Genomic DNA, 230,686 nt, shown 5'->3' on the forward strand with positions numbered 1-230,686 from the left:
GATGAAGTATTCTTATCTCCAATCGAAATCGATGCTATCACAACTGTCACAAATAAAATCACTTTACAAGCTGAATACGATATCGAACAAATCATCATGGAAGAACTTAAGAAAGCGTATGTTCGTAAAGAAGTGCAGTGGATGATTCATGATACTGCTAATCCTGGTTCACTTGCTACTAAACTTGCACCATATGCACCGATGCAGGCAGACGGAGTTACACCAGTTACTGACCAATATGATAAATTAGTATCTCTTAAAAATGCAGTGCCAACTGCTGTACGCGGAAAAGCGAAATGGTACATGAACCGCGCCGCTCAAACAATGCTTGAAACTTTAAAAGATACTTCTGGCCAACCTTTATTAAAAGAGTTTGCTAACGATGACTTCGAATTCAAATTGCTTGGCTATCCTGTAGTAGTATCTGATCACTTCGATGGAGCAAATCCAGGAACGCCATTCATTGTATTCGGTGACATGAAAGCATTCCACATTCAAGATGTGCAAAATGCTATCACGCTTCAGCCACTTCGTGAATTATATGCTGCAGTTAATAAAATTGGTTACAAACTTTACAACGTTGTTGATGGCCAATTAGTATATGGTCCACTTGAAGTACCTTTATACCGCTTAGCATAGGAGTGATTGGCTATGGCCACATCAGTAACATTAGAAGAATTTAAGAATCATATTGAATTTGAAGAAGGTATGACTGAAAACATGCTTCAGCTTTATCTTGATTCCGGTGAACGTTATATTTTTAATTCTGTAGGATTAGTCAGCGAGCATACTAAACATTTAGTACTGCTCGTTGCATCAATTCTATATAATCAACGCACACCAGAAAAAAGTATTAGTGATGCATTGGATGCAATCACACCTTTGATTATTCAAGAGCAGGTGATGAACTATGAAGAATCAACAGTTACTGAATCGACTCAAATTTAATGCATCACTCGAAAAGTTAATTGATACGATTGACGAGAATGACAGACCTGTTAAAGATTATGTACAACAGCGATTATTAAAGTATGGAGTATTAGGAGTAACGACATCTGATAAAGAATACGGTGCGCAAGTTGGCCATGATTTAACACATAAGATTGAATGCAGAATTGATTTCAATATTATTGATCATGAAAGCGAATATCGAATTGTTATTCGTAATCAACGTTTTGCGATAGCTCGAATATATGTTGATTATCCTGAAAAAAGAATGGAGCTGACACTATATGCAGATAACCCGAAAGCAATTAATTGATTTAATTAAAACTGCAGGTTTTCCTGTATATCGCGATTTAGCGCCAACTGATGCAGTTTATCCGTATGTTCGCTATCAGTTTGTTGATGAAACAATGAAACGTTCTAGTAATGGTGTAGCGAAGTATTTCCCCCAATACCAAATTTCACTATTTACTAAAGGTGTTGAAACAGATATGTATAAGATCACTGACATTCTTAATAAAAATAAAATACCTCATTCGCAGATTGATGGTATCCCAGGAAGTGAGAACGATGAACTCGTTACTCACTTTTTTATTTATGTGAGGTGCATTCGATGAGTAATGAAAATGGGTTTGAATCACAAGTAGACCAAATCAATAAGTTACTTGATGTTAATAAAACAGTAACTTTAGAAGTTAGAAAGAAAGCAGCTGAATACTTTATCTCAAAGTTAAAGCCTAATATTCCAGTATCAAAAAGAAATGCAAAGCACATGAATGCAGCACTAGATGTTCGCATTGAAGGTGATGAAGTCAAAGTTTACTTTGAAGATTATGCATTTTACTGGAGATTTGTTGATAAAGGAACGAGCAAACAAAGAGCGCAGAACTTTGTAACAAGAACATTGACTGCAGAAGAACAAAGAATAAAAGACATTATGATTAATGAAATCGTAGAAAAAATGGAGGCTTAAAATTATGGCAGATGAATTATTATATAACGTTGGTATTGACGATCTATTTATTGCAATGATGACAGCAGAAGATACAATTTCAACAACACCGACATATGATACAAAAATTTGGAGATTACCGATTATTGTTAAGTTAGGTATTAAAGGTAACGGTAATACTAGTACGAAATATGCTTCAAATAAAATCTTCAGAAAAGTATCGAAAGAAGATTCTCACGAATTATCTTTAGATCATGTAGCAATGCCGATTGAATTATTGGATAAAATGAAAGGTTTAGCTTCAACGAATGGTGTGAGCTTTAATAAAGGTGGAGCGAAAACAATGCCATTCTTCGCAGTTGGATTTATTGCTCCTCAATCTGATGGAAAAATGTCAGCAACTTGGTACCCGAAAGCGCAGCTAGCGATTGAAACTGAATCTGAATACGAAACGCAAACAGAAGAACCTGAAATCAAAGACATCGCTATGACAATTAATACGCAATCATTAATTTATAACGATGTATTGAATTCTCATTACAATGCAGGTCGTTTAGACGCAGTGAATATTTCTGCTAATGAGTTTATGAGTCAAGTTATTTATGATGAAAGTCAAATTGCAGCTTTAGCAGCAACAGCTGAATAAGAAAGGATGATGGTTAATGGCTAGATTAAGTGATTTAGTAAATACTTCTTTAAATAAAAATTCAGTGAAGATACAGGGTGTTGATATTCCTGTATCTTTTACTTTTGCATCATTTGAATATGTTCAGGAAGCATACGGTCAACCATACGAAGTATTTGAAAAAGATATGAATGATAAGTTTGCGAATGGCAAAGATGTCGTACTTGATAAAGATGCAATCAATTTAATGGTTGCATTAATATATTCAATGGTTCGAAGCGGTGGAACCGAATGTACTCCAGATGAATTATTAAATTCAATTCCACAAAGTGAATTACCTGGAATCTTCCAAGCCGCATTAGATATCTTTAATAATCAGATCTTCCAGGAAAGCGATTCAAAGAAAATTAAACAAGAAAAAAAGTAAAGAACGTGTTGCGCTCAAAAAGTCCAGAAGAAAGTTTAAACGAAATTCCCTGGGACTTTTACATATATATTGCCATGTCCCAACTCAACTGGAGTTGGGATTTTTTTTGGTATAGTGCAACACCGAATTTATGGCTTAAACAGTATTTGATGTTTGTTAAATATAACAATCCTGAAGCAATTGATGAAAAACAATCTTCCGGAACAAAAGTTATTGAAGCATCAATTGATGAATGTCCTTTATTTAACTAGAAAGGAGGTAGCATATGTCGAAAGAAGCAAACGTTGTCCTTAATTTTAAGATGGATGGTCAAGTTGAATATGCTTCAACTTTGAAAGAATTAAACACGATCATGAATACTGCAGCTAAAGAATATAAAGCGCATGTTGCTGCGATGGGCCAAGATGCATCAGCCACTGCAAAATTATCAGCTGAAAAGAAAAAGCTTGAAATACAGATGACTGCAGCTGCTAAACGTACTGAAATGTTAAAAAAAGAATTTGAAGAAATGAAAAGAAGTGGCGATGCCAATACTCAAGAAATTGCGAAAATGGCAGGTAAGGTCGCTGATGCTGAAAGAGCAGAACACTCATTGCAGAATAGATTGAATGCAGTAAATAAAGAATTAGATCAACAATCTAACAAATCTGCTCAAGTTGCTGAAAAAATGGGGCGTATAGGCGGTAAAATGACCGAAATAGGTAAGACTGGAATGGCAACCGTGACAGCTCCTATTGTGACTGGATTTGGTGCAGCAGTTAAAACTGCAGCTGATTTTGAATCACAGATGTCAAAGGTTGGTGCGATTGCTCAAGTAACAGGTTCTGATTTTGAAGCTATGAAAAAGCAAGCAATGGATTTAGGTGCAAGTACTTCAAAAAGTGCATCGGAAGTTGCACAGGGAATGGAAAACATGGCTTCAATGGGTTTCAATGCAAAAGAAATCATGGGTGCGATGCCTGGTGTAATCGCAGCATCTGAAGCGAGTGGAGCTGATATGGCTCAAACAGCTGATGTAATGGCCGCCGCAATTAATGGATTCGGTTTAGAAGCATCTGATGCGAATCACGTTGCTGATGTACTTGCTCAAACTGCGAATCAGTCTGCAGCAGATATTGATGCAATGGGCTATGCATTAAAATATGCAGGGCCACCTGCGAAAGCATTAGGAATCAGTATCGAAGAAACAAGTGCTGCAATTGGTATCATGACTGATGCTGGTCTTGATGGTAGTCAGGCAGGTACTGCTTTACGTGGTTCGTTATTAGGTTTACTTAGTCCGTCTGAAGAAAATTCAAAAACGTTAGAAGCATTAGGCGTTAAATTAGAAGATTCTAAAGGTAACTTTATCGGAATCGGGCCGATGATTGAACAATTTAAAAAAGGTTTAGACGGTATGACGGATAGTCAAAAAGCTGCAACTCTTGCTCAATTGGTTGGTAAAGAATCAGTTTCAGGTTTCTTGACATTGATGGAAGCAGGTCCCGATAAAATCGGAAAATTAACAAAATCCTTAGAAGAAAGTGATGGTGCTTCTAAAAAGACTGCAGACCAAATGAAGAATAATTTAAAGGGATCGTTTGAACAAATGATGGGCTCAATTGAAACTTTAGGGATTATCGTTGGTAATGTACTTTCTCCTCATATCAGAAAATTAGCTGACTTTATTGGTGATTTAGTTCAAAAGTTTAATGATATGCCTCAAAGTGCTCAATTAGTCATTGTCATACTTGCGGCAATCGCTGCAGCAATTCCACCTATTTTAATTGTTGTGGGGATGTTACTTACCGCATTTTCAACAATCGCGACAACTTTAGGTATTGCATTCGCTCCTTTAACTGGTATTATCATCGGTATTATTGCAGTCATTGCATTAATTGTTGCGGCCATAATGAATTGGGGTGCGATAACAGATTGGCTCTCTCAAAAGTGGCAACAATTTCAATCATGGCTTGGTGGTTTCTTTGCTGGACTTGGTGGATTTTTTAGTAGTGTATTTATGTCTATTGGAAATACTATCAAGACGATTTTTCAGGGTGCGATTAATGGACTATTGGCTATAGGTCTCGGTTTATGGACTGGACTCGTTGCGATATTTAACGGATTGCGTGCCGGAGCAGTAGCGATTTTTCAGGGACTGATGATTGGAGTCGTTGCGATATTTAATTTGTTACGTGCTGGCGCGATGGCAATCATAAACGGATGGCTCAATTTAGCTAGAGCAAGCTTCAATTTGTTTAGAAGTGCCGGAATAGCGGTATTCAATGCCTTTAAAGCTGGAGCCATTGCGATTTTTAACGCTTGGCGCGCATTAAGTTTGGCTACTTTTATTGCCTTAAAATCCGGAGCAGTTGCAATTTTTAATGGATTTAAATCTGCTGCACTTGCGATATGGAATTCTTTGAAATCTATGGTGATTACAGTAGTAAATGCTTTAAAATCCGGAGCAATTTCTGGATTCAATGCGTTGTTAAGTGCTGCAAAAAATATCTTTGAAAATGTAAAATCTGCAATAATTAATCCTGTTCAGAATGCGAAGAATAAGATAAAAGGAATCGTTGATGCGATTGTCGGATTTTTCAAAGGCATGAAACTTTCAATTCCTAAAATTGATTTACCACCGTTACCTAGATTTACGATAAGCGGTAACTTTAGCTTGAAGCCGCCGAGTGTTCCGAAAATTGGTGTTACTTGGAATGCTAAAGGTGCGATTTTTACAGAGCCTACAATCGCAGGGTTAAATTCTGCAGGGTTACAAGGCTTTGGAGAAGCAGGACCAGAAGCAGCACTTCCTTTAAATCGTTCTACATTAGGAATGATTGGCCAAAAAATTGTTGATGCAACAGGTATGAATGGAAGCGGTGACCAAGAAGTGACAGTCAATGTTCAGCCACAACCGATATATTTAGACGGTGATCACATTGCAGATATTATCTTTGATGCTACTTATAGTAAGTTGTCAAAAAGAATTAAGAAAGATGAAAGAGGTGATTTATAATTGGTCAATTCAATTACATTAGATGGTTACGACATCATGAATGATGGTTTATTTATTGAAGGTGATGAATTAGAATCGCCTTTTTCAAGTGGTTATAAAAGAAATGTTTTAACTTTACCAGGAAGACCAGGAGCGATTCATTTAAAGGATGAAGTCAATCCAATTCAATTTGATTTTCCAATTAGTTTTGTTGGATTAGATCAGTTGGAATTACAACAGGCCATGCGAAAGATAAAGAAAAGATTAATTGATAGCGATGGCAAGCCTAAAGTTGTAAAAATGATTTGTAGCTGGGAACCTGACATCTACTATAATGTGATGCTCACTGATAAGGAATTTGAAAATAAAAGTAAATGGCAACGAATAAGCGATTATACGTTGTCCTTTATTTGTTTTGATGGCTTCGGGATGTTAGTTGGAGAAACTTCTTTACTTTGGGGTGATACTAAAGTACTGATGTTTTCTTACAACTATACATTCAACGAAAGTGCTACTGTATCTACAAAGAGTTTTACATCAGATGGGACAATGATTATCGATAATAAAGGGTTTAATACTAAACCAATTATTAAGATAAAAGGGTCTGGAACTAATATTTATGTCTCTATGAACGGTGTAAGTCAGATGATACCAAAATTAAGCAATCAAGAAATTATTATTGATACAGAAGTGTTTGATGTTTATTTGAACGGTGTAAGAAATCTTGATGCAGTTTTCAATCTTAATTGGATAGACTTTATTTTAGTACCTGGAAATAACACTGTCAGTATAAACGGGATAAACTTAAATATTGAAGTGACTATAGACTTCAAAGAAAGATTTTATTAGGTAGGTGATTAAATGGTTTCAAAGATCTTATATACAGATACATTGAAAGCTGGAGCAGATAAGATTAATGCTAATATGGATGAGCTGTTAAATAAAGCAAAATCTGCTTATGAACTTTGGTTAGCGCAGGGAAACACAGGAACAATTAATGACTTCTTCAAAAGTTTAAAAGGTGCTGATGCGGTAATCTCGATAAATAGCATCAATTATTTAATGACATCATTTTTAAAGACAGGAAAGAATATATTTCATACCTATAATTCAAAACAAGGTAAGTCAGTTAGTAACACTACGGGTGAGCATCTAGATAGTATATACTATATAGCTACTGATTATCTACCTGTTTTGCCAGGCACACAATATACTCAAAACTTTGGTGAAGTGGTAGCTTTTTACGATATTAATAAAGTGTTTATCAGCGGTATAGCAAAAGCTACTACTGTTAAAGCATCGCGAAGTTTTACTACTCCTGCGAATGCATACTATATCATCACATCATCATTAAAAGAAGGTGTTGATACTTACAGTTATAAAGGGTATCAGATTGAAAAAGGTGCAGCATCAACTCCGTATGAGCCATTTTATTATTATGCTGAAGGATTAAAACCTGGCCTTATTGATGAGTCAGTACTTAATCAGCATATAAAAAGCGGTACTATAGGTATTGAAAAATTGGCTATTGTAGAAACGAGTATAAATAAATTTGATAAGTCTAAAGTTACATCAGGATACTATGTAAATCCGACAACAGGCGCATTGAGTGCGAACGCATCATATGTAGCAAGTGATTTTATCAATGTTTCTGGTCAAACTAAAGTTACAAAAAGTAATACAAATAATTTATATGCTTTCTATGATGTAAACAAGCAGTTTATTTCTAATACAAATACTAATACAAATACTGTAACTGTACCTGCGAATGCAGCATATATAAGAATATCCGATAGTACCACAAACATTAATAATACAATGTTAGTTTATGGTGATACATTGCCTGGATCGTATGTAGCTTATCAATCATATATTCCTAGTAGATATCTCGAATCTTCAGCAGGTGTAGTTGAAGGCAGTTATGGAAAGGATAATCTAAAGACTTATGTATCTGATATCAGTAAGCAGTTGAATCCTAATCATAATCAACGCACAGAACTAGGTGTAATCGGTGATAGCTGGGTTCAGGGTGGTGAATTTAAAGCAGGTGACAGATTGACATTACCTCTAAGAAATAGAATGAAGTCATTATATGGCGATGGAGGTGTTGGTTATGTCGGTCTAGCAAATGGTCACGTTGGTAATGGTGATGTATCTGTTTCATTGACAGGAACTTGGCAGCACTACGATGAAGGATTAGGAAATATTGCACAGTCAAAAGGTCTTGATAGTGCGATGGTCGAGTCTTCAACAGCAGGCGACAGTATAAAAGTAACATTTAATGAAGAACTTGATTTTTATGAAATTCACACATTGAATACAGGGCAATGGCGATACAATGTTGATGGTGGATCATGGACGACAATTGATGCAGCTAATCAACAAGTTACTCCTATTTCAATGACACTCGCTAAACATACAATTAATATTGAGATAGTTAGCGGGCTCGTTACTTTTATTGGTTCATATGCTTATAAAGGTAATAAAGGGATTGTCATTCACAAGATGGGTAATGGAGGATTAAAAGCTTCGCATATCGCTTCTACTGATCGTACAAATTGGGTTAATCAAATGAAAAAATGTAGAGCGAATACTTTTGGTATTCTTTTAGGTACAAATGATATGGCTCAATCTGTACCAATTTCAGATTATGAACGTGATATGAAAGAAGTTATCAGTAGAATTAGAGAAGCTAAGCCATTAGCATCGATATTTTTAATAGCGCCAAGTGGTAATAATATTACCGGAAAACTTCATACGATAGATGCATATAGTGATGCACAGTTGAAGATTGCAAAAGAGTTAAATATAGCACACGTAAGTTTATTCAGGACTTTAGGTGATTTCTCTACTACAGATGCAAACGGCTTAATGTATAGTGATGGTGTCCATCCTACTGCAAATGGTGGATATGCTATTAGTAATATTATTTATGATAGACTATTAAGAATTTAGGTGATTAAATGCCAATAAATAAAAATCCAATTCTATACGATACAAACATGAAAAGAATCGCCTATCTGCACAACGCATATGACATAGAATATGAATTACAAAAGAACAAGTTGGCCACTTGTTCTTTTTCTATGTCATTAAATGATGAAAAAATGAAGTTAGTGCAGCCTAAGTATTTTATTGAATTATGGGATCACCATAAGAGAATTGGCATGTTTGTCGTAAATCCAAAAAACACAACGAAAAATGAAAGTACAAATGAAGTAACGTTTGAGTGTGAGCATGTATTATCTTTGCTCCATTCTAGCGTTATTTTTGGATATATGCAGATAAGTAATTATACGACAACTCAAGTGTTGCAAGCGTTATTCAATAAACAGTTAGTCAATCATTTTAAGCTTGGGCGTTGTGCTTTAACCAGGTATTTTCATTATGGATTTGAGAATAGCGATAGCCTTTTAAACAGTATCATGTCAGTTTTCGAGCCGATTAACGAAGATTATCTAATTAATATCGATGATTCTGTTTATCCTTTTGTATTCAACGTAGATAAATCGAGTACTAAAGCTAAAGATTTAATAACCGTTGGCCGCAATATGAAAGGTATTGATGTTGAAGATGATCCAACAGACATATGTACTCGAATTTATCCTTTGGGTCATGGTGAAGGCATCAATCAATTAACGATTAAAAAAGTTAATGGCGGCGTTCCTTATCTCCAGGCTCCTCAATCAGTAATCGATAAATATGGCTTACATGCTCGAATTTGGGCAGATAAGAAATATGAGAATCCAACGACATTGAAGAATGATGCTCAAAAGATACTTGATAATAATATGACACCAAAACGCTCTTATAAAATAAATGTTGCTCATACTGATGTGATTATGTCTAATCCGACAGATTACAAAGCAGGGGATGTTATTCGAGTATTTGATAAAGAATTAGGCATAAACGAAGATAACTTTGTAGAGAAGTACAAGCGAAGCGGAGTTTATGAGACACCTGATAATTTAACGATTGAAATAGGTTCGGTGAGAAAAGGACTAGGCTCGAAATGGTCCGACTTGCAGAAAAAACAAATGGTCAATGACGTTTATTCACAAGGAGCGACTAATATTGATAGTCGAGATTTCCAAGATAACGCAGATGACAGATATCCGGCCATCATTAGATTTCCGATTCCTGAAGACGTTGTAAATATCAATCAGATGACTTTGACTTATGAATTGTCAAAGTTCAGAGCGACTAATAGGACTTTAAAATCAGCAGGTGCATTAGTCGATTCTACTTCATCTGGTGGCTCGATTGTAAAATCGACTTCAAGTGGTGGTGGTTCAGTGCAGACTTCAAGCTCGGGTGGTGGTACTACTCAATCAAGCACATCAGGTGGTGGTGGTACTTTGACGAGTGCTGCAGGAGGAGCTTATATATCAACTACGTCTAGTGGTGGTAGTGGAATTGTGACTGCGAAAGGTAAACCATTTACAAACTATGAGAGTTTTACTGCATTAGAAAACAAAACAAGCGATCCAGATGACGGATCAGCACATACTCATAGATTTACTATAAATGGTGGCCACTTTTTACATGACCACGAAGTAGAGTTACCTAATCATGTTCATGGTATGAATATTCCTGCACATAACCATAATGTTACGATTCCATCTCATAATCATAGCGTTACAATACCAGCTCATACTCATAATACACAGATACCTGCACATGACCATCAAATAGATATACCTGACCACGTTCACTCAATCAATATACCTGGTCATACTCACGAGATTGAGTATGGAATATTTGAAAATCCAAAAGAAGCTTCATCTGTAGAAATTACTGTAGATGGTACTAAACTTTCAATTACTGCAACGAGTGGCCAGAACATTGATTTGTTACCATACATCAAAAAGAATAGTGATGGAGACATTGAGCGTGGAAGATATGCGGAAATTATTATAAAGCCAAATGATTTAGCAAGAATTAATGCAACAGTTACAAGTAGATTATTTATTCAATCAAGAATAGGAGTGACGATGTAATGATGACAATCGTTATAGAAACGTTTAGTAATAAAATAATTGAATTACAAGTAGATTCATTTGATGCTTATGCATTGAAAAATGAGTTATCTAACCAGGAAACAACTCATGTCGTTGTTGGTGGTCAACTTTTCAGCAGATTAGATATTAAAAATGTAATTGATAAAAATGTCATATCAATAGAAGGAGATGTATAGATGGATAAGACGGTAATATTTACTGATTCTCAATTATTTAAGCAATTTTTCTTTTCAGGAGATTTATATCTAATCAAAGCATTAATAGTTCTGATGTTTATAGATATAATCACAGGTATATTAAAAGCGTTTGTGAATGGTAATCTATGGAGTCGCAAGTCGCTTTTTGGATATGCACGAAAGTTATTAGTATTCTGCATCATCATACTTTCAAACATCATAGATCAGATTATACACATGGATGGAGCATTAGTAACTGCTACCATCTTTTTTTATATTGCAAATGAAGGATTTAGTATCTTTGAAAATTCTGTTCAGTTAGGATTACCTGTGCCTGCTGAAATAAAAGAAAAGTTAGCAGTGATTAGCGAGAATAAAACGTCGATAACGACAGAAATTAAAGAAGAATTTTCAACAACTAAAAATGAAATCCTTGGAGATTATGCAGAAGTAAAAATAAAAGTTGAGGGAAGCGACAAAAAATAGTCGTTTCTCTTTTTTAAATGGAGGAGAATTAATTATGGCAAAACAATATATTGGAAATTGGAACAGCGTGCCAGTTTACACAGACTTTTTACCTATTGGAACAAGAAGAACAGGGCAAAGATTGGATAGTGGGGAACCGGAATTTTCTGTTTTTCACGATACAGGTAATAAAGATACTACAGCTCAACAAAACGTTAATTATTATAAAAACACACCAAACGAACCATGGAATTCAGTTTCATCAGCTCAAGTATTTGCCGATGATAAAGAATGCATCATATGTATTCCAGTAACAGAAAAAGCATGGCATGTTCTTTATAATACACCAACAGATAATGCTTGGTATGGCGATGATGCAAACGATATTGCTTTTGGTATCGAGGTTTGTTATTTTACAGATCGTGAAAGAAGTCTTAAGTCATTAGACAATGCTTGTCGTGTAATGGCTGCGTTATGTAATTCATGGGGAATTAATCCACGTACACAAATGCCAGGACATCAACAAATTCAATCAGATAAAATTGATCCAGGAAACTTATTAGCAGCATGTGGATATGACAGAAATGATATGAGTGTTATTGATAACTTAGTATTAAAATATATGGCAGGTGACACACCTGTTAAAAAGGTAGCGCCTGCACCATCAAAAATTGTAAAAGAATCACCTAAAAAAGTGATTGCTAAAGTTGTTAATATCGATACTAAAAAGTATCGTGGACGTCGTGAAAAAGCTTACTTCAAAGGTACTATCGACAGCTTAGGTGCAGAAGTGAGAAAGCGAAAAGGCAGTCAAAAGACAGGATTTAAGTTTACTAATAAAGCAGGGTACAGTTTAAAAGCAAGTGAAACAGTCTATATTTTCGAGACTCATAACGGTTGGGGGCGAATTTATACAGGCGCTAAAACTGGTAAAGGTAGTAACGATTGGATTTGGCTTGGGCGTGTTAAAGTTACAGAAGTATTTAAATAGTATTGTTTTTAAGCCCTGCACTTAATTACGAGTGTAGGCTTTTTTTGTATTCGGTCATATACCCGAAGTTTAAAATATTCGGTTAAATAGCCGGAAAGCACCTCATCTTAATTGATAGGGTGCTTTGGATTTTAATATATTAATTTTAATTTTCTAATGTTTCAGCAATATGTTTTCCAAGCCTCTTGTTTCCTTCATCATTTAAATGATAAGGATCTTTATATAGCTCTTCTTTATCTTGATAGTTTTCTATGAATGAGTCAAAATCTATTATCTGATATTTTAAATCCTCTTTTTTTACTAAATCTTTTTCTAGTTGATTTCTATAACTTTCAATTACATCTACTTTCCCATTGTCAAATATGTATCTATATAAATTGTGCTTCAATGCTGATTTAAAGTTTTCTTTTTCTTCTATTCCGTATTCAGGTATTTCTAATATATATGCTTTTTTTCCATATGAATTAATCAGTTCTATCCATTTAATCATATGATATGAATAATAGTCTTTACCTATATGACCAGCAGTATCGTTTACACCAGCAATTAAAACAACTTTGCTGATATTCTCGTCTTCTAAAATATTTAAAACTTCTTTGTTTTGATTTTCTTGTAATAATTCTTTAGATTTATATCCGTAATAACCTTTGCTTTTAATATCAACATTTTGTTTTAGGTTATTTTTAACAGCTGAATCAAGTTTATTATTGATAACCCAACTATCACCTATAATACCGATATCATCTTTCTTTATGTCAATATTCTGTTTTTCAATTTTAAAATCATAGAAGTTATGATCTTTATAAATGTAATAACCAACTCCTGAAAATAATAAAAAAATAAATAATAAAGTAAATAGTGCAAACTTTTTCATTAAATAGCCTCCCGATATAAATTTGGATAAAAAATACAACATAAAAATTATATCATTATCTTTAAAAAATAATTAATTTATTTTATATTATTTGAGTTTCTTCTATATAATATATAGTAATGAGTTAAAATCATTTAAAATCATAACTTATGGCGATGAAATGGCGATAAATAGCTCAACCGCTTGATATTATTGACATCATCACCATCCTCCCAGGACGCTAAAAAACCGCTAATTTATTTAGCGGTTTTCTTTTTGGATTTTTTTAAATATATTACTGATACTGTCTTCAAAAACGATGGCATCTTTTCTTACAGATCTCAGGGGTGTTTTATTGATTACAACGAGATATTTGCCATGAAACAAATCTACAAATCCAGCTGCTGGATAAACTGAAAGAGAAGTTCCGGCAACGATCAGCATATCTGCTGAACTGATTGCCTGAATTGCACTTTCTATCGTATTAGCATCTAGCGCTTCTTCATACATAACGATGTCAGGTCGTACGATGCCACCATCTTTAGGACATCTTGGTATACCCTGCTCATCCAAAGTAAGATCTTCTAGTGAATAATTTTCGTTGCATGCTAAGCAATAGTTATTGATCACTGTCCCGTGTAATTCAAGCACTTTTGATGAACCTGCGAGTTGGTGTAATCCATCGATATTTTGAGTGACGACAGTTACGTCTTTACCGCTATCTTCAAGTGTTCGGAGGAAAGTATGTGCAAGGTTCGGTTGTGCATCAGCATATACTAATTTATCGAAGTGAAAATCAAAGTATTGTTTAGGGTATCGTTTAAAGAATGAATGAGAAATAATTTGTTCAGGTGAAAATTCTGAATTAGTTTCCTGCATAAATATTCCATTAGCAGATCTGAAGTCTGGTATGCCACTTTCAGTTGATACGCCAGCTCCTCCGAAGAAAACGATTTTTTTACTATCATTTAATGCTTGTTTAAATTGTTGGATACGCATTATTCTTCTCCTTTCGTCAATATATTAAGTTTATCATGACGCGTCATTGTGCTCAATTTTGCAACTTTGTATGAATTCAGATATAATCAACATTTGTGAGTTTAGTAATCGTTTCGAAATGTTATCTCATTATAATAGGCATAAATATATTTGAGTTAGCATAGAAATTTGGTTAAAATTTAACTAAGACAGATTTAAGGAGTATTGTATGAATAAATTTGATGAACAAATAATAGTGGTGAATCGTGAAACCATCTTTAATCATGAGAAAAATCATTTTAATGGCTTTATTTCTATAGAAGATCAAAAGGCGTTAGAAATTTATGAAACACTATCTAAATACGAAGTGAAACGTCGCGGTGATATGGAAGAGGATCCTTCATATAAACAATTGATTTCATATTGTATCCTCGAAAATGAAAACGATGAGATATTAGTATATGAACGTTTAACAGGTGGTGGTGAAGCGCGTCTTCATGGATTAAGCTCAATTGGTATCGGCGGTCATATGAATCAGCTAGATGATACTCAGATTGAAGGGGTGTTACTAGATAATGCTGCACGTGAATTAGAAGAAGAAGTAGGCGTTAAAGATGTTAACCCACTAAATTTAAATTTAATCGGTTTTATTAACGATGATGACAATGAAGTAGGCCGTGTACATATCGGTTTAGTATTTAAACTAAAGGTTAAGGCGTCTGAAGTTTATGTGAATGAAACAGATACTTTAAAGATAGAATGGAAACCGGAAAATACTTTAATGCAGGGTGCTGAATATGAATCATGGTCACGCATTATAATAGAATCTATATATAATGTAGGTCATTAGTATGTCTGATATTATTATCTTTCCGAAGTTGCAAGGAAATTTAATGAAACAGATAAAAGCAGCAATGAAGCGTGCAGATTATGAAACAGCATATGATTTATTCAATGATTATGAAAAGCATTTCGAGTTAACTGAAGACGAGCATCTTATAAAACTGGATTGTCTTTATCAGTTAGAGAGTTTCCTTGAATTACGTGAAGAATCTAGTATATTGCTTAATCAAGGTCATTACGCATATGCAACAATTGTTCCATATTTTATAGAAAGTTTATTAAAATTGAAACAATATAAAACGGTGATTGAGTTAATTGAAGGGCTGCGTAGTGAAGATGTTGATCACAAACTGATAGTGTCGCTTATGCCTTTTTATGATGAGGCGAATCATCAGTTGAATAAAAGAAATGATGCACATTTAAAGTTTATACAGACTTTTAAAGATAATGATTACAATAAGCAACTGGCATTGATCATGGAATTAATAGAATCTGAAGATTTCCGTTTTCAGTTGAGCTTTGTTCAGCTGTTAGAATATAATGAAATACATCCTGTAATTAGCAGTATGATGATAGAGTATTTATTGTTATCAAACTTTAAGGGTGAAGTTAAATTTTCTAAGCTTAATATTGATACTAGAGTCAATGTTTCGAATTTAAACACGATGGTCCATTCATCATTCATGTCTGAAGTTGTTGGTGAAGTTAAAGCATACTATGAGAACAATAGTCCGAATATCGTTGAAGTTATTGTAGAAACGATGAAATTACACAATGCTGTGATGCATCCAATTCATTTTCAGACATATTTTAATAGCAATTCACAAACTGTGGCCGATGCATATATAGTGATGTTTAATAGACTATTTAATATTGAAGACAGTGCGATAGAATTGTCTGATACACAAGTTGAAGATATAATTGAAGCTATTAATTTACTGGAAAATTATAATATGATACATGAATAGATATATAGATAGATGTAAGTATTATTATGCTATTGATAAAAAAATATAAAAAATGATATTATAATTTGTAATTTCAGCTAAAAATGTTGAAGCAAGATGGTTATATGCTATAATTAATGAGTTGAAAAAATTTTAGAAAAACGTGGAGGAATTACACATGTCAGCAAAATGGGAAAAACAAGAAGGTAATGAAGGATTATTAACAGTAACAGTTCCTGAAGAGGAAGTTAAAGCTGGATTAGATAAAGCATTCGCTAAAGTTGTTAAACAAGTTAACGTACCAGGTTTCCGTAAAGGTAAAATGCCTCGTCAAATGTTCGAACAACGTTTCGGTGTTGAATCATTATTCCAGGATGCATTAGATATCATCTTACCGGATGCATATGCTAACGCAATCGATGAAGTAGGTATCAACCCAGTCGATCGTCCTGAAATTGATGTAGAACAAATGGAAAAAGGTAAAGAATTAATCTTTACTGCTAAAGTTACTGTAGAACCTGAAGTTGAATTAGGTGATTACAAAGGTCTTGAAGTAGAAAAATTTGAGTCTGAAGTAACTGAAGAAGAATTAAATGAAGCGATCAATGCTGATTTAGCACGTAAAGCTGAATTAGTTGTTAAAGAAGAAGGCGAAGTTGCTGAAGGCGACGTTGTTAACTTAGACTTTGATGGTTATGTTAATGATGAAGCATTTGAAGGCGGAAAAGCTGAAGGATACGATTTAGAAATCGGTTCAGGTCAATTTATTCCTGGATTCGAAGAGCAATTAGTTGGAATGAAAGTTGGCGATGAAAAAGACGTTAACGTTACATTCCCTGAAGAATACCATGCTGAAGAATTAGCAGGTAAAGAAGCTGTATTTAAAGTGAAGATCAACGAAGTTAAATCTAAAGAAGTACCTGAATTAGACGATGAAATGGCTAAAGAATTAGATGAGTCAGTTGATTCAGTTGATGCTTACAAAACTAAATATAAAGCAGATTTAGAAGAACAAAAGAAATTACAAGCTGAAAACGATACGAAAGAAAGCTTAGTAATGCAAGCAGTTGAAAATGCTAAAGTAGATATCCCTGAAGCAATGATCAACACAGAATTAGATCGTATGATGCAAGAATTTGAACAACGTATTGCACAACAAGGTTTAAATTTAGAATTATACTTCCAGTTCTCAGGTCAAACTGAAGAGCAATTAAAAGAGAGCATGAAAGCTGATGCTGAACAACGTGTTAAAACGAACTTAACTTTAGCTGCGATTGCTAATGCTGAAAATATTGAAGTAAGTGACGCTGATGTTGACGCTGAATTATCAAAAATGAGCGAACAATTCGGTATGTCAGTTGAAGATATTAAAGCTGCTTTAGGTAATGGTGCAATCTTAAAAGACGATCTTCGTATCCAAAAAGCAATTGACGTTTTAGTTTCTGAATCTAAAACTAAATAATAAGTAGTATTGTATAAAGTTTAACTATCAATATAATCAGAAACCGAACAAACCGTAAAATCGCTTTTGATTTTTATGTTTGTTCGGTTTTGTTATGATAATAATTAGTTTAATCTATAGATATTTAAAAAGCAGATGATTTTTAGAATTAAAAGTTTGCAAACAACAGGAAACTTTAGTATATTCTTTAAAAGATAGGGGTGTTAAGTGTGTCTAAATTTAATGAAGAAGAGAACTTAAAATGCTCATTCTGTGGTAAGGATCAAGATCAGGTTAAGAAACTTGTAGCAGGTAGTGGTGTATACATTTGTAACGAATGTATCGAATTATGTTCTGAAATCGTTGCTGAAGAACTTAAAACGATTGAACATGAAGAAATCACTGAAATTCCTAAACCACATGAAATGTTAGCTTTATTAGATGAATATGTAATTGGGCAGACAAAAGCGAAAAAAGCGCTGTCTGTTGCAGTATATAATCATTATAAACGTATTTTTAAACCGATGGATGAAGAAGAAGTGGAGTTACAAAAAAGTAATATCGCTTTAATTGGTCCAACGGGTTCAGGTAAAACGTTACTTGCACAAACTTTAGCACGTTCATTAAATGTACCATTTGCAATTGCAGATGCAACAAGTTTAACAGAAGCGGGTTATGTAGGTGAAGACGTTGAAAATATTTTACTCCGTTTAATTCAGGCGGCTGATTTTGATATTGAACGTGCTGAAAAAGGGATAATCTATGTCGATGAAATCGATAAGATTGCACGTAAATCAGAAAATACATCGATTACGCGTGATGTAAGTGGTGAAGGTGTGCAACAAGCATTACTTAAAATTTTAGAAGGTACTGTTGCAAGCGTTCCGCCACAAGGGGGTAGAAAACACCCTAACCAGGAGTTTATCCAGATTGATACGACGAATATTCTATTTATTTTAGGTGGAGCGTTTGATGGTATTGATGAAGTGATTAAACGTCGTCTTGGTGAAAAAGTAATTGGATTTACTGGAATTAAAGAGAAAGATTTTGATGATGCGACGCTTTTATCTCAAATTAAACCAGAAGATTTGCAAAGCTATGGGTTGATACCGGAATTTATCGGTCGTATTCCTGTAGTAGCTAACCTGGAACAACTTGATGTAGAAGCACTGAAAAGCATTTTAACTCAACCTAAGAACGCATTAGTGAAACAATATACTAAAATGCTTGCTTTAGATGAAGTTGAATTAGCGTTTACTGAGGGAGCTTTAACAGCGATTAGTCAGTTAGCAATTGAAAGAAAAACAGGTGCTCGTGGATTACGTTCAATTATTGAAGAGTCTATGATGGACGTAATGTTTGATATTCCTTCACTAGAAAATGTTAAACGCGTTGTTATTACAGAAGCTGCTATAAAAGATAATGCTGTACCAGAAATGTATGATGCAGATAATAATTTAATTAATGATATTGTAACTTCAGCATAAAACCTGCCTTTATGGCGGGTTTTTTACTATTTATATATCAATTATCATATATTTATTAAAAAATCGTGTATAATAGTAAGACGTAAATGAAGAACAGGAGAAAGTCATGAATATAAATCCAAATAATGTAGAAATATTAATTAGCGCAGTAAAACCTGAACAGTATCCAGATACAGGTTTACCGGAAGTTGCTTTAGCAGGACGTTCTAATGTGGGGAAATCATCTTTTATTAATACGATGATTGGCCGTAAGAGCATGGCACGTATTTCTTCGAAACCAGGTAAGACACAGACATTAAATTTCTTTAAGATTGATGACAAATTAGTCTTTGTTGATGTACCGGGATATGGGTATGCAAAAGTTTCTAAAACAGAGCGTGAACGATGGGGAAAGATGATTGAGACATATATAACGATGCGCGAGTCTTTAGCGGTAGTGATTCAACTTGTTGATATACGTCATAACCCTAGTGAAGATGACAGATTGATGTACGACTTTTTAAAACATTACGAAATACCAACAATCGTTATTGCCACGAAAGAGGATAAGATTCCTAAAGGTAAGGTTCAAAAACATCTAAAAATAATTAAACAAGATCTTGATATGGATCCGGATGATACACTCATCAGCTATTCTTCATTGAGTAATGCTAAGAATGATTTAATCCTTAATGCAATTGATAAGTACTTAAAATAATTTGTGAAATTTTAATGACGAATATTTATATAGAGTAAATAAAATATAAAAGAAATGTTAATATAGAAGTAATGGCAAAAAAATGGGGGCGGAATACATGCATATCGTTGTTGTGAGTGTGAATCACAAAACAGCTGATGTGAGTTTGAGGGAGAAACTTACATTTTCAGATGAAACGATTGAACGTGCACATAGTGCGTTAATTAATCAAAAATCAGTGTTAGAAGGTGTAATCCTTTCAACATGTAATAGAACTGAAATCTATGCTGTTGTTGATCAGGTGCATACAGGTAGATATTATATAAAATCATTTTTATCTGAATGGTTTGATGTGGATTTAGACATCGTTAAATCAATGACAGATATAAAAGTTGGACATGCTGCAATTTACCATCTATTTAAAGTAATTACAGGGCTAGATTCAATTGTACTAGGTGAAACTCAAATTTTAGGTCAAGTGAGAGATAGCTTCTTACTTGCACAAACAGAAGGTACAACAGGTACGATTTTTAATCGTTTATTTAAAGATGCAATTACGCTTGCAAAGCGTTCGCATGCTGAGACAGATATTTCTTCAAAAGCAGTATCTGTTTCTTATGCAGCAGTGGAATTATCGAAGAAAGTTTTAGGTACATTAGAAAATAAAAAAATCTTAATCATCGGTGCGGGAGAAATGGCTGAGCTTGCATTAGAGAACTTAGTAGGTTCTGGTGCAGCAGAGATTACCGTAATTAATCGTACAGCAGAAAAAGCAATCTCTCTTGCAGATAAATACGGTGGTAGTCAAAAATCTATAGAAGAATTACAATGTGCATTAATTGAAAATGATATTGTTATTTCTTCTACAAGTGCTCAGGATTTTATTATTACGAAACCGATGATGCATGATTTAATGAAGATGCGCAATAATCGTTCAATCGTGTTAATTGATATTGCAGTGCCACGTGACATTGATCCTGCTGTTAATGATATTGATCTTATCTTTAATTATGACGTTGATGATTTAAAAGGATTAGTAGATGCAAATTTAGCTGAGCGTCAAAAAGCAGCAAATATTATTGAGACGATGATTGATACACAGGTTGAAGAATTTATTGCCTGGATTAATATGCTAGGTGTTGTACCTGTCATTACTGCATTACGAGAAAAAGCACTTCGTATTCAGGAAACAACGATGGAAAGTATCGATCGTAAAATGCCTGACTTAACAGACCGTGAAAGAAAAGTGATTTCTAAACATATGAAGAGTATTATTAATCAAATGTTAAAAGATCCAATTTCACAGGCAAAAGAAATTAGTGGTTCTGATAATAGAGAAGCAGAACTTCAGTTTTTCCAGGATATCTTTAATATTTCAAACGAAGTTGAAAGTTTAAATCAAGATGTGACGATGGTACATCGTACGGTAGAGAGCTTTACGTTAAGTCCTAAACACTAGGTGATAAAATGAATGAATTATTATTAATGCGCTTACATGAAGCAATACTTATTCTATATATGATAAGTATTGCTTGTTATTTCTTTGACTTTGTAGAGAAGTCACGCCGACTTAAACGTTATGGATATTTATTATTGCTTAGCGTATTTCTTCTGCAGTCAACTTCAATTATCTTATTTATTTTTATTGTAGGACGTATTCCAATTGAAACGATCAATGAAGGTTTCTATTTTTTTACGTGGCTCATAATTTTGATATCATTAATATTATCTAAAGTAATTCGAACAGAGTTTTTTATCTTTTTGATGAATTTAATAGGATTCGTGTTTATGATGATTCATACATTTCAGCCTTTAGATCTTTCTACAGGAACAACTGTATCACATATGATGAATGAATTATTGTGGATACATGTAACGCTTGCTATTGTGTCTTATGTTATGTTTTTAATTGCTGCATTACATGCCGTGTTATACTTAACACAAATGCATCAATTAAAACAAAAGAAATTTAATCATAAATTTTTTAGGATAGGTGATCTAGAGAGCTTAAGTCGATTTGTACAAGTTTTTTCAATTATAGGATGCGTCATGCTATTGATTTCATTAATATTAGGTATTTATTGGGGCATTACTTTTGAAGGGAAATCAATATGGGTCGACTCTAAAGTATTAGGTTCGCTGTTATTACTTATCGGATATTCCGTATATATATTTTTACATCAAAAAAACAAGTTAATGATGCATAGATTGATGGATTTTAATATCGTGTTATTCTTATTATTACTCATCAATTATTTAATCGTTTCTCGTTTTTCAGGATTCCATCAGTTATTTTATTAATCTTTGGAGGCTATTATGAAAAAATTTATCGTTGGTTCTAGAAGAAGTCAGCTTGCACTTACTCAAAGCAAGCAGTTTATCGCTAAACTTAAAGAAAAGAATCCAGGCGTTGAAATAGAAATTAAAGAGATTGTGACTAAAGGCGACCAGATTGTTAATGTGCAATTATCTAAAGTTGGTGGAAAAGGATTGTTCGTTAAAGAAATTGAAGCTGCTCTTTATAATAAAGAAATTGATTTTGCGATTCACTCTTTAAAAGATGTTCCGAGTGAGTTACCGGAAGGTCTTACATTAGGATGTATTCCAGATAGAGAAGATGCACGAGATGCATTTATTTCTAAAGGACACATTAAATTATCAGAGTTAAAAGAAGGTGCGATTGTAGGGACATCATCTTTGCGTCGTGGCGCTCAAATCTTAAATTTATATCCACATCTTAAGATTGAATGGATTCGCGGAAATATTGATACACGTCTTAGAAAGCTGGAAACTGAAAATTTTGATGCAATTATTTTAGCTGCAGCTGGACTTAACCGTATGGGGTGGGGTGAAGATATTGTAACAGAATATCTTGATCCTGAAACGATGCTGCCTGCTATTGGACAAGGTGCTTTAGGTATCGAATGCCGTATTGATGATTTAGAAACGCTTTCATTACTAGCTACCGTTCACAACAGCGAGACTGAAGTATGTACACAGGCAGAGCGCGAATTTTTAAAACTTATGGATGGCAGCTGTCAAGTACCGATTGCGGGACATGCAGTAATGTCTAATGATAAAATCACATTTACCGGATTGATTATGTCTACTGACGGCAAAGAAAAATATAAAGTAACTGAAGCAGGTACTGATCCTGTAGTATTAGGTGCTAAAGTAGCTGAGGCCATGCAACGAAATGGCGCACAGAAGATTATCGAAACTTTGAATAATACGCCAAAATCAAACTAGAGGATGGTAAACATGAAGCCAATTGTATTGATGACAGATAGTAAATTGTATAGGGATGAGCGTGTCGAAATCATTCACCTACCGTTTATCGGTGTTGAACCTCTTCCTGTACAACCTACTCGTCAGCATTATGATTGGCTTATTTTTACAAGTAAAAATGCAGTGGAAATCTTTTTTAAACTGTATGCACATGTTACTTTTGATAATATCGCTGCGATAGGAATAAAAACAAAAGAACATATTGAGCATTACAATCATAAAGTAGTATTTATGCCCTCTAAATTTAATCAGGAAAGTTTTATCGATGAAATGGATAATATATTTTGTCACAGTACAGTGTGTTTACCTATTTCAACAGAAGCAAGACCGAAAATGTATGATGCATTGAAATCTTTGGCGGATGTGGATAGAATTGATTTATATCGACCAGTAAAAATAGATGAAAATATCAATTTGGCTTTGCAATTGATTGAAACACATCAGGTAGACTGGATAACATTCATGTCGCCGTCTAGTGTCAATGCGTATGGAAAACAGTCTAAAAATCATAATTTATCGTTTATGGCAATTGGTCATGTGACGAGCAGTGCATTAAATCAATTAAATATTGAGCATTATGTAAGTCAAATTGAAACGAAGAAGAGTATGATTGATACGATATTGAATATAGAAAATAACAGAAAAGGTGGATTATAATGAATTTTGATAGACACAGACGTTTACGTTCTTCAATAAATATGAGAAATATGGTAAGAGAAACGAGTATTGCGAAAAGAGATCTAATTTATCCAATATTCGTCGTTGAAAAAGATGACGTAAAAAATGAAATTGCTTCTATGCCAGGGATTTACCAGTGGAGTTTAAACATTGTTGAAGAAGAAATTAAAAATGCATATGATTCAGGTATTCGTGCAATTATGTTCTTTGGTATTCCGAATCATAAAGATGAATGTGGTACAGGTGCATTTGATGATGACGGTGTTATACAGAAGGCAACACGTTTAGCGAAGTCATTATATCCGGATTTACTTATATTAGCTGATACTTGTTTATGCGAATATACAGACCATGGTCATTGTGGTGTGCTCGATGATCATACACATGACGTCATCAATGATGAAACGTTGCCATTGCTTGTAAAGACAGCAGTTTCTCAGGCGAAAGCAGGTGCAGATATTATTGCACCAAGTAATATGATGGATGGATTCGTTGCTGAAATTCGTAAAGGTTTAGATGAAGCTGGCTTTATTAATATCCCGATTATGAGTTATGGCATTAAATATGCATCAGCATTTTACGGTCCATTCCGTGATGCAGCTGAAAGTACGCCTAGTCATGGTGATAGAAAGACATATCAAATGGATCCGGCAAATCGTCTTGAAGCACTACGTGAACTGCAAAGTGATGAAAAAGAAGGTTGCGATATGATGATCGTTAAACCAGCATTGAGTTATTTAGATATTATCCGTGACGTACGTAATAATAGTAATCTTCCGATTGTTGCATATAATGTCAGCGGAGAATATTCAATGACAAAAGCTGCTGCAGCAAATGGCTGGATTGATGAAGAACGCGTTGTAATGGAACAGATGCTTTCAATGAAACGTGCAGGTGCAGATATGATCATTACTTATTTTGCAAAAGATATTTGTTATTACATCGACAAAGGAGACTACTAAAATGAAATTTACCAAATCACATGATGCATTCAAGTCGGCTGTAGAATTAATGCCTGGAGGCGTTAACAGCCCTGTTCGAGCATTTAAAAGTGTAGATATGGATCCAATATTTATGGATCACGGAAAGGGATCTAAAATTTATGATATCGATGGCAATGAATATATCGATTATGTATTAAGCTGGGGACCATTAATCTTAGGACATGCCGATGATAAAGTAACAGATGAACTTCAAAAGGCTATCTTGAAAGGTAGTAGCTTTGGGGCACCTACAACGTTAGAAAATGAAATGGCGAAACTTGTCATTGAACGCGTGCCATCAGTTGAGATGGTACGTATGGTATCAAGCGGAACTGAAGCAACACTTGCTGCACTTCGTTTAGCACGCGGATATACCGGAAAAAATAAAATATTAAAATTTATCGGATGTTATCACGGACATAGCGATTCATTATTAATTAAAGCAGGATCAGGAGTAGCAACGCTTGGCTTACCAGACTCACCAGGTGTACCTAAAGGAACTGCTGAAAATACGATTACAGTACATTACAATGATCTGGACGCAGTACAAGTTGCTTTTGAGAAATATGGTGATGATATTGCATGTATTATTGTTGAACCAGTAGCTGGGAATATGGGGGTTGTACCTCCAGTTGAAGGATTTTTACAAGGATTGCGTGATATTACAACACAATACGGTGCTTTACTTATCTTTGATGAAGTTATGACAGGTTTTAGAGTAGACTACAATTGTGCACAAGGATATTTCGATGTCACACCTGATTTAACGTGTCTTGGAAAAGTTATAGGTGGAGGACTGCCTGTTGGCGCTTTTGGTGGTAAACGTGAAATTATGGAGCACATCGCACCAGCAGGTAGTATATATCAGGCAGGAACTTTAAGTGGTAATCCATTAGCTATGACAGGTGGATATTATACATTAAGTCAATTAACTAAAGAGAGCTATGCTCACTTCAATCAATTAGGTGATCAGTTAGAAAAAGGATTGTATGAGGTGTTTAATAAACATAACGTTCCGATTACCGTAAATAGAGCTGGCAGTATGATTGGATACTTTTTAAATGAAGAAAAAGTAACGAACTTTGAAATTGCTTCGAAATCAGATTTAAAACAATTTGCTGCGATGTATAAAGAAATGGCGAATAACGGTGTATTTCTTCCACCTTCACAATTTGAAGGTATGTTTATGTCTACACAACATACGAGCGAAGATATCAATAAGACGTTAAATGCATTTGATATGTCATTATCTAAGTTAAAAAAGTAAGAAATAGAAATAAATATTTTTTTCAAGAAGAACAATAATCGATTGTAATTGATTATTGTTCTATTTTATTTTTATTGTGAATTGCAATAATTTAGTACAACTTATTTTATTAAATAAATTGAAAATTTCTTTTGGATATCTGTTCTGATCAATTTCTGATAAATAAATATTCTAGTATAAAAGGCTTGATATTACTGTATTTTTAAGGAATTAGAAAATTTTTTTAAATATAAATGTTTATAACTATGTTATTAAGGTTATCTTAATTATGTAATTAATTTTCTATTACATAAAAAAAATGTGGAGGTAGTTATCATGTCAAACAATAGAAACGATAACAACAAAAATAATCAAGACAGAGATGTAATTTATAATTCAGAAACAGATCGTAACAAAACTCACGTTACACATCAAGCAGACGGCGACACTTATAAAGATGGCCGTAAAGTTAGTGAAGGTGAACATCATGATAAGGTTGTAGTTGAAGAACGTGACAGTGTTCGTCATGATCACATCGAACGTGAACCTAAGAAGAAAAGCCCATGGGCATGGTTATTACCATTATTATTACTAGCATTATTAGCAATCTTAGCTTTAAGTTTCTGTAATAATAAAGATGATGATGATAAAGACAAAACAGATTCAGAAACTAAAACAGAAGAAAAAGCGACAACAGAAGAAGTAGAAACTACTGAAGATGCTACAACTGAAGAAGCTTCAATCAAAAAATTCGATCTTGCAACAATCACAAATTTTGATTTAGCTGCATAATGATAACTAATAGGACTCAATATGAGTCCTATTTTTTGTGTTATAAGCAATTAATATGTATTATTTTATTTTCTTCTATATATTAATAGTAGCAAAGGTTATTTTACCGTATTAAATTTGATGGAAGTGTTTTTTATGAGTTATATATTACTATTTTTAATCAGCATTATTTTCAGTTTGATTTTAGATCAGATAGGTATGATACTACCATGGTTATTTGGACCGATCTTAGCTACTATAATTCTCAGGAAATTTACCTCATTAACATATAGGTGGCCTAAGTGGCTTGGAGACATAGGTCTATATATATTAGGTGCACAAATAGGTGTGTCTTTTACAAAAGAGGTATTTGTAGATATCGCGGGTGATTTCCTGTCTGTTATATTTTTAAGTGTAATGATTTTATTGAGTGCTATAATGATTTCATTTGTTTTTAAACACATTGTTAATTGTACAACTGAAACTGCTTTACTGGCGTCCATTCCAGGTGCATTAAATCAAATGATCGTTATGGCAGAAGAAAATAAAAATGCCAACATCTTAGTTGTAACACTTGCACAAACGTCTCGTTTACTGTTCGTAATTATGATTGTGCCGTTTATTTCTAGTATGACTTCAGACAATCATGAACATTATCAAATTAATAGAGCAAAGCAAGTATTTGAAGTTTTAACGCTTGAACAAATTGTAATGATTGTTGCGATGATTGCTGCAGGTATATATATTTTAAAGCTTATCCATTTTCCTGTGCCAGATATGTTAGGTCCGACATTTGCCATTTTAATCTGGAATTTAAGTACGGGATTAAATTTTACTGTTCCGATGTCATTGATAAACTTTGCACAATTATTGTTTGGTGTACGTATTGGACTGCAAATGTATGATTTATCTAGTCAGATAAATAAAAGGTTGTTTATAGGGATTTTTATTCAAAATATATTACTTATTATTTGTGCCATTTTTTTGAGTATCGTTATCAATATTTATACAGATCATAACTTTAATGATGTATTCTTAATTGCAGCGCCAGGAGGTATGGCACAGATAATCGTAGTCGCACTTGAGACAGGGGCAAATGTTGCGATGATATCAAGCTATCATATTTTTAGGATCTTTCTTATTTTATTAATTGTAGCGCCAATAATGTCCTGGTACTTAACGCATAGACTGAATAGTGAGATAGGCAGTGCTGATTGACAGTTAAATGATAATCTTATACAATATGTTTAACTAAATATTCCTACAGGAAGAGTAGTTAGATGGATATCCAAGAGAGTGCATGGACGGTGGAAATGCATATTGAAATTTAGCGAAGGTAGCCTGACTTGAATGTACTTTGAACTTAAGTAGAGGTACACGTGCGAGAGCGTTAATCGAAACAAGTGCAGCGTAAGCTGAATTTAGGTGGTACCACGGTTATCCCGTCCTATTGTTATAGGACGGGATTTTTTTGCAGGAAATTTTGGACAATATATATTGGAGGAATGACTATGGATACAAAATACAATCCACAGCAAGTAGAACAAGGACGATACCAGGAATGGTTAGATAAAAGTTTATTTAAAGCAACTGAAGATGATGACAAGAAGCCATTTACTATAGTGATTCCGCCACCGAATGTTACAGGTAAATTGCATATTGGGCATGCATGGGATACGACTTTACAAGATATTATTACGCGTATAAAACGCATGCAGGGTTATAATACATTATACTTACCAGGAATGGACCATGCAGGAATAGCGACACAGGCTAAAGTTGAAGCGAAGTTACGTGAAGAAGGTATTACACGTCATGATATTGGTCGTGCAAAATTTTTAGAGCATACAATGGATTGGAAAGAAGAATATGCAGGTTTTATTCGTGATCAATGGGCGAAACTTGGATTAGGATTAGATTATTCTCGTGAACGCTTCACCTTAGATGAAGGATTAAGTGAAGCGGTTAAAGAAGTTTTCGTTAAAATGTATGATAAAGGTTTAATCTACCGTGGCGAGCGTATTATTAACTGGGATCCAGCAGCGCGAACTGCATTAAGTGATATCGAAGTAATACATGAGGAAGTTGAAGGCGCATTCTATCATATCAAATATCCATATGCAGAAGGTGAAGGATTTATTGAAATTGCAACAACACGTCCTGAAACATTACTAGGTGATACTGCTGTTGTTGTACATCCAGAAGATGAACGATATAAAGATGTAATCGGTAAAACAGTTATCTTGCCAATCGTTGAACGTGAGTTACCTATTTTAGGTGATGATTATGTAGAGATGGATTTTGGTAGTGGTGCAATGAAAGTTACTCCAGCGCATGATCCAAATGACTTTGAAATCGGTAATCGTCATAATCTGAAACGCATCAATGTAATGAATGAAGACGGTACGATGAACGAATTAGCTGGTAAATATGCTGGTATGGACCGCTTTGAATGTCGTAAGACGCTTGTGCAAGACTTACAGGATGCTGGTCTGATGATTAAAATTGAGAAACATATGCATCAGGTTGGTCATAGTGAAAGAAGCGGCGCGATTGTAGAACCTTATCTTTCAAAACAATGGTTCGTAAAAATGGCTCCTTTAGCAGAACAATCATTAAATTTTCAAAAGACAGATGAAAAAATTGAATTTGTTCCGCCACGTTTTGAAGGAACATTTAACCGCTGGATGGAGGGTATCCATGATTGGTGTATATCACGTCAGTTATGGTGGGGACATCAAATTCCTGCATGGTATCACAATGAAACAGGAGAATTATACGTAGGTAAAGAAGCGCCTGTTGATAGTGAAAACTGGACACAGGATGAAGATGTTCTAGATACTTGGTTCTCAAGTGCATTATGGCCTTTCTCTACTCTTGGCTGGCCAAATGTGGATGCTGAAGATTTCAAACGTTTCTATCCGACTAATGTGCTTGTTACAGGTTATGATATTATCTTCTTCTGGGTTGCACGTATGATCTTCCAGGGTATTGAATTTACAGAGACGAAACCTTTTAATGAAGTATTGATTCATGGGCTAGTACGTGCTGAAGATGGCCGTAAAATGAGTAAATCATTAGGCAACGGTGTAGATCCAATGGACGTTATTGAACAATATGGTGCTGATAGTTTACGCTACTTCTTAGCAACGGGATCAACACCTGGTCAGGATTTACGTTATTCTACAGAAAAGATTGAAGCAACCTGGAACTTCATCAATAAAATATGGAATGCTTCGCGATTCAGTATTATGAATATCGGTGATGATTTTAAATCTAGTGATATTAAATTAGATGGTAAAAAATCTCTTGCTGATGAATGGATTTTAACACGTCTAAATGAAACGATTGAAGAAGTAACACGTTTAGCAGATAAGTATGAGTTTGGTGAAGTTGGCCGAGTACTATATAACTTTATCTGGGACGAATTCTGTGACTGGTATATTGAAATGAGTAAAATACCGATGAACGGTGAAGATGAAGAAGCAAAACAAATGACGCGTTCGATTTTAGCATATACTTTAGATTCAATTATGCGTATGATGCACCCGTTTATGCCATTCGTTACAGAAAGCATCTGGCAGAACTTACCTGTTGAAGGTGACTCTATCGTTACAGCAAGCTGGCCGGTAGTGCGTCCTGAGCTTTCGGATATTGAAAGTAAGAAATCAATGGAACAGCTTATGGAAATTATTCGTGCCGTGAGAAATACGCGTAATGAAGTGAATACGCCAATGAGTAAACAAATTCCGATGATGATTAAGACGAATAATCAGGAAACGACTGAACGCCTTGAAACAGAGAGACCTTTTATCGAGCGTTTCTGTAATCCAAGTGAACTTACCATCAGCACCGAAGTTGATATGCCTGAAGAAGTGATGACTACAGCTGTAACAGGTGGATTGGTTATCTTACCATTAGAAGGTTTAATCGACATGGACAAAGAAATTGAGCGATTAGAAAAAGAATTGAAGAAATGGGCTTCAGAGTTAGATCGTGTTAATAAAAAGTTAAGTAATGAAAAGTTCGTATCTAAAGCACCTGAGAAAATTATAAATGAAGAAAAAGAAAAACAAGCACTTTATACAGAAAAATATGAAAGTGTTCAAGCACGATTAAATCAATTGAACAGGAAGTAATCATATGAATTATTTAGAGAGCTTATATTGGATTCATGAGCGTTATAAATTTGGAATTAAGCCGGGTATTAAACGTATGGAATGGATGCTTGAACGATTAGAACATCCTGAAAGAAATATTAATGGTATTCATGTCGTTGGTACAAATGGTAAAGGTTCAACGGTTAGTTATTTAAAGAATGCATTGATTGAAAATAATTATTCTGTAGGAACCTTTACATCACCTTATATAGAAACTTTCAATGAACGTATCAGTCTTAATGGCTTGCCAATTACGAATGATGAAATCGTTGAGCTTGTTAGTATCGTAAAACCCGTTAGTGAAATGCTGGACGCTGAAACAGATTTAGGAGTAGCGACGGAATTTGAAATAATTACGATGATGATGTTTGTGTATTTCGGTCAAATTCATCCAGTGGATTTCGTGATTGTAGAAGCTGGTTTAGGAGCTAAGAATGACTCGACCAACGTGTTCATGCCTATCATGACCATCTTAACAAGTATCGGTTTAGATCATACTAATATTATCGGAGATTCTTATCTGGATATTGCGAAAGAAAAAGCTGGTGTGATAAAGGCCGGCGTGCCTTTCGTCTATGCAGCCAAAAACGATGAAGCAAAGGCGTATTTAAATTCAGTCGTCGAAGAAAAGCACGTAAAAGGTATAAAGCTGGAACGTGATATTCAATGTATTTCAAACGGTAAGGAATTTACGTTCAGATATAAAGACTATGAACTAGAAAATATCGAGCTGAAGATGATCGGTACGCATCAACAGGAAAATGCTTCACTTGCGATTGCGACATTATTAGAGATGTTTGATCGTGGAATGATTATGCTTAATTTCAATAAAATGATCGATGCGATTGAAGATACTACGTGGACTGGTCGCATTGAGACTGTTCGGGAGAATCCAACTATTATTCTTGATGGTGCACATAATAAAGAATCTATTGATGTATTAGTAGATACTATGAAAACATATTATCCTGATCGACGAATCGATGTGCTATTCTCAGCAATTGATGGGAAACCAATCGGCAAGATGCTAAAAGCTCTGGAATCAATTGCCGATACATTTTACGTGACAGCATTTGATTTCCCGAAAGCATTACCGGTTGACACCATTTATGAGAATGTAGAGCATGAAAAGAAAGTTAAAATTAAAGACTATGCAGATTTTATTAAGTCGTACGATGGAGACTTATTGCTTGTTACAGGAAGTTTATATTTTATCAGTGCGGTAAAAGATAAATTAAAAAAATAATTGATACATTTTTGACAAAGAGTCTATTTATAGATTCTTTGTTTTTTTATGCAGAAATTTCAGAAAATAGGGAATGATATTTTAAAGGAGGAATTTATATGGAAAAAAAGTTAAAAATGCCCCATACGTATTTTTTACTGCTATTGATCGTTTGTGTCGCTGCAGTAATGACTTATATTGTTCCTGCAGGTGAATTTGATAGAAAAGTGGTAGATAAACAAAATATAGTTGTAAATGGTTCTTACCATGAAGTAGCACAATCTCCTGCGCAACCTATTGAAATATTTAGAGCTGTTCCACAAGGTTTAATTGAAGGGGCAGAAATTATTTTTTACATATTTATTGTTGGTGGGGCATTTGGCGTTATTCATCGCACAGATGCTATTACAACAGGTGTTAATTCTTTGATGAATCGAATTGGAAAATATGGTAAATGGTTGATTCCAATGACTATGATTATTTTCAGTATATTAGGATTTTCAATTGGGCTGAGTGAAGAAACGATAATTTTTGTACCGATAGGCATCGCACTTGCGACAGCACTTGGTTATGATGCGATGGTGGGTGCAAGTATGATAGCATTAGGTGCAGGAATAGGATTCCTGGGAGGGATGATAAACCCTTTTACGGTAGGAATTGCACAGAAGATTGCAGAAGTAAAATTATTTTCTGGTTGGGGTTTTAGAACAGTAGTATATTTACTTGTCCTTATTTCTGGGATTGCATATGTTATGTTATATGCAAGAAAAGTAAAAAATAATCCAGGAAAAAGCTTGTTACATGATATTAATGTTGAAGAACGCAGTACAATGAGTGAGGATGTTTTAAATACAAAGTTTGATTCATTTAGAAAGCGACATGCGATTATATTAATATTGCTTACAATAACGATTATTATAAATGTGTACGGTATCTTTAAATATGAATGGTTCTTATCACAAATGAGTGCAAACTTCTTATTGATGGGAATCGTTGCTGGCCTCATCGGAGGTTTAGGTTTAAACGGTACATTTGATGCATTACTTGAAGGGATGAAAGATATTTTATTTGGCGCTATTATTGTAGGATTTGCAAAAGCAATTGTCGTTGTTCTGACGTCAGGAAAAATAATCGATACAATTGTATTCTATATGACTGATTTTATTGATCATCTTCCGACAGCATTTTCAGTCATAGCGATGTTCATCACACAGTTAGTATTAAATTTCTTTATTCCTTCTGGATCAGGTCAAGCAATGACGACTATGCCGATTATGGTACCAATCAGTGATTTACTCGGGATTAACCGACAAGTCGCTGTACTTGCATTCCAATATGGTGATGCAATCAGTAACAACATCATCCCGACATCTGCTTCTTTGATGGGGTTACTTGCGGTAGCAGGTATTCCGTATTCAAAATGGCTAAAATTTGTCTGGAAGATTTCATTGATCTGGGCTGTAATTTGTCTGTCAAGTTTAATTGTATATACTTATTTTTTCTAGTATTAATATTTGCTTCAAAATCAAAGTTCTGTCTTTATTTTCTGCAGAATTTTGATTTTGAAGCTTTTTATTTTATTATTCGTATAAATTTTAATGCAATTATTAAATTGCTGCATTTTTACAACAATTTATTTTTGTTCTATATTAGTCGTGACATTTATTAAAGGAGGAGAAGAAAGTGGATACAAGTTTTATATGATCATCTGGTTTACTTTAGGGTCATGCATTGGTTCATTTATGCTTTGTCTGACTTATGAAAAGAATTGTTTGTGTCGGAAATCAAGGTGTGACCAATGTCTTCACAATCTTTCATGGATGGATTTAATACCTGTATATTCATTCTTATTGAATTGGGGTCGGTGCAGATATTGCAATTGTAAATTATCTAGTAAATATTTAATTTGCGAAATATTAACGGGGCTGGCACTTGTTCATTTAAGTTTGAATCAGCAATTCAATATTGATTTATTAGCTACAATCGCAATCATGCTTATTCCATTATCAATATATGATACTGAACATTTAAAAATACCTAATATGATGCTAATTTTATTATTTTTTCCGCTAATGCTGATTAATCTAAAAGACATGTTAATCTATCAAATATATTTTTCCTATGATGTCTTTCTATTTAAACTACTAATTTTTATTCTACTTCATTTATTTTTCTTTCTCTCAAAGTGTATTGGTTATGGAGATATTAAATTATTTTCAATACTTCTTCTATTCTTGCCTATTCCATTTTTTATATCGTTATTTTTTATTACATATTTAATAGGAGGTCTTAGTTGTATCATCTTTTTAAGTTATAAAACCGGGCTTAAAAAAGTACCACTTGTCCCCTTTATAACGACATCATTTTTTGTAGTACTCCTAATATATGAACAAATCAAAATATTGTACTTTGGAGGATTTGTCTGATGATTGATATTCCATTAGATATTGATAAACCAAGAGAACGACTAATGATCTATGGTGCCGATAAGTTAACAAACCAGGAACTGTTATCATTGATTATCGGCACTGGTGTACGCGATGAATCTGTATACCAAGTTTCAGAAAATTTATTAAATCAAGTAGATAATATAAAGGATTTGAGATATTTAACATTGCAGGAACTTACACAAGTTAAAGGTATCGGTGACAAAAAAGCAGCAACAATGCTTGCTGTAATAGAGCTGGCACAGCGTATGCATACACATTCTCTGGAACAGAGGATTAAGATTAAATCGCCTCAATGTGTAGCAGATTTATTGATGGAACGCATGCGATATTTTACTCAGGAGCATTTTATAGTATTGATGTTAAATACAAAGAATTACGTCATACATGAGCAAACAATCTTTATCGGATCATTAAATGCGTCCATCGTTCATCCGCGTGAAATATTTCGAGAAGCCATTAAAAGAAGTGCGGCGAATATCATTGTTGTTCATATAGGTATGAAAAACTAATGGCAAAATTGACATCCGTTGTGCTTACAGGGTTATATTAATTTCGCCTTTTTCCTTATGGCGAAAGGCAACTTAAATGGACTGATATAGATTTAAAATAAATTTTGAGACATGATTCGCGTAATAGGCAAGAGAGTGAATAATTATTAATCAATAATTTGGCTCTATAGAGTCTTTAATTATATTTGGTTCCGACTTACAAGATTGATGAGTAACCGTATTCAGGAAATCTGATTTTATCTCATTCTGAATCAAACACATTGGAGCATAGCATATATTCCAAATCGTAGACTTTCTTAAATCATTTTTCTAGAGCACGACAAAGGGAAAATCGATGTCGTATATTCTTAATATATGATTGGTATAATCTTTGAACCCCTCACAATAATGTTATAAAACATCACAATAACTCAATTATTCTTTGTCTATTCGTTTAAGATTGTTATAATGGCAATATAATATAAACGTTAAGGATACGCACATATATTATAAAAATCATAATGAATGAGGTGACGACTGATGTCTGTAAGCTATAAGCCATTATGGAAACTGCTTGTCGACAAAGAGTTGAAACGGACAGATTTAATCAAGTTGGCGGGTCTGTCTACGAACATAATCGCAAAACTTAGTAAAGACCAGTACATATCCTTGCGAAGTATTGAAAAAATCTGTATGTCTTTGAATTGCACGCCGAATGATATATTCACATTTGTGGAAAAGTCAAATAAATAATGTTCTTACTGTAAATGATACTGTGTTTAGAAAAATTCATAATAATGTTTTTGGATTGTTAAAAAGGAAATGAGGTTGTCAGAATGAATAAACAAGAATTAGCTTCACGTATATGGATGATAGCAGATGATTTACGTGGTTCAATGGAAGCATCTGAATATAAAGATTACATTTTAGGTTTCATCTTTTATAAATTTTTATCGGATAATGAATATGATTTCCTCATCAAAGAGGGATATGAAGACGAAGATATCAAAAACATAACCGAAGAGAGCACAGAAGAAGTTGACTACATCCGTGATGAAATTGGATATTTTATTGCACCTAATGACTTATTTCAAAATTGGACAGCGCTTGGTAGTCGTTTCACTGTAGATGATGTGATGACTGCTCTTTCTGCGTTTCAAAGAAATATAAGTAGCAACCCACAGCATCGAAAAGTTTTTGGAGGAATCTTTAGAACTTTGGAAACTGGATTATCAAACTTAGGGAGTACGACGAAACAACGTACAAAACAAGTTCGTTCATTAGTAGAATTAATTCAAGACATCCCAACTCAAAATGACAAATATGATGTTTTAGGTTATATCTATGAATACCTAATCAGTCGTTTCGCAGCAGGTGCTGGTAAGTCTGCTGGGGAATTTTATACACCACATGAAGTTTCACAATTTATGAGTAACGTCGTCTCTGACCACGTGAAAGATAGGGAAACATTAGAAGTATATGACCCGACAAGTGGTTCTGGTTCACTATTATTAACAATTGGACAAGCCTACGAATTACACCAAGAATCAGATAATAACGTTAAATATTACGCACAAGAGTATGTGAGTTCAACAGAAATCCTAACACGTATGAATCTCATTATGCGGGATGTACTTCCTTCAAATATTATCACTCGTAATGGAGACTCTTTAGAGGATGACTTCCCATATTTTGATGATAGCGATCCAGAAGGAACTTATACTCCTGTATTTGTAGACGCGGTTGTATCTAACCCGCCTTATTCACAAAAGTGGGACTGGGAAGGAAAAGAGCATGACCCACGCTTTGCTGGTTATGGACTTGCACCAAAGAGTAAGGCGGATTATGCATTCTTACTACATGGGCTATATCACTTAAGACCAGATGGGATCATGACTATTGTTTTACCGCATGGTGTTTTATTCCGTGGTGGAGAAGAAGGGCGAATCCGTGAACAACTAATAGAGAGAAATAATATTGACGCAGTTATAGGTTTGCCAGAAAATATCTTCTTTGGTACTGGAATTCCAACAACAGTACTTATACTAAAGAAAGAGAAGGATGATACTGAAGTTCTATTCGTCGACGCGTCAAAAGGATTTGAAAAGGACGGGAATAAAAACCGTTTGCGTGCCTCAGATATTAAACGCATATCAGATACAGTCATTGATAGAAAAGAAGTTGTGAACTACTCATATTTAGCATCTTTAGAAGATATTCGAAAGAATGAGTACAACTTACACATTCCTAGATATGTTGATTCCAGTGACGAAGCAGAAAAATGGGACATCTACGCAACAATAAATGGCGGCATTCCCAAATCTGAATTAAATCAGTTCAAAGAAGCGTTCAAGGTCATGCCACAATTATACGATGAACTATTCAAAGAGTTAAATGATGACTATGTTGAACTGAAATCAAATAACGTTCATGAATTAATTGTAGAAAGCGACAGTATTAAGTCTTTCAAAGTGAAATATAAAGAAGTTTTTAAAGAGTTTATGGATTATTTAAAAGAAACACTGATTGATAAGGTGGAAACAGTACATTCTTTACATACTAGAGAACAGGTCATTGAGAAGCTATTCAAATGCTATGACAATATTCCATTAATAGATCGATACAAAGCTTACCAAATCCTAGATTCCGTATGGGAAGACATCTCAAATGATATTGAGGTCATTCAAAGCAGTTCTTTATCGGAAGCAGTTCGAAGCATCGAGCCGAACATAGTCGTTAAAAATGGTGAAGAAGTCCAAGAAGGTATCAAAGGGCGCATCATTCCTTTTGAGCTCATTCAAACAACACTCTTGAAAGAAGAAACGGACAAACTCAATGAAACGAACAATCGAGAAACTGAGATTCAAAAAGAAATAACAGAAATCATTGAATCATTATCCGAAGAAGATGGCGAATACAACGTGTTAAATAAAACAAATGACAAATTTACTGTGCAAGGTACAAAAGATGCACTAAACTTAGAATTTGAAGAGGTATACCTTCCTGAACTTGAAACTTTATCAGATTTTAAAGAACTTAGTGGCAAAAATGAACGTTTAGAGTTCATGGAAATGCATACTGAAATTGAATGGGATGAGATGGCACTAAAGAAAGATGGGACACCTTCTGTTAAGGGATTACGTGACTACGAAGGACTCTTACAACAAACTTATGAATTCCCTGAGGATTCATTTGGTGCAAAACTTTCCCGAGCAACTGCACTCATGGATGAAGAAAAAGAAATTAAAAAGACTGGTAAAGAATTAGAAGGACAGTTAAATAAATTAACAGAAGAAACGATTAAAAACTTAACAGATGAACAAGTAAAAGAAATGCTCCACTATAAATGGGTAAAACCAATTAGTGAAGGTATTTACGGTTTGGTGGATGAACTCTTTAAGGTCCTAGAAACAGAGTTGGTTGCCTTGCATAACAAATATGCTAAAACAATGGAAGAAATTCAAAGTGATATTAAAGACTCAAATCAAGAATTAGTAAGAATGATGGACCTATTGACAGGTAGTGAGTCTGACATGGAAGGCATTCGTTCAATTCAAGCACTATTAGGCGGTGAAGTGAATGAGTGAAGGGAGAGTGGTACCTAAAGTTAGATTTAAGGGGTTTGAAAAAGAGTGGAAAGAGCATAATTTATCGGAGATGATGGATTTTTCTAATGGAATAAATGCTCCAAAAGAGAATTATGGCAAAGGAAGAAAAATGATTAGTGTCATGGATATCCTTGCTGATGAACCTATAACATACGATAGCATTCGAAATGCAGTTGAAGTAGATAGTAAAACAGAAAATAGGCACAAAGTAGAAAAAGGTGATTTAGTTTTCGTTCGTTCATCTGAGGTTGTTGATGAGGTAGGATGGGTAAAAGCATATTTAGATAATGAACCTGCTTTATTTAGTGGTTTTTCTATCCGTGGAAAGAAAAAAAGTGATTACGATCCTTTATTTACTGAGCTGTCAATAAATGGAAAGAAACGTAAACAAATTGAAAGAAAAGCAGGTGGAAGTACTCGTTATAACGTAGGCCAATCTGCCTTGAATAGTGTTGTCGTTTTGGAACCCTCTCATGTGGAACAGGTTGCAATAAGTAATCTTTTCAAACAGTTAAGTAGTACTATCGCTTTTCATCAGCAAGAAATTAAAAAACTTAACCAATTTAAACAAGCCATGTTACAAAAAATGTTTCCTGAAGAAGGCGAGAAGGTACCTAAAGTGAGATTTGAAGGATTTGAGGGGGAGTGGGATCAAGTAAAACTTAAAGAATTACTTGATGCTGAGTTCAAGGGTAGTGCCAAGTTAGATGATTTATCTGAAGGAAATAATGAGTATTTAGATGCGGATAGATTAAATGGAGGTACTCCATTCTTATCAAATGGAGAGAAAAATGTATCAAGAGATGAGATACTCATAATATGGGATGGTTCAAATGCTGGAAAAGTCTACTTTAACTTCGAAGGTGTTTTAGGATCTACTTTGAAAGCATTTACCGTGAAAGATACTAATTATCCTGAATTCATTTACCAGTATTTGAATAGGGAAAGGCATAATATTTTTCAAAACTTCAGAACGCCTAATATCCCTCATGTAATTAGAGATTTTACAGAAAAGTTCAATATCCCAGTAGCTAATCTACAAGAACAAGAAAAAATCGGCGAATATTTTAATAAACTAGATAAAAACATCTTCTCAAAACAAGCTAAACTCAACAAACTTAACCAAATTAAACAAGCCATGCTCAATAAGATGTTTATTTAGAAAGGAGGGTTTAAATGACATTCAAAACAGAACGTGAATTTGAAGAAGCTTTAACCAATTTACTCGTTACTCAAAAAGGTTGGGGTGGCGGGGTTCTCAGAAACCCTTCCGAACAAGACCTTATTGATAATTGGGCACGTATTTTGTTTAACATTAATAATGAAACCGACCGATTAAATGGTGTGCCCTTGAATGATGCAGAGATCAATCAGCTCATTAATCAAATTAATAGTCTTAAAAGTCCCTTGCTTAAAAATGATTTCATCAATGGTTCTTCTGTTACCATTAAGCGGGAGAACCCAGACGACAAATCACATTTTGGAAAAGAAATTAGTTTGAAGCTCTTTAATCGCAAAGAAATTGCGGGTGGTGACAGTAATTATCAGATTGCAAAGCAACCGAGTTTCAAGGGAAAAGATAATATTAAAGGCGATTTCCGTGGGGATTTTATGTTGCTTATTAACGGATTACCTGTCATTCATGTGGAACTAAAACGGAGTGGTACTCCAGTTAGTAATGCAAAAAATCAGGTTCAGCGTTACATTCATAATGGTGTATTTGCGGATGGATTATACTCGCTTGTTCAAGTGTTTGTTGTGATGACCCCTGAAGAAATGCGTTATTTTGCGAGTCCAGGAAATGAACCAACCTCCCAAATCAATGAGAATTATATTTTTGAGTGGGCAGATTTTTATAATAAACCGATAAATGACTGGAAGAGAGCAGCAGATTTATTTTTGTCCATTCCTATGGCACATCAATTAATTGGCTATTATACTGTTGCCGATAAAGCAGAAAATACACTGAAAGTATTACGCAGTTATCAAATTAACGCAGCGAAAAAAATATTTGACCGTATTCAAAAAATTAATTGGCATGAACAACATCAACTTGGTGGGTACATTTGGCATACAACGGGGTCCGGAAAGACACTGACAAGTTTTAAAGCAGCAGAGCTAATAACTTCTTATGGCGTCTCTAACAAAGTAATATTCTTAATGGACCGAATCGAGCTGGGAACACAGTCATTAGCCGAATTTAGAGGTTTTGCTGATTTTACTGAAGACATTCAAGGTACTAAAAGTACAAATGATTTACTTTTAAAGCTCAAAAGTGACAAAACTTCGGACACATTAATTGTCACATCCATTCAGAAGATGTCCAGAATTAACGATGACGAAACTGGACAAGCCGACCTTGATAAAATACGTGAAAAACGAGTGGTGATTATTGTAGATGAAGCTCACCGATCAACATTCGGTGACATGCTCATAATTATCAAGAAAACGTTGCCGGACGCTATTTTCTTTGGATTTACGGGAACACCTATTCATGAAGAAAATATGAGAAAAGATAGCACAACTGCAACGATATTTGGAGATGAATTGCATCGCTATGATTTGAGAGACGGAATTCGCGATGGGAACGTATTGGGATTTGATGTCACACAACTAGAGACTATTGACTATGATGAGTTGCGTAAAGAGGTCGCCTTAACAAAAGCTAAATCAAAATCTGTAGCCGATGTTTATAAAGATCCTAAAAAAAGAGAAGTTTATGAACATTATATGGATTCAACAAAAGTCGGTATGGTAGGCTACCGTGATGAGGATACAGGTAAGTACTTTGAAGGTATTGAAACAGACTACCTTTATAATGATGATTTTAATAACAATGAACATAGAGAAAAAGTTGTCGAAGATATCTTAAATAATTGGGATTACTTAAGTAAAGGCAGTGAGTATTCAGCTTTATTGGCAACCCAATCAATACCAGAGGCGATTGAATATTATCGTTTACTGAAAAATAACTCAAAAGGTATCAAGGTAACTGCATTATTTGACAAAAATCTAGACGAATCAGAGGGTTCAATATTCAAAGAAGATGGATTGGCTGAAGTTATCAGTGACTATAACGAGATGTTTGACCAGAATTTTAACATACCTACACATGCACTATTTAAACAAGACTTATCTCAAAGGTTGGCACATAAGGGTGCTTATAGAAGATTGAAAGAAGAAGAAAAGATACACATAGTTGTTGTTGTTAATCAATTGCTAACTGGTTACGATTCTAAGTGGATTAATACATTGTACTTAGATAAGACAATGGAATATGCGAATATCATTCAGGCATTTTCTCGCACAAATCGTTTAAACGGGGATACAAAACCATTCGGTTCTATTCGTTACTATAGAATGATACATACAATGAATGAGAATATAGAAAGAGCAGTAGAATCTTATTCAGGTGGTCGTAAGCTTAGTTTATTTGTCGATAAATTAGGCGGAAACTTAGCAAGTATGAATAGTGTTACTGAGGACATAACCTCAGTATTCAGTCTCGATGATATTGATAACTTTGAACGTCTGCCAGATGATAAGGATTCTCGCGGAAAGTTTGCTCAATTATTCAATTTATTTAACTCTCATTTGGAGGCTGCTCTAATTCAAGGTTTTGCTTGGGACAATGATACCTATTTTGCGGAACTAAGAACTAATGAACCAAAAAAGGAAATTAAAGTTATCTTCACCGAAGAGATGTATAATGTGTGGCTTTTGAGATACAAAGAATTGGTCCAGAGAGGCGATGGTGGAGATAATCCAGATGAAGTATCTTTTGATATTAATTATAGATTGATACAAAAAGATGAAAAGCGAATTGACCATAATTACATTAATAATAATTTTGATAGGCTGGTTGTAAGTTTAAATGAGGGTGACACAAATGAGCAAAGAAGAATTAAGAATGACTTACACCGAAGCTTTGCAAACTTACCCAGAGAAAAACAAGCTTATGCAAATATGGTCATTAACGATCTAGAAACTGGTACACTTGTTGTTCAAGGGGATAAAGACTTCACAGACTATATCAACGAATATCAAGAACGGTCAGAAAGTAGAAACATCACACAGATTGTCAATGCTTTTGGTATTGATGGAGAGCAACTACGAAACATGATGAATTTGAACATTACTAAAAGAAATATAAACGAATTTGGCAGATTTACCAAATTGAAAGATACAGCGGATATCAAAGTTGCAAAAGATTATTTAGAAAAAGTATTGGATAAAAAACTCAAGATATTTGAAGTGAACCGAATTACAAGTAACACCCTACAAGATTTCATTCTAGAAGATGGATTTGATTTGGAAGAATATTTGCACAGAATGCTCTAACTTTAATAGCTGGCTTGCGTTAGAAGAATGAACGGTTGAATGTAAGTTTAGATGGATTAATCAGTAGGTTAATATTAATATAGCTACTGACTAATCTGATGGGAACCATTTTTTAATTCAAGCTGTAATTAGGTCTATATAACATGGAGTTTTTAGAAAGTTTGAAACCTGATTACATAATGAGGAACGTATAAGCAAAACTATTACCTCCATGTATTTGGATGGATGAAGGGGAATTAGACCACGATGGAGCTTGTTCACTGAATCCTTGGAGATTTATTGATAGACAACTAGATGCGATATACTTTTTAAGATAAATCAACAGCTATTGAAGGTATTTAAGTATCCAATAGCTGTCTTGCTTTATTACCAATGGCTCCTAGCTCCACACTTACTGGCTCAATTGTCTGCAATACTCATTATTTATAAATAACTCAATTTAAACTAAACACTTAATTAAGTTCTTTTACAATAAAACCCCTCTAGATAAAAATCCAAGGAGCACAGTTTCGCGACTTATTTCAAAGCGATACAGAAACAAAATATTAAAAACTTGCGATTAATAAATTGGTGAAAATCTCTTCAAATTCCTCTTTGAGGTCGCTGTCTGGATATAGAGTAAAAAGAATTTCTAGTTCACCAGCTAGCTTATAAGCCCGGAGCAATCTACTTAGCTCTTTTTTCGAATTAAAATCCTGTATTGTAATTAAAAGGTTTTTCAAAGTGATTAAAATTTCATCTTCTGGTATTAGGTTCTTTTCCAATTTATTTAACTTTTCATAATCAGTTGTTGGTGACTTGGAGATTACTATTAAATTGTTATCAAGAACTTTTTTTAATAGAAGTAGAAGTATTCGTGCTTATCTTGTTTTTTAATTCCAACAATGACATACGAACAAAATTCTGCATCATCAAATTCGTACAGGGAATCGTACTCTATGTAAGACTCTTCAAATTCATTTAACAAGGGTTCATTAAGATAGAGATGAACGTGATTACTTCTTAGAAAATAGTCTTTTAAAATAGCTGGAATTTCAGCCTTTTCAATCAAATCTTTCATTTTTTTATCCATGATAAGTATCCCTTTAAATGCTACTTATAGTCTGTCGATTTATAGTCATCATTTTAACAGAATTAAGATATGAAGACTAATAAAAATCAAAAACGAATCTTAATGACAATTGGAGATAACATCAGGAAATATAGACTTAAAAAGGGTTGGTCACAAGAGGAACTAGCATTTGAATGTGATTTGCATAGAACATATATAGGTGCCGTGGAAAGGGGAGAAAGAAATATAACGGTTCTAAATCTTATTAAAATTAAAGACAAGCTGAATGTACGATTGAAAGATATATATCCAGAATAAAACTAATCCATATTTAAAAAATGTAACTACATAAAATCGGTGTGATAATGAGGTGGTGTATCAATGAGAATAAAAAAAATTCTTATTCGGAATTATAAATTATTTAGAGATGTGGGGTTCAATGTAAATCAGGGGTATAACATTTTTGTGGGAAATAACGGTTCGGGAAAAAGCACTTTATTAGAGATACTTCAAATAGTATTAAGTGGTAAACTTAATAATTATTCATTTGATCGTCAACTCAAGGTATCTTTTTTTAATTTTCAAGTTAGAAAGGAATTTAAACAATTACTTGAACAAAAAAAAGATATTGAAGAACTTCCAAAAATAATTATTGAAGTTTATTTCGATAATGAGAAAACTGATTCGGACCTTAAAGGAACTAACAATTTATTAGGTGAGGATTGTCCCGGAATTCAAATGTCAGTTAATTTTAATCCTATATATGCTGATGCATTTAAAGAGATGTTAGAAGCAGAGCAAATATATGATATCCCAGTGGAATTTTATGAGGTAAACTGGACGTACTTTTCGGGAGATCCAGTTATTTTTAGAACTTTACCGTTTAAAACATCTTTATTGGACACTACAAAAAAAGATTACAGTAATTCGGTAAATAAATTTGTTAACTTAAGTGTGGCTGAACATTTAACTGATGAAGAAAAAACTAGTTTAGCAAGAAGTTATCGTAAAATGAAATTTGAATTTAATACTAATGAAAGCGTAGTTAGTTTAAACGAGAGAATAGAAAAAAATGTCCGATTAGACAATAAAAAAATAAAATTCGGTATAAAAGATGAGGTATTGGATGCTTGGAAAAGTGAAGTCTCTATGGATATTGAAGAAATTCCTTTTGAAGATATTGGGTTCGGAAGTCAAAATCTTATCAAAATGGAATTAGTATTAAACGAAGAATCACAAAAATCAAATTTTATTTTATTTGAAGAACCTGAAAATAATTTATCATTCAGTAATATGTCAAAATTAATATCAAAAATAAAAAGTGATAAGTCTAAGCAAGTTTTTATTTCTACACATAGTAGTTTTGTAGCTAATAAAATTGGACTTGAAAATATTATTCTTTTGCATGAAGGGCATATAAATTCTTTAAATGAGGTAAATACAGAGACAATGGATTTCTTTATGAAATTGCCAGGATATAATACCTTAAGATTTTTACTTGCTCATAAGGTTATTTTGGTTGAAGGACCTACAGAAGAGTTGATAATTCAGAAAGCGTACCTTGATATGTATGATAAACTGCCTATTGAGGACGGGACCGATGTTATTTCCGTTGATTCACTTGCATTTAAACGTTACTGCGATTTAGCTGTTCTAGTAACCAAGGATATTGCAATAGTAACTGATAATGATGGTAGTATTGACGAAAATATCAATGAAAAATATAAAGAGTATACCGACCATTATGACTTTATAAAAATATTTCATGAAAAAGATGAATCCTTGTATAGTTTAGAACCGAGTATGTATCAAGCTAATGCAAAAAATGAAGGAACTCTTTCAAACTTTGAAATGGCTATATCTAAAAGTGGTTCTATGAAAAATAAATCCAAGGAAAAAGTTATTAAATTTATGGAGAATAACAAGGCAGAATGGGGGTTAAGGGTATTCGACTATTCCGGTACAGTAGAATATCCCGAATACATCATCAATGCAATCAAAAAATAAAATTATAATGGCATGTGCGGGTTCGGGTAAAACGTGGGGAATTTGCCAAGATGCACGAAGTACTTTGGTTGACAATAAAAGAGTGCTGATGGTTTCTTATACAAATAAAGGAGTACAATCTTTAAAAAGAGAATACGAGAAGCAAAACTTTGGAGTGATTGACCAACATATAAAAATACATTCTTGGTTCCAGTTTCTTTTAAAAGATTTAATAAGACCGTATCAAAGCTATTTTTTGAAGAGTATAAATAAAATAAAGTCATTTGACTTTTCGAATATGTACGGTAAAAAAGATTTCTCGAAAAAAAATACTTTACCATACTTTGTTAACGGTAATTATGATGTCAAAGCTAATAATGCTTCTGAGTTTGCAGTTTATTTAAATGAAATCTCAAATGGCTCTGTAATAAAAAGATTAGAAGAGATTTACTCTTGTATCTACATAGATGAGTTACAAGACTTAACAGGAAGAGATATTGATTTATTAGAGCTACTGCTAAAATCGTCAATTAGAATATATTGTGTCGGTGATTATAAGCAATCTACTTTGAAAACACATAACGCAAAAGCGAATAAGAGAAAAAGCGGGGAATATATTTTTGAATACCTTGAAACACTTAAGGATTCACATGATTTAGAGATTGTTAAAAGCAATAAATCTAAAAGGTTTATACAGGACATTGCCGATTTTGCAAACCTAGTTTATCCAAGGGATCCAATTACAAGTGTAAAAACAGCTTCATGTGATCATCTGGGAGTCTATCAAATCGTAAAGGAGGATGCAGAAAATTATATTAAATATTTTAAGCCAACTGTTTTAAGGTTTGACAAGAGAACAGATACACGTGGTTATTCAGCATTAAATTTCGGCGTTAGTAAAGGGATGACTATGGATAGAGTAATTATATTCCCGAATGGTCCTTTAACAAAATTTTTAAAAAGTCCATCAAATAAGTTAAGTAGTCCTTACAAATATTTTGTGGGTGTTACCCGATCAAGATATAGTCTAACTTTTATAGTTGATAAGTTAATTGAAAACGAATACTTTACCAGTGAATTTATAAAGGTAGGAGATAAAGAACTTCGGTTGTCAAGATTTAATGCGACAAATGATATAAATATTTAATAATTAGGCTTTTAGGTACTTTAAAGTAAATTACGTATAAAGAGGAGAAATATAATGTTTTCAAGGGCAACGTTAGTCGATGTTTTTTCATTATTCAGCAATCAATCTCACTCTGCTTTAGATAAATTCTTTTTTAAATACGGCATTGAAGAATATACTATATCTGCATCAAATAAAGAAAATAAGGCATTGGCAGCTGCAAGATATTTAATAGACAACCCTGATTCAAAAGGTATTTTAGGTGGAAATATGGCTTATGAAATGGTTGAAGAAATTTTAGGATTTTACATCGAGAACGAATATTATTACGATCGAGAATCAGGGGAGTTTAATGGTTATCCTAAATTAAAAAGGTTGCTTCTTAAAGATGGAATTGAAATTAGAGATGGACAATTAGTTAGAATGGTGGATTCAACAATTAATTATGTTGAAAATGAAAGTTTGTTATTGAAACTACTAGACAAATATAATTTAAGTACAGCTAAGGGGCATTATACTCAGGCGGTAAATGCTTTTACAAGAGGAGAATGGGCTGCTTGTAATAGTCAAATTAGAACTTTTGTTGAAGAAATATTATCCAAATTAGCCGAAGATGTAACAGGTAATAAATATAGGACAAGTCATGAGGCTAGAACAGTGCTATCACAAAGTTCACCGAAACTGTTTTATCCAGAGTTAAATGAATGGCTAGGTAATGGTACAGGTTACTTTGAAACATTTTGGAAGAGATTACATCCTCAAGGCTCACACCCTGGATTATCTAGCGAAAATGATAGTATGTTCAGATTAAACATCTTACAAATATCAATTTTAGAAGTGATGAGGAGATACGATGATTATAAAACGGAGAGTAATAACTAAAAAAAAAAGATTGATGTAAATGTGTAAATGCTACTATAAGAATGTACAGAAACGATTGTTTAAAAATGTATCAATTTATTATTGGGCAGTATTTTGCTGGGCTTTTATATACAAAATGATTACAGCCAATGAAATATACCAAGGCTGACATACTTTTTACCACTGAATAACAAGTAATGTACCAGTAAATGAATGGTGATTACCACCTCAGAATTTCTGAATGATTAAAGTTAAAAAGCCATACGTATATTGAATTATAAATTTTATACTTGTTGTACAGTTTGATTGATTCTCAATAAGAACTGTCTTAACAATCAGACGAGATTGTTAAGCAACACTTAGTAAGGTAAATGGATATTGTGAAGTAGTGCACTTAAACAAACGGGCAGTTTAATGGCATAACTAATCAATGGTTATATTAAATAAATCCCTGCTTTACTATTACGTTGTATGGAAAGAAAAGGTTGAATTAGAAATATATTATGTTATACTCATAATGATTAAGAATGGAAGGAGCATTATGTATGTGTTGCTCATGCTGTCCAGTAGTTGATCAATCCCTTATCTGAAAAAGAAATTATTAGATAAGGAGATTGGAATATGCTAATTCAAAATAAAATAATTCAAAGTGTTAGAAATAAATGTATTGAAGATGAATCGGTTTCAGCGTGTATGATGTATGGATCTTTCACAAAAGGTGAAGGCGATCAGTATTCTGATGTTGAGTTTTATATATTCATTGAAGATGATAAGATGGAGAAATTTAGTTCAAGACACTGGATTTCTAAGGTTTATCCAGTTGACTTAATCTTTTACAATGAGTATGGAACAGAGGTAGTGATTTTTTCAAATTTGATTCGTGGAGAATTTCATTTTCTTCCAATATCAAAAATAGAAGTCATAAAAAGTTTTAAGCCTACTGGAGTTTTTCCGGATCCTGATTCTATGTATATTTATGATTCTACAGAGCAATTAAAGCCTTTACTAGATGATTTAAGTGGTGCTGGACCAAACCGAATGACAGTTGAGAATGTTAACTTCGCTTTTAATAACTTCGTGAATGCTTGGTTGACGGGTGTAAACGTGATGAGAAGAGGAGAGTTAGCGCGTTCTCTAGAGGCTTTAACTCAAGTGCAAAAGTATATATTACAATTGATAAGGATTAAGGAAAATACGGTTGAACGATGGTTAAACAGTACAAAAAATTTAGAAGAAGATATAAGTGCAGAGTCGTATAAAGATTATGTATCAATAACCTCAAAATTAAATGAAAATGAGATAAAAACTGCTTATAAGAATGCGCTGAATATAGTTGAAGTAATGAATGAAATGTTCTGTTCCCTTTATATGGTTGATGTAGATAAAGGTCTAATTAGTAAGCTTTATAGCTACCTCAATGAATAAATAAATTAAGTATAAAAAGTTCACTGTTTATTAGCAGTGAACTTTTTTCAATTAACGGGGTGCTTAAATTTAGAAAAATGCAGTTTGTAGGTGGTGTTTTTTTGAAAATAATTAATTCGATTTTAAGTATTCTAATTATATTTATAGGTAGTTTTTTTATGAGCATCACAGTTTATAATGAAACGTTTCAAACGGTACTTTATAAAGTACTTGGGTTTGTTATTTTAGTCGGTGGGGGAGGATGAAGGGCTAAATGTCTTATTGTACTATCTGGTGCTTTATTAAAAACTAAAGTCGACTATAATCGGCTTATTTTTTTGTTGTGAAATTCTCATAACTCACAAGTATTGACACCGTTGCGCTAGACCAATAGAATAAAGGCATACATAGGTGTCATAACTTAGGGTCATAAATGTAGGGGTTTTTCATATGAAATATGGATATGCAAGGGTGTCAACATTACATCAAGATCTAGCTGCACAAATACATCAATTAGAGCGTGAAGGTTGCGACAAAATATATAAAGATAAATTTACGGGAACAAAAAGAGATAGGCCAAATTTTAATGAATTACTGGAAGTGTTAAAAGAGGGTGATACATTAGCCGTTACAAAGCTAGACCGTTTTGCTAGAACAACATCAGATGGAATAAACGTTATAAAAGAATTATTTGAAAAAGGCGTTAAAGTACACGTATTAAATATGGGGCTAGTTGAAGATACTCCAACAGGACGACTGATATTAAGCGTTATGTTAGCTTTTGCGGAATTTGAAAGGGATATGATTGTGGAACGTACCCAGGAAGGAAAAGCAATAGCGAAACAGAATCCTAATTTTAGAGAAGGTCGACCAAATAAATATGGTAAAGAGCAAGTGGAGCACGCTCTAAAACTACTCGAAACCAAATCCTATAAACAAGTAGAAGCATTGACAGGAATATCCAAAAGTACGCTATTTCGAGCAAAAAAGAAACTACAGGTGGTTGAATAAAAAAAGTCGCAATGTTTTACCCTTTTGACTTTTTATCTGAAGGGGGGTGTTTCGTTGTAACAAGGCTTGAATCCGTATTTAAGGGGTGTTTGTATCCAACTGACTAAGCTGATAAAAACACCTCATAAAAACGGAATTTTTAAAAGTTGTGATTTTTACATGTCTATGTTGTTATAAACTGTTTAAAAAGAAGTATATGTTTTGTAGTTCTTGAAAAGAACCAGTGTCTCTGAGTGATAATTTTGTAGGCTCACAATTCGCATGTGTAACAGTATGCAGAATATCTAAAGTTACTTGATCTTGACTTCCAATTTCTTGTCGACATGATGAACACTGCAAATTCATATTTTAACCTCCTTTCTTTGAATAAGAATAAGCCGATTGTTCATATTTATCAAAAGTGCAAAATTGAATTTTGAACAGTCATATTTAACTTTTATTAAGTGAAAATCCAATTTTCTCTGTTAGAAATTGAAATATCTTACGTTTTTAGTTATCAAAATGCAAATTTGATTCTTTTTGAAAAAAAATTAACTTAATTATTATTCAGTCTGTTCTTAAAAAAGTCAGCTACATTATTTTGATTTTGAGTTTTTTCCTTCCTTAATAACGTAAGGTAATCTAACGGTTTTGAGAATATATTGTTTAAAGCAGAATCAAAAAAAACCAAATTTTCCTGCGAAGACTTTTTTAGGAAATAATGAAACACTTGTGAAATTAAATCTTGTTGTTGTTTATTCAATTGTTGCAAATCTTCACGTGACTTCTTTAATGATAAGATACTTTCTTCTTTTACATTAAGTTCTTTTTCGAGTTGTTCTATTTTCCTTTGCTTAGATTTTAATTCATTAAAAAGGGTTGTCTTTAGTTCCTTATTTGTGATTTTATTATCGATTAGGTTTAATAAATTTTGTAGCTCATAATTCTTTTCATGTCTTTCAAGTTTATGAGATACGGCTGAGTTTACCTCATCTATTAATTTCCTGCCAGCACGATCTTTTTTCCTCCAAAATGATTCTGACGGCAGCTTAGGGATCTTTTGATTCTCATATAGTTCAATGCAATACTTATGTAAATCAGTATATTGTATCTCTTTCGATACACCATGCTTCAGAACGTAACTGTTTACTATTTCTTTAGCTTCAGTTTCAGTTAGTATCGGTTTTCGACCTTTTTTAGTCATATAATTAATAGATACTCCTTTCGATTTGGATTAGTTTTGATAAATTTTGGAGTTCTGACTTAACATTTAGGTGTGTTTGCTCTAGGTCTTTCTCGTTTTCTAGGTGTTCAGGTGTCATGATATTTAAAGCTGTATTTGTATGAATTTTATAAATGAAATTCATCAGTTCCATTAGATTGTCTTGATTTTTATTAACCTTTTCGATTATCTGGTCATGTTTCACTTTTAAATCATCTAAATCAATTCGCCAGTGACTACAAAGCATACATTCCTTTGCTTCGCAACGGATAAGAGAGTCGCTACAATAGCCGATTTCTAATTCACCCCTAAAACTAGATGTAGGTGATTCAAAGGCTTTTAATTTAACATTTTCCGGAATATATCTAATATTATTATCGAAATTCGATATATTTTTATAGTTTTTAATTAACTTAAATACCTCGTTATCAATCCAGTATTCCTTGTGAAAGCTGTAATGATACTGTGCTGCTATTGTTCTGTGCCCACCTAAGCGCGCTATTTCAACAGGTGAAATCCCTTGCATCATTAGTGAAACAAAAGCTATGTGACGAGTATCATTTGGACTTAATTTTTGATTGGCAGGTACGTTAATATGGTAATACTCGTTAATAACTTCTTTGTAAAAACGTTTAAGTAACTTTTCTAAATTATTTTTATTGAATGAATTGAGGTCTCGTTTTTGTAATTCTCTACGTCCCGGGTTGTCGGCGTAAATTAAAGACCTATAAGAGATAAGTGTTTCACTTTCTCCATATTCTTCTGTAAGTTCAATATAATTATTTAATAAGTGGTACATACTTTCATTTATTTCAATTTTATTATAATAATTAACACTATCGTTTAAAGGTTTCTTTATTCTGGTTAGTGTTACAAAAAATTTATTGCTTTCTTTAGAAATACTATCCCTTTTTATTAAACAAAATTCAGTAGATCTAATCGGAATAATCGTAGTTAAATTCCACCAAATTAAGATTGGATAGAAAAGGATTGTCTTTCTTATAGTTTCTTCATCATCAAGCAATTCATCTTTCTGGATGTCAGCAAAGTATTTCTCTAAATAATATGAGAATAATAGGATATATCTTGATGAAGGTAATTGGATTGGATTTTTAACAAATTTAATTTTGTTACGTATATCGTATAATTTAGCAAGATATTTACTTGAATTAGAAATTTCACTATAGTCAAGAAAACTAAACACAGTAGATAACACGTACGTCTTTTCATTATTGGTGATATGATCTTCATGAAGCCATTCTACAAAATGATTTATACGATCTAAAGAGAAAAACTTTGTAATATTGACTGCTATACAAAAATGGTGAAAATAGTGGATACACGTAGATGGTCGGTATTTCTCAAGTAATGAACCAATCCAACATTTTATTAGTAATTGATCGTCTTTGTTTAAATCTTTGTCAATTTTTCCAAAATCTAGTTTTATAGACCTTCCTGGGCTATACTCATGTGAAAATAACCAAATGTCATCGTAAAATGAATTCGATAAAAATATCCCTTTTGATTTAAGTTCAGATATTATATTGGTTGTGTAAGTAACTTCATACTCGGTTAGATAGGGGTTATCAAATGAAACATTAGCCTTTGCAATTGTATTATCACCCATGATCACTCAACTCCTTTGGGTGTATAAGTCGCGTATTCATGTATAGGTTTTTCCGAATCAATATCATTTAATAGTTCTAGTAACCTTATATATCCTTGTTTGCTTCCCTCAAAAAATCCTAATACCACATCTTCGCCAAACTTATCAACCGCATCGTTTAAAATGTCTAGTTCCATAAACAATAAATTTACTTGTTTTATCTTTTCAACATCAAAATTAGTGTTATTGAAGTTATTATTAAACTGGCCTAGTGTGTTTGTAACGCTGGAGACTATGTTAGCAGTAGCATAAAAATTAGGTACAGCATAGACGCAGTTCTTACAGTCTAAACCAGTATTAAGACAACCATTTTCCGAGACAATACATTGAAAGCCCTCGTCTTTACCCGGCAAAAAGTTCTTTTGTAGCTTGTTTAAGGTTTCAAATGCTTTTACTGAACCTTTACTAATAAATAATTCTATTATAGATTCTTTTTGTTTGGTTACACTATTTAAAAAACCCGCGGTGGCTTCAATATTATAAATATCCTTAAATACTGACTTTAACTTTATAATATTGTTTGTTTCCTTTGTCAGATCACCTGTACTTCCATAAACTATTTCACTAAGTATCTTTGGTATGTAACCAAATATGCCACGATTAAATAAATTTATGGAAAGTTCATTAATATCTTCATCTGGTATTTTAATATACATATTGGTTGATTCCTCGCTTTTATGCGAACGAAGTCGCTGAGCGATCTTAAGTGCTGCACCGCCATGTTTTTCTTTTTTTAGTAGTGTATACATGATAGTAAGCAATGTTCTATTCATCTTTCTGTTTTTAAATTTGAATTCTTTAGGAAAACCTTTAAAAAAGTTATTGTTTTGTGTGTCGAGAAAATTATTTTTTTTATTATTGAAATTAATAATGTTATCTAAAGTAGGATAGCAATGTTGATTTATCAAATGACAAATTACATAGGCGTTCGCAACAGCGACTTTTATGTTATCAGATATAAAAAAATTATTGATAGCATTAGTTTTAGAAACGGTGTATTCCTTTGTTAAAAGCAAATTAACGATTTTATCTACCTCATCGTTGGCAAGATTTCTATTTCTAAACTCTTCTAATGACTTTATATTTAGAAAAGAAATGTCAATCATTCTTAGGTTACATATATCTCTATGTCTCCAAGCATTGCTTAGGTGTAATAATATATAAAGCCAAGAATAGGCATATTCATTAGAAAACTTTGATGTAGCAAGGGAGATTCTAAGTAAACCGTCATCTATTGCTGGCTCCCTGTGACTAAGGTTATTTACATATGAGTAAACTTCCTTAAAAGTAGAGTAGTCGTATATATCCATGTCTTGATCTGCAGATCCGTTGGATGTTAATGCCTTTCTAATTTTTTGTATCCTAAATGAACTTTTGATATTATCTTGAATTAATCCATAATAGAGCTTATTAATAAAAGGGATTAAAATATTTCGATGGCTAATAGGAATATTCGAATTTAGTAAACCAAGATTTATTTCATTGCTCGATTTTTGATGTAGCTCCGAATCCAAAATAAAGTCCGATAATAAATTAGTGCATTTTACTAAGGTATTTACAAAATAAGGCACAGTTTCTTTTGCTTTATTGTTATATAGAATAGAATCTGTGCAGTAATTAAACCAATATTGTTGCGTAATAGGTGAGTTTTCGTGAAATTTAATGCGATTTATTTTTAGTAGTTCATAAAAAGCCGAAAGTGGATCACTATATGATATGGAATCTAAAAGTTCTTGATGTTCTTTCTGTTGTAATAAATTTTCGTACTCTGATTTAGGAAAAAGCAAGAATGTTGGAGAGTTTTTATTGAAAGCGTACCTTTCGATACCCGTTGGCTTCTTTCTGTATTTAAAGTATCTAAAGGAATGTTCCCCAAGTGTTTCGGAAACCAAAGACGAGGGAACATACTTCTCTGTAATATCCTGTTTTATTTTTAATAAATTATTTATTTCTTCTTTGTAGTAATAGGTTGTGTTGTGGAAATTATAAAATGACAGTTTAGCTTCTTTTCTAATAGTGGTAAGTTCACTATTTGATATTTTTAAAAGCTGTAAGGTTTGTTTTAGAGAATAGAATTTCTCCTTTTCCCCAAGGTACAGCCATGTATCATCTTTGTTAAACATTTCTACAATCTCTTTTCGGTCATACAACTTTAACCTTGTGTGCAAATCGATCTGTTCAATGTTGTGATAATTGACCAAAAAGTTTAATTGACGATAAGTAATGTTACATTGATTAACCACTTCGTTATTAGAAATATAATTAGTTAAAAATTCATTGATATGCTCTTTCTTGAAATATATATTCTCCGCTAAAAGTTGCTGATCTGTTTTAAAATATTTAATACCTAGTCTTTCACACATTATAAATAAATTAGGGATAAAAGTAGATTTCAAAATAGTAATTGAAGTTTTAGCCATACCAAATAATTTTCTAACCTCTGTAAAAGTATAATAGTTCTTAGATAAATTTAGATGTTTCCTGTAGAACGATGACAGAGAATGATACTCTACATATAAAAGTTTATCGCGATTTCTAAAGTGTTTAATGGCGTTTTCAAGACAGAGTTTATACAAAGTTTCATTTTTCTTAACTAATTTTGAAAAAATCCTACTGTTGATTATTGTTGTTCCTTTGACCCATTTAGCTTTACGTTCGCCAGGAGAAAAATCTTTTGATAAAACTTTTACTTTGGTTAAATCAGATTTAGGGATGTATTCTGTATTCTTTGATATTCTGATTATATTTATATTATCGGTGTGTGCAATGGATTCGTAGATATAAATATTGATGTTTAATTTGTGCAAAAGTTCGTCCTTGTGATATACATTATCAATAAACTTTTCCACATCGGACTTATTGAAATATAATGAATTCCTGTGGTTAACAGTATTTATATTATATACTTGATTACATTTAGATAATATTTCGTTCAAACGTTCCCTATAAGAGGAGGGACTAGACGATCTGCAAACAATTTGTAGAAAATTATCTGTACTTAAGTAGTTTTCCGATAAGTCCTTTTCGATCTGAACAATTTTCATTATTTCATCACGATTAAAATAGGCTACATTGTTAATTTCGATAATATTAAGATGACCCTCCTGAATAAGGAGTTTTACTTTATTCTTAGTTACAGGGATATTTCGTTTGTTGTAATAAAATGAGGACAGATCAATAAGGTTATCTTCCAATTATTTCCCTCCTATAACTGTGACCTTATTCCTTTATTTAGTTTTGGTAATATTTTTCACTTAACTTCGTAATTCGAGGTAAATTGTCTTTAATTGCATTTATAGTTGTTTTTTCGTCTACATACTCCATGGATGAATTAATATTAGTATCACCTCTAGCAATAGCTATTTGTGTAGGTGTAAGTTTCATGTCAAACAGTATATTAGTGTAAATTCCTCGACCTATATGAGTCGACCAATAACTTTCACTTAATAATGTGTAATCTTCATATCTGCCTTGCTTTAATAATTCCTCCAAAAAACGTTTTTTCACTTTATTGAACCTTCGATCATAAACCTTACCAGACATTGGATTGCCATCTTTGTTTATAAATAGTGCCTGTTTATTTTTAGGTTTCATATTTTGAAGGTAATCCATATGTTTAAAATAAACTTCCCAAACTAAAGGTATATCCATTATCGTTTGTTTACAGAGCCTAGGGCTAAGATAATTTGTTCTTTTTGGAAACTCGTTTGAAGTATCTTCTAAATGTGGAAATAGTATATGTCTATTATCCTTTATATGAACCATCATGGATTCATTTGGAATCACCTCCAAATCTAACTTAGTAATGTTTACAACTTCGCCCCTACGTAACCCGCCATAAAATTGAAAACAAATACCAAGTGCAATATCTGGTGAAACAGCTCTAGCGACTTGTATGAATAAAGTTATAAGCTCGTAACGATTCTTACCGAAATCTTTTAGTTTTAAAATGGTATTTGATTTTCTCGAAGAAGGATATTTAGTTTGCAGATGACTTTTTTCAAATAACGATTTAACCGTTCTTCTATCTTTGTAATAGTTAAATTCAATTTCTATCTTTTCATTGATATAGTTATTCTCGCTTAAAAACACAAAAAAGTTAGTGAGTACGCCTTCATACAATTTAATTGTGTTCCTCGATAAACCATTTCTTGTTAGATGAGAAATATAATTGCTGCCATGATATAGATTCAGATTCTTTAAACCCGTAAATGATAGCTGCATGAACAACTTGTCTTTTTTATCTATTGATTTTAGAATATAGTTTAAAAAACGGCATACTATTCTTGCTGGTAATAATTGTGAATTTAGTGATTTGCCATGGTATGCATATTTTACAGTTATAAATTCTGTAATCGGATGAGGCACTTGAACGTTTGTTCTTATGTCATGTACCATTATCGAGACTATATTGTCATTACTACCAATCTCTTTAATCTCTTTTACAATAAACCTGTAAGCTTCACTTAACTCCATATGATCGACCTACCTCAAATGATATTACTTATATTCTAACTTTTTATAATGTTTATTACTAGATTTAGCCTCTTAATTTTATACTTGGCGAAATTAATAAACAAAGTAACATCAATGGATAGAAGGTTTAAATATGGCTTATATTAATTTACGCCTAAAAGCATACCTATAACAATTCATAATCATCCATCAGGTTGTGCAGAACCGAGTTATGAAGATATTGAAGCGACACGAAGACTCGTAAGTGTCGGAGAACTCGTCGGTATTGATTTACTGGATCATATTATTATCGGAGATGGCACTTTTGTCAGTATTAAAGAAAGGGGACAATTATAATGGGTCTGGATATGTATATCTACTTAAAAGATAAATCTACTGAAGAAATGATTGAATTCTCTTATTTTAGAAAATTTAACGCGTTACACGGATACTTTGATATCAAATATAACCTGGATAATCCATGTAGTATTGAGATTGCAGAGGATGATCTGACGAATCTCCTGTTTAAGGTCAATGCCATACGAATGAATGCGAATGTTGCACCTAATGCATTACCGGTGTATTATGGACCTTTTTTTGGGAGTTACGACTATGGTTATATTTACTTTGAATATATCGATCAGCTATATAAAGATTTAAAGCGTTTGTTACAGGTTGACCGGAAGAAATATGATATATACTATCAGGCAGATTATTAGATTTTGTAAATTTACTGTTAATTTTGTTCGTAAAACGAAATTTATTTGTATGAACTATTGAAATTTTCAGAAGATTAATTTATGATTAAAACAACTAATAAAGAAAGGAGGAAAATACAATGAACTACGTTAAACGACAGCATGTTTATTTATCATCAATTTTATATTTTCCTCCTGCATACAAATCAAAAATAGCGATATAATCTTTTCGACGATATTAATTATGGAAATGATTATGTAAAGATTTTTGATTGTCTGTGGGAGTTAATCCCACTCTAAAAATGTGCACATGCTCATCATATGAGTATGTGTATTTTTTTTATGAGTGAACAAGGAGTGTGACACATGTTAGATGTTTTATTTAAGTTAGGATGGTTTTTTAAGCAGGAAAAAAAGAGATATATTTTTGCGGTAATCTTACTCCTTTGTGCGAATGTTACAGAAATAATTCCGCCATGGTTAATTGGTAAAACGATTGATTACGTCAATTTAAAAACGTTAACTCAAGATACATTTAAATGGATATTAGTCGTATTTACTGTAACGCTAGTGTTGAGTTATTTAATCAATTACTTATGGCGATATCTTTTGTTTAATGGTTCACAATTGCTAGAAAGTATGATGCGCAAGAAAATTATGGCAAAGTTTTTAACAATGAGTCCGAGTTTTTACGAAAAGAATAGAACTGGTGACCTTATGGCAAAGGCAACAAATGATTTGAGTGCCATTCGTCAAACAGTTGGTTTTGGTATTTTGACATTAATCGATAGTACAACATATATGGTAACAATTATTGCGATGATGGCTCTTGCGATTTCATGGAAATTGACGTTAGCAGCGCTTATTCCTTTACCATTTTTAGCATATATTGAACAACGTCTCGGGAAAAAGATTCATGAACGTTACACTGTGAGTCAGGATGCATTCGGTGATATGAATGACAGTGTACTGGAATCGATAGAAGGCGTCAGGGTAACACGTGCTTTTGCACAGGAAGAACATTTAGATATTCATTTTAAACATATGACGACTGATGTGGTTAACAAATTTATTCACGTAGAAAAATTAGATGCTCTGTTCAAACCGATTACGATAATTGTTACATCGTTAAGTTTTATGATAGGTCTCGGTTATGGTAGCTATCTTGTTAATCAAGGTGAAATTACAGTCGGTGAATTAATTGCCTTCAATGTTTATTTAAATATGCTTGTGTGGCCGATGTTTGCAATTGGGTTATTATTTAATATTATGCAACGTGGTAATGCATCGTTAGACCGTGTAATGGAGACATTAAATACTGAAGATGTCATGGAAGATCCGATTGATGCTTCAATTCCAAAGGATCATCACGTTTCCTTTGATGCTGTAACTTTCCAGTATCCAACAAGTGAAGAAGAAAATTTGAAGGATATTGATATAGAGGTTAAGGTAGGCGAAACATTAGGTATTGTCGGTCCAACGGGAAGTGGTAAGACGACTTTAATCAAGCAGATTTTAAAAGAATATCCGATGGGAGAAGGGAATATTTCTATCGGCAATTTAAGCGTGAAAGATTTATCCAAGTATGAAGTCCGTAATAAGATAGGCTATGTTTCTCAGGAAAATATATTATTCTCAAGAACAGTAAAAGAAAATATTAAGTTTGGTAAAGAGGATGCGACGGACGCTGAAATTGCAGAAGCAATTCGTCTTGCCAATTTCACTAAAGATGTTGAGAGACTTCCTCAAGGGTTAGAAACGCTCGTTGGAGAAAAAGGAATCGCAATTTCAGGTGGACAAAAACAACGTATTTCTATTGCCCGTGCGATGATAAAAAATCCGGATATATTAATATTAGATGATTCATTAAGTGCTGTAGATGCAAAAACGGAGACAGCGATCATAGAAAATATTCAGGCTTCAAGAAGCGGGAAGACTACGATTATATCAACGCATCGACTTTCAGCTGTACAACACGCAGATTTAATTGTGGTATTAGATCGCGGAAAAATTATCGAGCGTGGTACTCATGAAGCACTGATAGCGAACAATGGCTGGTACAGGTCGCAATTCAATCGTCAACAGTTAGGAGGTGTCTCTTAAATGTCGACTACTAAACGTTTATATTTAGAGGCTAAGAAAGAGAGAACTTTATTTATCATAGGTTTTATCATATTATTCTTTGCTGTCATTATGGAGCTTATTGGTCCTGTCATCGGGATGTATATTATCGATCACCATATCAAGACAGCAACAGAAGGTATTATTAATATGCAGCCGATATTTTTATTGTTAGCAGTATATTTCATCATTGCAATTATCTATGCGATATTAAGTTACTATCAAACAATCTATTTCCAGACAGCCGGTTCAAATGTTATCAAACACTTACGTACAAATTTATTCAGTCATATACAGAAACTTCCGATTAAGTTTTTTGATAATTTACCAGCTGGAAAAGTTGTAGCACGTATCACCAATGACACACAGACAATATTAGAGTTGTTCACAGTGATGCTTCCAACATATATTGCTGGTATGACAAATATCGTCGGAATTATTGCAGTAATATTTTACTTTAATGTTAAAGTTGGATTACTGGCACTTATTGTAGTGCCACTATTATTTGGCTGGTTATTAATTTACCGTAAAATCAGCGATAAATATAATAATATCGTTCGTGAACGTAATAGTGATATGAATGCCATGTTAAATGAATCAATAAATGGTATGACAATCATTCAAGCATTTAATCAGGAAGAGAAGATTCAGCAGGAATTTAATCAGTTGAATGAAGAATATTTAAAGAATTACAGCAAGATTATTCAACTTGATTCTATTACGAGTCATAACCTTATGGGTACGATTCGTTCATTCGTATTTTTAGCGATGATTTACATATTCGGACAATCATTCTTAAGTGCTGAAGCAACACTTACTGCGGGTATGATGTATATATTGGTTGATTATTTAACTCGTCTATTTAATCCAATGTTCAATATGGTTAATCAGCTCAGCGTTTTAGAACAGGCGCGTGTGTCAAGTAATCGTGTTTTTGAAATGATGGATGAAACAGCAGAAGTTCAGGAAAATAAAATCATGACGCAGTGTGAGGGCCATGTGAAATTTGAAGATGTATCATTCGGATATAAACCTAACGAACTTGTATTAAGAAATATCAATATCGATGCTTTACCTGGTGAGACGATTGGTCTCGTTGGTCATACCGGTTCAGGGAAAAGTTCAATTATGAATCTTCTCTTCAGATTTTATGATCCGACCACGGGTCGCATAACAATTGATGGTATTGATACAACGTCTGTTACTAAACAATCAATGCGTCAATTTATGGGTATCGTATTGCAGGATCCGTATCTTTATTCAGGAACGATTCTTTCAAACATCACTTTAAATGATCCTAAAATTACTCGAGAGATGGCGATTGATGCACTGGAACGCGTGGGTGGATATAGAGTGTTACAGTCACTAGAAAATGGCATTGACACAGAAGTAGTAGAACGTGGATCGACGCTTTCAAGTGGTCAACGCCAGTTAATATCATTTGCAAGGGCGCTGGCATTCAATCCTAAAATATTAATATTAGATGAAGCGACTGCTAGTATTGATTCAGAAACAGAATCTGTCATTCAGCAAGCGATGGATGTGTTAAAAGAAGGCCGAACAACATTTATTATTGCACACCGATTATCTACCATTAAACATGCTGATGAAATTATTGTTCTGGATAAAGGGGAAATTATCGAACGCGGTACACATGATATATTAGTCGAAAAAGGTGATGTTTATGCTAAAATGTATGCATTGCAATCAGGCGGGAAATAATCGAGGTGTAAATATGTATAATATTATTCCGATGCATCGAACTGCTGCCGAAGAAATAAGCATATGGGATTTTGGCAAAGGATATGAATTTTATAACATAGAAGAAGATCCGTATGTTATAGAGACATTTTTGAATGGTCATTATTATATTGTCTATAAAAATGATGAAATTTTTGGCTTTTTCTGTGATGGTGAAAGTGCGAGAATCAATGAAACATATCCTGAAGATGATGATATCTTAGATGTTGGATTCGCATTAAACCCGCATTGGATCGGTCAAAAAATGGGTGAGCAGCTATTAAATATTATGTTCCAGTATTATCATGCTCTTTATGACGTTCATATATTTCGGGTAACGGTAGCTTCATTCAATGTAAGAGGTATTAAACTATATGAAAGAATGGGATTTTACGAAGTAAATACGTTTTACGAAACGATTGATAATGAAAATATTAAATTTATAGTAATGTGCTATAATCAATCCCAAGACTGATGAAACTTTTTCTAAATAACGTTAAGATTGTATCAGAAAGTAGGGGATACAATGTTTAAGTTAATCAGAAGACTTATTAAAATAAGTCTACTTGTAGTTATAAGTGTTATGATATATTTTATCTTTGTCACTAATCCATTTAATGGTGAGGCAAATCAAGCAGTTAATGAACCTGTTCAAAATGCATCGACGTATACTTTAGAAGATAATGTGCTATTTAGAAATATTCCATTATCTCAGGTGAAGAATGCATTTAATTTTATGGATAAGCAGGAATTTATGGATGTATCCGGATTAACTCGAATGGGTTATAATGATGAATACTTAATTGGTCAGCGGGGCAGTGACTTTATCATGTATCGATTTGGTGAAAATAAATTATCTGTATTTCAATCAGAAAATGATTTATATCATGCTCTTAGTGAACGTCAGCAATCTATTGATATGAAAGATAAAAGTTTTTATTAAAGGTTAGAGATTCTAAAGGGTCTGGAGATAAAATTTATTTCCGGACCTTTATTTTGTTTTTCTAATAATTTTGTTTATAATAAATACGGTATATGTAGTAACATCAATCATTTTGACTGGATGGAGTTGTTTTTTTGTTTTATTTTAATAAACCAATCCGCATCATATTTTTAGCTATTGTTTGTCTCCTATTATCATCATGTAATCAACAATATAGTTTTAAGTCACAGTACAGCACTCCGACTATAAAACCGCTAAATCAAGTTTCGCTCTTGCCGTATATAATGAGTAAAATGACATTAGAACAAAAGATTGCGCAGCAATTTATTTTAGGTTTTCACGGCACGACATATAATAATGTGTTGGAAGAATATAATCAGCTGAATATTGGCGGGGTGATTTTATTTGCCCGAAATATCCAGTCAGTTGAACAAACAAGATTGCTTAATCAAACAATTTACGACCAAAATAAAGGTGTTCCAATGTTTATAGCGGTGGATCAGGAGGGTGGACGTGTGAATCGTTTCCCCGCGGGCATTCAGAATGTTGAACCTGCATTTCAAATTCGTAGCAATGGTGATCCGCGCGTTGCCTATGACAAGGGTGAATACATTGGAAGACGATTAAATGCATTAGGATTCAATGTAGACTTTGCACCATCTTTAGATATTTGGAGTAATCCCGCAAATAAAGTAATCGGGGATCGTAGTTTTGGTACGACTTATCAGGACGTCATAAAGTATGGCTTACCTTTTAATAGAGGAATTAATGATCAGGATGTTATTACGAGTGCGAAACACTTTCCTGGGCATGGTGATACTTTTACTGATAGTCATGAATCTTTGCCGGTAAGTCATCTGACAGAGAAACGTTTATTTGATAGTGAGTTACAACCATTTAAGGCAGCGATTAAGGATGATATCGATATGATTATGGTCAGCCACATATTATTCCCGGCAGTTGATGCAAACGCCCCGAGTTCAATGAGTAAAGCTATGGTTACAGATATACTCAAGCAAAAATTAGGCTATAAAGGTGTCATAGTTACCGACGATCTGGCCATGGGTGCTGTTATTAAAAATTACACACGAGAGCAGGCACTAATTAATGCAATAAATGCCGGTGAAACATGTTTATTGATTGGTTCAGATATTGGTGATATTCGCTATCAGATAGAATTTATTAAATCACAAGTGAAATCCGGTAAGATAGATGAGAACATTATTGATGAAAATGTTCAAAAAATACTCAAGTTAAAGCAAAAATATGGTATCGTATAATATATTAAAGTCATTTTAATGAGGTGTTAAGTTTGCCCAATTTTTATAAGAGAAATAAATTAGTTTTCTTTCTTTTTGGACTCATCATATTTATGGTTCTGGTTGGATTTTCACTGAGAGAAAGAGAAACAACGACAGTTGAATCATTTGTAGGAGATACAACTGCCATCGGTCAAAGAATCGTGTCATATCCTGCAATGTTTGTTACAGGTAATTTCGGTAATCTCATTAATATGTGGGATGCAAATGAAGAAAACAAAAAGCTGAAAGAAAAGATAAAAGGTTTTGCTCAAGTTGAAGCTGATAATTATCGTCTAGAAAAAGAAAATCAGGAACTAAGACAAGCATTAAAAACGGATAGTATTTCACAATATGATCCCGTGATTTCTACGATAATCGCTAGAAATCAGGATCAATGGATGAATACTTTTATCGTAAATAAAGGTAAATCATCTGGCATACGTGAAAATATGGCTGTGCTTACAACTGAAGGCTTAGTAGGACGTATAAAGAAGGTTAACAGTTATTCTTCACAAGTAGAATTAATCACTTCAAGCATAAAATCTAGTAAGATTAGTGTTACATTGCAGCAAGAAGGTCAGGATATATTTGGTATGATTGATCATTTTGATGAAAGTAAGAATTTACTTGTCTTATCTGATATAGATAATAATGTGAAAGTTAAACTTGGAACAAAAGTAGTTACAAGTGGACTTGGTGGTCAATTCCCTAAAGGCATCTTAATTGGAGAAGTAAAGAAAGTTGAAAATGATGAATTTGGATTGAGTCAAATTGCATATGTGGAAACGCAAGCTGATATTAATGAACTCACACAAGTTTATGTTGCTAAAAAAAGTCCTAAAGTGATTTCATTAGAAGGAAGTGGCGAGTAATGCAGCTTGTGATTATGCCGCTTATTGCGCTCATATTGTTTTACATTGATTCATTAATCAACTCAATTTGGCCGATCACTATTTTCAATGTTGATTATTTTTTTAAAGCACATTTATTATTTATGTATTTGTTGATAATAACGGTATATAAAAATCCGAAAGTAGCATTGATACTAGGTGTGTTATTTGGAATCATTTCAGATATTTATTTTGGCACAATCTATGGTATATATCTATTCGGTTTTATCATTGCTATACTTCTTATGAATCAATTATTTAAAGTCTTTTACAAAGATTTAAAGATGATGATTGTATTGTTCTTAGGATTTATCTTTCTGTTTGAAAACTTTTATTACATTGTCTTTGCAATTCTTGGAATTGCACATATCAATTATTTTTTATTTTTGTGGACACATGTTTTACCGTCGTTACTTATCAACTTCATTTTAATACTAGTCGTCTTTCCACTTATCCTGAAATTACTTGATAAGTATATGAAATAATGATTGACGGCGCATGTTTAAAATGATAATATATTGAAGTTGAGTAGTTTCAAAAGCTACATACAACCGCACAACTTTAGGTTTCAAGTGAGTAATCCACCTGAAGATGGCGTGACTTAAATAAAATAGGAGGTGCAAGTATGTTTGCAATTATTGAAACTGGTGGGAAACAATTAAAAGTTGAACAAGGTCAAGAAATCTGGGTTGAGAAATTAGACGCAGAAGCTGGTTCAACATTCACGTTTGATCAAGTATTAATGGTTGGTGGAGATTCAGTTAAAGTAGGTTCACCTGTAGTTGAAGGTGCTACTGTTACAGCGAAAGTTGAAAAACACGGTCGCGGTAAAAAAATCACTGTATTCAAATACAAACCAAAGAAAAACTACAAACGTAAACAAGGTCATCGTCAACCTTACACTAAATTAGTTATCGAAGCGATTAACGCGTAATGATTAACGTTACTATCTTAGTAAATGATGAAGGTCAAGTGACTCAGTTTACTATGGAAGGACATGCAGATAGTGCACCACACGGACAGGATCTTGTTTGTGCAGGCGCTTCAGCAATCGTCTTTGGTAGTATGAATGCAGTGATTGGTTTGACAGATGAACGACCGGACATTGATTATGCGGATGATGGTGGTTACTTTACTGCAAGGGTCGTTGACCTGAACAATAAAGAAGCACAACTGATTATTCAATCAATGCTCGTGTCATTACAGACGATTGAAGCTGAATACGGACAATATATTAAACTAAACTATAAGTGAGGTGTAACTCATGTTAAAATTAAACTTACAATTCTTCGCATCGAAAAAAGGGGTAGGTTCTACACGTAACGGACGTGACTCTGAATCAAAACGTTTAGGTGCTAAACGTGCGGATGGTCAATTCGTAACAGGTGGTTCTATTTTATACCGTCAACGCGGTACTAAAATTTATCCAGGTGAAAACGTTGGACGTGGTGGCGATGATACTTTATTCGCTAAAATCGACGGCGTTGTTAAATTTGAACGTTTCGGACGCGACAAAAAGAAAGTTTCAGTATACGCTGAAGCAAAATAATTAGATGATTAGGGACTGAGACATAACCATGTCTCAGTTCTTTTTTCATTTGTTTACCTCAGTCGTACAATTATTTAATCCATGATATAATGTGAGCAGGTGATTTAATGCATAATATTGAAACTTATATGAAAACTAAACATGATCTTGCAAACCAATTGCAGTTGTTAGATGCTTATTTTACATTTGGCCAAGTAGATAAAGCAGAGCGCTTATCTAAAAACATCGTTGCACAATTTAGGGATGAACAACAATTCCTAAAATTAAGTTGTCCCAAATCCATACAGTATTACGTCGATACTACATTAGATGAACGTTTGTTTGAATGGGCATTTGAAATTGAGCTTCTAACCAGTGCAATTGGCAATTATGATGAAACATTAAAAACGTTTATTCAAACATGTATAATGGATTACAAAAATAGAGTTGATACTAAATCATTAGTTACAATGAGTTTATTTGAGACAGATGATGAGATTGAATGTATTTTCGCATTAACAGGCAATATTAAAGACACGTCAAATGTATTATCAAACTGTGCATTGGCGAATGACGAAATTATCGAATACAAGTTAGAAATAAGAAAATAAGAGGTGTTTATATGTTTATAGATCAGGTCAAGATTAATTTAAAAGCAGGAGACGGTGGTAACGGTATCGTTGCCTATCGTCGTGAAAAATATGTGCCATTAGGTGGACCTGCTGGAGGAGATGGTGGTAAAGGGGCCTCTATTATATTCCAGGTAGATGAAGGTTTACGTACATTATTAGATTTCCGTTTCCAACGTATGTTCAAAGCTGAAAAAGGTGAGAATGGTCAGACAAGCAACATGCATGGAAGAGGAGCAAAAGATTTAATATTAAAAGTACCACCTGGCACGATTGTTAAAAACGCTGAAACCGGAGAAATTATTGCAGATTTAGTGTTACACGAACAAAGTGCAGTAGTAGCCAAAGGTGGACGTGGTGGACGTGGTAATTCACGATTTGCATCAGCAAGTAACCCTGCACCAGACTTCTGTGAAAATGGTGAACCAGGTGAAGAATTAGAAGTTTCTTTAGAACTTAAATTATTAGCCGACGTTGGTTTAGTTGGTTATCCAAGTGTTGGAAAATCAACGTTGCTTTCAATTGTTTCTAAAGCGAAGCCAAAAATTGGTGCTTATCATTTTACTACAATTAAACCCAATTTAGGTGTTGTACAAACAAAAGATAACCGTAGTTTTGTAATGGCTGATTTACCTGGTCTAATAGAAGGTGCTTCTGAGGGTGTTGGTTTAGGGCATCAATTCTTAAAGCACGTTGAACGTACACGCGTTATTATTCATATTATTGATATGGGACGTACGGATGGTCGTGATCCATATCAAGACTACGTTACTATCAATAAAGAGTTAGAAAACTATAATAAGAAATTAGCACGACGCCCACAAATTGTCGTTGCAAACAAGATGGATATGCCAAATGCGGATGAATATTTAGCAGAATTCAAAGAAAAAATGGGTGATGATGTTGAAATTATTGAATTAAGCGCAGCAACTTACCAAAACATAGATACGTTATTATATCGAGCAGCAGACTTATTAGATGCAACGAAAGATGTTGATTATGACATTGATGAAGAAGATACTGCAGTTCACCGTGTAATGTATAAACATGAAAAATCTGCAGATCACTTTGAAATTACACGAGCAGATGATGGTGCTTATGTTGTTAGTGGTGACTCAATCGAACGTTTATTCAAGATGACAGACTTCACACGTGATGCATCTGTGCGTCGTTTCGCACGTCAAATGCGTACGATGGGTATCGACGACGCATTACGTGAACGTGGCTGTAAAAATGGAGACATCGTTCGAATTATGCGCGGTGAGTTTGAATTTGTAGAGTAGCAGGTGAAGATATGACGGATCAAAATAAAAAGTTTTATTTAATTCGCGAAGACGTATTGCCTGAATCAGTAAAGAAAACTTTATTAATTAAAGATTTACTTGATAAAAATCCAAAGCTATCAATATTTGATGCAGTAAAAACATACGATTTATCCAGAAGTGCTTTTTATAAATATAAAGATACAATTTTTCCGGTTGATGAAAAAACACGGGAACGTAATATTACAATGATGGTCCAGGTAGACGATAAAGTTGGTTTGTTAAGTCGTATATTAGAATTTATTGCAAGTGAGAATGGGTCTGTGCTAACAATACACCAGACAATTCCAATTAAGGATAAAGCAACGATTACAATATCTTTAAATGCAACAAATATGGATTTAACGATTAACGAACTGATTGAAAAGATTGAAGCACTCGATTATGTTAATCAAGTGCAGCTACTTGGTATGAGTTTATAGGAGGGTACGATGTACGCTTATTTAGAAGGACAATTAAATGAAATTTTACCAACACATCTCGTTGTTGGCGTGAACGGTATAGGATATGAATGTCATGTACCAAATCCTTATCGCTTTCAAAAACATTTAAATAAAGATTTTAAATTATATACGCAGCTGGTTGTTCGTGAAGATGCACATACGCTATATGGTTTCGATTCAATGGAAGAAAAACAGTTGTTTTTATCTTTAAATAAAGTAACTGGTATAGGTCCAAAGTCTGCTTTAGCAATATTAGCATCAAGCTCACCAAAAGAAATTAAAAATGCGATTGAAAGTGAAAATGATAGTTATTTAATCAAGTTTCCTGGCATCGGTAAGAAGACAGCACGTCAAATGATACTTGATTTAAAAGGCAAATTGATTATTACGGATGAGACAGAAGTATTTAAAGAAATCACTGAGCAGAAGACTGAAGTTATCGAAGAAGCACTTCTTGCTTTAGAAGCCTTAGGTTACACAAAACGTGAACTTCAAAAAGTTGAAAAAGTATTAAAACAAGAGCAGCTTGCAACAGTTGATGAAAATGTCAAACGTGCCTTTCAAATGCTTATTTCATAAAGGAGTTGAAATGATTGGATGACAGAATTATAGATGATACGCTTTTAAACTCAGAGGAATTTCATGATGAATTAAGTTTGCGTCCGACAAAACTTTCCCAGTATATAGGCCAGGAAAAAATAAAACATAATCTGGATGTATTTATTCAAGCTGCAAAATTGCGTAATGAATCACTAGATCATGTGTTGTTATATGGTCCGCCTGGACTTGGTAAGACAACGCTCGCTACAATTGTGGCGAATGAACTCGGTGTAAATATTAGGACGACTTCAGGACCGTCAATAGAACGTCCGGGAGATTTAGCAGCAATTCTTTCAAGTTTAAATGCAGGCGATGTTCTTTTTATCGATGAAATTCATCGCCTAAGTCGCGTAGTTGAAGAAGTATTATATCCTGCAATGGAAGACTTTATGTTAGATATCGTAGTAGGTAAAGGCGAAGAGGCTAGAAGTATACGTATTGAATTACCACCATTCACTTTAATTGGTGCTACAACACGTGCCGGAAGCCTATCTGCACCTTTACGCGACCGTTTTGGTGTGCATTTAAGACTTGATTATTATTCTATAGATGATTTATCTCAAGTTGTGAGCCGCACAGCTGATGTGTTTGATGTAGCAATTGATGATGCATCAGTCACAGAACTTGCCATGCGTAGCCGTGGTACACCTCGTATAGCTAATCGTTTATTACGACGAGTGCGCGATTTTGCACAAGTTAAAAATGATGGTCATATTGATTTTGAAATTACATCAAATGCCTTGAATTTATTGCAGGTTGATGCCTATGGATTAGATCATATCGATCATAAAATATTAATGGCTATCATTGAAAGGTATAACGGTGGCCCGGTAGGTCTCGATACGATAGCTGTGTCTATCGGTGAGGAACGTATGACACTTGAAGATGTTTATGAACCCTATTTAATACAAAAAGGCTTTTTAGAACGTACGCAACGTGGACGTGTAGCCACACCGCTTGCTTATAAACATTTTAATATTCCGTTTGATAACGAAAAGAGGAAATAAAGTTGGATGTAAATGAATTTAATTTTGAATTACCAGAAAGATTAATTGCACAAACGCCTTTGCTTGATCGTACAGCAAGTCGATTACTCGCTTTAAATAAAACGACCGGAGAGATTACGCATACACATTTTAAATCGATAATCGATTATTTAAATGAAGGTGATACGCTTGTTCTTAATGATACCAAAGTAATGCCGGCACGTCTTTTTGGCGTTAAAAGTGATACAGGTGCAAAAATAGAAATGTTGATGCTTACTGAACATGATAATGGTTGGGAAGTTTTGATTAAACCCGCTAAGCGCGTTCAAATCGGAACAGAAGTATCCTTTGGGGATGGTAAGATTATAGCGACATGTGTCGATATGCTTGAGCAGGGCGGTCGTATCATGCAGCTAAAGTATGATGGGATTTTACAGGAACGACTTGATGAATTAGGTTTAATGCCGCTACCACCTTATATAAAGGAAACACTAGATGATCAAGATCGTTATCAAACAGTCTATGCAAAAGCTGTTGGCTCTGCTGCAGCACCTACGGCTGGTCTTCACTTTACAAAAGAATTATTAGCAGCAATAGAAGAAAAAGGCGTTAACATTACATATATCACATTGCATGTCGGTTTAGGGACGTTCCGACCGGTGAGTGTTGATTCGGTTGAAGATCATGATATGCACAGTGAATACTACGAGATGACTGCAGAAACTGCACAATTGTTAAATCGTACAAAAGCGAGTGGTAAACGTATTATCTCTGTAGGTACTACTTCAACACGAACACTAGAGACAATTGCAGATGAAAAAGGTCACTTTGAAGCACAAAGTGGATGGACAGATATCTTCATCTATCCAGGATATAAATTTAAAGCGATAGATGCAATGATAACAAACTTCCATTTACCTAAATCTACACTTGTAATGTTAGTATCAAGCTTAGCAACAAAAGAAATTATATTAAATGCATATCATGAAGCAGTTAAAGAAGAATATCGCTTCTTTAGTTTCGGAGATGCGATGTTGATTTATTAAAAGGAGAACATTTATGCCAGCAGTAACTTATGAACATATAAAAACTTGTAAACAATCTGGAGCGCGTCTTGGTATTGTCCATACACCACACGGTTCTTTTGAAACACCGATGTTTATGCCAGTTGGAACGCAAGCGACAGTAAAAACGATGAGTCCGGAAGAATTAAAAGCAATGAATGCAAAAATCATTCTAAGTAATACATATCACTTATGGCTTCGACCTGGGAGTGATATCATTCGCGAAGCGGGTGGATTACACAAATTTATGAACTGGGATAGACCCATCTTAACAGATAGCGGTGGCTTTCAGGTATTTAGTTTAAGTGATATGCGTAAGATTGAAGAAGAAGGTGTACATTTCAGACACCATCTAAACGGCTCTAAATTATTCCTGAGTCCTGAAAAAGCAATGCATATTCAAAATGATTTAGGATCAGATATTATGATGGCATTTGATGAATGTCCGCCGATGCCTGCTACGTATGAGTATGTAAAAGCGAGTATCGAAAGAACAAGTCGTTGGGCTGAACGCTGTTTAGAAGCGCATCAAAGACCAAATGATCAGGCATTATTCGGTATTATTCAGGGTGGAGAGTACGAGGATTTACGTACACAATCAGCTAAAGATTTAGTTTCATTAGATTTTCCGGGATACGCGATAGGCGGTTTATCTGTAGGTGAACCTAAACCAATCATGTATAGAATGTTAGAGCATACGACACCGCTCATGCCATTTGATAAACCACGTTACTTAATGGGTGTTGGATCTCCGGATGCACTCATTGAAGGCGCAATTCGTGGTATTTATATGTTTGACTGTGTTTTACCAACACGAATTGCACGTAATGGTACTTGTATGACAAGTAAGGGTCGTGTGGTTGTAAAGAACGCCAAATACGAACGTGATTATACGCCACTTGATGAAAATTGTGATTGTTACACTTGCAAAAATTATACGAAAGCATATATTCGTCACTTAATTAAAGCTGATGAGACTTTTGGAATTCGTTTAACAACAATCCATAATTTACATTTCTTATTGAATATGATGGAACAGGTAAGAGAAGCAATTCGTAATGACCGTCTACTTGATTTCAAGGAAGAATTCTTTGAAGCATACGGTTTAAATGTTGAAAATCCAAAAAACTTTTAGGAGGTAAATGATGTCACCAGAAATGCAGGCAATTATCGTACAAATATTACCGTTGATCGTATTATTATTTGTGGCATATTTTTTAATGATTAGACCACAGCAAAAAAGAACGAAAGAACAACAGGAACTACTTAGAAACTTAAAAAGAGGCGACAAAGTTGCTACTATCGGTGGATTACAAGGTACAGTGAAATCAGTTGATGCACACTTTGTAACGATCATTGTCAATAACAAAGGTACAGAAATGACTTTTGATAAGATGGCAATCAAAAAAGCTAAGTAAAAGTATGGGTTATTAAAATTAATCGCGTAATAAATCAAATAAAAAATCCTATTAAATTAAATATTTTTATATATTTATCAAATTTTACACATCTTTAATATCGTTTTAAGTTAAGGTTATGTTATTATTTATTACATTGGTAAAATGTGTTTTTAAATTTGAGTTTTTGAGGTGGAACTGTGAAAAAACGTAGCAGATTGATAGCGTTACTGTTATTAACAATACTGTTGTTCAGCTCAATGGGTGTAACAGTAAAAGGTATTATGGAGAAAGTAAATCTGGGTTTAGATTTACAAGGTGGTTTTGAAGTACTTTATAAAGTTGATAAACTAGATAAAAACGACAAAATCGATAGTGAAGTAGTTAAGGCAACGAGTAAGACACTTGAATCGCGTGTCAATGTTTTAGGGGTATCAGAACCTAAAATTCAGATAGAAAATAATGACAGAATTCGTGTTCAGCTTGCCGGTGTTAAAAATCAAAATGAAGCACGAGAGATTTTATCTACAAGTGCGAACCTTACGATTCGTGACGCTAATGATAAGTTACTTCTTTCAGGTAAAGATTTAGTACAAGGTGGTGCTAAACAAGCATTTGATCAGAATAGTAATGCACCTGTTGTTACCTTAAAATTAAAATCAGCGAAAAAATTTGCTGATGTTACACGTAAAATTTCAAAACAGAACCCAAATATAATGGTTATCTGGATGGACTTTGAAGAAGGTAAAGATAGCTATAAAAAAGAAGCTAAGCGTGAACAGGCTGGAAAAGAACCTAAATACGTGAGTGCTGCCGGAGTATCACAGGAAATCAATTCGCAAAATGTTGAGATTTCAGGTGGATTCCAGGGTGAAGAAGGATTAATACGTGCAAAACAAATTGCTGACTTATTAAACTCAGGTTCACTACCAGTTAAACTTACAGAAGTTTATTCAACTTCTGTTGGTGCTCAGTTTGGGCAAGATGCGTTACATGATACAATGTTAGCATCTGCAGTCGGAGTAGGATTAATTTTCTTATTTATGATTTTCTATTACCGTTTACCAGGTATATTAGCTGTCATCTCTTTATCTGCTTATATTTGGTTAACGATGATAGCATTTAATATGATCCATGGTGTACTTACGTTACCGGGTATTGCAGCGTTAGTGTTAGGTGTAGGTATGGCCGTTGATGCCAATATCATCATGTATGAACGTATTAAAGATGAATTGAAGATTGGCCGTAGCGTAAAACAGGCATTTAAAAAAGGATCTAGCTCATCATTTTTAACGATACTCGATGCCAACTTAACAACAGTACTTGCTGCTTTAGTATTATTCTTCTTAGGAACAAGTAGTGTTAAAGGTTTTGCGACAATGTTGTTACTAGGTATCTTAATGATCTTTATTACACAAGTATTCTTTACACGTCTATTATTGAGTCTTGCTGTAAATTCAGGATTCTTTGATAAGAAATTTAGTTTCTTCGGTGTGAACAGCAAACAGCGTCATCACCTTTCAGAAGGCATCGATGTACATGATCTAAAGACACGCTGGGATCGTATTAATTTCGTAAAGCTTGCAAAACCTTTACTTGCAGCATCATTAGCCTCTATTATTATCGGAAGTATTATCATTGCCTTAATGGGATTAAATTTAGGCATCGACTTTAAATCAGGAACACGTGTAGATGTGAAGAGCGATCAAGTGATAAAAGTAGACGACGTTAAAACATCATTGAAATCTTTAGATTTAGAAACTGATAATATTATTGTTAATTCTGATACAAATAAAACAGCTGTAATTCAATTCAAAGATCCATTGACTAAAAATCAAATTAGAGATTTAAAATCTGACTTTGATAAGAAATTCGGGCATGAACCGAATGTAAATACTGTTTCTAGTGAAATTGGTAAAGAATTAGCTAAAAATGCGATTAAATCTGTAATCATTGCATCTATCGGTATCATCATCTATGTAACATTCCGATTTGAATGGAGAATGGGTTTAACATCTGTACTTTCTCTATTACACGATGCGTTTTTAATCATTGCGTTCTTTAGTATTTTCAGAATAGAAGTGGATGTCACATTTATCGCAGCGATTCTGACAATTATCGGTTACTCAATCAACGATACAATCGTAACTTTTGACCGTGTACGTGAGAACCTGCATAAAATGAAAGTCATTACACGTCCAGAACAGATTGATGACATCGTTAATAGTTCAATTCGACAAACATTAACGCGTTCAATCAATACGGTATTAACTGTAATTATCGTTGTTGTTGCTTTGATGTTACTTGGAGCATCTAGTATCTTTAACTTCTCACTTGCATTACTTGTAGGATTAATTTCCGGAGTGTTTAGTTCGATCTTTATTGCCGTACCACTTTGGGGTATCTTAAAGAAACGTCAATTAAAAGCAAATGGTGGACGTCTAACAGTTTATGAAGAAAAGAAAGCTAATGATGAAAAGATATATGTATAATAAAAAAGAAAAATCATGTCTATACATGATTTTTCTTTTTTTGTTTAAAATTCACAAATTACATTAAATTTTTATTATGATTAAGATATCAGTCATTTGGAGGAGAATTATGAAAATCACAAAGATTATTGGCCACTATATTCAACTACCGTTAAAAGAACCATTTATAATTAATTATGCAACATATGATAGCATGCACTCAGTAATTGTAGAAATACATACTGACACCGGCATTATAGGATTTGGAGAAGGTGTTGCTGATGAGCATGTTACTGGTGAAAGTGCTGCGGGTATTTTTGCAAATCTTGCAATGATTGCACCTAAACTTATCGGAGAAAATCCGTTAAATATTGAAGCCATTCATTTAAAGCTCGATGAAATGATTTTAGGCAATCCTGCATTAAAGGCAAGTATAGATATTGCATTATATGATATTTTAGGTAAACATGCTAATTTGCCAATTTATCAGTTGCTTGGAGGAAAAACAGTTGAAAGACTAGATTACGCAAAAGTATTAAGTGTAAAAAATATTGAAGAAACAAAAAAAGATATTGATATATTACTTGAATCTGGGTATAAAGTGATTAAAGTTAAACTTGGTGGTAACATATTTGATGATATTCTGAAACTGAAACAGATACTAGAGTATATTAAAGAAGCAGATGCAATCGTTCGTGTTGACTGCAATCAAGCCTGGTCTAATCCTAAGGCGATTATTCAGGCATTGAAATCTATAGATGATCCGAAATTGAAATGGATTGAACAACCATTGAAATATAATGATATTGAAGGTATGAAATATTTATATGAAAATATGAATGTGTGCTTAATGGCGGATGAAATGATTAAAGATATACATGATTTAGCAAGACTCTCTACGCCACATTTTGATTTATTGAATGTAAAACTAATGAAGTGTGGCGGTATTCACAACGCTGTAAAATTAATTCGTTTCGCTGAAGGTTTAGGTATTGAATGTCAAATTGGTTCAATGGTGGAATCATCTATTGGCAGCGCTGCAGGTTACCATACAGCAATGGCGTTAAATAATGTCAAATCAACTGAATTAACTGGATCTTTACTCTTCAGTCAGGATATCGGTGACTTGAAATTTAATATTCCTTATGTTGATTTAGGTGATGTACCAGGACTAGGCATTACAATAAATAAAGAAGCATTAGCAGCATTAACTGTTAAAAAATTTGAAGTATAATTTAATTAATAGATAAAAGTAATAAAATTAAAAAAATAATTTTAAACAATTTTATAAAGGGGATTAACATGGATAATACTGATTTTCATGATAGGATATTAGATATTAATCGTGAACTGAATTTAAGAGCTGAAGTAAGTTGGGATGAAGAGAAAACAACTAAATATATAGAAAAGTTATTTAGAGATGAATACGAAGTACATCGATTTAATAAAACTGGATTATACATTAAAGTACCTGGAAAAATTGATAAGACTGTCGCATTTAGAAGTGATATCGATGCATTACCATACAACTTTGAAGATGGATTGAAAGTAATCCATGCATGTGGTCATGATGCGCATATGACAACTTTGATTGGTCTGTTGTTTAAATTGAAGCTAACAAATTATAAACCTAAATATAACTTATTGTTTATCTTCCAGCCTGCTGAAGAAGCTGGAAGTGGTGCTAAATATGTATTAGAACACGATATTTTAAATGATGTTGAATTTATGTTCGGTATGCATGTCAGACCAAAAAATGAATTGAAAGGAAATGAATTTTCGAGCAGTATCCAGCATGGAGCAAGCGCAACACTTCACGTAGATATAACAACGACGGAAGGTCATGCGGGTCGTCCATGGGAATCTATCAATAGCATTGATATTGCAATGGCGTTAAATCAAAAAATTAAAGCGCTGAACAATGAAAAAGACAGATCTTTTTCTATTAAGATGACGACGATTGAAACGCTTGGAGGGACTCATAATACGATTCCGGGCACAGTAAATTGTGTATTTGATGTTAGGGCACAATACAACGATAAGATGGCTTCTTTACAGGAAAATATTGATAGAATCTGCGAGATGATCAAAGGTCAATATGATTGTACACTAAAATATTACTATTCAAGTAATACTGTTGCAGCAGAAGTAAGTGATGAAGCTAGAAATATATTAACAGAAGTACTTCGTGAACAGCAGCATGATTATATAGAAACAATTGTAACACCTGGTGCTGAAGATTTTCATACGTACTCAAACACGCTGCCTGAGATTAAAACGACGATGCTTGGTATTGGATGTAATATGAATCATGGACTACATCATCCCGAAATGAAATACGACAAAGAATCAATATTTACTGCGATAAATATTTATTATGATGTGATAAAAAAAATAGATAAAAAAGTAAGTTAAATTGGAGGCATTCATTTTCTAAAATGAATGCCTTCATGTATAATTCTAGATTGTAGGGGGATTGTTATGAAGAAAATGAAATGGCAAGTGTCAAGGATAGAAAATACAATTCCTGATGACTTAATCAAGAAATATAAAATTTCTAGTATCAATCAGAAAATATTAAATGCACGAAATATCGTAACAGATGAACAGCTCAATGATGTCTTTTCTGAAGGTAGTATGCATGACCCGTTTTTAATGTTTGATATGGCAAAAGCAATATCGAGAATAAAAGTTGCAATTGAAAACGGTGAACCGATTCTCGTTTATGGTGATTATGATGCAGATGGTGTGACAAGTACAACTGTTCTTGTCAAAACGCTGGAATCCATGGGCGCTTTAGTTGGCTGGTATATTCCTAATCGATTTACAGAAGGATATGGTCCAAATGAAGATGCATTTCGTCAGGCAGCAGATGAAGGTGTTAAATTAATTATTACCGTTGATAATGGTATTCAAGGTCATCATGAAGTGGATGTTGCCAATGCACTGGGTATGGACATTATAATAACAGACCATCATGAAATTGGTGAAACATTACCAAACGCATATGCAATCATACATCCGATGCATCCAGATGGCAACTATCCTTTCGAACACTTGGCAGGCGTAGGTGTAGCTTATAAGTTGAGTCATGCTTTACTTGGTGAACAAAATGAACAATATTTGGCATTCGTAGCGATTGGAACGATAAGTGACCTCGTTTCCATGACTGGAGAAAATAGAGCGATGGTTAAGCGTGGGTTAAAGTTGCTAAATCAAATGCCACCTGTAGGTGTTGCAGCATTGTTAAAACAAGCTGGTTACTCTGGTTTGATCGATGAGGAAACTATTGGGTTTATTATCGGCCCTAGATTAAATGCTGTCGGACGACTGGACGATGCAAAAATTGCTGCTGAACTTTTACAGCTGGATGACGCTGAGGAAGCGGAATGGATGGCCGAACAAGTTGATAGTTTTAATGTTGAACGTAAAGCTATCGTAGCGTCAATTACGCAGGAAGCAATGATTGAAGCTGAAGAGAAAATCAGTAATGGCAATCGTTTTCTAGTCCTTGCAAAAGAGCATTGGAATGAGGGTGTCCTTGGTATAGTTGCGAGTCGTATCGTTGAAAAATATAATCTGCCGACCATAGTCTTAAATATAGATTATGTGAATGACTACGCAAAGGGTTCAGCACGGAGTGTTGAGCAGATTTCAATGTATGAAAGTCTTGACCAGGCGCGAGAATTGATTACTAAGTTTGGTGGCCATCATATGGCAGCTGGTTTGACGTTACCAATCGATCATATTGAACAGTTAGAACGTAGTATCAATCATTATTTGGAAAGCGTATTAGAAGGTGAACCGATAACTTCCCAATTAAATATAGATACTGTTATTGATATGGATGATATTACAGTAAAAAATATTAGTGATATAGAATTATTAAGACCATTTGGAACAGATTTTAAAGCACCGGTAATAGGTTTATATGACCAGACGATTAGTGAGATAAAACAAATTGGACAAAATGCAGCACATTTAAAGTTTAAAACAATGTCAGATTTGAATTGTTTAATGTGGAAACAAGGTGAATTAATCAAAGAGTTTCCTTCAGGAGCTGTTATTAATTTAGCGGGTGCACTGCAACTCAATGAATGGAATGGCAATATTTCGCCACAAATGATTGTGCAGTCAATGCAATCTGATGAAATTAAAATGATTGATTTTCGCAATGCGCATCCGAGAAAATTTGCATTTTTAAAAGATGAACAAGTTGCCTATGTTATTCATCCAGATCAGCAAAAAATCAACGAAAATTACTATTATTATGGCGAATCTGTATTTGGACATGATAAAATAGTATTTAGAGATATCCCTCATAATTATGACAGTTTCAAAAAAACATTTGATACAATTGATGCAGATACTATCTATTTAATTTTTCATAAGAAAAATCAAATTTACTTCGAAGGTATGCCTAGTATTGAAAAATTCAAATTATTATTCAAATGTTTTAAAATGAAGCCGGTCATTGATTTAAAGACGGATGGTGGTTATCTTATTGATTTACTGAAGGTGAAGCCTGATACTTTACTATTCATGTTAGAAGTATACAAAGATTTAAACTTTATTTATCAATCTGAATTAACTTATCATTTAAATGAAACGATTGAAAAGGCTGAAATACAGTCTTCAGAAACGTATCAAAAAAGATTAAATGCTTTAAAAATAGAACAGACTTTCCTGTTCTCAACATTTGACAGTTTTAAACAACAAATTATGAAATAATATTTAAAAAATAAATGAATTTTATTGTGGAGGCACAAAGATGGATTTAAAAAATCATATTGCAGAAGTGAAAGACTGGCCAAAAGAAGGTATTAGCTTTAAAGATATTACAACTTTGATGGATAATGGTGAAGCATATGCCTATGCTACAGATCAGATTGTTAATTTCGCACGTGAAAAAGAAATTGATATCGTAGTTGGACCAGAAGCACGTGGATTTATAATCGGATGTCCAGTCGCTTATGCAATGAACATTGGCTTTGCACCTGTTAGAAAAGAAGGTAAATTACCAAGGGAAGTTATTCGTTATGAATATGATCTTGAATATGGTAGTAACGTGTTAACGATGCATAAAGATGCGATTAAACCAGGTCAACGTGTATTAATAACAGATGATTTACTAGCAACAGGTGGAACGATTGAAGCAACAATAAAATTAATTGAGCAATTAGGTGGAATTGTTGCAGGTATTGCCTTTATTATAGATTTAAAATATTTAAACGGTATGCAGAAGTTAGAAGGGTACGATGTTTTAACATTGGTAGAGTATGAAGAAGAATAATAATCGTTTACCGAAAAAGATTGAGTAGCAATAAATTGACTCAGTCTTTTTTATATTTCATTTATAAATCAGTCATAATATAGTATTATTAATACATTATATAAAGAGGTGGTGATAGAATGAACAATGAATATCCATATACAAAAGATGATGTTCTTGAGATGACAAAAGCATATTTATCTGAAGAGGACTATCAATTCGTTGTTAAAAGCTATCAACTTGCCGAAAAAGCTCATACAGGTCAATTTAGAAAAAATGGTTTACCGTACATTATGCATCCTATTCAGGTAGCTGGTATATTAGCTGAGATGAAATTAGATGGGCCGACAATAGTTGCTGGATTCTTACACGATGTTGTGGAAGATACACCATATACGTATGAGGATTTAAAGGCAATGTTTAACGAAGAAGTTGCATATATCGTAGATGGCGTTACAAAATTAGAAAAAGTGAAATATCGTTCAAAAGCAGAACAACAGGCAGAAAACCATCGTAAATTGTTTATTGCTATCGCAAAAGATGTGCGTGTCATATTAGTTAAACTCGCTGACAGATTACATAATATGCGCACATTAAAAGCAATGCCTCACGAAAAACAAGTACGTATTGCTAAAGAAACGTTAGAAATTTATGCGCCTCTTGCACATCGCCTTGGAATAAATACGATTAAATGGGAGTTAGAAGATATTTCTTTACGATATATTGACAGTATTCAATATTTTAGAATCGTCCATTTAATGAAGAAGAAACGAAGTGAACGTGAAGCATACATAGAAAATGCCATTGAAAATATTCGTAAGGAAATGGAGATTACAGGTATCCAGGGAGAAATTACCGGTCGTCCTAAACATATCTATAGCATTTATCGTAAGATGGTTAAACAAAAGAAACACTTTGACCAGATTTTTGATTTATTAGCGATTCGTGTATTAGTGGACTCAATTAAAGATTGTTATGCTGTTTTAGGTTTAGTTCATACGCTATGGAAACCGATGCCCGGAAGATTCAAAGATTATATTGCGATGCCAAAACCTAATATGTATCAGTCACTTCATACTACAGTTGTAGGTCCAAATGGTGACCCATTAGAAATACAGATAAGAACTCATGAAATGCATGAAATAGCAGAACATGGTGTAGCAGCACACTGGGCGTATAAAGAAGGGAAGACGCTGGTCAATCCAGATGAAGCGAAAAATTTAAGTAAGATGAGCTGGATGAAAGAAATTGAAGAAACGGACTCAACATCACCGGATGCTGAAGCATTTATGGAATCACTGAAGTATGATCTTCAGTCAGATAAAGTATATGTATTTACACCGGAAAGTGATGTTGTAGAATTACCTTTTGGCGCTGTTCCGATTGATTTTGCATATGCAGTACATAGTGAAGTCGGAAATAAAATGATCGGTGCGAAAGTAAATGGTAAAATCGTTCCGATTGATTATGAACTTAAAACTGGTGACATCATTGAGATTAGAACTTCAAAACATTCTTATGGACCAAGTCGCGACTGGCTGAAAATCTGTAAGTCAGCAAGCGCTAAAAGTAAGATAAAAAGTTTCTTTAAGAAACAGGATCGTTCTAGCAATGTAGAAAAAGGAAAGTTCATGATTGAAGCAGAACTAAAAGAGCAACGCATAAATATTGAAGAAGTAATGATTGAAGAAAATATAGCCGTCGTTATCGATAAATATAATTTCGCTTCAATAGATGATGTATATGCCGCTGTTGGATTCGGTGGATTAACAGCATCAGCTGTAGTTAATAAATTAACTGAACGACACCGTATCAAAGAAAAAGAACAAAGGTTAAATCAAGTACAGGAAGTTAATAAAACGTTAAATGTTAAACGTGATATTCAGACAGAAACCGGTGTTTATGTTGAAGGCATGGATAATATGCTGATTAAATTGTCTAAATGTTGTAACCCTATACCTGGAGATGAAATCGTTGGCTATATTACGAAAGGTCATGGGGTCAAAGTCCATCGTACCGAATGCCCGAATGTTGTAAATGAAACAGAGCGTTTAATAGATGTCGAATGGGTAAAATCTTCAGAAAATAAAACTTATCAAGTTGATTTAGAAATCACAGCGTATGATCGACTTGGCTTACTAAATGAAGTGTTACAAGCAGTAAATGCTACGAAGACAACATTAACACAAGTTTCTGGTAAAGCTGATATCGATAAAAACGCTAAGATTAATATTAGTATTATGGTGAAGAATGTCAGTGAATTGATGCGCGTTGTTGAAAAGATTAAACAATTGAGTGATATATACACAGTAACTAGGATATTAAATTGAGGTGTCAAACATGCGTGTAGTATTACAAAAAGTAAAACAAGCTTCTGTTAAGTCAGGAGATTATTATCAATCGATTGATCAAGGTTACTGTTTATTAGTTGGCATAGGTGAACATACAACAGAAGAAGATTTGAAAGTAGTCGCTAAGAAAATTGCCAATATCCGTATTTTTGAAGATGAACAGGAAAAGATGAATTTATCAATTAACGACGTTGGTGGCAAGATTTTGTCGATTTCACAATTTACATTATATGCAAATATTAAAAAAGGTAATCGTCCAAGTTTTACAGATGCCAAGTCACCTGAAATAGCAAAAGAGATGTATGAAAAGTTCAATGAAATACTAAGAGGACATCAACTCGAAGTTTTTCCTGGCGTATTTGGAGAAATGATGGATATTGCATTAATAAATGATGGTCCTGTTACGATTATTATTGAGAGCGTTGAGGGGAAGATACAATGAAAAAGATTGATTTAAGACCCATCCAACGTTCAAGAATTTTAAGACTAATGATTTTAGCTCTCGTTACAATATTACTGATTGTCTTATTATTTTGGCTGTTTACGAAGCAGAATAATAAACCAACAACATTATCAATGATTGAAGACGGCGCACTAAGAACTGGACCACAAGCTTTTTATCCTATTATTTTTGATGTTAATAAGGGTGAACATTTTGATATTATAAAGCATACCGGGAAATGGTATTACGTGGATAACGGTGAGAAAAAAGGTTGGATAGCAGGGTGGCACACAAATCTCAATATAAAAAAAGATAAGATTGCTGGAGCTAATCCTTTTAAAGGTAAAGTCATCATGATAGATCCTGGTCATGGTGGAAATGATCAAGGTGCTTCAAGTAAAGACGGGACGATAGAGAAAGTGATTACTCTGAAGACAAGTTTAATGCTTAAACAGAAGTTAGAAGAAGAAGGTGCTACTGTTTTAATGACAAGAAACGGTGATGAATATATTAAGCTAAAAAATAGAAAGGGTACTGCAGATGTATTTATCAGCATTCATGCAGATGCTCTAGAAGCATCTAGTCCACATGGTTTAACCGTATACTATCATCATGATAATCAGAAGGTGCTTGCAGACACATTGCATATGGCAATTAAACAAAAAGCATTGTTATCTGATCGTGGTGTTCGTCAGGAAAACTTCCAGGTGATACGCCAAACGAAGACGCCTGCAGTTTTATTAGAATTGGGTTATATCAGTAATCCTACCGATGAAAAATTAATGAATGATAAAGTTTACCGTCAAATTATTACGACGAGTATAGTTGATGGTCTGCGTAATTACTTTTTATATTAACTTGACTTTAGTAGATTAACTTAGTAATATAAACCTATTCAAACTTAACAAATGCCGTTTTAGTCTATCATTTATAGGAAATTTATTGAATAGAGACATCTATCCTGCTGAAATTAGATGATAAATTCTTATAAGATGTAACAATAGATGAGGCTGTGATATCAAAGTATCACCGATTTACATGCGTTAAATGTACTAGAGTGGGTACATTTGTACCAATTAGGGTGGCAACACGGAAAATTTTACGTCCCTTATGCATTATTTATGATGCATAAGGGACTTATTTTTTTAGGAGGAAAATAAATGATTAATATACCAAGAGGAACACAGGATATTTTACCTACAGAAACTCCAAAATGGCGATATATTGAAGATAGATTACATGCAATAGCTGCATCGTTTAACTATAAAGAAATTCGAACACCAATATTTGAATCAACTGATTTATTTGCAAGAGGTGTCGGTGATACGACAGACATTGTACAAAAAGAAATGTATACGTTTATGGATAAAGGTAATCGAAGCATTACATTACGTCCTGAAGGCACAGCAGCTGTGGTCAGAAGTTATATCGAGAATAAAATGAATGGTGATGCGAATCAACCGGTTAAATTATATTATAATGGTCCGATGTTCCGTTATGAACGCAAGCAAAAAGGACGTTATCGTCAATTCGTTCAATTTGGTGTAGAAGCAATAGGAGCAGAAAATCCTGCCATGGATGCTGAAGTTATTCACATGGTGTATTCGATCTATAAATCATTTGGCTTACAACACGTAAAAATTGTATTAAATTCAATCGGTGATCTGGAAAGCCGTAACATTTATAAAGAGGCATTAGTTAAACATTTCGAACCACATATCGAGCACTTCTGTAATGATTGTAAAAATCGATTACACACAAATCCAATGCGCATTCTTGATTGTAAAGTTGACCGTGATCAACCATCAGTTAAAAATGCACCAAAAATAACGGAATTCTTAAATGATTATTCTTTAAATTACTACAACGAAGTTAAACGTTATTTAGATATTTTAGAAATACCTTATGTAGAGGACGCAAATTTAGTGCGTGGCTTAGACTACTATACTCATACTGCATTTGAAGTAATGAGTGACGCTGAAGGGTTCGGTGCAATTACGACATTATGTGGCGGTGGGCGCTACAATGGATTGTTAGAAATGCTAGAAGGTCCGAAAGAGACGGGGATTGGATTTGCTCTAAGTATTGAACGTCTGTTACTTGCGATCGAAGCGGAAGGTATTGAGCTTGAAACCGAAGATGCTATCGACCTTTATATTGTTACAATGCCTGAAACAGTGGATGCCGGTATTAAGATTTTAGCGGATTTACGTAACAACGGTATTAAAGTTGATATCGACTATTTAAACCGTAAAATGAAAGGACAAATGAAACAGGCTGACCGTATTCATGCCAAAAATACGATAGTGCTTGGTTCAAATGAACTTGAAAGCGGTAAGATAAATGTGAAATCGATGAAAACTGGTGAAAGTACCGAAATTGAGATTGAAAAACTAGCATCATTCATAAAAGGAGAAAGATAACATGGATAAAAGAACAACATACTGTGGGTTAGTTACAGAAGAATATATAGGACAAGAAGTTGTACTCAAAGGATGGGTACAAAAAAGACGAGATTTAGGTGGATTAATTTTCATTGATTTACGTGATAGAGAAGGTATCGTGCAAGTTGTATTCAATCCAGATTTCTCTCAAGATGCATTAGCAATAGCAGAAATGATTCGTTCTGAGTACGTTGTTGAAGTAAGAGGAAAAGTAACGGAGCGAGATGCAGCTGTTGTAAATCCCAAAATCAAAACTGGAAAAATTGAAGTTCAGGTTGCTGAAGTTAACATCATCAATAAATCTGAGACACCGCCATTCCAAATCGAAGCAGAAACTGATATTTCTGAGGATATCCGTTTAAAATATCGTTACTTAGATTTACGTCGTGAACCACTTGCGAATACGTTTAAGATGCGCCATCAAATTACACGTGCTGTTCGTAACTATTTGGATGAATCAGGATTTTATGAAGTTGAGACGCCAGTACTTACAAAGTCAACACCAGAAGGAGCACGTGACTATCTAGTGCCTTCACGTGTGCAGGAAGGTAAATTCTTTGCCTTGCCCCAATCACCACAAATATTTAAACAGTTATTAATGATTGGTGGATTCGATAAATACTATCAAATCGTTAAATGTTTCCGAGATGAAGATTTACGTGCGGACCGTCAACCTGAATTTACTCAAATCGATATCGAGATGAGTTTCGTTGATCAGGAAGATGTGATGACGATGAATGAAGGTATGCTTGCACGAATTATGAAGGACGTGAAAGGGATTGACATTACTACACCATTCCCGCGTATGACATATGCAGAAGCAATGCGCGATTACGGAATTGATAAGCCTGACACACGTTTCGATATGAAATTAAAAACATTAAATAACTTAGCATCAAAAATGGACTTTAAAGTATTTAGTGAAGCAGTGAAAAACGGTGGTGCGGTAAAAGCAATCGTCGTAAAAGGTGTTGCTGATAAATATTCAAGAAAAGATATTGATGCTTTACAGGAGTTCGCAAAAATATATGGTGCAAAAGGGCTTGCCTGGGTAAAAGTTGTAGAAGATGGGTTAAATGGACCCATTGCTAAATTCTTTGACGAAGCAATAACAGCTGAATTAGTTGAACTTACTGATGCTGAAACTGGAGATTTAGTATTATTTGTCGCTGATAAGTTATCAGTAGTAAACGCAAGCCTTGCTAACTTACGTAACAAGTTAGGTAAAGATTTAGGATTGATTGATGAGAATAAATTTAATTTCTTATGGGTAACGGACTGGCCATTATTTGAATATGACGAAGTGTTAGATCGTTACTTTGCGGCTCACCATCCATTTACTGCACCAAAACCTGAGCATTTAGATTTATTGAAGTCTAATCCTGAAGCTGCTGAAGCAAATGCTTATGATGTAGTATTAAATGGTTATGAATTAGGTGGAGGATCAATTCGTATCCATAATCAGGAAGTTCAGGCACAAATGTTTGAAGCATTAGGTTTTACGAAAGAAGAAGCGGAAGCACAATTTGGTTTCTTGATGAATGCATTTAAATTTGGTGCACCACCACATGGCGGTATTGCTCTTGGATTAGACAGAATGGTGATGTTACTTGCAGGACGTTCTAACTTGCGTGACGTCATTGCATTCCCTAAAACAGCTTCTGCAACTGATCTTCTTACTGAAGCACCAAGTGCAGTTGAAACAGCACAATTAGATGATTTACACATAGCATTAAACATTAAGGAAACTGCTAACGCAGAAGAAGAAAAAGAAGATACAAAATAGTTGCAAATAAATAAATATGTGATATTATATAGTCATAAGATAGGTGTCTGAAGAGTTCGATGTTTGTTTATTCTATTTTGACCTAACACTTTTTTGATCGGGAGTCTAATAGGTTTTCTTTTAGCGCACACGCCTCAAATGGAGGACTTGCAAAATTAGAAACGGGACACCCACCTGTTTATAACAGGCCAAAATGATCAACACTTAAAACGACGGCTCACTTGGATACTATCCGTAAGGCGAGAGACTTTTGTCTCTCGTCTTTTTTTGTAATGATTAAAGCTTACTAATATGATAGGATATATTTATTGACAATAATGAATGGAGAAATGAAATGAAACATCAATTTTCAAGAAATGAACTTGCTTATGGTAAAGAAGGTTTAGAAGCACTAAAAAACAAGACAGTAATGATATTAGGTGTTGGTGGGGTCGGTTCTTTTGCGGCTGAAGCCCTTGCAAGAACAAATATTGGACACATTATCCTGATTGATAAAGATGACGTGGATATCACCAATGTTAACCGTCAAATACATGCGTTAACTACAACAGTTGGTCAGTCAAAAGTCACATTAATGGAAGAGCGTATTAAACTCATTAATCCTGAATGTAAAGTTACGCCGCTTCATATGTTCTATACAGATGAAACATATGAGGAGATCTTTAAATATGATATTGATTATGTTGTAGATGCGAGTGATACGATTATGTATAAAATTCACTTGATGAAAGAATGTTTGAAACGTAACATTAAAATGATTTCAAGTATGGGTGCTGCAAACAAAACAGACCCGACACGTTTTAAAATAGTTGATATTTCTAAAACACATACAGATCCTATGGCGAAAGTCATCCGTACAAAATTAAAGAAAGATCGTATTCATAAAGGTATTCCAGTCGTATTTAGTGATGAAAGCCCAATCGTGATTCGTGAAGATGTAAAAGCATATGTTGGTAATGCCGATGCATCTGTCCGTAAAGCGCAAATGCCACCATCAAGTAATGCATTCGTGCCAAGTGTGGTAGGGTTAATCTGTGCCAGCTGGGTTGTCAATGATATATTAAAAGATTTTCCTGTGACACGTGTGAAAGATAGATAATAGTTTCTCTTAAAAAAGCTGAAGTAAAATCAATGATGATTTCACTTCAGCTTTTTGTATGATTCAACCTTAAATTTACCTTAAAAGTTGTTGCCAAAAAGTAAATGACTGGATTTATCATGTATGATAAATATAACGGAGGTGTAAAAATGGAAGAAAATCAATTTAGTTTACAGGTTAGCAATTTAAATAAGACGATTAACAAAAGGCACATTATTAAAGATTTAAACTTTGATGTAAAAAAGGGTGAAGTATTTGGCTTTTTAGGTCCGAATGGTGCTGGTAAAACAACCACTATTCGAATGATTGTTGGCCTTACAACACCTACTTCTGGAGATGTTAAAGTTTTTGGACGTTCGGTACTAACGAATCGTAGTGAAGTCATGAAAGATATCGGTGCAATCGTTGAGAATCCTGAATTATATCCATTTTTATCTGGTTTAGAGAATTTAAAGCAATTTGCACGCATGCAGACTGGTATTTCAAAAGAAGATATTGATCGTGTTGTCAAGTTAGTTGGGCTTGAAAATCGAATTAAAGAAAAAGTTGGTCGTTATTCATTAGGTATGCGACAACGATTAGGTTTAGCACAAGCTTTACTGCATAAGCCTAAAATATTGATTTTAGACGAACCGACCAATGGATTAGATCCTTCGGGTATACGTGAAATTCGTGATTATATTAAAAAGCTAGCACGAGAAGAAAATATGTCAGTCATTGTATCAAGTCATTTAATGAGCGAAATGGAACTCATGTGTGATCGATTTGGGATTATCAAGAATGGACAGATGATTCGTATTGAAGATGTCAACACAGTAGTAACTGCAAGTGATGTTGTAAAACATGATTTTCATGTTTATCCAATCGATCAGGCAGTTAAATTCTTAAATGAAAAAGGTGTGCCATTTAAACTGAACAATGACTTGCTTTCAATAGATATTGCTTCAAAAGATGTGCCGCAACTCATACGTGATTTAGTAAGCACTGATATTGATATATATAGTGTAACAAAAGAAAAACTTTCACTTGAAGATCGCTTCATGGCATTAACAAAAGAAGGAGGCGGTAGCATTGTTTAAGTTAGTAGTTAATGAATATAATAAGTATTTTAATCGTCTTGGTACATATATTATGCTGGGTATTATCGTTGCATTTATGATTTTAGGTGCAGTGTTGAACATGCAGTTTGCGAGTGGTATTGATAATAAGACTTATTCGGATAACTGGAAATCAGAAGTTAAAGAAGATATTTCGAAATATCAGAAACGATTAGCAGAAATCGCTAAAAAACCAGAAGATAAGAAATCTATGAAAGAATTTACGGATGAAATGACTTTAGGTGACCGAGTAGCTGAATTACAATTCTATCTGAAAAAAGATGTTCAACCACCAGCAAAGAATAATTTTTATCAGACACTCATAGATACAAATGGTTTTATTTCATTTGTTACAATCATGCTGATTATTATCTGCAGCAGTTTAATGTCACGTGAACATCAGCAAGGGACAATTAAGTTGTTATTAATTCGTCCTGCATCTAGATTAAAGATTTTCTTTTCTAAATTTATCTTTGCAATATTAGCATCACTTATATTTTTAGGTTTTACATATGTAATGACAGCTATAATCGCTTTCTTTACAACAAAGATGAACCCAACAACTGAACTGGCTGTACAAGGCGATAAAGGTTATAAGATGATCAATGTATTTGAGTTATTAGGACAACAAATTTTTGCCAACCTTATTTATATTATTACTTTCGCTATCGTCGCTTATGCTTTATCAGTTATTTTTAAGAATACTGCTTTAAGCTTAGGTGTAACCTTTGCGTTAATGTTCTTCGGGGATTTAATCATTATGTTCCTGCAAGGTAAAACGAAGCTAATTGAATTTTTATGGCCGGCTAACTGGAACTTATCTCAGTACTTACCGAATAATCCAGCAGAACTAGCAGATAAAGATTTATCATTTGGCTTTAGTTTAACGTATGATATTGTAATATTAATAATTATAACAGCAGTTGCAGCGTGGATCTTTAATAAAAGAGATGTAGCAAACTAATAAACAGGCATTGAGTCATTACTCAATGCCTGTTTTGTTGTTGTTTAATATTATCATAAATTTGTTTGAGTTGTTGTTCTGCTTTACTAGTGCGCTTTGGTACATAGTATTGCTTTTTCTTTAGTGTATCCGGTAAATACTGTTGAGCGATAAATCCTGATTCAGCACTATGAGGATATTGATATCCCACACCATTACCTAAATCTTTCGCACCTTGATAGTGGGCATCTTTTAAGTGTTTTGGTATGGCACCGATTTTACCGCTTCGTACGTCAGATAATGCAGCGTCAATTGCTGAGATACCAGAATTTGATTTCGGTGATAAACAAAGTTCGATGACAGCTTGCGCAAGTGGTATGCGTGCTTCGGGAAATCCAAGTCGTTCAGCAGATTCAATCGCAGCAAGCGTTCTTGAGCCTGCTGAAGGAGATGCGAGTCCGATATCTTCGTAACTGATGACAAGTAAACGTCTGGCTATCGTCGGTAAGTCTCCTCCCTCAATGAGGCGCGCAAGATAATGCAGTGCCGCATCAACATCACTACCACGAATAGATTTTTGGAAAGCGCTCATCAAATCATAGTGCATATCACCGTCTTTATCAAATTGAAAGCTGGATTTCTGTAAACAATCTTTCGCATCTTTTAATGTGATTTTTATTGGATTTTTAGTTTCAGCTGAAAGGATTGCCAGTTCTAATGCATTTAAGCTCGTTCTAATGTCGCCTTGCGCACTTTGCACGAAATGATTGATTGCTGCTTCATCAATTTCGATATCCTCATTGCCATAACCTTTTTCCTTATCGTTTATCGCTCGAAGTAGGGCAGTATTAATATCGATTTCTGTTAAAGGATAAAGCTCAAATATTTGTGTTCTTGATCTTATCGCAGGATTGATTGCATGATATGGATTGCTTGTTGTTGCACCGATTAATATAATTTGACCATTTTCGAGATGAGGCAACAGAAAATCCTGTTTCCCTTTATCTAATCGATGAATTTCATCTAAAAGGAGAATAACCTGACCACTCATTTTAGCTTCTTCAGCTATCATCTGCATATCTTTTTTTGTATTGGTTACTGCGTTTAATTGTCTGAATTTCACTGCTGTACTGCCAGCAATCGCTTTGGCAATACTAGTTTTACCTACACCCGGAGGTCCGTAAAGAATCATAGAAGAAAGTCTTTTAGCATTGACCATTCTACGTATAATTCCTTGTTCACCTACAAGATGCTGCTGTCCAATGACTTCATCAATAGAAGAAGGACGCATTCTATATGCTAAAGGTTCCAATATATTCACTCCTTTAATAAAAGTGTACCTTATTTTATGTCAAAATGTGATAAAATTGATTTATTGAAAAGGGGCGTAATAATTATGAAAATTTCAACTAAAGGTAGATACGGTTTAACTTTGATGATATCTCTTGCTAAACGATATCAGACGAAACCAGTATCATTAAAAATTATCGCTGAAGAAAATAATCTCAGTGATCTGTATTTAGAACAACTTGTAGGTCCGTTAAGAAATGCTGGTCTCATTAAAAGCGTACGAGGTGCAAAAGGTGGTTACATGTTAATGAAAGCCCCTAAAGAAGTGACAGCAGCAGATATTATCCGTTTACTTGAAGGACCAATTACACCTGTAGAAGGTATTGAAGATGAACCCCCAGCTCAAAAGCAATTGTGGATTGATATTCGCGACGCTGTAAAAAAAGTGCTGGATGAAACGACTCTGGAAGATTTAATGAACTATAAAGAAGATGATATTATCGAAGGATACATGTTCTATATTTAGGAATAATCAAAAAAATAGTTATCGCATGTGCGATAACTATTTTTCTTCTGTAATTTCTTTTAACCATCTGAAACTTTGATATTGCTTATCAAGATCATATATATAACTTACGACAATGAATTCGTCAACGTTGAATTCATCTTGAAAAGCTTGTAATTTTTGTTTTACAGTTTCTTTAGAACCTACAAAACCAGTTTGAGTACGAGATAATGCCATTTGTTTTTCTTGTGGACTCCAAATTGCATCCATATCTTTTACTGGTGGCTGCAGCGGTTGTCTTGTATTTCGGATGATACTTAAGAAAAATTGATGCGTGGAAGTCGCCAGGTAATCAGCTTCTTCATCGGTTTCGCCGATAATCACATTCGTACCGACTATAACATAAGGTTTGTCCAGATATTCAGACTTCTGGAAAAGGTTGCGATAAATTGCGATTGCTTCTTTCATCTGTTCCGGTGCAAAGTGTCCGGCAAACGCATAAGGTAAACCGAGACGTGCAGCAAGGTGTGCTGAATCTGTTGAAGAACCAAGCACAAATATAGGTACATTTGTGTCAGCACCAGGATAAGCTTTTACAAATCCTTGTTTTTCTTCAGGTCCAAAATACTTTAACAATTCCTGAATTTCTTCAGGGAAAGTATATACACTATCGTGACGATCACGACGAAGAGCACTCGCAGTCATCATATCCGTACCTGGTGCACGACCTAACCCTAGATTTAAACGATCAGGATAAATAGTAGCCATTGTACCAAACTGTTCAGCTACAACGAGTGGTGCATGGTTAGGTAACATGATACCACCTGAACCAACCTGTATTGATTTTGTATGTTGAAGCACATGATTAATAAGCACTACTGTTGCTGAACTCACAAGACTCGGTGTATTATGGTGCTCAGCAATCCAGTATCGGTTATAACCTAGTTCTTCAGCCAGTTGAGCCAGTGATACCACCTGATCGATTGCATCCTTGTTTGTATCGCCTTTTCTTACTGGCGCTAAATTCAAGATAGAAATAGGAATATTGAGATTAGACATATAATTAACTCCTTTTAATATAGTACCGATAGTTTATCACTTAGGTCGGGAATTATGATAATTATATGCTTGTTGATAGTGGATGAAATTTTAGCGGCATCGTAGTAATAATAGTTCTGATAGCGCCATAGCTAAAAATTTTTGCGAAATTAATTTATATTTTTCTATTTTGTATAGAATAAACTATCTATTATATATAGTTGAAAATCGTTAAAGTATTTTTCAAAATGAGATTCTTTACAATTTTTACAATTAAGTTAATAAGATAGTTTTTTTTCATAAAGGGTGTTAAGATAAGTTATTGAAAAAATTGAAAGGATGTTCATAAATCATGAAGGTATATGCAGACTATGCAGCAACTACTAATGTTGCGCCGGAAGTTGTATCTGAAATAACTGAAGTATTAAGTGATCACTTTGGTAATGCTTCGTCAATACATCATATCGGGCGTGATGGTCGTCGAATTTTAGATCTGGCACGTATGAAAATTGCAAAAATAATGAACGCATCACCAAGAGAAATTATCTTTACTAGTGGCGCTACTGAATCGAATAATCTGGCGATTAAAGGTATTGCATACCAGAATCAGCATAAAGGTAAACATTTGATTACCTCTTCTATTGAGCATCACTCTGTATTACACGTCTTTGAGCAACTTGAAAAAGAAGGGTATGAAGTCACATATTTGCCTGTGGATGCACAAGGCTTTGTAACAGTTGATAAATTGAAAGATGCACTTCGTGAAGATACGATATTAGTTTCTATTATGTTTGGTAACAACGAAGTTGGTACTGTTCAATCAGTTGACGAAATTGCTGAACTATTAAAAGAGCATCAGGCAATATTTCATACTGATGGCGTTCAGACGATTGGTCATATGCCGATCGATTTAAAGTCACTAAATGTAGATTTATTTACCCTCACGGCACATAAGTTCTATGGCCCAAAAGGTGTGGGTTTACTATATGTGAAAGATAAGACGCCATTACAATTTCAGCAGCTTGGAGGCGCACAAGAGACTAAACGTCGTGCGGGTACAGAAAATATCGCTTATATCAGCGGTATGGCAAAAGCATTAGAAATTGCTACAGATAATATTGAACAATCAAGTTTAAAATTGATACAATTGAAACAACATTTTATTAACGCGCTTCAGTCTTACGATATTCCATTTGAATTGAATGGCGATATAAATGCATCATTACCTCACATCACTAATCTTTATTTTCCATTCAGCGATGTTGAGAAAATGCTTACAATCCTTGATATGAATGGTGTCTATGTATCAAGTGGTTCTGCATGTACTGCTGGTAGTATAGAACCGAGTCATGTACTTACTGCAATGTTTGGTGAACATCCACGTACAAAACAGTCGATACGATTTAGTTTTTCACATCAAATGACAGAAGAAGATATTGATTATATTGCATTACAAATTAAAAAAATTTATGAAATGAATAGAAATGAGTAGATAAGAATGACGAATGAAAAAACTAAAGTAGTAGTTGGGATGAGTGGTGGCGTTGATAGCTCAGTAACTGCGTTATTACTAAAAGAACAAGGCTATGACGTTATCGGTATATTTATGAAAAATTGGGATGATACTGATGAATTTGGTGTATGTACTGCCACCGAGGATTATGAAGATGTTATCCGTGTTTGTAATCAAATCGGCATCCCTTATTATGCAGTAAATTTCGAAAAAGAATATTGGGATAAAGTATTTACATATTTTCTCGATGAATATAAAAAAGGCAGAACACCAAATCCGGATGTAATGTGTAATAAAGAGATTAAGTTTAAGGCATTTCTGGATCATGCATTAGCATTAGGTGCTGATTATGTCGCTACAGGACATTATGCTCAAATACGTCGTAACGATGACGGTACCGTTGAAATGTTACGTGGAGTTGATAACAACAAGGATCAAACTTACTTCTTAAACCAGTTATCACAAGAACAATTACAACATGTAATGTTTCCTTTAGGGCATCTGCAAAAACCAGAAGTACGTGAAATCGCTATTAACAATAACTTAGCAACTGCTAAAAAGAAAGATTCTACAGGTATCTGTTTTATTGGAGAACGTAACTTCAAAACGTTTTTAAGCGGTTATCTTCCTGCCCAAAACGGTAAAATGATGACTTTAGATGGCATTGAAATGGGAGAACACTCAGGATTAATGTACTATACCATTGGACAACGTCATGGGCTAGGTATCGGTGGAGATGGAGATCCATGGTTTGTTGTCGGTAAAAATTTAAAAGAAAATGTATTGTATGTTGAACAAGGATTTGACCACGATGCTTTGTATAGTGACTACTTGATTGCATCTGACGTCTCATTTATCAATGATATTGATTTGTCTAATGGATTTGAATGTACTGCTAAATTCAGATATCGTCAAAAGGATACGAAGGTTACCGTTGAACGTATCGATGACAATACGATTAAAGTGATTTTTGCGGAACCTGTGAGAGCAATTACACCTGGTCAGGCAGTTGTATTCTATCAGGACGAGGTTTGTCTTGGTGGTGCAACGATTGATGAAGTATTTAAAAATTCTGGCCAATTAACATATGTGGTAACACAATAAATTTCAAAGGAGACAGCAATGTCTTCTTTTTTATTTTTTGATATAATAATACAATGAATATAATAGAGGAGAACGCTAATGAATGACGAACGCTTAATGCAATTGATTGAAACAAAACAATATGAAGAGGCACTAAAAATACTAATAGAAGCAATTGATGAAGAACCTGAAGAAGTGACACATTATATTAATATGGGAACGATTCTTCTGGATTCAAATCAACCGATTGAAGCGGAACGTTTCTTTCAAAAAGCTATTACTGTAGACCCGACTCATGGTGGTGCATACTATGGTCTGGCTAATATATATTACAATGCGGATCGATTTGAAGAAGCGATGAAATTGTATCATAAAGCCATTGAAAATGGACTGGAAGATGGTGATACATATTATATGCTAGGTATGTCATTTGTTAATCAAAGTGATTTCACGTCAGCATTACCATTTTTAATGCGTTCACATGAACTCAAACCGGATGACACTGAGATAACATTCCAATATGGTCTTGTGATGTGTCAGATGAATATGTTTGAAGAAGCATCAAAGACTTTAGAGCGTGTATTAAGTGATAATCCAGATCATACAGACGCGATTTATAATAAGGCACTTGCAGATTATATGATAACAGAAAATATCGATGCAGCGATTGTTGAATTTGAGCGTGTTATTGACATTCAGCCTGATCATCTGCTAGCTGGCCATGCATTGAAAACATTTAAAGCAATGAAGGAGGAATAAACTTGGAGAACGCCACTTTATTTGATCAATCTTATGTTAAAGGCACTATTATCCGTATACTTTTTCAGAATAACGATAACTTTTATACGGTATTAAAAGCCGAGGTAATCGATACAAATGAAGATTTTGATGATGAAGTGACGGTTACAGGTTTCCTGCCTCAAATTGCAGAGGGTGACACTTATACATTTACCGGAAAGATTATGTTACACGCTAAGTACGGGAAACAATTACAGGCAGAGAAATTTGAGAAGGATTTACCACAGTCAAAAGACGGCATCATTCATTATCTTTCCAGCGACCTATTTAAAGGTGTCGGCAAAAAAACAGCACGTACAATTGTTGAAATACTTGGCGAAGATGCACTGAATATTATTTTAGATGATAAAAGCAGTCTGGACCAGATTCCGAAATTATCACAAGATAAAAAAGATTTAATTTACAATACAATCAATGAAAATCAAGCGATTGAGAAAGTAATGATTCAATTAAATGATTGGGGCTTTGGCCCTCAGCTTGCAATGAAAATCTATCAGTTTTACAAAGATGATACGATAAGAGTGATAAATGAATCACCTTATCAATTAGTGATGGATATCGAAGGTATAGGTTTTAACAAAGCTGATGAATTAGCCCGTCATATCGGTATAGATAATAATCATCCTGAACGATTAAAAGCAGCATTAGTTTATGGTATGGAGCAGGCGTCATTACAGAATGGTCATACTTACATTCCGGATCAGATTTTACTCGAGACAAGCTTCAATCTATTAACTAAGAATGGTTCTGAAGTTAACCCTGATGCATTAGTAGATGCATTGACTGAACTTTGCGAAGAGAAGAAATTACTTGTCGAACATGAAAAAAATATTTATATACCTAGTTTATTTTATTCTGAAACAAAGACCGTTCAAATATTACACCGATTAATGAATCATCAAGATCAACTTAAGCAGTTTGAGCAATCTGAAATAATGCTTGCTATTGGAGAGATTGAACAGTTATTTGAAGTGTCATATGCAGAAAAACAGAAGGATGCTCTAATGCAGGCGATGCATAGTAAACTGATGATTTTATCTGGTGGTCCTGGTACTGGGAAAACAACGGTTGTTAGAGGTATTGTGACACTTTATGCAGAGCTGCATGGATTAAGTCTTGACTATAATGATTATGATGGGCAGGACTTTCCGGTAGTTGTTGCAGCACCAACAGGTCGTGCATCGAAACGACTCTATGAATCCACTGGATTGGAAGCAACTACGATTCATAGACTTATCGGTTGGACCCGAGATAATAAGCCTGATGATATTCTGGAAAATGAAATTACTGCAAAGCTTATCATTATTGATGAGATGTCTATGGTAGACACGTGGTTAATGTTTCAATTGATGAAAGCAGTACCAAATGACGCTCAGATCATTTTTGTAGGTGATCAGGATCAGTTGCCATCCGTAGGTCCAGGACAAGTCTTTAAAGATTTAATAGAGTCTCAAATTATTCCTCAGATTGAACTGAATGAAGTTTATCGTCAGCAGGAAGGATCTTCTATCGTTGAACTGGCACATCAGATAAAGCGAAATGAACCATTCGATATCACAAAACGATACAGTGATAGAAGTTTTATTCCATGTCAAACGGATCAAATTCCAGAAGTTATCGAGAAAATCGTTACATCAGCTGTTAATAAAGGTTACGATATGCGGGATATTCAGGTGCTCGCGCCAATTTATCGAGGTAATGCAGGGATTCGTGCATTAAATAAAGTTTTACAGAAAATATTAAATCCACCAGAAGATAAAAAGCGAGAAATGGAATTTGGTGATGTTGTCTTTAGAAATCACGATAAAGTTTTACAGCTTGTTAACCGACCTGAAGATGGTGTTTTTAACGGAGACATCGGAGAAATCGTAGGTATCTTTAAAGCGGCAGAAAATGCACTGAATAAGGATGTCGTCATTGTAGATTATGATGGGAATGAAGTAACGTATACAAAAGCTGATTTAATTGAAATTACCCATGCATATTGTTGTTCGATTCATAAAGCGCAAGGGTCAGAATTTCCGATTGTCATTATGCCTGTTGTCAATCAGTACTATAGAATGCTGCAGAAAAATATATTATATACAGGACTAACACGTGCGAAACAGTCACTTATCTTTTGCGGTGATGTTAATGCCTTTAATGATGGTATAAAAAGATTAGGAAATGCCAGATTCACTTCTTTTTATCAATTTTTAATGGATTATTTTAGCACAGATGATCAGAAAGACATTGTAAAACGGGATGCAAATGCCCATGAAATTATACATGATGAAGGATTAAATAGCTTGCCAATTCAAGTTGGTGAAATGACCGAAGAGAATATGTATCTCATTTCACCGATGATTAATATGGGAGACATATCTCCCTATGATTATGTTTAAGTTGACGGTAAGCATGTGATTCAATTATAATTTAACTAATTCAAATTTAAAGCTGAGTAGGTAATCCCTCAAGACCTAGAGACATATCGGTTGGTGAAAGATATGCTTGATATTACTGAAGCTACTTTATCTTATGATTACGAATATTAATCGAGTGATGACTTTGTCATAACTAGGGTGGTACCGCGAACACGTTCGTCCCTTTTTTAGGGATAACGTGTATTTTTTTATTTTAAGGGAGAAGATAATAATGAAACGATTAACTGCAGCAGAAATTAGACAAATGTATTTAGACTTTTTCGTAGAGAAAGGACATATGATTGAGCCTTCAGCACCATTAGTACCGATAGATGACGACACACTTCTATGGATTAACTCAGGTGTAGCAACGCTTAAGAAATACTTCGATGGGCGTGTTATTCCAAAAAATCCACGTATCACAAATGCACAAAAATCAATCCGTACAAATGATATTGAAAATGTAGGATTTACGGCACGTCATCATACATTCTTTGAAATGTTAGGAAATTTCTCTATTGGTGATTACTTTAAGAAAGAAGCAATTGAATTTGCATGGGAATTTTTAACGAGTGAGCGCTGGATGGCGATTGAACCAGAAAAATTATACGTTACAATTCATCCGGAAGATACTGAAGCGTATGATTTCTGGGTTAATGATATCGGTTTAACTGATGACCGTATTACGCGTATTGAAGGAAACTTCTGGGATATCGGAGAAGGTCCGAGTGGTCCGAATACTGAAATTTTCTATGATCGTGGAGAGAGCTATGGCCAAGATGATCCTGCAGAAGAAATGTATCCAGGTGGAGAGAACGAGCGTTATTTAGAAGTATGGAACTTAGTATTCTCTGAGTTCAACCATAACCCTGATCACACATATTCACCTCTTCCAAAGCAAAACATAGATACAGGGATGGGTTTAGAGCGTATGGCTTCTATTTCTCAAGATGTTCCGACAAACTATGATACAGATTTATTTATGCCGATTATAGAAACAACAGAACAAATTTCAGGAAAAAAATATCGTACTAATAAAGAAGATGATATTGCTTTCAAAGTGATTGCAGACCATATCCGTACAGTAAGCTTTGCAATTGGTGATGGTGCACTACCATCAAATGAAGGGCGTGGATATGTATTGCGTCGTTTACTACGCCGTGCAGTTCGGTTCGCTCAGAAATTAAATATTAATAAACCTTTCATGTATGAGCTTGTTGATATCGTAGCAAGCATTATGAAACCATATTATCCAGATGTAGATAAAAATAAAGATTTCATTAAAAAAGTAATTAAATCTGAAGAAGATAGATTCCATGAAACACTTGAAGAAGGTTTAGTACATTTCAAGGCATTAAAAGAAGCTGCACAAAATTCAGATAAACGATTAAAAGGCGAAGATGTATTCAAATTGTATGATACATTCGGTTTCCCTATTGAATTAACTGAAGAATTAGCTGAAGAAGCAGGTATTGCAGTTGATCATGAAGGATTCGAAATGGCTATGGAAGCACAGCGTACACGTGCGCGTAAATCAAGACAAAAGACGCAAAGTATGCAGGTTCAAAATGAAATGTTATCGAATATTAAAGTTGAAAGTAAATTCGTTGGTTATGATACTTTAACAAATGAAACAGAAGTAGTAGCGATTGTTGAAAACGGTGAAAGTGTAGATGCTTCAAAAGAAGATACAATACAGTTTATCCTTTCTGAGACACCATTTTATGCTGTAAGTGGTGGACAAATTGCTGATACAGGTATTGTTTCAAATGAAGATTTTGAGATAGAGGTTACTGAGGTTACAAAGGCCCCAAATGGTCAGAATCTGCACACAGGAACAGTTCGTTTCGGTAAAGTAACTGTTGGTACTAAAGTGAAGACGCAAGTAGATCCAAACTTCAGAACATTTGTAATTAAAAACCATAGTGCGACACATTTAATGCATCAGGCATTGAAAGATGTTTTAGGCACACATGTTAATCAGGCTGGTTCATTAGTAACACCAGAACGACTTCGCTTTGACTTTTCTCATTTCGGTCCAGTTACACATGAAGAAATAGAAAAAATAGAACGTATCGTAAATGAAAAAATATGGGCAAATCTACCGGTTGAAATTAATGAAATGCCGATAAAAGAAGCAAAAGAAAAAGGTGCAATGGCTTTATTCGGTGAAAAATATGGTGATATCGTTCGTGTTGTTGAAATGAGTGATTACTCGATTGAATTATGTGGTGGCGTGCATGTACGCAACACAGGAGAAATAGGATTATTCAAGATTGTTTCTGAATCTGGTATAGGTGCTGGCGTACGTCGAATTGAAGCAGTAACAAGCAAAGCAGCATTTGAATATTTATCAACGTATCAAGATACAGTGAATGATATTTTACCAAAAGTGAAAGTAAAACAGAAAGAACAATTAACTGGAAAGATTGATGAATTAACTGCTACAATCCGTAGTCAGGAAAAAACAATCAGTGAATTGAATAAAACAGTAGCATCTCTTAAGATGGGTGACATTACAGAACAAGTTAAAGAAATTAACGGACTTAAGTTATTAGCAGTGGAAGTTGATGCAGAAGATAATAAAATGCTGCGTGAACTTATGGATGACTATAAATCAAAATTACAGGATGCAGTTATCTTTATTGCTGCAGCAAATGACAAGTTAAATTATATGGCGAGTGTACCAAAAGACAAAACTTCACAAGTGAAAGCTGGAGACATTATAAAAGGTGTTGCAAATGCAACTGGCGGTAAAGGTGGCGGCCGTCCTGATTCTGCGCAAGGTGCAGCAAATGATCCAGCTGGTATTACAACAGCATTACAATTTGTGAAGGATTATATTAATACATTGTAATTAAAAATTGTTTTATAGTATGATATTATTGTATAAATGTCATACAAAGGAGTGTATTGCAGTGGAAAATTTCGATAAAACAATGAAGTTCAACATTGATGAACTGCCGAAAGAAGAAGTAAGAACTGTATTATTGAATGTTTATAATACTTTAGAAGAAAGAGGATATAGCCCGATCAATCAAATTGTTGGTTATCTATTATCTGGAGATCCAGCTTATATTCCAAGACATAATGACGCCAGAAATCAAATCCGACGTTTAGATCGTGATGATATTATGGAACAACTTGTATCAAACTATATTCAAACTGAGAAAAAAGGTAATGAATAAAGTTATTGGTTTAGATGTTGGTTCTAAAACGATTGGTGTTGCATTAAGTGATGCCATGGGTTGGACTGCACAAGGTCTTACTACACTCCGCATCGATGAAGCAAATGAAGAGTTTGGGATAACCGAACTCAAAAAGATCATAGATGAAAATAATGTTGATACTGCCGTTATTGGATTACCTAAAAATATGAATAATTCAGTAGGGCCAAGGGGAGAAGCATCAATTCGATTTAGTGAAATGTTGAAAGCAGTTTGTCCTGACATTAAAATAGTAATGTGGGACGAACGTTTATCGACAGTTGGTGCTGAAAGAACACTGTTAGAAGCGGATGTTTCACGCAAGAAAAGAAAGCAGGTCATTGATAAGATGGCTGCAGTTTTCATATTACAAGGGTATTTAAATTCAAAATAAAAAGGATGATTAAAATGACAGAAGAAATGAACAATCAGGAATTAAATGAAGCGACATTAGATATCAACAATGAAGAAGAGTTATTAACTTTATTTGATGAAGAAGGCAACGAGGTTTTATACCGTAAACTTGTTAGTTTCTTCCACCCAGGATTTGAGAAAGAATATGTTATCTTAGCTGAAGAAGGTTCAGATGAAGAGGAAGAAATCGAATTAATTCCAATGATCAATGTACCTGATAGTGAAGGAGAAGGTGGGAAATTAATTCCTATAGAAACAGATGAAGAGTGGGATATGATTGAAGAATTCGTAAACACTAACTTTGATGAAGAAGAAGAGCTTTAATCTTAAAGGAGTTTGATTATGTCGAATAGAAACAAAGAAATTAGAGATTCAAAATCTTTCTCTAAACTTCTTTCTTCTATCATTATCGGAATTATTATTATAGGCGTGTGTATTTTAGCGGTTGGTAGTTATTTTTATATTAGCTCTAGCCAAAAACCACTGAATCCAGATGATAAGTCTACTACTAAGATAGAAATATTACCTGGTGAGTCTGCAACGATGATTGGAGAAAAATTAGAAAAAGAAAAGATTATTAAAAGTAGTACGATGTTTAAATATTATTTAAAGTTTAATAATATTTCTAATTTCCAGGCAGGAAATTATGAATTATCGCCTTCTATGACATTTAAGCAGATTTCGAAAAGTCTTCAAAAAGGTGAAGTTTACATTCCAATAGTCTTTAAGATGAATATTCCTGAAGGTATTACAATCGATCAGATCGCTGAGATTGTTGAAAAGAAAACTTCAATTAATAAAGCGGATTTTGTTAAAAAAGTAAATAATCCTGCTTTCATTAAAAAGATGCAGAAGAAACATCCGAAGTTAATTACAAAAGAGGTATTTAACAAAGACATAAAAGTACCTTTAGAGGGGTATTTATATCCTGCGACGTACGATTTTACAGAAAAGAATCCAACGACTGAAGAAATCGTTGATAAGATGCTTACAGCGACTGAAGAAAATGCATTTCCGTTATGGGATAAGTATGGCGGCATTTTATTGACAGAAGCTGGTACGGAAAAGCGTTTAACGTTCCATGAATTCCTGACATTCTCATCATTAGTTGAAAGAGAAGCTACAGGACTAACAGATCGAGCGAAAATTGCATCAGTATTTATTAATCGTATGAAAGCAAACCCTGCGATGCCACTGCAGACAGACCCTACAGTATTATATGCGCTAGGTCGTCATAAAGCTGTTACATATGAAGCAGATTTGAAAGTTCAATCACCATATAACACGTACATCAATACAGGTTTACCACCTGGACCGATTGCAACAAGTGGTAAAGAATCAATGGAGAGTGTCTTAAATCCTGCAAAGACAGATTATTTATACTTCTTAGCAGCAAAAGACGGTAAGAACTATTTCTCTAAAACATATGAAGAGCATTTACAACTTAAAGATAAACATATTGATAGTCAGCAATAAGAATAGGATATTTGTCCTATTCTTTTTTAATTTTATTATGTTGTAATTTTACTATTACAATTTTGGTTGTTTTATGGTACAATATCATGAAAATATAAAACACTACTACCAGCCGATGTGGTTGGTAATTTTTTCGTTAAAGGATTGTTTTAATTGATTAAAGAAGAGACATATATCAGTAAATTAAATCCAGTCAGTACAATCGATGGTTTAATTGAAGTTGCAAAAGAAAATGATGTGCCAATTATGGACAAAATATCAGTAGAATTCGTCAAACAGTTGATTCGTATACATCATGCAAAGTCAGTGTTAGAAATCGGCACAGCAATCGGATATAGTGCATTACATTTTGCATCTGTAAGTGAGAATATTCATATCACCACGATTGAGCGCAATGCAACAATGTATCAATATGCTTTAAAGCATATTGAACAATATAAAAAAGCTCACCAAATTCGCCCGATTTTTAAAGATGCACTTGAAGCATTTGATGAGGTGAGCGACAAAGAATATGATATATTATTTATCGATGCTGCAAAAGCGCAATCATTAAAATTTTTTGAGTTATACAGTCCGCTTGTTAAGAAAGGCGGTTTAATTATTACAGATAATATTTTATACCACGATTTTGTAGGCAATATTGAAATTGTGCGCAATAGAAATATAAAACAGATGGTGCGCAAAATCGAAAAATATAATACTTGGTTAAGTGAAAATACAGCGTATGATACGAATTTTATCGATATTGGAGATGGAATGAGTATTTCAGTGAAAAAATAAAGGAGTACATTATGACAGAATTATTAGTAACACCTAAATCTTTATCTCACATAAGTGAATTAATTGAAGCAGGTGCAGATGCATTTGTTATCGGAGAAGAACAATTTGGATTACGTCTGGCGGGAGAATTTAAACGTGAAGATTTAAAAGCTGCAATAGATATAATTCATCAACATAATAAGAAAGCTTATGTTGCAGTAAACGGTATTTTTCACAATGAACATTTAGATGCAGTTGAAGATTATATGAAATTTTTACATGTTGTAAAACCAGACGCAATTTTATTTGGAGATCCTGCAATTGTAATGTATGAAAGAGAACTAGGCAATACGATACCTTTACAATGGAATCAGGAAACATTAGTAACGAATTATTTCCAGGTGAACTACTGGGGACAACGTGGTGCAAACCGAGCGGTACTTGCACGTGAGTTATCTCTTGATGAAGTATTGAACATTAAAGCGCATAGTGATGTTGCTATTGAAGTGCAAGTCCATGGCATGACATGTATGTTCCAATCGAAACGTAGTTTGCTAGGTAATTATTTTATGTATCAGGATAAAGTAATGAAAATTGAAAATCGTGAAATTAAAGATGCAATGTTACTTTATGATGAAGAACGTAATAATAAATATCCAATTTTTGAAGATAGTAATGGCACACATATTATGAGTCCAAATGATATTTGCGTTATCGAAGAATTAGAAGAATTAATTGAAGCAGGTATTGATTCATTTAAAATAGATGGCGTATTACATTCAGAGGAATATATTACGACAGTGACAAAAGCATATCGACAAGCGCTTGACCTTTATAATGAAGATGTAGAAGCATATGAAGATGCTAAATTTGATCTTGTAGATATGATTGAAGAAATTCAACCAGAACATCGCCCACTGGATCAAGGATTCTTATTTAAACAAACTGTATATTAAGGAATGATTTGATGAAAACGGAATTAGAAATTAAAAAACCAAAACAAATAATAAAGAAACCAGAATTATTAGCGCCTGCAGGTAACCTTGAAAAATTGAAAATTGCCGTACATTACGGTGCAGATGCAGTATTTCTTGGTGGCCAAGAATATGGATTACGTTCAAACGCTGACAATTTCACAATTGAAGAAATTAAAGAGGGCGTAGATTTTGCGAATAAATATGGTGCTAAAATTTATATTACGACCAATATTATCGCCCATGATGAAAATATGGATGGTTTAGAAGATTATCTTATCGCCCTAGAAGGGACTGGAGCGACAGGGATTATCGTAGCAGATCCGCTAATCATTGAAACATGTAAACGTGTTGCGCCTAAACTTGAAATTCATCTTTCTACACAACAATCATTATCAAACGTGAAAGCTGTTGAATACTGGAAGTCAGAAGGTTTAGAACGCGTTGTGCTTGCTCGTGAAACAAGTGCTGAAGAAATTAAAGAAATGAAAGAAAAAATTGATATTGAGATTGAAGCGTTCATTCACGGTGCAATGTGTATCGCTTATTCTGGACGTTGTACATTAAGTAACCATATGACAGCACGTGACTCAAATCGTGGCGGATGTTGTCAAAGTTGTCGCTGGGATTATGATTTATTAACAGTAGATGATGATGAACTTGATGTTGTTTATGATGGAGAGGCAACACCTTTTGCAATGAGTCCAAAAGATTTAAAGCTTGTTGAATCAATTCCGAAGATGATTGATATCGGTGTAGATTCATTGAAGATAGAAGGTCGTATGAAATCAATTCATTATATCGCTACAGTTGTATCTGTTTATCGCAAAGTAATCGATGCGTATTGTGCAGACCCTGAAAATTTCAAGATAGATCCGCAATGGTTAATTGAATTAGATAAATGTGCCAATCGTGATACAGCAAGTGCATTCTTTGAAGGAGTCCCTGGTTTTGAAGAGCAAATGTTTGGTCATGAACAGTCAAAAAAAACACCTTTTGATTTCTGTGGTTTAGTGTTAGACTATTCTGAAGAAACACAAATTGCTACAATTCAGCAACGTAACAACTTCAAACCAGGACAGGAAATTGAATTCTTTGGTCCTGAAATAGAAAACTTTAAACAAGTAATCGATGTTATATATGATGAAGAGGGAACAGAATTAGATGCAGCACGTCATCCTCTTCAAATTGTACAAATTAAAGTAAAACATCCAGTCTATCCAATGAATATGATGAGGAAGGAACTGAATTAATGGCGCATACGACAATCATCGGTATTGCGGGAGGTTCTGGTTCAGGTAAGACATCAGTAACTTCTAAAATACTTAAAAATTTAGAAGGCTATAGTGTAGCTTTAATCGAGCAGGATTATTATTATAAAAATCAGGATCATCTTAGTTTTGAAGAACGTTTAAAGACCAATTATGATCATCCTTTGGCATTTGATAATGATTTACTTATTCAAAATTTAATTGATTTACGTAATGGTGAGACTGTAAAAGTTCCGACATATGATTACACCAATCATACAAGAAGTAAGAAAACGATTACATTTGAGCCAAAAGATGTTATTATTGTAGAAGGCATTTTTGCTTTAGAAAATGAAACACTTCGTGATTTAATGGATGTTAAGATTTATGTTGATACGGATGCAGATCTTCGTATTCTAAGAAGACTGATGAGAGATATAGAAGAGCGTGGTCGAACAATGGAATCAGTTATTGATCAATATTTAACTGTTGTTAGACCGATGCATAATCAATTCATTGAACCAACGAAACGATATGCTGACATTATTATACCTGAAGGTGGCAGTAATGCAGTTGCTATCGATATTATGACAACAAAAATACAATCATTAATTCGAGTGAATTAGTAGAAAGAAGGATTTATCCATGGAAATGCAAAAAGAATACCCAATGACGAAAGAAGGATTTGAAAAGTTAGAAGTTGAATTAGAACATTTAAAAACAGTAAGACGACCTGAAGTCGTTGAAAAAATTAAAGTTGCTCGTAGTTTTGGTGACCTTTCTGAGAACTCAGAATACGATGCAGCTAAAGATGAGCAAGGCTTTGTTGAACAGGAAATTACTAAAATTGAAATGATGTTACGTCATGCAGTTATTATTGAAGATGATGGTTCAAAATCAGAAGTTCAATTAGGAAGAACAGTAACATTTACTGAAGTGCCTGGTAATGAAGAAGAATCATATAAAATTGTAGGTTCTGCTGAAGCTGATCCTTTTGAAGGTAAAATTTCAAATGAATCTCCAATTGCTAAAGCATTACTTGGTAAAAAAGTTGGCGATGAAGTAAACGTTCCATTACCAAACGGCAATGAAATGCGTGTTAAAATCGTTGAAATCAGCTAATATATTATATATACATTAAAGTAGATCTTATGATCTACTTTTTATTTAGGAGGAATTCGTGTGATTGGAATTATCGGAGCAATGCAGGAAGAAATTGAAATTTTAAAGGGTAATATGCAGGAACTGCAAACTGAAAAAATTGCCCACGTTGAAATCTATAAAGGGCATTTATATGGTAAAGATGTTGTATTAATGCAAAGTGGTATCGGTAAAGTTAATGCTGCAATCTGTGCAACACTGCTTATCCAGAATTATCAACCGGAGATGATTATTAATACAGGTAGTGCAGGAGGCTTAGGTGCTTCTTTAGCTGTTGGTGATATTGTTATTAGTCAAAGCGTACTTCATCATGATGTTGTTGCGACTGCTTTTGGCTATGAGTTAGGACAAGTACCAGGTATGCCTGCACGATATCTAGCTGATGAAAAATTAATTGAATATACACAACAAGCAATTGATAAAAATAATCTTAAAGCACATATTGGACTCATCGTTTCAGGTGATAGTTTCATTGGATCATCAGAACAAAAGAAAGCAATCCTAACAAACTTTAATGACAGCCTTGCAGTTGAGATGGAAGCAGCTGCAGTGGCACAAACATGTCATCAATTTGAGGTTCCGTTTATTATTACACGTGCCATTTCTGACCTTGCAAATGGTGAGGCAGAGATGAGTTTTGAAGAGTTCTTAAAAGTGGCTTGCGTATCAAGTTCTAAAATTGTAAAATCATTAATAGAGACATTACCAGCTTAAGGGGATAGGAGGCGCACGTTATGTTATTTATTATGGCATTATCAGTAATTGCAACTGCAATTATCGGATTTTTAATTTACACAGGTACTGAAGTAGATTACGCTCCAAATCAAGAAATCGAATAATGCATTGTACCCCAATCCTTATTGGATTGGGGTTATTGATTGTATACCAGGGTATAACAAAGCAATAAAAAATTTAGAGGTGACTTATGGGATTATTTCAAAAATATTTATTACCAAGTAAATATGCAAAGTCAATATTTGAAATCACACCAGAAGAATTATCAGGACGTGGTGTAAAAGCGATTATTACTGATCTGGATAATACACTTGTTGGCTGGGATGTTACATTGGCAACACCTGAAGTGATTGACTGGTTTAATAGTATGCGTGAACACAACATTAAAGTTACAATTGTTTCAAATAATAATCAGGCACGCGTGGCAACATTTGCTACACCATTAGAAGTAGATTATATTTTTAACGCACGCAAGCCTATGGGACAAGCGTTTAAGAAAGCCTGTGTCGCAATGGGAGTACAACCTGAAGAAACTGTAGTTATCGGTGATCAGATGATGACGGATGTACTTGCGGCTAATTCTAATGGATTTTATTCAATTATGGTGGTTCCAGTGAAATCTAATGATGAATGGAAAACACGTGTCAACAGAATGATTGAACGCAAGTTTTTAGCATATTTTAAGAAAAAAGGTTTAATTAACTGGGAGAACTAAAAATCTATATATACTAGCAGAGACAAACCGATTGTCTCTTTTTTCTTTGATAACCTTAAATTTACCTTAAAAATATCAATTTATTATTTTTAAACAACATATAATGGTAAAATAGATGTAACACTTCTTTATATAGAGGGGGATTTATTTGAAACTATTTCTTATATGGTTATTTATTTTAGTAATCGTGCTGATAGTTCTTTATTTTGTGTTAAGTCGTCTTTATGATTATTTTAGCCATAGAGAAGCAAAAGAACAGATTGAACAACAAAATATCGAAAATTTACGCAAATATGAATTGAATCAGGCTGCATTAAAAAGTAAAAAGAAAATGCTTGAAAGTGAAATATTTGCAAAGACTGGTATGATTGGTGACATAGCAGAAATAAAGCATTTAGAAAAGGAGCTGGAAGAAGTTAATGAACTCATCGACAGAATCAGTAAAGACAATTAGACCTAATAACAGAAAACCAATCAATAGAAAGTCGTTATTTATGACGACTATTCTCGGGATATTGTTATTATTAGGCATTATGTTAGCATTTATGTCAATAGAAAAAGTACCTCAAGGATACCAAGCGGTTATCTATTCAGTCAGCGGTGTTAAAGAAGAGACTAAACCTGCGGGCTGGCACTTTATATTTCCGTTAGACAAAGCTGTACATTACCCAATTCGTACGCAGACGAAAGAATACACAGATTTAAATGTAGCCACTAGTGACGGTAAAAATTTAAATATGGATATTAGTGTTAACTATCATGTGGATCCTACAAAAGTTGTGAAGATCTTTAATAAATTTGGTAACGCTGATATTACAGGACTTGAAAATGGGTTCCTGCGAACGCGTGTATTAGATGGTTTACGCCAATCAGTTGCTAAATTCTCAGTCATTGAGACGTTCGGTGTAAAAACAGGAGAAATTAAGAAAAATACGTTAGAACAGTTACAGCAAAACTTAACAGATCAAGGATTTATTGTTGAAGACATTGCGATTTCCAGCCCAAAAGCTGATAAAGCAACACAAGCTGCAATTGACGAACGTGTAAAAGCGAATCAGGAATTAGAAAGAGCAAAGACAGATAGAGCAATTGCTGAGCAAAATGCTAAGAAAAAACAAATTGAGGCAGAAGGTCAGGCTAAAGCCAATGCTATATTAGAAAAATCTTTGACAGATAAAATCATTCGTAAACAAATGATTGATAAATGGGACGGTAAGCAACCGATTACGATTGGTGGAGAAGGCGTTATCGTTGATCTGAATAAGTAGTCATTTTGAGTTCGGGGATTTCCTGAACTCTTAATTTGTATTAAATATACTAAAATCAACGCATAAGTTTATTTATTCTTTACAAAAATGATAATATTCGTTATTATATTTATACGAATTTAATATATGCGGGTGTAGTTTAGTGGTAAAACCTCAGCCTTCCAAGCTGATGTTGTCGGTTCGATTCCGATCACCCGCTTAATCTGGGTCGTGCTTACTCGCACAACCCTTTTATTTTGTCTTACAATACTTAGTAGACGTAATGTGCTAAAATAGATATATTGATAAATATTTTCAGGAGGAACATTATTTGAGTAATGAAATGAAATGTATTGGTTGTGGTGCAATCTTGCAGTCAACAGACCAATCAAAGCCAGGCTACGTTCCAAATTCAAGTTTGAACAAAGAGGATGTCATTTGTAAACGTTGCTTTAGATTAAAACACTATAATGAGATACAGGATGTGCATTTAACAAGTGATGATTTCTTAACCATGCTAAATGCCTTAAGTGATAAAGATGGTATTATCGTTAATGTAATCGATGTATTTGATTTTCAGGGGTCATGGATCAATGGTTTAAAGCGAATCGTTGGAAATAAAAAGGTCATAATTGCGGCGAATAAAATGGACTTATTACCGAAATTAATTAATAAACGTCGTGTAAAATTATGGATAGAAAAACAGGCGAAAGACTTAGGTATGAAAGCTGAGGATGTAGTGCTCATATCTGCACAAAAGAATCATGGTATCGATGAATTATTGGAATCAATTGAAACACACCGTGCGGGAAAAGATGTTTATGTGGTTGGGACGACAAATGTCGGTAAATCAACTTTAATCAATAAGTTAATTGAAACAAGCGTCGGTGAAAAGAATGTCATTACGACCTCTCATTTTCCAGGTACAACGTTAGATTTAATTGATATTCCTTTAGATGAACAATCATTTATGTATGATACACCTGGTATTATCCAGGCACATCAAATGACACATTATGTAAGTGATAAAGAGTTAAAAGTCATAATGCCGAAGGATGAAATTAAACCACGTAACTTTCAGTTGAACGAAGGTCAAACATTATTTTTAGGTGGACTTGTTCGCGTTGATTACTTAACAGGTGGTCGTCGAAGCTTAAACTGTTTTGTTTCGAATATGCTTAATATACATCGAACGAAGCAGGAGAATGCTGAATCGCTATGGCACCGCCAAATAGGGGAGTTGCTATCGCCTCCAGGAACAAAAGAGTTTGATTTTGATAATGTCAAAAGAACTACACTATCGATTAAAGAAGATAAACAAGATATTATTATTTCTGGTCTAGGGTTTATAACTGTAGAAAAAGGTGCAGTTATAGATGTATATGCACCGAAACAAGTCGATGTATATTTAAGACCAAGTATTCTATAAAGTAGGTGGCGAAATGAATTTTGCAGTCATTGGCCATCCCATTCGTCATTCGTTATCTCCAGTTATGCATCATGCAAATTTTAAAGCTTTAGGAAGAAATGATGAATACAGTGCTTTAGATATTGATCCGAAACATTTTCATCATGTTAAAGATATTATCGCGCAAAAGCATTTAGACGGCTTTAATGTTACAATTCCGTTTAAAGTTGATATTATGGCATATTGTGATGTCATAGATGATGCTGCACAAATGATTGGTGCAGTAAACACTGTGCACATTAAGGATGGGAAATGGATAGGATATAATACGGATGGAATAGGGTATTTATCAAGCATAGATCATGTTCTAAAAGATAATATGAATATATTAATTTTAGGTGCCGGCGGAGCAAGTCGGGCAATTAGTTATACGATGATGCAAAATCATCAGGTTACGGTTGCTAACCGTACGTTAAAGCGTATTGAATCGTGGCCGTTCAAAGTTAACGGTATGACGTATAACGCACTTAATGACTTATCAATTTATGATTTAGTCATCAATACTACACCTGTAGGAATGACCGGATTTGATGAGGTGCCGTTGATTCGATGCCAGGAATTAAAACAATCGTGTGTAGTGAGTGATATTATTTATACACCGGAAAAAACAGCATTTTTAAAAGAAGCAGCATTACAAGATTTAAAAATAATAAATGGATTAGGTATGTTTGTGATGCAAGGGGCTAAAAGCTTTGAGTTATGGACGGGACTAAAAGCTGCTTCACACGCAATGAGCGAAGCAGTGCAAACAACCTTGAAAGGAAGAAATAAATGTTAACAGGAAAACAAAAAAGATTTTTACGAGCAGAAGCACACCATCTTGATCCCATCTTTCAAATTGGAAAAGGTGGCATCAGTGATAATTTAATTGAACAGCTAAATGATGTGCTTGAAAAAAGAGAGCTAATTAAAGTAAGTGTACTGCAAAATAATGATGATGACAAACAAGAACTTGCTGAAACAATTGCTCGACGTGTATATGGTGAACTTGTACAGGTTATTGGGTCAACAATTATTTTATATAAACCATCAGTAAATAATAAGAAGATTGAATTACCACGATGAAAATAATTGTCTATGGGGGTTCATTTGATCCGATTCACATCGGACATTTAACTGTGGCAAATGAAGTGTTTCATCAGGAGCAGCCAGATATTTTCTTATTCATACCTACAGGACATAGCCCTTTAAAGAAAAGTGGTGCACATACAACTAATAATGCCCGTATTTCGATGCTGAAACTAGCTATTGATTACTTAGGTTTTGGAGAAATTGATACTGTAGAGATGCATCGGGAAGGTAAAAGCTATACGTATGACACAATGCGATATTTGCAGGATAAATATCCAGGTGCAGACATATCGATAATAATCGGTACTGATCAGTATATTTCTATAGCACAATGGTATGAAATGGAAAAATTAAAAGAAATGGTTCGGTTTATAGTGGTTAACCGAGATGTTGATACACAAGACTTGCCTGAACCATTTCAAGCTTTTATTATACCTAGAATGGATATCAGTTCTACAATGATTCGTAATCGAATGGCACAAAACAAGACAATAAGATGTTTTGTAATAGATACGATTGAGCGATTGATTAGAAAGGAACATCTATATGAAACAGAAGAAAGCTAGAAAACTTGTTGAAGAGAAACTACCTAAGAAAAGATATGAGCACTCAATTCGCGTTGCAGAAACAGCATTAAAAATGGCTGAGATTTTCAATGGTGATCAGGATACTGTTGAAATGGCCGGTATTTTGCATGATTATGCTAAATACGATGAATTGAGTAAGTTATACCAGGCAGTAACGAAATATAATCTCGATAATGATCTATTGTCATATAACTCAGAAATTTTACATGGTCCGGTAGCTGCTGCATACATGATGGATAAGCATGAGATAGATTTAGAGATATATAACGCGATTTATTATCATACTACAGGACGCGCCGGAATGGGTTTAAACGAAAAAATTATCTTTATTAGTGATTATATTGAACCTGGACGTACTCAACCTGATGTGGAAGATATTCGTAACATTGTTTTTGAAGAAAAGAATTTAGATAAAGCAATTTATGAAATATCTAAACGTACAGCATTATATTTGATTGAAAATGATAAACCGATATATCCTAAAACGATAGAATGTTTAAATTATTATAATTTACAGAAGTAAAAGAAAAGGAATGATTGAATGGAAAAAGAAGCATTATTGGAACTTGCGTTTAACGCATGCGATAACAAAAGAGCAGAAGATATTATTGGAATTAATGTAGCGAATGTTACAGGTATTACGGACTATTTCGTAATTTGTGAAGGGAATAGTGACCGTCAGGTACAGGCAATTGCACGTGAAGTAAAAGATGAAGCCCAAAAACATGGTATCGAAGTCAATCGACTTGAAGGTTTTAATGAAGCACGTTGGATTTTAGTTGATCTAGGGGATGTTGTAGTGCATGTATTTCATCACGAAGAACGTGACTATTATAACTTAGAGAAGTTATATCGTGATCAGGAAATTATCGAGTATATGCCGGAGCAAGTTTAATGTCTTACGGTCAGTTTGCATCAATCTATGATCAGTTTATGTATGATCAGCCATATGATAGATGGCTTGAAGTGATACGACCATATTTGAAAGATAATGTGTTAGATTTAGCAACAGGCACGGGTGCTTTAATTGATTTAATGCCACCCACTATTAAAGTGACAGGTGTCGATCTAAGTGAAGAGATGTTAGCAATTGCGGCCTCAAAACGAAGTGATGTGACCTTAATTGCTCAAGATATGACAAAGCTAGAACTCAATCAAAAATTTCAATTAATTACTTGTCTATGTGACAGTTTAAATTATTTAGCTGAACCAGAAGATATACAGGAAACGTTTCAACGTGTTTTTGAACATCTGGAGGAAGATGGTATCTTTATTTTTGATGTACATAGCACAGCTAAATTTGAAGCCTATTTTGATAACCAGACATATAGTGACGAACTTGAAGGGATGTTATATATTTGGCATGCTGTTCAAGGTGAAGTACCGTTTTCTGTTTATCATGATTTGATATTCTTTATCAAAGATAATGAGAAAGATATTTATCATCGTTTTGATGAACAGCATTATCAGAAAACATATGAAATTGATGAATATAAAGTGATGTTAGGACAGATTGGTTTTGAGATTATCACTATATTTGCAGATTTTGATCCTGATTTTGTTGTGGATACAAATGACGAAGCATATTTTGATCGTGTATTTTTTGTTGTAAAGAAGAAAGAAAAGATAAAATAATATTTAATTTGTGACAAATAAAATATTTTTAAGCACTTCTACAGATAATAATGTGGAGGTGTTTTTTTATGTATTTAGAAATGATAAGAACATGGATAGACAAAAATAAGATGTCCAGTCTATTTATAGGAATTATTATTATGCTTAGTGTCGTAGTCATCTTTCAAAATAATGACCAATCAAAGAAAGTGCGTGATAAGACTTCGTTAAGTCATTTTGCACAAATGGATGTTAAAGAAACAAAAGCATCTTTAATACCTGTAGACCAGCAATCTAAATTGACGAATGATAAGCAGCAAGTTATTACGGAAGTAAAAGTAGATATTAAAGGTGCTGTGAAATTCAGCGGTGTATATCCTGCAAAATCAAATCAAGTGGTCAATGATATTGTCAACCTGGCAATCCCCCATAAAAACGCTGACCTTGATGCAGTAAATCTAGCTGCACCTATTAAGGATGCAATGGTAGTCTATATACCATTTAAAGGTGAAGTGAAGCAGGATAAATTTTCGATGTATCAACAAGCAGGAACACATAATAGTAATGCGCAAAATGATAAAAAAGTAATTAATATAAACACATCTGAACAAAGCGCTTTAGAAGAAATTCCTGGAATAGGGCCGAAAAAAGCTCAGGAAATTATTCAGTATCGCGAAACAAATGGTAGCTTTAAATCAATCGAAGAAATTAAAGAGATAAAAGGAATAGGGGATAAAACGTTTGAAAATTTAAAGGATTATATATCTATTTAAATGTCTGTACAAATTTAGTTCACCTTGAATAAAATATGAATAAATATTACAATGAGTTCAAAAAGACATAGGTGATGTTATGGAAAGAATTCAATGGAAAGAATATTTTATGGCACAATCACAATTATTAGCATTACGCTCAACGTGTACACGTTTAAGGGTTGGGGCAACAATCGTAAAAGATAATCGAGTAATTGCAGGAGGATATAATGGTTCTGTATCGGGGGAAGTACATTGTATCGATGAAGGATGTTACATAGAGAATGGTCATTGTATTCGTACAATTCATGCTGAAATGAATGCGTTATTACAATGTTCAAAAATGGGTGTCTCAACTGAAGGTGCTGATATTTATGTGACACACTTCCCATGTATGCATTGCACGAAATCAATTATTCAGGCAGGTATAAAGAAAATATATTATGCAAATGATTATAAGAATCATTCTTATGCAATTGAGCTGTTAAAAAAGGCTAATATAGATACTGAAAAGATTGAATTCAATCCTATACATGTAGCAGGCTATTTTGAACAAATGTAAAGATAGGAGGTAGTCTTGGGAGTAGTTGTTGTATTACTTGTATTAGCAGGAATACTTTCATCTTATTCTATCGTTATTACATGCTTTTTAATAATAATTTCCTGTATTATCATGTTTCAAAAGCAGCTACAAAAATGGTTATTAATTTTTTTGGCTGCATTTTTAATTGCGTTTTATTTTTATAATATGTATGATTTTAAACGTGAAAAACTGTCATTTGAATTTGAGCCGAAAGTCATTACAACAGGTAAGTTCAGATTTTCAGATGATTTAAAAATTGATGGCAATTTACTGATGGGGTCATTAACAGTACAACAAGAAGAATATCAATTTTTCTACAAGATAAAGAATGAAATTGAAAAAGAACGATTACAAATAATGCAATTAACATTTCTAAATTGTTCAGCTCAAATGAGTCTTCAGCACATTCTACCAAATACAAATTTTACGGGTTTCCATTACGATGCCTATCTCTATTATTCACATAAAAAAGGTAGTTTAAAGCTAACAAACATTGACTGGAAAAATTGTTCTTATCAAGATTTAAATATCATTGAACGTATTCAGAAATATAGAAAAGATATTGCTTTAGCAATGTATCAATCAAATATAGTGCATAAGGGTTATTTAATCGCTTTAACGTTAGGTGATACATCGTACTTAAATAAAGATGAGATGACTGTACTTAAAACACTAGGTATTTATCATCTTTATGCCATCAGTGGAAGTCACGTTGCACTTATATCAGTACAGTTATATTTTGTTTTACGGAGATTAAGTGTTCCATTAATATTGTGTAAAATGATTTTGCTAATGTTGTTACCTATGTATATGATTTTTACAGGTAGCCAACCGTCTGTGTGGAGATCAACGATTTTTATAATGCTTATCTTATTTAATCCAGGTCGAAGGACGCAGCTCACAGACCTTTTATCGCTCACATTTATACTAAATTTAATATATGATCCTTTTACAGTTTATGATATTGGATTTCAACTATCATATGTTATATGTTTTAGTTTCTTGTTTATCTTACCGTTATATAATGAAAAATCAAAACTTTTTCAATTTTTCCTCAGTAACTTTATCTCACAATTAGCAACAATTCCAATTCTTTTCTATCATTTTAATAACAACTATTTAATTGGTATGTTGACAAATATTTTTTTCATACCACTATTTACTTTTATTGTCTTTCCGATTTGTACGCTAATCCTGTTATTATTTATGTTAAACTTCCAAGTTAATTGGTTATATCAATTGGTAGATGATTCTTTTATATTGAATGACTTGTTAACAAAATTTTTTAAGCAGTTTTCTAGAGTCGAAATTATATTAGAACAACAGCATATATTCATTTATGTATTGATGTTTATTGCTTTATCGTTACTATTTAGCAAATTAAAAAGTTATAAAGGTATAAGCATAGCATTGTTGCTATTTTTATTAATATTTACCAATAAAAATATTAAAGAAAATAATAATTACGTTCACTTTTTGGACGTTGGGCAAGGTGATGCAATCCTACTGGAGCTAGGTAGAAAGACGATAATGATTGATACAGGAGGAAAGCTGGATTTTAGCAAACCTTGGGAAAGACGCAGCAATGCACAAAGTATAAGTGATAAGGTTACGCTCCCCTTTTTAAAATATAGAGGTATTTCTAAAATTGACGCGCTTATTTTGACGCATCCTGATGCTGATCATTTTGGAGAATCTGAAAATTTAATAATGGCAGGGATGATTGAGCGCATTATTTTAAACCCTAAAGCACATGGCAGTGAAAAGTATAAGAAGATGATTCGTTTAGCACAATTAAAGGGTATAGCATTGATTGATGTGAATAATTATTTACATGAAGCGCATATTCAGTTCGTGCGTCAAAATGAAAATAATAACAAGAATGTATCTTTAAGATTTTTAACTGCAGGGCAAACTGGAGAAGAGAATGATGATAGTATCGTTGTGTTTTTAAAACACGATAAACCCGGTAGAAATATATTATTTTTAGGTGATTTAAGTAAAGACTATGAAGATGAAATCTTAAGTCAGATCGATGATGCTATAGATATTGTGAAAATTGGTCATCACGGAAGCAGAACGAGCACAAGTGAAACTTTAATTAGGCGACACCCTAAAATTGCAATTTTTTCTGCAGGACGGCATAATCGATTTAAACATCCTCATACTGAAACTGTAACTGCTTTAATCAATAACGATATCAAAATTTTTAATACACAGAAAGATGGAAGAATATCTTTTGATTTAGATAGAGGAACTGTTCAGACGCAGTACGAATCATTGTTTAATGATAAATAAAAAAAGCGGTGATGCCACCGCTTTAAAAATTATTTCGCTACTAAGTCGAAAATTTGAGCAATAATATAAATTGTTGCGAATCCGCCAAAGCCAATTAAAAATGCATAGCCTGAGTCTTGAACGTCATTGTTTTTTGATTGTGTATTTTTTTCGAAATGATTCATGTCATAAACCCCCTACTTTTCTATCTATTTAAGTATATGATAATGAACAGAAAAAAGCTATAATGAAATTAAGATTTTTACGTTGGGAGTGCTCATATTGAGTCACATTTATTTAGTTTATGGTAGTACAAAACCTTTAGTAGAAGAAAAAGTGGATAAAATTATCCATCAATATATCGCGGAACTAGACGACTTTAACTTTAGCCGATATGATTTGCAGGAAACTCCATTTGAAGTGATTGCAGAAGATGCGATGACCTTACCATTTTTAAGTGATCAGAAAGTGATCGTGATCAACAATAGTTTTATTTTTACAGGTGAAAAATTAAAAATTGCTCATGAAATTAATTTAGATAAAGTTGTGGATTTTCTCGAAAAATATGAGGGGCCAAATATTGTCATTTTTAAAGTGCTACAGGATAAGTTAGATGAGCGAAAGAAGATCGTTAAACGTATCAAGAAATTGCATACAATTGAGAAAATTGAACCGCTAGATGAAAATGGAATGAAACAGCTTATTAAAAAGCGTTTCAATGAACAGTTTAAAGATATTAAAGCGGATGCATTAGAAGAGATGATACATCTAACGGGAATTAATTACAGTAACGTTGTAAAAGAGATGGACAAATTAGTATTATTTATTGGAGATAATCCAGTCATTACGAAGAAAGATGTTACTGAAGTAGTAAGCAGAAGTCTAGAGCAAAATGTCTTTTTACTCACTGATTATATCGCTAAAGGTGATAAGAAAAGAGCGGTTCATTTATTGAAAGATTTGATTAATATGAAAGAAGAACCGATTAAACTCCTGGCTCTGATAAGTAGTCAGTATCGATTGTTCTATCAGGTGAAGATATTATCACAAAAAGGATTTAGTGAAGCACAGATTGCAAAACAAGTAAAAGTTCATCCATATCGAGTGAAACTAGCATTACGTAAAGTAAGGACAACGGATTTAAAACAACTATTAAATATCATAAAAGAATGCGGTGATACAGACTATGCTTTAAAATCTAGTTATCTAGATAAAGTGCTAATTTTAGAATTGTTTATTTTAAAAATATAAAAAAGCGACCCTCAGGTCGCTTTATTTATTAGTATTATTTGTTACGCATAACTTGTGATTTTAAACGGTCAGCTTTGTTAGCGTGGATTAAGTTGCTTTTCGCAGCTTTATCAATCTTTTTAACAGCTACTTGTACTAATTCTGATTTATTGTCAGCGTTGTTTTCAATTGCCGCTTTTGCATTTTTCACAGCAGAACGCATATCATTCTTTTGAGAAATGTTTGCTTGTTGTGCTTTATTGTTAGTTGTAACACGTTTGATTGCAGATTTAATGTTTGGCATAATGTCACCTCCTAGAAATGTCTTGCACTTAAAATGGATATTTTGATTGCAACAAGAAATATTTTATCAAATTCAGACAGTATATGCAATCTATATTTTTAAAACTCATTGAACAACTGTATAAGAGTTGTTATAATCAAATATACGTACAATTTAAGAAAGTTGGGCAAAAAAGATGAATAATGAACAGCGTTTAAGCCGTCAGGAAAAAATAAGAAACTTCTCTATTATTGCGCATATCGATCATGGTAAATCGACCTTAGCAGATAGAATTTTAGAAAATACAAAATCTGTTGCTTCACGAGAGATGAAATCTCAATTGCTGGATTCTATGGATTTAGAGCGTGAACGCGGGATAACAATTAAACTGAACGCAGTACAATTAAATTATACAGCAAAAGATGGAGAGACATATATTTTCCATTTAATAGATACACCAGGACACGTCGATTTCACCTATGAAGTATCACGAAGTTTAGCGGCATGTGAAGGAGCTATATTGGTAGTTGATGCAGCCCAAGGTATCGAAGCACAGACATTAGCGAACGTTTATTTAGCTTTAGATAATGATTTAGAATTATTACCTGTTATTAATAAAATTGATTTACCTGCTGCTGAACCTGAACGCGTGCGTCAGGAAATTGAAGATGTGATTGGTTTAGATGCAAGCGAAGCGGTACTTGCTTCAGCTAAGGCAAATATCGGTATAGAAGAAATCTTAGAACAAATCGTTGAGAAAGTTCCGGCACCTATGGGTGATCCTGAAGCACCATTAAAAGCTTTAATCTTTGATAGTGCTTTTGATGCCTATCGTGGTGTTATCTCATCAATTCGTATTATTGATGGGACTGTTAAAGCTGGCGATAAAATTAAAATGATGTCTACTGGTAAAACATTTGATGTGGTAGAAGTTGGAATCAATACACCGAAACAATTGCCTGTTTCTGAATTAACTGTGGGTGATGTAGGTTATATTACGGCTTCAATTAAGAATGTTGCAGATTCAAGTGTCGGGGATACAATTACATTAGCTGATAATCCAGCAGCAGAACCATTACAGGGTTATAAAAAGATGAATCCAATGGTGTTCTGTGGTATCTATCCAATTGATACTGGACGATACAATGATTTAAGAGAAGCTTTAGAGAAACTTCAATTAAATGATGCTTCTTTAGAATTTGAAGCTGAAACTTCTCAAGCTTTAGGATTTGGTTTTCGTGTCGGTTTCTTAGGATTATTGCATATGGAAATTATTCAGGAACGTATTGAACGTGAATTCGGTATCGAGTTAATTGCAACTGCACCGTCTGTAATTTATAAATGTGAGATGACAGATAAGAGTGAAGTAATTGTTGATAACCCATCAAAAATGCCAGATCCACAAAAGATTGATAAAATTTATGAACCATACGTAAAAGCGAGTATTATGGTGCCGAACGATTACGTCGGTTCTGTGATGGAATTATGCCAAAGAAAACGCGGTAATTTCCAGACGATGGACTATATGGACGATATTCGTGTAAATATTATCTATGAAATTCCATTATCAGAAGTCGTATTCGATTTTTTCGATCAATTAAAATCAAATACAAAAGGTTATGCCTCTTTTGATTATGAGTTAATTGGCTATCAGGAAAGTCGCCTAGTGAAGATGGATATCTTACTCAATGGTGAAAGTGTCGATGCTTTAAGTTTCATTGTGCATAGAGACTTTGCCTACGAACGTGGTAAAGTAATCGTAGAGAAACTAAAAACCCTTATTCCGCGTCAACAATTCGAAGTACCAGTTCAAGCCGCAATCGGACAAAAAATCGTTGCCCGTACTAATATTAAATCAATTGGTAAAAACGTACTAGCAAAATGTTACGGTGGGGATATCTCACGTAAACGTAAACTTTTAGAGAAACAAAAAGCTGGTAAAGCAAAGATGAAGGCAGTTGGTTCTGTGGAAATTCCACAAGATGCATTCCTGGCTGTGTTAAAAATGGACGAAGAATAGTAAAAAAACACGATTGTTTCTTTCAAAGAGCAATCGTGTTTTAATTTTGGAGGTGCTGGCATGAGAAGTTTATATATTCATATTCCATTTTGCAATCGTATCTGTACATATTGCGATTTTAATAAATTTTTAATAAAGAACCAACCTGTCGATGCATATATAGATGCACTTATTAAAGAGCTTGGAATGATTAGTGAGAAGGAAATTTATACTGTCTTTATCGGAGGTGGGACGCCGACTGCATTATCTAGCATACAATTAGAAAGATTGCTTAAATTTATTACAGAAAGATTCAACATAATTAGTGAGTTTACTGTAGAAGCGAATCCGGATGAATTAACAACCGATAAAATTGCTATCATGAAACGATACGGAGTTAATCGATTATCGTTAGGCGTACAAACGTTTAATAATCGTTTGTTGAAATCACTTGGCAGAACACATGTTGAAAGTGATATAAAACGTGCCGTAGATGATGCGAACCGTTTAGGTATTGAATCAGTAAGTATCGATCTAATGTATCACTTACCGACTCAGACACTTGAAGAATGTCAGTACGATTTAGAACAAGCTGTGCAACTTAATATTAATCATATTTCGAGTTATTCGCTCATATTAGAACCCAAAACTCAATTTTATAACCTTTATAAAAAAGGTATGCTGCAAATGCCCGATGAGATACTCGCACAGGATATGTATGAATATACAATGAAATTCTTAGCAGAACAAGGTTTTCATCAATATGAAATTTCGAATTATACTAAAGGAGACTTTGAATCATTGCACAACAAAGTCTACTGGGAAAATAAAGAGTATTATGGAGCAGGAGCTGGCAGTCATGGATACATTGACGGGAACCGTTACTATAACGTTATACCTGTACCACATTATATTAAGGCGATGAAAGATGGAAGTGCTGTTAAAGAGGTTATTCCTGTAAACATTGAAGCTTCTATGGAAGAATTTATGTTCTTAGGATTGAGATTAAATAAAGGAATCAACATCGATGATTTCGAGAAAAGATATGCTAGAAGTTTTAATGATGTATTTGGCACTGTTGTTCAAAGTTTGCTAAAAGAAGGTCAAATCATGATAGAAAATAATAATGTAAAACTTACTGATGAAGGCAGGATGCGTGGTAACGATGTCTTTGAAAAGTTCTTATTAACTGTGTAAAATCACGGTTTTTAAGAACTTTTTTTCATTAATAATTTTTTAGGTGTTATATGTTGACATACTTTGACCAATTTGATAAATTGTAATTAGCACTCGAAGTGATAGAGTGCTAACGAGGTGAAATATGCTAACAGATAGACAATTACATTTATTAAACGTAATTGTTGAGGATTTTGTTGATAGTGGATCACCTATCGGTTCAAAGAAACTGATTGAGCAACATAATTTAAATGTTAGTCCTGCAACAATTAGAGCTGAGATGAAGCGACTAGAAGACCATGGTTTAATTGAAAAAATGCATTCTTCTAGTGGTAGAATCCCTTCAGAAGCAGGATACAAATTTTATGTTGAAGCGTTGCAAAATGAATTTCCTTATGAAGAGAATTTTTTTATTGATCAGACAAACTTTGTCGATTTTAGAATGCTCGCTAAGGATATAGCGATGGATACTCAATATCTATCAATTGCAACGACAACTGAAATCGATAAACGATCAATTTCACAAATTCATTTGACGTATTTAACACCGACAAATTTGGTATTAATTATTGTCTATGAAAATGGTAATGTTGAACATCAACAAATTTCATGGCAAGTACGTTTAACTAGACAAGAGATTGAGCGCATGAACAATTATCTAAATCAGAATTTACTTGCAATTATTGAAGGTAATATTCATTTAGATGTAAATCATCAAGGTTTTAAACAGTTACCACTCTCACATTTAAAGTCTGAAATCGTTAAGAAGGCTCATACTACGTCACATACTATTTATTTTGAAGGTAGAGAGTATTTATATGAAATTATAGATTCAGATAATTTAAATGCTGTAAAAGAAACTTTAAAATTGATTGATTCTGATGACTTACCGGGTATATTAAGTCAGGTTGATTCTGATCATATTCAGGTAACTTTAGGTCAGGAAATTGATAAAAACTTAGAAGGCATCTCAATTGTAACTTCACCGATTCATCTTCATAATATGAATGGTAAGATTGCGGTCATTGGACCGACACAAATGAGTTACCGAAAAGTCTTTAATAAATTAGCAAGTATTAATCACTTGTTATAAGGAGGTAAATATCTTGTCTGAAAAACATGAAGAACAAGTATATGAAAAAACTGATCAAACAGATGAGTCGAATGAAACAGTTGAACAGGATATGACAGAAAAAGTTGCACCAGAAGCACCTGTTGAAGCTTCTGAAGAAGAAACAACTGATGAAGTCACTGAAACAAAACAATTATTAGAAGCAGCTGAAGAGAAATATTTACGTCTTTATGCTGAATTTGAAAACTATAAAAAACGTACACGTGCAGAATTAGATACAGAAAGAACGTATCGTGCGCAAAGTGTACTGCGTGACATTTTACCAGCAATTGATAATATTGAACGCGCACTTGCACAAAAAGGTGAAAGTGAAGAATTTAAATCTTTACATAAAGGTGTAGAGATGGTTTATGAAAGTCTGCTGAGTTCATTGAAAGATAATGGCCTTGAAGTGATTGAAGCACTTGACAAGCCATTTGATCCGAATTTACATCAAGCTGTAATGCAGGAGCGGGATCAAGATAAAGCATCAGGCATTGTTTTAGATGAGCTTCAAAAAGGTTATAAATTGAAAGAACGTGTTTTACGACCTTCGATGGTTAAAGTAAACGAGTAATTGTTTATTAAATAATCATTTAATAAACAATTTTCAAAATTAATTTTTAAAATAATGGAGGAATTATATAATGAGTAAAGTAATTGGTATTGACTTAGGAACAACAAATTCATGTGTATCTGTATTAGAAGGTGGCGAACCTAAAGTTATCGCTAACCCTGAAGGTAACCGTACTACACCATCTGTAGTAGCATTTAAAAATGGTGAAACACAAGTTGGGGAAGTTGCAAAACGTCAAGCAATCACTAACCCAAACACAATCATCTCAATCAAACGTCATATGGGTACAGACTATAAAGAAAATATTGATGGCAAACAATATTCACCACAAGAAATTTCAGCAATGATCTTACAAAATTTAAAAGCGACTGCAGAAAGCTATTTAGGTGAAAAAGTATCTAAAGCGGTTATTACTGTTCCAGCTTATTTCAACGATGCAGAACGTCAGGCAACAAAAGATGCTGGTAAAATCGCTGGATTAGAAGTTGAGCGTATTATCAACGAACCTACTGCTGCAGCACTTGCATACGGTTTAGATAAAACTGATAAAGAACAAAAAGTATTAGTATTTGACTTAGGTGGCGGTACGTTTGACGTATCTATCTTAGAACTTGGAGACGGTGTATTTGAAGTGTTATCTACTGCTGGTGATAACCGTTTAGGTGGAGATGACTTTGACCAGGTAATCATAGACTTCTTAGTTGCAGAATTCAAAAAAGAAAATGGATTAGATTTATCAAATGATAAAATGGCTATGCAACGTTTGAAAGATGCTGCTGAAAAAGCGAAGAAAGATTTATCAGGTGTATCTTCAACTCAAATCTCATTACCGTTCATCTCAGCTGGAGAAGCTGGACCATTACACTTAGAAGTTACTTTATCACGTGCGAAATTTGAAGACTTATCTCGTGAGTTAGTTGAACGTACAATGGGTCCAACTCGTCAAGCAATGAAAGACGCTGGATTATCAAGTTCAGATATCGACGAAGTATTATTAGTTGGTGGATCTACACGTATCCCAGCAGTACAAGAAGCAATTAAAAAAGAATTAGGCAAAGAACCAAATAAAGGTGTTAACCCTGATGAAGTAGTAGCGATGGGCGCTGCAATTCAAGGTGGTGTACTAACTGGAGATGTTCAGGACATTGTATTATTAGACGTAACACCATTATCTCTAGGTATTGAAACAATGGGTGGCGTTTCTACGGTATTAATTGAACGTAACACAACAATACCGACATCTAAATCACAAGTATTCTCTACAGCAGCAGATAACCAGCCTGCAGTTGATATTCACGTATTACAAGGTGAGCGTCAAATGGCAGCAGATAACAAAACATTAGGTCGCTTCCAGTTAACTGATATTCCACCAGCACCACGCGGTATGCCTCAAATCGAAGTAACATTCGATATCGATAAAAATGGTATCGTTAACGTTACAGCGAAAGATTTAGGTACTCAAAAAGAACAAAAAATTACTATTCAGTCTTCATCTTCATTAAGTGACGAAGAAATCGATCGCATGGTTAAAGATGCAGAAGCAAACGCTGAAGCGGATAAAAAACGTCGTGAAGCAGTAGATTTACGTAATGAAGCTGATCAATTAGTATTTGCTACTGATAAAGCGATTAAAGATTTAGAAGGTAAAGTGGACGCTGCCGAAGTTGAAAAAGCAGAAGCTGCGAAAGAAGAACTTAAAAAAGCTTTAGAAGGCAATGATATTGAAGATATTAAAGCGAAAAAAGATAGTTTAAATGAAATCGTTCAGGCATTATCTATGAAATTATATGAAGAGATGGCTGCACAACAAGGTGCAGAAGGTGCTCAAAACACAAATCCTGAAGATGATGTAGTAGATGCAGACTTTACTGAAGTTAAAGATGACGATAAAAAATAATAAGTAATAACATAAAGTCAAAGTCAATTTATTGACTTTGGCTTTTTCTTTCAGCATATTTAACTAAGTAGTTAGAAAAGGAGAATGAAAAGTGGCGAAAAGAGATTATTATGAAGTTCTAGGTTTACAAAAAGGTGCTTCTAAAGAAGAAATTAAACGTGCATATAAAAAACTTTCAAAAAAATATCATCCGGACATCAATAAAGAAGAAGATGCAGATGTAAAGTTCAAAGAAATTGCAGAAGCATATGAAGTATTAAGTGACGATCAGAAGAAAGCACAGTATGATCAATTTGGTCACGCAGGTATGGGTCAAGGTGCTGGATTTGGTGGTCAGGACTTTGGCGGTTTCGGTGGATTTGAAGATATCTTCAGTTCGTTCTTTGGCGGTGGTGCCAGACGCGATCCTAATGCCCCTCAAAAAGGTGATGACTTACAATATCAGATGAATATATCTTTTGAAGAAGCAGTATTTGGCGCTGAAAAAGAAATTTCAGTTAAAAAAGAAGTAACTTGTGAGACATGTGATGGCAGCGGTGCAAAACCTGGAACTGAAGTACATACTTGTAAAACGTGTCACGGACGTGGTAATGTACAGGTGGAACAAAATACACCGTTTGGTCGTGTAAGAACTGAACGACCATGTCATGATTGTGGTGGTACGGGTAAAACATTTGATGAAAAATGTCATGATTGTGGCGGCACAGGTCGAGTAATTAAAACCGTTAAAATTAAAGTCACTGTGCCAGCTGGTGTTGATACTGGACAACAAATCCGTTTAGCTAATCAAGGTGAGCCGGGTATTAATGGTGGTCCTGCTGGTGATCTATATGTCGTATTCAAAGTTGCTGACCATGCTCATTTTGAACGTGCAGGGGAAGATATTTTCTATACATTAAACTTATCAATTGCTCAAGCGGCACTTGGTGATGAAGTGGAAGTGCCTACGCTGGAAGGAAAAGCGAAGATTACAATTCCATCAGGTACTCAAACTGGTAAACGTTTCAGATTAAAAGAAAAAGGCATTCAAAATGTACACGGCTATGGTAAGGGCGACTTATATGTCACTGTCAATGTAGTAACACCTGTGAAGATGACAAATAGACAAGCGGAATTATTAAGAGAATTTGCTGAAATAGATGGTACGGAAATTAACGAACAACCTTCAAACTTTTTCGATAAAACAAAACGCTTCTTTAAAGGGGAATAATAATGAACTATAAAGAAATAACATTGATGATTAACCATGAGCTTGAACCATTTATTGCAGATATATTAAATGAAGTGGGTGCAAATGGTGTCGTTATAGAAGATAGTTTAGAACTTGTTAAAGGTCGTATTGAAACGTACGGTGAAATCTATGAGTTAAATCCAGATGATTACCCAGAATCTGATGTACGTGTAAAAGTGTATTTTAGTGAATTAGATTATTCTGATGCAATCATTGATGAAATCAAAGAAAAAATTAATGGATTACAGGATGTTGAAGTTACAAGATTAGAAATTACTACTGATGAGGTTCAGGAAGAAGACTGGGCTAATGAATGGAAAAATCATTTTCATGCATTTAAAGCTTCAGAAAGATTTGTTGTTGTACCAAGCTGGGAAAATTATGAGAACCAAAACGATGACGAGTTTATCATTAAGCTTGATCCGGGCATGGCATTTGGTACAGGTGATCATGCTACAACATCGATGTGTTTAAAATTAATAGAGAAATATGTCCAACCAAATCAATCTGTTATTGATGTCGGTACTGGTTCAGGCATTTTAAGTATAGCAGCGCATCAATTAGGTGCTGCACCCATTAAAGCGTTAGATCTGGATAGTGTGGCAGTACGTGTTGCTGTGGATAACTTTGAAAAAAATGATTGTGCGGATGCGATTCAAGCGGAACCAGGCAACTTATTAAAAGGTGAAAGTGAAAAACGTGATGTCATTTTTGCAAATATATTAGCGCATATCGTAGATTTAATGATTGATGATAGCATTGCATTATTAAATGACAATGGTCTACTGATCACTTCAGGTATCATTTTAGAAAAAGAAGAAATGATCGTTGAACATTTGGAACGCGTTGGTTATAAGATAGAAGAAATTATGCGTGAAAATGGCTGGATTGCGATTGCCGCTAGAAAAGAGGCATAACATGCAGCGTTATTTTCTAAATACTGAAGCTGAAAATAATAAAAGCTATACAATTATCGATAGAGAGGATGTACATCATATAAAGAATGTGATGCGTCAAACTGCTGGAAGTAAGATCATCATTAATTTTATCAATGCTAGTTTTATAAGTGAAATTACTGCTATTGATAATCAAATTACAGTAATAACCCGTGAAAAGTTAGAGCTGAATACAGAATTACCTGTACAAGTTACGATCGCAAGCGGTTTTTTAAAGAACGATAAATATGAATGGATGATTCAAAAAGCGACTGAACTCGGTGCGTATCGCTTCCTGCCCTTTATATCTGATCATACTGTGATTAAGTTGGATGAAAAGAAAATGATAAAAAAGGTAGAAAGATATCAGAAAATAATAAAGGAGGCAGCAGAACAAAGTTATCGTCAGATTATACCTGAAATTAAAGTTGTAAAGAATAGTAATGCTTTAGCTGCATTATTAGATGATTATGATGTTGTACTCGTTGCTTACGAAGAATCTGCTAAAAATGATGAAACGTCTGTGCTCAGTCAAACATTAAAAAGATTAGAATCTGGTACGAAGGTAATCGTTATCTTTGGGCCGGAAGGTGGATTGAGTGAAACAGAAATTAAACAATTTAATGCACCCACAATTGGTTTAGGACCTAGAATACTACGTGCAGAAACTGCCCCACTATATTTACTGAGCGCGATAGGTTATCATATTGAACTATCATAAAAATTTATTATAAAAGACAGTGTGATGGACATTGCATCCCACTGTCTTTTATAATGATTAGATTGAAATTCCTATCAATTAATGTTATTTTTATATAATGTGATTTATTGAACGAAAATAAAATGAGGTGAAATAAATGGCAACTGTTGCCTTCCATACTTTAGGATGTAAAGTAAACCATTATGAAACTGAAGCCATCTGGCAATTATTTAAAGAAGCATCATATGAGCGTGTAGATTTTGAAACTAATGCAGACGTTTATGTGATTAATACTTGTACCGTGACAAACACTGGGGATAAGAAAAGTCGTCAGGTTATTCGTCGTGCCATCAGACGTAATCCGGAAGCGGTTATCTGTGTAACTGGTTGTTATGCTCAAACATCGTCAGCTGAAATTATGGATATTGCGGGTGTTGATATCGTTGTCGGTACACAAGATCGAAATAAGATGTTACCGTATATTGAACAGTTTAGAAATGAAAGACAACCGATTAACGGTGTCACAAATATCATGAAGAATCGTACGTACGAAGAACTAGACGTACCATATTTTACTGATAGAACACGTGCATCACTGAAGATTCAGGAAGGCTGTAATAACTTCTGTACATTCTGTATCATCCCGTGGGCAAGAGGATTGATGCGTTCAAGAGACCCGAAAGAAGTCGTAAGACAAGCAACACAGCTTGTTCAATCTGGTTATCAGGAAATTGTCTTAACAGGTATCCACACAGGTGGCTATGGTGAAGATTTAAAAGATTACAATTTAGCACAACTGCTTCGAGATTTAGAAACGATTGATGGATTAAAACGTATCCGTATCTCATCTATTGAAGCAAGTCAATTAACGGATGAAGTGATTGATGTCATCGATAAAAGCGAGAAGGTTGTACGTCACTTACATATTCCACTACAATCTGGGAGCGATACAGTATTAAAACGTATGCGTCGTAAATATACGATGGAACACTTCTCAGAAAGATTAAGAAAATTACATGCAATTATGCCTGGACTTGCTGTGACAAGCGACGTCATTGTTGGATTCCCTGGTGAAACAGAAGAGGAATTCCAGGAAACATATGATTTTATTCAGGAACATGGTTTTTCTGAACTGCATGTTTTTCCATATTCAATGAGAACAGGTACACCAGCAGCGCGTATGACGGATCAAATTGATGAGAATGTGAAAAATGAACGCGTACATCACTTAATTAGTCTGTCAGATCAGCTTGCTAAAGAATATGCTAGCAGATTTGAAGGTGAAGTATTAGAAGTTATTCCTGAAGAGAAAGCAAGCGTTGAAAATATGCTGGTCGGTTACACAGATAATTACTTAAAAGTACAATTTGAAGCTGACGAAAGCTTAATCGGTGAACTTGTAAAAGTTAAGATAACTGAAGCCGGCTATCCGATGAATAAAGGACAATTTGTTAAAGTAATCCCTAATATATATAAAAAGACAGAAGAAAATAAGGAACTTACTGTAAATTAAAAAATGAGTGTTGACCGTAGATTGATAATCTATTATAATATTTTAGTACATAGAAATATTTATTTAAATAAATCTATGTTTAATATGTTCCGTTGATATTTGGAGGGAGGGAAATTAAATGTCTAAAACTGTAGTTCGTAAAAACGAATCAATCGAAGATGCTTTACGTCGTTTCAAACGTACTGTTTCAAAAAATGGTACAATTCAAGAAGTTCGTAAACGTGAATTCTACGAAAAACCAAGTGTTAAACGTAAAAAGAAATCAGAAGCAGCACGTAAACGTAAATTTAAATAATAATTGCTCCCTCAAATATTATTTATAGATAGGCACGCCACATTTGTGGTGTGTTTTTTTATATAGTTTAAAAACATATATCTTAAGGGCTACCTTAAATTTACCTTAAAAAAACTAATAATTTACAGACTATTAAATTATTTAAGTTATAATATAAGTAAGGAGGTGTTTGATTGGAAATCAGTACGTATGATGGTGTGATTTTATTGCTCATGATTATTATGGTATCTACAGGTCTGTGGCAATTGTATTCACCGAAGTTAGGTATTTCAGGCATCATCAGCAGTATTGCTGCAATTAGTTTTCTCGGACTAAATTTATTTAATAATCAGATGGAAGCATTATCTATAATTTTGTTTTTAGGTGGTATTATTTTAGTAGTCCTGGAGCTGTTTGTTGTGGGAGCGATATTAGGTATTATAGGTATGTTAAGCATTATTGCTAGTTTCTTACTGATTGGTGATAACGTCGCTAAAATGGGTGTCTTTGTAGCGATTTGTTTAATTATTGCAATTGTAGAATGGGTGATCTTAGTGAAATTTTTAAAGAAGACGATACCGATTTTCTCTCAAGTTGTCCTCCATGATTCAACGAATAAAGAGTCGGGATATACATCTCATGATGACAGAAGCCATCTTGTTGGACAAACAGCAACTACATTAACGGAATTACGTCCTTCAGGTATTATTATTCATCAAGGGAAACGTATTGATGCTGTAAGTGATGGTGCATTTATTAAACGTGAGAAAGAAGTTCGTATTATTGAAGTGGAAGGCACAAGAGTTGTAGTAACAGAAATATAATAAACAGGAGTGAACTTTATGGCAGGATTAATAACAATCGGTATTATAGCATTTGTAGTTCTTATTCTTTTAATGATTTTATTTTCATTTGTACCTGTTGGTTTATGGATTTCGGCATTAGCTGCTGGCGTTAAAGTTAGTATCGGTACATTAGTTGGGATGCGTTTACGTCGTGTATCGCCAAGACGTGTAATCGATCCTTTAATTAAAGCGCATAAAGCCGGATTACATTTAACGACAAATCAATTAGAATCACATTATTTAGCTGGTGGGAATGTTGACCGCGTCGTTGATGCAATCATCGCAGCACAACGAGCTGATATTAATTTACCGTTTGAACGTGGTGCAGCAATTGACTTAGCAGGTCGTGATGTATTAGAAGCAGTTCAAATGTCAGTTAACCCTAAAGTAATTGAAACACCATTTATTGCGGGTGTTGCGATGAACGGTATTGAAGTGAAAGCCAAAGCAAGAATCACAGTACGTGCAAATATTGAGCGTCTAGTCGGTGGTGCTGGGGAAGAAACAATTGTTGCTCGTGTTGGTGAAGGGATTGTCTCAACAATTGGTTCTAGTGCATCACATACCTCTGTATTAGAAAATCCGGATATGATATCTCAAACTGTATTAGGTAAAGGTTTAGATAGTGGTACAGCATTTGAAATCTTATCGATTGATATTGCAGACGTTGATATCGGTAAGAACATTGGTGCAGACTTACAGACTGAACAAGCATTAGCGGATAAAAATATTGCACAGGCAAAAGCAGAGGAACGTCGTGCAATGGCCGTAGCTCAAGAACAAGAGATGAAGGCGAAAGTTCAGGAAATGAGAGCGAAAGTAGTGGAAGCGGAAGCTGAAGTACCATTAGCAATGGCTCAAGCTTTAAAATTAGGTAATATCGGAGTTATGGATTATTATAATCTTAAAAATATTGAATCAGACACTGGGATGAGAAATTCTATAAATAAGATGACTGATCCAAATAGCAGTGACACGCCTAAAAAATAAAGGGTGATTAGATGAGTACTGGATTTATTGTGTTTATTATCTTTACAGTTATTAGCATTGTTTCATCAATAAATGAGAATGCTAATAAACAAAAAGCGAAACAAGTAAAACGTCCGATATCGAGTAAGCAACAAGTGAATTCTAAAAATGTATTTTCTCAGTTACAGAAATCAATGGGTAATTTAGAAAAAGAGTTTACCGATTTCAAAAAGAACCCGGAAGCGAAATTAAAAGAAATTGAACAACGCATTGAAAAAGGTTATAAGCAAACGCGAAATGTAGAACAACAAGTAAAAAATAAAGTAGCAGAAGCGAAAGACCAAGAGCGTCCAATAGAACGTTCTGCTGCTAAGAAAATTCAGGCATTCGAAGAAAAGATACAGTCAGAGGAAACGCTATCACTAGCTGAGCGTATAGCAACAATTGAAGCTGATTCCCATCTGTCACCAAGACAGAAAATGAATCGCATCAATATGATACGGATGGAAGATGATATTGATAGAGCAAGCTCACTTGTAGATTTTACACCCGAAAATACGCTTAAGGGTATTATTTACAGTGAAATATTAGGTCCTCCAAAAGCAAGAAGATAATAACTATGATGCGCAAAATAATTTGCGTATCATAGTTATTTTTTTAAATTTTTTGATAAAATAAAAGAGGGTGATAATATGATCTATAAAAGTCGTAACAACAATTTCCAGAAAGTAATGGTCTTCATCGTTAGCATTTTAATAATATTAGCGTGCTTTATGAATTTTTTGACGAGTGGGATTGCTTCAATTGTTATCGGAATATTATTAATCTATATTATCTTGCATGAATATTATGCTATAGAAAATCACACCTTAGTTATTAAAAAGGGTTTTGAAACAAACAAGATTAACATACTGAACATTGATTTATTAAATATTATACACATTAGAAATATGACGTATATTGAAATTGTAAGTAAGAATAAAAAGATTGTTGTAAAACCTGTAGAAACCAATCAATTTATAAAGCATCTCATTAGCATCAATCCATATATACATGTACAAAATCTGAATAAATCAACTAAACAGGTTGTAAAGCCTGTTATGAATGAGTCTGTTCAGTGATAATTAATTGTTTGTTCTGCATGAGTTTGATAAAGTTAAATTAACATTACTTAAAGGAGTTTTTGAATGTCTCAAATTATCCGCTTCGATAATATCAATGAAGCTCAAGCGTTGCTTGGTAACCAAGATGAACACCTGAAGTTTTTAGAAGAATCATTTGATGTTGAGATTCATACAAGAGGTCAGGAATTAACAATATATGGTGAAGATGAGAAAGTAGTCGTTGCAGAAAGTGTAGTAAAAAGTCTGTTAACTGTTATCCGTAAAGGTACTTCCATTTCTTTACGTGACGTTCAGTCAGCGGTACAGATGGCAACGAATGGTACCTTGCAGTATTTAAGTGACCTATACGATGAAGAAATCACGAAAGATGCTTTCGGTAAACCGATTCGTGCTAAGACGATGGGACAACGTCTGTATATACGCCATATCAAACATAACGATCTCGTATTTGGAATCGGTCCGGCAGGTACAGGTAAGACATTTTTAGCTGTTGTTATGGCTGCACAAGCGTTAAGAAATGGCAAAGTGAAGCGTATCGTGCTGACACGTCCTGCTGTTGAAGCAGGAGAATCATTAGGATTTCTGCCTGGAGATTTAAAAGAGAAAGTTGATCCATATTTAAGACCTTTGTATGATGGATTACACTTTGTATTAGGTGCTGAACATACGGCACGTTTAATGGAACGTGGTGTTATTGAAATTGCACCGCTTGCATATATGCGTGGTAGAACTTTAGAAGATGCTTTTGTTATCTTAGATGAAGCACAGAATACAACGCATGCTCAGATGAAGATGTTTTTAACACGTCTAGGTTTTGGTTCAAAGATGGTTATAACAGGCGATGAAACACAGATTGATTTACCAAAAGGTGTAAAGAGTGGCTTAGTGGAAGCTGTTCAGAGGTTGGGTAAAGTAAGTGGTATAGAAGTGCATCATTTTGATGCTGCCGATGTTGTGAGACATCCATTAGTTGGTAAAATTATTAATGCATATGAAGGTGATGAATAATGTTAACAGTTGATTTTATAGATGATGACGAAATGATTGCTGCAGATCACTTATCAGAAATTGAAAAGTTATTGCAATTTGCTGCACATCAAGAAGGTATTGATGAAGAAGCTGAAGTCGCTGTATCTTTTGTTAATGAAGATGAAATACAAAGTATCAATAAAGAATATCGTGATAAAGATAGTGTTACAGATGTCATAAGCTTTGCTTTAGAAGAGGGTGAAGATGAAGATTTTGAAATGCCGGATGCGCCTCGTGTTTTAGGCGACATTATTATTTGTGTTAAACGTGCAGAAGAGCAGGCAAAAGAATATGGTCACTCTTTTGAACGTGAGTTAGGATTCCTATCAGTTCATGGACTATTACATCTTTTAGGATATGATCATATGAATGAAGCAGATGAGAAAAAAATGTTTGGACGCCAGGATGAAATATTAAATGCTTACGGCTTAACGAGAGAATAAGGATGAAACGATTTTTATATCCAGTGCAAGGTTTCATAACGTTGTTAAAAAAAGATATTAATTTTGTTATTCATTTAATTGCCGCGGTATTAGTAACTATCTTTTCATTTTATTTTCAAATTACAAAAGTAGAATGGATGTTTGTGATTATTGCGATTTTTTCTGTATTGTTTATGGAGGTGATAAATACTTCAGTAGAATATGTTGTGGACCTTGTCACAGAAGATTATCATGAACTAGCAAAGCATGCTAAAGATACAGCCGCGTTTGCAGTTTTATTATCATCAATCATGAGTACTATTATCGGAATAAGCATTTTCATACCTTATATAATCAAATTATTTTAGGAGGGATATTATGGAATTTAAAAATGAATGGCTGGATGGTGTTAAGACAGCTCGAGAAAAAGCATATACACCGTATTCAAATTTTAAAGTGGGTGCATTTTTAATCGCTAAAGATGGTACGACATTTGATGGATGTAATGTTGAGAATGCAGCATATGGTGATTGTATTTGCGCAGAACGTACTGCACTTGTTTCAGCAATAGCTCAGGGGTATAAACCAGGAGATTTTGAAGCGTTGGTTGTTACAACTGACACACCAAAACCTTCATCTCCGTGTGGCTCATGCAGACAAGTAATTAAAGAGCTATGCGAAGATGAAATGCCAGTATACTTAACAAATATTAAAGGTGATGTGATCAAACGTACCGTAGATGATTTATTACCGTTAGGATTTTCAGGAAGGGACTTAGAAGATGTCAAATAATTTTAAATCAGGATTTGTAGCGATAATTGGTAGACCCAATGTCGGAAAATCAACTTTTATGAATAAAGTGCTTGGACAAAAAGTTGCAATTATGTCAGACAAAGCACAGACTACAAGAAACAAAGTTCAAGGTGTACTTACAACAGAACAATCTCAAATCATATTCATCGATACGCCAGGCATTCATAAACCAAAACATGTATTAGGTGATTATATGATGAAGATCGCTAAAAATACATTACGAGAAGTAGATGCGATATTATTTATGGTAAATGTTGAAGAAAGTTTAGGGCGTGGTGATGAATTTATCATTGAGCTATTAAAATCAAACAAGACACCGATTTTCTTAGTCTTAAATAAGATTGACAAGATTCATCCAGATCAACTGATTAAAGAAATTGAAAAATATAAGGACTTGTTACCATTCGCTGAAGTAGTGCCAATTTCAGCACTACAAGGAAATAATGTTGATCGATTAGTGGAAGTGATTGAAGGTTATATGCCGGAAGGACCGATGTATTATCCGAAAGATACAATTTCAGATCATCCAGAAGAATTTATCGTAGCAGAATTAATTCGTGAAAAGGCCCTGCATTTAACAAGTCAGGAAATCCCCCATGCCATCGGTGTTCAAGTTGAAAAGATGACACGTGTTTCTGATGACCAGGTAGATATTGAGGCGACTATATATATCGAACGTGATTCTCAAAAAGGAATTATTATTGGAAAGAAAGGTTCAATGTTAAAGCAAATTGGTCAAAATGCACGTAAAGATATCGAAATGTTACTAGGTTCTAAAGTTTATTTAGAACTTTGGGTGAAAGTACAAAAAGATTGGCGTAATAAACCGAACTTTATTCGTCAAATCGGTTATAGAGAAGATGAATATTAATGCTTAAAAAGTCTGTTGGTATTGTTATCAGGAGAGTAGAATATGGTGATAATCATTTGATTATCACTTTTTTAAATGAAGCAGGTATAAAAGTAGCAGTGATGGCTAGAAATGCGCGTAAATCAACAAAGTATGGTGCAGGTTTAGATTTGTTCTATGAAAATCTATTTATCTTTTCACAATTTAAAGGAATGGGAACGCTTAGTTCTGTAGACATAATAGAAAGTCATTATTCAATTCGTAGTGACATAATGAAGTTAACTTATGCACAATATATTGTTGAGATAATAGATAGAGGTCTCGATGATGATACGTCTAATAAACAAGTGTTTCAGTTGTTGAAATTTGGTCTGGATAGGATTTCAGAGGGAGATAATGAAGCATTAATTGCATTATTTGTTTCACTCAAAATGATGTCGCTCTATGGGTATGAACCCAACTTTAAATACAGTGCACATGACGGTGCGTTGGATCATAAAGATTTTGTTGCATATTCGTTTAAATATAATAGTGTCGTGACAAAGTTCGGATTAATAGATGACCCTCATGCTATCCGTATATCAAATAAAGCATTGTATTTGCTATATCTACTCGATGAAATACCTCTGGATAAAGTAAGCGGGATGAAAATTAGTGACGAAGTAGTCCGAGAGATGGAATCACTTGTCTTTAAAATGTACGATGAATTTGTAGGCGTATTTTTGAAATCTCGCAAAATTATTGAACAGTTAAATCAGATGGATCAACAATAAAAAGCACTCATGAATGGTAATCATGGGTGCTTTAAAAATTTAATTAGAACTTAATTTTTTCTTCTAAGAATGATTTTACTTCACTGATAGGCATACGTACTTGTTCCATTGTGTCACGGTCACGTATTGTTACTTGATTATCCTCTAATGAATCGAAGTCAAATGTAATACAGAATGGTGTACCGATTTCATCTTGACGTCTATAACGTTTACCGATTGATTGACTTTCATCAAAGTCAATTGCAAAGTATGCGCTTAATTCTTCGTATACTTTCATAGCATCAGCTGACAATTTCTTACTTAATGGAAGGATTGCTGCCTTATAAGGTGCTAATGCTGGGTGGAAACGTAAAACTGTACGTTTGTCATCACCTTCTAAAACTTCTTCATCATAGGCATCACATAAGAATGCTAATGTTACACGGTCTGCACCTAATGATGGTTCAATAACGTAAGGTACATATTTTTCACCTGTTTCCTGATCGTGATATTTGAAGTCATCATTTGATGCATTCATATGAGCTGTTAAGTCAAAATCAGTACGGCTTGCAATTCCCCATAATTCACCCCAACCGAATGGGAATTTATATTCGATATCTGTTGTAGCATTTGAGTAGTGAGATAATTCATCTTCGTCATGGTCGCGTAATTTTGTATTTTCATCTTTAATGCCTAGATCTTTTAACCATTTAGCTGAAAATTCTTTCCAGTAAGTCTGCCATTCGATTTCAGTACCAGGCTTACAGAAGAATTCTAATTCCATTTGTTCAAACTCACGTGTGCGGAAAATAAAGTTTCCTGGAGTAATTTCATTACGGAATGATTTGCCGATTTGAGCAATACCAAACGGTAATTTCTTACGCATAGAACGTTGCACGTTCTTGTAGTTCACGAAAATACCTTGTGCTGTTTCAGGGCGTAAGAATATTTCATTAGTAGAAGATTCAGTAACCCCCTGGAATGTTTTGAACATTAAGTTAAACTGACGAATTTCCGTCCAGTTTGATGTACCTGATTCTGGACATACGATTCCTTTTTCGTCAATAAACTGCTTCATTTCCTCAAAACTCATACCATCGGCAATAAAGTGCTCGTCACCCTGAGCATGCATGTAGTCTTCAATTAATTTATCCGCACGATAACGAATTTTTGAGTCTTTATTATCGATCATAGGGTCGTTGAAGTTTGATAAGTGTCCACTTGCTTCCCATGTTTTTGGATTCATTAAGATTGCTGCATCTAATCCAACATTATAAGGAGATTGCTGAACAAATTTTTGCCACCATGCATGTTTCACATTATTTTTTAGTTCTACCCCAAGAGGACCGTAATCCCATGTGTTTGCTAACCCTCCGTAAATTTCGCTACCAGGAAATACAAATCCGCGATGTTTTGCAAGATTAACGATTGTTTCCATTTTGTTTTCAGTCATGTTGATATCCTCCATTTATTTTTGAGTAAACAAAAAGTCCCAAGGCAAATAGATTGCCTTGGGACGAGTATATATACCCGCGGTTCCACCCAAATTAGTGTTTACTCGCTTTTAATTATTAACAATGTAAATGTACGCCAATTTATTGTTAAGCTTTCACCATCCTTAACTCGCTTAATTAAAATATAACATGAAAATTAATTAACCTCAATTGTTATGCAGTACATTTGTAAATTTAAGTATGAGTAGGTATAATAAAATAAATAAAGTATGTCTACTATTGGGGTGATTGTCATAGAGTTAAATAAAAGACAAGAAAAGATTTTACAAATTGTAAAAAATAATGGCCCCATCACCGGTGAGAAGATTGCTGAGAAATTGAGTCTAACACGTGCTACTTTACGTCCGGATCTTGCAATTTTAACGATGGCTGGATATTTAGATGCACGTCCTCGTGTCGGTTACTTTTATACAGGGAAATCCAGTACTCAATTACTTTCAGAATCGATTAAGAAGTTTCGGGTTAAAGATTTTCAGTCTGTACCTATTGTTATTCATGAAGATTCAAGTACATATGAAGCAATCTGTGCAATGTTCCTGGATGATGTAGGAACTTTGTTTGTAACAAATAAAGAAAATCACCTTGTCGGTGTATGTTCCAGAAAGGATTTACTCCGTGCATCGATGGGGGGACAAGAAATTCATACGACACCGATTCATGTTTATATGACACGAGTCCCAAATGTCTCTGTATGTTATAAAGATGACTTATTATTTTATGCCGCTAAACAAATTATCGATAAGCAAATAGATTCAATTCCAGTTGTTGTTGAAAAAGACGGACATTATGAAGTTACCGGTCGTATTAGTAAAACTACTATAACGAGAGCATTTGTTTCTCTAATCGAAGATGAATAAGGAGAATTTATAGTATGAATGAAATGAGATTAATTATTGCATCAGATTCAGTTGGTGAAACAGCAGAACTCGTTACAAAAGCATGTATTTCTCAGTTTAATATGTTAAATAATGTTGTAGATACAATTCGTCTGCCATATATTGAAACACATGAAAATATCAATGAAGTAATTGGCCTGGCTAAAGAACAAAAATCCATCGTTGTATACACTTTAGTTAAGCCGAATGTCAGAGCTTATATGCAGTCAGCATTAGCCAAACATAATATTAAAAGCGTAGATTTAATGGGTCCTTTAATGGGGCTATTAGAAGAGACGCTTGAAGAAAAACCGTTAAATGAGCCTGGGATGGTACATAAACTAGATGAAGATTATTTTAAGAAGATAGAAGCGATTGAATTCGCTGTAAAATATGATGACGGTCGAGATCCGCGTGGACTTTCTAAAGCTGATATCGTCTTAATCGGTGTTTCACGTACTTCAAAGACACCACTAAGTCAGTATTTGGCTCATAAAAGATTTAAAGTAATGAATGTACCATTAGTGCCGGAAGTTGATCCGCCTGATCAGTTATTTGAAATCGATCCAAAAAAATGTATCGCATTAAAAATTGATCCTGAGAAATTGAATAAAATCCGAATTGAACGCTTAGCTCAACTTGGACTAAAAAATGATGCGAATTATGCGAAAGATCAACGTATTTTAGAAGAACTAAAATACTTTGAAGAGATTGTCTCAAGAATTAATTGTGAAGTTATTGATGTTTCGAATAAAGCAATTGAAGAGACGGCGAATGAAATCATTAAAATAATTACTAGAAATTAATATGGGTATGATGAGGTGGAAGGTTGCAAATCGATCCAAAAATAATTAATGAAATACGGGAAAAAAATGATATTTTAGATGTTGTAAGTCAATATGTTAAATTAGAAAAAAGGGGACGTAACTATATCGGTTTATGTCCCTTTCATGATGAAAAAACGCCATCATTTTCAGTTTCTGTTGAAAAACAGATTTGTCATTGTTTCGGATGTAAAAAGGGTGGTAATGTTTTTCAGTTTATAGAACAAATTGAAAATGTTTCGTTTATAGAAGCTGTTAAAATATTAGGCGAAAATGTCGATATTAAGATAGATGCTGAACGTGATAAACCAGCAGTTGAAAATGACCATACGAAAATGGTTGAAATGCATAACTTATTAAATGATTATTATCATTATGTATTAAAAGCGATTGAAGAGGCTGAACCAGCTTTAGAATATCTTCATAAACGTGGACTAGATGACGATATGATTGCCAAAGAAAAAATTGGTTTCAGTCCGAATGTAAGTCATTTTGCGTTAGATTTTCTAAAAAAACGTGGATATGATGAATCACTTGCTTATGAAGCGGGTCTTTTAAGCAGAAATGAGGAAAATTTCAGTTATTTTGACCGTTTTCGTAATCGTATTATGTTTCCGATACGAAATGTACGAGGAGATACAGTTGGCTTCTCTGCACGTAGTTTTGATGGTAGTGAACCTAAATATTTAAATAGTCCTGAGACACCGATATTTCAAAAAAGAAATATCCTTTATCATATTGACGTTGCACGTAAACCGATTAGGGAATCAGATGAAGTTATTTTACTTGAAGGTTTTATGGATGTATTAAAACTTAGTGAAGTAGGTATTCATAATGCAGTAGCAACAATGGGTACAGCATTAAGTAGAGAGCATGTAATTTCACTGAAAAAACTCGCACAAAATATTACGTTAATGTTTGATGGAGATCGAGCAGGTATTGAAGCGACACTAAAATCAGGAAAGACATTACTTTCAGAAGGATTAAATGTATTTGTAGTTCCGATTCATAAAGGAAAAGATCCGGATGAGATGATCAGAGATTTAGGGAAAAATCAGTTCTTAGAATACTTTCAAACACATAAAATAAATTATTTAAGCTTTTATATGCAATATTATCAGAATGAAATAAAGAATAATGATTTAGCATATGAAAAACATTTGAATAATATTATTCAAGATGCTAAACTTATGAATTCTGAAGTATTACAGAAAAAAGTATTGCATGAAGCAAGTGATTTGTTTAAAGTAGATTTTGACAGTTTAAAATATCAAGTACAAAAAAATCAGAAAAAGCGTCCGTTTAATCAGATTAATGTTGGTATCAAACAAGAAACATTAAACAAGATAGAGACTGCTGAACGTGTTGTACTGAAGCATTTTATGACAGATAAATATTTATTCACGCAATATAAAGATGCTCTGCCTGCTCATAATTTCTCAAATGCATACCATAGAGTGATTTATGAGGCGTTAATGGGGTATTACAATAATGAAGACCAATTTAATCTCAGTCAATTCATCACTCATATTCCTCAGGATATTCATGAGGTATGCTTATCAATTGACAGCATGTTGGTTAATTCTGAACCTACTACAGATGAAATAAATGATTATGTATACGTTTTTAATGAGGAGCAGCATGAATTATCACATGTGAATCAACTGAAACAAGCTTTAAAAGATGCAATTGCTATAGGTGATATGGAAACACGCGATAATATTGTGAGAGAAATCATTCAATATCAAAGATCAAAAAAGCACTAGACATACTGGGAGGTTTTAATATGGCTGCAAAGAAATCCGATGCGACAACAAAAATCGCAGAATTATTAACATTAGAACAAGTAAAAACACAATTACTTGAGACAGGTAAGAAGAATGGACATTTAAGTCACGAAGAAATAGCTGATAAATTACAAAATTTTGAGATGGATTCTGATCAGATGGATGAATTTTTTGAAGCGATTGCCGAAAATGACATCACTTTAATCAATGAAAAAGATGCAAATGATACTGATGATAAGATCAATCTTAATGATTTATCTGCGCCTCCAGGTGTTAAAATTAACGATCCTGTTCGTATGTATTTAAAAGAAATTGGACGCGTTAATTTATTAAGTGCTGAAGAAGAAATTGAACTTGCTAAACGTATTGAGCAGGGGGATGAAGAAGCGAAAGCACGACTTGCAGAAGCAAACTTACGTCTTGTTGTAAGTATTGCAAAACGTTATGTAGGACGCGGTATGTTATTCCTTGATTTAATTCAGGAAGGGAACATGGGTCTTATTAAAGCTGTAGAAAAGTTTGATTTTACAAAAGGATTTAAATTCTCAACTTACGCTACATGGTGGATTCGTCAGGCAATCACGCGTGCGATTGCTGACCAGGCAAGAACAATTCGTATACCAGTGCATATGGTAGAAACGATAAACAAGTTAATACGTGTACAACGTCAATTACTTCAGGACTTAGGACGTGATCCTTCCCCGGAAGAAATTGGAGAAGAAATGGATTTACCACCTGAAAAAGTTCGTGAAATCTTAAAGATAGCACAAGAGCCAGTTTCACTTGAAACACCGATCGGTGAAGAAGATGACAGTCACTTAGGTGATTTTATTGAAGATCAGGACGCACAAAGTCCAGCTGATCATGCTGCATATGAGTTATTAAAAGAACAATTAGAAGATGTATTAGATACATTAACAGATCGTGAAGAAAATGTTTTAAGATTACGATTTGGTTTAGATGATGGACGTACTCGTACGCTTGAAGAAGTAGGAAAAGTGTTCGGTGTAACGAGAGAACGTATACGTCAAATTGAAGCAAAAGCTTTACGTAAATTACGTCATCCGTCAAGAAGTAAACGTCTTAAAGATTTTATGGATTAGAATTTCAATTTAAATTGTGAAAAGTCTTTGACAATCACTGTTTTTAATATAAAATAGATATGTATATGGTGAAATTAAAGGGAGGTAAATTGAATGAATCGTAATCCAGTAATTCCGTTTTTACTTATTATGCTTATGGGCGTAGGCTTAATCTTCTTTATGTCTGCACATGGTGCGAACAAAGCTGAAGAAGAGGGTGAAGGTGGAGCTAAAACTGAACAAAAGTTTGATGCTAAAACTTTTGCAAAAGATAACTGTACGTCATGTCACGGTCAAAACTTAGAAGGTGGAATGGGTCCTAAATTAGCTGGTCTTTCTATGAAACCAGATGATGCTAAGAAAATTATCCGTGAAGGTAAAGGCGCTATGCCAGCTCATGACGCTTCAAAAATTTCTGATAAAGATTTAGATACTTTAGTTAAGTATTTAAAAGACGCAAAATAATAAACAATTAAAATCTTTTGCCAAGTGCAAAAGATTTTTTTTTGAAAGGATATAAAATGATACCATTAAACAAAAGATTAAAAACAGTTGCAAGGTATATACAGCATGAACGTTTAGCTGATATTGGTTCTGATCACGCTTATTTGCCTCTGTATGCATTAGAAAATAATCTGATTAAATGTGCCGTAGCTGGAGAAGTTGTAGCTGGACCGTTCGAAGCTGCAGTTCAGAATGTTAAAAAGTATAATGCTTCATCTTCTATCGACGTACGTCTTGGTAATGGATTAGAAGTCATTAAACCGGGTGAAGTAGATGTAATTACTATTTGTGGGATGGGTGGTCCACTTATTGCAGACATCATTACATCGGGTAAAGATAAATTAGGCAATCATCCACGTCTAATACTGCAAAGTAACATTCATACAGAAGCAGCTCGTCATGCACTTGTTTCACTTGGTTATGAAATCATTGCTGAAGAGATAATGAAAGAAAAAAAGCATACTTACGAAATTATCGTTGCTGAATATGCCACTGAACAAGTGAATTATACGCAAAAAGCACTGAAATTTGGTCCAATTCTTTTACAAAATAAAAATGAAGTGTTTGTCGAAAAGTGGAATAGAGAATATCAGCATTTAATGAAAGTATTATCAGCGATAGAACACGATCCTATTCATGGACAAAAACATGAACAGCTAAAAGAAGAAATCTCATTGTTAAGAGAGGTGTTAGGTTATGTTGATTAGAGAGTTATTAAATCAAATTAATCAGGAGATACCACTGCATACTGCAGAAAATTGGGATAATGTAGGTCTTCTTATTGGAGATGAAGCAGCTGAAGTATCCGGCATAATAACAGCGCTTGACTGTACATTAGAAGTTATACAGGAAGCTAAAGAAAAAAATATAAACACAATAATTTGTCATCATCCATTGATTTTTAGTGGAATAAAATCAATTCTACATTCAGGTTATGGAGAAGTAATCAGAAGCTTAATAAAGAACGATATGCAATTGATTGCACTACATACGAATTTAGATGCACATCCTAAAGGTGTTAGTACGATGATTGCTGAGCATCTTGAATTAAATGATATAGAAATATTATTACCTGAACAAAAATCGATTCAAAAACTCCAGATTTTTGTTCCTTTAGCTTATGCTGAACAATTTAAATCAGCGTTGGCAGAAGTAGGTGCTGGACAAATTGGTGATTATGAACACTGTTTCTTTTCAGTAAAAGGAACAGGCGAATTTCGTGCATTAGAAAATGCTAACCCATTTGTCGGTAATAAAGGTGAAATCCATCAGGAAGAAGAAATGAAGATTGAATGTGTCTTTGAATCATCTTTGAAATCTGATGTATTAGAAGTGATAAAAACACATCATCCTTATGAAACACCTGCTTTTGATATTTGGTCATTTGATGTCCAGGCTGAATATGGTACTGGTGTGAAAGCAGCCTTGAAGGAACCTATGTCATTATCTGATTTTGCAAAAAATGCAAAAGAAAAATTAAATTTGGATGTAATTAAGATGATTGGAGAAGATAAAGTTATTAACACAGTAGGGATAATTGGGGGTTCAGGAATGGATTACATGAATGAAGTTAAACGAGTGGGTGTTGATGTATTTATTACAGGTGATATTAAGTATCACGAAGCACATGATTTGATAATGGCAGAACTAGCTGCGCTTGATATCACACATTATGCTGAACATGTTATGAAAGAAGGACTCAGTACACTTTTATCAACTTTTATCAAAGATATAAATATCGTTGTTTCACAAATAGATACGAATCCATTTAAAGTGATATAAAATAGCGAGGCTGGAGCAGGAGTGTTCTGCCACAAGCAAAAACCGAACAAAACTAATAAATCACGCTTTGATTTATAGTTTTTGTTCGGTTTTTGACGTAGGGGCAACTTCTGTTCCACCGTTAAAGCTGTTAAACAGAAGAGAGTTAAGACTTATGACACACCCTGTTAATTAATCTATTATTTTTACAGGTGTTGCATTTTTAATCTTAGGTAATATCTTTTCTGTCGGTACGCCTGACTTTTCTGGTATCGGTTGAATATTTAATGGGTCATAAGATTTAATATAATCGATGACCTCTTTTACGATTGGTGTTGGTGTTGAAGCGCCAGCAGTTACAGCAATCGTTGATTTTCCCTGAAGCCATTCAAGTTTTAATTCACTAATGTCAGAAATACGGTAAGCTTCTGTATGAGCGATTTCTTTAGATACTTGTGCTAAACGGTTAGAGTTATTGCTTTTTGGGTCACCAACCACGATTAATACGTCTGCCTGTCCTGCTTGATTTGCTACAGCTTCCTGGCGTACTTGTGTCGCTAAACAAATTTCTCTATGAACCTCAATATGTGGATATTTTTTTTGAAGTTCGTCCATAAGATGTTTTACATCCCATTGACTCATTGTTGTTTGATTTGTAACGATAAGTTTTTTGTTTTTTAAATCTTCATCAAGGTTATCGATATCATTGATATTTTCCACGAGATGTACGATTTCCGGAGCAACACCAACAGCTCCTTCTGGTTCAGGATGACCTTTTTTTCCGATATAGATAACATGATATCCTTCCGCTTTTTTCTTGCGAATCAATGTATGTGTATTTTCAACATCCGGACAAGTTGCATCAATGCATACAAGTCCTTTTTCTTTAGCACGGCGTTTCACTTCTGGACTCACACCATGAGCAGTAAATATAACGGTACCTTCATTAATTTTTTCTAATATTTCTAATCTGTTCGGTCCATCGAGTGTGATGATACCATCGCTTTCGAAAGCATCAGTCACATGTTTATTATGCACGATCATACCTAAAATATATATTGGACGTGGTAATGTTTTATCAAGTGAAGCATTGCGTGCAATCACCATGGCATCAACGACACCGTAACAATATCCACGAGGTGTTATTTTAATAATTTCCATCATATTTTCCTCCTATTAATCTGCTTAATAAATAGTATAACAAACTTTTAAAGAGGATTAGAATATTTTAATTTTAACAATGATTGCTTTCTTTTTCGTATTCTTTCCTATATAATACATGAGATGAACATAAAAGGAGGATTATGATGGACAAACACCCATTTGAATTATTTGAACTTGCACCATATTTAGTAGAAGCGGTGGAAGATTTAAATTTCAACCAGCCCACAGAAATCCAGAGAAGAGTTATTCCTAAATTAAAAAAAGAAACGCACTTAATTGGACAATCACAAACAGGCACAGGAAAATCGCATGCATTTTTACTACCGTTGATCAATAAAATTAATAAAGAGGTACAGCATCCTCAAATTATTATTCTTGCACCGACTAGAGAGCTTGCAAAGCAATTATATGATGCAGCAGAGCATTTAATTTCATTTACAGATGATATTAAAGCAGGACTATATATTGGAGGCACAGATAAGAATAAAGATATACAAAAATCAAAAGTGCAGCCACAAATAGTTATCGGTACACCAAATCGAATAAAAGATTTAGCAGAAGAAAATGTATTACATATTCATTTAGCAAGAGCAGTTGTAATCGACGAAGCAGACTTAATGATTGATTTAGGATTCTTGCCGACAGTCGATAAGATTGCTGCAAATGTATCCCGTGAAGCACAAATAGCAGTATTTTCTGCGACGATACCAAAAGCTTTACACCCATTTTTAAATAAATACTTATCTAAGCCAGAATTTATTGAGATTGAGCCTGACGCAAAGACAAATAAAAATATTACTTTTTATCTTGTACCTACAAAAAGTAACGATCGTAAAGAACAGTTGACTAAAATTATGTCTACTATTAATCCTTATTTAGCAATTATTTTTGCGAATAGTCGTGAACGTGCGGATGAAGTAGCAGAATATTTACAGGATCAAGGTTTAAAGGTAGGCGTTATTCATGGCGGTCTTGCACCACGTGAGCGTACACAACAAATGAAACGTGTGAAAAATCTTGAATATCAATATGTTGTTGCGAGTGATTTAGCGAGTCGTGGGATTGATATCGATGGTGTTAGTCATGTTATCAATTATGATATTCCACGTGATATAGCCTTCTTTACTCATCGTGTAGGACGAACTGGCCGAGGAAATTATACAGGGGTTGCAATTACGATCTACACGCCTGATGAAGAAGATTTAATCAACCAGATTGAGAAACGTGGTTTCTCATTTATTCATAGCGATGTTAAAAATGGTGAACTCGTTGAAATTAAAGATCGAACTGAGCGTCAATCGCGTAAGAAAAAAGAAGATAATATTGAACAGAACCTAAAACATAAACTTAAAGGTAAGAAAAAAGTGAAGCCGGGTTATAAGAAGAAATTCCGATATGAATTGGATAAGTTAAAACGTAATGAGAAAAAGGCCCATTCTAAACGTACGAATAGAGAGAATAAAAAAAGGTAGGGAATTAACATGCTAATTGGATCTCATGTATCAATGAGCGGTAAAAAAATGCTGCTAGCTGCAGCAGAAGAAGCAGCGAGTTACAAAGCTTCCACATTTATGATATATACAGGTGCGCCTCAAAACACACGTCGTAAACCGATAGAGGATTTGAACATAGATGCAGGTCTAGCATTTATGAAAGAAAATAATTTATCTAACATTGTTGTGCATGCACCTTATATCATCAACATTGCTAACACTGTAAAACCTGAAGTATTTGAACTGGGTGTAGAGTTTCTACAAAAAGAGATTGAACGTACAGAAGCAATTGGCGCAAAAGATATCGTGCTTCATCCTGGTGCACATGTTGGCGCTGGCGAAGAAGCTGGCATCAAGAAAATTATTGAAGGTTTAAATGAAGTTTTATCTAACAATAATAATGTTCGTATTGCTTTAGAAACGATGGCAGGTAAAGGTTCTGAATGTGGTAAATCATTTGAAGAACTTGCTGAAATTATTTCAGGTGTAAAGAATAATGAACGTTTATCAGTGTGTTTTGATACTTGTCATACTCATGATGCTGGTTATGATATTGTCAATGATTTTGACGGTGTTCTGGAAGAGTTTGATAAAATTATCGGTCTAGATAGAATTAAGGTCATACATGTTAATGATTCAAAGAACGTTCAGGGCGCACGTAAAGATCGTCATGAAAATTTTGGATTTGGTAACATTGGTTTTGATGCATTATCAAAAATTGTTTATCATGAAGTCTTTAAAGATGTACCTAAGATTTTAGAAACACCATACGTTCAAGTTGGCGATGATAAAAAAAATAAAAAGCCACCGTATAAATTTGAAATTGAAATGATTAAAAATAATCAGTTTGATTCGGATTTACTAGAAAAAATTATTCATCAATAAAATTTAAAACAGGGATTAATCTTTGATTAATGCTTGTTTTTTATCTTAAAAAGGACTGAAGCGATTGGAGCCAATATTTGAAATTCGAAATGTATCGTATCGATATCCAGGTAAAGTAGCATTATCAGATATTAACATCAGTATCTATCCAGGAGATTTTCTGGCGATTGTAGGACCAAATGGATCCGGAAAGTCAACATTGTTAAAATTAATTCTAGGTATTTTAAAAATACAATCAGGCAGCATTTATATGAATGGAAGGAATATGAAATTACAAAAAAAACTGACTGGTATCGGTTATGTTTCTCAAAAAGCAAACGCGAGCAGTGGTGGTTTCCCGGCTACAGTATTTGAAGTTGTAAGAAGTGGTTTAATTCAAATTAAACCGTTATTTAAAAAATTTAATAAACAGGATGAACAAAAAGTTGAAGCGATACTGGAACGATTAAATATTACGCATTTAAAGGATAAAAATATATCTCAGCTTTCTGGTGGTCAGCAGCAACGTGTATTTATCGCGCGTGCACTCATATCAAATCCATCTGTATTAGTGCTTGATGAGCCGACTGTTGGTATTGATGCAAAACATGTAGCACAGTTCTATGAATTGCTCGCTCAACTTAAAGCAGAAGGTATCACAATTCTATTAGTAACGCATGATATAGGTGTAGTTGTTGATACAGCCACTCAAGTTGCCTGTCTCAACCAGCATCTGCATTTTCACGGGACAACACATCAATTTAAATCATTAGATGAAGTTGAAATCTCTAAGATTTATGGTCATCCTGTACAGTTTGTTGACCATAATCATAGTAGGGAGTGTTGTCATTGAGCTTAATAGAAGCGTTGTGGGAATTTGATTTTATTCGCTATTCATTTCTGAGTGGGATGCTGATAGGTATTCTTGCCCCATTAATCGGGACATTTATTGTAGTACGTCGTCTTTCATTAATTGCAGATGCGTTAAGTCACGTTACACTCGGTGGTATTGCATTTGGCATGCTTTTATCAAAACTGATTGCAGTTACAATTAATCCGGTTTGGACTGGGATATTATTCTCAATCACAGGCTCTCTTTTAATTGAGAAACTTCGTTCTTTATATAAACATTATCAGGAGTTAGCAATACCGATAATCATGAGTTTTGGAATTGGATTGAGTGTTATATTTATTTCATTTGCGGATGGATTTAATCAGGACCTATTTGGCTATTTATTCGGAAGTATCAGTGCAGTAACTTTAAATGATGTATTTATTATTTTAGCAATCTTTATATTAGTACTTATATTTATCTTTGTGTTGTATAAGGAACTCTTTATACTATCTTTCGATGAAGAATATGCAGCGATTATCGGTGTACCGAAGTATGTTCATATTTTGTTTATGCTGATGACTGCGCTTGTAATTTCTGCTTCGATGCGTGTCGTTGGCATTCTTTTAGTAAGTAGTTTAATCACACTGCCTGTAGCAAGTGCCATGCGTTTTGCAAAAGGATATAAACAACTCATGCTGTGGAGTGGTGTGATAGGCGAATTATCGGTCTTAATTGGCCTCGTTATTGCATTTTATCTAGATATATCTCCAGGTGGTGTAATTGTAATGCTGCTAGTATTAGTGTTGCTTTTTGCCCTTGCTATCAGTAATATGAATGAAAAAGGAGGTATTTCAAATGAATACTGATGATGCGATTAAAGTTTTAAAAGATAATGGACATAAATATACTGACAAACGTCGTGATATGATAAGTATGTTACATGATACAAGTAAATACCTTAATGCAAAACAAATGCAGGAAGAACTAAATGAGAAATATCCTGGCATTTCATTTGATACAATATATAGAAATTTAAATTTATTTGATGAATTAAATATAATCGAAGTGACAGAACTTGATGGTGAAAAGAAATTTAGATTATCATGTACGACACATCATCATCACCATTTTATATGTGAAAAATGTGGTGAAACACGTGTCGTTGAATTTTGTCCAATTGCAACATTTGAAGCGGAACTTGATAATGTTGAAATTCATAGTCATAAAATTGAACTATATGGATTATGTGAGCGTTGCAAATAAGAAAAGGAGAAGACAGTTAACTGTCTTCTCCTTTTCTTATTGGAAATTGTTTTTTAATTAAAGTATCTAATTCCAGCCAGGATTTTACTCGTGTAACACCAGCTGGTAATTCACTTTGATTATAAGGTGTATCAAATAAATACACTGGAATGTTTAATGCGTTGTGAATTTCAATCGCATTATCAAGTTTATCCTCAAAAAATGCATCAACATTAAGACGTCTTGCTGTTTCTATCTTTTCATGTGAACCTGTAAGTTCGATGTGATGATAGGGCACATTGTGTGTTTTAAACCAGTCAATTGTTAATTCTTGTAAGTATGAATGTCTGGCACTGATAAAGATCAGTTGATAATAATTAGCCCAATTCATTAAGACATGATCTGCATCATTATGAACAGGTGAATACTTATATATTTCATGTTCATTATCTTTAAACCATTGATAAATTTCTGATTCAGGAATATTAAGTACATTAGATAAGTCATATTCAGTAATATCTTCATATTTAAAATCTTTATTAAAAGATCTTTGAAGATAAGGTACTAAAGCAGTAGGGCATGTTACAGTACCATCAATATCTATACCCATACGAAACTTTCTATTCATTTACTGCCTGCGCTTGATTTAATTTTTCTTCAGCTTGCTTTTTAAAGTATTCCTCAGCTAATTTATCAATTTCAATCTTCAGTTCTTCTACCATCGTTTCCTCTGGAACTTTTCTGACTGTTTTACCTTTCATAAATAACAAGCCTTCACCACGTGCACCGGCAATACCGATATCTGCTTCACGTGCTTCACCCGGACCATTAACTGCACAACCCAATACAGCAACTTTTAACGGTGCTTTAATCGTTGAAATGTATTCTTCCACTTCATTTGCAATAGAAATTAGATCTATTTCAATACGTCCACAAGTAGGACAAGAAATTAATGTAGCTGCATTGCTTGCTAATCCAAATGATTTTAATAATTCTTTAGCCACTTTAACTTCTTCAACAGGATCAGCAGATAAAGAAATACGGAGTGTATTTCCGATACCTAAACTCATGATTGCACCAAGCCCTGCTGCAGATTTAACTGTTCCAGCAAATAATGTACCACTTTCAGTAATACCTAAATGTAATGGATAATCAAAGGCTTGCGCAGCTTTTGTGTAAGCCTCTATTGCTAAGTTAACATCACTTGCTTTCATCGATACGATGATATCATGGAAATCCAGGTCTTCTAAAATTTTTATATGATGTAATGCACTTTCAACCATACCATCTGCAGTTGGATAACCGTATTTTTTTATGATATGTTTTTCAAGCGATCCGGCATTAACACCAATACGGATTGGTATACCTTTTGCTTTACATGCTTTTACAACTTCCTCTACCTTTTCACGACGCCCGATATTACCTGGATTGATACGAATTTTATCAGCGCCACCTTCGATAGCAAGTAAAGCTAATTTATAATCAAAATGAATGTCCACAACAAGTGGGATATTAATTTGTTTTTTTATTTCTGCAATTGCCAGTGCATCTTCTTCTTTTGGACAAGCTACACGTACAATTTGGCAACCTGCTTCTTCAAGACGCTTAATTTCTGCAACTGTCGCTTGAACGTCATGTGTTTTCGTTGTCGTCATACTTTGTATGATAAGCTCATCACTTCCACCGATTGTAAGATCTCCAACCTTCACTGGACGTGTATTTCTTCTATGTGTGATTTCAGGCATTTATAAAACTCCTTTAATTTTAAGTATGAATAATGTCATAACATATTTATTATATAGAATAATAACATTAAATTGTATTGTTTTGTTTTAAGATTCAAACTTTGCTCTTTTACGAGGTAAATAATGAACAGTTACTAATATGAGGACTGCGAGCACTGTCCATGAGCACATGATGAAAAACATATTGTATTTTAAATTCAATAAGCCAAAAAATAAAATAATTGAAGGCAGTGTTAATAAAAATGTTGTTATTTTAAGCCAGTTCATAAATCTGGATTTTCTTTTGAATAACACTGATATAACATGTGCAACTATACTGATAAAAATAATTTTTATGACAGTAGTGATAAATTGAATGAAAATCAGAAAACCGATAAAGATCGACAGATAAAAGTAACTAGACGCAGTATACGTTTTTAAAAAAGTAATGAAAGTCGTTTTATCATAAAACATCGGCAAATTTAAATATGACAAGAAGGTTGATTCATCTACTTGTATGCCGTATTTCTGAAACGACATGACATGATTTTCCGGTGATTGTTTTTTATTTGAAAATAAAATTTTATAAGGTGGGACATCGATTGTTTTTTCTTCTTTCAAGACAAGTACATTATCTTTAATTTTAAAGTCAGGTATTTCATGCTGTTTATTTTTCACCATCTGATTTGCAACATTAATGGCTTTGTAAAAATTAATACTATTTGGAATAGAGAAAAGAATTGCAATGATTAATATATGTAAAAAAATATATCTGAGCTTTACTGTTCTGAACAAAGAATATTGTTTAGGTTTCATTAACCTTTTCAAGTGCTTAAAATACAAATTATTTCCTCCTAGAATTCTTTAAATGATTGGAGATAAGACAACACTATTATTCTATCAAAAATATTCATTTTGATATATAAGCAAAGTAGTTGAGAACGCTATCTTAAGTTGATATGATAAATATGTACTTAAAATTTAAGGAGGATGATTAATTATGGCTTTTGAATTACCACAATTACCATATGCATATGATGCATTAGAACCACACATCGATAAAGAAACTATGGAGATTCACCATACGAAACACCATAATACTTACGTTACTAACTTAAATGCTGCAGTAGAGGGAACTGAATTTGCAGATCTTTCTATCGAAGATTTAATGAAAAAAATTAACGAAGTACCTGCTGACAAGAAAACAGCTGTAGTAAATAATGGTGGTGGACACTATAATCACTCATTATTCTGGACTTTACTTGCAACAGGTAAAGAAGCTACTGGTGAAGTAGTTGATGCAATCAATGCTAAGTTCGGTTCTTTAGACGCTTTTAAAGAAGAATTTGCTAAAGCTGCAACTACACGTTTTGGTTCTGGTTGGGCTTGGTTAGTAGTAAACAATGGAGAATTAGAAGTAGTTTCTACACCAAACCAAGAGAATCCTTTAATGGAAGGTAAAACACCTATCTTAGGTTTAGATGTTTGGGAGCATGCTTATTACTTAAACTATCAAAATAAACGTCCTGACTATATTGCAGCATTCTGGAATGTAGTAAACTGGGAAAAAGTAAACGAATTATATTTAGCTGCTAAATAGTAGTTAATCATAATTCGTAAGCGTTAAGAGACATTTCATCTGAAATGTCTCTTTATTTTTGTTTTTATATCAAAAATATAGAAAATATGTGTTAATTCATATATTATTAAAAGATAAATGGTAGTGATGGGGGATTTCCTTTGAAACGTGTTAAACAAGAATCAAATGAACTAAAACAAAAACGACTGATGAACCGCAGAATCAGCGTTATCTTTATGGCAATTGTTTCATTATTAATCATCCTGGTTCTTAGATTAGGATACCTTCAGATTGTTAAAGGTGAAACTTATAAAAAAGCTGTAGATAATAATGAAAATATAGAAGTAAATGAATCAGTGCCTCGAGGGAGAATATATGATCGAAACGGTAAACTGTTGGTTGATAATACTTCGAAAAAAGCAATTACATACACACGTGATCGTATGACAAGTCGTAGTGAGATGCTTGATACTGCAAAAAAATTACATGAATTGATGTCTATGCCTATAGATGCTTTGACTTTAAGGGATAAACAGGACTTCTTTATACTGACTCATAAAGATGAAGTCGATCAATTAATGAAGAAAGAATTACAATTATTTGATACAGGTGAAATCTCTCAGGAAGAATATAATGAAGCGGTCTATAAAAAATTAACAATAGCGAAATTGAAATCAATGTCACAAGATGAATTAGAAGTAGCAGCAATTTTTCGTGAAATGAGCAGTGGAAGTCAGTTAAGTCCTCAAATTATTAGAAACGACAATGTGACAGAAAAAGAATATGCATTAGTTTCTCAGAATTTAAGTGAATTACCTGGTGTGAATACTACAATGGATTGGGATAGAAAATATCTTTATGGTAAGACATTACGTACAATGTTTGGCAATGTTTCATCAAAAGAAGAAGGATTACCTAAAGAATTAGTAGACTATTATTTATCTAAAGGTTATTCACGTAATGACAGAGTAGGACAAAGTTATCTTGAATTTCAATACGAAAATGTTTTACGAGGCAAAAAGAAAAAGATGCGTTATTTAACTGATAAATCAGGAAAAATCATTAATTCTGAAGTGATTTCTGAAGGGTCGAGAGGTAACGATCTGGTTTTATCAATAGATATTGATCTGCAGCTTAAAGTTGAAAAATTAGTAGATGAACACATTCAAATTTTACGTTCAATGAATGCAAAATCGATGGATAAAGTATTAGTGGTCGTACAAGATCCTAATAACGGTGATATTCTTGCATTAGCTGGAAGACAAATTGATAAGAACGGTAAGATAACAGATTATCATTACGGAACATTTACATCTCAATATGCAGTTGGGTCTATAGTAAAAGGTGCTACAATACTTACTGGATATAGTAATAATGCTATAAGTATTGGAGAGGATATGATTGACCAACCTTTAGTATTTAAAGGTGGTGTAGAAAAGCGATCATATTTTAACCCGACTGGCAAAATAGAGATTAATGATAAAGAAGCATTAATGCACTCATCAAACGTTTATATGTTTAAAACAGCATTAAAGATGGCAGGTTTAAATTATTCTAATAATATGTCATTACCTGCAGATATAACAGAGGTAGGATTAAAACTAAGAAAAGGATTAAATCAATTTGGATTAGGTGTTAAAACAGGTATTGATTTGCCAAATGAGGTGACAGGTCAAACAGGTACGCTGAAGAATAATCCTGGTAATTACCTGGATTTAGCAATCGGACAATATGATACATATACGCCATTACAACTTTCTCAATATGTCTCAACGATTGCTAATGATGGTTACCGTATACAGCCACATCTAGTGAAAGAAATTCGTGCAGCTTCAAAGACTGATAAAATAGGACCAATTAAAGAAAGTATTAAAGGAAAAGTGCTGAACCGAATTAATAATTCACAAGATGAAATTGATCAGGTGAAAGATGGGTTCGATATGGCATTTAATAACGAACTTGGTACAGGTTATAAAAGTTTTGCTAATACGATAGTAAAAAGTGCAGGAAAAACCGGAACAGCAGAAGTATTCCAGGATGGTAAGTCACGCGTAAATTCTACGTATATCGGCTATGCTCCTATGGACAAACCAAGTATGAGTTTCGCTATTATCTATACAAATCAACCTGTCCCACCACCATGGTTACCTGGTGGAGATTTGGGAAGAGATATTATAAATGAATATTTTAAAGATAAAGCGGATAAGAAAACAAAAGTGATAGAAACAGGTTCTTCAGGTGTACAAAGTGCAATATCAAATGGTGTTGAACAGAATAATACAGAATAATTAATCTATTAAAAAATAAGATTTCTTGAGTAAAAGGCAATGCAATGATGCATTGTCTTTTTTCTTTACATAAAATTTACATTACATTCATCTTGAATTAACAATCTTACACTATAGTAAGTAGTGTAATAAACAAATACAAATTATTCGTCTATTCAATTAGGAGGACTTTCAAAATGAAAAAATGGCAATTAGTAGGTTCAACAACTGTTTTAGGTACTGCATTATTATTAGGTGCTTGTGGTGGAGCAGCTGACAAGAAAGAAGATAATGCTTCTGAAGATAAAGGTGCTAGTACTGATACAGCAGCTAAAGATATTGAAGGTAAAGTAGCTGGAGACGGTTCATCGACTGTTGCACCAGTAACTGAAAAAATTAATGAAGAATTCAATGCTGAATATCCTAATGTTGAGGTTGCTATCGGAACATCAGGTACTGGTGGTGGTTTTGAGAAATTCATCGCTGGAGAAACTGACTTCTCTAACGCATCTCGTGATATTAAAGATGAAGAGAAAAAAGCTTTAGAAGATAAAAAAATTGAATATACTGAATTTAAAATCGCTTCAGATGGATTAACTGTTGCTGTAAATAAAGATAATGATTTTGTAGATTACTTAACATTTGAAGAGTTAGCTAAGATTTACTCTGGAAAAGCTAAAACTTGGAAAGATGTTCGTGCTGACTTCCCAGCTGAAGAAATTAAAGCATTCTCACCCGACCAATCACATGGAACTTATGACTTCTTTAGTGAAGAAGTATTAGATGAAGGTGAAATTAAAGCTGAGAAAAATGCTGATACTAACGTAATCGTTAAATCAGTACAAGATAATAAAACTGGTATCGGTTTCTTCGGATATAATTTCTATCAAGAAAACAAAGATAACTTAAAAGCTGTTAAGATTCAAAAAGAAGGTAAAGGTGAGGGTGTAGAAGCGACTGAAGAATCAGTTAAAGATGGTTCTTATCCATTAAGTCGTCCATTATTCATCTATGCTAAAAATGATTCTTTAAAAGAAAACAAGGCATTTAAAGAGTTTATGAAATTTGCTTTAGAAAAAGCAAAAGATGCTTCAACTGAATCTGGATATGTTGCATTAGAAGATGCAGAATATGAAAAATCTTTAAAAACATTAGAAGGTATTAAATAATTATTAACTTAATAATTATTAGAATATGAAATTTTTTTAAGGGACGAAATTTTTCGTCCCTTTTAAAATGAAGGAGTCTAAACTATGGAAAATAAAATTTCTGTACAAGATTTAATTGCTCAAAATAAGAGTAAAGGATCTTCAAAAAACATCATTGAAAAAATAATTCCAACAATTTTAGCTATCATTGCTTCAATTTCAATTTTAACGACAATTGGAATCCTCATTACATTATTAACTGAAACAATTACGTTCTTTACACGTGTTTCGTTTGCAGACTTTTTCCTTGAAAAAGAATGGAATGCATTTGGTCAAGATCCGAAATTCGGTATTATTTCATTAATTTTAGGAACTTTAAAAGTAACTTTAATCGCAACTCTTTTCGCTGTTCCGGTTGGTTTAGGCGCAGCATTGTATTTAAGTGAATATGCAAGTGATCGTGCAAGAAGAATTATTAAACCTATTTTAGAAATCTTAGCAGGTATCCCTACTATCGTTTATGGTTTCTTTGCTTTAACATTCGTTACACCGTTATTACGTTCAGTATGGCCAGACTTAGGAAGTTTTAATGCAATCAGTCCGGGATTAGTAATTGGTATTATGATCGTACCGATGATTGCTTCATTATCTGAAGATGCAATGAGTGCTGTACCACAGGCAATTCGTGAAGGTGCATTAGGTTTAGGATCAACGAAATTAGAAACTGCTATTAAAGTAGTTTTCCCTGCAGCATTATCTGGGATTTTAGCTTCTATCGTGTTAGCAGTATCACGTGCAATCGGGGAAACAATGATCGTATCACTTGCAGCAGGTAGTTCACCTGAATTCTCTTTAGATTTCACGAACTCATTACAAACGATGACAGCATTTATCGTGCAGGTTGCGACTGGAGATGCTACATTTGGATCAGATATATACTACAGTATCTATGCAGTAGGATTTACATTATTCGTATTTACATTAATTATGAACTTCATTTCACAATGGGTTACTAAACGATTCAGAGAGGAGTATTAATATGGAATTAATTAATCATGAAACAGTTGAAAAGAAACTCTCTGGCAGACTGTCAAAAAATAAAATTGTTAAATTTCTTTTCTTCCTATGTACAATGATCGGTTTAGTTGTACTGGCGATTTTATTATTTGATATTATTCGTAAAGGTGCAGGGTATTTAACACCTCAGTTCTTTACAAACTTCTCATCTACAACACCAGAAAAAGCAGGTATTAAAGGTGCTTTAATCGGAACATTATGGCTAATGATGACAATTGCACCAATCGCAGTAACCTTAGGTGTAGCTACGGCTATCTACATGGAAGAGTATGCAAAGGATAATGCTTTTACTAGATTTATTAAAGTCAATATCGCTAACTTAGCATCTGTACCATCAGTGGTATTTGGTTTATTAGGATTAACGTTATTCGTACGTGGTGCGGGTATTGAATCACTTTCACTTGGAAAGTCGGTTTTAGCGGCAGCACTTACAATGTCATTAATGATTTTACCGGTTATCATCGTTTCGAGTCAGGAAGCGATTAGAGCAGTACCGAATGCAATTCGTGAAGCTTCATTAGGATTAGGTGGAACGAAATGGCAGACGATTACAAACGTTGTATTACCAGCTTCTATTCCTGGTATTTTAACGGGGACAATTTTAGCTTTATCTCGTGCCATTGGTGAGACTGCACCATTAGTAGTAATCGGTATTCCAACTATCTTCATGAAAACACCTGATAGTATTATGGATAGATTCCAGGCGTTACCAATGCAGATCTTTACATGGGCTAAATTACCGAAAGCTGAATTCCAGTTTGTGTCTTCAGCTGCGATAATTGTGTTATTAATCATGTTAATTGCCATGAACTCAATTGCAATTTTTATCCGTAATAAATATCAGAAAAAATTCTAGTTTTTAATTTGAGAGGGGTCTTATAATGAATAACAACGTAAAAGTTTCAAATGACGTAAAGAATAATGAAAAAGTTATCGTTACAACTGAAACAGTAAACAATACAGGTAGTGAAAATGTAAAAAAAGAACGTAATATCGTTACAGGTCAAACACCAAATCCAACAAATCGTAATATTGTTTATCAAACAAAAAATTTAGATTTATGGTATGGAGATCATCATGCTTTACAAAATATCAATTTAGATATTTTAGAAAATGAAGTTACAGCAATTATCGGACCATCAGGTTGCGGTAAGTCAACTTATATCAAAACTTTAAATCGTATGATTGAATTAATCCCAAGCGTAAGAACTTCTGGAGAAATTCTTTACCGTGGAGATAATATCTTCGATAAAAGTTATAAAGTAGAGCATTTAAGAACTAGAGTAGGTATGGTCTTCCAAAAGCCTAACCCATTCCCAAAATCTATCTATGATAACATTACTTATGGGCCGAGAATCCATGGTATCACTGATAAAAAAATCTTAGATGAGATCGTTGAAAAATCACTTCGTGGTGCGGCGATTTGGGATGAAACAAAAGATAGATTAGATAAAAATGCATATGGCTTATCGGGTGGACAACAACAACGTATTTGTATCGCTCGTTGTTTAGCAATCGAACCTGATGTTATTTTAATGGATGAGCCTACATCTGCATTAGATCCAATTTCAACTCTAAAAGTCGAAGAGTTAGTTCAGGAAATAAAAAATCAATATTCAATCATTATCGTTACGCATAACATGCAACAAGCTGCTCGTATTTCAGACAAAACAGCATTCTTCTTAAATGGTTATGTAAACGAGTATGATACAACGGATAAGATTTTCTCTAACCCAGCTGACGAACAAACAGAACGTTATATTTCAGGAAGGTTTGGTTGATATGAGAGAAATATATGAAGAAAGTTTACAACATTTAGAAGAAAGTGTTTTAAAACTTGCCGATGAAGTTTATAGAACTATTGAAAAAAGTATTAATGTACTAAGTGATGATGAAAAAACTGTTGCTAGAGAAATTATTGAACATGATCAGGTTATTAATGCTATGGAAAGTGATATAGAGGACCAGATAATCAGTTTAATTACTAAACAGCAACCCATCGCTACAGACTTAAGAATGATTTTATCATCAAGTAAAGTATCTTCAGAACTTGAAAGAATGGGAGATAATGCAGCAAATATTGCTAAGATTCGTAAAAGAGTAAAATTTGAAGATGAATATATTTTGATGCGTCTTAAAACAATGGGAAAACTTAGTATGCTAATGCTAGCTGATCTTAAAGAAGCACACAAAAATAATGATGTGAATTTAGTTAAAGAAATTATTGAGCGAGATAATGATATTGATGATTTATATAAAGAAATTATTAATAGTGCATATTTAATCGACAACGATCCATATATCTCTGGTCAAGCGCATTTAGCTGGTCGTTACCTAGAAAGAATTGGTGATCACATCACGAATATCGCTGAAAGTGTTTATTTTACGATTACTGGTGAAAGATTTAACTAATTCATAAATTAGTACTAGATAATTAATGCGACACATGTTATTATAGAAAAGTCGTATGGATATTTAGAAACGTGAGGAGGGAACAACTATGCGCGTTAATGTTACTTTAGCTTGTACTGAATGTGGTGAAAGAAACTACATCACTAAAAAAAATAAACGTAATAACCCGGAACGTATTGAAATGTCAAAATACTGTGCAAGAGATAATAAAAAAACTTTACACAGAGAAACTAAATAATTTTTTGAGCAGACATGAATTTTCATGTCTGTTTTTTTTTTATGTCCATTCCATTCTTTATGCTATATTGTATAATATAAATGAGGTGAGAAAATGACGATTAAATCAGAAAAAAAAGAATTACGATTAACGATACTTTCGCAGTTAAAGCATAACCAAAATAAAACTGAAAAAGAAGATTCGATAATACATACTTTTATTAATGAAGATGTATTTAGAAATGCGAATTCAATTGGTATCACAATGAGTATGAATCATGAATTAGATACGAGATGGTTAATAGAATATGCAGCAGGTCTTGGTAAAAAAGTATACGTTCCATATTGTGACTATAAAACGAAACAAATGCACTTTGTTAGATATACTTCGCAAAAGGACATTGTAAAGGATTCATTTGGCATAGATATAATGAATCATCGGGAGGAAAGTGGTGCGCAGCCGGAACTAATTGTTGTTCCTGGTGTTGTATTTAATGAAGATGGTTATCGTATTGGATACGGTGGAGGATATTTTGATAAATTTTTAAGTCAATATACTGGGCAAACAATAAGTTTAATCTTTGAACTTCAACTCAGTGAAGTATTAATTGAACCACATGATATTCCAGTTTCAATGCTTATTACTGAGAAAAGAATAATAGTTAATGAGGGCAATCAATGATAACAGAGAAGTTGATATGGAAAAACATCTATGAATTTATAAAATATACAGATTATGATTTTATTACAACTTCAGATACCTTAGATGATATATGGTTGTATAGTCGTAGTAAAAAAACATTGAAACGGTTAATATTAAACAAACAAACAGCACAATCAACGATGTTTATGGTTCAGAAAATTATGGATCATCATGATGAAATTGAAAGTTTAGTTACATATCCGATTAATTGTTATGAAATAATACTCATTGATCAGGAAATTCAAATGAATGAGATGCCTTTAAATATTAAAGTGATTTCATGTCCGGATTCTCAGTCAGTAAAACAAACGCTAAATACACCTTTTAAAGCGATATCGAGTAAAACTAAGCCACAATCAGTATCGTGGTATCAAAATAGAGTGATTAAAAATAACCCGATTGATACTGCTATGATTAAGTTTACACCTCTTACATACCTATTAATTGTGATAAATATTATAAGTTTTATCGTCATGAATATATGGCACATGACACATAAGGTTGACACGTTAGTAGAAAAAGGTGGGTTAACGCATTTTAATTTTGTTCATGGTGATTATTACAGAGTGATATCATCAATGTTTCTACATTTTGATTTTCAGCATTTATTGTTTAATATGATGTCGCTATTTATTCTCGGTAAAATTATAGAATATTTATATCTAAATTGGCAGTATCTTCTGATTTATATTTGTGGTGGTATTATAGGTAATTTAGTTTCTCTTGCATTTGATACGACTTCTATATCTGTTGGAGCAAGTGGCGCAATTTGTGCGTTGATGGGCGCAGCATTAGCGCATATCATCTTTAGTGGGAAATTTGATAAAAAGTTTATTATGCAAATATTAATAGGTAGTATTATCTATCTCGCAGCAAGTTCTTTATTTGCCAATGTTAATAACTATGCCCATTTTGGTGGTTTATTTGGTGGATTGTTTATTGCAATGCTTATACATTTATATAAAATTAAAAGTCAGTATTTTAAATGGATGAGTGCTGGCCTAGGTATTATAGTAATTTTATTACTCTTTAATATTTTTTCTGAAAAGGAACATCATATTTATAATGAATTTGCTGCACAGGCCATCGCTGCAGGTAATGATCAGGATGCGAAGGAAATCCTTACTACTACAATTCAAAAAGGTTATGATAATGACGAAACATATGTATATTATGGTTTACTGAAAACCAAACAGGAAAGTTTATCAAACGGAATCGCTGAATGGAAAAAAGGTCTAACGAAATTTCCTGATAGCGATAAATTAAACTATCAGATGGCATTAGCTATGCGTGCAATGGATGATTATGATAGCGCTAATAAATATTTGAACAAGGCAATTCAACGCAATAGAATATCTTCTTATATAAAACTTCAAAAAGAATTTAAAGAATTCAGGTGAAACAATGCATTCATTTTACGATGTACAACAGTTACTTAAACAATTTGGTATTATTATATATTTTAAAGATGAAAATGATACCATTGAAATGATGAATCAGGAGATAAAATCATTACATGATGCTGGCATTATTACGAATGAACAGTTTGTGCAGGCACGTTTAATATTAAATCAGAGAAGGATGGGAAAAATATGATTATTTTAGCTGCGGATATTGGAGGCACAACTTGTAAGTTAGGTGTCCTTGATGAAACATTAGAAATACTACATAAATGGGAGATTCCGACGAAGACTGAAAATAATGGTGAAAGCATATTGAAGAATGTTTATGATTCATTTGTTGTTAACTCAAAACATAAAAATTACAACATGGAAGATGTTCTCGGTATAGGTTTAGGGATTCCTGGCCCAATTGATTTTAAAACGGGTGTTGTTAATGGTGCGATTAATTTAAACTGGCATGGAAAGATCAATATTAAAGAACAATTTGAAAAGTTAAGTGGATTACCGGTCTATGTTGACAACGATGCTAATGTAGCAACTTTAGGAGAAAAATTTAAAGGTGCCGGACAGAATGAACCTGATGTTATATGCGTGACGCTCGGTACAGGTGTCGGCGGCGGTATAATAAGTAATAATGAACTTGTCCACGGTCATAATGGTTCTGGTGGGGAGCTCGGTCATTTTAAGGTCGATTTTAAAGAAAGATTCCAATGTAACTGTGGAAAGAAAGGTTGTTTAGAAACAGTTGCGAGTGCAACAGGCGTTGTTAATCTGTCTTATCATTACTATGACGAACTACAATTTCAAACAGTAATTGAAGATGCGATGAAAAATAGAACGCTACAGGCTAAAATGGTTTTTGATGCTGCAAAAGCTGGAGATGAATTTGCGACATATGTTATAAAGAAAGTTGCGAGAAATTTAGCATATGCATTGAGTGTATTCAGTGTTGTAACGAATCCTAAATATATCATCATTGGTGGTGGTGTATCTAAAGCTGGTGATTTCTTAATTCAGCATATTGAAGATGTTTATCGTGAAATAACATTTACGCCTGCAACTCAAGGTACTAAAATTGTAACAGCGACTTTAGGTAATGATGCTGGAATTATTGGTGCTGCAGGTTTGATCAAACAATATGTGAAAAAGGAGCAAGTTTAATGGCGATAATTGATGTAGTAGTAATTCCTTTGGATGGTAAGTCGATAAGTGTGAGTAAGTATATCGCAGAAATTCAAGTAATATTAGAAGAATTAAAGCAGCAGGGCAAAATCGATTATATGTTAACTCCAATGAGTACATTGATCGAAGGAGAACTACACGAATGTCTCATGGCTCTTGAAGCAATACATGAGTCTCCATTTAAGCAGGGATTAGATCGTGTATGTACAAATATTAGAATTGATGACAGAAGAGATAAAAAACGAAAGATGATTGAAAAGATAGATGCAGTAAATAAACATCTGAAATAAAAAATAAAACCAGGACAAAATGTCCTGGTCTTATTTTTAGTGATGTAAAATTGGATATCCGTATGTGAAGATTGTTGCTAGTGAAAAGAATCCAAATGATAAAGTAGCCAATAATCCAAAGATAATGCCTAATACATTTTTAGATTTAACAGCATTTAATAAAGCTTTGATTGATAGGAAAAATACTGCTAACATTAAAAGTGAAAAGATATTTACACCAATATGAATTTTTGTACCAAAGATTTCAAATAATTCGCCTGTGTTAATAAACGGCATAACATAACCCCCATGAAATTACTTTTATTATCATTAATATTGTATAATTAATAAATAACTTTGTCGAGTACATTTTTTAGGAGGAGCTACTTATGGATAAAATTAAATTACCTTTAGGTCAAATACAAACAAATTGTTATATTATACATAATGATTCAGAAATATTGATTTTTGATCCAGGAGATGAACCAGAAAAGATTATAGATGCTATTCTACCACTAGAGAAGAAAGTAATCGCTGTTATTCTCACACATACACATTTTGATCATATCGGAGCAGTAGATGCGATATGTGAGCGATTTAATGTACCGGTCTATGTTTCGGAAGAAGAGCAGTACTGGTTAACTGATACAATTAAAAATGGTTCTGAAAATTTTAAACAGTATGGTTTAGAACCAGTTATTGCAAAGACAAAGCCTTTAAAAATGAAACTTGGAAAGCAAACAATCGGTTCGTTTACGCTCGATGTTCGTCATACACCAGGACACTCACCAGGTAGTCAATCTTTTATCTTTGACAAGTTTGCCATAGTAGGGGATACATTATTCAATGAAAGTATCGGTCGTACAGATTTATACGAAGGGAACACACAACAATTACTAAATAGTATTGATCAACAGCTCATGACTCTAGACGAGCAAATGATTATTTGTCCAGGACATGGTGCATATACTACAATTCAACATGAGATGGATTGCAATCCATTTTTAAATGGGTATTAAAAAAAACCTTCCGTAAAGGAAGGTTTTATTCGTGATGGCCAAAACTTGGCTCTAATAAGAAAGTTGAATAGTATGTGAATCCTACGAAACATACTACTAAGTATGCTGCAAAAATATACATATACATTCTTTCAGTTAATTTTAAGTAACCTAATAATACAAAAAATCCAGTTTGAGCAACGAAAATGAATGACACCATTGACATACCGCCAACGTAGAACATTACCGCAAATATCGCTGTCCAGAATCCTAAAGTTTTAAAAACTTTATCCATATGGTTATTCCCCCTATATTCAAACTCTTCATATCACTTATTATTATAAAGATAAGCATTTAATAAGTAAACCTCTAATTTTGCAAATTCAATGGAAATAATTGGATTTACTTAAACATTTTATAAGAAAATAAATTAATGAAATAAAAATTCTGATGTAAAAAAATAAAATCGAAGAAGTTCCCGATATTTAAGTAGAGGAGGGATTTATGGAAAAACTATTACATACAATATTGGATGATGCAATTGCTAAAAAAACTTCAGATGTACACTTTATACCTGAAGTGCAGAATGTCATGATGAAATTCAGGATTGGAGGTAATATGTATGCCTATAATCAGTTAAATACCGAAGACTTCGAAAAATTATTATCATATGTAAAATTTATAACACATCTTGATGTTTCTGAAAAAAATAAAGCGCAGAGCGGTATACTGACCTATCAGAAGGACAAAATACTTTATAATATCAGGGCATCTACATTACCACATACGATTGGACAGGAAGCATGTGTGATGCGAATAATTCCAGCTTTATTTAGTCAAAATATTTCGATTGAACAGGAATTATTATCTTTGATGCATAAAGGAAGCGGATTAATTCTAATTAGTGGTCCTACTGGGAGCGGAAAAAGTACTTTAATGTACCAAATGTTAAATTATGCTGCGCAAAATTTAAATAAACAGATTATATCGATTGAAGATCCTGTTGAACAGAGAATTCATGGTATGATTCAAATCAATGTGAATAGAAAAGCTAATATAACATATCAGAATGCAATAAAGGCTATTCTTCGCTGTGATCCGGATATTATTATGATAGGAGAGATCCGTGATATAGAAACTGCAAAGCATGTCATCAATGCAAGTTTAAGTGGTCATCTTGTGCTGTCGACACTTCATGCAAATACATGTCTTGGCGCTATCCATCGATTGCTGGAAATGGGAATAACAAAAGTTGAACTTGAACAGTGTGTAGAAATAATCATTAATCAGCGATTAGTTAATACTACATCAGCGCGAACACGTATTTTTGAACAGTTGATTAAAGGCGATGTACGGGATTATTTAAATGATAGAAAGGTTCAGCATTATCATCCTTTATCTGAACAATTGCAAATTTTGTACGACAAAGAAAAGATTACGCAGCTGGAGTATGAACGTTATGCTTTGGAATAGAAACAAATTAAAATTATATGAAGATGATTTTTTGATTCGCTTAAGTGAGATGACACAAAACGGCTTTACACAATATGAAGCAATTAAATTTTTATTTTCTCAATATGATGAAGTAAAATCTTCAGATAAGAAATTAGTATTATCTGCACTTGAACAAGGCCAACCTTTATCGCATTGTCTGAAGTTATTAAATTATAGTAATCATATCGTTATGCAGGTTCATTTCAGTGAATCATTTGGTAATGTTAACGAAACATTAAAACATTGCTATGCATATAATCTTTCAAAACGGAAACTGAAACAACAGTTTATAAAGACAATTCAATATCCGTTAGTACTTATCGTAATATTTATCACATTAATCATTACTGTTAATCATACAGTACTCCCACAGTTTAAAAATATGTATAGTTCAATGGGAGTGACTTTAAGTAAAGAACTCATAATCCTTACAAATATTCTATATACACTTCCGCAAATAATTATATATACATTGTTTCTTCTCATTTTTCTTACATTTTATTATTTTCTTATTTTTAAAAAATCCAATATTAAAAATCAACTTTCTACCATTAAAAAAATTCCGATTATTAATCAACTTTATCGTTTATTCATTACTTATCGTGTGAGTGCCGAACTTTCATTCTTTTTAAGTAATGGAGTCATGATGAAAAATGTTATCTCAATATTAGAAGGTCAAAATAATGATCAAACGTTAAGTTATATTGCAGCTTGCATTAACCAGGAATTGATTAAAGGTGAACCACTTCCTGATGCAGTATCTAAATTACAATTATTTGAAAAGTCTATGATTCAATTTATGCAACATGGGGAGAAGAATTCGAAGTTAGACAGAGAACTTGAATATTATAGTGAGTATGTATTTAAAAAATTTGAACTAAAGATTTTCAAATTGATTAAAAGTATTCAGCCAATCATATTTATTGTTTTGGGATTATTAATTGTCGCAATGTATTTAGTTATTATATTACCGATGCTCCAGATGATGGAAGGCATTCAGTAGGAGGAAAAAGAATGTATCAATTTATTAAAACACATAGTAATAATTTTGCCCAATCTTTTAAAAATCAATTCAGAAAAAATGATGGATTTACATTAATTGAAATGTTGCTTGTTTTGCTTGTTATTTCAGTGCTAATTATTGTGATTATTCCAAACATCGCAAAACAATCTGATAACGTTCAGAATACGGGTTGTACAGCACAAGTGAAGATGGTACAAGGTCAGATAGAAGCATATAAGCTTCAGAATGGAAAGGCGCCAACTTCGATTAATGAACTTGTGCCGGAATTTTTAAAGGAAAATCAGGTGAAATGTAAAAATGGGGATCCTATCAATATTGAAAATGGAGAAGCGGTGGCACAAAAACAATAATGGATTTAGTTATATTGAATCATTACTTGTATTATTAATCATCGTTATCATCATAATCATAATTCCAGTTACAAAATTTGATGAAAATAAAGTGAAAGATGAAGAAATTAACGATGAAATTATTTCGCTTTTAAATTATTATCAGACGAAGTCTTATGAAACAGGTGAAGTCATAGTTGTATCGTTCCCTCCAAGGAGCGATACAATCTATATTCAATCCAAAGTTTTAGGGATTAATAGTAAATATATAATTAAGCAAGGTGAAATATATGAAGGTAATGGTATCGCAAATAGTGAAATCATTTTTAAGAATAATGGAGTCAGAAAAGGTGGTTCGATCAAATATTATATTGGTGAGACACTTTATCAAATCGTTGTACAATTACACAGGGGAAGAATACGAATTGAAAAAGTATGATGGGTTTATGCTGATTGATAGCCTGCTTTCTTTTTCGGTAGTCGCTTTAATTACTTTATCGTTATTGCCGATGTATTTCACGTTATCTCATACATATGAGCAAAAGAAAAAATCGTTGGAAATGTATCGAATAGCATATGTAGAAATAGTCATCAATGAAAGAGGTGGTTTCATTGAAGGTGATCAGATTTGTTATAAGAAAGATAAAGTATACTGCATTAAGAAGAAGTGACGGTTTTACGATGATTGAAATGATGATAAATTTATCGATTATTATAATGATTATGAGTATGTTACCGCTCATTTACATGAATATTTATCAATTAAGCGGTAAAAGTACCGATCATTTTGATGTTAATAATGCTATGTTTCAAAGAGATCTCTATGAAGAATTAAATAATGCTGACTATGTTGAAATAGTTAATAATCAGCTTTGGATATATACTGGGAATGATATTATACAATATCTATATCATAAGCAGCGCATCATTAGAAAGCTCAACCAAGAAGGATATATTATAATGTTAGAAGGAGTAAAAAATGCACATTTTAAAATGGGTGATAATGCAGTATTCCTATCTATTGAACGCTTCAACAAACATACAATTACGTATCAAATCATCTGAAGGCTTTATCTTTCCATCTATGCTGATGTTATTAATGCTTACAATATTTTTTTTAAGTTACTTCAGTACAAGATACATGTTAAAATTTAATACATTAGATAATCTTGAGCATTATTATCTTAATGAAATTATTGAAGCTATTTCACAAAAGAAATAGCTTTTTTAAATAGGGGGTAAGTGATGGCAATTGTATTAATAGGATTTATGGGTGCAGGAAAGACAACCATTGGAGAATTGCTTTCTCGTAAAATGGATTTACCATTTATAGATTTGGATAAAGCGATAGTAGAAAAGGAAAATCTGTCGATTCCTGAAATATTCGAAAAATATGGAGCGTCTTATTTTCGTAAATTGGAACATGATGTATTAAAAACATACATAAACAAGAATATGATCATAGCAACTGGGGGAGGTATTATTGAAAATCCGAACAATTTGGAAATATTACAGAAAAATAATTTAAATATTTGGGTAGATACGAACATTGATACTGTGTATAATAGAATTGTTGGTGATACTAACCGTCCCAATGCTCAGAATAAATCGTTTGAAGAAATTAAAGAGTTGTACAACAGTAGAATTTCACGTTATAATGAAATCGCATACATCAAGGTCTATAATGAGCATGATGTAACTTTAAGTGTTCAGGAAATTCACAATCAAATAATGACGGATGATGAAAATTAGAGAGAATGAGTGATCATCGCCGAAGGGGCAAGCTATATAAACTCTCAGGCAAAAGGATAATTTTCGGACGTAACCTGAAGAAATCAACAGGATAGCATTTGCTATGCTGTTTTTTTATTATATTTTTAGGAGGATAATCATGACTGAATTAAAGAAAACACCATTGTATGACAAATACATTGAAGACGGTGCAAAAGTAATTGACTTCTCTGGGTGGGGTTTACCTGTTCAATTTTCTAGTATTAAAGAAGAGCACATTGCTGTTCGTGAAAATGTTGGAATGTTCGATGTAAGTCATATGGGTGAGATTATTGTTGAAGGTGAAAAAGCTGTAGAATATCTTCAAAGTGTTTTAACGAACGATATTACAAAGACAACTGATAGAAAAGCACAATATACAATGATCTGTAACGAAAATGGTGGCGTAATTGACGATTTAGTTGCTTACAAACTTGATGAAAACAAATATTTATTAGTAGTAAATGCGGGTAATACAGACATCGATTTTGAATGGTTGCAAAAACATACCATTGATGGTGTAACTGTAACGAACGTATCGAAAGAATACGGACAAATTGCGGTTCAAGGTCCTAAAGCATTAGAAGTATTAAAATCACAAGTTAAAGAAGATATTGCATCATTAAAAATGTTTGAATTTATTCAAGATGTTGAAATCTTCGGTAAGAACGTTATCTTTAGTCAATCTGGTTATACTGGTGAGCACGGCTTTGAAATTTATTGTGCTGCAGAAGACACAGTTGCAATTTGGGAAGGTTTATTAGATTTAGGTGTTGTACCTTGTGGTTTAGGTGCGCGTGATACATTACGTTTAGAAGCAGCTTTACCATTACATGGACAAGATTTGTCTACTGACATTACACCTTATGAAGCTAAAATGGGCTTCAGCGTAAAATTAGATAAAGCCGATTTTATTGGTCGTGAAGTTCTTGCAAAACAAAAAGAAGAAGGTCTAACACGTAAATCAGCTGGATTAGAAATGTTGGAACGTGGAATCGCACGTACAGATTATGAAGTACAAGATAAAGAAGGAAATAAAATTGGTTATGTTACTAGTGGTACTCAATCACCATCTACTGGTCGTTCAATTGCTTTAGCATTGGTTAATATCGATCAAACCGAAATTGGTAATGAAGTATATGTTCAAGTACGTAAAAAATTAGTACCAGCCAAAGTTGTAAAAACACCATTCCATAAAAATTAAGGGGTTGAAAAAATGAGTCATCGTTATATTCCGTTAACAGAAACTGATAAAAAAGAAATGATGGATACAATCGGTATCCAGTCTATCGACGAATTATTCCAGGATATTCCTGAACGCGTCCGCTTTCAAGGGGATTTAAATATTAAACCTCGTAAAGCAGAAACACCTTTATTAAAAGAATTATCTGCGCTTGCAAATAAAAATATTACAAGCGACACACACGCATCATTTTTAGGTGCTGGTGTCTATGATCATTATATTCCTACAGTAGTTGATCATGTTATTTCTCGTAGTGAATTCTATACAGCGTATACACCATATCAACCAGAAATCTCTCAAGGGGAATTACAGGCTATCTTTGAATTCCAGACGATGATTGCTGAACTAACAGGTATGGATTGCGCTAACTCATCTATGTATGATGGCGGAACATCTTTTGCTGAAGCGGCGATGTTAGCATGTGGACACACTAAAAAGAAAAAAATTATTGTATCTAAAGCAGTTAACGACCAATCACGTGCTGTTTTACAAACTTATGCAACGGGTCAACATTTAGAAGTTGTTGAAATCGATGTTAAAGATACTGTAACAGATTTAGATGCTTTAAAAGCAGCAATCGATGAAGATACTGCATGTGTTATGGTTCAATATCCAAACTTCTTTGGTAGTATTGAAGATTTAGAAACGATTAAATCATACACAGAAGGTACAAAAGCATTATTCGTAGTATCAAGTAACCCTATGAGCTTAGCATTATTAACACCTCCTGGTGAATTTGGTGCTGACTTAGTTGTTGGTGATGCACAAGTATTTGGTATCCCGGCTCAACTTGGTGGACCACACTGTGGATATTTCGCGGCAACAAACAAATTAATGCGTAAAATGCCAGGTCGTTTAGTAGGTCAAACACAAGATAGTGAAGGTAACCGTGGTTTCGTATTAACTTTACAAGCACGTGAACAACATATCCGTCGTGATAAAGCGACTTCAAATATTTGTTCTAACCAGGCATTAAATGCATTAGCAGCATCTGTTGCAATGAGTGCATTAGGTAAAAACGGTGCCTACGAGATGGCGAACCAAAATTTACAAAAAGCTAACTACATGAAAGAAAAAATGATCGCTGAAGGTTTCACCGTATTAGCTGGTACAACTTTCAATGAATTCGTAGTTAAATTTAACGCACCAATCTCTGAAATCAATGAAAAATTATTAGAAGATGGATTTATTGGTGGTTATGATCTTGGTCAAGTGGATAGCAAGTATGAAAATCATATGTTAATCGCTGTTACCGAGTTACGTACGAAAGAAGAGATCGATATATTTATCGCGAAAGTAGGTGTGTTCAATGCTTAAAGGAAGCTCTCCATTAATTTTTGAACGTTCAAAAGAAGATCGTTTCAGTTATTCATTACCTGAATTAGAAGTTGAAAATAAAAAAGTTGAAGATATTTTAGATAGTAAGTTCATTCGTAAAGAACGCGCCATGTTACCAGAAATCGCTGAATTAGATTTAATGCGTCATTACACTGAATTATCTAATAAAAACCATGGTGTTGATTCTGGATTCTATCCACTTGGATCTTGTACGATGAAATACAATCCAAAAATCAACGAGAAAGTTGCTCGTATGGCTGGATTTGCAGCAGCGCATCCACTACAAGATGAAAAAACGATTCAAGGTTCGTTAGAAGTGATCTATGATTTACAAGAACACTTGAAAGAAATTACTGGTATGGATGAAGTTACGCTTCAACCTGCAGCAGGTGCACATGGTGAGTGGACTGCATTAATGATGATTCGTGCGTTCCACGAAGCAAATGGTGACCACAACCGTACAAAAGTAATCGTACCAGACTCAGCACATGGTACTAACCCGGCATCAGCAACAGTTGCTGGTTTTGAAACAGTTACAGTTAAATCAAACGAATTTGGATTAGTTGATATTGAAGATTTAAAACGTGTAGTTGGACCAGATACAGCGGCTATCATGTTAACAAACCCAAATACATTAGGTTTATTTGAAGAAGATATTTTAGAAATTCGTGAAATCGTTCATGCGGCCGGTGGTAAATTATACTATGATGGTGCAAACTTAAATGCAATCATGAGTAAAGTACGCCCTGGAGATATGGGATTTGATGCAGTTCACTTAAACTTACACAAAACTTTCACTGGACCACACGGTGGTGGCGGACCAGGTTCTGGACCAGTTGGTGTGAAAGCTGATTTAGTACCATTCTTACCAAAACCACATATTATTAAAACTGAAGATGGATTTAAATTTGATTATGACCGTGAACAATCTATCGGACGTGTTAAGCCATTCTACGGTAACTTTGGTATTTACTTACGTGCATACACGTATATCCGTACAATGGGACCAGACGGCTTAAAAGAAGCATCTGAAGTGGCTGTATTAAATGCGAACTACATGATGAGAAGATTACAAGACTACTTCGTATTACCATATGATCGTCATTGTAAGCATGAATTTGTAATCAGTGGTTCTAAACAGAAGAAACTTGGTGTGAGAACGTTAGATATGGCAAAACGTCTGTTAGACTTTAACTTCCATCCACCAACAATCTACTTCCCATTAAATGTTGAGGAATGTATGATGATTGAACCAACTGAAACTGAATCAAAAGAAACATTGGATTCATTCTGCGATACGATGATTCAAATTGCTAAAGAAGCAGAAGAGAATCCAGATATCGTATTAGAAGCGCCTCATGATACTGTTATCGGACGTCTTGATGAAACAATGGCAGCGCGTAAACCAGTATTAAAATATTCAGGATCGATCGAAAAGTAATATTGAGTTTTAATATAAGCAAAGCATGAATTCATACGTGCTTTGCTTATTTATATTAAAAAAAAAAAAACGAGACTAATTTGTCCCGTCAAAAAATTTTAAATTATTTTTTCACTTTTAAATCATATTTCCAGTCTTTATAGCCATTTTTCAGCATATAAAGATTATTGTAGCCGTGTTTTTTCAGCATACGTGCTGCACGATAGCTTGAGATACCATTTGCATCTACAAAGTAGATCGGTTGATCTTTACGTAACCCAAGCATTCTCGTTCTGAATATTGTCATAGGAATGTTTCTTGCACCGTTAATATGTCCGTAATCATAATCTGCTTTTTCACGTAAATCGATGACCTGCGCTTTTCTTAAACCGCTTTTAAAGTCATCTTGACTTAATTCTGTAACAGCTTTACGATTGATAGAGTAATTAATTAGAATGTAAACTAACAAAGCAAGAAGTACGATTCCTAAAATATACCACATCGTCATTTTAGTAGTCCTCCTTTTATAATCATAGATTTATTATAGTAATAAAATCATATGATTTCAAAGTTATTTTACATTTATTTTATTTTTATTTGATGTTATTACGTTGGGGAGTTTGATTGAGATGGAAAATAGTAAAAAAGAAGAATGGTTATTTATAAATACGAAGAAAAATGATCCTTATTTTAATATGGCTTTGGATGAAGCATTACTCAATTTTGTTTCAGAAGGTAAGCTGCCTCCTGTTATTCGATTTTATGGATGGAATCCTGCGACACTATCAATCGGTTATTTTCAAAAATTAGAAAAAGAGATTGATATAGAAAAGGTAAAATCAAAAGGATATGGTTTAGTACGTCGTGCTACAGGCGGTCGTGGTGTACTACATGATAAAGAACTTACATATAGTGTTATCGTACCTGAAGCACATCCTGAAATGCCCAAGACTGTTACTGAAGCATATCGTGTTATTTCTCAAGGTCTACTTGAAGGATTTATTGATTTAGGCTTTGATGCTTATTTTGCTGTTCCTAGAACAGAAGAACAACGCGCTAAACTGAAAGATCCTAGAAGTTCAGTCTGTTTCGATGCACCTAGTTGGTATGAACTTGTTGTAGAAGGTCGTAAAATTGCCGGGAGTGCACAAACCCGTCAAAAAGGTGTGATATTACAACACGGTTCTATTTTGCAATCCATTGACGTTGACGAGCTTTTTGACTTATTCACATATCAAAATCCGAGACTTAAAGATAAAATGAAAAAAGCTTTTTATTCTAAGGCAGTCAGTATACAGGATCTAACAGATAAAGAAATAACGATAGAATTGATGGAAGAAGCATTCTTTAAAGGTTTTGAAAAAGGTTTAAATAAAAAATTAGTCCCTTTTGAAATGACCGATGAATTAAGAGATGAGACGAATCGTTTAATTGAAAAATATAAAAATGATGATTGGACGTATCGAAAATAATTATTCAAAGTTATACATCAATTATTTATAAAGAATATAATACAAAAAGAAAACTGGCACGATTCATACTGTGAATCATGCCGGTTTTTTATTGGAACTGTATTTCATTAAACTGATCGATTACTTTCTGTAAGGTAGCTTTTCCTTCTGAAACAAGCGTCTTATTCTTTTTATCATACCCTTTTTCAATCTTAGAAATCGCTTTTTTCATATGCTTGTTAGCATGTTGAATCTGGTCATGGATTTCTTCAAACGTTTTAGGCGGATTAGCTTTTTTAAATGGCGCTTCATATGTTTGAACCGCATCATCGATAGTTTGTTTTACATCAGATAAACGATCTGACACCAACGCATCTCCTTTCAGTTGATCAATCTTACCTTCTATGTCAGAGTATGTTTTAAATGCGGTTGCTAATTGAGTAGTGTAAGCTTTAAAGTTTTGCGTGTATAAGTCATTTGTTATAGTGTTACCACTTTTGGCTTGTTTGAGTTCGTTATCTATATTCTTTAATGTGTTATTTTTTGAAATATGTTTCATTTTCTCATTTTCAACTTTTTCTTTTAAATGTTCAACTTCTTTAGTTAAAGTATTCTTTTCTTTCGTAAGTTGTTCTGCTTCTGATGGTCCGCAAGCTGTTAGTAGTAGACTAGTAATAAATAGTAAAAATATTTTTTTCATTTTGTTACGCCTCAATTCAAATAGTGTCTTTATATATGTTAACATATATATAATATCATTAGTGTTGCATAAATAAAGATTGAAAATTCAGATATTAAATTTTCTTCGAAAATTTAAAATTTGAAAACACCTAAATAAAGGTAGTAATCATCCGTTTTTTTACTATATAATTTCCATTGGCAGAGCGTCAAAACATTTATGTTTTATGGTACATTCTCACTGATTCTTCGAATCTACAGATGGTTACTTTTCTATATAGAAGCTTTAAGTAACCGTGTAATTTGGAGTATGCTCTTAAAAATTTTCTGAAAGATTTGAGTTGATACTTCTGCTAACTTTCTACTTAATTGTGAATATAATAAAAGTTTTACAAATGACAGTGTATTCAGCTTCTTTGTATAATGATCTAAATTAAGTATTGTTACTTGTTTTGAAACTTTTTTAAAATCAATGGGAGACATCCATTGTTCAAATGATGATTTTTTAGTAAACTTATCTATAGGTTGTTTCCTTTATTGTTGGATTTGGATGAGTTTTACTACCTCCAACCATTATAAAGGAAATTTTTTTACATAAAATAAGTTTTTTGAAAATTCAATCCATAACTGAAGGTTAAGTTATTTTAATGCAACACTAGTGATATAATGTTATAAAAAAGCTTATATATAGAGAGGAAGTAATAAAATGAAATTTGAAAAAGTAAATCACTTGCTAGGCGAAAAATCTTTAGATGCTTTAATTATACTATCACATTATAACAGAAGATATTTATCAGGATTTACAGGTTCAAGCGGTGCTTTAATCATTTCCAGAGATAAGAAAATTTTAGTGACTGATTTTAGATATATTGAACAGGCTACTAACCAAGCTTCAGCTTTTGAAATTGTTAAACACAGTAAACCGATACTTGATGAAATTCGTATGTTAATAGAGACATATGGCTATAAATCTATTGGTTTTGAGGGAGATCTTATTACATATCAGCAACATCAAAGTTTATTAAGTAATCATTATGAACTTGTTAATGTTGCTGGGGAAGTAGAACGTATCCGAATGATAAAAGAACCGCACGAAATTGAAATTATCCAGAAAGCGGCAGATATTGCTGATGCTACTTTTGACTATATTTTAGAAATAACAAAACCTGGTATGACTGAAATGCAGATTAATAACTTAATGGAGATGAAAATGCGTGAACTAGGGGCATCTGGTTCTTCTTTCGATACAATAGTTGCTAGTGGTGTACGAGGAGCATTACCCCATGGTGTCGCTAGTGATAAAGTGATTCAATCTGGTGAAATGATCACCTTTGATTACGGTGCGATATACAATGGTTACATATCAGACATTACGCGTACGATTGCTGTTGGTGATCCAAGTGAAGAGATGGTTAAGATTTATAACATCGTATTAGAATCACAAATGAAAGCTTTAAATGAAATTACAATGGGTATGTCTGGAGTCGAGGCCGATAAAATTGCCAGAGATGTGATTGAATCTTACGGATACGGAGAAAATTTTGGACATTCATTAGGGCATGGTATAGGGCTTGAAGTGCATGAGGGACCAATGTTATCTTCAAAATCTCCTCATATTCTGGAAGAAAATATGTGTGTAACATTAGAACCTGGTATATATGTCGATGGTGTAGGTGGCGTACGTATAGAAGATGATGTTTTAGTAACAAAAAATGGACTAAAGCGCTTTACACATTCAACAAAAGACCTTATTATTTTATAAGAGAGCTAATTAGGAGGAAATTTAATGATTTCAGTAAACGATTTTAAGACAGGTTTAACAATTGAAGTAGATAACGGGATTTGGAGAGTTATTGAATTTCAACACGTAAAACCAGGTAAAGGTGCTGCATTCGTACGTTCAAAATTACGTAACTTACGTACTGGTGCAATTCAGGAAAAAACTTTCCGTGCTGGTGAAAAAGTAGGTAAAGCACAAATCGATAATAAACGTATGCAATATTTATATGCTTCAGGCGACCAACATGTATTCATGGATAATGAATCTTATGAACAATTAGAATTGCCGGAAAGCACGATTGAATACGAGTTAAAATTCTTAAAAGAAAATATGGAAGTTCATATTCAAATGTATGAAGGTGAAACGTTAGGTGTTGAATTACCAAATACTGTAACATTAGAAGTAACTGAAACAGAACCTGGTATTAAAGGTGATACAGCACAGGGTGCTACGAAACAGGCTACTGTTGAAACGGGTTATACTTTAAATGTACCTTTATTCGTTAACCAAGGTGATAAATTAATCATCAATACAACTGATGGTTCATATGTATCACGTGGATAGGCTTCAAAATTTTATCAAGACATGCATATTTTGCATGTCTTTTATTTTTTTCTTGTATTGGTCTGACCACTAGGATAAAATAAATTAGTAACTAGTCATAAAATCTTGTATAAAAAAGGGGTACATCATGAAATTTGAAGATATAAAGAAACTTGTAGATTTAATAGACACATCAAAAACATTAACTGAATTAAATTTAGAGCAGGATGAATATAAAATTGTGATTAAAAAAGAAAAAGAAATAGTACAGGCACCGATTACTTCAATGTATGAAGTACCATCAGCACAGGTTATGCATACACCGCAAATACAGTCACAGACGCACGCTCAACCTCAAACAAACGCTATATCACCGGCAGAACATATAGATACTGGTAAGACGATTAATGCACCTATGGTTGGAACATTTTATAAATCACCTTCACCTGAAAGTGCGCCATACGTGAGTGTTGGGGATAAAGTCAATGCAGACAGTACAGTATGTATTCTGGAGGCAATGAAATTATTTAATGAAATTCAGGCTGAAATCTCAGGAGAGATTGTAGAAATTCTTGTTGAAGATGGACAAATGGTTGAATACGGACAACCGTTATTTAAGGTGAAATAATATGAAGAAAGTATTAGTCGCAAATCGTGGCGAGATAGCAGTAAGAATCATTCGTGCGTTAAAGGAGTTAAATATACAGTCAGTGGCTGTCTATTCTGAGGCAGACCGTGATGCCTTACATACTCAAATTGCAGATGAAGCTTATTGTATCGGACCGAAACAATCGAAAGATTCTTATTTAAATATCCCGAATATTTTAATGATCGCAAGCTCTACAGGTTGTGATGGTATTCATCCTGGGTATGGTTTTTTAGCTGAGAACGCAAATTTTGCAGAAATGTGCGAAGCATGTCAAATTAAATTTATCGGACCGAGTCACTATTCAATCTCTAAAATGGGAATCAAGGACGTAGCCAAGAAAGAAATGATAAAAGCAAATGTTCCTGTTGTTCCTGGAAGTGATGGATTATTAGAAAGTGTTGAAGATGCATTGACACTTGCGAATCAAATGGGTTATCCGGTTATCTTAAAAGCGACTGCTGGTGGCGGTGGCAAAGGGATACGTGTAGCAAGAAATGATGAAGAACTTCGCAATGGTTATATGATGACTGAACAGGAAGCTGCTACAGCTTTCGGTAATCCAGGGCTATATTTAGAGAAATTTATCGAGGAATTTCGTCATGTGGAAATCCAAATATTGGCTGATCAATACGGTAATGTAATACATCTCGGTGAGCGAGATTGTACCATCCAGCGTCGTATGCAAAAACTTGTAGAAGAATCACCTTCGCCTATTTTAGATGATACAACGAGAACAGCAATGGGTCAGGCAGCAGTACGTGCAGCTGAAGCTGTAAATTACGAAGGTGCTGGTACGGTTGAATTTATCTATGATTTAGCAACGAAAGCATTTTACTTTATGGAAATGAATACACGCATTCAGGTTGAACACCCGGTGACTGAAATGGTGACAGGAATTGATCTGGTGAAATGGCAGATAAAAATTGCCGCAGGAGAAAGACTCACGACACAACAGGATGATGTTATGATGTCAGGTCATGCGATTGAACTCAGAATAAATGCAGAGAATCCATATAAAAATTTTATGCCATCTCCAGGTAAAATTACTCAATATGTTGTACCAGGTGGAAATGGTGTAAGAATAGATTCAGCGTGTTATACGAACTATATAATTCCACCTTTCTACGACTCGATGGTGGCTAAACTAATCGTATATCAACCAACACGTGCAGAAGCGATTGAATGTGCCAAACGTGCACTAGATGAATTTGTTGTAACGGGAGTTGATACGACGATACCTTTCCACATTGCATTAATGGAAAATGATACTTTCAGATCTAATGATTATAGCACGAAGTTTTTAGAACAAAATGAAATACTTTCATAAAAAAACGCATAAGCGTTTTTTTATTTAGCATTTAATATTATACTTAAAACATGTTATAGTATTAATATGAGATGGGAGGCATATATCAATGATTGAAACAAATAAAAAAGGCAATTTAGGTACTGTTGAAATTGCACCAAGTGTAATTGAAGTCATCGCTTCAATCGCTGTATCTGAAGTCAAAGGTGTATCACTTGTTCAAAAGAACAAATCTCTCGATAAATTAGGCGTTAAAAATCAAAAAGGTGTTAACGTAGAAGTTAAGGATGAAGATATCATTATCGATGCATACTGTGCTTTCGACTATGGTACAAAAATCTCTAAGACGGCAACACAAGTACAGCAATCTATAAAAAATGCATTAGGTAATATGACTGCGATTAGTCCGAAACAAATCAATGTGCATATCGTTAATGTAAAATTTAAAGAAAATTAATTTAGAGGATGCTTGCATCCTCTAAATTTTTGAAGGAGAAACATATGTCAAGAACAGAATCAAGACAACATGCAGTACAAATATTATTTCAATTAGAAACAAAGGAACATGATATTACAATTGAAGAAGCAACAGCTTTTATTATTGAGCCTCCTCTAAAGGATGAATTTTGTGAATCAATCGTTCGTGGTGTGAAAGCTTATGAAACAGACATCGATGGTAAAATATCACCTCATCTTAAACAGTGGACGCTTGACCGTATCAATAAGATTGATCGAATTATTTTACGTATGAGTACTTATGAAATGCTATACACTGATGCACCGGAAAAAGTAGTTGTTAATGAAGCGGTAAATTTAGCGAAAACTTATAGCGATGATGACAGCTATAAATTTATCAACGGTGTTTTAAGTGAAATAATTAAAAATAAAGCGTAGTGATGATATGGAAAAGTATTTAACGGTAAGTGCGTTAAGTAAATATATAAAAGTAAAATTTGATAGAGATCCTTATTTACAGGAAGTCTATATAAAGGGTGAGCTTTCAAACTATAAACGTCATTCTAGTGGACATCATTATTTTGCATTAAAAGATAACGGTGCCATTATTCAATGTATGATGTTTAGTCGTGATGCGGGTAAATTATCTTTTACTCCTAAAGAGGGAGATAGTGTACTTATTACCGGACGTGTTTCATCATATGAGGCACGAGGCAACTATCAATTGTATGTTAATACAATGACGCTTGATGGTATTGGGTTATTATATGAGAAATTTGAACAACTTAAAAAGGAATTTCAGGAAAAAGGTTATTTTAATAGAGAACATAAACAGTCTTTACCAAAATATCCGAAGCATATTGCAGTACTTACAGCAAGCACAGGAGCGGCCGTACAGGATATACGGACTACTTTAAATAATAGATATCCATTGGCAGAAGTAACGTATATATCGACACTAGTACAAGGTGCAGGTGCTAAAGAAGATATCGTAAAAAATATTGAACAAGCAGATGCTATCGGTGTCGATGTAATCATTCTTGGACGTGGTGGGGGCTCAATTGAAGATTTATGGGCATTTAATGAAGCTGCTGTTGTTGAAGCTATATATAATGCACGTACACCTATCATTTCAGCAGTAGGACATGAAACGGATACGACTTTATCAGATTTTGTAGCAGATTTACGTGCACCAACACCAACTGGAGCGGCTGTTCTTGCAACGCCTGACGTCCGTGAATTGGATGCGCAGATTAATAAAGCACGTGAATTCATGAATCATAAAATGAACAATATATTACGTCATCAAGTGCAGCACTTAAATCAGCTTGAGAATTATTATATTTTTAAGAATCCATATATGCTTGTTGAACAAAAAGTTCAGCGAATCGATGAAATTCAGAATAATATGAAGTACCTGGTGAATACGATGCTGCAACAACAAAAGCATCGTTCTTCAACTTTAACTCAGCATATTACACCTAAGACATTAGAGGATAAGGTAAAGTATTACCACAAAGAAATTGAAAATAAACAACATCAAATGGACAGAATAGTACAGTATTTGATGTCAATGAAACAAACAGCATTTCAATCTCGACTTGCACTGCTTAGCAGCTTAAGTCCAACAGAAACATTACTACGAGGATATAGTATTACGCGATATAACGATGCGATAGTGCGTTCTGTAGATGATGTGAAAATTGGTGATAGGTTAGAAATTGAAATCAAGGATGGTAAACTAATCAGTGAAGTAATTGAAAAGAAATAACTAGGGGTGTCTTCCATGGCTAAAGATTTTGAAACGATGATGAACGAATTAGAAACGATTGTTAAACAACTTGATAATGAAAATGTTTCGCTTGAAAAATCCATTGAACTATATGAAGCAGGTGTCAAATTATCTAAAGCATGTCAGGATAAACTGAAAGAAGCTGAGCAGAAAATCGCTAAACTACAAGAGGCAGATACAAATGAATAAGGCATATATTGAAGCGATTAATAATGCAATCGATGAAAATTATCAGGAAAAAGCCGTATCATCACAATTAAATGAATCGATTATCTATTCGTTAAAAGCGGGAGGTAAACGTGTGCGCCCATTACTGTTAATGACAACGCTTGAAAGTCTGGGTGGTAATCCAGATGATGGGATAGCATTTGGTTTGGCAGTCGAAATGATACATACATATTCGTTGATTCATGATGATCTTCCTGCAATGGATGATGATGATTATCGCAGAGGCAAACTCACAAACCATAAAGTATATGGTGAAGCAACAGCTATTTTAGCAGGAGATGCCTTACTAACGGATAGTTTCCATCAAATAATATCAGGCAACTATTCAGACGCAACTAAAATAAAACTGATAACATTATTATCAGATGCTGCCGGGTCTAAAGGTATGGTCGCGGGACAGATGCTTGATATGGAAAGCGAAAATAAATCAATTGATATGATGACGCTTGAGACAATTCACCATCATAAAACAGGAGATTTAATTCACGCATCTATTTATGCTGCAGGTATTATACTAAATCTGAATGATGATATTTTATTGTCGCTAGATAAAGTAGGAAGAAATATTGGATTAATGTTTCAGATTAAAGATGATATATTAGATGTAGAAGGTGATTTCGAGTCAATCGGAAAAACTGTTGGAAGTGATGCAGAAAATGCAAAAAGCACATACGTCTCACTAATCGGTCTTGAAGCATCTAAACAAAGACTAAATGAAATCTATAATGAGACGATAGAAATTGTTAAGGACATTACATTAAATAAAGCACCACTCATAGCATTAATTGATTTTATTGTTGATAGAAATAAATAAAAAGCCTGTATAAGGCTTTTTTTATTTTTCATGCATTCATAAACAATGATATAATAGGTAACATATTATAGTAAGAGAGATGTAGGTGGGAATTCATGGATGTATCGAAAATAAAAGATCCATCGTTTATTAAAAATTTAACAGATGATGAGTTAGTTGAATTAAGTGGTGATATTCGTCAGTTTCTTATAGAGAAATGCGCAATTACCGGAGGGCATATTGGGGCAAATTTAGGTGTTGTAGAATTAACAATCGCCATGCATAGAAGTTTTAACAGTCCTCAAGATAAACTTATCTTTGATGTAGGACATCAGGCATATATTCATAAAATATTAACTGGCCGTGGAGAGAAATTTGATACGTTACGCCAATATAAAGGTTTAAGTGGATTTCCGAAATTAAATGAAAGTCCGCATGATGTATGGGAAGCAGGACATTCTTCAACTTCACTCTCAGCAGCTATCGGCATGGCAAAAGCGCGTGATATTCTAGGTGAAGATTATGATGTTGTACCGATTATCGGAGATGGAGCTTTAACAGGTGGTATGGCACTTGAAGCTTTAAATCATATCGGACATGATAAAACTGATATGACAATCGTCTTAAATGATAATGAAATGAGTATTGCGCCTAACGTTGGTGCGATGCATAATATGTTTGGTCGATTACGCACGAATCAAAACTATAACCGTGCAAAAGTTGATATTGACGGTTTCTTAAGTAAATTACCGGGTGGACATAAACTAAGAGATTCAGCTGATCGTATTAAGGATAGTCTGAAATATCTTGTTGTAACAGGTGTATTCTTTGAGGAGCTTGGCATTAAATATGTCGGGCCAGTAGACGGGCATAATTTTAATGATCTTAAAGAAGCTTTCGAGACATCTAAACGTATTAACGGACCAGTTATCGTTCACGTTATTACTAAAAAAGGTAAAGGTTACCGACCGGCAGAAAACGATAAGATTGGGACTTGGCATGGATTAGGACCATATAAATTAGAAACGGGCGAACAGGTAAAAGGTAGCTCAAAAGCACCAGCCTGGAGTCAAATCTTCAGCGACACGGTACAAAGTTTTGCAGAAAAAGATAAACATATTGTTGCGATTACACCGGCGATGCCAGTAGGTAGTAAGTTAACGAGGTTTCAGGCAGAATTACCGGATCAATTCTTTGACGTTGGTATAGCAGAACAGCATGCAGTGACGATGGCGGGTGGATTAGCTGCTAATGGCATGAAACCTTATGTGGCCATTTATTCAACATTTTTACAACGTGCTTATGATCAAATGCTGCATGACGTCGACCGTCAAAACTTACATGTAGTATTTGGAATTGACCGTTCAGGTCTTGTTGGAGCAGATGGCGAAACACATCAAGGTGTCTTTGATATACCTTTCTTAAGTCATATGCCGAATATTACGATTATGATGCCAAAAGATGAGAATGAAGCGCGTCATATGCTGCATAGTGCATTTTATGAATACACGGGCCCTATTGCGATACGTTATCCAAGAGGGAATGGTATTGGTGTGGATGTGGATGCTAACTTGCAACCCGTACCATATGGTAAATGGGAAACCCTTCATGATGGTGAGGATGTCGCAGTACTAAGTTTCGGACCGACATTACAACTTATTGAAGAAGTGCGTGATGAACTATTAAAAGAAGGCATCAATATTGAAGTGGTTAATGCACGATTTATTAAACCGTTAGATACAGACTATCTGGATAAAATTGCAAAGGAAAATAAAGCAATAATTACAGTTGAAGAGTCGATGTTGAGCGGTGGTTTTGGGTCATTAATCGTCAATTACTTCAATGATAGACATCAACATATAGATATTAAACGCATCGGAATTGACGATGAATATATTGAACATGGTGATGTAGAATTATTACTGAATGATATCGGGATTTCAAAAGCAAATATTATCAATGAAATAAAACAATCACTAAAGCGTAAACATGAAAAAAATTAGAATAGATGATTGGCTCGTTGAACATGACTATTATGAAACAAAAGATGCCGCTATGCGAGCAGTCATGGCAGGTCTCATTTTTAATGACAATATTCGTATTGACACTGCAGGTGAGAAAATTAATCCTATAACTGCAAAAATCCGCGTGAAAGATAAACGGAAAAAATATGTAAGTCGTGGCGGATATAAACTTGAAAAAGCAATTGAATATTTTGATTTAAATTTAATTGATGTCATTCATCTCGATATCGGATCTTCTACTGGTGGATTTACAGACTGTGCATTACAAAATGGTGCGCGTCATTCATATGCTTTGGATGTCGGTACGAATCAATTAGACTATCGTTTACGTGTTCATGATAAAGTTACAGTCATGGAACAGACAAATTTTAGATATGTGATGAAAGAACAGTTTGATCCTACACCGAATTTTATCACGATAGACGTAAGTTTTATTTCTTTATCAGTGATTTTCAATAAACTTGTTGAAATAGTAAAACCTGGTGCCACGATTATTGCACTCATCAAGCCCCAATTTGAAGCAAGATATGAATATGTTGATAAAGGAATTGTTCATGATAAAGATGAACATATCCGGGTATTAGATGAAATGATTCAGCTTTGTAAGAAACTTAATATTCAAGTACACGGTATTACCTTTTCACCAATTACTGGGCAAAAAGGTAATATTGAATATTTATTACATGGTGAAGTTATTTCTGATAATGATGAAATTATTAATTCTGTTATCAATGATAAAAATCTGTCACAATCAACAGCAATGATTGTGGAACAAGCGTTTAACATATTAAATGATTAAACCACCGAGGCAAATTCGGTGGTTTTTTCGTATACAATAAATTGTATGTATGCTAAAATTATCTGTATAATTATACAGGTACAAGGGGGGCGTAGGTATGGCCAATAAAACTATCCGACAAATTAAAATCAGAGAGATCATCTCTAATCAACAAATAGAAACACAGGAAGATCTCGTTGAGAAATTAAATGAATATAATTTAAATGTAACACAAGCAACTATTTCTCGAGATATTAAAGAATTACAATTAATTAAAGTACCCACACCTAGTGGACAATATATTTACTCACTACCAAGAGACAGAAAATATCATCCGTTAGATAAATTAGGACGCTATTTAATGGATTCATTTGTTAAATTGGATAGTGCTGACAATTTACTTGTCTTAAAAACTTTACCAGGAAATGCACAGTCAATCGGTGCTATTTTAGATCAGTTAGAATGGGAAGAAGTGATCGGTACAATTTGTGGTGATGATACTTGCCTATTAATCTGTAAAGATAAAAAAGCAGCAGAAGTGATCACTGAACGTATTTTTAACATGCTTTAATTGGGGGATTTTATATGCTTTTGTCGTTATCTATTAAACAGTTTGCAATAATCGAGGCATTAGAAATTGAATTAAAAGATGGTTTAACTGTACTTAGTGGAGAAACTGGTGCAGGTAAGTCAATCATTATCGATGCAATCGGACAACTCATTGGTATTCGAGCAAGTCAGACTTTAGTGCGTCATGGTGAAAATAAAGCGATTGTTGAAGGTATATTTGATATAGACCATAATCCTCGAGTAAAGGATATGCTCATTGAAAAAGATATTCCATTAGATGATTTTATGTTGGTAAAACGTGAAATTTTAAAGACGGGTAAAAGTATATGTAAGATCAATAATCAGACCGTAACATTAACAGAATTAAAAAGTATCATGCAGGAGCTTTTGGATATTCATGGGCAACACGAAACACAGACCCTGTTAAAACCAAAATATCATCTGACATTATTAGATGATTATGCAAAAGGCAATTATGATACTTTACTGGCGGAGTATCAGATAACCTTTAAACAATATGTTGAGAAGACGAATGAGCTGAAAAACTTGCAGCAAAAAGATGAAGAGTTGTTGCAACGTTTAGATTTAATAAAATATCAACATAAAGAATTAAGTGAAAAGGAATTAATCGCCTCAGAAAAAGAAACGTTAACAGAAGAAATTAATCGACTGCAAAATTATGAGAAACTTAATGATGCTTTAACAAAATCAGTTAATCTATTAAGCGAAGAAAATCAAATATTAGATTTACTATTCAAATTTAACGCATCACTTAAAGAAGTGGATGAAATTATACCAAACAAGTTTAGTAAGACATTAGAGGAGTCGGAAGGTCTGTATTATATTTTAGATGATGCAAAACATGCATTGCATGATGCGATGTCTCAAAATGAATATGATGAGAATGAACTTAATCAGTTAGAGACGCGTATGAATGAAATACAATTTCTAGAACGTAAGTATGGAAAACCTTTAAATGAGCTGATACCTTTTATTGATGAGTTAGAAAAAGAAATTAATACGATTGAAAATATTGAAGAATCTACTACTCAATTGATAAAGGAAATTGAACAGACAAAATCAAAACTTCTGTCGTTAGGAAATGATTTAAGCAAAGCAAGACGTAAAGTAGCTCAAACACTACGCAATGAAATATTAGATGAAATTCATAATTTAGAGATGAAAAGTGCAAACTTTGAAATGGCATTTACTAAGACTGAACCAAGCGTAACCGGTATTGAATCTTTAGAATTTATGATTAGCCCAAATAAAGGAGAACCATTGAAACCGCTGGAGAAAATAGCATCTGGTGGGGAACTAAGTCGTATGATGCTTGCTTTGAAAAGTATATTTGCAGAGTCGAAAGGTAAAACAGCAATTTTATTTGATGAAGTAGACACAGGTGTTTCTGGTAAAGTCGCTCAAAAAATGGCTGAGAAAATGTATGATATTTCACAGCATATACAAGTTATCTGTATTTCACATTTACCACAAGTTGCTGCAATTAGCGATCATCATCTTTATATCGAGAAAAAAGAACAAGATGACAGAACCACTACAAGAGTAACTGAACTCGATGGAGAATCACGCATAAAAGAAGTTGCAAGAATGATCTCAGGTGTTGAAGTGACGCCACTCACATTAGAACATGCAGCTGAATTAATCAATCAAAATAAGAAGTAAAAAAAGGATGAAGAAGTATGGTGCTTAAAGTTGCAATTATTGAAGATTCACGAGAACTCGCAGTAACAATAAAAACACATCTAGAAAAACATAATTTGCAGGTCGTCGGAATGTGTCATAACGGTAAGGATGCACTTAATATGATCAATGATGTTGAATTTGATTTACTGTTACTTGACCTGATATTGCCACATATCGATGGAATTACACTGTTAAAAGAGCATATTCCAACGAACCATCCTTTTAAAATTATTTGCTTAAGTGCGTTTGGAAAAGATTCTGTGCTGTCAGAAGCAATGGATTCCGGAGCTGATTATTTCATTTTAAAGCCGATTAATTTTGATAATTTTGTCAATCGTATTTGTCAGATCTGTAATATTGATGAATCAGTCCTCAGACAAGATAAATTAGAACAGTTAGGATTTAAAGAAAAACATAAAGGTACGCGATATATACAGGATGCCATTGAAATATTATCTGCTAGAAGCGAACAAGAACGAGCGAAGAAAGTACACTTAACAATTGATTTATATCCAAAGATTGCAGAAAGAAACAATGTTAAGAATGCAAATGTAGAACGTTCTATACGACATGCAATTGAAAAAGCATGGGATAACGGTTTACAGGAAGTGTTTAGCAAACGTGGAAAATTAAATCGACCGACGAGTGGCGAACTAATCGATTACCTCTTGGAGGATTATCATGACTAAAATAATTGGACACAGAGGGTATGCTGCACTTTATCCTGAAAATACGATGCTAAGCTTTAAAAAAGCTTATGAACATGGTGCAGATGGAATAGAGCTTGATATACATATGTCTGTCGATAAAGCAATTATTGTCATCCATGATCCAACCTTAAATCGTACAACCAATCAGAAAGGTCGAGTCAATCAATTAACATTAGATGAAATCAAAAATGCACGTATTAAGAATGGTTTATTTAAAATAACTGACGAACAAGTCCCAACGTTAAAAGAAGTGATGGACTGGATCATTACAACTGATATGACATTAAATATTGAAATAAAAGGTGTTACTGAAGGTGTGCTTGAAGAAGAGCTACTCAAACTTTTAAGTCACTATGACATGAAAGAGCGTATTATCATATCAAGTTTTAATCTTGAAAGTCTTTTATATATAGAAAAGATTGATTCGAGTTATGACACAGCACTACTTACAGATAAAGATTTGGGTGAGCCGTGGATATATTTGGAGTCACATGGCATTAAATCAGTGCATCCTTATGGAAAAAGTTATATGACCGATGCGAAAAGACAAGAAGTAGTAGGATATAATTTACCAGCACGTGTCTACACGGTTAATCGCGCAAAAGAAATACAGTACTGGCTGGAAGAAGAAATCGATGCCATTATAACAGATGAAGTAGAAGTAGCGGTAAAATTAAAAAAAGATTATTTGTTAAAACAACATTGATAAAAATAAAGAACAAGAGAATCATCCATTATTAGGACTGATTCTCTTGTTTTTTATAAAATTTTTCTTGAGCACGTTTACTTTTCTTTTCGATATGAAGAATATAGCCGCCTACAAAACTAACACCAAGTACCATTAAGATAAGTCCGATTAAAAATTGCAGCCAAATAAAATGGAGTTCTGGGACAAGAATACCAAAAACAGCATCTCGCATCCATTTGATACCTAAACCTGCAAAATAAATTGGAATAACTAAAACAAGAAGTGCGATAATCTTTTTCATAAATTCACCTACCAATAGCATTATAACAAAAAAACATCATAATATTAATAATAAAAAATTTATTATATAAATATAATAAGAGATGAAAATGATGAATAAAAAAAATCTAAAATACGTTCAAATAGCATGTTGTAAGCGCTTTAGTTTGTTGAAGTACATAAAAATTTAATAGAATATAATAATAATATATCGGAAATCGAACTAAAATATACAGAAATAAATTTAATAATGAATATTTTTGTTTTATAAACATAATATTTAATGTAAAATAGGAAGTGTTAAAATAATAATTATTTTATGAAAAGGGGAAATAAAATGATTTTTAAGACTTTAGAACAATATGACTATGAGCAAGTTGTATTCTGCCAGGATAATGCAAGTGGATTAAAAGCGATTATCGCGATCCATGATTCAACACTTGGACCAGCATTAGGTGGATGCAGAATGTGGCCATACAAAACAGAAGAAGAAGCAATTGAAGATGCATTACGTTTAGCACGTGGAATGACATATAAAAATGCAGCAGCAGGACTTAACTTAGGTGGCGCGAAAACAGTTGTTATCGGAGATCCTAAGAAAGATAAATCAGAAGCTTTATTTAGAGCATTAGGTCGTTATATTCAAAGTTTAAACGGACGATATATTACAGCTGAAGACGTTGGTACAACAGTTACTGATATGGACATTATTCATGAAGAAACTGACTTTGTCGTAGGATTATCAGAAAGCTACGGATCTAGTGGAAATCCTAGTCCGATGACAGCATTAGGAGTTTATCGTGCGATGAAACGTACGGCGAAAGAAGCATTCGGTGATGATAGTTTAGCAGGTAAGACAATTTCTGTACAAGGGGTAGGAAATGTATCTTATACTTTATGTAAATATTTACATGAAGAAGGTGCGAAATTAATCGTTACGGATATCTTCCAGGAATCAATTGATAGAGCGGTAAATGATTTTGGCGCAACAGCAGTGAAACCTGATGAAATTTACTCAGTTGAAGCGGATATCTTTGCACCATGTGCATTAGGAGCAATTCTTAATGATGACACAATTCCACAATTGAAAGTTAAAGCAGTATGTGGATCATCTAATAACCAGTTGAAAGACATGGAAAGACACGCAGCAATGCTTAAAGAAAGAAACATTATCTATGCACCTGACTTTGTTGTAAACTCGGGTGGAGTTATTAATGTAGCTGATGAGTTAAACGGCTACAACCAAGATCGTGCAATGAAAAAAGTAAATGAAATCTATGATCAGATGGATAAAGTATTTGAAATCGCGAAACGCGATAACATTTCTACAGCATTAGCAGCAGAACGTTTAGCTGAAGAACGTATTGATCAAATGATGCGTGTACGTAGTACATTTAGTTTAAATGAACATTCTTTGCTTTCTAGACGTAGAGGTTAATAAAACAGGTATGCTCAGAATTTTGAGCATACCTGTTTTTAAATATCACTAAAATTAATTTTGTAATTTTCTTTTAGGGTGAAACGACCAATAAGTCACCACACGAATGATATATTCAAGCGGACCATATTTAAAATATATACTGCTCAATAAGATTTGTACCACAAAGAAAATTAAGGCAATGAAAACAGATAATACAAAATTGCTGTCACCAAATCGTCCAAACCCATGACTATAATAAATAAACCCATGGAAGATAGATTGGCTAATGTAATTAGTGAGAGAAAGTTTATAGATTATATAGAGAAAATTGGATTATGAAAGACGCGCCAACATATTTAGTTAAATATACTAATGGTTTAAAAGATAAAGGTTTCGTTCCGAAAGATCATGTAATACAACAATTTAATTCGATTGGTATATATGAAGATTATAAGAATTTAATTCAAGAGATTTTACAATCGACGATCTAAAAATATTTATGACAAAATTATTGATTTATATAACTGTGAAAAGATTGCTGAGATTCATGTTTGTAACGGTAGTTATCCAATATATAAATTTATTCATGAAGGCAAAGATATTGGATTTTATTTAAGTGGTATTGGATCAACATTAGCGGCTCAATTTTGTATAGAAGCTAACTGGTTAACTGGTGCTACTCAGTTTATAATGTCAGGTTCAGCAGGTAGTTTAGATAAAGAAAAGACGGATAATAAATTTGTGATTCCAACGGAAAGTTATCGAGATGAAGGTATGTCTTATCATTATGCAAAAGCAGATGATTATATTGAAATTAATAATAGTAAAAAAGTAGCTGAAATATTTGATATATTAGAATTACCTTATGTGCAAGGTAGGGTATGGACAACTGATGCTATGATGAGAGAAACTAAAAATAATGTTGAAGTGCGCAAAAACGATGGATGTATTGCAGTCGAAATGGAACTTGCAGGTGTTCAAGCTGTTAGTGACTTCCATGGGTTTGAACTCTATAACTTTTTGGCAACGGGTGATGTACTTGCAGAAAATGAATACGAGATTGACGGCTTAAGTGACGCTAATCATAATATGGATAAATTCTTTATAGGTTTGGAAATAGCAAAGAGAATTTAGATAGAATTAATGATAGTACATAATGGGTGAAATAATCATTAAATATAATGGAGAATTAAAATGCTGATGTTTAGTTATAAAAAACAAAGTTGAATGCGATTTTGAATTGATAGATTATCAGATGAAACATCTTTCTGATAAATGTAAATTTGCAACTTATATTATGGTTGATATACTAACAAATAATAAATTTTATATAAGTTCGATTAGGATAAATGAAGATAGATGGAAAATGAAAGTAATATAGAAAGGCTAATGAAATAAATATTAATCAGCTGAGGTGGGTAGAATATTATGACTCTTACAAGAAATTTAAGACTTGCTAATTTAGAACGATGGTATATGTATCCTGGTAATGTATTTGAAGGTACAGAATATATGAATACATTTTTAGAAGTTTTTATATTTGAAGCAAATGAAATTTATATTTTAACAATTACAGATATCCCAAAAGATAGTTTGTTCAGTAATGAAGAATTAATTTCAGATATTGAGGGGTTGGCACATCATTTGGCAGTTGAAAAAGGATCGACACAACTTTTTGAGTTTCTTGATATTGATATGTCTAATTTTAAATTTAATCCAGATTCAGATGGTAACATAGAATATCAGACAAATGAATATAAAGATAAATATATTGAAAAATATTATAAAGAAATACTATATCAAAAATACCCTCAAATTAATGTGATTCATGAAAACACTACATTTAGTTATTGATAGAATTTCCTTTTAAATGTCAACAGAATTTAAAACTTTTGATTTATCATTTATTAAATATTAAAATGTAAATGAAAAGAGGAGTGTAGCAACACTCCCCTTGTAGATCCGTTTAGACGGTGACCAGCCTTTATAGTGATATCAAACTACTACCACTCAGCTCGGTCAAAGCTTATGAGTGGTTATTTTTTATCGTTTTTACTGACTTCTATGACACATAGCATGATATCTGCAAAAAGTAGTGCAAATATCAATGCTTCATAAATAGTCATGCTTATCCTTTCTGGGGATAACACCAAAAGTAAAACGATAAGCATCACCCCTTTATGGCTAGCCACCATCATAAACTAAACTACATGATATATTATAATAGGTAAAATTATTTTCTGCGAACGTTAGTTCGCGTTGGATTCATTTAATCTTTCTATTTCTTCATCGATTTGCTGAACATCTATTCGTTCATATAATGGTGAAACAGATGCAAGTCTTTTTGGTAAAACCTCGATTACATGCCATTCTAATGTTTCTATTCCCAGCATATCTTTTAGTTTTTCTGCACTAAATGGGAGGAAGGGATTCAATAATTGACTTAAATTTTGAATAATAAATACACATGTAGCTAAAGTTTCATCACATTTTTCTTTTTCTTCTTTAAATGTAATCCATGGCTGTTGTTGGTCAAAGTATTTATTATATGTTCTTATAGATTCAAATATTAATTCTAACGCTTCTTTAATTTTAGCTTCTTCTATTAATTGCCCAACTTTTTGATAAAGTAAATGTAATTCATTTTTAATACTTTTATCAATTTCAGTTTGAGGGACTTCTAAATCATATGATTTTTCCAGAAACTTAAATGTTCTATTAACCAGATTACCAAATGCACCAAGAAGTTCACTGTTATGACTATAAATAAATTCTCTAAAAGAAAAATCTGCATCTCGAGATTCTGGTGCATTGATTGTAAAGAAATAGCGAATCATATCAGGGTGATATCGTTCTATTAAATCCGGTATCCAGACTGCCCAATTCTGGCTGGTTGATATTTTTCGTTTTTCCAAAGTCATATATTCACTTGATACGATTGATTGTGGCAACCCATCAATATTTGCACCCATTAGAATTGATGGCCAAATTACGGTATGAAATGGTATATTGTCTTTTCCATGAATATAATAAGTTTTTGTTTCTTTCATCCAGAATTGTTGGTAATCCTGATTATTTAGTTTTCCCCATGCTTCTGATGCTGTTAAATATCCAGCTACCGCTTCAATCCAAACATATATCTTTTTATCTTCAAATCCTTTGATCGGCACATCAACACCATTAGGTAAATCACGTGTTACAGAACGATCAGGTATACCTTCATTTAAATATCTTTCAGTGAGTGCTAATGCATTTTGACGCCAGTGATATTTTGTACTTTTTTCTTTAAAATACTTTTCAAGTTGTTCCTGAAGCCTACTAAATTTGTAATATAAATGATTTGTTTCTCTAATTACAGGTTCGTTGCCACACAATTTACAACGCTTATTGATTAAATCTAGTGGATCGAGTATTGCTGAACATTGATCACACTGATCACCTCGTGCTTTTGCACCACAATTAGGACACTCACCTTCAACCAATCGATCAGGTAAGAACTGCTGATCATGTTCACAATACGCTTGCTCACTCGTTTTTTGATAGAGCATATCATTATCATATAATTTTAAGAATAATGACTTTACGCCGTTATGATGTTCGATTGAATCTGTTCTAGTATATAAATCATAAGTAAAACCTAATTGATTAAAGCAATGTTGAAATTCCTGATGATAAATATCTGCAATATCTCGAGTGGTCTTTCCTTCTTGTTTCGCACGTATTGCAATAGGTGTTCCGTTACAATCACTTCCAGACACATATAAAACATCTTCACCAGTTTGTCTGTAATATCTTGCAATAATGTCTCCAGGTAATAGTGCTGCGATATGACCAATGTGCAAAGAACCATTTGCATATGGCCATGCTCCTCCAATAAATACTGTCATTCTAAATCTCCCCCTTATATTCCATAAAAAAAGTCCCAATCGCAAAATGCGATTAGGACGAAATATTATATTCGTGGTACCACCTAAGTTCGTATATTACTCACATAATATACCTCGTAAAGTTAATAACTTTAATCCAATAACGCTGGATACGTCGCAATCTACTCATACAAACTTTCTTTGCGAAGCTTAGAGTCATCCTTTAATTCGTTACTTCTTTTCAGCTACCGAAGCTCTCTATTTTATGAATTAAATCTTCTCATCAATGCCGTTTTTATATTATTAGATATAATATATAAGATAATTGTGAAAATTACAATATTAATTTTTTATAATTCAAATTTTATAATGAGAATTATTTTTTTGACAATCAATAAAAAGAAATAGAATTTGAAATTGGTGAAACCCCAAATTCGGCAGGCAAAATCAATCTGAAATTGGTAGAACTCCAAATTCGAACTAACAATTCTTATCGAAATTGGAGATGCGCACATCAACTTTAATTTTTACTATCATTTTTATATTTATGCTATACTCAAATCATTAAAGTGAGGTATAGATATAATGATAAAAGCATATGAATTTGCGCAAGTTATGAATAATGTGAATCAGTTACTTAAGATTTATAAAACAAATGATCCAACGACGAATAAAGCACAAAAAAATATTATATTAGACGAAATTCGAGCGATTTACATTGTGAATGGCATAGATGCTAGTGAGTCTATTACTAAACTTGATGATATTCGGCTTTCCAAGACGAAAGCTGCTATGATGCTTTCAGAAATGAAACAGTTTGTAGAACCTTTTGAAATGCCTTCAGCTAAACAAGTAGAGAAGTTATTCAAAAAGGTTAAAAAATTAAACACACCACCAAGTGATCAATATGATCTTCAGATGATGAGCTATCTTGGATGGAATGACTATTCTGCAAATCGTAAGTATATTGTCTATAAGGATGATAAGGGTGCTTTTCAGAGTGTCTACGGAGAACTAGCTCCAACCAAAGTGAAGGGATTTTGTTCGATTTGTCAGCATGAATCTGATGTTTCTTTATTCTTAAATAAGACAAAAGCGAATAGTGACGGAACATATACGAAAAAGGGTGACTATATTTGTCATGATAGTAATGTGTGTAATCAACATTTAGACGATATCGATAAACTATATCATTTCATACAAAAAATAAAGTAAGTGTCGTATAATGACACTTACTTTATTTTTTATTGGTACTTTTTTTAATAATGAGATAGATCGTTATTATATTGACAATTGTAAAAGCTACAAAGATTATTAGCGAAATAGTAACTGCAATTTTAACCCATAATTCATCGCTTATGCTTAGTGTACGAATATTAACTAAGACGAATGCAAGTGAGATAATGAGTGAAAGAACAGGGGGTACTAAATTCATTTTATCTAAATTTGGATTGTTATAGCTTAAATATTTGATAATAACATCTCCTAAATAAGTATTTACTTCTTCTTCTGCCACCATTTAGGTGTTTCAATACCTTTATGATTATATACTGGTTTAATGATGTCAATAATTTCAACTGAGTCATGAATATGCTTAATTATCTCATCAATCGGTTTATACGCATCAGGTGCTTCATCTAAAGTGTCTTCCATAACTGTACTACTATATATGCCTTCCATTTGTTTTTCGAAGGTTTCTAAGTTGAGTGTCTGTTTGGCTTTTGAACGAGATAACACGCGTCCTGCACCGTGTGGCGCAGAATAATTCCACTCTGGATTACCTTTACCTTTCCCGATAATGATTCCGTCACGCATATTGATCGGAATAACAACATCTCTATCAAGACTCGCATCACATGCACCTTTACGAATTAAATATTCTTCTTCTTTTACTTCGATAAAATTATGAGGTGAATTTATGATTTTTGTATTATCCATCTGTATTCCAAAGTAATTGAGGATAACGGCTGTCATCATTAAACGACTCGTTTCTGCGAAGCGGCATGCAGCTGTCATATCATTGATGTAATGAAATAAGCTTTCACCTTTAAGATAGCTAACTTCTTCATCATAATGATTTTCCTGATTCAGTTGTTTTACAAATTTTATCATCGGTTGAATAGCATGATGTTTATTCTGTTCTTTTAAGATGTTAATGATAGGTGCAACATCAATATTTTTATGACTCTCTTTAGCTAAGTCCTGATAGTGTTTTTCTATCTTAGCCCCTAAGAAGCGGCTACCAGAATGAATCGTAAGGTAATATTCATCAGATTTGTTCTTTCCGATCTCAACAAAATGATTACCGCCGCCTAAAGTTCCGACTGAATTGATTAATTGAATCATATTTACATTTTGAAACAGTAAAGATGTTTGAATTTCTTTTAAATTATCTAAAATAATAGCTGTAATTTCTTGAGGTATATTATTAAATACAGGATTTTTTAGTTCATTGGTTCTTGGATATGTTGAAATATTATCAGTTATATACTGATCAAGTTCAGGAAAGTTAATATTATCAAGTTTACCTAATGGATAACTCATCATCCCACAACCAATATCCACACCGATAAATGCAGGTGGAATATTGGCATTAGATTTGTTCATTAGAATCGATGTACCAATCGCACAACCTTTTCCCTCATGTACATCAGGCATCATCACAATATTAGTGCCAGATAGAAAATCAAGGTTCGTCATATTCTGAACTCTATTTCTGGCAGCGTCTTCAATGTTATCTGTCATGATAACTGCATTTGTATATTTTCCTGTGATGTTTATCATTTTTAAAACTCCGTTCTTAAAAGTTCTTGAAACCAATTAAAACATAATTGTAAAATATAGTCAAAAAATATAAATAAAAATGTTTGCTAATAGTTTTATTAAACGGGTATAGAATGTTAATACGGATTAAAAGGAGAAATAAAGATGAAAAAAATTATGATTATTAATACAAATACAGATCATTATAAAGGTTTAGAGGAAAAGACAGGTTTATGGTTAGGCGAGCTTGTTCATTTCTATGATTATTTTAAAGACAAAGAAGTTGAGATAGATTTATACAGTGTTAAAGGTGGTAAAGTACCGATTGATCCATTTAGTGTGAGTACTTTGATGTTAGATTATAAGACTAAAAACTATATGGAAGATCCTGAGTTTATGAAATTATTAGATAATACAAAGTCTATTCACGAAGCGGATGTAAGTGAATACGACGCAGTTTACTTCACTGGTGGACATGGTACTATGTTTGATTTTGTTGATAATGAAGATATTTCTCGAATTCTTAAAGAAATGGATAAAGACATGAAAGTGATATCATCTGTATGTCACGGTGCAGCAGCTTTACTAAACTTTGAGGAAAATCGTTTGAAAGATACAGAGTTAACCGGATTCTCTAATCTAGAAGAACAAATAGTAAGAAAGACTAATAAAATACCATTTCTATTAGAAGATGAGCTTAAGAAGAAGGGTGCGAATTATAAAAAAGCGGTATTACCAATGGCATCGAAAGTCGTGCATGATGGTAATATCATTACCGGACAAAATCCACAATCGCCAAAAGGTGTGGCTAAGAAAGTCTGGAATGCAATTCAGTAATTATTTTACGAAAGAATATATATATTACCAATCTATCCAAAGTTTTGGATAGATTTTTTTATTTAATTACTGTCATATTAAGTTAATTATATAATATATATAATTAAGTGTTAAACTATGGTAATATCAATTTAGCACGCGAGGAGGGATGAAGATGACTATCACAAAACGTATAATAACTTCTATATATAATTATTTTTCTTAGTGCTGCAGGCATATTATATTCGTATCGATCAATAATAAATAATGAGGTGAAACAATATGAATTTTGGAGACAAACTATTTATTTTATTTTTAAATGCATGCTGGATGTTTTTCGTTTATTATTTGGTAAGAGTTCATGATAATGAGTTTTTATTTTATTTACCGTTTATGATACCCGCAAGCTTAATCGTTATTTGTTTTATCATGTTGATTCAATTAAGAGATGAAACGACAAAAGGTGTAAAAGTAAGAGAGTTTGAAGAATAGTTTATTATTGACATCTTTAAGTGTAAAATCATGTTATGATAAATTTTACATACTAATAACTAAATCATCACATTGACCGATAGCGATTAATCTGAATATTCTTTATAATTATTGTTAAATATAATAATAATGTGGAGAGAAAATATGTCTAGAATTTATTACAATATTCTTTTAATCCAGCTTTCATTTAGTGCTGGATTTATTTTTTATAATGTTTCAATTACATATTTCATTTATCAATTAACACAATCAACTTTTCTAGCAAGTTTAACAACATTTTTAAATCTCATTGCTAAAATGATAAGTAAGTTTTTTATTCAAAAATTCACTCAGAAATATACGATTAAACAAATATTATTAATAAATACATCTGCACAGATGATATTTTTATTATTGATGTTAGTGTTTATGAATTTAAAAGTATTATTAATCATATATATTCTTACTACTTTAATTTCTTTTTTTAATGGCATGTTCTATCCATTAAAAAACACTTTAATAAAAAATGTATTTGATGAAAATGAAGTCGCAAAAGTCATTGCAGGAATCTCTTCATTCGACCAGGCAATTATGTTTTCTGGATATATCATTGCAGGATGGATACTCGCAATGACAAATGTGGTTTTTGTTATGTCAATTACTCTTTTGTTTTTCGTTATTGCTTTTATTAACATTTTTATGATTCCAATTAATAAAAAAGAGTTGATTGAATTACAACATCGAACGACTACTAGTATAGTTGAAGGGTATCGATTATTGTTTAGTTTTCCTGTATTAAGGCAATTAACATTTATTGAATTTATTGAAGCCTTAATTGGGACAATTTGGATTGGTGCGATTCAATTAGCGTTTATAGAAGAGTTTTTGAATGAGGATACATCCTGGTGGGGTTACTTTAATGCTGCATACTTTGCAGGAACGATGATAGGAGCAATTGTAATATATAAATTTAAGAAGTTATCAACGCTAAATTTATATACCATTATCATTTGCCAAATCGTATATGTCATAACGGTCATAATTTTTGGTACTATAAAAATACCTGTTATTTCTGTTTTGCTAATTTTTATTATGGGACTCGTATTTCAAACTAAAGATATTTTGCAGGAAACACTAATCATTTCAAAGATCCCAAAAGAACATATCACTCTACTTACAGCATTTAAATCAACGATTATAGAATTTGGATATTTGATTTCAATTATATCAATTGGAGTTTACGCAGAAGTAGTTCCTATTCAGTGGGTGTATATCACTTCAGGGATAGTATATATGTTATGCATTTATTTAATGTTAAAATTGAAAAGATTACTTTGAAAAAATCACCTCAATCGACTTTAGATTGAGGTGACTTTTTTGGATTTATCTTAGGATGGATAATTTTATATCTGAATAAATTTTTATTATATATAATACGCTCTGTTATTTCATATGGCTGTGTATAATTCATCTCTGAAACTTTTACATTACCGTTTTGATATACATGCTCAATGTATGCTACATGACCTTGCGTGCCTCTTGGTGATTGAAGTAACGCACCTTTTCGTGGCGAATGGTTTACATTATATCCATCTTGTTTAGCAAGCTTCGCCCAATACTTTGCATCACGCCATGATCGTTCTATCATGTTGCCGTCTTTCTTTACTTTATCAAATACATAATAGGTACATTGACCTTTATCATAAGTGTTTATAGCCATCGGATCTGGCATAAGTTCTATTTTTATCTGTTCATATTTTTGGAAGAGTTTATCGTGATTCATAAATATGAGCATGATTGATATGATGAAGATGAGGAAATAGATTATTCTTTTCATAGTGATTTTATATACCAGCGATCCATTGCTGAATGGTCACTGCCTTCGATTGGTTGTTCTAATAATTGAAAGCCATACTTTTCATAGAGCATACATGCAACTTCTAGTTTACCCATTGTTTCTAAATAACAAGCTTTATAATGGTTTGATGCAAATGCTAATGCTTGATCCATTAATAGTTTAGAAATACCTTTCCCTTGTGAAGATTCTAAGATATATAGTTTTTGAAGTTCACATATCGTCCCATCTTCACTGAATGGGGCAATGCCAACACCACCTAAAACTTCTCCATTTTGCTCTGCTATCCAGTATTGTGCATATTTACGTTCACCATAATATGATGATAGTTGTGCTAGTTCTGGGTCAAAGTATGCTGATCCAGGGATATCTAAGTTGAACGATTCAAGAGACGTTTGAATGATTTTATGGATGATGGGATTATCTTTTTGTTGGATTGGTCTGATTTGAAATGTATTAGGCATAAGGATACCTCCTTTAAGATTACTGTAAATAGTAATGAAGCGCGGTGTGTATGTCAATAAAATAGGGATGCTCAATAATTAATCCTATATTTTATCCATTATACTTCGGTTATATATTATTGAGTAAGTTTGCAAACGAATAATTGTAGTTATGTTAAAGAAATAATACGTTGACTCATAAGTAAACGAACAATCGCTAATAAAAAATAGTAGGTAATACGTTACCAGCAATCAATAACCTATATATTATCTACATCTTTTTATATTCACGAATTAATCACTAGATTTCACGGTCTTTATTCGTTATGATAGTTGTATCAATTTAGAAGAGGTGTTATATCAATGGATATGAATTTTAATATGTTTATGGAAGATTTCGTAAACAATGCACGTCAAGAAATCGAAACTGCGGGTTACAAACAGTTAACAACGCCTGAAGCGGTTAAAGAAACGTTTGATAAACCTGGTACAACTTTTGTCATGGTCAACTCTGTTTGTGGTTGTGCTGGCGGTATCGCTCGTCCTGCTGCAGCACATGCATTACATTATGATAAATTACCTGATCAATTAGTAACTGTATTTGCTGGTCAGGATAAAGAAGCGACTGAAACAGCTCGTGATTACTTTGAAGGTTATCCACCAAGTAGTCCATCATTTGCTTTACTTAAAGATGGTAAGATTGTAAAAATGATCGAAAGACATGAAATAGAAGGTCACGATCCAATGAGTGTTATTACAAACATTCAAGCTTTATTTGAAGAGCATTGTGAGGAACGTTAATTCATTCATGAAGATTAAGCCTTATAAGATTGGTTCGCGTACGATTAAGACTGCTTTCGGTATGTCTCTCGGCGTAATCATCTGTAAGATGATGGGTCTCGAGAATTTCTCATCTGCTGCTATTTTAGTCGTTCTTTGTGTGAAGAATACAAAAGTAAAATCTTTAGAAGCTGCAAGTGCGAGATTTTTCTCGTGCTTGCTTGGTATTTTGTTTTCATATATTTTCTTTATGAATTTAGGCTTTAATCCGATTGTCCTCGGTATCCTCGTCTTACTGTTTATTCCTGTTACAGTAATGTTCGGTATACAAGAAGGTGTGGTCACAAGTATCGTTATCATTCTACATTGCTTTAATTCAGGTCATATTGACTGGGCATTAGCTGTTAATGAATTTCTATTACTTTGTGTAGGCATGGGCATCGCTTTAATTTTAAATCTTTATATGCCGAATCACAACAATACATTACATGGTTATAAACGTGCGATAGAGATGGAATTTCAGGTTATTGTCAGCCGATTGAGTGATGCGTTAAAGCATCCTGAAATTGTATTGAACACAAATGATATTGATAAGCTGCATGAAACGATTGAACGTGCGAAGTCACTTGCCTATATGGAAGTAGAGAATCATTTTTCACGTAATGATAATTCATATTATCATTATTTTGATATGCGTGAATCCCAACTTGAGCTTTTGGCACGTATGACACACCTGATTAATGAAATAAGCTGTAAAGATAAGCTACATATGCAGTGTAGCGGGTTGTTAGAGGATTTATCAAATAATATAACGAGCAATAATTTTACTGCAATAAGATTACATGATTTATATGAAATAATGCTGGATTTAGATAATTATCCATTACCGGATTCACATGAGCGATTGAAATCTCGTTCTGCCGCAATTCAGCTGCTTAAAGAAATAGAAAGTTATTTAATGATAAAATCTAAATTTGGCTCTTTAAAGATGTATTAAAAAAACGTTGAGAAGGTTTTCTCAACGTTTTTTACATATTAAGATATGGTAATACAGCGCTAAGCACTAATGCTGCAACGATTAATACAAGTAAGACGATAATAAAGACTTTGCGTGCTGTTTTGTTATTCATTCTGTACTTCCTTTCTTAAGAGCATTTTATTTATTATATCAAATAATCGATTTTACGTCTTATCCTTTATTGATGAACAGTTGTTTGGTACGATAAATATAAATAATATTTTAAGGAGTGTTGTAAATGAACCAGCAAAGATTAGTGGATACTTTTATTGAACTTGTAAAGATTGATAGCGAGAGTGGTAATGAACGTGAGATTGCAAATCATTTAAAAACATTATATTCAGAGCTTGGCTTTGAAGTCACTGAAGACGATACACAAAGTAAGACAGGTTTTGGTGCGGGCAATCTAATTATGAAATTAAAAGGCACAACAGATCAGGAGACAATATTACTTTCTTGTCATATGGATACTGTTACGCCCGGTAATGGCATTAATCCGATTATTACTGATAATGTTATTCATACAGATGGCTCTACGATTCTTGGTGCTGATGATAAAGCGGGGATTGCTGCAATGATTGAAGCGATTCGAACGATTAATGAAGAACAAATCCCACATGGTGATATTGAAGTAGTTATTTCAGTTGGAGAAGAATCTCATTTAATTGGTGCTAGTGTATTAGATGGATCTAAATTAAATGCGAAACTAGGGTATGCACTGGATGCGGGTAGTGAAGTTGGTACAATTGTAAACCAGGCGCCATCAAATGCGACCCTTAATATTGAAATTACAGGTGTTACAGCACATGCTGGTGTAGCACCGGAAAACGGTGTAAGTGCGATAAACATCGCTTCTCGTGCAATAAGCAATATGAAGCTAGGTAGAATAGATGCAGAGACGACTGCTAATATCGGTACGATTGAAGGAGGTTCAAGAACGAATATCGTTGCTGAAAAATGTTATATTGTTGCAGAAGCGCGCAGTCTAGTTGATAGTAAAATGGAGGCACAAGTTGCACATATGAAAGAAGCAATTCTTACTGCAGCAGCAGAACTCGGTGGGAAAGCTGATGTAGAGGTTAAAGTAAATTATCCATCATTTAATATTGATAAATCAAGCAAAGTAATCGAGATTGCAAGTCAAGCAGCTGAACGTGTAGGTAGAACACCAGAAGTTGTACCAAACGGTGGAGGTAGTGATGCTAACTTTATTAACAAGTTTGTTCCGACTGTAGTATTAGCTGTCGGCTATCAGGATATTCATACGGTAAATGAAAAGATGCCGATTGATGAATTAAATAAATTAACTGAACAGGTAATTGAAATCATTAAGCTTGTTTAGTTCAAACATTATAGACATGTGCTATAATTATCATGAAAATTCATTTGAAAGAGGTATATTATGAGTAAACAACAAATAGGCGTTATTGGTTTGGCTGTAATGGGTAAAAATTTAGCATGGAATATAGAATCACGCGGGAATACTGTTTCGGTATTTAACCGTTCAAAGGAAAAAACTGAAGAGATGATGAAAGAATCAGTTGGTAAAAATATTTTCCCAACTTACTCTCTAGAAGAATTCGTAAATAGCCTTGAAAAGCCACGTAAAATCATGATGATGGTTAAAGCTGGGGAAGCAACAGATGCAACAATCGAAAGCTTAATTCCATTATTAGATCAAGGCGATATTTTAATCGATGGTGGTAACACTAACTACAACGACACGATTCGTCGTAATGCATATCTTTCAGAAAAAGGATTCAATTTCATCGGTACGGGTGTTTCAGGTGGTGAAGAAGGTGCATTACATGGTCCTTCAATTATGCCAGGTGGTCAAAAAGAGGCATATGAACTTGTTAGACCTATTCTAGAATCTATTGCTGCTAAAGCTGAAGACGGCAAACCATGTGTTGCCTATATTGGTCCGGATGGTGCCGGTCATTATGTTAAAATGGTACACAACGGTATTGAATATGCAGATATGCAATTAATCGCTGAGAGTTATGATTTAATGAAAAATGTATTAGCTATGTCAAATGATGAAATCGCGGATACATTTAAATCATGGAATGAAGGCGAACTAGATAGCTACTTAATCGAAATCACAGCTGATATCTTTAAGAAATTAGATGAAGATGGTACGCCACTCGTTGAAAAAGTCATGGATAAAGCCGGACAAAAAGGTACAGGTAAATGGACTTCAATTAACGCATTAGACTTAGGTCAGCCATTAACGATAATCACTGAAAGTGTCTTTGCACGTTTCATCTCTAGTCAAAAAGATGAAAGAATTGTTGCAAGTGAAAATATCAATTCAAATAAAACAAATTTTGAAGGCGATAAAGCTGAATTCTTAGAAGCAATTCGTGAAGCATTGTATATGAGTAAAATTTGTTGCTATGCACAAGGGTTCGCTCAAATGAGAGCAGCAAGTGAAGCTTATAACTGGAACTTACAGTTAGGTGATTTAGCAATGATCTGGCGCGAAGGTTGTATTATTCGTGCACAATTCTTACAAAAGATTAAAGAAGCATATGATAATAACACAGATTTACAAAACTTATTATTAGACCCATACTTCAAAGATGTTGTAGAAAAGTATCAAACTAGTTTACGTAAAGTTGCTGCGACTGCAATCACTACAGGTACACCAGCACCAAGTTTTGCAGCAGCAATTAATTATTTTGATTCTTACACATCAAAAGATTTACCTGCAAATTTAATACAGGCACAACGTGATTATTTCGGTGCGCACACTTATGAACGTAAAGATAAAGAAGGCGTATTCCATACAGACTGGAAATAATTATGTTGTATATCAAAAAGCTCGCAAGAATTTTCTCTTGCGAGCTTTTTATAATGTTGGTATCCAAAGTTCAACTTTATTGAAGCTATTATCAAAATCCATATCATCAGGAAAAATATAAATATACTGACTATTGCGTTCGTAGTGAATATTAAAGTCTACTTGTTTTTCAACAGATTGCCAAATTTCATTGAATACATAATCAAGCTTTCCACGAGATTCAAATTTAGCGTAATCACCGTTATAGATTTGTTTGCTTTCATAATCAAAAGTACGTTCTGACTTCACTCCTACAAATATTTCTATATCATTTGCATTAGGTTGAACAACCACATAAATTTTTTTGTCTGAGCTAAATGATAATAATGATTTAATTTCTTCTTTTTCTTTTAATTCATAGACGATATCCGGGATAAGAAAATGATTACCTAATTCATTAAATGAAACGATTTCTTGTATTCCTACAATTCTGAAACTATCCATCGTCTGCATTTTATAAGGCATCGGAGGCTTCGTCGTCACAGATAGCTGAATGTAGAGTCGTTCTACCATTCTTAATTGTTCAGGGTTACTTCTAACCTGAATCGGTGAAATTTGATGGTGTTCGCTAAAAGCAGTACTAAATTCATGTGCCGTCTGATAGCCAAATTGGTTTGCGATATCAACGAGACGGTAATTACCATTTAACAACTTTTTAGCGGCCTCGGTCATCTTACGATGATGTATATATTCTTCTATATTCATTCCGGCAATCATCGTAAATGTTTGATTTACATGCATCGGATTTTCATTTAAATATGTACCGATTGTTTCATATTGAAAAGGTTCAAATAAATGATCTTCAATATATACGATTGTTTTCTGCATTAAGTCAATATTATTCATAAGTCACATCTTCCTTAAAGTTGCTTTAAATAGATTTCGTGTATTCATAGATATTTATTTTTTCTGATGGATCATTATTTATATGTTGCAAAGGAATATGATATTTCAGATTGAAATGAATGATATCCTGTAAATATACTTCATATTCAGGTTTTGCATAATACAGAATGATATCACATTTTTCAATAGATGATGTCATTAAGTTTTCCATAACTTTTTGAAATACGAATACAGAAAAAGGATTGAAGAAAAATAAATGTGTCTCTTCACCATTAAATTGATACTGTAATGCATTAATATTTTGAGCAGTAACATCATTTTCTTGATGATGTAATAAGCTATAATTTTTAATGTTTTCAAGGCTTTTTAAGTATAGCTGCTTATTAAGTTCAATACCTATCGTTTTTATTTTGAATACATAATTAGTGAAGATTGGTACACGCATTAGTCCAGAGCCAAAATCTACTAATAATGCATCTTTAGTTATGTCTTCTTTCATCATGTTATATAATGATAATAAATCACGATAAATAGTTGGTTCGTACCGATTAGAATGATGATTTGTAAAAGTTTCAATATAAGGATTAGTCTTTATATTGAGCAATGTATCGAAATCCTGCTCTGTGTAAAGTTCAAAAGATGATCGTATAAATTTATTCATAATTCAAATATTAACACAATTATGGCACAATAAAAAGAGGGTGAGACATAAGTCTTAACCCTCTTCTGTTTAACAGCTTAAACGGCGGAACAGAAGTTGCCCCTACGACAAAAACCGAACAAAAACTATAAATCAAAGAGCGATTTATTAGTATTGTCCGGTTTTTGCTTGCGGCAGAACACTTCTGTCCCAGCCTCTTTTTTAAGATTTATATTATACGTCCCACCAGTGGAAGTTATCTCGACTTAATAACAGATCGCTTTTTACAGGGCCGTTAGATCCAGCCTGATAATTCGGGAATGGAGCAGGATGTGCATCCCAGTATTCAGCAACAGTATCTACATAACTCCATGTTGCCTTTAATTCTTCCCAGTGTGTAAAGTTAGTGGCATCGCCTTTTAGACAATCATAAATTAATCCTTCATATGCATCGACAGTATTCATCTTATCTTGTGTCGTCATCGCATATGATAATTTAACTGGTTCAGTATTGATACCTTCGATATATTTACGTGCATTTAAATGAAGTTCTATTCCTTCATTAGGCTGAATATTTATGACAAGTAAATTGGAATCTAGCTGATTATCTTTTTGATAATATAGATTCATCGGCATTTCTTTAAATTCAACAACAACACGTATTTCTTTTTCCTTCATACGTTTACCGGTACGAATGTAGAAGGGAACACCTGCCCACCTAAAGTTATCGAGCATAACTTTAGCGGCAACAAATGTAGGTGTATTACTTTCTGGATTTACATTTTCTTCATCACGATATCGTTTTACTTTTTCACCGTTTATTTCACCGACATCATATTGTCCTCGAACGAAATAGCTTCTTACGTGTTCAGGCTGAATTTTACGGATAGAACGGAGTGCCTTTACTTTTTCATTTCTAATATCTTCAGATGATAATGAAATAGGAGGCTCCATTGCAAGAAGTGAAACAATTTGTAACATGTGATTTTGTACCATATCTTTTAAAGCGCCACTAGTATCGTAATAGCCACCACGGTCTTCAACACCTAAAATTTCTGAAGAAGTGACTTGAATATTTGAGATATATTTATTATTCCATAACGGTTCAAACATTGCATTGCTAAATCGAATTACTTCGATGTTCTGTACCATATCTTTACCAAGATAATGATCAATTCGATAAATTTCCTCTTCTTTAAACGATTTTCTTAACTGATTATTTAGTTTTTCAGCAGAGGCGAGATCTTTACCGAAAGGCTTTTCAATAATTAATCGCTTAAATCCTTTTGTTTTTGTCAGTCCGCTAGATTTTAAGAAATCTGACACAGTACCAAAAAATTCTGGTGCCATTGCTAAATAGAATAGACGGTTACCATTTAAGTTATATTGTGCATCTAAAGATTCAGATAGTGTTAGCAGCGCATCATAACTTTCTTTATTATTTACGTCATGGGACTGGTAATAAACATGTTCCATAAATTCATCAATTTTATGTGTATCTTTAACGAATTTTTCGATAGATGATTTGATTTCTGCTCTGAATGTTTCATTTGTCCAGTCACGTCGTCCAATACCAATGATTGCAACATGCTCATTCAAGTTATCTTGCTGATAAAGGTGGAATAACGATGGAAATAACTTGCGGTGACTTAAATCACCTGTTGCACCAAAAATTGTTATTAAACAGGGGATATTTTGCTTTTCAATTTCCAAAATAAATACCTCGATTCTATTAAAGTCTATTTTATTTTTTCATACAATGCCTAAAAAAACAAATAAAACATGCTATAATGACGTGATGAAATAAAAGGTGGTAGAAAAATGAAAATAACTTTTTTAGGAACGAGTGCAGGTTTACCAACTAAAGAAAGAAATACACAAACGATCATACTTTCTCTTGCACCGTTAAATAATACGTTCTGGTTATTTGATGCCGGTGAAGCTTGTCAGCATCAGATATTACATACAAATATTAAACTTGGAAAGCTGGATCATATATTTATTACACATCTGCATGGTGATCATATTTTTGGATTACCGGGTCTACTCACATCAAGAAGTTTTCAAGGTGGAGAAAATAAACCTTTAAAAGTATTTGGTCCAAAAGGAATTAAAGCATATATCGAAACGACACTGTTAATTTCAGGTTCTCACTTGAATTATCCGCTTGAAATCATCGAAATTGCTGATGGAGACGTCTTATATATCGATCAGATAAAGGTGAATGTAGGAATGTTAAAACATGGCATAGATTCATTTGGATATCGTATCCAGTTTCCAGACACAGAGGGTAATCTAATATCTGAAAAACTGATTGAAGCAGGCATTCAGCCGGGTCCAATTTATCAACAGTTTAAAACGCAGGAATTCGTTGAGGTAGATGGTATCATTTATGAAACGAAAAACTATCGAAATCCAAATAAACCTGGTAAGATTATTACGATATTTGGCGACACAATGCCCTGTGAGGCAGAAATAGATCTGGCAAATAATGCGGATGTTATAGTACATGAAAGTACTTATTTAGATGGTGATCTGGATTTGAGTCATCAATATTACCATAGTCATATTGATGACGTAGCAAAACTTGTTGCAGAATCGCATGCGAAAAAAGTATTGATTAATCATGTGAGTAATCGTTATGATTTACAGGATATTGCATTATTGAAAGATGTAATACAGCATAAATATCCGGAAATGGTATTTGAAATCGTGAAGGACTTTGATAATTTTGAAATATAAACAATGCGCGCTCAATTAGCTGAGCGCGCATTATTAATTTGTTGTTATAGTTATTTATTATTATATTTATATTTGTATTATTTTCCTAATTCTTTACTACGATTTAAAGCTTCATTCAAGCAATCTACAAAAATTTCTTCGATAGGGTGTTTCGCTAAAGCATCCAGTCCTGCCTTCGTTGTACCACCCTTTGAAGTGATATTTTCACGTAACTGATCAAGAGACAGTTCACTATTTTCAAGCATTCTTGCAGTACCGATAATCAATTTACGTACCGCAATATCAGTGTCTTCATGTGATAAGCCAAGTTGATTTGCAGCATTGATATACTGTTCATACATATAGTATAAAAAGGCAGGGCCACTACCTGTGATTGCGGTAACATCATGTAATGAATCTTCTTCAACTTCAATAGATGTTCCAAACGCATTGAGTAGATTGAATAACGTTTGTTTATCGCTTTCCTCGAAATTATCTGAGAAAGATATTCCAGTTACTGATTGTTGAACATGTGCATTAGTATTGGGCATGATACGTGCGACTGGATTTGATGTTTGAAGCTTAGTTTTGATTTGATTAATTGGTACGCCAGCCATCATTGAAACAAACTTATTATGTGTATTGAGATGAGGTTGAATACGCTCAACAAGTGAAACAAAGTCATGAGGCTTAACAGCTAAAAATACAAAATCAGCATTTGATAACAGTTCATTATCGTCATAGCTATATTGTGTATTTAATGTGCTGTTTAATCTTTTTAATTCTTCAATGTCACTTCTATTTGTTAGAAATATATCTTCACCTTTTACGGTATTACTTTCAATCAATCCTGTAAATATTGCGCTGGCCATATTACCTGAGCCGTAAAATACAATCTTCATGTCACATGCCTCCTGGAATCTTTGTTATTATTATTATTATAAGATTGTAATGGGTAAAACACAATTTTGACATAAAATAAATCATATTTATAGAAATGTGGTGCTTAGATTGATTGGCAAAAGAGCATTAATAACCGGTGCTACAAGTGGTGTTGGCTTAAAGATTACTGAATTATTATTAGCGCGTGGCGTTCATGTCACGGCTGTTGGCAGACGTATTGAACAATTAGATAGACTAAAAAAAGATTTTGACAGACTTAAGGTTTACAGTGTCGATATGATAGATTCAGAACATTTTTCTCATTTTATAAAAAGTATAGAAATCGAAGGCACATATGACTATTTAATTAATTGCGCTGGTTTTGCAGAATATGGTCCATTAATTAATCAAGATGACGACGTCATAGCAGATATGATACATGTCAATTTAACGCAGACCGTCATTCTTACGAAACATGTTTTACTTAAAATGAATCCAGGAGGTATGGTTGTCACGATTGGTAGTCTATCAAGTAAAGTAACTACGCCTTTTGGTGCAATATATGCCGCTTCAAAATCAGGTATAAATCAGGTGATGAACGCATTAAGGTTAGAACAAAGTCACATTCATTTTTTAACTGTTAATACCGGACCTGTCAATACACAATTTATTCAGAAAGCTAACAAAGGTAAACCGATGAATCAGTTAGCAGAGCGGGTACAGCTTGATGTTAACCAGTTAAGCATGCAAATAGTAAATGCCATGATCGATAGAAAAACGGAGCTTAATCTTCCGGTTTGGATGGATTCTGGATTGAAGATTTATGGCCTTGCACCGAGAAAGCTTGAAAAGATATTTAAAAAATATTTTATGACAAAAAAATAACAGGTGTATGATACACTTGTTATTTTTTCATTGTTATTTCTTCTTTTTTATTTTATGTTTATCATTTGCTTTATTTTGCGCATTGCCAGGCTTCGGTGGCAATAAGTCAAATGTCGTTAAGAAATGTTCCACTTTGTTCTTATAGGAAATGGGATTGACATTATAACTTGCAGCATGCCCACCATGTTCTGGATACCAGCGCATCTTAGGTCCACGCTTTTTATTATAAAGATCAACCGAGTGGGTATAAGGAATAAATACATCTGGTTTAGAATGGATAAACAGGATAGGCTGTTCAACATTTTGGATGACATCTATCGGTGATACTTGTTTCAGGGAAAAATGTGTTCTCATTTTCAGTACTTGATTTAAGGCTGATAATACAATGCCACTTCCGAATGATGATTTCTGTTCTATGATTTGTGTCAATAATCGGGCAAAATTAGAAAATGCACAATCTGAAACATAGAATGCTGCTTCATTAGCTAATTCTCCAGCATAAAGTAATGTTGTAACTGCACCCATTGATTCACCATGGACACCGAAAGTAATGTCATAACCATATTGTTCTTTTAAAAAGGCGATAACAGATTCTAAATCTGTCTTTTCGTAATAGCCATATGTGCTGTGATTACCACCACTTTCCCCATGTCTGCGATGATCAAAGATAATACCATTAAACCCTAACTCATTAAACATATTTAAATATTTTATGCTCGTAATTTTATTTTCAGTAACACCATGACAGAATACCATCCAGTGCTTATGTTCATAGGGCTTTACAACAGTGGCACTTAAGTTGTAGCCATTGCGTGAAGGGATTGTAACATTAATCGGTTGCTTTGCGTTAAATGCTTCAACATCCAATCGTTTCGCCTTAATTTCACGTCGACGTATTACTTCAACGTCACGCAATTTAAAATTTAAGACATAGTTTGAAGCGACCAATCCAACGATGCTGGAAGTAATACCTGATGCGAGTGATACACCGAGTAACGTTCTTGTTAGTATTTTATTGTTCATACTAAATGATCCTCGTAGTGTAAGTTTTTGAATGCTTCAACTATATTAATAAGTGACTGTTCATCTAATGGCTGCTCTGTTGCTGTAGTATATGCTTTAACATTTGCCTGTAACTGTTCAGCGCTCGATGCACCATTTACAATTGAAGCAACAGGATATAATGTTAAGTATTGATATACAGCCTGTTGTAACGGCGCAATTGTAGTAGCTTCATCAAGACTTTGTCTTAATTCTTCCTGAGTTAGACCTAGTGTACCCGTTTCAAATTTTTTATCTAATATTTCAGCATGATTATCTGTTAAAAGACCTTTCATCAATGGGCCTCGAGCCAAAACCTGCACATCTTTTGATTGGATAGATGCTATTAAATCTGTTGGACGATTGTCGATAATGTTAAATTGCATCATTATCGTATCAATATTACTATGCTTTAAATAATAATCAATGACATTTGGTCGAATAGAACTGATACCATATGCACGGATCAAGCCTTCTTTTTTCAGTTGCTCAAAAGTTTCTATGGTTTCATCCTTATTATCTTCAATCATGCCGCCATGCAGCATATATAAATCTAAATAATCTGTTTCAAGACGTTTTAGACTTTCATGTATACTTTGTGTAATATGGGCTTTAGAAGGATCCCAAACAACTTCATCATTTAACATATTAAATCGATTACCAACTTTTGATGCTAAAGTAATCTGATCACGTTTTTTAGAATGTTTAATGAAATGGCCGATATTTTTTTCGTTCTGTCCTTTTTGATATAGGTCAGCTGTATCTATGTATGTAATGCCGAGATCGACTGCCTGGTCGAGAATATATTGACTATCAAGTGCGTCTTGAGGCAGATTCATGGCACCGAAACCCATTTCAGAAAACTTTATACCACTTTTTGTTGTATTAAATTTCATGTCTTTCCCTCCATTCGTTATAATAAATATAGTTTAACATGTACAAAAAGGAGAGTGTATTAATATGGATCTAACAGAACGCACACTATCAAAAGAAACGATACTAGACGGCAAAGTGTTAACTGTCGAGAGACACCAGGTCGAATTACCCAATGGTAAGGAAAGTACAAGGGAAGTTGTACTGCACCCAGGAGCAGTTGCAGTGATTGCGATGAAACAGAATAAATTACTACTTGTTGAACAATTCAGAAAAGCACCTGAAGAAAATTTAATCGAGATCCCTGCAGGTAAAGTTGACCCAGGGGAAGAACGACGTGACACTGCACTGCGTGAATTAGAAGAAGAAACAGGTTTTACTTCAAAGACGATGGAACTGGTTAATGAGTTTTATGTTTCACCCGGATTCTGTAATGAATTTATTTCTTTATTTGAAGCGGGGGAACTTATTGAATCTCATAATCTTGAAGCGGATGAAGACGAATTTGTATTGAAACACTGGTTGACATTAGAAGAGGCCAATAACTGGATAAAAACAGGGAAAATTAAAGATGCGAAGACGATAATAGCAATTCAATATTTGCTATTATCAATGAAATAATATTAGATTATAATAATTCTAAAAAAGACATTGTTTTTCTTGCTTTAATTCTCAATTACTGATATTTTATATATATCAATCGTAACCTTTAGGAGTGTTAGTAATGCAGGAGAGAATCAATAGAATAAAGGAGCAATTACATGATGCTTCTTATAAATTAACCCCTCAAAGGGAAGCGACAGTGACCGTATTATTAGAAAATGAAGCTGATCATTTGAGTGCAGAAGATGTTTTCCTAAAAGTAAAGGAACGTGCACCTGAAATTGGTCTCGCAACTGTATATCGTACATTAGAATTATTAGCTGAATTGAAGATTGTTGATAAGATTAATTTTGGAGATGGCGTTGCACGTTTTGATTTGAGAAAAGAAGGTGCAAAACACTTTCACCATCATCTTGTATGTATGAGTTGTGGAGATGTTGATGAAATAGAAGAAGATTTACTGGATGAAGTTGAAAAGAAAGTAGAATCGGATTATCATTTCTTAATAATGGATCATCGTTTAACTTTCCATGGTATTTGTAAAAAATGTGCCGACAAAGGCGTTCAACCTGAAGATCTTGATAAAAAAATAACAGAATAATTTGAAATGCAGATGAAATAATCATCTGTATTTTTTTATATTTTTAGTTGATTATATAATTATTATGGTAAACTTAATAGTGAGGTGTTAATATGCAAACAATAATAGATGAATTTTTACATTTTATTATGATTGAAAAAGGACTAAGTAAAAATACAGTTGCAGCTTATCGTAGAGATTTAAACCATTATCAGGCTTTTTTGAAAGAGGAGAAAATTGGTAATATTGATAACATCGATAGATATACGATCACTTTATTTTTAGGATATTTAAAAGATCAGGGTAAATCTGCAAAAACTTTAGCACGGGTTTCAGCGACAATTAGAGGATTTCATCAGTTTGCTTTAAGAGAAAAATATGCGGTTAAAGATCCTACAGTCATTCTTGAAGCACCAAAATATGAACGCAATCTGCCGGATATTCTTTCTATAGAAGAGGTTGATAAATTTTTATCGACACCAGATACATCAAAGCTTACTGGAAAGCGTGATCAGGCAATGCTTGAACTGTTATATGCTACTGGTATGCGTGTATCAGAGCTGATTAATTTAAACGTAGATGATGTGAATACAATCATGGGTTTTGTTCGCGTATTCGGTAAAGGTAATAAAGAACGTATTATTCCTATTGGAGATAATATGATTAAATTGCTGGAGAAGTATATCCAGTCTACGCGTTATAAGATGCTTAAAAAAGAAATGACAGACAGTCTATTTCTAAATTTTCATGGTAAAAGACTCACACGCCAAGGATTCTGGAAGATAATGCGTCAAATTAAAGTTGAAGCTGGCATAGACAAGAAACTTACGCCACATACTTTACGTCATTCTTTTGCAACACATCTTCTAGAAAATGGTGCAGACCTACGTGCCGTACAGGAAATGTTAGGACATGCAGATATTTCAACAACGCAACTTTATACCCATATCAGCAAGAAACAAATAAGAGAAGTGTATAAAAATACACATCCTAGAGCATAAGGAGAAAATATGAGTAAACAAAGAGAAATTCATAGAAATCAGGAAAAATTTCAAAAAGAAAATGATAGAAAAAAACAGGTTATTGTGCCAGAGGACACGCATGAAACAGATACTCAGATCAATCAGGAGAATGATTCAAAGAAAAATAAGAATAACTGGATATTATTCGGTTTTATCGCCTTGATGTGTATCATCTGGGGTATCCTGTATTGGATATTTATTGTGTAAAGCCATGTTTCTCGCCTGGATGACTTCAGTTCTATCACGTAGTTTATGTTTATGAATGATTGCCTGAGTAGGTTCGTAATAATTTTTTATATCTATTGCTTCTATAACAGGTAGTGTGATGGGATAATAAGTTAAATATTTTTGAATGTCAGTTATTTGCTCTATTAATATAGATATATCTAGATATTCAGATAAGAAAGTCTTATTTATTTTTAGCAACTGTATTGTTTTTTTTAGTAATGTATGAGTACCACGTTTATTGTGACGTCGTAGATGATACATTGCAGTAGCGAGCATAATTAATGCGACTTCAGGGTCTTGTTTAGTAAATTGTGATTTTTGTTTCCAGGCATCCTCCATGATTTCATGACATTCAAAATAATCACGATACACATGAAAATGAATGATATAATCCGAAAATGCTTGTTTAAATAATGCATGCATAAGAAATCCTCCAGAAGTAAGGTGAATATATGTACGAAGTAAAATTAGCTTCATTTGAAGGTCCGTTAGATTTACTCCTTCACTTAATTCAGAAATATGAAATAGATATTTATGATATCTCAATGAAAGTGTTAACAGAACAATATATTAATTATATCAAAAATGTTGATGATCTTGATATTAATCAACATGGTGATTACTTGGTGATGGCGAGTGAGTTATTAAGAATAAAGAGCAAAACATTATTACCAGATACAAATGTAGATGAAAGTGAAAGCATCGAAGATCCACGTGAAGATTTAATGCGACAATTATTAGAATATCAAAATTACCGTTTATATGCTGATATTTTAAAAACGAAAAAAGAGTCACATGAAAAATATTTTGTCAAACGTAGCAATGATTTATCCCATTTCGAGAATGCAAAACAAACACCGATACACATTGAACTTACCGATTTAATCACGGCATATCAGAAAGCAAAGCAACGTCGTAAAAAGATTGCCAGTGAATCTGTAAGTGTAGCCCGAGATACTTACTCCATGGAAGAAGCGATTGAGACAGTGACATATGCACTATCTCAAAAAGATAAAATTACTTTCGATGATTTTGTTTCATTTTCTGAAACAAAAACACAGATAGTAACATTGTTTCTGGCCATTCTGGAACTTATGAAAAATAATAAGATCAATGTTTATCAATCTAATGATTTTGGTGAAATTGAGATTGAAAGAGGAAAAAACTATGTCGAATGAAAAAATTAATATCATACTAGGTTTATTATATGCAGTTGGTGATGAAGGTATTGAAATTGAACAACTTGCAGAGATTATAGAACGCACACCATCACAATTATCTGATATTGTAAGCACATATAATCATGAAATTTTTGAAATTCAAAAGTTAGGATCTAAATACTTTCTGATGACCAATGAAACTTTGAATCCATACCTGGAAGATCTGGTTACTGCTACAAATGAAAAGAAATTAACACAGGCTTCACTCGAAACTTTAGCGATAATTGCATATAATCAACCTGTAACACGCCATGATATTGAAATGATGCGTGGTGTAAATAGTGATGGACCGGTCAAGACATTGATCGAAAGAGGTCTAGTAGAAAGTACAGAAGTGAATGGTGAGCGTGCTAGACAGTTAGCAACGACAGAATTTTTTCTGATGACATTCGGACTTACATCTTTAGATGATTTACCGAGAGATGAGACGATGACAAGTGATGCAAGTGAAATGGAATTATTCTTTAAAAATTTAAATGAAGAGGATGAATAATATGAGTGAACAATTAGAAAGATTACAGAAAGTCATCGCTAAAAGTGGTGTGACTTCACGTCGTAAAGCAGAAGTATTAATCTCAGAAGGTAAAGTTACAGTTAATGGTGAGACAGTAACTGAACTTGGTACGAAAGTAAGTCCTAGAGACCGTGTGGAAGTGGAAGGCATTCCTTTAGAAAATCCGGAAAAGATATATATATTATTCCACAAACCAACTGGTGTAATTACTAGTGTTTCTGATGATAAAGGTCGAACTGTTGTAACTGATTATTTTCCGCAACTAGACTTAAGAATATTTCCTGTAGGTCGTCTTGATTATGAGACAAGTGGTTTATTATTACTGACAAACGATGGTGACTTTGCCAATCAAATGACCCATCCGAAATACAAGATGAAGAAAAAATACGTAGCTAAATTAAAAGGATTTCTATTAAGAGAACAAGTTAAAGAATTGGAACGAGGTATCATGCTAGAAGACGGAAAAACAGCTCCGGCAATTGTGAAAGTAAAGTCACAGGACAAGCTGAAAGACACTACTTTAGTAGAGATTACAATTCATGAAGGTCGTAATCGTCAAGTGCGTCGTATGTTTGCCCATTTTGGTCACGAAGTTGTGAAACTATCTCGTGTTGAATATGGACCGTTAACGCTTAAAGGATTAAATGCAGGGGATGCAAGAGAACTCACACCTCATGAAGTTAAAACTTTACGTAATATGAGTTTAAATAAATCATAAAATTCACATAGTTGCCACAGATAATAATTGCTTAAATGATATAATGTAAAGTGACATTTTGAATAGAGAAGGGGTTAAGCATGGCGAAACAGCAAAAAAAATGGATTCAATATATGGTGACTTTCCTAATTTTGCTCGCAATAATTTTTATCATCTACGTTTCTGTGACGAAAGATGGCGAAAAGGTTGTGAAAATTGGTGATGATGCACCTGTGTTTGAATTGAAAACATTAGATGACAGTAAAGTTAATTTAAAGGATTATCGTGGCAAAGGTTTAGTACTTAATTTCTGGGGGACTTGGTGTGAACCTTGTTTAGAAGAGATGCCGGATTTAAACCGTGCACATAATGTGTACAAAAATCAAGGTGTAGAAGTATTAACGATTCACGTTAAGAACAGTCCACAACAAATTAAACAGTTCTTCAGTGCATTAGACGAAGAAGTAACTTTACCAGTTGGTTTAGATAATGGTGATGTAATGGAAGCATATAATGCGAATGATCTACCGAATACTTATATCATTGATAAAGATGGGAAGATTGTAGCACACCATAAAGGCCAAATGTCAAAAGAAGATATTCAGAAATATATGGAAATGGTTAAACCATAAAAGGAGGATGACGATGCAGGAACAATCGATTAAATGTGTTTGTGGTCATGTAAACCCTCCTGGTACTCAATTATGTCAAAACTGCGGACGTTTGATTAATGACAGCTATGATAAAAAGAAAACAACAGATGTCATGCGATATGACGGTCAAGCAGTGAGAAGTAAGACAAAGCATAAAACATTGCTGGATAAAGTATGGATATTTTTCAGTTCCGTTAAAGTTGGTGTAATATTACTTGTATTAACCGTTTTAGCATCTGCACTAGGGACAATGTTTCCTCAGGAATATTTTATTCCCGTAGGTGAAGATCCATCGACATTCTATAAAGATAAATACGGTACTTTAGGATATATCTATTATAAACTTGGATTAGATAACCTATATACATCTTGGTGGTATCTAATACTACTTGCGCTTGTAGCATTCTCAATTATTGCAGCAAGTATAGACCGAGGCATTCCATTACATAAATCGCTTACACGTCAGACTGTTAAGAAGCACCCAACGTACTTTAAACGTCAGAGGTTGACACTAGATGTACCGACAACGGTTGATCAGGCGGCTCTTGTAAATGCTTTAGAGCAGAGAAAATATAAAGTTAGAACTGACGGTACAGCAATATTAGCTGAAAAAGGCCGTTTAAGTCGTTATGGTCCATACATTAACCATACCGGGCTTATAATTTTGTTAGCAGGTGCAATGCTTCGATTTGTCCCGGCTTTATATGTGGATGAATTTGTTGGTGTTGCAGAAGGTGAGACAAAAAGTATCCCCGGCACAGAAAATACGTATTATATTAAAAATAATAAGTTTATTTTTGAACAATACGATGCAGAATCTATTTCAAACATTAATGGTAAATCAGCAGATGCCAGAATGAATAAAATTGCTAAAAATTATGAATCACAAGTTACAATATATGAAAATAAAGCAGATAAATCAGTTGTAGGTGCTGAACCGAAATTAGCACAAATCAAAGATGACAGTGTAAAAGTGAACCATCCAGTTAAATTTGCAAATTTTGCGTTATATCAGAATAGTTTCGATCAGTCTCAACTTAAAACAATGACATTTAAAGTTGAAGACATCAAGACAGGCAAACCTATCGGTAAAACATTTGAAGTTGCACTTGATAATCCCGGCAAACAATATAAGGTAAGTGATGAATTAACTGTGAATCTAAAAAACTATGCACCGGATTTCAATGGTATTGCGGATAATGGAACTTTATTAACAAGCTCCCCGATTCCAAATAATCCTGCATTCGTCTTTGGGGTTGAGGATAAAGGTAAACAATCAGAATATAGCCTACTAAAAATACGTTCTTCACAGGATATCACTAAAAATAATCAGTATGCGGTAAAATTTGTGAGTGCGACGAATAAAACGATTACTTATTTAACAGTAAAGAAAGATTTAACGTTACCTATTCTATTTATTGGTTTTTCAATATTTTTAATAGGTCTTGCCATTGGATCTTATATTCACCACCGTCGTATCTGGATTGAAACGAAAGATGGATTTAAATTAGCAGCACATACAAATAGAAATTATTATGGGTATTCTAAAGACATTAACAGTATGTTAGAACCTTTCAATTTACCGAAAGTTAACGATAAATATGCGGATACGGAGGAAGAAAATGAATAGTGAAGCTTTATTAAATATCAGTAGTACTTCATTGTATGCTGCATTTATTTTATATTTAATCGCGATATTACCATTCTCAGCAAGCATTAAAGCGAAATCGAAGAAAAGTGAAAAAATTGCAGTAACCTTAACGATTATAGGGTTTATTATGCAGCTCGTATATTTTGTTACACGATGGATGGCGGCAGGACATGCCCCGGTAAGTAATATGTATGAGTTCCTGACTATGTTCGGTATCATGATGGTCGGTGGATTTTTAGTACTATATTTCTTATATCATACGCCAATATTAGCATTGTTCTCATTGCCAATCGCTATGCTTTTAATTGTTTATGCGAGTATGTTCTCACGTGATGTCTCACCACTTATTCCTGCATTACAAAGTAATTGGTTAGCGATTCATGTTATTACTGTATCAATCAGTTACGGTATTTTATCTGTAAGTTCAGTAGCAGGGTTAATCTATTTATTACGTTATGTTGAAGCAAATGAAAAGTCAAAAGATGCTTTTTGGTTAGAGGTTGTAATGTACTTCATAATCCTAGTGATAGCTTTTATATTAACAACAATCGTTATGAAAGGTATCGTTCATTATCAGGAAGATTATTATTACTATGATAAAAATGATAATAGGACAATTGCTGAATATCATTTACCTGGATTAGTGACATTTAAAGATAGTATTCCTGTTGAGAAAATTAAAGGCACGAAACAAGATTATAAAGAAGTTAAACGATTCGATACAGGGATTGAATTACCGCCTGTAATTAACGCTCAAAAATTAAATACAGTAGCATGGTCTATTATCATTGGTACAATTTTATATGCACTGTTAAGATTAGTGTTAAGAAAAACATTATTTGCTGTAGTTAAACCTTTAACGAATAAAGTATCGCTTCAGTTAATGGATGAAATTTGCTATAGATCAGTAATTATTGGTTTCCCATTATTTGCTTTAGGCGGCTTGTTATTTGCGAGTATATGGGCTCAAATTGCCTGGAGTAGGTTCTGGGGATGGGATCCTAAAGAGGTTTGGGCATTAATTACATTCTTATTCTATGCTATCTTCCTGCATTTACGTTTAGGTAGAGGCTGGGAAGGTAAGAAAAGTGCCTGGCTTGCAGTTGTAGGTATGGCAATCATTTTATTCAATGTGATTGCAGTAAACCTTATTATTGCAGGACTGCACTCATACGCTTAAATTAAAGGAGTAATCGACATGAAACATACGATATTGATCGTTGATGATGAAGACAGAATCAGAAAACTTGCCAAAATGTATCTTGAACGTGAAGGTTTTGAGACAGTAGAAGCAAGTGATGGTGAAACAGCCTTAGAACTCGCTTTAAACCAGAATTTTCATTGTATATTACTTGATATAATGCTGCCGGGAATGGACGGTATTGAAGTATGCAGAAGAATTCGTGAGGAAAAAACAACACCAATTATTATGCTAACAGCTAAAGGTGAAGAACATAATCGCGTTGAAGGATTTGAAATAGGGGCTGACGACTATATCGTTAAACCATTTTCGCCACGTGAAGTAGTATTACGTGTTAAAGCGATATTACGACGTGCACAGCCAACAATGTATTTAAAACAAGATTCACACGCGAAAGATTTAATTGTATTTGATTCTTTAGTGATTGATAATGATGCACATCGTGTTATGGCTGAAAATCAGGAAGTTAATTTGACACCAAAAGAATATGAATTATTATTATTTTTAGCAAAAAGTCCGGATAAAGTTTTTGACCGTGAACAATTGCTGAAAGATGTTTGGCATTATGAGTTTTACGGAGATTTACGTACAGTAGATACCCATGTTAAACGTCTTCGAGAAAAATTAAATAAAGTTTCACCGAAAGCTGCTGATATGATTCACACTGTATGGGGTGTTGGTTATAAGTTTGAGGTGAAAGAATAATGCGCTATTTTAATAGCGTAGTAATTAAACTGTGGTTAACTATATTATTTATAGTGACTGCAGTTTTAATTATATTATCTGTTTCTTTAATGGGATTCTTTAATTCGTATTTGAAAAGCGAGTCTGGCCATACGCTTAAGCAGCAAGCTGAAAAAGCTGAGCTCGTATTAACGAGTCATCACGATCAAAGTGATGCATTAACTTATGTGAAAGAATTAATAGAAAATCCTGCAGGTATTATTATTGTTCAAAATAAATCGGATTTAGAAGTAACATACGATGATCCACTCAAACAGCTGATGGTAGACGAAATCAAAGGAAATGACGCTTTTGATAAAGTTTTTGAGAAAGATGAATATGTTGTAAAAGATATTAAAGTAAATTACCAGGATAACAGACATGAATTTATCCTTATCGGATATCCTTCTCAAGCTTTTAATCATAAAGACAGTGGGATATTTATCTATCAGGATACTAATTCAATGGATGATGCACAAAATTATATTACTTTTATTATTTTTATCGTGGCAATGTTATTATTGATACTTACTACTATCTTTGCATTTTTCTTATCCAATAAGATTACAAAACCATTATTACTGTTAAAGACAGCTGCTTTTAATTTAGCAAGAGGTGAGCGTAACAATAAAATAGTTGTATATTCCAGAGATGAGATTGGTGAATTAGCACTTGCGTTTAATAAGATGGAGCAGGAGATAACATTAAATATCAGTAAAATATCCCAGGAACGTAATTTAAGGGATCGATTAATCAATGCAATGGAAGACGGTGTTTTAAGCTTTAATATGGATCTTGAAAAACAGCTTCAAAACCCGATGGCAGAGAAATTTTTAGATGATATTTCTCAGGAAGACACTGATATTTTAAGTAAACTCGTGAATCAGGTAATGCAATCTGATGAAACAAAATATCATGAAATTTCTACATTTAATAAACATTATGTACTCATCATCTCGCCAGTCAAAAATACGACGCAGGGACAAAATAACGGTGCTGTCGCTATCATTCGTGATATGAGTGAAGAGAAAAAGATAGATATGATGAAACAGCAGTTTATCGCAAATGTTTCTCATGAATTACGTACGCCAATCCAAATGTTACAAGGGTATACTGAAGCAATTTTAGATGGTATAGTCGTTGAAAAAGATGACGTGGATGAGTTTTTAAACATTATTTTAGATGAATCTAAACGATTAAATAGGTTGGTTAATGAGTTAATAAATGTTGCTCGTATTGACGCTGGAGAAACGACTTTAAATAAAGAAGTGATGGATATATCGCCTTTACTTGAAAAAAATATTCAGAACTTTAAGCAGAGTGCTATAGAACATGAAACAACATTGCAACTAGATTTAAAGCATACAAAAGAGGTAGCAATTGATTATGATAAGATATTCCAGGTCATTACAAATTTGCTGGACAATGCAATGCGTTATACAAAGAGTGGGGACACTATAAAAATTTCAACATATAATGATACAAACAACCTGTATATCAAAATTGCTGATACTGGTGTAGGTATTGCTAAAGAACATATCAATCATATATTTGATAGGTTTTATAAAGTTGATCAGGCAAGAACACGTGGTAAGCATGGCACTGGATTAGGTTTATTTATCGTAAAAGCTATCATTGAAAAACATCATGGCGAAATTAAAGTTGAAAGTGAGCAAGGTATTGGCACAATATTCACTATTTCAATTCCCTTAGTTGACACGGAGCAGTAGTTTGGTACAATGATTTATGGCATATGCCAATAATACACATTCATCTTCGGGGTCGGTGAAATTCCGAGCCGGCGGTAAAAGCCCGCGACCTGCATTATGCAGCTGATTTGGTGTAATTCCAAAGCCGACAGTACAGTCTGGATGGGAGAAGATGGAGGTCAGAGTTTCGTCAAGTTAATTTGTCCTCCTGATTCAAAGATGAAGTAAGGAGAAATTATGACAAAATTGAATAGAACAAGAAGTCTGATACTGATTAGTTTATTAAGTGCGATTGCATTTATACTGATGTTTTTAAAGGTACCAGTACCTTTCTTACCACCGTATTTAACGATTGATATCAGTGATTTACCGGCAATTATTGCGCTATTTACTGCTGGACCTGTAGCTGCAGTACTTATTGAGTTTATTAAGAACATACTCAACTTTGTAATGAACATGACAGATCCAGTTGGTCCTGTTGCTAATTTTTTAGCAGGGACATCGTTTATATTAACATTGTATGTGATTACAAAAGGAAGATTTAATAAGATAATACCAGCATTTATCAGTGCTACAATCGTAATGACGATTGTTATGAGTATGCTTAACTATTTCGTGTTATTACCAATGTATGGCATGATTATGAATTTAAATGATGTTGTCAAGAATATTCAGGTTATCGTAACAGCAGGTATAATTCCCTTTAATATCATTAAAGGATTATTGCTGACAATTCTCTTTTATATCATTGTTAAACCGTTAGCACCGTTACTTAAAAAACAAATGAAAATTAATAATTATTAGCATAGAACATAACTTGACAAAAAAGCTTGAAGTTCGAATTGAACTTCAAGCTTTTTTAAAATATTATTCAAATTTAAGTGCGTCGCCATCAAATGATTCATCTGCAACTTTAATTGAATCAGTTGGGCAACCTTCAAATGCATCGATCATATCTTCTTCTAATTCTTCCGGTATTTCCTGAGTACCTTTGTTATCATCTAAAATAACATAAGCAATACCTTCATCATCATAATCATATATATCAGGTGCTGCTGCACCACAAGCACCGCAAGCGATACATGTATCCATATCAACGATCGTATATTTACCTGCCATATTTTTTCGCCTCCTCACACTTTCATGCTACACTAGTTATAACATACATAACTATTTTAGTGATAGTTAAGCACATTTTCAACAAAAATATTTCAAGGTGACAATAATGAAAACGATTAATCGGTATATAAAGACGCATTACCTAACAGATAAATCAGTCAAAAGTTTATGGAAATTATTGATTGGTGCGCGAACACAGCAGACTTATTTTGATGCAGTGATGCAGGATCTATTACCAGTTTATGAATTGTATCCAAATGTTTCATTTGAGGCTGTCACTCGGCTCGTTCATAATGATAATGATGTAAATTTTATTCAAAATAATGATCTGAAACTATATCCATACTTTTACTATGCAAGTGAGTTATCTTTTACATCCTTTGTTCTATTGCTTCAAACAGTTTCTGAATATCTCTATCATTCCTCTGACTATTTACCTAGTTCAAATCGTTTATTTATACAGCAGCAAGTAAAACATCTTTTTATGAAGATTAAAAAAGATGATGAATTTATTTTGTTAGCTCATGAAGTAGATGATTTGTCGCAGTTTATCTTTAAAGAGGCTGGTACCTGTTATTTTATACATTTTCTGCATGGTCATCAAATAAGACCT

The 230,686-nt window shown here is 33.6% G+C and carries 244 protein-coding genes, 1 tRNA gene, 1 other RNA gene, 1 pseudogene, 2 riboswitches and 2 other annotated features (2 of these 251 cut by a window edge); of the genes and pseudogenes, 208 read left to right on the plus strand and 39 right to left on the minus strand.

The genetic code is table 11. The features are described 5' to 3' along the window. The 15 genes in view from BHX94_RS02235 to BHX94_RS02305 are tightly spaced (at most 47 nt apart) and all read left to right on the plus strand, a layout consistent with a single transcriptional unit that may run on beyond the window. Positions 1–639 carry the 3' portion of a phage major capsid protein gene (locus BHX94_RS02235; RefSeq protein WP_111744743.1) on the plus strand. Its footprint begins 636 nt before the window's first position, so 639 of the gene's 1,275 nt are visible here — the last part of the coding sequence; its start codon lies off the left edge, out of view; it ends in the stop codon at positions 637–639. A gap of 12 nt (positions 640–651) precedes the next feature. After that, positions 652–948, plus strand: coding sequence for a head-tail connector protein (locus BHX94_RS02240; RefSeq protein ID WP_111744744.1), 297 nt, complete (start codon positions 652–654; stop codon positions 946–948). Continuing rightward, on the plus strand, positions 911–1,261 hold the full coding sequence (locus tag BHX94_RS02245) for a phage head completion protein (protein ID WP_111744745.1): 351 nt from the start codon (positions 911–913) through the stop codon (positions 1,259–1,261). Before BHX94_RS02240 ends, BHX94_RS02245 begins: the two co-directional genes overlap by 38 nt. After that, positions 1,233–1,562, plus strand: a complete 330-nt coding sequence (locus BHX94_RS02250) for a hypothetical protein (protein ID WP_111744746.1) — start codon at positions 1,233–1,235, stop codon at positions 1,560–1,562. The genes BHX94_RS02245 and BHX94_RS02250 overlap by 29 nt, the downstream gene beginning before the upstream one ends. Further along, positions 1,559–1,918 carry an HK97-gp10 family putative phage morphogenesis protein gene (locus tag BHX94_RS02255; RefSeq protein WP_111744747.1) on the plus strand — a complete coding sequence of 120 codons (360 nt, stop codon included), beginning with the start codon at positions 1,559–1,561 and terminating at the stop codon, positions 1,916–1,918. Before BHX94_RS02250 ends, BHX94_RS02255 begins: the two co-directional genes overlap by 4 nt. Before the next feature lie 4 nt (positions 1,919–1,922). After that, on the plus strand, positions 1,923–2,543 hold the full coding sequence (locus tag BHX94_RS02260; protein WP_111744748.1) for a major tail protein: 621 nt from the start codon (positions 1,923–1,925) through the stop codon (positions 2,541–2,543). A 16-nt stretch (positions 2,544–2,559) separates the two neighbouring features. Continuing rightward, positions 2,560–2,949, plus strand: a complete 390-nt coding sequence (locus BHX94_RS02265; protein ID WP_111744749.1) for a hypothetical protein — start codon at positions 2,560–2,562, stop codon at positions 2,947–2,949. Between the two features lie 8 nt (positions 2,950–2,957). Then, on the plus strand, positions 2,958–3,200 hold the full coding sequence (locus BHX94_RS02270; RefSeq protein ID WP_146606891.1) for a hypothetical protein: 243 nt from the start codon (positions 2,958–2,960) through the stop codon (positions 3,198–3,200). A gap of 14 nt (positions 3,201–3,214) precedes the next feature. Next, a complete protein-coding gene (locus BHX94_RS02275) occupies positions 3,215–5,947 on the plus strand; it encodes a phage tail tape measure protein (RefSeq protein WP_111744751.1) in 2,733 nt (910 codons plus the stop codon). Then, entirely contained in the window at positions 5,948–6,775 is an 828-nt protein-coding gene (locus BHX94_RS02280; protein ID WP_111744752.1) for a distal tail protein Dit, read from the plus strand. A gap of 12 nt (positions 6,776–6,787) precedes the next feature. Beyond that, a complete protein-coding gene (locus tag BHX94_RS02285; protein ID WP_170120734.1) occupies positions 6,788–8,881 on the plus strand; it encodes an SGNH/GDSL hydrolase family protein in 2,094 nt (697 codons plus the stop codon). Positions 8,882–8,928: 47 nt separating this feature from the next. Next, a complete protein-coding gene (locus tag BHX94_RS02290) occupies positions 8,929–10,926 on the plus strand; it encodes a phage tail spike protein (protein ID WP_111745079.1) in 1,998 nt (665 codons plus the stop codon). After that, positions 10,926–11,123, plus strand: a complete 198-nt coding sequence (locus BHX94_RS02295) for a hypothetical protein (RefSeq protein WP_111744753.1) — start codon at positions 10,926–10,928, stop codon at positions 11,121–11,123. Before BHX94_RS02290 ends, BHX94_RS02295 begins: the two co-directional genes overlap by 1 nt. Next, complete coding sequence (locus tag BHX94_RS02300; protein WP_111744754.1) at positions 11,124–11,609, plus strand: phage holin family protein; 486 nt, start codon at positions 11,124–11,126, stop codon at positions 11,607–11,609. 34 nt (positions 11,610–11,643) lie between these two features. After that, positions 11,644–12,579 carry a peptidoglycan recognition protein family protein gene (locus BHX94_RS02305; protein ID WP_111744755.1) on the plus strand — a complete coding sequence of 312 codons (936 nt, stop codon included), beginning with the start codon at positions 11,644–11,646 and terminating at the stop codon, positions 12,577–12,579. Positions 12,580–12,724: 145 nt separating this feature from the next. Here BHX94_RS02305 and BHX94_RS02310 read toward each other — a convergent pair whose 3' ends face one another. After that, a complete protein-coding gene (locus BHX94_RS02310) occupies positions 12,725–13,453 on the minus strand; it encodes an SGNH/GDSL hydrolase family protein (protein WP_111744756.1) in 729 nt (242 codons plus the stop codon). Between the two features lie 240 nt (positions 13,454–13,693). Next, positions 13,694–14,431, minus strand: coding sequence for an NAD-dependent protein deacylase (locus tag BHX94_RS02315; RefSeq protein ID WP_111744757.1), 738 nt, complete (start codon positions 14,429–14,431; stop codon positions 13,694–13,696). Positions 14,432–14,639: 208 nt separating this feature from the next. Between BHX94_RS02315 and BHX94_RS02320 the strand changes: the two genes are divergently transcribed. The 22 genes from BHX94_RS02320 to BHX94_RS02425 all read left to right on the plus strand — a co-directional run bounded on the left by BHX94_RS02320 (position 14,640) and on the right by BHX94_RS02425 (position 43,042). Beyond that, on the plus strand, positions 14,640–15,260 hold the full coding sequence (locus BHX94_RS02320) for an NUDIX domain-containing protein (RefSeq protein ID WP_096076232.1): 621 nt from the start codon (positions 14,640–14,642) through the stop codon (positions 15,258–15,260). 1 nt (position 15,261) lies between these two features. After that, on the plus strand, positions 15,262–16,221 hold the full coding sequence (locus tag BHX94_RS02325; RefSeq protein WP_111744758.1) for a hypothetical protein: 960 nt from the start codon (positions 15,262–15,264) through the stop codon (positions 16,219–16,221). Positions 16,222–16,378: 157 nt separating this feature from the next. Continuing rightward, positions 16,379–17,662 (plus strand): trigger factor, encoded by a 1,284-nt coding sequence (tig, locus tag BHX94_RS02330; RefSeq protein ID WP_111744759.1) that lies wholly within the window; start codon positions 16,379–16,381, stop codon positions 17,660–17,662. A gap of 209 nt (positions 17,663–17,871) precedes the next feature. After that, positions 17,872–19,128, plus strand: a complete 1,257-nt coding sequence (clpX, locus tag BHX94_RS02335; protein WP_111744760.1) for an ATP-dependent Clp protease ATP-binding subunit ClpX — start codon at positions 17,872–17,874, stop codon at positions 19,126–19,128. Between the two features lie 106 nt (positions 19,129–19,234). Beyond that, positions 19,235–19,825 (plus strand): ribosome biogenesis GTP-binding protein YihA/YsxC, encoded by a 591-nt coding sequence (yihA, locus tag BHX94_RS02340; protein WP_111744761.1) that lies wholly within the window; start codon positions 19,235–19,237, stop codon positions 19,823–19,825. Between the two features lie 97 nt (positions 19,826–19,922). Beyond that, positions 19,923–21,263 (plus strand): glutamyl-tRNA reductase, encoded by a 1,341-nt coding sequence (hemA, locus tag BHX94_RS02345; protein ID WP_111744762.1) that lies wholly within the window; start codon positions 19,923–19,925, stop codon positions 21,261–21,263. 8 nt (positions 21,264–21,271) lie between these two features. Next, entirely contained in the window at positions 21,272–22,105 is an 834-nt protein-coding gene (gene ccsA / locus BHX94_RS02350) for a cytochrome c biogenesis protein CcsA (RefSeq protein ID WP_111744763.1), read from the plus strand. Between the two features lie 15 nt (positions 22,106–22,120). Next, the gene (gene hemC / locus BHX94_RS02355; RefSeq protein ID WP_096076239.1) at positions 22,121–23,053 is read left to right on the plus strand and encodes a hydroxymethylbilane synthase; all 933 of its coding nucleotides are present in this window, start codon (positions 22,121–22,123) and stop codon (positions 23,051–23,053) included. Between the two features lie 12 nt (positions 23,054–23,065). After that, positions 23,066–23,749 carry a uroporphyrinogen-III synthase gene (locus BHX94_RS02360; RefSeq protein WP_170120735.1) on the plus strand — a complete coding sequence of 228 codons (684 nt, stop codon included), beginning with the start codon at positions 23,066–23,068 and terminating at the stop codon, positions 23,747–23,749. After that, positions 23,749–24,732 carry a porphobilinogen synthase gene (hemB, locus tag BHX94_RS02365; RefSeq protein WP_111744765.1) on the plus strand — a complete coding sequence of 328 codons (984 nt, stop codon included), beginning with the start codon at positions 23,749–23,751 and terminating at the stop codon, positions 24,730–24,732. The genes BHX94_RS02360 and hemB overlap by 1 nt, the downstream gene beginning before the upstream one ends. 1 nt (position 24,733) lies before the next feature. Further along, positions 24,734–26,020 (plus strand): glutamate-1-semialdehyde 2,1-aminomutase, encoded by a 1,287-nt coding sequence (hemL, locus tag BHX94_RS02370; protein WP_111744766.1) that lies wholly within the window; start codon positions 24,734–24,736, stop codon positions 26,018–26,020. Between the two features lie 315 nt (positions 26,021–26,335). After that, positions 26,336–26,791, plus strand: coding sequence for a hypothetical protein (locus BHX94_RS02375; protein WP_111744767.1), 456 nt, complete (start codon positions 26,336–26,338; stop codon positions 26,789–26,791). Between the two features lie 135 nt (positions 26,792–26,926). Next, positions 26,927–27,988 carry an AbrB family transcriptional regulator gene (locus BHX94_RS02380; protein WP_275068259.1) on the plus strand — a complete coding sequence of 354 codons (1,062 nt, stop codon included), beginning with the start codon at positions 26,927–26,929 and terminating at the stop codon, positions 27,986–27,988. A 35-nt stretch (positions 27,989–28,023) separates the two neighbouring features. Beyond that, positions 28,024–28,223: a binding site (T-box leader), on the plus strand. A gap of 52 nt (positions 28,224–28,275) precedes the next feature. After that, positions 28,276–30,909 carry a valine--tRNA ligase gene (locus BHX94_RS02385; RefSeq protein WP_111744769.1) on the plus strand — a complete coding sequence of 878 codons (2,634 nt, stop codon included), beginning with the start codon at positions 28,276–28,278 and terminating at the stop codon, positions 30,907–30,909. A gap of 4 nt (positions 30,910–30,913) precedes the next feature. Continuing rightward, positions 30,914–32,176, plus strand: coding sequence for a bifunctional folylpolyglutamate synthase/dihydrofolate synthase (locus BHX94_RS02390; protein ID WP_111744770.1), 1,263 nt, complete (start codon positions 30,914–30,916; stop codon positions 32,174–32,176). Between the two features lie 98 nt (positions 32,177–32,274). After that, positions 32,275–33,660: a YfcC family protein gene (locus tag BHX94_RS02395; protein ID WP_111744771.1), complete on the plus strand. Its 1,386-nt coding sequence runs from the start codon at positions 32,275–32,277 to the stop codon at positions 33,658–33,660. A 195-nt stretch (positions 33,661–33,855) separates the two neighbouring features. Further along, positions 33,856–34,581, plus strand: a complete 726-nt coding sequence (locus tag BHX94_RS13170; RefSeq protein WP_170120736.1) for a prepilin peptidase — start codon at positions 33,856–33,858, stop codon at positions 34,579–34,581. Next, positions 34,581–35,114 carry a RadC family protein gene (gene radC / locus BHX94_RS02405; protein WP_111744773.1) on the plus strand — a complete coding sequence of 178 codons (534 nt, stop codon included), beginning with the start codon at positions 34,581–34,583 and terminating at the stop codon, positions 35,112–35,114. Before BHX94_RS13170 ends, radC begins: the two co-directional genes overlap by 1 nt. 519 nt (positions 35,115–35,633) lie before the next feature. Then, on the plus strand, positions 35,634–35,846 hold the full coding sequence (locus BHX94_RS02410) for a helix-turn-helix domain-containing protein (RefSeq protein ID WP_111744774.1): 213 nt from the start codon (positions 35,634–35,636) through the stop codon (positions 35,844–35,846). Between the two features lie 83 nt (positions 35,847–35,929). Beyond that, positions 35,930–38,680 (plus strand): type I restriction-modification system subunit M, encoded by a 2,751-nt coding sequence (locus tag BHX94_RS02415; RefSeq protein WP_111744775.1) that lies wholly within the window; start codon positions 35,930–35,932, stop codon positions 38,678–38,680. Continuing rightward, entirely contained in the window at positions 38,673–39,863 is a 1,191-nt protein-coding gene (locus tag BHX94_RS02420; protein WP_111744776.1) for a restriction endonuclease subunit S, read from the plus strand. The genes BHX94_RS02415 and BHX94_RS02420 overlap by 8 nt, the downstream gene beginning before the upstream one ends. 14 nt (positions 39,864–39,877) lie before the next feature. Then, complete coding sequence (locus tag BHX94_RS02425) at positions 39,878–43,042, plus strand: type I restriction endonuclease subunit R, EcoR124 family (protein WP_111744777.1); 3,165 nt, start codon at positions 39,878–39,880, stop codon at positions 43,040–43,042. Between the two features lie 545 nt (positions 43,043–43,587). Here BHX94_RS02425 and BHX94_RS12775 read toward each other — a convergent pair. Together BHX94_RS12775 and BHX94_RS02435 are read right to left on the minus strand one after the other, a co-directional pair. Continuing rightward, positions 43,588–43,806 carry a hypothetical protein gene (locus BHX94_RS12775; RefSeq protein WP_111744778.1) on the minus strand — a complete coding sequence of 73 codons (219 nt, stop codon included), beginning with the start codon at positions 43,804–43,806 and terminating at the stop codon, positions 43,588–43,590. 71 nt (positions 43,807–43,877) lie between these two features. Further along, positions 43,878–44,114: a hypothetical protein gene (locus tag BHX94_RS02435; protein ID WP_111744779.1), complete on the minus strand. Its 237-nt coding sequence runs from the start codon at positions 44,112–44,114 to the stop codon at positions 43,878–43,880. Positions 44,115–44,216: 102 nt separating this feature from the next. Between BHX94_RS02435 and BHX94_RS02440 the strand changes: the two genes are divergently transcribed. The 6 genes from BHX94_RS02440 (at position 44,217) to BHX94_RS02465 (ending at position 50,481) form a co-directional block, all read left to right on the plus strand. Beyond that, positions 44,217–44,411, plus strand: a complete 195-nt coding sequence (locus BHX94_RS02440) for a helix-turn-helix domain-containing protein (protein ID WP_242446653.1) — start codon at positions 44,217–44,219, stop codon at positions 44,409–44,411. Positions 44,412–44,474: 63 nt separating this feature from the next. After that, entirely contained in the window at positions 44,475–46,100 is a 1,626-nt protein-coding gene (locus tag BHX94_RS02445; RefSeq protein ID WP_111744781.1) for an ATP-dependent nuclease, read from the plus strand. After that, on the plus strand, positions 46,084–47,226 hold the full coding sequence (locus BHX94_RS02450; RefSeq protein ID WP_111744782.1) for a UvrD-helicase domain-containing protein: 1,143 nt from the start codon (positions 46,084–46,086) through the stop codon (positions 47,224–47,226). The genes BHX94_RS02445 and BHX94_RS02450 overlap by 17 nt, the downstream gene beginning before the upstream one ends. 54 nt (positions 47,227–47,280) lie before the next feature. Beyond that, positions 47,281–48,087: a hypothetical protein gene (locus BHX94_RS02455; RefSeq protein WP_111744783.1), complete on the plus strand. Its 807-nt coding sequence runs from the start codon at positions 47,281–47,283 to the stop codon at positions 48,085–48,087. A gap of 600 nt (positions 48,088–48,687) precedes the next feature. Beyond that, on the plus strand, positions 48,688–49,491 hold the full coding sequence (locus BHX94_RS02460; RefSeq protein WP_111744784.1) for a nucleotidyltransferase: 804 nt from the start codon (positions 48,688–48,690) through the stop codon (positions 49,489–49,491). 429 nt (positions 49,492–49,920) lie between these two features. Next, positions 49,921–50,481, plus strand: coding sequence for a recombinase family protein (locus BHX94_RS02465; protein ID WP_111744785.1), 561 nt, complete (start codon positions 49,921–49,923; stop codon positions 50,479–50,481). A gap of 171 nt (positions 50,482–50,652) precedes the next feature. On the opposite strand, the gene BHX94_RS12780 is transcribed toward BHX94_RS02465, so the two are convergent. The 5 genes from BHX94_RS12780 to BHX94_RS02485 all read right to left on the minus strand — a co-directional run bounded on the left by BHX94_RS12780 (position 50,653) and on the right by BHX94_RS02485 (position 57,824). Continuing rightward, positions 50,653–50,826, minus strand: a complete 174-nt coding sequence (locus BHX94_RS12780) for a hypothetical protein (RefSeq protein WP_170120737.1) — start codon at positions 50,824–50,826, stop codon at positions 50,653–50,655. A gap of 190 nt (positions 50,827–51,016) precedes the next feature. Further along, positions 51,017–51,664, minus strand: coding sequence for a hypothetical protein (locus BHX94_RS02470; RefSeq protein WP_111744786.1), 648 nt, complete (start codon positions 51,662–51,664; stop codon positions 51,017–51,019). A gap of 4 nt (positions 51,665–51,668) precedes the next feature. Next, entirely contained in the window at positions 51,669–53,309 is a 1,641-nt protein-coding gene (locus tag BHX94_RS02475; RefSeq protein WP_111744787.1) for a site-specific integrase, read from the minus strand. 2 nt (positions 53,310–53,311) lie between these two features. After that, positions 53,312–56,542, minus strand: coding sequence for a hypothetical protein (locus BHX94_RS02480; RefSeq protein ID WP_111744788.1), 3,231 nt, complete (start codon positions 56,540–56,542; stop codon positions 53,312–53,314). A gap of 37 nt (positions 56,543–56,579) precedes the next feature. After that, a complete protein-coding gene (locus tag BHX94_RS02485; RefSeq protein ID WP_111744789.1) occupies positions 56,580–57,824 on the minus strand; it encodes a site-specific integrase in 1,245 nt (414 codons plus the stop codon). Positions 57,825–57,992: 168 nt separating this feature from the next. Between BHX94_RS02485 and BHX94_RS02490 the strand changes: the two are divergent. The 34 genes and pseudogenes from BHX94_RS02490 to BHX94_RS02655 form a co-directional block, all read left to right on the plus strand. Next, positions 57,993–58,160, plus strand: a pseudogene (locus tag BHX94_RS02490) (JAB domain-containing protein); the annotation flags it as partial. Continuing rightward, positions 58,160–58,522 carry a hypothetical protein gene (locus tag BHX94_RS02495; protein ID WP_111744790.1) on the plus strand — a complete coding sequence of 121 codons (363 nt, stop codon included), beginning with the start codon at positions 58,160–58,162 and terminating at the stop codon, positions 58,520–58,522. The pseudogene BHX94_RS02490 and the gene BHX94_RS02495, both read left to right, overlap by 1 nt. Positions 58,523–58,867: 345 nt before the next feature. Further along, positions 58,868–60,604 carry an ABC transporter ATP-binding protein gene (locus tag BHX94_RS02500; protein ID WP_111744791.1) on the plus strand — a complete coding sequence of 579 codons (1,737 nt, stop codon included), beginning with the start codon at positions 58,868–58,870 and terminating at the stop codon, positions 60,602–60,604. Next, positions 60,605–62,344: an ABC transporter ATP-binding protein gene (locus tag BHX94_RS02505; protein WP_111744792.1), complete on the plus strand. Its 1,740-nt coding sequence runs from the start codon at positions 60,605–60,607 to the stop codon at positions 62,342–62,344. A gap of 13 nt (positions 62,345–62,357) precedes the next feature. Then, positions 62,358–62,837 carry a GNAT family N-acetyltransferase gene (locus tag BHX94_RS02510; protein WP_157742167.1) on the plus strand — a complete coding sequence of 160 codons (480 nt, stop codon included), beginning with the start codon at positions 62,358–62,360 and terminating at the stop codon, positions 62,835–62,837. A gap of 51 nt (positions 62,838–62,888) precedes the next feature. Next, entirely contained in the window at positions 62,889–63,305 is a 417-nt protein-coding gene (locus BHX94_RS02515; protein ID WP_111744794.1) for a DUF4930 family protein, read from the plus strand. 284 nt (positions 63,306–63,589) lie between these two features. Continuing rightward, positions 63,590–64,585 (plus strand): glycoside hydrolase family 3 protein, encoded by a 996-nt coding sequence (locus BHX94_RS02520; protein ID WP_111744795.1) that lies wholly within the window; start codon positions 63,590–63,592, stop codon positions 64,583–64,585. Positions 64,586–64,608: 23 nt separating this feature from the next. Continuing rightward, complete coding sequence (mreC, locus tag BHX94_RS02525) at positions 64,609–65,478, plus strand: rod shape-determining protein MreC (protein ID WP_242446640.1); 870 nt, start codon at positions 64,609–64,611, stop codon at positions 65,476–65,478. Further along, positions 65,478–65,981: a rod shape-determining protein MreD gene (mreD, locus tag BHX94_RS02530; protein ID WP_111744797.1), complete on the plus strand. Its 504-nt coding sequence runs from the start codon at positions 65,478–65,480 to the stop codon at positions 65,979–65,981. Before mreC ends, mreD begins: the two co-directional genes overlap by 1 nt. Before the next feature lie 54 nt (positions 65,982–66,035). Further along, positions 66,036–66,108: a sequence feature (ribosomal protein L21 leader region), on the plus strand. Between the two features lie 13 nt (positions 66,109–66,121). Beyond that, entirely contained in the window at positions 66,122–66,430 is a 309-nt protein-coding gene (rplU, locus tag BHX94_RS02535; RefSeq protein ID WP_096076258.1) for a 50S ribosomal protein L21, read from the plus strand. Beyond that, on the plus strand, positions 66,430–66,750 hold the full coding sequence (locus BHX94_RS02540) for a ribosomal-processing cysteine protease Prp (RefSeq protein WP_096076259.1): 321 nt from the start codon (positions 66,430–66,432) through the stop codon (positions 66,748–66,750). Before rplU ends, BHX94_RS02540 begins: the two co-directional genes overlap by 1 nt. Positions 66,751–66,760: 10 nt before the next feature. Next, positions 66,761–67,045, plus strand: a complete 285-nt coding sequence (gene rpmA / locus BHX94_RS02545; RefSeq protein WP_096076260.1) for a 50S ribosomal protein L27 — start codon at positions 66,761–66,763, stop codon at positions 67,043–67,045. A gap of 128 nt (positions 67,046–67,173) precedes the next feature. After that, positions 67,174–67,635, plus strand: coding sequence for a Spo0B domain-containing protein (locus BHX94_RS02550; RefSeq protein WP_170120738.1), 462 nt, complete (start codon positions 67,174–67,176; stop codon positions 67,633–67,635). An 11-nt stretch (positions 67,636–67,646) separates the two neighbouring features. Beyond that, positions 67,647–68,936 (plus strand): GTPase ObgE, encoded by a 1,290-nt coding sequence (gene obgE, locus BHX94_RS02555; RefSeq protein WP_096076262.1) that lies wholly within the window; start codon positions 67,647–67,649, stop codon positions 68,934–68,936. 11 nt (positions 68,937–68,947) lie between these two features. Next, positions 68,948–69,397: an ACT domain-containing protein gene (locus tag BHX94_RS02560; RefSeq protein WP_099580096.1), complete on the plus strand. Its 450-nt coding sequence runs from the start codon at positions 68,948–68,950 to the stop codon at positions 69,395–69,397. A 9-nt stretch (positions 69,398–69,406) separates the two neighbouring features. Continuing rightward, complete coding sequence (gene ruvA / locus BHX94_RS02565; protein WP_096076264.1) at positions 69,407–69,997, plus strand: Holliday junction branch migration protein RuvA; 591 nt, start codon at positions 69,407–69,409, stop codon at positions 69,995–69,997. 14 nt (positions 69,998–70,011) lie between these two features. Then, on the plus strand, positions 70,012–71,025 hold the full coding sequence (ruvB, locus tag BHX94_RS02570) for a Holliday junction branch migration DNA helicase RuvB (RefSeq protein WP_111744798.1): 1,014 nt from the start codon (positions 70,012–70,014) through the stop codon (positions 71,023–71,025). Between the two features lie 2 nt (positions 71,026–71,027). Continuing rightward, positions 71,028–72,050, plus strand: a complete 1,023-nt coding sequence (gene queA, locus BHX94_RS02575) for a tRNA preQ1(34) S-adenosylmethionine ribosyltransferase-isomerase QueA (RefSeq protein WP_111744799.1) — start codon at positions 71,028–71,030, stop codon at positions 72,048–72,050. 13 nt (positions 72,051–72,063) lie between these two features. After that, complete coding sequence (gene tgt, locus BHX94_RS02580) at positions 72,064–73,203, plus strand: tRNA guanosine(34) transglycosylase Tgt (protein WP_111744800.1); 1,140 nt, start codon at positions 72,064–72,066, stop codon at positions 73,201–73,203. Positions 73,204–73,213: 10 nt separating this feature from the next. Further along, positions 73,214–73,486, plus strand: coding sequence for a preprotein translocase subunit YajC (gene yajC, locus BHX94_RS02585; RefSeq protein WP_379875001.1), 273 nt, complete (start codon positions 73,214–73,216; stop codon positions 73,484–73,486). 179 nt (positions 73,487–73,665) lie between these two features. After that, complete coding sequence (gene secDF / locus BHX94_RS02590; RefSeq protein ID WP_111744801.1) at positions 73,666–75,957, plus strand: protein translocase subunit SecDF; 2,292 nt, start codon at positions 73,666–73,668, stop codon at positions 75,955–75,957. Positions 75,958–76,066: 109 nt separating this feature from the next. Then, the gene (locus BHX94_RS02595; protein WP_170120739.1) at positions 76,067–77,170 is read left to right on the plus strand and encodes a mandelate racemase/muconate lactonizing enzyme family protein; all 1,104 of its coding nucleotides are present in this window, start codon (positions 76,067–76,069) and stop codon (positions 77,168–77,170) included. A gap of 68 nt (positions 77,171–77,238) precedes the next feature. Continuing rightward, positions 77,239–78,351 carry an amidohydrolase gene (locus tag BHX94_RS02600; protein ID WP_111744803.1) on the plus strand — a complete coding sequence of 371 codons (1,113 nt, stop codon included), beginning with the start codon at positions 77,239–77,241 and terminating at the stop codon, positions 78,349–78,351. A 66-nt stretch (positions 78,352–78,417) separates the two neighbouring features. Beyond that, positions 78,418–80,667, plus strand: a complete 2,250-nt coding sequence (gene recJ, locus BHX94_RS02605; protein WP_111744804.1) for a single-stranded-DNA-specific exonuclease RecJ — start codon at positions 78,418–78,420, stop codon at positions 80,665–80,667. A gap of 40 nt (positions 80,668–80,707) precedes the next feature. Then, a complete protein-coding gene (locus tag BHX94_RS02610) occupies positions 80,708–81,229 on the plus strand; it encodes an adenine phosphoribosyltransferase (protein WP_111744805.1) in 522 nt (173 codons plus the stop codon). Positions 81,230–81,348: 119 nt separating this feature from the next. Then, entirely contained in the window at positions 81,349–83,538 is a 2,190-nt protein-coding gene (locus BHX94_RS02615; protein ID WP_111744806.1) for a RelA/SpoT family protein, read from the plus strand. 10 nt (positions 83,539–83,548) lie between these two features. Further along, entirely contained in the window at positions 83,549–84,001 is a 453-nt protein-coding gene (gene dtd / locus BHX94_RS02620) for a D-aminoacyl-tRNA deacylase (protein ID WP_111744807.1), read from the plus strand. Further along, a complete protein-coding gene (locus BHX94_RS02625; RefSeq protein ID WP_111744808.1) occupies positions 83,998–84,858 on the plus strand; it encodes an N-acetylmuramoyl-L-alanine amidase in 861 nt (286 codons plus the stop codon). The genes dtd and BHX94_RS02625 overlap by 4 nt, the downstream gene beginning before the upstream one ends. A 303-nt stretch (positions 84,859–85,161) precedes the next feature. Next, on the plus strand, positions 85,162–86,424 hold the full coding sequence (hisS, locus tag BHX94_RS02630; RefSeq protein WP_111744809.1) for a histidine--tRNA ligase: 1,263 nt from the start codon (positions 85,162–85,164) through the stop codon (positions 86,422–86,424). Position 86,425: 1 nt separating this feature from the next. Further along, entirely contained in the window at positions 86,426–88,231 is a 1,806-nt protein-coding gene (gene aspS, locus BHX94_RS02635; RefSeq protein WP_111744810.1) for an aspartate--tRNA ligase, read from the plus strand. A gap of 41 nt (positions 88,232–88,272) precedes the next feature. After that, positions 88,273–88,463, plus strand: a non-coding RNA gene (gene ssrS / locus BHX94_RS02640) — 6S RNA. A gap of 102 nt (positions 88,464–88,565) precedes the next feature. After that, the gene (locus BHX94_RS02645; RefSeq protein WP_111744811.1) at positions 88,566–89,330 is read left to right on the plus strand and encodes a tRNA threonylcarbamoyladenosine dehydratase; all 765 of its coding nucleotides are present in this window, start codon (positions 88,566–88,568) and stop codon (positions 89,328–89,330) included. A 149-nt stretch (positions 89,331–89,479) separates the two neighbouring features. Further along, positions 89,480–90,409, plus strand: coding sequence for an ABC transporter ATP-binding protein (locus BHX94_RS02650; protein WP_111744812.1), 930 nt, complete (start codon positions 89,480–89,482; stop codon positions 90,407–90,409). Then, on the plus strand, positions 90,402–91,391 hold the full coding sequence (locus BHX94_RS02655; RefSeq protein ID WP_111744813.1) for an ABC transporter permease: 990 nt from the start codon (positions 90,402–90,404) through the stop codon (positions 91,389–91,391). Before BHX94_RS02650 ends, BHX94_RS02655 begins: the two co-directional genes overlap by 8 nt. 22 nt (positions 91,392–91,413) lie before the next feature. Here the strand turns inward: BHX94_RS02655 and BHX94_RS02660 are convergent, their stop codons facing one another. Next, a complete protein-coding gene (locus BHX94_RS02660; RefSeq protein WP_111745081.1) occupies positions 91,414–92,661 on the minus strand; it encodes a replication-associated recombination protein A in 1,248 nt (415 codons plus the stop codon). 105 nt (positions 92,662–92,766) lie between these two features. On the opposite strand from BHX94_RS02660, the gene cymR reads away from it, so the two are divergent. Beyond that, positions 92,767–93,186, plus strand: a complete 420-nt coding sequence (gene cymR, locus BHX94_RS02665) for a cysteine metabolism transcriptional regulator CymR (RefSeq protein ID WP_096076281.1) — start codon at positions 92,767–92,769, stop codon at positions 93,184–93,186. A 36-nt stretch (positions 93,187–93,222) separates the two neighbouring features. On the opposite strand, the gene BHX94_RS02670 is transcribed toward cymR, so the two are convergent. Then, positions 93,223–94,224 (minus strand): LLM class flavin-dependent oxidoreductase, encoded by a 1,002-nt coding sequence (locus tag BHX94_RS02670; RefSeq protein WP_096076282.1) that lies wholly within the window; start codon positions 94,222–94,224, stop codon positions 93,223–93,225. Positions 94,225–94,555: 331 nt separating this feature from the next. Here BHX94_RS02670 and BHX94_RS02675 point away from each other — a divergent pair, with 331 nt between their 5' ends. From BHX94_RS02675 to BHX94_RS02815, 29 genes are all read left to right on the plus strand, one after another. Continuing rightward, entirely contained in the window at positions 94,556–95,695 is a 1,140-nt protein-coding gene (locus BHX94_RS02675; protein ID WP_096076283.1) for a cysteine desulfurase family protein, read from the plus strand. A gap of 6 nt (positions 95,696–95,701) precedes the next feature. Beyond that, positions 95,702–96,820, plus strand: coding sequence for a tRNA 2-thiouridine(34) synthase MnmA (mnmA, locus tag BHX94_RS02680; protein ID WP_096076284.1), 1,119 nt, complete (start codon positions 95,702–95,704; stop codon positions 96,818–96,820). Between the two features lie 78 nt (positions 96,821–96,898). Then, the gene (locus BHX94_RS02685; RefSeq protein WP_111744814.1) at positions 96,899–97,558 is read left to right on the plus strand and encodes a tetratricopeptide repeat protein; all 660 of its coding nucleotides are present in this window, start codon (positions 96,899–96,901) and stop codon (positions 97,556–97,558) included. Positions 97,559–97,560: 2 nt separating this feature from the next. Next, on the plus strand, positions 97,561–99,981 hold the full coding sequence (recD2, locus tag BHX94_RS02690; protein ID WP_111744815.1) for an SF1B family DNA helicase RecD2: 2,421 nt from the start codon (positions 97,561–97,563) through the stop codon (positions 99,979–99,981). A 250-nt stretch (positions 99,982–100,231) separates the two neighbouring features. Then, positions 100,232–102,856, plus strand: coding sequence for an alanine--tRNA ligase (gene alaS, locus BHX94_RS02695; protein WP_111744816.1), 2,625 nt, complete (start codon positions 100,232–100,234; stop codon positions 102,854–102,856). 61 nt (positions 102,857–102,917) lie between these two features. Next, a complete protein-coding gene (locus BHX94_RS02700) occupies positions 102,918–103,187 on the plus strand; it encodes an IreB family regulatory phosphoprotein (RefSeq protein ID WP_096076288.1) in 270 nt (89 codons plus the stop codon). Next, complete coding sequence (gene ruvX / locus BHX94_RS02705) at positions 103,180–103,599, plus strand: Holliday junction resolvase RuvX (protein WP_111744817.1); 420 nt, start codon at positions 103,180–103,182, stop codon at positions 103,597–103,599. Before BHX94_RS02700 ends, ruvX begins: the two co-directional genes overlap by 8 nt. A 14-nt stretch (positions 103,600–103,613) precedes the next feature. Beyond that, positions 103,614–103,943 carry a DUF1292 domain-containing protein gene (locus tag BHX94_RS02710; protein ID WP_096076290.1) on the plus strand — a complete coding sequence of 110 codons (330 nt, stop codon included), beginning with the start codon at positions 103,614–103,616 and terminating at the stop codon, positions 103,941–103,943. 18 nt (positions 103,944–103,961) lie between these two features. Beyond that, entirely contained in the window at positions 103,962–105,095 is a 1,134-nt protein-coding gene (mltG, locus tag BHX94_RS02715; protein WP_242446641.1) for an endolytic transglycosylase MltG, read from the plus strand. Between the two features lie 153 nt (positions 105,096–105,248). After that, on the plus strand, positions 105,249–105,875 hold the full coding sequence (locus tag BHX94_RS02720) for an O-methyltransferase (RefSeq protein WP_111744818.1): 627 nt from the start codon (positions 105,249–105,251) through the stop codon (positions 105,873–105,875). A gap of 11 nt (positions 105,876–105,886) precedes the next feature. After that, positions 105,887–106,810, plus strand: coding sequence for a peptidase U32 family protein (locus BHX94_RS02725; protein ID WP_111744819.1), 924 nt, complete (start codon positions 105,887–105,889; stop codon positions 106,808–106,810). An 11-nt stretch (positions 106,811–106,821) separates the two neighbouring features. Continuing rightward, entirely contained in the window at positions 106,822–108,081 is a 1,260-nt protein-coding gene (locus BHX94_RS02730) for a peptidase U32 family protein (RefSeq protein ID WP_111744820.1), read from the plus strand. Further along, positions 108,081–108,704, plus strand: a complete 624-nt coding sequence (gene udk, locus BHX94_RS02735) for a uridine kinase (protein ID WP_096076294.1) — start codon at positions 108,081–108,083, stop codon at positions 108,702–108,704. The genes BHX94_RS02730 and udk overlap by 1 nt, the downstream gene beginning before the upstream one ends. A 19-nt stretch (positions 108,705–108,723) precedes the next feature. Further along, positions 108,724–109,200 carry a transcription elongation factor GreA gene (gene greA, locus BHX94_RS02740; protein ID WP_099578553.1) on the plus strand — a complete coding sequence of 159 codons (477 nt, stop codon included), beginning with the start codon at positions 108,724–108,726 and terminating at the stop codon, positions 109,198–109,200. Positions 109,201–109,260: 60 nt separating this feature from the next. Next, on the plus strand, positions 109,261–109,953 hold the full coding sequence (gene mtnN / locus BHX94_RS02745) for a 5'-methylthioadenosine/S-adenosylhomocysteine nucleosidase (RefSeq protein WP_111744821.1): 693 nt from the start codon (positions 109,261–109,263) through the stop codon (positions 109,951–109,953). Positions 109,954–110,164: 211 nt separating this feature from the next. Next, the gene (locus BHX94_RS02750) at positions 110,165–110,689 is read left to right on the plus strand and encodes a YqeG family HAD IIIA-type phosphatase (protein WP_096076297.1); all 525 of its coding nucleotides are present in this window, start codon (positions 110,165–110,167) and stop codon (positions 110,687–110,689) included. Between the two features lie 148 nt (positions 110,690–110,837). Then, positions 110,838–111,143: a hypothetical protein gene (locus tag BHX94_RS02755; protein WP_096076298.1), complete on the plus strand. Its 306-nt coding sequence runs from the start codon at positions 110,838–110,840 to the stop codon at positions 111,141–111,143. After that, positions 111,109–111,957 carry a prohibitin family protein gene (locus BHX94_RS02760; protein WP_096076299.1) on the plus strand — a complete coding sequence of 283 codons (849 nt, stop codon included), beginning with the start codon at positions 111,109–111,111 and terminating at the stop codon, positions 111,955–111,957. The genes BHX94_RS02755 and BHX94_RS02760 overlap by 35 nt, the downstream gene beginning before the upstream one ends. A gap of 128 nt (positions 111,958–112,085) precedes the next feature. Next, positions 112,086–112,156, plus strand: a tRNA-Gly gene (locus BHX94_RS02765). Between the two features lie 111 nt (positions 112,157–112,267). Further along, on the plus strand, positions 112,268–113,365 hold the full coding sequence (gene yqeH, locus BHX94_RS02770; RefSeq protein ID WP_111744822.1) for a ribosome biogenesis GTPase YqeH: 1,098 nt from the start codon (positions 112,268–112,270) through the stop codon (positions 113,363–113,365). 13 nt (positions 113,366–113,378) lie between these two features. After that, positions 113,379–114,182, plus strand: coding sequence for a shikimate dehydrogenase (aroE, locus tag BHX94_RS02775; RefSeq protein WP_111744823.1), 804 nt, complete (start codon positions 113,379–113,381; stop codon positions 114,180–114,182). Next, complete coding sequence (yhbY, locus tag BHX94_RS02780; RefSeq protein ID WP_096076302.1) at positions 114,176–114,469, plus strand: ribosome assembly RNA-binding protein YhbY; 294 nt, start codon at positions 114,176–114,178, stop codon at positions 114,467–114,469. Before aroE ends, yhbY begins: the two co-directional genes overlap by 7 nt. Then, positions 114,466–115,041: a nicotinate (nicotinamide) nucleotide adenylyltransferase gene (gene nadD / locus BHX94_RS02785; protein ID WP_111744824.1), complete on the plus strand. Its 576-nt coding sequence runs from the start codon at positions 114,466–114,468 to the stop codon at positions 115,039–115,041. Before yhbY ends, nadD begins: the two co-directional genes overlap by 4 nt. Next, positions 115,022–115,585 carry a bis(5'-nucleosyl)-tetraphosphatase (symmetrical) YqeK gene (gene yqeK, locus BHX94_RS02790; RefSeq protein ID WP_111744825.1) on the plus strand — a complete coding sequence of 188 codons (564 nt, stop codon included), beginning with the start codon at positions 115,022–115,024 and terminating at the stop codon, positions 115,583–115,585. Before nadD ends, yqeK begins: the two co-directional genes overlap by 20 nt. Before the next feature lie 18 nt (positions 115,586–115,603). Continuing rightward, positions 115,604–115,957, plus strand: coding sequence for a ribosome silencing factor (rsfS, locus tag BHX94_RS02795; protein ID WP_096076305.1), 354 nt, complete (start codon positions 115,604–115,606; stop codon positions 115,955–115,957). After that, positions 115,957–116,697, plus strand: coding sequence for a class I SAM-dependent DNA methyltransferase (locus tag BHX94_RS02800; RefSeq protein ID WP_111744826.1), 741 nt, complete (start codon positions 115,957–115,959; stop codon positions 116,695–116,697). Before rsfS ends, BHX94_RS02800 begins: the two co-directional genes overlap by 1 nt. Positions 116,698–116,765: 68 nt before the next feature. Continuing rightward, complete coding sequence (locus tag BHX94_RS02805) at positions 116,766–117,449, plus strand: helix-hairpin-helix domain-containing protein (protein WP_170120740.1); 684 nt, start codon at positions 116,766–116,768, stop codon at positions 117,447–117,449. Between the two features lie 79 nt (positions 117,450–117,528). After that, positions 117,529–117,990 (plus strand): ComE operon protein 2, encoded by a 462-nt coding sequence (locus BHX94_RS02810; protein ID WP_111744828.1) that lies wholly within the window; start codon positions 117,529–117,531, stop codon positions 117,988–117,990. 15 nt (positions 117,991–118,005) lie between these two features. After that, complete coding sequence (locus BHX94_RS02815; RefSeq protein ID WP_111744829.1) at positions 118,006–120,309, plus strand: DNA internalization-related competence protein ComEC/Rec2; 2,304 nt, start codon at positions 118,006–118,008, stop codon at positions 120,307–120,309. Between the two features lie 29 nt (positions 120,310–120,338). Here BHX94_RS02815 and BHX94_RS02820 read toward each other — a convergent pair whose 3' ends face one another. After that, positions 120,339–120,473, minus strand: a complete 135-nt coding sequence (locus BHX94_RS02820; protein WP_096076310.1) for a YqzM family protein — start codon at positions 120,471–120,473, stop codon at positions 120,339–120,341. A gap of 94 nt (positions 120,474–120,567) precedes the next feature. Between BHX94_RS02820 and holA the strand changes: the two genes are divergently transcribed. Further along, positions 120,568–121,539 carry a DNA polymerase III subunit delta gene (holA, locus tag BHX94_RS02825; RefSeq protein WP_111745083.1) on the plus strand — a complete coding sequence of 324 codons (972 nt, stop codon included), beginning with the start codon at positions 120,568–120,570 and terminating at the stop codon, positions 121,537–121,539. Between the two features lie 34 nt (positions 121,540–121,573). Here the strand turns inward: holA and rpsT are convergent, their stop codons facing one another. Next, entirely contained in the window at positions 121,574–121,822 is a 249-nt protein-coding gene (rpsT, locus tag BHX94_RS02830; RefSeq protein ID WP_096076311.1) for a 30S ribosomal protein S20, read from the minus strand. A 175-nt stretch (positions 121,823–121,997) separates the two neighbouring features. Between rpsT and lepA the strand changes: the two genes are divergently transcribed. The 20 genes from lepA to recO all read left to right on the plus strand — a co-directional run bounded on the left by lepA (position 121,998) and on the right by recO (position 140,039). Then, on the plus strand, positions 121,998–123,821 hold the full coding sequence (gene lepA / locus BHX94_RS02835; RefSeq protein ID WP_096076312.1) for a translation elongation factor 4: 1,824 nt from the start codon (positions 121,998–122,000) through the stop codon (positions 123,819–123,821). A gap of 60 nt (positions 123,822–123,881) precedes the next feature. Next, the gene (gene hemW / locus BHX94_RS02840; protein ID WP_111744830.1) at positions 123,882–124,997 is read left to right on the plus strand and encodes a radical SAM family heme chaperone HemW; all 1,116 of its coding nucleotides are present in this window, start codon (positions 123,882–123,884) and stop codon (positions 124,995–124,997) included. Positions 124,998–125,121: 124 nt separating this feature from the next. Continuing rightward, entirely contained in the window at positions 125,122–126,069 is a 948-nt protein-coding gene (gene hrcA / locus BHX94_RS02845) for a heat-inducible transcriptional repressor HrcA (protein WP_096076314.1), read from the plus strand. Positions 126,070–126,082: 13 nt separating this feature from the next. Further along, a complete protein-coding gene (gene grpE, locus BHX94_RS02850; RefSeq protein WP_111744831.1) occupies positions 126,083–126,664 on the plus strand; it encodes a nucleotide exchange factor GrpE in 582 nt (193 codons plus the stop codon). Between the two features lie 70 nt (positions 126,665–126,734). Then, the gene (gene dnaK / locus BHX94_RS02855) at positions 126,735–128,561 is read left to right on the plus strand and encodes a molecular chaperone DnaK (RefSeq protein ID WP_111744832.1); all 1,827 of its coding nucleotides are present in this window, start codon (positions 126,735–126,737) and stop codon (positions 128,559–128,561) included. 91 nt (positions 128,562–128,652) lie between these two features. Further along, entirely contained in the window at positions 128,653–129,771 is a 1,119-nt protein-coding gene (dnaJ, locus tag BHX94_RS02860; RefSeq protein WP_096076317.1) for a molecular chaperone DnaJ, read from the plus strand. A 2-nt stretch (positions 129,772–129,773) separates the two neighbouring features. Further along, positions 129,774–130,709, plus strand: a complete 936-nt coding sequence (prmA, locus tag BHX94_RS02865) for a 50S ribosomal protein L11 methyltransferase (protein WP_111744833.1) — start codon at positions 129,774–129,776, stop codon at positions 130,707–130,709. 1 nt (position 130,710) lies between these two features. Next, positions 130,711–131,448, plus strand: coding sequence for a 16S rRNA (uracil(1498)-N(3))-methyltransferase (locus BHX94_RS02870; protein ID WP_111744834.1), 738 nt, complete (start codon positions 130,711–130,713; stop codon positions 131,446–131,448). 136 nt (positions 131,449–131,584) lie between these two features. Then, positions 131,585–132,940, plus strand: a complete 1,356-nt coding sequence (mtaB, locus tag BHX94_RS02875; protein WP_096076320.1) for a tRNA (N(6)-L-threonylcarbamoyladenosine(37)-C(2))-methylthiotransferase MtaB — start codon at positions 131,585–131,587, stop codon at positions 132,938–132,940. Between the two features lie 118 nt (positions 132,941–133,058). Continuing rightward, entirely contained in the window at positions 133,059–133,235 is a 177-nt protein-coding gene (gene rpsU / locus BHX94_RS02880; RefSeq protein ID WP_041636032.1) for a 30S ribosomal protein S21, read from the plus strand. 173 nt (positions 133,236–133,408) lie between these two features. Further along, positions 133,409–134,038: an NfeD family protein gene (locus BHX94_RS02885; RefSeq protein ID WP_111744835.1), complete on the plus strand. Its 630-nt coding sequence runs from the start codon at positions 133,409–133,411 to the stop codon at positions 134,036–134,038. A gap of 18 nt (positions 134,039–134,056) precedes the next feature. Beyond that, positions 134,057–135,049: a flotillin-like protein FloA gene (gene floA, locus BHX94_RS02890; RefSeq protein WP_111744836.1), complete on the plus strand. Its 993-nt coding sequence runs from the start codon at positions 134,057–134,059 to the stop codon at positions 135,047–135,049. A gap of 11 nt (positions 135,050–135,060) precedes the next feature. Continuing rightward, positions 135,061–135,642: a hypothetical protein gene (locus BHX94_RS02895; RefSeq protein ID WP_111744837.1), complete on the plus strand. Its 582-nt coding sequence runs from the start codon at positions 135,061–135,063 to the stop codon at positions 135,640–135,642. 78 nt (positions 135,643–135,720) lie between these two features. Continuing rightward, positions 135,721–136,149: a PH domain-containing protein gene (locus tag BHX94_RS02900; protein WP_096076324.1), complete on the plus strand. Its 429-nt coding sequence runs from the start codon at positions 135,721–135,723 to the stop codon at positions 136,147–136,149. Positions 136,150–136,215: 66 nt separating this feature from the next. Next, entirely contained in the window at positions 136,216–137,160 is a 945-nt protein-coding gene (locus BHX94_RS02905) for a PhoH family protein (RefSeq protein WP_111744838.1), read from the plus strand. Further along, positions 137,160–137,624 carry an rRNA maturation RNase YbeY gene (gene ybeY / locus BHX94_RS02910; RefSeq protein ID WP_111744839.1) on the plus strand — a complete coding sequence of 155 codons (465 nt, stop codon included), beginning with the start codon at positions 137,160–137,162 and terminating at the stop codon, positions 137,622–137,624. The genes BHX94_RS02905 and ybeY overlap by 1 nt, the downstream gene beginning before the upstream one ends. A 2-nt stretch (positions 137,625–137,626) precedes the next feature. Continuing rightward, a complete protein-coding gene (locus BHX94_RS02915) occupies positions 137,627–137,971 on the plus strand; it encodes a diacylglycerol kinase family protein (RefSeq protein WP_111744840.1) in 345 nt (114 codons plus the stop codon). 10 nt (positions 137,972–137,981) lie between these two features. Then, a complete protein-coding gene (cdd, locus tag BHX94_RS02920; protein ID WP_111744841.1) occupies positions 137,982–138,395 on the plus strand; it encodes a cytidine deaminase in 414 nt (137 codons plus the stop codon). Beyond that, entirely contained in the window at positions 138,385–139,287 is a 903-nt protein-coding gene (era, locus tag BHX94_RS02925) for a GTPase Era (protein ID WP_096076329.1), read from the plus strand. The genes cdd and era overlap by 11 nt, the downstream gene beginning before the upstream one ends. Next, positions 139,287–140,039, plus strand: a complete 753-nt coding sequence (gene recO, locus BHX94_RS02930; RefSeq protein ID WP_111744842.1) for a DNA repair protein RecO — start codon at positions 139,287–139,289, stop codon at positions 140,037–140,039. Before era ends, recO begins: the two co-directional genes overlap by 1 nt. Before the next feature lie 43 nt (positions 140,040–140,082). Here recO and BHX94_RS02935 read toward each other — a convergent pair whose 3' ends face one another. After that, positions 140,083–141,471 (minus strand): glycine--tRNA ligase, encoded by a 1,389-nt coding sequence (locus BHX94_RS02935; RefSeq protein WP_111744843.1) that lies wholly within the window; start codon positions 141,469–141,471, stop codon positions 140,083–140,085. A 270-nt stretch (positions 141,472–141,741) separates the two neighbouring features. Between BHX94_RS02935 and BHX94_RS02940 the strand changes: the two genes are divergently transcribed. The 7 genes from BHX94_RS02940 to BHX94_RS02970 all read left to right on the plus strand — a co-directional run bounded on the left by BHX94_RS02940 (position 141,742) and on the right by BHX94_RS02970 (position 148,386). Next, complete coding sequence (locus tag BHX94_RS02940) at positions 141,742–142,389, plus strand: transcriptional regulator CcpN (RefSeq protein WP_096076332.1); 648 nt, start codon at positions 141,742–141,744, stop codon at positions 142,387–142,389. Between the two features lie 14 nt (positions 142,390–142,403). Then, positions 142,404–143,213, plus strand: coding sequence for a pyruvate, water dikinase regulatory protein (locus tag BHX94_RS02945; protein WP_111744844.1), 810 nt, complete (start codon positions 142,404–142,406; stop codon positions 143,211–143,213). A gap of 23 nt (positions 143,214–143,236) precedes the next feature. Beyond that, positions 143,237–144,997, plus strand: a complete 1,761-nt coding sequence (gene dnaG / locus BHX94_RS02950) for a DNA primase (protein ID WP_111744845.1) — start codon at positions 143,237–143,239, stop codon at positions 144,995–144,997. Positions 144,998–145,017: 20 nt separating this feature from the next. Then, entirely contained in the window at positions 145,018–146,121 is a 1,104-nt protein-coding gene (gene rpoD / locus BHX94_RS02955; RefSeq protein ID WP_096076335.1) for an RNA polymerase sigma factor RpoD, read from the plus strand. Positions 146,122–146,214: 93 nt separating this feature from the next. Beyond that, on the plus strand, positions 146,215–146,565 hold the full coding sequence (locus BHX94_RS02960; protein ID WP_111744846.1) for a c-type cytochrome: 351 nt from the start codon (positions 146,215–146,217) through the stop codon (positions 146,563–146,565). A 56-nt stretch (positions 146,566–146,621) separates the two neighbouring features. Then, entirely contained in the window at positions 146,622–147,311 is a 690-nt protein-coding gene (locus tag BHX94_RS02965) for a tRNA (adenine(22)-N(1))-methyltransferase (RefSeq protein WP_111744847.1), read from the plus strand. Continuing rightward, the gene (locus BHX94_RS02970) at positions 147,301–148,386 is read left to right on the plus strand and encodes a Nif3-like dinuclear metal center hexameric protein (RefSeq protein ID WP_111744848.1); all 1,086 of its coding nucleotides are present in this window, start codon (positions 147,301–147,303) and stop codon (positions 148,384–148,386) included. The genes BHX94_RS02965 and BHX94_RS02970 overlap by 11 nt, the downstream gene beginning before the upstream one ends. Positions 148,387–148,557: 171 nt before the next feature. Here BHX94_RS02970 and BHX94_RS02975 read toward each other — a convergent pair whose 3' ends face one another. Continuing rightward, a complete protein-coding gene (locus tag BHX94_RS02975; protein WP_111744849.1) occupies positions 148,558–149,526 on the minus strand; it encodes a 4-hydroxy-3-methylbut-2-enyl diphosphate reductase in 969 nt (322 codons plus the stop codon). Positions 149,527–149,672: 146 nt separating this feature from the next. On the opposite strand from BHX94_RS02975, the gene BHX94_RS02980 reads away from it, so the two are divergent. From BHX94_RS02980 to BHX94_RS03000, 5 genes are all read left to right on the plus strand, one after another. After that, positions 149,673–151,001, plus strand: a complete 1,329-nt coding sequence (locus BHX94_RS02980) for a DEAD/DEAH box helicase (RefSeq protein ID WP_111744850.1) — start codon at positions 149,673–149,675, stop codon at positions 150,999–151,001. A 9-nt stretch (positions 151,002–151,010) separates the two neighbouring features. Further along, positions 151,011–151,907, plus strand: coding sequence for a deoxyribonuclease IV (locus BHX94_RS02985; RefSeq protein WP_111744851.1), 897 nt, complete (start codon positions 151,011–151,013; stop codon positions 151,905–151,907). Positions 151,908–151,971: 64 nt separating this feature from the next. Beyond that, positions 151,972–152,739, plus strand: coding sequence for a metal ABC transporter ATP-binding protein (locus BHX94_RS02990; protein ID WP_096076342.1), 768 nt, complete (start codon positions 151,972–151,974; stop codon positions 152,737–152,739). Then, entirely contained in the window at positions 152,736–153,587 is an 852-nt protein-coding gene (locus BHX94_RS02995; protein ID WP_096076343.1) for a metal ABC transporter permease, read from the plus strand. The genes BHX94_RS02990 and BHX94_RS02995 overlap by 4 nt, the downstream gene beginning before the upstream one ends. Beyond that, a complete protein-coding gene (locus BHX94_RS03000) occupies positions 153,577–153,984 on the plus strand; it encodes a Fur family transcriptional regulator (RefSeq protein ID WP_096076344.1) in 408 nt (135 codons plus the stop codon). Before BHX94_RS02995 ends, BHX94_RS03000 begins: the two co-directional genes overlap by 11 nt. A gap of 16 nt (positions 153,985–154,000) precedes the next feature. On the opposite strand, the gene BHX94_RS03005 is transcribed toward BHX94_RS03000, so the two are convergent. The 3 genes from BHX94_RS03005 to BHX94_RS03015 all read right to left on the minus strand — a co-directional run bounded on the left by BHX94_RS03005 (position 154,001) and on the right by BHX94_RS03015 (position 156,503). Beyond that, complete coding sequence (locus BHX94_RS03005; RefSeq protein ID WP_111744852.1) at positions 154,001–154,591, minus strand: LNS2 domain-containing protein; 591 nt, start codon at positions 154,589–154,591, stop codon at positions 154,001–154,003. Further along, positions 154,584–155,699: a flavodoxin-dependent (E)-4-hydroxy-3-methylbut-2-enyl-diphosphate synthase gene (gene ispG / locus BHX94_RS03010; protein WP_199798136.1), complete on the minus strand. Its 1,116-nt coding sequence runs from the start codon at positions 155,697–155,699 to the stop codon at positions 154,584–154,586. The genes BHX94_RS03005 and ispG overlap by 8 nt, the downstream gene beginning before the upstream one ends. 96 nt (positions 155,700–155,795) lie before the next feature. Then, the gene (locus tag BHX94_RS03015) at positions 155,796–156,503 is read right to left on the minus strand and encodes a DUF1189 family protein (protein WP_146606892.1); all 708 of its coding nucleotides are present in this window, start codon (positions 156,501–156,503) and stop codon (positions 155,796–155,798) included. Positions 156,504–156,687: 184 nt separating this feature from the next. Between BHX94_RS03015 and BHX94_RS03020 the strand changes: the two genes are divergently transcribed. The 13 genes from BHX94_RS03020 (at position 156,688) to BHX94_RS03080 (ending at position 167,964) form a co-directional block, all read left to right on the plus strand. After that, positions 156,688–157,287: a superoxide dismutase gene (locus BHX94_RS03020; protein ID WP_096076348.1), complete on the plus strand. Its 600-nt coding sequence runs from the start codon at positions 156,688–156,690 to the stop codon at positions 157,285–157,287. A 188-nt stretch (positions 157,288–157,475) separates the two neighbouring features. After that, on the plus strand, positions 157,476–159,554 hold the full coding sequence (locus BHX94_RS03025; RefSeq protein ID WP_111745084.1) for a peptidoglycan D,D-transpeptidase FtsI family protein: 2,079 nt from the start codon (positions 157,476–157,478) through the stop codon (positions 159,552–159,554). A 176-nt stretch (positions 159,555–159,730) separates the two neighbouring features. Continuing rightward, positions 159,731–160,702 (plus strand): PstS family phosphate ABC transporter substrate-binding protein, encoded by a 972-nt coding sequence (locus BHX94_RS03030; RefSeq protein ID WP_096076349.1) that lies wholly within the window; start codon positions 159,731–159,733, stop codon positions 160,700–160,702. An 84-nt stretch (positions 160,703–160,786) separates the two neighbouring features. After that, positions 160,787–161,719 carry a phosphate ABC transporter permease subunit PstC gene (gene pstC / locus BHX94_RS03035; RefSeq protein WP_096076350.1) on the plus strand — a complete coding sequence of 311 codons (933 nt, stop codon included), beginning with the start codon at positions 160,787–160,789 and terminating at the stop codon, positions 161,717–161,719. A gap of 1 nt (position 161,720) precedes the next feature. After that, on the plus strand, positions 161,721–162,614 hold the full coding sequence (pstA, locus tag BHX94_RS03040) for a phosphate ABC transporter permease PstA (RefSeq protein ID WP_111715180.1): 894 nt from the start codon (positions 161,721–161,723) through the stop codon (positions 162,612–162,614). Positions 162,615–162,639: 25 nt separating this feature from the next. After that, on the plus strand, positions 162,640–163,539 hold the full coding sequence (pstB, locus tag BHX94_RS03045) for a phosphate ABC transporter ATP-binding protein PstB (protein WP_242446642.1): 900 nt from the start codon (positions 162,640–162,642) through the stop codon (positions 163,537–163,539). Continuing rightward, positions 163,532–164,170: a phosphate signaling complex protein PhoU gene (phoU, locus tag BHX94_RS03050; protein ID WP_096076352.1), complete on the plus strand. Its 639-nt coding sequence runs from the start codon at positions 163,532–163,534 to the stop codon at positions 164,168–164,170. Before pstB ends, phoU begins: the two co-directional genes overlap by 8 nt. An 88-nt stretch (positions 164,171–164,258) precedes the next feature. Beyond that, positions 164,259–164,408, plus strand: a complete 150-nt coding sequence (rpmG, locus tag BHX94_RS03055; RefSeq protein ID WP_096076353.1) for a 50S ribosomal protein L33 — start codon at positions 164,259–164,261, stop codon at positions 164,406–164,408. Positions 164,409–164,501: 93 nt separating this feature from the next. Next, on the plus strand, positions 164,502–165,068 hold the full coding sequence (locus BHX94_RS03060; RefSeq protein WP_111744855.1) for a 5-formyltetrahydrofolate cyclo-ligase: 567 nt from the start codon (positions 164,502–164,504) through the stop codon (positions 165,066–165,068). Continuing rightward, positions 165,065–166,489 carry a rhomboid family intramembrane serine protease gene (locus BHX94_RS03065; RefSeq protein ID WP_111744856.1) on the plus strand — a complete coding sequence of 475 codons (1,425 nt, stop codon included), beginning with the start codon at positions 165,065–165,067 and terminating at the stop codon, positions 166,487–166,489. Before BHX94_RS03060 ends, BHX94_RS03065 begins: the two co-directional genes overlap by 4 nt. 4 nt (positions 166,490–166,493) lie before the next feature. Next, positions 166,494–166,685: a YqgQ family protein gene (locus BHX94_RS03070; protein WP_111744857.1), complete on the plus strand. Its 192-nt coding sequence runs from the start codon at positions 166,494–166,496 to the stop codon at positions 166,683–166,685. Continuing rightward, positions 166,682–167,653: an ROK family glucokinase gene (locus BHX94_RS03075; protein WP_111744858.1), complete on the plus strand. Its 972-nt coding sequence runs from the start codon at positions 166,682–166,684 to the stop codon at positions 167,651–167,653. Before BHX94_RS03070 ends, BHX94_RS03075 begins: the two co-directional genes overlap by 4 nt. Continuing rightward, on the plus strand, positions 167,653–167,964 hold the full coding sequence (locus BHX94_RS03080; protein ID WP_111744859.1) for an MTH1187 family thiamine-binding protein: 312 nt from the start codon (positions 167,653–167,655) through the stop codon (positions 167,962–167,964). Before BHX94_RS03075 ends, BHX94_RS03080 begins: the two co-directional genes overlap by 1 nt. Positions 167,965–168,000: 36 nt before the next feature. Here BHX94_RS03080 and BHX94_RS03085 read toward each other — a convergent pair whose 3' ends face one another. Next, positions 168,001–168,240, minus strand: coding sequence for a DUF2759 domain-containing protein (locus tag BHX94_RS03085; protein WP_096076359.1), 240 nt, complete (start codon positions 168,238–168,240; stop codon positions 168,001–168,003). A gap of 92 nt (positions 168,241–168,332) precedes the next feature. Between BHX94_RS03085 and BHX94_RS03090 the strand changes: the two genes are divergently transcribed. Further along, on the plus strand, positions 168,333–168,962 hold the full coding sequence (locus BHX94_RS03090) for an MBL fold metallo-hydrolase (protein ID WP_111744860.1): 630 nt from the start codon (positions 168,333–168,335) through the stop codon (positions 168,960–168,962). A gap of 25 nt (positions 168,963–168,987) precedes the next feature. Here the strand turns inward: BHX94_RS03090 and BHX94_RS03095 are convergent, their stop codons facing one another. Further along, positions 168,988–169,236 (minus strand): DUF2626 domain-containing protein, encoded by a 249-nt coding sequence (locus BHX94_RS03095; protein WP_096076361.1) that lies wholly within the window; start codon positions 169,234–169,236, stop codon positions 168,988–168,990. 209 nt (positions 169,237–169,445) lie between these two features. Here BHX94_RS03095 and comGA point away from each other — a divergent pair, with 209 nt between their 5' ends. From comGA to gcvPB, 10 genes are all read left to right on the plus strand, one after another. Beyond that, entirely contained in the window at positions 169,446–170,414 is a 969-nt protein-coding gene (gene comGA / locus BHX94_RS03100) for a competence type IV pilus ATPase ComGA (RefSeq protein ID WP_111744861.1), read from the plus strand. After that, entirely contained in the window at positions 170,401–171,438 is a 1,038-nt protein-coding gene (gene comGB, locus BHX94_RS03105) for a competence type IV pilus assembly protein ComGB (protein ID WP_165958576.1), read from the plus strand. Before comGA ends, comGB begins: the two co-directional genes overlap by 14 nt. Before the next feature lie 11 nt (positions 171,439–171,449). Next, on the plus strand, positions 171,450–171,809 hold the full coding sequence (gene comGC / locus BHX94_RS03110; RefSeq protein WP_111744863.1) for a competence type IV pilus major pilin ComGC: 360 nt from the start codon (positions 171,450–171,452) through the stop codon (positions 171,807–171,809). Continuing rightward, positions 171,781–172,227: a hypothetical protein gene (locus tag BHX94_RS03115; protein ID WP_111744864.1), complete on the plus strand. Its 447-nt coding sequence runs from the start codon at positions 171,781–171,783 to the stop codon at positions 172,225–172,227. The genes comGC and BHX94_RS03115 overlap by 29 nt, the downstream gene beginning before the upstream one ends. Further along, positions 172,214–172,459 (plus strand): hypothetical protein, encoded by a 246-nt coding sequence (locus BHX94_RS12675; RefSeq protein ID WP_146606893.1) that lies wholly within the window; start codon positions 172,214–172,216, stop codon positions 172,457–172,459. The genes BHX94_RS03115 and BHX94_RS12675 overlap by 14 nt, the downstream gene beginning before the upstream one ends. After that, on the plus strand, positions 172,407–172,853 hold the full coding sequence (locus tag BHX94_RS03120) for a competence type IV pilus minor pilin ComGF (protein WP_240740707.1): 447 nt from the start codon (positions 172,407–172,409) through the stop codon (positions 172,851–172,853). Before BHX94_RS12675 ends, BHX94_RS03120 begins: the two co-directional genes overlap by 53 nt. 180 nt (positions 172,854–173,033) lie before the next feature. After that, the gene (locus BHX94_RS03125) at positions 173,034–173,540 is read left to right on the plus strand and encodes a shikimate kinase (protein ID WP_096076367.1); all 507 of its coding nucleotides are present in this window, start codon (positions 173,034–173,036) and stop codon (positions 173,538–173,540) included. Continuing rightward, positions 173,527–173,610, plus strand: a riboswitch (glycine riboswitch). (Overlaps the previous gene by 14 nt.) A 66-nt stretch (positions 173,611–173,676) precedes the next feature. Further along, positions 173,677–174,762: a glycine cleavage system aminomethyltransferase GcvT gene (gcvT, locus tag BHX94_RS03130; protein WP_111745086.1), complete on the plus strand. Its 1,086-nt coding sequence runs from the start codon at positions 173,677–173,679 to the stop codon at positions 174,760–174,762. Positions 174,763–174,774: 12 nt separating this feature from the next. After that, positions 174,775–176,118, plus strand: coding sequence for an aminomethyl-transferring glycine dehydrogenase subunit GcvPA (gcvPA, locus tag BHX94_RS03135; RefSeq protein WP_096076368.1), 1,344 nt, complete (start codon positions 174,775–174,777; stop codon positions 176,116–176,118). Then, positions 176,111–177,580, plus strand: coding sequence for an aminomethyl-transferring glycine dehydrogenase subunit GcvPB (gcvPB, locus tag BHX94_RS03140; RefSeq protein ID WP_096076369.1), 1,470 nt, complete (start codon positions 176,111–176,113; stop codon positions 177,578–177,580). The genes gcvPA and gcvPB overlap by 8 nt, the downstream gene beginning before the upstream one ends. 103 nt (positions 177,581–177,683) lie before the next feature. Here the strand turns inward: gcvPB and BHX94_RS03145 are convergent, their stop codons facing one another. Beyond that, positions 177,684–178,067, minus strand: a complete 384-nt coding sequence (locus BHX94_RS03145) for a rhodanese-like domain-containing protein (protein ID WP_096076370.1) — start codon at positions 178,065–178,067, stop codon at positions 177,684–177,686. 121 nt (positions 178,068–178,188) lie between these two features. Between BHX94_RS03145 and BHX94_RS03150 the strand changes: the two genes are divergently transcribed. Further along, entirely contained in the window at positions 178,189–179,031 is an 843-nt protein-coding gene (locus BHX94_RS03150) for a lipoate--protein ligase family protein (protein WP_096076371.1), read from the plus strand. A gap of 88 nt (positions 179,032–179,119) precedes the next feature. Here BHX94_RS03150 and BHX94_RS03155 read toward each other — a convergent pair whose 3' ends face one another. Both BHX94_RS03155 and BHX94_RS03160 read right to left on the minus strand, forming a co-directional pair. Continuing rightward, entirely contained in the window at positions 179,120–179,710 is a 591-nt protein-coding gene (locus BHX94_RS03155) for an LXG domain-containing protein (protein WP_111744866.1), read from the minus strand. Positions 179,711–179,961: 251 nt separating this feature from the next. Then, complete coding sequence (locus BHX94_RS03160; RefSeq protein ID WP_257790039.1) at positions 179,962–180,210, minus strand: DUF4372 domain-containing protein; 249 nt, start codon at positions 180,208–180,210, stop codon at positions 179,962–179,964. Positions 180,211–180,394: 184 nt separating this feature from the next. Here BHX94_RS03160 and BHX94_RS03165 point away from each other — a divergent pair, with 184 nt between their 5' ends. The 15 genes from BHX94_RS03165 (at position 180,395) to BHX94_RS03235 (ending at position 193,727) form a co-directional block, all read left to right on the plus strand. After that, positions 180,395–181,450 carry a M24 family metallopeptidase gene (locus tag BHX94_RS03165; protein WP_111744867.1) on the plus strand — a complete coding sequence of 352 codons (1,056 nt, stop codon included), beginning with the start codon at positions 180,395–180,397 and terminating at the stop codon, positions 181,448–181,450. A gap of 24 nt (positions 181,451–181,474) precedes the next feature. Next, on the plus strand, positions 181,475–182,032 hold the full coding sequence (efp, locus tag BHX94_RS03170) for an elongation factor P (RefSeq protein WP_096076375.1): 558 nt from the start codon (positions 181,475–181,477) through the stop codon (positions 182,030–182,032). A 127-nt stretch (positions 182,033–182,159) separates the two neighbouring features. Next, positions 182,160–182,639, plus strand: a complete 480-nt coding sequence (gene accB / locus BHX94_RS03175; protein ID WP_096076376.1) for an acetyl-CoA carboxylase biotin carboxyl carrier protein — start codon at positions 182,160–182,162, stop codon at positions 182,637–182,639. 1 nt (position 182,640) lies between these two features. Then, complete coding sequence (gene accC, locus BHX94_RS03180) at positions 182,641–183,987, plus strand: acetyl-CoA carboxylase biotin carboxylase subunit (RefSeq protein ID WP_111744868.1); 1,347 nt, start codon at positions 182,641–182,643, stop codon at positions 183,985–183,987. An 88-nt stretch (positions 183,988–184,075) separates the two neighbouring features. Further along, complete coding sequence (locus tag BHX94_RS03185) at positions 184,076–184,423, plus strand: Asp23/Gls24 family envelope stress response protein (RefSeq protein WP_096076378.1); 348 nt, start codon at positions 184,076–184,078, stop codon at positions 184,421–184,423. Between the two features lie 44 nt (positions 184,424–184,467). Then, positions 184,468–184,860, plus strand: coding sequence for a transcription antitermination factor NusB (nusB, locus tag BHX94_RS03190; protein ID WP_111744869.1), 393 nt, complete (start codon positions 184,468–184,470; stop codon positions 184,858–184,860). A gap of 7 nt (positions 184,861–184,867) precedes the next feature. Further along, entirely contained in the window at positions 184,868–186,193 is a 1,326-nt protein-coding gene (gene xseA / locus BHX94_RS03195) for an exodeoxyribonuclease VII large subunit (RefSeq protein WP_111744870.1), read from the plus strand. Positions 186,194–186,208: 15 nt separating this feature from the next. Continuing rightward, a complete protein-coding gene (gene xseB, locus BHX94_RS03200; protein ID WP_379875025.1) occupies positions 186,209–186,403 on the plus strand; it encodes an exodeoxyribonuclease VII small subunit in 195 nt (64 codons plus the stop codon). Beyond that, a complete protein-coding gene (locus BHX94_RS03205) occupies positions 186,396–187,256 on the plus strand; it encodes a polyprenyl synthetase family protein (protein WP_111744871.1) in 861 nt (286 codons plus the stop codon). The genes xseB and BHX94_RS03205 overlap by 8 nt, the downstream gene beginning before the upstream one ends. 95 nt (positions 187,257–187,351) lie before the next feature. After that, positions 187,352–189,238, plus strand: coding sequence for a 1-deoxy-D-xylulose-5-phosphate synthase (gene dxs / locus BHX94_RS03210; protein ID WP_096076383.1), 1,887 nt, complete (start codon positions 187,352–187,354; stop codon positions 189,236–189,238). Continuing rightward, on the plus strand, positions 189,225–190,058 hold the full coding sequence (locus BHX94_RS03215) for a TlyA family RNA methyltransferase (protein WP_111744872.1): 834 nt from the start codon (positions 189,225–189,227) through the stop codon (positions 190,056–190,058). Before dxs ends, BHX94_RS03215 begins: the two co-directional genes overlap by 14 nt. 97 nt (positions 190,059–190,155) lie before the next feature. Beyond that, the gene (gene ahrC, locus BHX94_RS03220) at positions 190,156–190,608 is read left to right on the plus strand and encodes a transcriptional regulator AhrC/ArgR (protein WP_096076385.1); all 453 of its coding nucleotides are present in this window, start codon (positions 190,156–190,158) and stop codon (positions 190,606–190,608) included. A gap of 14 nt (positions 190,609–190,622) precedes the next feature. Continuing rightward, positions 190,623–192,290, plus strand: coding sequence for a DNA repair protein RecN (gene recN, locus BHX94_RS03225; RefSeq protein ID WP_096076386.1), 1,668 nt, complete (start codon positions 190,623–190,625; stop codon positions 192,288–192,290). Between the two features lie 17 nt (positions 192,291–192,307). Further along, positions 192,308–193,000 carry a response regulator gene (locus tag BHX94_RS03230; RefSeq protein WP_111744873.1) on the plus strand — a complete coding sequence of 231 codons (693 nt, stop codon included), beginning with the start codon at positions 192,308–192,310 and terminating at the stop codon, positions 192,998–193,000. Further along, on the plus strand, positions 192,993–193,727 hold the full coding sequence (locus BHX94_RS03235; RefSeq protein WP_111744874.1) for a glycerophosphodiester phosphodiesterase family protein: 735 nt from the start codon (positions 192,993–192,995) through the stop codon (positions 193,725–193,727). The genes BHX94_RS03230 and BHX94_RS03235 overlap by 8 nt, the downstream gene beginning before the upstream one ends. Positions 193,728–193,758: 31 nt before the next feature. On the opposite strand, the gene BHX94_RS03240 is transcribed toward BHX94_RS03235, so the two are convergent. Next, a complete protein-coding gene (locus BHX94_RS03240) occupies positions 193,759–194,010 on the minus strand; it encodes a DUF2627 domain-containing protein (protein WP_096076389.1) in 252 nt (83 codons plus the stop codon). 315 nt (positions 194,011–194,325) lie between these two features. On the opposite strand from BHX94_RS03240, the gene BHX94_RS03245 reads away from it, so the two are divergent. Then, the gene (locus BHX94_RS03245) at positions 194,326–195,426 is read left to right on the plus strand and encodes a Glu/Leu/Phe/Val dehydrogenase dimerization domain-containing protein (protein WP_111744875.1); all 1,101 of its coding nucleotides are present in this window, start codon (positions 194,326–194,328) and stop codon (positions 195,424–195,426) included. A gap of 54 nt (positions 195,427–195,480) precedes the next feature. Here the strand turns inward: BHX94_RS03245 and BHX94_RS13175 are convergent, their stop codons facing one another. Continuing rightward, the gene (locus BHX94_RS13175) at positions 195,481–195,726 is read right to left on the minus strand and encodes a DUF418 domain-containing protein (RefSeq protein WP_111744876.1); all 246 of its coding nucleotides are present in this window, start codon (positions 195,724–195,726) and stop codon (positions 195,481–195,483) included. A gap of 17 nt (positions 195,727–195,743) precedes the next feature. On the opposite strand from BHX94_RS13175, the gene BHX94_RS12785 reads away from it, so the two are divergent. From BHX94_RS12785 to BHX94_RS03260, 3 genes are all read left to right on the plus strand, one after another. Then, positions 195,744–195,899: a hypothetical protein gene (locus BHX94_RS12785; protein ID WP_170120741.1), complete on the plus strand. Its 156-nt coding sequence runs from the start codon at positions 195,744–195,746 to the stop codon at positions 195,897–195,899. A gap of 43 nt (positions 195,900–195,942) precedes the next feature. Next, the gene (locus BHX94_RS03255; RefSeq protein ID WP_275068261.1) at positions 195,943–196,542 is read left to right on the plus strand and encodes a nucleoside phosphorylase; all 600 of its coding nucleotides are present in this window, start codon (positions 195,943–195,945) and stop codon (positions 196,540–196,542) included. A 294-nt stretch (positions 196,543–196,836) separates the two neighbouring features. After that, positions 196,837–197,262, plus strand: a complete 426-nt coding sequence (locus tag BHX94_RS03260; protein WP_101035269.1) for a hypothetical protein — start codon at positions 196,837–196,839, stop codon at positions 197,260–197,262. A 395-nt stretch (positions 197,263–197,657) separates the two neighbouring features. Here BHX94_RS03260 and metG read toward each other — a convergent pair whose 3' ends face one another. Continuing rightward, on the minus strand, positions 197,658–199,295 hold the full coding sequence (metG, locus tag BHX94_RS03265; protein WP_111744878.1) for a methionine--tRNA ligase: 1,638 nt from the start codon (positions 199,293–199,295) through the stop codon (positions 197,658–197,660). A 564-nt stretch (positions 199,296–199,859) separates the two neighbouring features. On the opposite strand from metG, the gene BHX94_RS03270 reads away from it, so the two are divergent. Beyond that, a complete protein-coding gene (locus BHX94_RS03270; RefSeq protein ID WP_111744879.1) occupies positions 199,860–200,489 on the plus strand; it encodes a FusB/FusC family EF-G-binding protein in 630 nt (209 codons plus the stop codon). Between the two features lie 22 nt (positions 200,490–200,511). Here BHX94_RS03270 and BHX94_RS03275 read toward each other — a convergent pair whose 3' ends face one another. After that, positions 200,512–200,793, minus strand: a complete 282-nt coding sequence (locus BHX94_RS03275) for a hypothetical protein (protein WP_101035272.1) — start codon at positions 200,791–200,793, stop codon at positions 200,512–200,514. Beyond that, on the minus strand, positions 200,772–202,058 hold the full coding sequence (locus BHX94_RS03280; RefSeq protein WP_111744880.1) for an RtcB family protein: 1,287 nt from the start codon (positions 202,056–202,058) through the stop codon (positions 200,772–200,774). Before BHX94_RS03280 ends, BHX94_RS03275 begins: the two co-directional genes overlap by 22 nt. A 144-nt stretch (positions 202,059–202,202) precedes the next feature. On the opposite strand from BHX94_RS03280, the gene BHX94_RS03285 reads away from it, so the two are divergent. The 3 genes from BHX94_RS03285 to BHX94_RS03295 all read left to right on the plus strand — a co-directional run bounded on the left by BHX94_RS03285 (position 202,203) and on the right by BHX94_RS03295 (position 204,662). Beyond that, a complete protein-coding gene (locus BHX94_RS03285) occupies positions 202,203–202,874 on the plus strand; it encodes a type 1 glutamine amidotransferase domain-containing protein (protein ID WP_111744881.1) in 672 nt (223 codons plus the stop codon). Positions 202,875–203,135: 261 nt separating this feature from the next. Next, complete coding sequence (locus tag BHX94_RS03290) at positions 203,136–203,345, plus strand: hypothetical protein (protein WP_111744882.1); 210 nt, start codon at positions 203,136–203,138, stop codon at positions 203,343–203,345. Positions 203,346–203,489: 144 nt separating this feature from the next. Then, positions 203,490–204,662 carry an MFS transporter gene (locus BHX94_RS03295; RefSeq protein WP_165958563.1) on the plus strand — a complete coding sequence of 391 codons (1,173 nt, stop codon included), beginning with the start codon at positions 203,490–203,492 and terminating at the stop codon, positions 204,660–204,662. Between the two features lie 10 nt (positions 204,663–204,672). Here the strand turns inward: BHX94_RS03295 and BHX94_RS03300 are convergent, their stop codons facing one another. Then, a complete protein-coding gene (locus tag BHX94_RS03300; RefSeq protein ID WP_242446643.1) occupies positions 204,673–205,107 on the minus strand; it encodes a CHAP domain-containing protein in 435 nt (144 codons plus the stop codon). Between the two features lie 50 nt (positions 205,108–205,157). Continuing rightward, on the minus strand, positions 205,158–205,643 hold the full coding sequence (locus BHX94_RS03305) for a GNAT family N-acetyltransferase (protein WP_111744885.1): 486 nt from the start codon (positions 205,641–205,643) through the stop codon (positions 205,158–205,160). 342 nt (positions 205,644–205,985) lie between these two features. Here BHX94_RS03305 and BHX94_RS03310 point away from each other — a divergent pair, with 342 nt between their 5' ends. Beyond that, positions 205,986–206,423 carry a BrxA/BrxB family bacilliredoxin gene (locus tag BHX94_RS03310; RefSeq protein WP_111744886.1) on the plus strand — a complete coding sequence of 146 codons (438 nt, stop codon included), beginning with the start codon at positions 205,986–205,988 and terminating at the stop codon, positions 206,421–206,423. 7 nt (positions 206,424–206,430) lie between these two features. After that, positions 206,431–207,399, plus strand: coding sequence for an aromatic acid exporter family protein (locus tag BHX94_RS03315; RefSeq protein WP_111744887.1), 969 nt, complete (start codon positions 206,431–206,433; stop codon positions 207,397–207,399). Positions 207,400–207,430: 31 nt separating this feature from the next. Here the strand turns inward: BHX94_RS03315 and prli42 are convergent, their stop codons facing one another. After that, complete coding sequence (gene prli42 / locus BHX94_RS12790; RefSeq protein WP_157742174.1) at positions 207,431–207,532, minus strand: stressosome-associated protein Prli42; 102 nt, start codon at positions 207,530–207,532, stop codon at positions 207,431–207,433. Between the two features lie 126 nt (positions 207,533–207,658). On the opposite strand from prli42, the gene BHX94_RS03320 reads away from it, so the two are divergent. Together BHX94_RS03320 and gndA are read left to right on the plus strand one after the other, a co-directional pair. Next, positions 207,659–208,762: a M20/M25/M40 family metallo-hydrolase gene (locus BHX94_RS03320; RefSeq protein ID WP_111744888.1), complete on the plus strand. Its 1,104-nt coding sequence runs from the start codon at positions 207,659–207,661 to the stop codon at positions 208,760–208,762. A gap of 60 nt (positions 208,763–208,822) precedes the next feature. After that, positions 208,823–210,226, plus strand: coding sequence for an NADP-dependent phosphogluconate dehydrogenase (gene gndA / locus BHX94_RS03325; RefSeq protein ID WP_096076409.1), 1,404 nt, complete (start codon positions 208,823–208,825; stop codon positions 210,224–210,226). A gap of 48 nt (positions 210,227–210,274) precedes the next feature. On the opposite strand, the gene BHX94_RS03330 is transcribed toward gndA, so the two are convergent. The 3 genes from BHX94_RS03330 to zwf form a co-directional block, all read right to left on the minus strand. Continuing rightward, positions 210,275–211,111, minus strand: coding sequence for an effector binding domain-containing protein (locus BHX94_RS03330; RefSeq protein WP_111744889.1), 837 nt, complete (start codon positions 211,109–211,111; stop codon positions 210,275–210,277). Between the two features lie 25 nt (positions 211,112–211,136). After that, positions 211,137–211,772: a hypothetical protein gene (locus BHX94_RS03335; protein ID WP_133353232.1), complete on the minus strand. Its 636-nt coding sequence runs from the start codon at positions 211,770–211,772 to the stop codon at positions 211,137–211,139. Positions 211,773–211,985: 213 nt separating this feature from the next. Beyond that, positions 211,986–213,464 (minus strand): glucose-6-phosphate dehydrogenase, encoded by a 1,479-nt coding sequence (gene zwf / locus BHX94_RS03340; protein WP_111744891.1) that lies wholly within the window; start codon positions 213,462–213,464, stop codon positions 211,986–211,988. Between the two features lie 108 nt (positions 213,465–213,572). Here zwf and rnz point away from each other — a divergent pair, with 108 nt between their 5' ends. Next, a complete protein-coding gene (rnz, locus tag BHX94_RS03345; RefSeq protein ID WP_111744892.1) occupies positions 213,573–214,493 on the plus strand; it encodes a ribonuclease Z in 921 nt (306 codons plus the stop codon). 77 nt (positions 214,494–214,570) lie between these two features. On the opposite strand, the gene proC is transcribed toward rnz, so the two are convergent. Continuing rightward, positions 214,571–215,374 carry a pyrroline-5-carboxylate reductase gene (gene proC / locus BHX94_RS03350; protein WP_111744893.1) on the minus strand — a complete coding sequence of 268 codons (804 nt, stop codon included), beginning with the start codon at positions 215,372–215,374 and terminating at the stop codon, positions 214,571–214,573. 109 nt (positions 215,375–215,483) lie between these two features. Between proC and BHX94_RS03355 the strand changes: the two genes are divergently transcribed. Then, positions 215,484–216,239 carry an SDR family NAD(P)-dependent oxidoreductase gene (locus BHX94_RS03355; RefSeq protein WP_157742176.1) on the plus strand — a complete coding sequence of 252 codons (756 nt, stop codon included), beginning with the start codon at positions 215,484–215,486 and terminating at the stop codon, positions 216,237–216,239. 33 nt (positions 216,240–216,272) lie between these two features. Here the strand turns inward: BHX94_RS03355 and BHX94_RS03360 are convergent, their stop codons facing one another. Both BHX94_RS03360 and BHX94_RS03365 read right to left on the minus strand, forming a co-directional pair. Next, positions 216,273–217,262, minus strand: a complete 990-nt coding sequence (locus tag BHX94_RS03360; protein WP_111744894.1) for an alpha/beta hydrolase — start codon at positions 217,260–217,262, stop codon at positions 216,273–216,275. Further along, the gene (locus BHX94_RS03365; protein WP_111744895.1) at positions 217,259–218,176 is read right to left on the minus strand and encodes an aldo/keto reductase; all 918 of its coding nucleotides are present in this window, start codon (positions 218,174–218,176) and stop codon (positions 217,259–217,261) included. The genes BHX94_RS03360 and BHX94_RS03365 overlap by 4 nt, the downstream gene beginning before the upstream one ends. Positions 218,177–218,240: 64 nt before the next feature. Here BHX94_RS03365 and BHX94_RS03370 point away from each other — a divergent pair, with 64 nt between their 5' ends. The 4 genes from BHX94_RS03370 (at position 218,241) to BHX94_RS03385 (ending at position 220,565) form a co-directional block, all read left to right on the plus strand. Then, complete coding sequence (locus BHX94_RS03370) at positions 218,241–218,774, plus strand: NUDIX hydrolase (RefSeq protein ID WP_111744896.1); 534 nt, start codon at positions 218,241–218,243, stop codon at positions 218,772–218,774. Positions 218,775–218,877: 103 nt separating this feature from the next. Further along, positions 218,878–219,357, plus strand: a complete 480-nt coding sequence (gene fur / locus BHX94_RS03375) for a ferric iron uptake transcriptional regulator (RefSeq protein ID WP_096076419.1) — start codon at positions 218,878–218,880, stop codon at positions 219,355–219,357. 92 nt (positions 219,358–219,449) lie between these two features. Further along, on the plus strand, positions 219,450–220,337 hold the full coding sequence (gene xerD / locus BHX94_RS03380; RefSeq protein ID WP_111744897.1) for a site-specific tyrosine recombinase XerD: 888 nt from the start codon (positions 219,450–219,452) through the stop codon (positions 220,335–220,337). A gap of 9 nt (positions 220,338–220,346) precedes the next feature. Beyond that, complete coding sequence (locus BHX94_RS03385; RefSeq protein ID WP_111744898.1) at positions 220,347–220,565, plus strand: hypothetical protein; 219 nt, start codon at positions 220,347–220,349, stop codon at positions 220,563–220,565. Here the strand turns inward: BHX94_RS03385 and BHX94_RS03390 are convergent. Continuing rightward, positions 220,500–221,009: a DUF309 domain-containing protein gene (locus BHX94_RS03390; protein WP_170120742.1), complete on the minus strand. Its 510-nt coding sequence runs from the start codon at positions 221,007–221,009 to the stop codon at positions 220,500–220,502. The two genes, BHX94_RS03385 and BHX94_RS03390, sit on opposite strands and share 66 nt — an antisense overlap. Before the next feature lie 29 nt (positions 221,010–221,038). Between BHX94_RS03390 and BHX94_RS03395 the strand changes: the two genes are divergently transcribed. From BHX94_RS03395 to BHX94_RS03435, 9 genes are all read left to right on the plus strand, one after another. Next, entirely contained in the window at positions 221,039–221,764 is a 726-nt protein-coding gene (locus tag BHX94_RS03395; RefSeq protein WP_111744900.1) for a segregation and condensation protein A, read from the plus strand. Beyond that, positions 221,754–222,299: an SMC-Scp complex subunit ScpB gene (scpB, locus tag BHX94_RS03400; RefSeq protein ID WP_111744901.1), complete on the plus strand. Its 546-nt coding sequence runs from the start codon at positions 221,754–221,756 to the stop codon at positions 222,297–222,299. Before BHX94_RS03395 ends, scpB begins: the two co-directional genes overlap by 11 nt. Before the next feature lies 1 nt (position 222,300). Further along, a complete protein-coding gene (locus BHX94_RS03405; RefSeq protein WP_111744902.1) occupies positions 222,301–223,038 on the plus strand; it encodes a pseudouridine synthase in 738 nt (245 codons plus the stop codon). A gap of 80 nt (positions 223,039–223,118) precedes the next feature. Next, positions 223,119–223,649 carry a thiol-disulfide oxidoreductase ResA gene (gene resA, locus BHX94_RS03410; RefSeq protein ID WP_096076425.1) on the plus strand — a complete coding sequence of 177 codons (531 nt, stop codon included), beginning with the start codon at positions 223,119–223,121 and terminating at the stop codon, positions 223,647–223,649. Between the two features lie 13 nt (positions 223,650–223,662). Next, the gene (resB, locus tag BHX94_RS03415; RefSeq protein ID WP_111744903.1) at positions 223,663–225,300 is read left to right on the plus strand and encodes a cytochrome c biogenesis protein ResB; all 1,638 of its coding nucleotides are present in this window, start codon (positions 223,663–223,665) and stop codon (positions 225,298–225,300) included. Continuing rightward, positions 225,293–226,501 (plus strand): c-type cytochrome biogenesis protein CcsB, encoded by a 1,209-nt coding sequence (ccsB, locus tag BHX94_RS03420; protein ID WP_111744904.1) that lies wholly within the window; start codon positions 225,293–225,295, stop codon positions 226,499–226,501. Before resB ends, ccsB begins: the two co-directional genes overlap by 8 nt. 18 nt (positions 226,502–226,519) lie before the next feature. Further along, positions 226,520–227,227 carry a response regulator transcription factor gene (locus tag BHX94_RS03425; protein WP_096076428.1) on the plus strand — a complete coding sequence of 236 codons (708 nt, stop codon included), beginning with the start codon at positions 226,520–226,522 and terminating at the stop codon, positions 227,225–227,227. Next, on the plus strand, positions 227,227–228,975 hold the full coding sequence (locus tag BHX94_RS03430; RefSeq protein WP_111744905.1) for an ATP-binding protein: 1,749 nt from the start codon (positions 227,227–227,229) through the stop codon (positions 228,973–228,975). The genes BHX94_RS03425 and BHX94_RS03430 overlap by 1 nt, the downstream gene beginning before the upstream one ends. Before the next feature lie 38 nt (positions 228,976–229,013). After that, positions 229,014–229,132, plus strand: a riboswitch (FMN riboswitch). 59 nt (positions 229,133–229,191) lie between these two features. After that, on the plus strand, positions 229,192–229,758 hold the full coding sequence (locus tag BHX94_RS03435; RefSeq protein WP_111744906.1) for an ECF transporter S component: 567 nt from the start codon (positions 229,192–229,194) through the stop codon (positions 229,756–229,758). A 63-nt stretch (positions 229,759–229,821) separates the two neighbouring features. Here BHX94_RS03435 and BHX94_RS03440 read toward each other — a convergent pair whose 3' ends face one another. Next, on the minus strand, positions 229,822–230,073 hold the full coding sequence (locus tag BHX94_RS03440; RefSeq protein ID WP_096076431.1) for a ferredoxin: 252 nt from the start codon (positions 230,071–230,073) through the stop codon (positions 229,822–229,824). A 106-nt stretch (positions 230,074–230,179) separates the two neighbouring features. Between BHX94_RS03440 and BHX94_RS03445 the strand changes: the two genes are divergently transcribed. Then, positions 230,180–230,686, plus strand: partial view of a helix-turn-helix domain-containing protein gene (locus BHX94_RS03445; RefSeq protein ID WP_111744907.1) — the 5' portion only. The gene runs 447 nt beyond the window's last position; 507 of the gene's 954 nt are visible here — the first part of the coding sequence; the start codon lies at positions 230,180–230,182; the stop codon falls past the right edge of the window.

Source organism: Macrococcoides bohemicum (genome assembly GCF_003259675.1).
Lineage (GTDB): Bacteria > Bacillota > Bacilli > Staphylococcales > Staphylococcaceae > Macrococcoides > Macrococcoides bohemicum.

Excerpts from the sequence above, each read along its gene's own strand:
- resB (WP_111744903.1), top strand. The coding sequence starts at position 223,663 with ATGCAGGAACAATCGATTAAATGTGTTTGTGGTCATGTAAACCCTCCT.
- BHX94_RS02465 (WP_111744785.1), top strand. The coding sequence starts at position 49,921 with ATGAAATATGGATATGCAAGGGTGTCAACATTACATCAAGATCTAGCT.
- BHX94_RS03315 (WP_111744887.1), top strand. The coding sequence starts at position 206,431 with ATGAAGATTAAGCCTTATAAGATTGGTTCGCGTACGATTAAGACTGCT.
- BHX94_RS03270 (WP_111744879.1), top strand. The coding sequence starts at position 199,860 with ATGATAAAAGCATATGAATTTGCGCAAGTTATGAATAATGTGAATCAG.
- pstB (WP_242446642.1), top strand. The coding sequence starts at position 162,640 with ATGAATAACAACGTAAAAGTTTCAAATGACGTAAAGAATAATGAAAAA.
- ybeY (WP_111744839.1), top strand. The coding sequence starts at position 137,160 with ATGTTAACAGTTGATTTTATAGATGATGACGAAATGATTGCTGCAGAT.
- BHX94_RS02485 (WP_111744789.1), bottom strand. The coding sequence starts at position 57,824 with ATGGAGTTAAGTGAAGCTTACAGGTTTATTGTAAAAGAGATTAAAGAG.
- BHX94_RS03285 (WP_111744881.1), top strand. The coding sequence starts at position 202,203 with ATGAAAAAAATTATGATTATTAATACAAATACAGATCATTATAAAGGT.
- BHX94_RS03320 (WP_111744888.1), top strand. The coding sequence starts at position 207,659 with ATGAACCAGCAAAGATTAGTGGATACTTTTATTGAACTTGTAAAGATT.
- BHX94_RS02325 (WP_111744758.1), top strand. The coding sequence starts at position 15,262 with ATGTCTGATATTATTATCTTTCCGAAGTTGCAAGGAAATTTAATGAAA.
- BHX94_RS02415 (WP_111744775.1), top strand. The coding sequence starts at position 35,930 with ATGAATAAACAAGAATTAGCTTCACGTATATGGATGATAGCAGATGAT.
- BHX94_RS02410 (WP_111744774.1), top strand. The coding sequence starts at position 35,634 with ATGTCTGTAAGCTATAAGCCATTATGGAAACTGCTTGTCGACAAAGAG.
- BHX94_RS02805 (WP_170120740.1), top strand. The coding sequence starts at position 116,766 with ATGTATTTAGAAATGATAAGAACATGGATAGACAAAAATAAGATGTCC.
- nadD (WP_111744824.1), top strand. The coding sequence starts at position 114,466 with ATGAAAATAATTGTCTATGGGGGTTCATTTGATCCGATTCACATCGGA.
- BHX94_RS02260 (WP_111744748.1), top strand. The coding sequence starts at position 1,923 with ATGGCAGATGAATTATTATATAACGTTGGTATTGACGATCTATTTATT.
- BHX94_RS02245 (WP_111744745.1), top strand. The coding sequence starts at position 911 with ATGAAGAATCAACAGTTACTGAATCGACTCAAATTTAATGCATCACTC.
- BHX94_RS03435 (WP_111744906.1), top strand. The coding sequence starts at position 229,192 with ATGACAAAATTGAATAGAACAAGAAGTCTGATACTGATTAGTTTATTA.
- BHX94_RS03275 (WP_101035272.1), bottom strand. The coding sequence starts at position 200,793 with ATGGTGGCAGAAGAAGAAGTAAATACTTATTTAGGAGATGTTATTATC.
- BHX94_RS02895 (WP_111744837.1), top strand. The coding sequence starts at position 135,061 with ATGAGTACTGGATTTATTGTGTTTATTATCTTTACAGTTATTAGCATT.
- BHX94_RS03425 (WP_096076428.1), top strand. The coding sequence starts at position 226,520 with ATGAAACATACGATATTGATCGTTGATGATGAAGACAGAATCAGAAAA.
- ccsA (WP_111744763.1), top strand. The coding sequence starts at position 21,272 with ATGAATGAATTATTATTAATGCGCTTACATGAAGCAATACTTATTCTA.
- BHX94_RS03405 (WP_111744902.1), top strand. The coding sequence starts at position 222,301 with ATGAGTGAACAATTAGAAAGATTACAGAAAGTCATCGCTAAAAGTGGT.
- BHX94_RS03330 (WP_111744889.1), bottom strand. The coding sequence starts at position 211,111 with ATGAATAATATTGACTTAATGCAGAAAACAATCGTATATATTGAAGAT.
- BHX94_RS02310 (WP_111744756.1), bottom strand. The coding sequence starts at position 13,453 with ATGAAAAAGTTTGCACTATTTACTTTATTATTTATTTTTTTATTATTT.
- BHX94_RS02445 (WP_111744781.1), top strand. The coding sequence starts at position 44,475 with ATGAGAATAAAAAAAATTCTTATTCGGAATTATAAATTATTTAGAGAT.
- rpoD (WP_096076335.1), top strand. The coding sequence starts at position 145,018 with ATGGCTGCAAAGAAATCCGATGCGACAACAAAAATCGCAGAATTATTA.
- BHX94_RS02650 (WP_111744812.1), top strand. The coding sequence starts at position 89,480 with ATGGAAGAAAATCAATTTAGTTTACAGGTTAGCAATTTAAATAAGACG.
- gcvPA (WP_096076368.1), top strand. The coding sequence starts at position 174,775 with ATGAGTCATCGTTATATTCCGTTAACAGAAACTGATAAAAAAGAAATG.
- BHX94_RS03070 (WP_111744857.1), top strand. The coding sequence starts at position 166,494 with ATGCATTCATTTTACGATGTACAACAGTTACTTAAACAATTTGGTATT.
- nusB (WP_111744869.1), top strand. The coding sequence starts at position 184,468 with ATGTCAAGAACAGAATCAAGACAACATGCAGTACAAATATTATTTCAA.
- BHX94_RS02645 (WP_111744811.1), top strand. The coding sequence starts at position 88,566 with ATGAAACATCAATTTTCAAGAAATGAACTTGCTTATGGTAAAGAAGGT.
- dtd (WP_111744807.1), top strand. The coding sequence starts at position 83,549 with ATGCGTGTAGTATTACAAAAAGTAAAACAAGCTTCTGTTAAGTCAGGA.
- BHX94_RS02420 (WP_111744776.1), top strand. The coding sequence starts at position 38,673 with ATGAGTGAAGGGAGAGTGGTACCTAAAGTTAGATTTAAGGGGTTTGAA.
- BHX94_RS03165 (WP_111744867.1), top strand. The coding sequence starts at position 180,395 with ATGAAATTTGAAAAAGTAAATCACTTGCTAGGCGAAAAATCTTTAGAT.
- BHX94_RS02460 (WP_111744784.1), top strand. The coding sequence starts at position 48,688 with ATGCTAATTCAAAATAAAATAATTCAAAGTGTTAGAAATAAATGTATT.
- BHX94_RS03060 (WP_111744855.1), top strand. The coding sequence starts at position 164,502 with ATGACGATTAAATCAGAAAAAAAAGAATTACGATTAACGATACTTTCG.
- BHX94_RS02980 (WP_111744850.1), top strand. The coding sequence starts at position 149,673 with ATGGACAAACACCCATTTGAATTATTTGAACTTGCACCATATTTAGTA.
- BHX94_RS02800 (WP_111744826.1), top strand. The coding sequence starts at position 115,957 with ATGTCTTACGGTCAGTTTGCATCAATCTATGATCAGTTTATGTATGAT.
- BHX94_RS02660 (WP_111745081.1), bottom strand. The coding sequence starts at position 92,661 with ATGCGTCCTTCTTCTATTGATGAAGTCATTGGACAGCAGCATCTTGTA.
- BHX94_RS02425 (WP_111744777.1), top strand. The coding sequence starts at position 39,878 with ATGACATTCAAAACAGAACGTGAATTTGAAGAAGCTTTAACCAATTTA.
- BHX94_RS02820 (WP_096076310.1), bottom strand. The coding sequence starts at position 120,473 with ATGAATCATTTCGAAAAAAATACACAATCAAAAAACAATGACGTTCAA.
- BHX94_RS03430 (WP_111744905.1), top strand. The coding sequence starts at position 227,227 with ATGCGCTATTTTAATAGCGTAGTAATTAAACTGTGGTTAACTATATTA.
- BHX94_RS03365 (WP_111744895.1), bottom strand. The coding sequence starts at position 218,176 with ATGAAATTTAATACAACAAAAAGTGGTATAAAGTTTTCTGAAATGGGT.
- BHX94_RS13170 (WP_170120736.1), top strand. The coding sequence starts at position 33,856 with ATGATCATCTGGTTTACTTTAGGGTCATGCATTGGTTCATTTATGCTT.
- BHX94_RS03000 (WP_096076344.1), top strand. The coding sequence starts at position 153,577 with ATGAATACTGATGATGCGATTAAAGTTTTAAAAGATAATGGACATAAA.
- BHX94_RS02915 (WP_111744840.1), top strand. The coding sequence starts at position 137,627 with ATGAAACGATTTTTATATCCAGTGCAAGGTTTCATAACGTTGTTAAAA.
- xseB (WP_379875025.1), top strand. The coding sequence starts at position 186,209 with ATGGCTAAAGATTTTGAAACGATGATGAACGAATTAGAAACGATTGTT.
- fur (WP_096076419.1), top strand. The coding sequence starts at position 218,878 with ATGCAGGAGAGAATCAATAGAATAAAGGAGCAATTACATGATGCTTCT.
- yqeK (WP_111744825.1), top strand. The coding sequence starts at position 115,022 with ATGAAACAGAAGAAAGCTAGAAAACTTGTTGAAGAGAAACTACCTAAG.
- BHX94_RS03025 (WP_111745084.1), top strand. The coding sequence starts at position 157,476 with ATGAACCGCAGAATCAGCGTTATCTTTATGGCAATTGTTTCATTATTA.
- cymR (WP_096076281.1), top strand. The coding sequence starts at position 92,767 with ATGAAAATTTCAACTAAAGGTAGATACGGTTTAACTTTGATGATATCT.
- BHX94_RS02255 (WP_111744747.1), top strand. The coding sequence starts at position 1,559 with ATGAGTAATGAAAATGGGTTTGAATCACAAGTAGACCAAATCAATAAG.
- BHX94_RS03395 (WP_111744900.1), top strand. The coding sequence starts at position 221,039 with ATGTACGAAGTAAAATTAGCTTCATTTGAAGGTCCGTTAGATTTACTC.
- BHX94_RS02300 (WP_111744754.1), top strand. The coding sequence starts at position 11,124 with ATGGATAAGACGGTAATATTTACTGATTCTCAATTATTTAAGCAATTT.
- mreD (WP_111744797.1), top strand. The coding sequence starts at position 65,478 with ATGCAGCTTGTGATTATGCCGCTTATTGCGCTCATATTGTTTTACATT.
- BHX94_RS02510 (WP_157742167.1), top strand. The coding sequence starts at position 62,358 with ATGTATAATATTATTCCGATGCATCGAACTGCTGCCGAAGAAATAAGC.
- hemW (WP_111744830.1), top strand. The coding sequence starts at position 123,882 with ATGAGAAGTTTATATATTCATATTCCATTTTGCAATCGTATCTGTACA.
- gcvPB (WP_096076369.1), top strand. The coding sequence starts at position 176,111 with ATGCTTAAAGGAAGCTCTCCATTAATTTTTGAACGTTCAAAAGAAGAT.
- BHX94_RS02615 (WP_111744806.1), top strand. The coding sequence starts at position 81,349 with ATGAACAATGAATATCCATATACAAAAGATGATGTTCTTGAGATGACA.
- dnaK (WP_111744832.1), top strand. The coding sequence starts at position 126,735 with ATGAGTAAAGTAATTGGTATTGACTTAGGAACAACAAATTCATGTGTA.
- BHX94_RS02290 (WP_111745079.1), top strand. The coding sequence starts at position 8,929 with ATGAAAAGAATCGCCTATCTGCACAACGCATATGACATAGAATATGAA.
- hrcA (WP_096076314.1), top strand. The coding sequence starts at position 125,122 with ATGCTAACAGATAGACAATTACATTTATTAAACGTAATTGTTGAGGAT.
- rpsT (WP_096076311.1), bottom strand. The coding sequence starts at position 121,822 with ATGCCAAACATTAAATCTGCAATCAAACGTGTTACAACTAACAATAAA.
- floA (WP_111744836.1), top strand. The coding sequence starts at position 134,057 with ATGGCAGGATTAATAACAATCGGTATTATAGCATTTGTAGTTCTTATT.
- BHX94_RS02435 (WP_111744779.1), bottom strand. The coding sequence starts at position 44,114 with ATGGATAAAAAAATGAAAGATTTGATTGAAAAGGCTGAAATTCCAGCT.
- BHX94_RS03015 (WP_146606892.1), bottom strand. The coding sequence starts at position 156,503 with ATGAAACCTAAACAATATTCTTTGTTCAGAACAGTAAAGCTCAGATAT.
- BHX94_RS03230 (WP_111744873.1), top strand. The coding sequence starts at position 192,308 with ATGGTGCTTAAAGTTGCAATTATTGAAGATTCACGAGAACTCGCAGTA.
- BHX94_RS02685 (WP_111744814.1), top strand. The coding sequence starts at position 96,899 with ATGAATGACGAACGCTTAATGCAATTGATTGAAACAAAACAATATGAA.
- yajC (WP_379875001.1), top strand. The coding sequence starts at position 73,214 with ATGTCACCAGAAATGCAGGCAATTATCGTACAAATATTACCGTTGATC.
- BHX94_RS03295 (WP_165958563.1), top strand. The coding sequence starts at position 203,490 with ATGTCTAGAATTTATTACAATATTCTTTTAATCCAGCTTTCATTTAGT.
- BHX94_RS02760 (WP_096076299.1), top strand. The coding sequence starts at position 111,109 with ATGAACTCATCGACAGAATCAGTAAAGACAATTAGACCTAATAACAGA.
- BHX94_RS02600 (WP_111744803.1), top strand. The coding sequence starts at position 77,239 with ATGGATAATACTGATTTTCATGATAGGATATTAGATATTAATCGTGAA.
- mltG (WP_242446641.1), top strand. The coding sequence starts at position 103,962 with ATGTCGAATAGAAACAAAGAAATTAGAGATTCAAAATCTTTCTCTAAA.
- BHX94_RS02945 (WP_111744844.1), top strand. The coding sequence starts at position 142,404 with ATGAATGAAATGAGATTAATTATTGCATCAGATTCAGTTGGTGAAACA.
- BHX94_RS03020 (WP_096076348.1), top strand. The coding sequence starts at position 156,688 with ATGGCTTTTGAATTACCACAATTACCATATGCATATGATGCATTAGAA.
- BHX94_RS02710 (WP_096076290.1), top strand. The coding sequence starts at position 103,614 with ATGACAGAAGAAATGAACAATCAGGAATTAAATGAAGCGACATTAGAT.
- BHX94_RS02515 (WP_111744794.1), top strand. The coding sequence starts at position 62,889 with ATGTTTAAGTTAATCAGAAGACTTATTAAAATAAGTCTACTTGTAGTT.
- BHX94_RS03290 (WP_111744882.1), top strand. The coding sequence starts at position 203,136 with ATGAATTTTGGAGACAAACTATTTATTTTATTTTTAAATGCATGCTGG.
- BHX94_RS02610 (WP_111744805.1), top strand. The coding sequence starts at position 80,708 with ATGGATTTAAAAAATCATATTGCAGAAGTGAAAGACTGGCCAAAAGAA.
- BHX94_RS03155 (WP_111744866.1), bottom strand. The coding sequence starts at position 179,710 with ATGAAAAAAATATTTTTACTATTTATTACTAGTCTACTACTAACAGCT.
- xerD (WP_111744897.1), top strand. The coding sequence starts at position 219,450 with ATGCAAACAATAATAGATGAATTTTTACATTTTATTATGATTGAAAAA.
- BHX94_RS02540 (WP_096076259.1), top strand. The coding sequence starts at position 66,430 with ATGATTAACGTTACTATCTTAGTAAATGATGAAGGTCAAGTGACTCAG.
- hemA (WP_111744762.1), top strand. The coding sequence starts at position 19,923 with ATGCATATCGTTGTTGTGAGTGTGAATCACAAAACAGCTGATGTGAGT.
- BHX94_RS02870 (WP_111744834.1), top strand. The coding sequence starts at position 130,711 with ATGCAGCGTTATTTTCTAAATACTGAAGCTGAAAATAATAAAAGCTAT.
- BHX94_RS03185 (WP_096076378.1), top strand. The coding sequence starts at position 184,076 with ATGATTGAAACAAATAAAAAAGGCAATTTAGGTACTGTTGAAATTGCA.
- xseA (WP_111744870.1), top strand. The coding sequence starts at position 184,868 with ATGGAAAAGTATTTAACGGTAAGTGCGTTAAGTAAATATATAAAAGTA.
- era (WP_096076329.1), top strand. The coding sequence starts at position 138,385 with ATGTCAAATAATTTTAAATCAGGATTTGTAGCGATAATTGGTAGACCC.
- BHX94_RS02450 (WP_111744782.1), top strand. The coding sequence starts at position 46,084 with ATGCAATCAAAAAATAAAATTATAATGGCATGTGCGGGTTCGGGTAAA.
- rplU (WP_096076258.1), top strand. The coding sequence starts at position 66,122 with ATGTTTGCAATTATTGAAACTGGTGGGAAACAATTAAAAGTTGAACAA.
- BHX94_RS02240 (WP_111744744.1), top strand. The coding sequence starts at position 652 with ATGGCCACATCAGTAACATTAGAAGAATTTAAGAATCATATTGAATTT.
- recJ (WP_111744804.1), top strand. The coding sequence starts at position 78,418 with ATGAAGAAAATGAAATGGCAAGTGTCAAGGATAGAAAATACAATTCCT.
- BHX94_RS02455 (WP_111744783.1), top strand. The coding sequence starts at position 47,281 with ATGTTTTCAAGGGCAACGTTAGTCGATGTTTTTTCATTATTCAGCAAT.
- BHX94_RS03240 (WP_096076389.1), bottom strand. The coding sequence starts at position 194,010 with ATGAAAAAGATTATCGCACTTCTTGTTTTAGTTATTCCAATTTATTTT.
- BHX94_RS03260 (WP_101035269.1), top strand. The coding sequence starts at position 196,837 with ATGACTCTTACAAGAAATTTAAGACTTGCTAATTTAGAACGATGGTAT.
- rsfS (WP_096076305.1), top strand. The coding sequence starts at position 115,604 with ATGGAAAAAGAAGCATTATTGGAACTTGCGTTTAACGCATGCGATAAC.
- BHX94_RS02380 (WP_275068259.1), top strand. The coding sequence starts at position 26,927 with ATGAGTTATATATTACTATTTTTAATCAGCATTATTTTCAGTTTGATT.
- cdd (WP_111744841.1), top strand. The coding sequence starts at position 137,982 with ATGGAATTTAAAAATGAATGGCTGGATGGTGTTAAGACAGCTCGAGAA.
- BHX94_RS02390 (WP_111744770.1), top strand. The coding sequence starts at position 30,914 with ATGAATTATTTAGAGAGCTTATATTGGATTCATGAGCGTTATAAATTT.
- ccsB (WP_111744904.1), top strand. The coding sequence starts at position 225,293 with ATGAATAGTGAAGCTTTATTAAATATCAGTAGTACTTCATTGTATGCT.
- BHX94_RS03080 (WP_111744859.1), top strand. The coding sequence starts at position 167,653 with ATGGCGATAATTGATGTAGTAGTAATTCCTTTGGATGGTAAGTCGATA.
- yihA (WP_111744761.1), top strand. The coding sequence starts at position 19,235 with ATGAATATAAATCCAAATAATGTAGAAATATTAATTAGCGCAGTAAAA.
- BHX94_RS02905 (WP_111744838.1), top strand. The coding sequence starts at position 136,216 with ATGTCTCAAATTATCCGCTTCGATAATATCAATGAAGCTCAAGCGTTG.
- rpmA (WP_096076260.1), top strand. The coding sequence starts at position 66,761 with ATGTTAAAATTAAACTTACAATTCTTCGCATCGAAAAAAGGGGTAGGT.
- BHX94_RS02495 (WP_111744790.1), top strand. The coding sequence starts at position 58,160 with ATGGGTCTGGATATGTATATCTACTTAAAAGATAAATCTACTGAAGAA.
- BHX94_RS02250 (WP_111744746.1), top strand. The coding sequence starts at position 1,233 with ATGCAGATAACCCGAAAGCAATTAATTGATTTAATTAAAACTGCAGGT.
- BHX94_RS02670 (WP_096076282.1), bottom strand. The coding sequence starts at position 94,224 with ATGTCTAATCTCAATATTCCTATTTCTATCTTGAATTTAGCGCCAGTA.
- BHX94_RS02675 (WP_096076283.1), top strand. The coding sequence starts at position 94,556 with ATGAAGGTATATGCAGACTATGCAGCAACTACTAATGTTGCGCCGGAA.
- gndA (WP_096076409.1), top strand. The coding sequence starts at position 208,823 with ATGAGTAAACAACAAATAGGCGTTATTGGTTTGGCTGTAATGGGTAAA.
- pstC (WP_096076350.1), top strand. The coding sequence starts at position 160,787 with ATGGAAAATAAAATTTCTGTACAAGATTTAATTGCTCAAAATAAGAGT.
- BHX94_RS02320 (WP_096076232.1), top strand. The coding sequence starts at position 14,640 with ATGAATAAATTTGATGAACAAATAATAGTGGTGAATCGTGAAACCATC.
- BHX94_RS03370 (WP_111744896.1), top strand. The coding sequence starts at position 218,241 with ATGGATCTAACAGAACGCACACTATCAAAAGAAACGATACTAGACGGC.
- BHX94_RS02295 (WP_111744753.1), top strand. The coding sequence starts at position 10,926 with ATGATGACAATCGTTATAGAAACGTTTAGTAATAAAATAATTGAATTA.
- BHX94_RS03215 (WP_111744872.1), top strand. The coding sequence starts at position 189,225 with ATGAAAAAAATTAGAATAGATGATTGGCTCGTTGAACATGACTATTAT.
- BHX94_RS02725 (WP_111744819.1), top strand. The coding sequence starts at position 105,887 with ATGACAGAATTATTAGTAACACCTAAATCTTTATCTCACATAAGTGAA.
- ruvA (WP_096076264.1), top strand. The coding sequence starts at position 69,407 with ATGTACGCTTATTTAGAAGGACAATTAAATGAAATTTTACCAACACAT.
- hemB (WP_111744765.1), top strand. The coding sequence starts at position 23,749 with ATGAATTTTGATAGACACAGACGTTTACGTTCTTCAATAAATATGAGA.
- obgE (WP_096076262.1), top strand. The coding sequence starts at position 67,647 with ATGTTTATAGATCAGGTCAAGATTAATTTAAAAGCAGGAGACGGTGGT.
- BHX94_RS03115 (WP_111744864.1), top strand. The coding sequence starts at position 171,781 with ATGGAGAAGCGGTGGCACAAAAACAATAATGGATTTAGTTATATTGAA.
- aroE (WP_111744823.1), top strand. The coding sequence starts at position 113,379 with ATGAATTTTGCAGTCATTGGCCATCCCATTCGTCATTCGTTATCTCCA.
- BHX94_RS02265 (WP_111744749.1), top strand. The coding sequence starts at position 2,560 with ATGGCTAGATTAAGTGATTTAGTAAATACTTCTTTAAATAAAAATTCA.
- BHX94_RS03095 (WP_096076361.1), bottom strand. The coding sequence starts at position 169,236 with ATGGATAAAGTTTTTAAAACTTTAGGATTCTGGACAGCGATATTTGCG.
- BHX94_RS02385 (WP_111744769.1), top strand. The coding sequence starts at position 28,276 with ATGACTATGGATACAAAATACAATCCACAGCAAGTAGAACAAGGACGA.
- BHX94_RS03090 (WP_111744860.1), top strand. The coding sequence starts at position 168,333 with ATGGATAAAATTAAATTACCTTTAGGTCAAATACAAACAAATTGTTAT.
- comGA (WP_111744861.1), top strand. The coding sequence starts at position 169,446 with ATGGAAAAACTATTACATACAATATTGGATGATGCAATTGCTAAAAAA.
- BHX94_RS02940 (WP_096076332.1), top strand. The coding sequence starts at position 141,742 with ATGTCTACTATTGGGGTGATTGTCATAGAGTTAAATAAAAGACAAGAA.
- accC (WP_111744868.1), top strand. The coding sequence starts at position 182,641 with ATGAAGAAAGTATTAGTCGCAAATCGTGGCGAGATAGCAGTAAGAATC.
- BHX94_RS03360 (WP_111744894.1), bottom strand. The coding sequence starts at position 217,262 with ATGAACAATAAAATACTAACAAGAACGTTACTCGGTGTATCACTCGCA.
- BHX94_RS02975 (WP_111744849.1), bottom strand. The coding sequence starts at position 149,526 with ATGGAAATTATTAAAATAACACCTCGTGGATATTGTTACGGTGTCGTT.
- BHX94_RS02730 (WP_111744820.1), top strand. The coding sequence starts at position 106,822 with ATGAAAACGGAATTAGAAATTAAAAAACCAAAACAAATAATAAAGAAA.
- alaS (WP_111744816.1), top strand. The coding sequence starts at position 100,232 with ATGAAACGATTAACTGCAGCAGAAATTAGACAAATGTATTTAGACTTT.
- aspS (WP_111744810.1), top strand. The coding sequence starts at position 86,426 with ATGGATAAAAGAACAACATACTGTGGGTTAGTTACAGAAGAATATATA.
- BHX94_RS03390 (WP_170120742.1), bottom strand. The coding sequence starts at position 221,009 with ATGCATGCATTATTTAAACAAGCATTTTCGGATTATATCATTCATTTT.
- recN (WP_096076386.1), top strand. The coding sequence starts at position 190,623 with ATGCTTTTGTCGTTATCTATTAAACAGTTTGCAATAATCGAGGCATTA.
- BHX94_RS03300 (WP_242446643.1), bottom strand. The coding sequence starts at position 205,107 with ATGAATCACGATAAACTCTTCCAAAAATATGAACAGATAAAAATAGAA.
- recO (WP_111744842.1), top strand. The coding sequence starts at position 139,287 with ATGCTTAAAAAGTCTGTTGGTATTGTTATCAGGAGAGTAGAATATGGT.
- BHX94_RS02375 (WP_111744767.1), top strand. The coding sequence starts at position 26,336 with ATGTCAAACAATAGAAACGATAACAACAAAAATAATCAAGACAGAGAT.
- efp (WP_096076375.1), top strand. The coding sequence starts at position 181,475 with ATGATTTCAGTAAACGATTTTAAGACAGGTTTAACAATTGAAGTAGAT.
- BHX94_RS03075 (WP_111744858.1), top strand. The coding sequence starts at position 166,682 with ATGATTATTTTAGCTGCGGATATTGGAGGCACAACTTGTAAGTTAGGT.
- prli42 (WP_157742174.1), bottom strand. The coding sequence starts at position 207,532 with ATGAATAACAAAACAGCACGCAAAGTCTTTATTATCGTCTTACTTGTA.
- BHX94_RS02550 (WP_170120738.1), top strand. The coding sequence starts at position 67,174 with ATGAAAACTAAACATGATCTTGCAAACCAATTGCAGTTGTTAGATGCT.
- mtaB (WP_096076320.1), top strand. The coding sequence starts at position 131,585 with ATGGCAACTGTTGCCTTCCATACTTTAGGATGTAAAGTAAACCATTAT.
- BHX94_RS03085 (WP_096076359.1), bottom strand. The coding sequence starts at position 168,240 with ATGCCGTTTATTAACACAGGCGAATTATTTGAAATCTTTGGTACAAAA.
- rpmG (WP_096076353.1), top strand. The coding sequence starts at position 164,259 with ATGCGCGTTAATGTTACTTTAGCTTGTACTGAATGTGGTGAAAGAAAC.
- BHX94_RS02470 (WP_111744786.1), bottom strand. The coding sequence starts at position 51,664 with ATGACTAAAAAAGGTCGAAAACCGATACTAACTGAAACTGAAGCTAAA.
- BHX94_RS03145 (WP_096076370.1), bottom strand. The coding sequence starts at position 178,067 with ATGACGATGTGGTATATTTTAGGAATCGTACTTCTTGCTTTGTTAGTT.
- resA (WP_096076425.1), top strand. The coding sequence starts at position 223,119 with ATGGCGAAACAGCAAAAAAAATGGATTCAATATATGGTGACTTTCCTA.
- BHX94_RS02625 (WP_111744808.1), top strand. The coding sequence starts at position 83,998 with ATGAAAAAGATTGATTTAAGACCCATCCAACGTTCAAGAATTTTAAGA.
- proC (WP_111744893.1), bottom strand. The coding sequence starts at position 215,374 with ATGAAGATTGTATTTTACGGCTCAGGTAATATGGCCAGCGCAATATTT.
- BHX94_RS03335 (WP_133353232.1), bottom strand. The coding sequence starts at position 211,772 with ATGAATAAATTTATACGATCATCTTTTGAACTTTACACAGAGCAGGAT.
- BHX94_RS02900 (WP_096076324.1), top strand. The coding sequence starts at position 135,721 with ATGATCTATAAAAGTCGTAACAACAATTTCCAGAAAGTAATGGTCTTC.
- BHX94_RS02560 (WP_099580096.1), top strand. The coding sequence starts at position 68,948 with ATGACGGATCAAAATAAAAAGTTTTATTTAATTCGCGAAGACGTATTG.
- BHX94_RS03310 (WP_111744886.1), top strand. The coding sequence starts at position 205,986 with ATGGATATGAATTTTAATATGTTTATGGAAGATTTCGTAAACAATGCA.
- lepA (WP_096076312.1), top strand. The coding sequence starts at position 121,998 with ATGAATAATGAACAGCGTTTAAGCCGTCAGGAAAAAATAAGAAACTTC.
- BHX94_RS02960 (WP_111744846.1), top strand. The coding sequence starts at position 146,215 with ATGAATCGTAATCCAGTAATTCCGTTTTTACTTATTATGCTTATGGGC.
- BHX94_RS03245 (WP_111744875.1), top strand. The coding sequence starts at position 194,326 with ATGATTTTTAAGACTTTAGAACAATATGACTATGAGCAAGTTGTATTC.
- dxs (WP_096076383.1), top strand. The coding sequence starts at position 187,352 with ATGGATGTATCGAAAATAAAAGATCCATCGTTTATTAAAAATTTAACA.
- comGC (WP_111744863.1), top strand. The coding sequence starts at position 171,450 with ATGTATCAATTTATTAAAACACATAGTAATAATTTTGCCCAATCTTTT.
- BHX94_RS02810 (WP_111744828.1), top strand. The coding sequence starts at position 117,529 with ATGGAAAGAATTCAATGGAAAGAATATTTTATGGCACAATCACAATTA.
- yhbY (WP_096076302.1), top strand. The coding sequence starts at position 114,176 with ATGTTAACAGGAAAACAAAAAAGATTTTTACGAGCAGAAGCACACCAT.
- BHX94_RS03305 (WP_111744885.1), bottom strand. The coding sequence starts at position 205,643 with ATGCCTAATACATTTCAAATCAGACCAATCCAACAAAAAGATAATCCC.
- BHX94_RS02440 (WP_242446653.1), top strand. The coding sequence starts at position 44,217 with ATGACAATTGGAGATAACATCAGGAAATATAGACTTAAAAAGGGTTGG.
- BHX94_RS03065 (WP_111744856.1), top strand. The coding sequence starts at position 165,065 with ATGATAACAGAGAAGTTGATATGGAAAAACATCTATGAATTTATAAAA.
- BHX94_RS12785 (WP_170120741.1), top strand. The coding sequence starts at position 195,744 with ATGAAAGACGCGCCAACATATTTAGTTAAATATACTAATGGTTTAAAA.
- hemL (WP_111744766.1), top strand. The coding sequence starts at position 24,734 with ATGAAATTTACCAAATCACATGATGCATTCAAGTCGGCTGTAGAATTA.
- BHX94_RS02985 (WP_111744851.1), top strand. The coding sequence starts at position 151,011 with ATGCTAATTGGATCTCATGTATCAATGAGCGGTAAAAAAATGCTGCTA.
- metG (WP_111744878.1), bottom strand. The coding sequence starts at position 199,295 with ATGACAGTATTTATTGGAGGAGCATGGCCATATGCAAATGGTTCTTTG.
- BHX94_RS02275 (WP_111744751.1), top strand. The coding sequence starts at position 3,215 with ATGTCGAAAGAAGCAAACGTTGTCCTTAATTTTAAGATGGATGGTCAA.
- BHX94_RS02315 (WP_111744757.1), bottom strand. The coding sequence starts at position 14,431 with ATGCGTATCCAACAATTTAAACAAGCATTAAATGATAGTAAAAAAATC.
- tig (WP_111744759.1), top strand. The coding sequence starts at position 16,379 with ATGTCAGCAAAATGGGAAAAACAAGAAGGTAATGAAGGATTATTAACA.
- BHX94_RS02505 (WP_111744792.1), top strand. The coding sequence starts at position 60,605 with ATGTCGACTACTAAACGTTTATATTTAGAGGCTAAGAAAGAGAGAACT.
- BHX94_RS02520 (WP_111744795.1), top strand. The coding sequence starts at position 63,590 with ATGAGTAAAATGACATTAGAACAAAAGATTGCGCAGCAATTTATTTTA.
- BHX94_RS03440 (WP_096076431.1), bottom strand. The coding sequence starts at position 230,073 with ATGGCAGGTAAATATACGATCGTTGATATGGATACATGTATCGCTTGC.
- ahrC (WP_096076385.1), top strand. The coding sequence starts at position 190,156 with ATGGCCAATAAAACTATCCGACAAATTAAAATCAGAGAGATCATCTCT.
- accB (WP_096076376.1), top strand. The coding sequence starts at position 182,160 with ATGAAATTTGAAGATATAAAGAAACTTGTAGATTTAATAGACACATCA.
- BHX94_RS02395 (WP_111744771.1), top strand. The coding sequence starts at position 32,275 with ATGGAAAAAAAGTTAAAAATGCCCCATACGTATTTTTTACTGCTATTG.
- udk (WP_096076294.1), top strand. The coding sequence starts at position 108,081 with ATGGCGCATACGACAATCATCGGTATTGCGGGAGGTTCTGGTTCAGGT.
- BHX94_RS02360 (WP_170120735.1), top strand. The coding sequence starts at position 23,066 with ATGAAGCCAATTGTATTGATGACAGATAGTAAATTGTATAGGGATGAG.
- tgt (WP_111744800.1), top strand. The coding sequence starts at position 72,064 with ATGCCAGCAGTAACTTATGAACATATAAAAACTTGTAAACAATCTGGA.
- BHX94_RS03125 (WP_096076367.1), top strand. The coding sequence starts at position 173,034 with ATGGCAATTGTATTAATAGGATTTATGGGTGCAGGAAAGACAACCATT.
- BHX94_RS02475 (WP_111744787.1), bottom strand. The coding sequence starts at position 53,309 with ATGGGTGATAATACAATTGCAAAGGCTAATGTTTCATTTGATAACCCC.
- BHX94_RS02305 (WP_111744755.1), top strand. The coding sequence starts at position 11,644 with ATGGCAAAACAATATATTGGAAATTGGAACAGCGTGCCAGTTTACACA.
- BHX94_RS03280 (WP_111744880.1), bottom strand. The coding sequence starts at position 202,058 with ATGATAAACATCACAGGAAAATATACAAATGCAGTTATCATGACAGAT.
- BHX94_RS02965 (WP_111744847.1), top strand. The coding sequence starts at position 146,622 with ATGATACCATTAAACAAAAGATTAAAAACAGTTGCAAGGTATATACAG.
- BHX94_RS03205 (WP_111744871.1), top strand. The coding sequence starts at position 186,396 with ATGAATAAGGCATATATTGAAGCGATTAATAATGCAATCGATGAAAAT.
- BHX94_RS02970 (WP_111744848.1), top strand. The coding sequence starts at position 147,301 with ATGTTGATTAGAGAGTTATTAAATCAAATTAATCAGGAGATACCACTG.
- BHX94_RS03150 (WP_096076371.1), top strand. The coding sequence starts at position 178,189 with ATGGAAAATAGTAAAAAAGAAGAATGGTTATTTATAAATACGAAGAAA.
- hemC (WP_096076239.1), top strand. The coding sequence starts at position 22,121 with ATGAAAAAATTTATCGTTGGTTCTAGAAGAAGTCAGCTTGCACTTACT.
- BHX94_RS03385 (WP_111744898.1), top strand. The coding sequence starts at position 220,347 with ATGAGTAAACAAAGAGAAATTCATAGAAATCAGGAAAAATTTCAAAAA.
- greA (WP_099578553.1), top strand. The coding sequence starts at position 108,724 with ATGGAAATGCAAAAAGAATACCCAATGACGAAAGAAGGATTTGAAAAG.
- scpB (WP_111744901.1), top strand. The coding sequence starts at position 221,754 with ATGTCGAATGAAAAAATTAATATCATACTAGGTTTATTATATGCAGTT.
- BHX94_RS03235 (WP_111744874.1), top strand. The coding sequence starts at position 192,993 with ATGACTAAAATAATTGGACACAGAGGGTATGCTGCACTTTATCCTGAA.
- radC (WP_111744773.1), top strand. The coding sequence starts at position 34,581 with ATGATTGATATTCCATTAGATATTGATAAACCAAGAGAACGACTAATG.
- BHX94_RS12780 (WP_170120737.1), bottom strand. The coding sequence starts at position 50,826 with ATGAATTTGCAGTGTTCATCATGTCGACAAGAAATTGGAAGTCAAGAT.
- BHX94_RS02935 (WP_111744843.1), bottom strand. The coding sequence starts at position 141,471 with ATGACTGAAAACAAAATGGAAACAATCGTTAATCTTGCAAAACATCGC.
- mnmA (WP_096076284.1), top strand. The coding sequence starts at position 95,702 with ATGACGAATGAAAAAACTAAAGTAGTAGTTGGGATGAGTGGTGGCGTT.
- BHX94_RS02750 (WP_096076297.1), top strand. The coding sequence starts at position 110,165 with ATGGGATTATTTCAAAAATATTTATTACCAAGTAAATATGCAAAGTCA.
- BHX94_RS03030 (WP_096076349.1), top strand. The coding sequence starts at position 159,731 with ATGAAAAAATGGCAATTAGTAGGTTCAACAACTGTTTTAGGTACTGCA.
- BHX94_RS02500 (WP_111744791.1), top strand. The coding sequence starts at position 58,868 with ATGTTAGATGTTTTATTTAAGTTAGGATGGTTTTTTAAGCAGGAAAAA.
- BHX94_RS02285 (WP_170120734.1), top strand. The coding sequence starts at position 6,788 with ATGGTTTCAAAGATCTTATATACAGATACATTGAAAGCTGGAGCAGAT.
- rnz (WP_111744892.1), top strand. The coding sequence starts at position 213,573 with ATGAAAATAACTTTTTTAGGAACGAGTGCAGGTTTACCAACTAAAGAA.
- BHX94_RS03005 (WP_111744852.1), bottom strand. The coding sequence starts at position 154,591 with ATGAATAGAAAGTTTCGTATGGGTATAGATATTGATGGTACTGTAACA.
- rpsU (WP_041636032.1), top strand. The coding sequence starts at position 133,059 with ATGTCTAAAACTGTAGTTCGTAAAAACGAATCAATCGAAGATGCTTTA.
- hisS (WP_111744809.1), top strand. The coding sequence starts at position 85,162 with ATGATTAATATACCAAGAGGAACACAGGATATTTTACCTACAGAAACT.
- comGB (WP_165958576.1), top strand. The coding sequence starts at position 170,401 with ATGCTTTGGAATAGAAACAAATTAAAATTATATGAAGATGATTTTTTG.
- prmA (WP_111744833.1), top strand. The coding sequence starts at position 129,774 with ATGAACTATAAAGAAATAACATTGATGATTAACCATGAGCTTGAACCA.
- BHX94_RS02595 (WP_170120739.1), top strand. The coding sequence starts at position 76,067 with ATGAAAATCACAAAGATTATTGGCCACTATATTCAACTACCGTTAAAA.
- pstA (WP_111715180.1), top strand. The coding sequence starts at position 161,721 with ATGGAATTAATTAATCATGAAACAGTTGAAAAGAAACTCTCTGGCAGA.
- ruvX (WP_111744817.1), top strand. The coding sequence starts at position 103,180 with ATGAATAAAGTTATTGGTTTAGATGTTGGTTCTAAAACGATTGGTGTT.